Genomic DNA, 180,615 nt, shown 5'->3' with positions numbered 1-180,615 from the left:
ATTTTCCCGCGAAAAAAGTTTGCAGGTTGTTTGGGATCAATGGGTTGTCGGGAAAGACCGGCGAAATTTATCCCCGCCTTGGATCATATCATTGGGCCAGACGGCGCCCTTGATCGGCATTCAGGCATGAATCCTCGGGTCAAGCCCGTGGATGACGAGTTGTGTTGAGCGGTGCCTTACGGCGCCAAGTGCCGGAAGGCCGCCACCACGTCCTCGTAGACCCGCCGCTTGAACGGCACGATGAGCCGCGGCAGCTCCTCCATCGGCTTCCAGGCCCAGGCGTCGAACTCCGCCGCATGCCCGCCCGGCGGCGGGTTGATGGCAATCTCGCTTTCCTCGCCTTCGAAGCGGAAGGCGAACCATTTCTGCTTCTGGCCGCGAAAGCGCCCCTTGAGCGCGACGCCGACGAGGCGCTCCGGCAGGTCGTAGGTGATCCAGCTAGGGGCCTCGGCAAGGAGCGAGACGCTGCAGATGCCGGTTTCCTCGTAGAGTTCCCGCCGGGCGGCCTCAAGCGGGTCCTCACCCGCGTCGATGCCGCCTTGCGGCATCTGCCATAGCATGGTGGCGCCATCCAGCTCGTCCCGCGGCTCGACCAGGCGCCGTCCCGCCCACACCGCGCCCGCCGCGTTGAGCACCATGATGCCCACGCAGGGCCGGTACGGCAGGTCTTGCGCCTTGACGTCCTTCTTCCTCATTCCGTCCTCAATTCCTCTCCGGATCCGCCGCCACGGCCGACACGGGCACCAGCTCGATGCCGCGCTTGCGGACCTCGTTCGCCCAGACGGCGACCGCGTCCACCGTCGCCTCCATTGCCGAGCCGCTGCCCACGGCGAACCCGCGCGCCCGCGCGATGCGCTCCAATTCGTCCAGCTTGTCCAGGATGGCGCCGCGCTCCTTTTCCTGATCGATGACGGTGTCGCCGGCGGCGAAGGGAACCCCCTTTGCCCGCGCCGTCTCCCCGGCGACGCTGCGCGCCGACGTGCCGTCGTCGAGATAGGCCAGCCCCCGCTCGGCGAGTTCGCCCATCAGAAGGTCCATCGCCCCCGCGTCCGCGGTGAAGCGCGCGCCGGTATAGTTCACGACGCCCGTATAATTGGTGATGCGTGACAGCGTCCAGCGCAGGCTTTCGAGGGTCTCGGCCGGCGCCGCGTCGGCGAGCAGGGTGTGTCGGCCGGGATTGTTGTCCGGGTAGCCGAAAGGCTCGAGCGGCACCTGCAGCATGACCTCGTGGCCCTCCTGCCGGGCCGTCCGCATCCACCGCGTGAGGCTGTTGCCCAGCGGCGCGAAGGCCAGCGTGACCTCCGGCGGCAGCTTTCGGACGGCCTCCTGCGTGCCGGTCTGCGAGATGCCGAGCCCGCCGATGACGATGGCGATCCGCGCCCCGCGCGCGCCGGACCAGGGCCGCGCGTAGACATCGAACGGCCGCCGCCCCGCAGCGTCGCGCACCGGCAGCGGCCCGGTTTCCGTCTCCTCGATCAGCGCGCGGTCGGGCAGATGGGCGAAGCGCGGGTTCTGCCCGAGCGCTGAAGGATCGCGAATGACGATGACGTTGTCGCCCGAAGAAGGCGCATCTGGATCGACGCGAATGATCGAGGCGCCCGGCGCCCCGGCGTTCTTCACGGCCGTGCCGTCCGCCTTGTCCCGCACGTCCGCGTGCTCGTCCACAGCGGGTCTCGGCTCGGAGATCGCCACGGGCGGCGGATTGCGGAACGGCCGTTCGCGCAATGCGATAGCGCTGGAGCCGGCGAAGATCGCCACCGCACACAGGATAAGGAAAATCGAACTTGCCCGCGGCCGCTGCCACCTTGACGCCCCGCGCCCAGCCTTTTCCTGGCCGAGCGGCTGGTCGATGTCGTTGCGAACCGGTTCCATGCGCGCCCGCGTTCCCCCAAGTCCCGCCGCGCGGTCGAGCGGCGGCGCCCCTTGTTAAAGAGGGGCGCCGGTTCTTCTATTGCTGGTTCATGACCGCCTTGTCGGGATTGGGCGGGAAGGTGGGGTCGGTCTTGTCGCCGCGCAGGAGGTCCAGCGCGTAGCCGAGCTGCTCGTCCTCTTCCGGATCCTGCGGCACGTAGGCGATGGAGCCCGAGCCTTCCTCGCCCTCGGCCTCGCCGCGGATGTGCCCGCGCAGGTCCGATTCGCCGCGCGACACGTCGACGCCCTGCAGATCCTCGGGCAGCGGCTGCTCGACCTGGATGTCCGGGGTAATGCCCTTGCCCTGGATCGACTGGCCGGACGGCGTGTAATAGAGCGCCGTGGTCAGGCGCAGCGCGCCGTTCTCGCCCAGCGGAATGATCGTCTGCACCGACCCTTTGCCGAAGGACCGGGTGCCGAGCACGGTGGCGCGGCGGTGATCCTGCAGCGCACCAGCGACGATCTCCGAGGCGCTTGCCGAGCCGCCGTTGATCAGCACGATCATCGGCTTGCCGCCCGCCAGATCGCCTGGCTGCGACCCGAAGCGGGCGATGTCGCTGGCCTCGCGGCCGCGCGTCGAGACAATCTCGCCGCGGTCGAGGAAGGCGTCCGACACATTGACCGCCTGGTCGAGCAGGCCGCCCGGATTGAGCCTGAGATCGAGCACATAGCCCTTCAGCTCATCCTCCGGCACTTCATTCTGAATGGCCTCCATCGCCGCGCGAAGGTCGTCCGTCGTCTTTTCCGTGAAGGAGGTGACCTTCAGATAGCCGACGTCGCCCTCGACCCGATGCTTGACCGCCTTCACCTTGATGACGTCGCGGACGATGGTGATCTTGATCGGCTTCTGCTGCCCCTGGCGCACGATCGACAGATCGATCGGCGTGTTCACCGGACCGCGCATCTTGTCGACGGCGTCGCCGAGCGTCATGCCGCGCACCTCTTCGCCGTCGATCTTCTCGATGAGATCGCCCGCGAGCACGCCCGCCCGGGCCGCCGGTGTGTCGTCGATGGGCGAGACCACCTTGACGAGTTCGTTCTCCATCGTCACCTCGATGCCGAGGCCGCCGAACTCGCCCTTGGTCTGGACGCGCATGTCCTGCGCCGCATCGGCGTTGAGATAGGACGAATGCGGATCGAGCGAGGTGAGCATGCCGTTGATGGCGCTCTCCACCAGATCCTTCTCGTCAGGCGGCGTCACATATTGCGCGCGCACGCGCTCGAAGATGTCGCCGAAGATGGCAAGCTGCCGGTAGGTCTCCGTTCCCGCAGCATTGGCCGCCGTGCCGTTCGTCCCGTAGACAAGGCTCACGGCGGAGGCGCCAACCAGCGCGCCGGCGAACAGCAACGACAATTTACGTATCATTTCCCGTCCTTCCAGATAGCTCCCGCGCCCACCAGGGCTTCGGGTCGACCGGTTTCCCGTCTTTCCTGAACTCAATATATAGCTCCGGCGTGGTGTTGCCCACCGTCGGAGCCGCGATACTTGCCAGCCTTGCCTCGCCCATCATGCCCACCGGCTCTCCCGCCAGCACCGATTGTCCGAGTGAAACGTTCAGTCGGTCCATCCCCGCCAGCACGATATGATACCCATCGCCGGGATTGAGGATCAATAGCTGACCGTAGGATCGGAAAGGCCCCGCGTAAAGCACCGTTCCATCTGCCGGTGCTGTAACGATTGCGCCCGATTGTGTTCTTAGAATGTCGCCGTTGAGGCTGCTTCCCGTGCTGTCCTCCTCGCCGAAACGGCTGGCGAAACGGCCTGAAACAGGGAGCGGCACAAGGCCTTTGCGCTGGGCGAAAGGCAGCGCCTCGGAGAGCTGGCCCGGCCCGGCCTCCTCGCCCTCCTTCATGGCCTCGCGCAAGGTCCCGATCTCGCTTTCCAGCGAGGCGATCAGCTCCTGCAGGTTCTGCGCCCGCGCCGCCAGCTCCTCGGCCGCGGCACGCTCCTCCTGCATGCGCTCCTCGGCTTCCGCCCTCGAACGCTGCTTCTCTTTCAAGAGCAGGGTAAGGCGCTCCTGCTCCTCCGCCTGCGCGGTCATTTTTTCGTGAAGCCGCTCCCGCTCGGTGCGGATCGACGTCATCACGCGCGCCAGTTCCCTGAGATCGACGACCAGCATCTCGGTTTCCGCCCGCATCTCCGGCACCACGGCGCCGAGCAGGATGGCGCTGCGCACGGAGGAAAGCGCATCCTCCGGCCGCACGAGGATCGCCGGCGGCGGGTTCAGCCCCATGCGCTGCAGCGCGCCCAGCACCTCGGCGAGCGTGCCGCGGCGGTTTTTCAGCGAGCGCCTGAGATCGCCTTCCCGCCGGTCGAGCGTCACCAGCCTGCCCTCGATGTCCTCGATATCCTCGCTGAGCTTGCGCTCGGTCTTGACCGCCTGGATCAGCGCCGCCGTCAGCGCCGCGCTGTCGTCCTTCACCGCGGCTATTTCGGCGGCCAGTTCCTGCTGGCGCCGTTCCGATAGCGCCAGTTCCTGCGACAGGCGCCGATATTCTTCCACGCTCTCGCTCTGGCGCATTTCCAGCCCGTCCAGGCCCTGCGCCCCAGCATGGCGAGGCAGCGCGGCGGCGAGCGACAAGACGGCCGCAAGCACGGCCGCTCTCCACCCGGCATGGCTGATCCGTCTCGCTTTCATATGACCGCCGCAGGAAACCTCTTCATCTCCATTCTAGAGAAGATTTCGTTAACGAAACATCAACCATAGCCCTCCGGGAAACACAACCCACGGTAGATATATTCGATGTAGCAGGCTAGCCGCGCCGTATCCGGCCGGCTCAGTCGCGGTGATAGGGGTGACCGGCCAGGATGGTCGCGGCCCGGTAAAGCTGCTCGGCCAGCATGACACGAACGAGCTGATGCGGCCAGGTCTGCGCTCCGAAAGACAGGCTCAAAGCCGCCTGGTGCCGCATCGCTTCGTCATGTCCGTCCGGTCCGCCGATGGCGATGGTCAGGCGACGCTCGCCCGCATCGCGCCAGGCGGCCATCTTTTCGCCGATCTCGCGCGAGGTCAGGTTCCTCCCGCGCTCGTCCAGGAGGACCAACGTGCCGCCGCCAGCGATTTCCGCCAGCCTCTGCCCTTCCTCGCGCTTGCGCTCGGCCGCCGTGCGCGCCCGGCTTTCGGGGCTTTCGCTCACCCCGGCAAACTCCAGACCCACCGCTGGACCGGCTTTCGCCAGGCGATCGAAATAGCGCTCGGCGAGCTCTTTCTCGGCGCCCGCCTTCATGCGGCCCACCGCATGCACAACGATACGAATTGAACCCTCCTCCCATCTCAGGGCCAATCTCAAGAAGGATATTTTCTATCTGAAAGCGCATCCGTCGCGCTGTCCGGGAAACCCGGTTTCCCGAAAAGATCATGCCCGCGGAACGCGAGCGCCGCTCGACGCCGAACAACATCTCCGCACGGCCGCGGCCATGCGCAACGTCAAGCGATATGCGCGCCCTACCGGGCGCTAATGGACCGTTTCGTCCTCCAGGTCCGGCGTCTGCCACATCTTTTCGATGTTGTAGAACTCCCGGACCTCCGGGCGAAACACATGAACGATGATGTCGCCCGAATCGATCAACACCCAGTCCGCGCCCGACAGGCCCTCCACCCGCGCCGCGCCGATACCGGCGTTCTTGAGCGCGCGGATGAGATGCTCCGCCACGGCCGCGACATGACGATGCGAGCGCCCGGAGGCTACGATCATGTAGTCCGCCAGGGGAGACTTGCCATGGATGTCGATGGAGACGATGTCTTCGGCTTTGGAGTCTTCCAGACTCTTGAGCGCTGCGTTTACGGCTCGAGACACGCTGCTTTCAGGCGCCCCGGCCGGCGAAGGCATGATGTCTGCCTTCTTCTGAAGTGCTGTTCTCAGTGTCTTTCCTTTCCAACAAGAACAACGATATCGCACGACGCATGCCGTACGATACCAATAGATAGGCAGACATGCTTGTCAGTTTCAAGACAAGAGATGTTGTGCGCCGCAAGCATCTGCCTGTTCAGCCCTCTTCCTCCCCGAGCGCCGCGTCGCGCAGGGCGGTCGAGGAAAGCGACGAACGCGGCCCGTGGATGAAGGTCCAGGCGGGCGGCCTGATGCGCGCCAGCAGCGGCGCGTCGGTCTCGTCGATGCGCGCGTGGCCGAAAGCCTTGGCCATGGTCGAGGAGAGGAAGGAGAGCGTGGCGCCGGGCCGGTCGAAGACGGCGATCGGCACCGTCCGCGCGATGTCACGCCAACGCTCCCAGCGGTGGAAGTCGCGCAAGGAATCGGCACCCATGATCCAGACGAAATCGACCCCGCGGTTGCGCTTTCTGACGAGATCGATCGTATCGGCGGTGTAGCGTACGCGGTAGCCTGCCTCGAAGGCGGTCACCTTGATTCGTGGATCGCCGGCACAGGCTTCGGAACGCGCGACACGCTCGGACAACGGCGCCAGCCCGCTATTGTCCTTCAACGGGTTGCCCGGCGTGACGATCCACCAGAGCTGGTCGAGCCGCAAGCGCCTGAGCGCGGTTTCCGCCACCAGGGCATGGCCGGCATGCGGCGGGTTGAAGGAGCCGCCGAACAGCCCCACCGCCATGCCCCTTTCCACATGCGGCATGCGCAGGTAACGCGCCGGCACGTCCTCCCCGGAAAAGCTCATCGCTTCAAGGCCGGATCTGGCCGGTACCGCGCACGCGGTACTTGAAGGAGGTGAGCTGCTCGACGCCCACCGGGCCCCGCGCGTGCATCTTGCCCGTGGCGATGCCGATCTCCGCTCCCATGCCGAACTCGCCGCCATCGGCGAACTGGGTCGAGGCGTTGTGCAGGAGGATCGCCGAATCGATCTCGTTGAAGAAGCGTTCCACCGCTTGGCCGTCCTCGGCCACGAGGCCTTCCGTGTGGTGCGAGGAATAGGTCTCGATGTGCCGTATGGCATCGGCCACGCCATCCACCAGCTTCACCGAAATGATGGCGTCGAGATATTCCGTATGCCAGTCCTCCTCGCTCGCCGGCCGGGCGGCGGGAAAGCGGGCACGCACATCCTTATCGCCGCGGATTTCGCAGCCTGCCGCGGCGAGCCCCTCCAGTATCGGAACCAGATGCGTGTCCGCCACCGCGCGGTCGACCAGCAGCGTTTCTGCCGCCCCGCAGATGCCGGTGCGCCGCATCTTCGCGTTGACGGCGATGGAGACCGCCATGTCGAGCTTCGCCGACTTGTCGATATAGAGATGGCAGATACCTTCCAGATGCGCGAAGACCGGCACCCGTGCCTCTCTCTGCACCCGTTCGACCAGGCTCCTGCCGCCGCGTGGCACGATGACGTCGAGGTTGCCGCCGAGCCCCTTCAGCATTTCGCCGACGGCGGCGCGGTCCGTCACCGGCACGCGCTGGATCGCGTCCTCGGGCAGGCCCGCCTTGCGCAGCCCCTCGACAAGGCACGCATGGATGGCGGCCGACGAATAGGCCGAATCGGAGCCGCCGCGCAGGATCACCGCGTTGCCCGCCTTCAGGCACAGCGCGCCGGCGTCCGCCGTCACGTTGGGCCGGCTTTCATAGATGACGCCGATGACGCCGAGCGGCGTGCGCACCCGCTCGATGTGCAGGCCGTTGGGCCGGTTCCATTCGGCGATGATGCTGCCCACGGGATCGTCCAGCCCGGCGATGGCACGGATGCCCTCGGCCATGGCGGCGATGCGCTGGCCGTCAAGCTTCAGCCGGTCCATCAGCGCCGCCGAAAGGCCCGCCGCCTTGCCCTTCTCCATGTCCCTGGCATTGGCCGCGAGGATATCGCCCTCGCGCGCGGCAAGCGCGTTGGCCATGGCGAGGAGTGCGGCGTTCTTCGTTTCCGACGGGGCGGCGGCGAGCGGACGGGCGGCAGCACGGGCCCGCGCGCCGAGATCGGCCATCAGCGCGGCGATGTCCCCGCTCGCATGTTCATGCGCCTTCAACATTCTGTCCCTCCACCTCACGCTCGCCCGCCGGCGGCGACAGCACCAGGTCGTCGCGATGCACCATGGCCGCGCGCGCCTCGTAGCCGAGCACAGCAGCGATATCGCCCGTCTTGAGCCCGGCGATCTTTACGGCATCGGCGGCATCGTAGGCAACCAGCCCGCGCCCCGCCTCGTGCCCATCCGGCCCGACGATGGCGACCGTATCGCCACGCGCAAACGCACCGGAAACCGACTTCACACCCGCCGGCAGCAGGCTTTTGCCCGAACGCAGCGCCTTCAGGGCGCCCTCGTCGACACCGATCCTGCCTGCCGGCTCCAGCTGCCCGGCGATCCAGGTCTTGTAGGCGCGCACCGGCGTGCGGCTTGCCCTGAAGAGAGTGGCCCGCGCGCCCTGCTCGATGGCCGCCAGCGGATTCATCTCCTTGCCGGAGGCGATGATCATGGCCGTGCCGGCGGCCGTGGCGATGCGCCCGGCATCGAGCTTGGTGCGCATGCCGCCGCGCGAGAACTCGGATGCCGCATCACCGGCCATGCCCATGATCTCCGGCGTGATCGCCTCGACCACGGGAATGAAACGTGCGTCCGCGTCGCGCTCGGGCGCCGCGGTATAAAGCCCGTCCACGTCCGACAGCAGGATGAGCAGGTCGCTGCCCATCATGGTGGCGACGCGCGCTGCCAGTCTGTCGTTGTCGCCATAGCGGATCTCGCTCGTTGCCACGGTGTCGTTTTCGTTGATGACCGGCACCGCCTTCATCTTCAGGAGCGTCGAGATGGTCGCACGTACGTTGAGATAGCGCCGCCGCTCTTCCGTATCGCCCAGTGTCATCAGCACCTGGCCGGAGGTGAGCCCGTGGCGGCCGAGCTCGCCGGCCCAGGCGCCGGCCAGGGCAATCTGGCCCACTGCCGCCGCCGCCTGGCTTTCCTCCAGCCTGAGCGTCCGCTTGCCGAGCCCCAGCACCGTACGGCCGAGGGCGACGGCGCCGGAGGAGACCACCATCACCTCCGCACCCGCCGAGAGGAGCCGCGCGATGTCGTCGACAAGCGCCGCCAGCCACGCCCGCTTCAACCCCGCAGTCCGGTCGACCAGAAGCGCCGAGCCGATCTTCACGGTCACGCGGCGATAGGATGTGAGCGAGAGACGGTTCATCGCGACATTCCCTCACGAGCGAGCATTTCAAACCTCGTCATTTCTGCCACCGCTCGTCCACCGTCTCCGCCGCCGCTTCCTCCCCGCGCGCCTCCTCCACGACCCGCATCAGCGCGCGCAGCACCTCCTGCACGCCTTCACCCGTTGCCGCGGAAAGCAGATGCGCCTTACGCCCGGCCGCTTGGCTCAGCGTCGCCAGCCTCTCCGCCCGCGCCTCTTCATCGAGCAAATCGGCCTGGCTCAGCGCCAGCACCTCGGGCTTCTCCTCCAGACCATGGCCATAGGCCGCAAGCTCCCCGCGCACGGTCGCATAGGCTTGCCCCACGTCCTCCTCCCGTGCGGAGACGAGATGCAGCAGCACCCGCGTGCGCTCCACATGGCCGAGGAAGCGGTCGCCGATGCCCGCCCCCATATGCGCGCCCTCGATGAGGCCGGGGATATCGGCCATCACGAATTCCCGAGCGTCGATGCGCACCACACCCAGATTGGGATGCAACGTGGTGAAGGGGTAGTCGGCGATCTTCGGCTTGGCCGCCGTGACCGCGGCCAGGAACGTCGACTTGCCGGCATTGGGCAGGCCCACCAGCCCGGCATCGGCGATCAGCTTCAATCGCAGCCAGATCCAGCGCTCTTCCCCCGGCAGGCCGGGGTTGGCGCGGCGCGGCGCCTGGTTTGTGGAGGATTTGAAGTGCTGGTTGCCGAAGCCGCCATTGCCGCCGGAGGCGAGCCGATAGCGCTGCCCCACCTCGGTCAAATCGCAGATCGGCGTCTCATTGTCGTCCTCAAAGACCTGCGTGCCCACCGGCACCTTCAGCACCACGTCGGCGCCCTTGGCGCCGGTGCGGTTGCGGCCCATCCCGTGGGTGCCGGGCCTGGCCTTGAAATGTTGCTGGTAACGGTAGTCGATCAGGGTGTTGAGGCCCTCCACCGCTTCCACCCATACGTCGCCCCCGCGCCCGCCGTCGCCGCCGTCGGGCCCGCCGAACTCGATGAATTTCTCGCGCCGGAACGAGACGCTGCCTGCCCCGCCGTCGCCGGAGCGGATATAGACCTTGGCCTGATCGAGAAACTTCATGGGGCAGTGCCTTCCGTTCTTCGGCCTCCCTCTAGCGCATCGCGCGGTAAAGCGCGAGGGCGGCAAACCCGCACAACGGCGTCACCCCGGAAAGCCGAAGGCTTGTCCGGGATGACGGCGCAGGTGGGATCGATAGCGCCCCAACTCTCATGCGCCCCAGCTTCTGAGGCTCACCCAGGTCTTGCGGTCGAGCTGGTAGCGCTCCACCGGCACCTTGCCGGCCACCACGGAATCCATCATGCCCTGGCTGACATACTGGAACCCGCACTTATGGATGACGCGGCGCGAAGCGCTGTTGATGACGCGGCACGAGACATGCAGCCGGTCGACATCGGTCGCCCTGAAGGCGAGATCGACCAACGCATGCGCCACCTCCGTCGCATAGCCGCGCCCCCAGTAAGGTTCGCCGAACCAGTAGCCGAGCTCCAGCCCATACTGCCTGGTGTCGAGCCCGGCGCAGCCGATGAAGGCGCCGCTGTCGGCGAGCGCCACCGCATAGTGGCACCCCGAGCGCTCGCGCGAGCGGCTGCCGCGCACGAAGGCCCGTGCGTCCGCCTCACTGTAGGGGTAGGGCATGCGCGAGAGCATTTCGGCCACGCGCCGGTTGTTGGCCAACTCCGCCAACTCCGGGATATCGTCCTCGTGCGGTGGGCGCAGCACCAGCCGCTCGGTGACGAGAACGGGACACTCTATACTCAGACTTTCACTCTCGACCTCTTCAGTTTCAGCAACCATTTCTCTTCCTCCGGACAAAAATAAAGGGGAGATGGCAACCCATCTCCCCTGAACCCTTTCCGGATTTTCCGGACACCGGCCCCCAAGATGGGTTGCCGGTGTTTTGGTGCGGAACCGGCTACTCCGCTGCGTCCATAATCGGGTTTACCGACACGTAGGTTCGGCCGTTGGCTTTCTTGGCGAAGGACACTGCGCCCGCCTCGAGCGCGAAGAGCGTATGGTCCTTGCCGAGGCCAACATTGGCGCCGGGGTGCCACTTCGTCCCGCGTTGACGCACGATGATGTTGCCGGCAAGCACTTTCTCGCCGCCGAACTTCTTCACGCCAAGGCGCTTGGACTCCGAGTCGCGCCCGTTGCGCGAGGAACCGCCAGCTTTCTTGTGTGCCATGACTCTACTCCTTTGCGCCCGCCAGGAGCGCCTTCATTTCCCTTATGAACGCACACGCGTTCATTTGCAAATCGTTTGCCTCAGGCCAGTGGCCCGACCTTTATTGCGCCAGCGCCTTGGCCTGCTCGCGCCAGTCCTGGATCTGGTCGGCGCTGAAGGGCATGGCCTCGTCGATCTTCGCGATATCCTCGTCGGAAAGCGCGGCGATCTGCGCGAAGGTGGTGATCCCCTGCTCGTTGAGCTGGCCGGCCGCCACCGGGCCGATGCCCTTGATCTTGGTGAGATCGTCGGCCTCGCCCTTGGGCGCCGTGAACAGCGGCTTGGCGGCCTTCTCGGCCTTGGCTTCCGCCGGCTCGGCGGCCTTTTCCTTCGGCGCCGTCTTGGCCTTGGCGGGCTTTTCCTCGGCCTTCGCCGCCGGCTTCTCTTCCGCCTTCGGCGCGGGCTTTGCCGCCGCCTTCTTGGAAGGCTTTGCGCCGCCCAGGAGGATCTCGGAGATGCGCACCGTCGTCAGAAGCTGGCGATGGCCGCGCTTGCGGCGCGAGTTCTGACGCCGGCGCTTCTTGAAGGCGATGACCTTCGGCCCGCGGCCCTGCTCGACCACTTCCGCCGCCACGCTGGCACCGTCTACGAAGGGCACGCCGATGGTCACGTCCTCGCCTTCGCCCACGGCAAGCACGCTGCCGAATTGGATAATCTCGCCGGGCTCGCCGGCGACCCTTTCGACCTGCAGGAGGTCCTCGGCGGCGACGCGGTACTGCTTGCCACCGGTTTTGATGACTGCGAACATCTTTCTTGCCTTTCGGTGTCCGGTCCGGCTTGGTCTGCCCCTTGCGGAACTGGACCTGCCGTCTTTTTGTCAGTCGTTTCAGCTCGTTATGAGCCCTCGGCGTGAGCCCTATGAGCCCACGAAATAAGCGGCGCGGAGAATCCTCCGCGCCGCAGATGGCAAACTTATACTGAACGAGGGCGAGGCGGTCAAGGCAAAGCGGCAAATTGCGCCGTAAAATGGCCTTGTAACAAAATTGGTTCGCCGCTATCTAAGCGCCGCTGCATTCGGGCGCTCCGCGCGCCCGCGCGGAGAGGTGGCTGAGTGGTTGAAAGCACCGCACTCGAAATGCGGCATACTCGCAAGGGTATCGGGGGTTCGAATCCCTCCCTCTCCGCCACCCTACGCCCGTCGGGCTTCGGATGGCAGGCCATCTGACCCTCCTAACCTACCGCCGTGGCAATTCGATCCCGTTCTCGCTGAGCATGCGTGCCACGTGTGTGGTCTCTCCGCTTGCCATCGAGGCGTTGGCGGCGATGCCGGTGAGGATCGACCACGCGCCGTCGACATGCGTCGAGCCGCGCCCGTAGCGGTCCTCCTCCATGCTGTCGGGGTTGAACAGATAGCCCAGCATGACCGGGTCGGCGCCCCCGTGGTCGCCCTCGCCGGTCCACACGTCGAGCTTCCGCGGGTTTTCGCCCGCAACGTGAAGCACGGTAGTCATGGCGTCCTCGGCCGGCCTTTCCCGCTTGCCGCCGAAAACGCCGTGCACCTCCACATGGCGATGGACGAGCTCACCTTTGGTGCCGTGGAAACGCACCTCCAGCCCCTCCCACGGGCTGTAGGCGCATAGCGTGTAGTTGAGCATGGCGCCGCTTTCGTATCCGACCTGCACCTGCATCGTGTCCTCGATGGTGATGTCCTCGTCGAAGACGCACCGGTCGCGGAAATAGCCGTCGATATCCTCCGCCTCGAGATAGATCTGGCGCAGCGCCTCGTCGGCGGCAAGATCGAGCCGGAAGTCGCAGCGCTCGGCGGCCGGGCAGTCGTGGCAGCGCTCGCCGCGGTCGTCGAGCCCCAGACGCTCCGCCGTCTCGGGCCGATAGAAGGCGCGCCGCCCCTGCGCCGAGACGGCGCTGGGGGAGGAATCGAGCCACCAGTTGACCAGATCGAAGTGGTGCGTGGACTTGTGCACCAGAAGGCCGCCGGACTTTTCCTTGTAGCGGTGCCAGCGGCGGAAATAATCGGCGCCGTGAACCCGGTCGAGATGCCAGCTGAAATCGACCGCGGTGATCGTGCCGATGGCGCCCGACTGCAGCATGTCCTTGATCTGTGTGCGCGCCGGCGTGTAGCGGTAGTTGAAGGTGACGACGACCGAGCGCCCGGTTTCCTTCTGCGCGTCGAGGATCGCCTTGAGCCTGCCGAGATCCGTCGTCATCGGCTTTTCCGTCATCACGTCGCAGCCGGCCCGCATGGCCGCGACGATGTATTCATGGTGCAGATAGTCCGGCACGGTCACCACCACCGCATCCGGCTTCTGCTCGTCCAGCATCTGCATGAACTGCGGCGCCTTGTAGGTGGCGATGCCGTTGCCGCTCTGATCGGGGATGGCGGACGCCGAAAGCGCCAGCCGCCTGTCGTTCGTGTCGCACAGGCCAACCAGCTCGTTTTGCCCGCCATAGGTTTCGGTGATGGCGCGCCGGAACATCTGATGACGCGCGCCAGTGCCTACAATTGCGTATTTCAAGAAGAGAGCTCCCTGGTCGAAAACCGGCGGGCAGAGGCCGCCAGCGTTGAAGTAATGCACATTTTCGTGGTGATCTAGTCAATCAGCTTCGATCATACGAGGCGTCTTTACAATCATGAAAGACGTAAATTGACCGATCGCCCTGCGGATGTCAGGCGGCCAGCGGGCGGGCTGTCAGCCAGAGGAACAACGGCACGCGGGACCACCGCTCCAGGCGCTGCCGTCCTTCGCCGCGGCGGAGACCGTCTACGTGCGCAGGCAGCGGCGCAAGCCCGTCAAAAACACATATAGCGCCCGGCCCGACGGAACGATGCCATCGCACCCCGGGTTTTCGATGGGAACCAACGCGAAGAGAGCGCCTCGCCTTCGAACGGGCACTGAGACCAGCATGACGACAGCAGGAACTATCCGCATCGGCATATCCGGCTGGACCTATCCGCCCTGGCGCGGCGTCTTCTATCCGGCCGATCTTCCTCAGAAGAAGGAACTCGCCTATGCGGCGCAACAGTTCCGTTCAATTGAGATCAACGGCACATTTTACGGCCTGCAGCGGCCTGAAAGCTTTGCACGCTGGAGCGAGGAAACGCCCGACGATTTCGTCTTCGCAATCAAGGGCTCGCGCTACATCACCCATATGCTGAAACTGCGGGACGCGAAGACGCCGCTCGCCAATTTCCTGGCCTCGGGGGTCTTGCGGCTGGGGCCGAAGCTGGGGCCGGTCCTCTGGCAGTTGCCGCCGCAGACGGCGTTCGATGCCGGCCGCCTGGAAGCCTTCCTCGCCCTCCTCCCGCACGACACAGAGGAGGCAGCGCGGCTGGCGCGGCGGCACGATTCGCGCTTGACCGGGCGCGCCTGGCTCGAGCCCGACGCCAGGCGCCCGCTGCGCCATGCCCTCGAGATTCGCCATGACAGCTTCCGCACGGAAGCTTTCATCGCGCTTTTGCGCCGCTACGGCGTGGCGCTGGTATGCGCCGACACACCGCAATGGCCCCTGCTCATGGATCTGACGGCCGACTTCGTCTATTGCCGGCTGCACGGCGCCGAGCAGCTTTACACGAGCGGCTATGACGAGGCGGCGCTCGACCGCTGGGCAAAGCGCGTTCGGGCCTGGACGCGCGGCCGCGAGCCTGGGAATGCCGAGCGTGTGCTTGCCCCGACGAGACCGCTCGACCGTGGGCGCGACGTGTTCGTCTATTTCGACAATGACGTGAAGGTGCGCGCGCCCTTCGATGCAGAGGCGCTTGCCGCCCGCTTGGGGGCTGAGCCCCGGCGGCAACACCGGCCGGAAGGGCCCGCCCGGTCGTCACCCGTGCCGGACAAGCTCGCGCAATCGTGAGCGCTCCTCGCCTTCACAGCGCCAGAGCGCGGCGGTATGGTCCGCTTCGCCGGCAAAATGCAGCAGATGTCACGCCGGCGAAGGAGGAGCTTTCCATGTTGCGTTCCATCATTCTCGCATTGTCGCTGCTTGCCTTCCCGGTGACGGCCCTCGCCAATCAATGCCCCGCCCTCATGGCGGAGGTTGACGCGGCGCTGGAGACGGCCGATCTCTCGGACGAGGATAGGGCAAAGGTCATGGAGCTGCGCGCGCAGGGCGAAGAGCAGCACCAGGCCGGCGACCATGCCGCATCCGAGGCGTCGCTGGGAGAAGCCAAGACGCTGCTCGGAATCTGAAGTCCCGGCGCGCGCTTCCAAGGCGAGGCGCGCGCCCGCTTTTCAAATCGTCGCGTCTCGGCCACATTGGCGGCATGCAGTTTGCCGCCCGCCGCTTCGCCTTCCTCTCCGTCACTACTACACCGGTCACAGCCTTCGTCCTGTGCGGGCCGGCCTTCGCGCATGCCTCGGAGCGGGGACATGTGCTTCTTCTGCCGACGCAGTATTACGCGATGGGTGGGGCGCTGGCGGTGGCGGCAAGTTTCCTCGTGCTCGCCTTCCTGCCTCCGCGAACCGTGGCGCGGCTGGGCGAAAAGCGCCTGCCGCTCGCCAACCTGCCGGTGGACGGGCGCGCCGCCACAAGCCTTCTTTCCTTCCTTTTCTTCGCGCTCCTCCTTTATGCCGGCGTATCCGGCAGCCGCGATCCGCTCGCCAACCCGCTGCCGCTCACGGTGTGGACGCTTCTGTGGGTGGGGCTCACGCTTGCCCATGGTCTGTTCGGAAACCTCTGGGCGTGGCTCAATCCCTGGTACGGGCCGTGGAGGCTCTTCGCGCATCTGACGGGCCGGAAGGAGGGATGGTTCCGCCTTCCCGGGAGGCTCGGCTACAAGCCCGCCCTGCTTCTCCTTTTCGCCTTCGCCTGGTTCGAGCTGATCGACACGGCGCCGGACGACCCGGCGCGGCTGGCCGCCGCCGCTCTTGCCTACTGGCTCTTCGCCTTTGCCGGCATCTGCCTTTTTGGCTTCGACGCCTGGACCGGGCGCATGGAATTCCTCTCGGTCTTCTTCCGCATGCTCTCGCGGCTTTCTCTCTTCGCGGCCCGCCAGACGCCGAAGGGCTTCCACCTCTCCCTCGGCTTGCCCGGCGGCAAGCTCATGGATACGCAGCCCCTGCCGCCAAGCGGCATCGCCTTTCTTCTCCTGGCGCTCGCCACCGTCTCCTTCGACGGCCTCATGCGCACCTTCTTCTGGCTCGGCCTGATCGGCATCAACCCGCTGGCCTTTCCCGGCCGCTCCGCGGTGATCTGGCAGAACACGCTCGGCCTCCTCGCCGTCTTCCTCTGCCTCGGTGCCGCCTTCGCGCTCGCCACATGGGCGGGCGAACGCCTGGCCGGCGGACGCGAGTGGAGACGGGCGGCGGGCCTTCTCGTCTGGTCCATCGCGCCCATCGCGCTCGCCTATCACTTCTCCCATTACCTCGCGGCCCTTCTGGTCAACGGCCAGTATGCGCTGGCCGCCATGTCCGACCCATTTTTCAAGGGCCGGAACCTCTTCGGCACGTCGATTGCCCATGTCGAGGCGGGCGTCGTGTTGGGCGCCCGCGCCGCCTGGACGATCTGGAACGCCCAGGCCGCGGCCATCGTCGCCGGCCATATCCTGGCGGTCGTTCTCGCCCATGCTAGTGCCTACCGGCTCCACGGATCGGCCCGCCGCGCCGGCCTGAGCCAGATCCCCATGACCTTCCTCATGGTCGGCTATACGGTCTTCGGGCTGTGGCTTCTCTCGACGCCGACAGCCGGATAAGATGCGCCGAACGCCGCTTGTGCGATGCCGTATTGCCGAAAGGCGCGATTGGTGATTTAGTTTGTACACAAGTGATTTTCGGCAACAAGAAACGTCGCTCAAAATAGCCTGGACACTTGGCCACGACAGCCGATGAAGGGGAACGGCATGAGGGAAGATCGCAATACCAATATCCTTTCGGGTAGCGGGCTCACCCGCAGGACGACGCTCAAGGGCCTCGGCGCCGCCGCCGGCCTGATGGCCGCGCCCGGCTTCACGCGCTTTGCCCAGGCGCAGTCCTCCGAGCCCATCAGGATCGGTTTCCAGTGCCACCGCACCGGCATCGGCGCCGCCTATGGCCGCTGGTACGAACGCGTGACCAATGCCGCCGCCAAGCTCATCAACGACGAAGGCGGCATCAACGGGCGGCCGTTGGAGATCGTCATCGAGGACGACGGCACCGACCCGGCGCGCGGCTCCGAGGTGGTGCAGAAATTCGCCAACCAGCATAAGGTCGATCTCGTCTACGGCACGCTCTTCTCGCACGTCGTCGTCGGCTCCGCCCCGATGGCGGGCGAGTTGAAGATCCCCTACTACGTGGTGAGCGAAGGCTACCACGTCGCCTCCGGCAAGCTGAACCGCTACTGCGTGCAGCCGGGCATCACCGACGTGAAGGCGCAGGTGCGCTCCGTCGCCCCGTGGATTGCCGGCAACCTCGGCAAGAAGGTTACACTGGTCTATCCCGACTATGCCTTCGGCCACGACCATCGCGACTTCTTCGAGCCGGCGATTGCGGCCCAGGGCGGCGAGGTGGTCGCCAAGGTGCCGATCCCGCCGACGGAGACCTCCTTTACCCGCTATTTCCCGCAGATCCCGCGCGACACGGACGTGATTTATCATGTCATGGTCGGCCCGGCGGTGCTCACCTTCGTCAAGGAGATGGGCGAGTTCTTCGGCACCGGCGGACCGCAGCTCTTCGGCTTCATCGATTCGCTGGAAGCCGTCGACATCAACAGCCCCGGCCTCGAATTCCTCGAGGGCAGCCATTTCTGGGAAGGCATGCCGCGCTACGCGCAAGCCGACCAGCCCGACCACGTCTCCTTCTACCGCGAGACCGTCGGCATCGACGAGAACGGCGCGAGCCTCAACGACCCGCAGGACGTCTCCACCGCCGCCCACATGTTCGGCTGCTGGGAGACACTCCACGTCATCAAGGCCGCCATGGAAGCCGCCGACTACCAGGGACCGGACGACCGCGCCAAGCTGATCGAGGCCACCGAGGCCATGAGCGAGATGGAAGCCGGGCGGGAGCACCCGCAGGGCCGGAAGGTCTTCAACGGCAAGATCCACCAGGTCTTCGGCGAGCAGAGCATCAGCCAGGTGAAGGACGGCAAGCTGGAGGTGGTGCACCGGACGTCGATCGACGACGGGCTCTACGAGCCGGAAGCGGATTATACGGCGATGGCGTTCTGACGTAACCAGAGCGCAAAGTCCTCGCGCGCCTCATCCCGGAAGCCGGAGCCCGTATAGGGCGGAGGCTGTCCGGGACCCATTCCGGAACGTGGAAAGGTTACGGAATGGGTCCCGGCTCGCGGGAGCTGACGCTCCCTTGGCAGGGATGATGCACGAGGGAACGCTCTCTTCCCCACTAGATCATTTCACCGTTTCACGGAAACGATGAAATGATCTAGCCTTTTGATTTTACGCAATTCCGGACGGAAAACCGGTTTCCACTTTTCCTGGAATTGCTCTAGCCGCGGAGAATGCCCACCGTGAATGCCAGCGAACCCCACCTCGTCCATTCCGATACCTAGCCGCCCATGGCCTTCGGACCCTACCTCCTCCTCGCCACCCTTGAAGGCCTCGTCACCGCGGCGGTGCTGGCCCTGATGGCGCTCGGCCTCTCGCTGGTCTTCGGCGTCATGCGCGTAGTCAACGTCGCCCATGGCGAGTTCTACATGCTGGGCGCCGTCCTCGCCTGGTGGTTTGCCAGCCTCGTGAGCGGCCACCCGGCCATCGGCTTCCTCCTCGCCCTCATCCTCAGCCCGCTGGTCGTCGCGGCGATAGCCTTCCTCGCCGAGCGCCTGGTGCTGAGCCGGCTCAATTACGAACCGGAAGCCACCATCGTCGCCACCATCGGCCTTCTCTACATTCTCCAGCAGCTCGCGCTCACTTTCTACGGTCCGGAGGCGCGGCCGGTGCAGGCGCCCTTCGACATGCGCATCAGCCTGCCCTGGTTCGGTTACTCGGCCTATAAGCTGGCCGTCATCGTCGCTTCCATCCTCATGATGCTCGCCACCTGGTTCGCGCTCACGCGCACGAAGATCGGCCTCGTCATGCGCGCCACCCAGTACGACCGCGAGACGGCACAAGCCTTCGGCATCCCCGTCGGCCGCGTCTATGCCGGCGTCTTCGCGCTGGGCGCGGCACTTGCGGCCGTCGCCGCGGTCCTCATCGTTCCCATTCAGCAGGCCCATTACCTGATGGGCCTCGATCCGCTGCTTCTGTCCTTCATCGTCGTCATCATCGGCGGGCTCGGCTCCCTGCGCGGCACGGTGGTCGCGGCGATCCTCATCGGCCTTTCGGACGGCATCATCTCCATGTTCTTCTCGCCGACGCTTGCCAAGATGCTGACCACCCTCCTGGTCGCCCTGGTGCTGGTCTTCCGCCCCCAGGGCCTGTTCGGGACGGTGGCGCGATGACGAATGTAAAAAGCCTCTGGCTCCACGCAGCTGTTATCCTGCTGCTCTTCGCCCTCAACTTCCTGCTGCCGGAATATCACCGCGGCATCTTCTCCCGCGTCATGGTGCTGGCCGTCTTCGCCATGGGCTACAACCTGGCCTTCGGCTACACCGGGCTTTTGAGCCTCGGGCACGCCATGTTCTTCGCCGCCGGCCTCTACGGCGCCGGCCTCACCATCTACCATCTCGGCTGGAGCGTCTGGCCGGCCCTTGGCGCCGGCCTTCTCGCCGGCACCCTTCTTGCGCTCGTCGTCGGCTTCCTGGCGCTGAGGACGACGGGGGTCGCCTTCATGATCGTCACCCTCATGTTCGCCCAGGTCTTCTACCTGACCACCCTCTACTTCACGACCTATACACGCGGCGAGGAAGGCCTGGTCCTGCCGCAGGCGATGCGCTCGCTCGCCCTGCCCGGCGCGAGCTTCAGCCTCACCGACCCGGCCACCCGCTATATGGCCGCACTGGCGCTCCTCACTATCGTGCTTGGCCTCGTCCTCATCCTCGTCCGCTCCCCCTATGGCCGGGCGCTGATCGCCATCCGCGAGAACGAGGAGCGCATGCGCATGCTGGGCTACGACGTCTTTGCCAACAAGCTCGCTTCCGTGGTGATCTCCGGCCTCATCTGCGCCGCTGCGGGCGCCGCCTATGCCGTTCTCTTCGGCTATGTCGGCTCCGGCTTCGCTTCCATCCAGTATTCCATCCTGCCGCTTCTCTGGGTCCTTCTCGGCGGCGCCGCGACCACGCTGGGGCCCCTTATCGGCACGTTGTTCATGTTCTACATCATCGACACGGCGTCGGATTACACCACCGCGTATCTATTGGTCGTCGGCCTCGCTCTCATCCTGCTCATCCTCTATTTCCCGAAGGGCATCGCCGGCACGGTGCGCGAAAGGTGGCTGCCATGGCTGCCGTGACGCCGCTTCTTTCGACGCGGGGCCTCAGCCGTTCCTTCGGCGGCCTGAAGGCGGTGCGGGAGGTGGACTTCGCCCTGCCGGAGGGGCAGATCCGCGCCATCATCGGCCCCAACGGCGCCGGCAAGACCACCTTCGTCAGCCTCGTCTGCGGCCGCATCCTGCCGTCCTCGGGCACTGTCGTCTTCGACGGCCGCGACGTCTCGCGTCTGCCCGCCCACAAGCGCGTGCGCGCCGGCATAGCCTACACCTTCCAGATCACCAGCATCTTTTCCAACCTCACCGTCTTCGACAACGTGGCGCTCGCCGCCCAGCGCCACCTGCTCGACGACAGGCAGGCACGCCCGACGGCGCGTGCGCTCGAGGAAGAGGGCATGGCGGCGCTGGAAAAGACGGGGCTTGCGGACTTTGCGGAAAAGCGCGCCGGCAACCTCGCCTACGGTCACCAGCGGCTTCTCGAGGTGGCGATGGGCCTGGCACTGAAGCCGCGCCTCCTCATCCTCGACGAGCCGACCCAGGGGCTTTCCGACGGCGAGATCGACAGCTTCGTCGCCCTGGTGCGCGAGATCGGCCGGGAGGCCACGGTCCTCCTCATAGAGCACAACATGGATGTGGTGATGGCGCTGGCCGAGCGCATCACCGTCATGGACCAGGGCCGCATCCTCGCCGAGGGCACGCCGGAAGAGATCCGCGCCGACAAGGCCGTCCAGCAGGCATACCTGGGAGGCTGACGATGGCGACTGCGCTGAAACTCGACCGGATCGACTGCTTCTACGGCGACGTGCAGATCCTGCGCGGCCTCTCGCTCGAACTCTATGAGGGCGAGGTCCACTGCCTGCTGGGCCGCAACGGCGCCGGCAAGACCACGGCCTTGAAGGCCGTCATGGGCATTTTGCCCGTGCGCGCCGGCAGCATCCTGAAAGGCGAAATGGCGCTGTCGCGCCTGGCCGCCCACGAAGTACCCAAGGCAGGCGTTGCCTACGTGCCGCAGGGCCGCCGCCTCTTCGCCGAGCTCACCGTCGCCGAAAACCTCGAAATCGGCCTCATGGCCCGCAACAAGGGCGAAGCCACGCGCGAGCATGTGCTCAGCCTCTTCCCCATCCTGCGCGAGCGGCTGAGACAGCGCTCCGGCACCCTTTCCGGCGGCGAGCAGCAGATGCTCGCCATGGCCCGTGCGCTCTGCCTGGAGCCGGACGTGCTCCTCCTCGACGAGCCGACCGAAGGCCTCATGCCCTCCATGATCGCCCGCATCCGCGAGACCGTTTCCGCCCTGCGCGAGCACGGCGTCTCCACCATCCTCGTCGAGCAGCGCGTCGACGCCGTCCTCCCCGTCGCCGACCGCGTCTCCTTCATCGAGAACGGGCAGAACCGGGAGACGGTGGACGTGGCGCGGCTGCGCGAGGACCCGGAGATGGTGCACCGGTACGTGGGGGTGGGGTAGGGCCTGGGGCCGGATGAGGTCGGACCACCCCAGCGCGCTTCATCCTGGTCTAAGCGAGCCCCGCCCCCGCCTCCCGCATCCGCTGCGTCATCGCCGCCATCGAACCGCCGAGGTCGATCCCCCGGCAGGCCCCCAGGATCACCGTCGCCTCGAACCCCTGGCGCCGCGCGTCGAGTGCCGAGAACGCCACGCAGAAATCCGTGGCGAGCCCGGCGAACGTCACCCTGGCGATGCCGCGCTCACGCAGATAGCCGGTGAGCCCGGTGGGCGTTTCGTGGTCGTTCTCGAAAAAAGCCGAATAGCTGTCGATTTCCTTGCGAAACCCCTTGCGGATGACGAGCTCCGCCTTGGTCCATTCCAGCCCCTCGCGGAACGCCGCGCCTTTCGTCCCCTGTACGCAGTGGTCCGGCCACAGCGTCTGCTCGCCATAGGGCATTTCGATTGTCTCGAACGGCGCCTTGCCCGGATGCGAGGAGGCGAAGCTGGAGTGGCCGGCCGGGTGCCAGTCCTGCGTCAGCACCACATGGTCGAAGCGCTGGATCAGCCGGTTGATCACCGGCACCACCTCGTCCCCCGCTTCCACGGCCAGCGCCCCGCCGGGGCAGAAATCGTTCTGAACGTCGATGACGATGAGCGCCTCGTCGGCCATGCCGCGTCTCCGTTTGCGTGGGTCCTCCCGCAACCTAGCCCAATGTTCCCCTTTGACAAGCCGGCCGCGAGGTATATCATTTGTACACGAACGAATTCCGCGCCCGCACGAACGACAAGAGAAGGCGCGACGGGGAACGAGGCAGGCAGCGCGGCATGGCGACACGCTACGCGAAACCGACCGACCTTGAAGAAGCGCTCCGGCTTTTGGACGAGGCGCGGTGGACGATGCTTGCCGGCGGCACGGATTTCTATCCCACGCTCGGCAGCGCTCCGCTGCGCGGCAACGTGCTCGACATCAACGGCCTTGCAGTCTTGAAGGGCATCTCCGAGACCGAGAGCCACATCATAATCGGTGCCCGCACCACGTGGACCGAAGTTCTCCGCCATCCTCTGCCGCCCGCCTTCGACGCGCTGAAGCTGGCCGCGCGCGAGGTGGGCTCGATCCAGATCCAGAACAGCGGCACCGTCGCCGGCAATCTCTGCAACGCCTCGCCGGCCGCCGACGGCGTGCCGCCGCTGCTCATCCTCGAGGCGGAGGTGGAAATCCGCTCGGTGAAGAAAACCCGCGTCCTGCCGCTGAAAGACTTCATTCTCGGCAACCGGAAGACGGCGCTCGGGCCCGGCGAAATGGTCACCGCCGTCCGCATCCCCCGGCAAGCGGCCACCGGCGCTTCCGGTTTCGTCAAGCTTGGCGCCCGCCGCTATCTGGTCATCTCCATCGCCATGGCGGCCGCGCGCGTGACCGCCGCCCAGGGACAAATCGCCGAGGCCGCCGTCTCCGTCGGCTCATGCTCGGCCGTCGCTCAACGCCTTGCCGGCCTCGAGGATGGGCTGAAAGGCCACCCGGTGCAGGCCTGCGCCGGCATCGTCGCCGCTTATGGGTTCCCCGAGCTTTCGCCCATCGACGACGTTCGCGGCACGGCGAGCTACCGCCTGCAGGCCGCGCGCGAGATCGTCGCCCGCGCACTGCTTCAGGCGATGGGCAGCAGTGCTGAGGGAGGACTTGCCGCATGAGCGCCACCCCCGTCTCCCTCTCCTTCGAGATCAACGGCAAACCGGTTGCCCTCGCCATCTCGCCCGTGCAGCGCCTCTCCTCCGTCCTGCGCGATGAGCTCGGCCTGACGGGCACCAAGGTCGGCTGCGACGCCGGCGATTGCGGGGCCTGTTCGGTTATCGTCGACGGCGAGGTGGTGTGCGCCTGCCTGACCCCGGCGGCGAGCGTAGAAGGCGCGCGCGTGCGCACGGTGGAGGGCCTTGCCAACGGTACCCTATCGGCCCTGCAGCAGTCGTTCCTGCGCCACGGCGCCGCCCAGTGCGGCATCTGCACGCCGGGTCTTCTGGTGACTGCGACGGCGCTTCTGGAGAAAAACCCGGCTCCCAGCGAGATTGAAGTGCAGGATGCCTTGGGCGGGGTCCTTTGCCGTTGCACGGGATATCGCAAGATCGTGCGCGCGGTGACAAACGCCAACGGCCCAACCGCGCTCGACACCGCGCTCATCCCCGCCCGTGCGGCCGTTGGCGCCTCGCCCATCCGCCTCGACGGCGAGCGCAAGGTGACGGGTGCAGAGATCTTCGGCGCCGACGAGCGGCCGGAGGATGCGCTTTCCGTGCTGGTCGTGCGCTCGCCGCACTGGCACGCGGCGTTCGAGATCGGCGACACGAACGCCTTCCTCGGCGCACATCCCGGCATCCTTGCCGTATTCACCGCCGCCGACATCCCCGGCCGCAACCGCTTCGGCGTTATCCCGCCCTTCGCCGACCAGCCCGCGCTGGCGGAAAACCGGGTGCGCTTCCGCGGCGAGGCTGTAGCGCTCATCGCCGGCGAGCGCGCGGCGATCGAAGACCTCGACTTGGCCGACTTCCCGATTGCCTGGAAGGAGCTTCCCCACGCACTTTCGCCCGAGGAGGCGAAAACCTCCTTCCCGCCGCTGCATGAGGGCCGCGACGGCAACCTGCTGACACAGGGCTACGTCGAGTGCGGCGACCCGGAGGCCGCGCTGGCGAGCGCCCATGCCACCGTCGGCGGTGCCATCGAGACCTCCTATGTCGAGCACGCCTACATCGAGCCCGAGGCCGGCTATGCCACCATGGAGGGCGACACGCTTGTCGTCAAGGCGTGCACCCAGGCCCCCTACATGGACCGCGACGACACGGCCGCCGTCCTGGGACTGCCGCCGGAGAAAGTGCGCATCGTGCCGCTGGCGACCGGCGGCGGCTTTGGCTCCAAGCTCGACGTCTCGCTGCAGCCGCTGATCGGCCTCGTAGCGCTGAAGACCGGGCGCCCGGCGGCCCTTGCCTATACGCGCGGCGATTCCATGCGCTCCACCACCAAGCGCCACCCCGCCTCGATGAAGGCCGCTATCGGGGCGGATGCACGGGGCCGCGTCACCGGCATGGTCTTCGAAGGCGACTTCAACACCGGCGCCTATGCGAGTTGGGGCCCGACGGTGGCCAACCGCGTGCCGGTGCACGCCTCCGGCCCCTATCTCACGCCCAATTACCGCGCCGTCGGCCGCGCCATCCACACCAACGGCCCGGTGTCCGGTGCCTTCCGCGGCTTCGGCGTGCCCCAGGCCACCATCATGCAGGAGACGCTCTACGACCGGCTGGCCGAAAAGCTCGGCCTCGACCGGCTGGAGTTCCGCATCCTCAATGCATTGACGGACGGGCAGAAAACCACCTGCGGCCAGCTTCTGGAGAGCGGCGTCGGCATCCGCCCGTGCCTGGAGCAACTGCGCCCGCATTGGCGGCGCTCCCTCGAGGAGGCCGCGCGCCACAACGCCGCCTCCGGCAAGACCCGTCGCGGCGTTGGCGTTGCCTCCTGCTGGTATGGCTGCGGCAACACCTCACTGCCCAACCCATCGACCATGAAGCTCGGTATTACGCCCGATGGCCGCGTCGTCCTGCATCAGGGTGCCGTCGACATCGGCCAGGGCTCGAACACCGTGGTGACCCAGATTTGCGCCGACGCCCTTGGCCTCCCCCTCTGCGCCTTCACGCTTATCGGCGGCGACACGAGCATGACGCCCGATGCCGGCAAGACCTCGGCCTCGCGCCAGACCTATGTTTCCGGCAAGGCGGCGGAGCTTGCCGGCCGTGCGCTGCGCGAGAAGATCCTGCGCTTCGCCAACGTCTCGGAGGCAGCGGAGATCGCCATCGAAGGCCAGCACCTCCTGGTGAGCGAGGGCGAAGTGCGGCGCAGCATCGCCCTCTCGTCGCTGCCGCTCGACGCGGACGGCTACGCCTTCGCCGCGCAAGCCACCTACGACCCGCCGACCGAGGCGCTCGACGAGAAGGGGCAGGGCAAGCCCTACGCCGTCTACGGCTACGGCGCCCAGCTCGTGGAGCTGGAGGTGGATGTGACGCTGGGCACGGTAAAGCTCCTGAAGGTCACCGCCGCGCATGACGTCGGCCGCGCGATCAACCCGCTTCTCGCCGAGGGCCAGATCGAGGGCGGCATCGCGCAAGGTATCGGCCTTGCGCTGATGGAAGAGTACATTCCGGGCCGCACGGAGAACCTGCATGACTATCTCATACCCACCATCGGCGACGTGCCGGAGATCGAGACGATTCTGATAGAAGTGCCGGACCCGGAAGGCCCGTTCGGCGCCAAGGGGCTGGGCGAGCACGTGCTGATCCCGACCGCGCCGGCGATCCTCAACGCCATCCGCCACGCCACGGGCGCCGAGATCACCAAGGTGCCGGCCACACCCGCCCGCGTGCTCGCGGCAATTCAGGCGGTGGAGAAAGCCCCATGAACGAGCTTTCCGAACGCTTCGAGATCGAGCCGCCGCAGAAGCCGACCGGCGAAAAGCTGCGCTGCGACGCCTGCCCGGTGATGTGCTACATCGCCGAGGGCCGCACCGGCGCCTGCGACCGCTACGGCAATTTCGGCGGTAAGATCACCCGCTGCGATCCCGTCACCATCCTCGAGCACGCCGAGGAGGAGGGCAGCGCGGTGGTCCCATTCGGCGACAAGGAACCCTGGGGCGGCGAACTGGTCAATACGAAGCGCCGCTTCGTCAGCGCCATCGGCGCCGGCACCACCTATCCGGACTACAAGCCCGCGCCCTTCATCGTCTCCCAGGAGGTCGAAGGTGTCGACCTCGTGACCGTCGTCACCGAGGGCATCTTCTCCTATTGCGGCGTCAAGGTGAAGATCGATACCGACCGGCACCTCGGCCCCGAGACCGCCACCGTCCGCGCCGAGGGCGAGCCGGTGGGCCACGTGACCACCGCCGAATACGGCTCGCAGATGCTCTCGCTCGGCGGCGTGAAGCACCTCACCGGCGGCTCCAAGGCGGAAGGCCGCGTCACCTGCAGCACGCTCATGGACCTGTGCAACAAGAAGCCGGTGGAACTCGCCATCGACGGCGGCGCCACGGTGGTTGTCCAGGCGGGTGCTGCCCCGATCATCGACGGCAGACGTGAGGAGCGTATGCGGGTCGGCTGCGGCTCCGCCACCATCGGCATGTTCGCCACCCAGTGGCGGGGGCTGGTGGACGAGGTGGTGGTGGTCGACGACCACATCACCGGCGTCGTCTCCGAGCACCAGGCGGGCAAGGTCATCGGCTGGGAGGATACCGGCATAAAGATCATCGGCCGCCGCTCCACCCCCGGCCGCTATTTCAAGGTCTCGGAGCCGGGGCTCGGCTGGGGCGGTACGACGATCTCCAACCCGCTGGAGATCCTGGGCGATTTCAACGCCAGGAAGGGCGCGCGGCCCGGCCTTTCCCTGCTCATGGTCTCCACCACGGGCGAGCAGTTCGCCTATTACGAGCTCGACGACGATCTGAAGCCCGTGCAGAAGCAGTTCCCGGAACGGCTGCGCAAATCGGTCGAACTCATCGAGGAGAATTGCGAACCCGCCCTTTGCACCGTGCTCTTCATGGGCGGGGCGGGTGGTAGCTTGCGCGCCGGCGTGACCGAAAACCCGGTGAACCTCACCCGCTCCGTGCAAGGCCTTCAGACCTACGTCACCTGCGGCGGCGCGCCGGTCTACGTCTGGCCGGGCGGTGGCATCACCCTGATGGTCGACGTCTCGCGCATGCCGGACAACGCCTTCGGTTACGTGCCGACACCCGCACTTGTGGCGCCCATCGAATTCACCCTGCGCCGCGACGACTATATCCGCCTCGGCGGATATACGGATGAGATCCGCCCGATCGAGGACGTGCTGGAAAAAGGCGGCGAATATTTCAACACCCGCGAGGGGAAGGCAGCGCCGGCGGGCAATCCCTGGCCGCCGCTACAGCAGCTGCGCCGGGAGCCAAAGGGATGAGCGGTCCTGCCGTCACCTGGCTCTCCGACCGCCGCCGGCTGCACATGAACCACGGGCCCATCGACCTCGTCATCGAAGCCTTCGGCCCGGAAGAGGAGCGGCAGGCGGCTTATGCCCAGGCCGCCGAGCGCTTCGAGACAATCCTGGAAGAACTCGTATCGGAGCTTTCCTCCTTGCGCTGCCCGGTGGGCAGGACGCCCCGCGCTTTCCGCTTCGCGACGGCCAGACGCATGGAAGCGGCGACGTTGCGCCACTCTCAAACCTTCGTCACGCCCATGGCGGCGGTGGCGGGCAGCGTGGCGGACGAGATACTGGCGGCCATGGTCTCGGGCCGCCGCCTCCGGCGCGCCTATGTTAACAATGGCGGCGACGTCGCGCTTTACCTGGCGTCGGGCGAACGCATGAGCGCGGCGATCGCCGGCACCGGCCATGGCTTCGCTGATCGCCTGACCATCGCCGCCGCCGATCCGGTTCGCGGCATTGCCACCAGCGGCTGGCGCGGGCGCAGCCATTCGCTGGGCATCGCCGATGCCGTCACCATATTGGCGGAGAACGCGGCGGCGGCCGACGTCGCCGCGACGCTGATCGCCAACGCCGTCGATCTGCCCGGCCATCCGGGCATTGTCCGCATCCCCGCCTTGGAGATCGATCCCGATAGTGATCTCGGCAACCGGCTGGTGACGCAAGATGTAGGTCCGCTTTCCAGCACGGAGATTGCCGCCGCGCTGGAGCGTGGGCTTGCGATGGCGATCGCCATGGCCGAACGCGGCCACATCCATTCCGCCGCCCTGTTCCTGCGCGGCGAAAGCCGCATCTGCGGCCCGCTTGCGGCAGCCGGCGGCAATACCAACGAGCTTCCCCGGAGGACCATCTGTCATGCCTGAATTCACCATCCGCAAGATCGCCGTGCTGTCGGAGGAAATCTTCCACGAGGGCGGGCCCGCGCCCGCGACCCCGCGCCGGCGCGCCGCCGCCATGGCGCTGGTGAAGAACCCCTTCGCCGGGCGCTATGCGCAGGAACTGGAAAGCGCCATGGAAGACCTGAAACCGCTCGGCCTGCAGCTCACGGACCGCCTCATCGAAACGCTCGGCGGAGACATCTCCGTCATCGACGGCTTCGGCAAGGGCGCCATCGTCGGCACGGCGGGCGAACTGGAGCACGGCGCCCTGTGGCATGTGCCCGGCGGCTACGCCATGCGCGAGCGGCTGGGCGACTCCAGAGCCATCGTGCCCTCGGCCAAGAAGGTCGGTGCCTTTGGCGCGCGCATCGACGTCCCCCTCGGCCACATCAACGCTGCCTACGTGCGCAGCCATTTCGACGCCATGGAAGTGGGGATCGCCGACGGGCCGCGGCCCGACGAAATCCTCTTCTGCCTTGCCATGGCCTGCGGCCCGCGCGTCCATGCACGCATGGGCGGCCTCAAGGCCGAGAACGTCAAAGGAGAGGACGGCCTCAGATGAGCGTCTCCGGCAAGCTGAAACTGGTAGAGGAAGGCCGCAAGGCGGAGGACTACCGTCTGGACGAGCAGGTGGGTTTCGTTCTGCGCAAGGCCAACCAGCGCCACCTTGCGATCTTTGCCGCCAGGATCGGAGACCTCACGCCGCCGCAATTCGCCGCTCTCGCCAAGCTCTACGAGGTGGGCGAGACCTCGCAAAACCAACTCGGCCAGCTGATCGCCATGGACGCGGCCACGATCAAGGGCGTCATCGACCGGCTGAAGGCGCGCCGCCTTGTCGCCCTCGCGCCGCACGCCCACGACCGCCGCCGCCTCCTGGTCAATCTCACCGATGAGGGCCGCATCGCGCTCGAATCGCTGCTGCCGCGCGCCCGCGATGTCACCGACGAAACACTCGCGCCCCTCACACCCCGCGAAGCCGCCACCTTCCTGCGCCTGCTGTCGAAGCTGGCGGACGGCTAGCGCCTTGCGGCCCTGAAGTGAAGGAAGCCACGCTGACCAGAGCACTCGACCCGCTGGATTTCATCCGCGCGAACATGCACCTTGCGCCAGTCCCGTCGCTTCCCGGAATCCAGCTTTACACCGCCCATCCGGGGAGCGGCCTGCGTCGTCTTGCCGAGCAGGACGAAGGATCCGAATTTCAGCCGCCCTATTGGGCATATCCGTGGCCCGGCGGCGCCGTGCTTGCCCGTTATCTCCTCGATCGGCCGGGGACGGTGGCCGGCCGACGGGTGCTCGATCTGGGTGCCGGCTCCGGCATCGTCGCCATCGCCGCGGCGAAAGCCGGGGCAGGCGCGGTGACCGCGGCCGAGATCGACCGCAACGCTATCGCCGCACTCACGCTCAACACCCTTGCGAACGGCGTCACCGTAGCGGTGGTCGCGCAGGATCTCACCGCGGGACCGCCGCCCGCGGTGGATTTGGTTGCAGTCGGTGACCTCTTTTACGAACGCACCCTCGCCGAGCGGGTGACGGCCTTCCTCGACCGCTGCCTTGCCGCCGGCATCGAAGTGCTTATCGGCGATCCCGGCCGCGCCTACCTGCCCCGCCCGCGGCTCCGCACGCTCGCCAAATATCCGGTGCCCGATGTCGGAGACATCAAGAACGCGCCGATGAAGAGCAGCGCCGTCTTCTCGCTCAAGCGCGACGCCTGACGGCTCTCAACGCACGGCCCGGTATCGTATATAGCGGATGTCCGGCAGCTTCTCCTCGTTGCCGCTGCCGTCGCCGAAGACCTCGGCAACGAATCCGTGCCTTTCATAGAACCGACGGGCCCTGCTGTTGGCCTGGAAGCAATGAAGCTTGACGACCGGCATGGCGGCCGTCGCATGGCCGAGCAGTCGGCTTCCTATACCGCGGCCGGTCCATCCCGGTTTCAGATAAAGCTGCTCGACCCACTCGCCCTCTACGGCGATGAAGCCGAGGGTCTCACCCCCTGCCTCGGCGATGGTAACCTTTTGATGCTGCAGCACATGGCCGCGGATGAAAGCCCGATCTTCTTCCGGCGTATGCACCACCGGCATCCAGTCGAAGGAGCTCAGCGCCGACCGCATGACCCGCGCGATCTCGTCCGCGTCCGCTTGTCTTCCCGGGCGCAGGACGATTTCGCGCGGCATCGGCCTCAGGCCGCCTGCTTCTTCGGCGAGATCAGCCCACGCGCGACGAGCAGCTCGGCGATCTGCACCGCGTTCAGCGCCGCACCCTTGCGCAGATTGTCGGAGACCACCCACAGCGCGAGGCCGTTATCCACGGTCGGGTCCTCGCGGATGCGGCTGATATAGGTGGCGTCCTCGCCGGCGCTTTCGTAGGGCGTCACGTAGCCGCCGTCCTCATGCTTGTCGACCACCAGGCAGCCCGGCGCCTCGCGCAGGATCTCGCGCGCCTTGTCGGCGGAAAGCGGCTTCTCGAACTCAAGGTTCACCGCCTCCGAATGGCCGATGAAGACCGGCACACGCACACAGGTCGCCGTCAGCTTGATCTTCGGATCGAGCATCTTCTTGGTTTCGGCCACCATCTTCCACTCTTCCTTGGTGTAGCCGTCCTCCATGAAGACGTCGATATGCGGAATGCAGTTGAAGGCGATGCGCTTGGTGAACTTGTTCGTCGAGATGGGATCGGCCACGAAGACGGCGCGGGTCTGCTCGAAGAGCTCGTCCATGCCCTCTTTGCCGGCCCCGGAGACCGACTGGTAGGTGGAGACCACCACCCGCTTGATCCTTGCCACGTCATGCAGAGGCTTCAGCGCCACGACCAGCTGTGCGGTGGAGCAGTTGGGATTGGCGATGATGTTCTTCTTTGAGAACCCCTCCACCGCGTCCGGATTGACCTCCGGAACGACGAGCGGGACGTCCTGGTCGTAGCGCCAGGCGGACGAATTGTCGATGACGACGCAGCCTTGGCGGCCGATCTTCGGCGAGAACTCCTTGGAGACCGAGCCGCCTGCCGACATCAGGCAGATATCGGTGTCGGAGAAGTCGTGATTGTCGAGCGCCTTCACCTTCAGCGTCTTGTCGCCGTAGGAGACTTCCGTGCCAAGGGAGCGGCGCGAGGCGAGCGGCACGACCTCGTCGGCGGGAAAGCCGCGCTCTTCCAGAATGTTGAGCATCTCCCGGCCGACATTTCCGGTGGCGCCGGCAACGGCTATCTTGAAACCCATGGGTTCTTAACTCCTGTCCCTCTCCGCTTGGCTTGGTATCCGAGGCCCGCCGGCCGCGCGGGCTCCTCGCCTCCCCGGCCTGGCTCGGGGAGAGAGCGAGCGGGCCAAGGAAGGTCAGACCGTTTTGGCGGTCGTTTTGGCCGTCGTCTCGGTAAAGCGGAAACCGGCGCCGCTGTTCCCGGCGGCGTCAAACAGGCTGGCAATGAGGTGCGCTGAAAGGTGGGGGCGCATGAGCCGGGCAGTCTCCGTTTCCGCGCCGGGTTTTACGCCGAATCGGCGCGAAGTCAATCGTGCGGCCGCGTGGTCGCTCGCTTGAACGTGATTTTGGCCGCGCGCTTCCTCGTCGTAGGCTCGGGCACGGCGGGAAACGGAGACAGATGACGGAGATGGCCATGAGACGTCGAACGCCGATGCGCTTCCTACCGCGTATCCTCGCTCTGGGGATCGGCCTTGCCGCCGGCGCCGCCGTTCCGGCGCTCGCTCACCACGGCTGGGCCTGGACCGAGGACGAGCCTTTCGAGCTCACCGGCACCGTCGAGGACATCTATATCGGCAACCCCCACGTCACGCTCACGGTACGCGCCGAAGACGGCCTCTGGCACGTCGACCTGGCACCGCTCACGCGGACGCTGCGCGCCGGTTTCGACGAGGGCGCGGCGGCGAGCGGCGATACCGTGACCTGCGTCGGCTTCCGCTCGCGCGACCCCGGGCAGTTGAGCATGAAGGCGGCGCGCGTCGTCGTCGACGGCGAGACCTACGACGTCTATCCCAGCCGCGTGCCAGGCGCCTGAGGGCCCGACGCGGATGCTGGCGGAGTGGCTGCAGGCGCTGCACGACTGGCAGGTGGCGGCGCTTATTCGCCGTTCGCTCTATGTCTATCCGCTCCTCAACGCCACGCACATCTTTTCGCTGACGCTCTTGATCGGAGGGATCCTGCCGGCGGATCTGAGGATGCTGGGGCTGTTCCCGAGTATCGCCGCGGCACCCTTCCTGCGGCTGATGGCAAGAATTTCCGCCATCGGCCTGGCGCTCGCCGTCGTCACCGGCTTCCTGCTGTTCTCGGTCCAACCGCTGGAATACGCCTACAACGCGGCATTCCTGACCAAGGTCTCGCTCGTCGCCCTCGGCGCGGCGAACGCGATTTTCATCCGCCTCGGCGCCGGCTGGCAAAAGGCCACGACCGGCGGTGCCATAAGCCCTCGCCTCAGGGCCGGTGCGGCACTGTCGCTGATCATCTGGATCGCCGCACTCATCGCCGGCCGCTGGATCGCCTTCCTCTGAGGCGCTGGCCTGGGGAACATTTCGCCCCCGCGCTCATTTGCCGAGGCAGGGAGTGCACGCATGGCCGAAAAGCAGAAAAGAACATTTTCCGGGCGCGATACCAGCCAAGGCTACATCGTGCTCAAGACGCCGCTGCGGCGGGCGATTTTCATCGCCGGCCTGGCGGGCATCGTCATCGTGTCCCTCTTGCTGGCGCTTGCCTGAGGTGGAGGCTAATCCGCCTCCACCTGGAGAGGGGCCGCCGGAAAGCCTAAGCCGAAAGCGCCCGGAACTTCTCCACCACGGCGTCGCCCATCGCCGAGGTGCTCACCTCGCGCATACCCTCCGACATGATATCGCCGGTGCGATAGCCTTCGTCCAGTACGTCCGAGATCGCCTTCTCCAGGCGGTCGGCTTCCGCGATCATGTTGAAGGAATAGCGCAAGCACATTGCGAAGGAAGCGATCATGGCGATGGGGTTGGCCACCCCCTTGCCGGCGATGTCGGGCGCCGAGCCGTGCACCGGCTCGTAGAGAGCCTTACGGCTGCCGGTCTTGGGATCCGGGCTCCCAAGCGAAGCCGACGGCAGCATACCGAGCGAGCCCGTCAGCATCGCCGCCACGTCGGACAGCATGTCGCCGAACAGGTTGTCCGTAACGATCACGTCGAACTGCTTTGGCCACCGCACGAGCTGCATGCCGCCGGCATCCGCCAACATGTGGGTGAGTTCGACATCGGAATACTTCGCCTTGTGGGTCTCTGCCACGACCTCCTTCCAAAGCACGCCGGACTTCATGACGTTATGCTTTTCCATCGAGCACACCTTATTGCCGCGCGTGCGCGCCAACTCGAAGGCGACGCCGGAGATGCGCTCAATCTCGAAGGTATCGTAGACCTGCGTGTCGATGCCGCGCTTCTGGCCGTTGCCGAGATCAATAATCTCCTTCGGCTCGCCGAAATACACACCGCCCGTTAATTCCCGCACGATGAGGATATCGAGCCCCTCGACAACCTCCTTCTTCAGCGAGGAGGATTCGGCCAGCGCCGGGTAGCAGATGGCGGGGCGCAGGTTGGCGAAAAGCTCCATCTCCTTGCGCAGGCGCAGGAGCCCCGCTTCCGGCCGCACCTCGTAGGGCACACCGTCCCACTTCGGACCGCCGACGGCGCCGAACAGAACCGCGTCGGCGGCAAGCGCCCGCTCCATATCGGTGTCGGAGATGGCCTCGCCATGGGCGTCATAAGCCGAGCCGCCGACCAGCCCCGCCTCCGTCTCGAAGCCGGCGCCGAACTCGGCGTTCATGATGGCGATGAGCTTCGTGACCTCGGCCATCGCCTCGGGACCGATACCGTCGCCTGGAAGGAGGAGGAGCTTGCGCGTTGCCATGGGTGCCTCTTGCGGATATGGAGATCGCGCCCTTGCTAAACGGCGGCGCGGGCTTGCGCAAGATGCGAAAGATCAGGCACGGCCGCGCTACACCTGCAGGTGCCGAGGTTTGTGACAGCTAGGCGCCCGCGCGGTCGCGCTTCAGCGCCGTCACCTCGATCTCGACCTTCATTTCCGGCTTGGCGAGCTTGCAGACGACCATGGTCGCCGCCGGCCGGATGTCGCCGAAGGCCTCGCCCAGGATGGGGAAGACGCGGTCCACATAGGCGCGGTCCGTTACGTAGTAATGCGCCCGCACCACATCCGCCATGTCGAATCCGCCTTCCTCGAGTGCAGCGCGGATGGTGGCGAGGCAGTTCCTCGCCTGCTCCTCCACGCCGGGAGGCATGGTCATGGTGGCGTAATCGTAGCCGGTGGTGCCGGAGACGAAGCACCAGTCGCCGTCGACCACCGCACGGCTGTAGCCGGCGGTCTTCTCGAAGGGAGAACCGGTGGAGATCAGGTGACGCACAGGGCTTGTCCACTCATGCCCACGGGCGGCTTTCGGCGTATTTGTGCTCGAACGTCTCGATGGCCGGCGCTTTCTCCAGCGTCAGCCCGATATCGTCGAGCCCATTGAGCAGGCAGTGGCGCTTGAAGGCATCGATCTCGAAGGTGATGACGCCGCCGTCCGGCCCGCGGATTTCCTGTGCTTCGAGGTCCACCGACAGCGTCGCGTTGGCGCCGCGCTCGGCGTCGTCCATCAGCTTCTCCAGGTCCTCCGGGCTGACGACGATAGGCAGGATGCCGTTCTTGAAGCAATTGTTGTAGAAAATGTCGGCGAAGCTGGTGGAGATGACGCAGCGGATGCCGAAATCGGCGAGCGCCCACGGCGCGTGCTCGCGGGAAGACCCGCAGCCGAAATTGTCGCCGGCAACCAGCACCTTGGCGTTGCGGTAGGCCGGCTTGTTCAAGACGAACTCCGGGTTTTCCGAGCCGTCCTCGTTGTACCGCATCTCGGCGAAAAGCCCCGTGCCGAGCCCCGTGCGCTTGATCGTCTTCAGATAATCCTTGGGGATGATCATGTCGGTATCGACATTGACGATGGGGAGCGGCGCGGCAACGCCGGTGAGCGTGGTGAACTTTTCCATTGGCCTTGATGCCTGTCTGATCTTGCAGAGTGGGTCGAGCCACCATTTACATCAAGCTTGGGCCTAAGCAAAGGCTCTTGCGCCCGGCGCCGCGCTCGGCCATGAAATGTGCCCATGCATGAGCCCCTCGCCTGCCTCCGCCGCTCCGTCCTCTACGTGCCGGCCAGCAACGAAAAAGCGCTGAAGAAAAGCGCCGCACTCGCCTGCGACGCCGTCATCTTCGATCTCGAGGACGCCGTTGCGCCTGAAGAAAAGACGGAGGCGCGCGAGCGGCTGCGGAGGTTCCTCGACGGTCCTAATCGCCCGCAATGCGAGGTCGTCGTCCGCATCAATGCGCTTTCCGGCGAATGGGGGACGGAAGATCTCCTCGCCGCCCGCGCGCTGAAACCCGACGCCATCCTGCTCCCCAAGGTGGACGGCCCGCGCGACATCCTCGACGTCGACGCGGCGCTGGACGAGACCGACGCACCGCGCTCGCTCCGCCTCTGGGCGATGATGGAGACCTCGCGCTCCCTCCTCAATGCCGGCCCCATCGCCGAATTGGGCCGCGACCCGGCGGCACGGCTCGCCTGCCTCGTCGCCGGCACCAACGATCTGGTGAGGGAAACCGGCATCGCCCCCGGCCCCGGCCGCGGCAATCTCCTACCATGGCTGATGCAGCTCGTGCTCGCCGCCCGCGCCGGCAACCTCACCGTGCTCGACGGCGTGATGAACGATTTCCGCGATCTTGAAGCCTTCGCCCGCGAATGCGCCGAGGCCCGCGCCATGGGCTTCGACGGCAAGACGCTCATCCACCCGGCACAGATCGCCCCCGCCAACGCCGCGTTCGCGCCGACGAAGGGGGAGGTGGCCGAGGCCCAGGCCGTCGTGGCCGAATTCGCCAAACCGGAAAACCGCTTCCGCGGCGTCGTCTCGCTGAACGGCCGCATGATCGAGCGCCTGCATCTGGAGATGGCCGAAGGGCTGCTCGCCAAGGCGAAACAAATCGAGGAGAAAGGCGAATGAGGCTCTACCGCTTCCTGACCGGGCCCGACAATTCCAGCTTCTGTCACAAGGTCACCGCGGCCCTGAATAAGGGCTGGCTCCTCCACGGCGGCCCCACTTACGCCTATGACACCGAGACACAGACCATGCGCTGCGGCCAGGCCGTCTACAAGGAAGTGGAAGGGGTGGACTATACACCGGACATCAAGCTGGGCGATTATTGAGCCCTACGACACGCATCGTTCCGGAAGCCGGCGCGATAGCGGAGGCTGTCCGGAACCCATTCCGGACCATGAAATGCCCCGGAGTGGATCCCCGGCTCTCACTCCGCTTCGCTCCATTCGGCCGGGATGGTCACGCACTGGCGCTCGGCCACTCACCTGCGTTCTCCTCGATGCGCGCCATATCGTCGTCCGACAGGCCGAAATGATGGCCGATCTCGTGGATCAGCACATGCGCCACGATGTCACCCAGCGTCTCCTCGTTCTCGGCCCAGTAGTCGAGGATGGCGCGGCGGTAGAGCGTGATGCGGTTGGGCCCTTCGCCGGTAGCCGGGTTCCAGCGCTCGGCGATGCCGCGCCCCTCGAACAGGCCGAGCAGGTCGAACGGCGTTTCCAACGCCAGGTCGTCCATGATCTCCTCGGTGGGAAACTCGTCGATCTGGATGACGATGTCGCCGGTGAGTTCACGAAACTCCTTCGGCAGGTTGGCATAGGTCTCCATCGCCAGAAGTTCGAATTCGGCGAGAGAGGGAGAGAGCTGGTCGTGCCAGGCGCGTGTCTGGTAGATGCGTGCCATCTTGTGTCCTTTGCCGCGCATATAGCGTTTTCCGGCGCCGGATTCGAGAGCGCAGGTGGTTCCTCTCCTTTTTAGGGAAATAACGCATCACAGGAAGGAATATAATCCTTCTTGACTCTTGGGCAAAGCTCTGGAATTGATAGGAACATAACAGGAACAGAATAAACGGCCGGAGCGGACGGCATGGCACGCACTGCCATGGCGCAGGAGACGATTTGCGCCCTGCGCCGGAAAATCGCCAGGATCGAGGGGGCCCTGCCCGAACGGCTTGCCGCGCCGGAGGAAGGGGAGAGCCTGGTGCTGCGCCGTTACGGCCGCCCCGAGGGTGCGGCAGCGCCCATGTCCCTCGCGGAAACGGGAACGCCGCGCCTCGACGCCGCTCTCGGCGGCGGCATCCTGCAGGCGGCTCTAACGGAGGTCATCGGCCGTGAGACCCGCGACAGCGGGATCGTTTCCGGATTTTCGCTGGCACTTGCCGCGATTGCCTCGCGAGCGGGCGCCTTCTCGGCCGAGGGCGCTCGGCCGGTCCTGTGGGTCGCCACAGCGGACATTCTTGCTGAAGCCGGCTTTCCCTATGCGCCTAGCGTGGAGCAGTTCTTCGGCCTCACCCCCGACCGGCTTCTCCTGGTTCGGGCAAACCGGCTCGAAGATGCGCTCTGGGCGGCGGAAGAGGCCGCCCGGCTGGGCGGCTTCTCGGCCACCTTCCTGGAACTGCGCGGCAACCCAGCAAGGCTGGATCTGACCGCCACGCGACGCCTGCACCATCGCGCGAGGGATGCCGGGCGGCCCGTATTCCTCATCCGCCATTCATCCGAGCCGGAGCCTACGGCGGCCCCCACGCGCCTTCTCGTCTCCCCCGCGCCCTCTTCCCTGCGCGAAACCCTTGCCGGACCGCTCCCCCGCTCCATCGGCCCGCCGGCCTTTGCCGTCACCCTGGCCAGGAGCCGGACCGGGAAAACCGGAACATTCACACTGGAATGGAACCCCCATGACTTCGTTTTTCAGGAAAGATGGCCCACCGGGGAACGGGGATCTGCTTTCAAGAGCAGCCGGGGAGCGCAGGATACTGGCGGTATGGCTACCGCATCTTTCGACCGACCGGATCCTGCGCCGCCGGTACGGGGCGGGCTGGCGCCTGCGCGCAAGGAGAGGCGCGCAGGCTGACTTTCCGTCACTGGTCATAAGCTGCCGGGAGGGCAACACCCAGCGCATCGCCGCCCTGGACGAGCGGGCCGCCTCACTCGGCCTGAAGCCGGGGATGGGTATTGCCGACGCACGCGCCATGCATCCGAGGATCGAGATCATCGAGGCCGATCCGGATGCCGACCGGCGGCTGCTGGAAAGCTTGGCCGACTGGTGTGACCGCTTCACACCGCTGGTGGCTCTCAACGGCGCGGATGGACTCTTCCTCGACATCAACGGCTGCGCGCATCTTTTCGGCGGCGAGGATGCGATGCTGGAGGAGATCGTCCGCCGGCTCACGCATCAAGGGTTCGACGCGCGCGCCGCTCTCGCCTCCACGCCGGGCATGGCCTGGGCGGCGACGCGCTACTATGAAGGCCGCGACCGGAACGTGCCTGCGGGCGAGGAGGAGCACGCGCTTGCCCCTTTGCCCCTTGCCGCTTTGCGCCTGGAGGAGAAGACCCGGTTCGGCCTCGAAAGCGTGGGCCTGCGCCATGTCGGGGCACTGCTCGGCGCACCGCGCGCGCCGCTCGCCCGCCGCTTCGGGAGCATGCTCATCACCCGTCTGGACCAGGCCCTGGGGATGATCGAGGAAGTCATCTCGCCACGCCTTCCCGTGGCGCCGCTCTCTGTCGAACGCCAGCTTGCAGAGCCGATCGGCACCAGGGAGGATATCGAGCGGCTGGTCCTCATTCTTGCCCGCACCTTGAAGGGCGATCTGGAGCGGCGCGGCGAAGGCGCAAGGCGGCTACAGCTTTCCCTTTTCCGGGTCGACGGTGCCGTGGTGCGCATTCGGGTGGGCACGTCGCGTCCGTTGCGTGAGCCGCCGCTGATCGCAAGGCTGTTCCAAGAGAGGCTGACCGCCCTCGAAAACAGCCTCGATGCCGGATACGGCTTCGATCTGGTACGGCTTTCGGTTGCCGTCGCTGTGCCCTTCGTGATGCAGCAAGCGGATTTTTCGGGGCACGCATCGGAGGAAGAGGAGGCGCTTTCCCTCCTTGCCGACCGCATTCGCGCGCGCCTCGGCAACGGCGCCATTCTCGTCCCGGCCTTGGTCGAGAGCCACGTGCCCGAGCGCAGGGCCCGCTTCGCTCCCATCGAGGAGGAGGCGCGCGCCCGGCCGACAGGGACAACGGGACCGCTGCCGACGGCCGGGGCTCGTCCCATCCGGCTTCTGGAAAAGCCCGAGCCGGTGACGGCCTCGGCGGAAGTCCCCGAAGGCCCGCCCCTTTCCTTCCGCTGGCGGCGGGCGCTTTACCGTGTGGCACGCGCGGAGGGGCCCGAGCGCATCGCCTCCGAATGGTGGCACGAGGACCCTCCTGCGCCCACGCGCGATTATTTCCACGTCGAGGACATGGCCGGCCGCCGCTACTGGCTCTACCGGGAGGGACTTTATGGCGAGACCGCCGCACCGCGATGGTTCCTGCACGGGATTTTCCCATGAGCGCCCCCGCCTATGCTGAATTCGGCGTGCAGTCGAACTTCTCCTTCCTGCGCGGCGCTTCGAAGCCGGAGGAGTTGGTCGTCGCGGCAAAGTTGCTCGGCCATTCGGCCCTGGGCCTTGCCGACCGCAACACCGTGGCGGGCGTGGTGCGGGCCTGGAGCCAGTCCAAACACATCAAGCTGACGGAGAATGCCGAGCTGACCCAGCTTCCTTATCACCCCGGCAGCCGGCTCGTCTTCTCCGACGGCACACCGGATATTCTTGCCTATCCGCAAGACCGGCAGGGCTGGGCGTATCTCTGCCGGATGCTGACAGAAGCAAATCTGCGCGAGGAAAGCGAAAAGGGCGCGCTCGTCCTTTTCGCGAAAGACCTCTTCGAATGGGGGGATCGCATCTCGCTCGCCGCCCTGCCCGATCTTGAAGCGCAGCCGGAGGAAACGCTTTCCTTCCTCAAGCGCCTGAAGGACCGCTTTGGGCGAGCGGTCCGGCTTGCGGTAGCACCTTCCTATGGCGGGAATGACCGCTGGAAGCTGGCCCAGGCGGCAAATATGGCAGAGGCCTCGAGCCTGCCGCTGATGGCGACCAATGACGTGCTCTATCATGCAGCGGAGCGGCGCCCGCTGCAGGATGTGCTGACCGCGATCCGGTTGAACACGCCGATAACGGAGACAGGCTTCGCCCTCGAAGCCAACGCCGAGCGCCACCTGAAACCGCCGGAGGAAATGACACGGCTCTTCCGTCACTACCCCGAAGCGCTCACCGAGACGATCCGTTTTGCCGAAAGCCTTTCCTTCTCGCTCGCAGAGCTTCAATACAATTATCCCGACGAACCGACGGAATCCGGCCTTCCGCCTCAGGAGGAGCTCGAACGGCTCACCTGGGAAGGCGCGCGCAAGCGGTTCCCAGACGGCGTTTCTCCCAAGATAGAGGCGATAATCCGGCACGAGCTGGAGACGGTCCGCGAGTTGCAATACGCCCGCTACTTCCTGACCGTCCACGACATCATGAAGTTTGCCCGCGGGAAAGGTATCCTCTGCCAGGGCCGGGGTTCGGCCGCCAATTCCATTGTCTGTTACTGCCTGTTCATCACCGATGTCGGACCGGACATCATCGATACCCTTTTCGAGCGCTTCATTTCAAAGGAGCGCAACGAACCGCCGGACATCGATGTCGATTTCGAGCATAGCCGGCGCGACGACGTCATCGCTTATATCTACAGGAAGTACAGTGAGAAGCGGACCGCACTCGCCGCCTCTGTCGTCACCTATCGCGGCCGCTCCGCACTGCGCGAGGTCGCCAAGGCGCTCGGCCTCTCCGAGGACACGATGGCCGCGCTCTCCGGCTCGATCTGGGGTTGGTCGAGCGCCGAGCTCGGCGACACGGAGACAGGCGCCGCCGGCCTCGATAAAGCCGACCCTCGGACAAAGCATCTGGTCGACCGCGCGAATGAGATTTTAGGTTTCCCGCGTCACCTGTCTCAACATGTCGGCGGCTTCGTCATCACCAGGGACCGGCTCGACGAGATGGTCCCCATCGTCAAGACGGCGATGGACGAGCGCAAGATGGTGGAGTGGGACAAGGACGACCTCGATGCGGTCAAGATGCTTAAGGTCGATGTCCTGGCGCTCGGCATGCTGTCCTGCCTGCGGCGTTCATTCGAGCTACTGAAGGAACACTACGACGTTCGGGACGACCATGGCCGGCCTCTCGAACTGGCAACGGTCCCGATCAAGGACCGGCGCGTCTACGACATGATCTGCCGGGCGGACACGCTCGGCGTCTTCCAGGTCGAGTCCCGCGCACAGATGTCGATGCTCCCCCGCCTCAAGCCGCGCAAATTCTATGATCTCGTTATCGAGGTGGCCATCGTCAGGCCGGGGCCCATCCAGGGCGACATGGTGCATCCCTATCTTCGCCGGCGTGAGGGAAAGGAAAAGCCGGAATACGTGCGGCCGGAACTCAAGGCCATTCTGGAGAGAACGCTCGGCGTGCCGCTCTTCCAGGAACAGGCGATGAAGATCGCCGTCGTGGCCGGCGGCTTTTCCCCCGGCGAGGCCGACCAGTTGCGCCGCGCGATGGCGACTTTCAGGCGCACGGGCACGATCCACGAGTACCGCCAGAAGATGATCGACGGCATGGTGTCGCGGGGCTATCCGCGCGAGTTCGCCGAGCGCTGCTTCAAGCAGATCGAAGGGTTCGGCGACTACGGCTTCCCCGAAAGCCACGCCGCCTCCTTCGCCCTCCTCGTCTATGCCTCCGCGTGGTTCAAGACCTTCTATCCGGACGTCTTCTGCGCGGCGATCCTCAACGCCCAGCCCATGGGCTTCTACGCGCCGGCGCAGCTCGTGCGCGACGCGCGCGAGCATGGTGTCGAGGTTCGCGCCGCGGACATCAACCTGTCCGAATGGGACTGCACGCTGGAAGAAGCCCCCTTTGACCGTGCCCGCGTGGCGGACCGGCATACACAGATGCGCCCGGTCATTGCGACACGGCACGCCGTGCGCCTCGGCTTGCGCCAGGTCAAGGGGCTTTCGGAGGAGGACGTGAAGCGGCTGGTGGAAAATCGCGGTGCCGGCTACGATTCCGTGCGCGACCTGTGGCTGCGCGCGGGCTTGGGCAAAAGCACCGTCGCCCGTCTGGCGGAGGCCGATGCCTTCCGCTCCCTCGGCCTCGACAGGCGCTCGGCACTTTGGGCCGCGCGGGCGCTGGACGAGAAAGCCGCCGCCGAGCGCTTGCCGCTTTTCGACCGGCCAAGCCTGCGCCTTGCCGACCGCGAGCCGGAGATGCGCCTGCCGCCCATGCCGCTCGGCGAACACGTGGTGCACGATTACCGCGCGCTCGGTCTGTCGCTCAAGGCGCATCCTGTCTCCTTCCTGCGCACCCGCCTCGATGCGGAAGGCGTGACCTCCAACGAAAGTCTGCCGGTGATGGGTAACGGGCGCCGCCTTTCCGTCGCCGGCCTGGTGCTCATCCGCCAGCGCCCCGGCACCTCCAAAGGCGTCATCTTCATGACCCTCGAGGACGAAACCGGCATCGCCAACATCGTCGTCTGGCACAAAACCTTCGAGCGTTTCCGGCCGCAGGTGCTGGGCGCCCGCTTCGTGCGCGTCACGGGTCGCCTCCAGGCGGCCTCGGGCGTCATCCACCTCATCGCCGAGCGGATCGAAGACCTGAGCATCTGGCTCGACATCCTTGTCAAGGACGAACGGCAAAGGGAGGACGGCAGGTGGACCGAGGCGAAACAGCCGGGCGCTCCGGCTGCGCAAGGCAGACCGCCGCCATCGGAGGGAGCCCCGCGGCTGGTGCGCGCCCAAGCCGCCGCCGTCATGCCCAAGGGGCGGAATTTCCATTAGAGCCGTTCATCGTTTCATGGAATCAATGAACTGATCTAACTCCTTGTTTTATCGCAATTCCGGACGGAAAAACCGGTTTCCACTTCCTGGATGCCGCTTATCTTTCCCAAAACCGGCATCCACTTTCGGGATCATGCTCTAAAAAGCCAAGCGGAAAGGACGTGGCCTCACGTCAGGGGTGGTCCGGATCCAGTGGCCGCGCTTCCGACGGCAGCATGACGGGAACGCCGTCGCGCACCGGATAAGCAAGCTGGGCCGCCCTGGAGATCAGCTCGCTGCCCGCCGGGTCCCATTTAAGCGGGCCCCTGGTGAGGGGACAAACCAGAAGCTCCAGAAGCTTCGGCTCGATCAAGGCCTGTTCGCTCCGCCCTCTGTCAGTCATGTCACCGGCGTCTCCGCTCCACTCCACTGTCCACCGAACACACTTCCTCGCCCATTCATAGCATGATGGCGGGACGAGCGAGAGGGCGTCCGGCGCCCCTATATTTCGCCCGTACGGGAGCGGCACTCAGGAAAACAGCAGCGAGGAAAGCTTGCGCCTGGCCGAAAGGGTCGCCGGATCGCTCATCCCCCAGGCATCGAAGAGCTCCAGAAGCTTCGCCCGTGCTGCGTCGTCATTCCAGCTCCGATCCGCCCTGACGACGACGAGCAGGTGTTCCGCCGCTTCCTCGCGCTTTCCCTCCGCGTTTCGGATGAGCGCCAGATCGAAGCGCGCCTGATGGTCGGCAGGGTCCGCCTCAAGCCGCCTCTGCAGGGCGACCGGGTCGCCGAGCCCCGCCACCTGTTCGGCCAGCGCCATCTTGGCCCGCACTGCGGCAACGGAAGCGGCATCCTTCTTCGCTTCCGGCACCCGCTCGAGCACAGCCCGTGCCTCGTCGGCCTGCCCCGCCTCGAACAGGAGGTCGGCAAGGGCCGCCAACGCCTCCACATGCTCCGGCTCCTGCTGCAGGACCGCCGAATAGATCTGCGCCGCCATCTGCTGGTCGCCGGCCTCGCGCGCCTCCGCCGCCGCTGCCAACGCTTCCTCGACGCGGTTGCCGCCACCGGCCGAGAGCTTCTTCACGAAGTCGCGAATCTGGCTCTCTGGAACGGCACCCATGAAACCGTCGACGGGCTGGCCGTCCTTGAAGGCGATGACGGCGGGAATCGACTGGATGCCGAGTTGGCCGGGAATGGCCGGGTGCTCATCGATGTTCAGCTTCACGAGCTTGACGCCGCCGCCTGCCTCGCGCACCACCTTCTCGAGCGCCGGCGTAAGCTGCTTGCAGGGGCCGCACCACGGCGCCCAGAAATCCACCAGCACCGGCTGGCGGCTCGACTCCTGGACGACATCGGCGGCAAAGGACGCCGTCGACGTGTCCTTGATAAGACCGGACGCCCCGGGAGCGGCCTCCGCGAAGCCGTTGCCGCTTCCCGCCTCGCCGCCTGGCCCGCCGAAACTGACATTCGCCGTCATCTGACCGCCTGTTCCGCCATAGGGATTGTCGTGGTTGCTCATTTCTGCCCCTTCGTGTACTTGACGCGCCTGCTCGCCAAGGCAACGCCGGGGCGCCGTCTCGCCGATAAGAGCGGAAAACGTGATGTGGCGATCATTGCGAAACTTTCAAGACGAGCGGCCGGTGCCCGGTCGTTTCGAGGAAACGCATGAGGTCGGCCCTGCGGATTGATATCGTCGCCTCATTGTGAAGCGGATGCGCGTTGATGATCTCGTGCTCCAGGAGCGCTTCGTCCAGCACCACGGTAACCTTCCGCTCGCTATCGTTGACCACGCCGAAGACGGTGACGGCACCGGGGGTAACCCCGAGCAGAGCCATAAGCCTGTCCGGCTTGCCGAAGGACACGCGGCCGGACGCGCCGATCGCATGGTGAATCGTCTTGAGGTCCACCCGCGCATCCTCTTCGACCGTCACCAGGAAATACCGATCCTTCTTATCCTTCAAGAGCAGGTTTTTTGTATGACCGCCGGAAATTTCGCCACGCAGGTCTTGCGATTCCTCGACCGTGAAAAGCGGAGGATGGCGATGGGTCGTCACCACGATGCCGAGTCCCGCGAGATAATCCATCAGTTCTTCCGGCGATCTCGGCATGACCCCTCACTTCGAATAGCTGGCACCACACCGGTGTATGCGCTCCCGCCGCCTTTTTGCAAGCACGACCGCCAGCGGCAGCGAACGACCGATGTTTGTGGAAGCACCCGGCGCCCCGGGCGAATGCAAAGCCGGCACGAATTCCCTGTTGCAATCGGCCGGCAGTTCAGCCATATAAGCGCCGCTTACGGCTTTCGCCGTGCGAGCGGGTGTAGCTCAGGGGTAGAGCACAACCTTGCCAAGGTTGGGGTCGAGGGTTCGAATCCCTTCGCCCGCTCCAGTTTTCTTCAAGAATATCAAAGGCCTGGTGGGCGCCTTCAGGGGCGTTTTCTGCTTCCCCCGTCTGCGAAAGGGGGGAAGCAGTTGGCGGGTAGGGACCAGCAGCTTTATCTGATCCTGCCAAAGCCGATCCGCTTGGCGCCTTTCCGGAACAGTGCCTCGGCGTCGGGTGCGAACCTCAAGGCGGTGAGGAAATCGTCGACGCTGTAGCTTGGGAGCGTCTCGCGGATAGCCTTCGCATAGGCCCGGCCCTCCTCCACCCGGTCGGCCAACGCGAGACAATGAGCGGCTATGGCGCGGATGACGACATGGGCATTGGGCCGCGCGGCCGCCTTGACCGCCCATTCCGCGGCTTCCTCGAACTGGCCGAGACGAACATGAGCCATCGCCCGCGCGCCAAGCATTGCAAACAGCAGAGGGTCGAACGGGCTCAAGCTGCGCGAGTGATCGGCTGACCCGATGGCAGCACCCGGATCCCCCGACTGGGAATGGACGAAGGCGAGCGCATAGTGGCCGAGCGCGAAATTCGGGCTGAGGTCCACCGCCCGCTCCAATTCGCCGAGAGACTCGTCCTGTCGCCCGCGCAGCCATAGCGCGCGGCCCATCGCCCAATGAGCAGCCGGGTCGTGGTCGTCAATGATAAGGCTTCGGCCCGCTGCCTCGAAGGCGAGATCGGTCTCACGCTCACGATCCGCCCAATGCTGAAAGGCGCTCTGCCAGTGGGTGAAGGACAGGCCTGCATAGGCGCGGGCAAAGGTCGGATCCAGCCGCACCGCCATCTCGAAGAAGTGCCGGGCCTGCTCGTTGTCGCCTCTGGTGAAGCGATACATATGCCAGAGACCGCGATGATGGGCTTCCCAGGCATCGAGCGAGTTAGGCGGCTTGAGGATTGCGCGGTTCTTTTCCGCGGCCTCGATCTCGTTGGCGATCGAGGCAACAATTCTGTTGCCGATTTCGTCGAGGACGATGAAGGCATCGTCCGCCTTGTGGTCGAAGGCCTCCGCCCAAACGATTCTGGCCGTACGCGCCTCGACCAGTTCGATCGTCACGGTAAAGCGGCCTGCCTCGCGCCGCAGCATCCCGCTGGCGACGTAGTCGATATCGAGCCTCCTGGCGGCGTCTTCGGGCCCGATATTTCGCTCCGCGAGGGCAAAGACTGAGCCCTGTGCGATTACGAACAGGCTCCTCAGCTTGGCCAGACGGGTGATGATATCGTGGGTGAGGCCGTCGGCGAGCCCGCCGCGAAGGCTGCCTGCGTTCGTTTGCTCCAGAAAAGGCATAACGGCGAGGGAGGCGCGCCGAGCCGTGAAAGCGCCGGCTTCGGCGGAGCCGGCCACCGTCGCCGACGCGGAAGCCGCGGGGATCGCTTCGATAGAGCGTGATGCGACTGCCCGCCAGTCCCTGAGGGTCCGCCACGCCTCGCGAATCGGTGCGAAATCCAGATCCTCGGCTTCAAAGAGCTTGGCGGTCGCGGCAAGATGCTCCTCGCATTCACCGATTTGGCCGCGCGCCAACAGCGCGCGCAGCAGCGTCACATGCGCGCGCCCATCATACGGGGCAAGCTCGACCCACTTGTCCAGCAGTGGAAAGACCTCGTCGAAGCCCACAGGGAGGCTTTCTACGAGGTGCTCCAGCACAGCCGTGTGACAGGCCCTGAGGCTGCGTCTTTGTGCGATGAGCCAGCTATCGAACTGCAGGCTGCGGTCGATCTCCAGCCCTTCCATAAAGTCGCCCGCGAAAAGGCAGGAGAGCGTTCGCAGGCGTTCCGCATCCAGCGTCCCTATTCCTTCCCTAGCCGCGGCCGCAATCTCGACGGCATCCACGAAACAGCCGCTAAGATCGAGTGCGACCATATCGTCGGATGTCGCGACCCGGCGCCGGCCAGGCCCGTCGAGCATGCCTCTGAGCTTGCTGAGACACCACCGCAGCTCGCCGCGCGGGTCGTTCGGAACGTCCCAGAAGAGCTCGCAGAGACGGCTGCGCCCCACCGCATGTGGGGTGAGAGCCAGATAGGCAAAAAGCGCGCGCACCTTTCGCGAGGCCGGAAGGTCCAGCACGGTGCCATTCCGGTTGATTCTCAAAGGGCCGAGCATCCGCACATGGACGTCGTCGACGCCCAGCGACGGGGATTCCACGCGCCTTTCCACGTTCTCTCCAACGGTGGGCTCTCTGCGCACATTCTATCATTGAATGCGATGGACCGCATCCTGCATCGGGCTGGATGCCCACCCTCGCCTGCCCACTCCAGACTTGTGGAGCGGGCGGAAAGAAAGACTGAGAAAGAGGAGGAATAACAATGACCCTGAGTAGGAGTTGTCGTATCTCGCCGTCGGCCCTTTACGGCGCTGTCGCGCTCGGCGCACTTCTCGCCCTGTCGGTAACACCCGTGCCGGCCGGCGAGGCGCATCACACCGCAATCACCGAAGACCAGGTGGAGTGGCAGCCGGGCCCGCCCACTTTGCCGGCCGGCGCTCAGATTGCCGTGCTGCATGGCAATCCGGCCGAGGAAGGCCAATTCGTCTTTCGACTGAAATTTCCCGCCGGCTACGTGATCGCGCCCCACCGCCATCTGAAGGAGGAGCATGTTACGGTCGTTTCGGGAGGCTTCGGCATGGCCACCGGAGAGACGTACGACCGTAGCACGGCGCCCATCCTGCCGCCGGGAAGTTTCGTACGTATACCCGTCGGCACAGCACATTTCGCCTGGGCCGACGAAGAGACGGTCGTCCAGCTCAACGGCATCGGCCCGTTCGGTGTCGAATACGTCAATCCCAAGGACGACCCGCGGACGAACTAGGGCTATGATTGTTGGCTGGCCTGCCTCCGCTTGCAGCGCAGGACGGCGGCAGGCCGGCCGCACCGGAACCACCGGGAAGTCCGGATTCAACGTGATCACTAGGAGATCGTTCATGCCTATCCAAACAACGATACGTACGACGGCAGGCCGAGGCCGTCTCTTCGGCAGCATTCTCGACACGGTGGGCGACACGCCCACGATCCGGATCAACAATCTCAGCGTCGACCACGCGACCATTTATGTGAAGGCGGAATTCTTCAATCCCGCCGGATCGGTCAAGGACCGGCTGGCCCTGAACATCATCGAGGAGGCCGAGCGTACCGGGGCTCTGAAGCCGGGGCAGACGGTCGTCGAGGCGACCAGCGGCAATACCGGGATCGGCCTCGCCATGATCTGCGCGCAGAAGGGCTACCCCCTCGTGGTCACCATGGCCGACAGCTTCTCCATAGAGCGCCGTAAGCTGATGCGCATGCTGGGTGCAAAGGTCGTGCTGACGCCGCGTGCGGAAAAGGGCTTCGGCATGTACAGAAAGGCGGTCGAGCTGGCCGAGGCCAATGGCTGGTTCCTCGCGCGCCAGTTCGAGACCGACGCCAATGCCGACATCCACGAAGCGACCACGGCGCGCGAGATTATCAACGACTTTGCCGGGTCCAGGCTCGACTGGTTCGTGACCGGCTACGGCACCGGCGGCACGGTGGCCGGCGTCGGGCGCGTGCTGCGCCGGGAAAGGCCCGAAACGAAGATCGTGCTCAGCGAGCCGGCCAACGCCCAGCTTGTCGGCAGCGGCCATGAGCAGAAGCGCTCGCCCGACGGTGCCCCGGCTGCCAGCCACCCCGCCTTTGAGCCGCACCCGATCCAGGGCTGGACCCCCGACTTCATCCCCCATGTGCTGCAGGAAGCGATCGATTCCCGCTTCTATGACGAGGTCGTGCCGATTGCCGGGCCCGAGGGCATCAAATGGGCCAAGGCGCTGGCTCAGAAAGAGGGTATCTTTACCGGCATCTCCGGCGGGGCCACCTTCGCCGTGGCGCGTCAGATCGCCGAACGCGCGCCCACCGGCTCCGTCATCCTTTGCATGCTGCCGGATACAGGCGAGCGGTATATGACGACACCGCTCTTCGAGGCTATCGAAGCAGACATGGATGAGGAGGAGATGGCGCTCTCGCGCTCCACGCCAGGCTTTCAATTCGCCGCCTGAGCGGCAAGGAGCCCCCGTGAACGATATGCAGAACGCCCTGCGCGAGGTGGAAGAGACGCTCGATCCAGACGACTGGAGCAGCATACGTTCGCTCTCGCGCCGGATCATCGACGATTCCATCGCCTATCTGCGTGATGTCCGCGATCGGCCGGTGTGGCGGGAGGTGCCTGCGGAGGTGAGGGCCTTCTTCGATGCACCCCTGCCACGCTCGCCAGCGCCGCTCGCCGAGGTCTACCGCGAGGTCGCGGAGAACGTGATGCCCTATCCGATGGGCAATGTTCATCCGCGCTTTTGGTCCTGGTATATGGGATCGGGCAACTTCACCGGGGCGCTGGCAGACCTCCTGGCGGCGGTCCAAGGCTCCAATCTCGGCGGCGGCAACCACGCCGCCGCGTTTTTGGACGGCCAGGTGGTGAACTGGTGCAAGGAGATGATCGGCTTTCCGGCTTCCGCCAGTGGCACGCTGGTCAGCGGCGGTTCGATAGCGAACCTCATCGGGCTGACCGTGGCGCGCAACGTGAAGGCTGGCGTCGATGTACGGGAACATGGCGTCGCAGCCATCGAAAACCCCTTACGCTTCTACGGCTCGGATCAAATTCACAGCTGCCACCGCAAGGCCGTGGAAGCGCTCGGGATGGGAAACCGGGCCCTGCGGCGCATCGCGACGGACGGCGAACTGCGCATCGACGTTGCCGCGCTGCGCGCCGCGATTGCGGAGGATCGCGCGGCCGGATTCCGTCCCGCCTGCGTGATCGCAACAGCCGGGACGGTAAATACCGGCGCCATCGACGATCTTCAGGCCTTGGCGAAGCTGGCGGGGGAAGAGGATATCTGGCTCCATGTCGACGGCTGCATCGGCGCCCTGCTTGCCATCGCTCCGAAGAACGCCCACCGTGTCGCCGGGATCGAACATGCCCATTCCGTAGCGCTTGATCCGCACAAGTGGCTGCATGCGCCGTTCGAGGTCGGCTGCGCCCTGATACGGGACGCGGCCGCCCACCGCGGCACCTTCGCGGTCGCGCCGGAATACCTCGAACCGACGCCGCGCGGCCTCGCATCGGCCCCGTGGCTGCACGACTACGGCCTGCAGACCACTCGTGGTTTCCGCTCGCTGAAAGTCTGGATGGCACTCAAGGAGCATGGCGCGGACACGTTCGGCCGGCTCATCGACCAGAACGTCGCTCAGGGCGCCTATCTCAGCCAATTGATCGAGAACGAGCCCCTTCTTGAGCTGGTTGCACCGACGAGCATCAACATCGTGTGCTATCGCTTTCGCCCAGCAGGAGTGCCAGGGGGTGTAGATGGCGAGGCTCTGAAAGCGCTCAACATCGAGATCATGCTGCGGTTGCAGGAGCAAGGCACGGCCGCGCTCTCGGACACGACAGTGCACGACGAGCATTGCCTGAGAGTGGCAATCGCCAATCATCGGACGCGGCGCGATGATCTCCTTCTCCTTGTCCGGGAAACCGTTCGCCTTGGGCGCGAAATCTCCGGCACCTAGCCCTTCGCCCGGCGTCCGGCCAAGGAGTTGGAGAGCCGACAAGCGAAATTGAGAATGCTTTCCATTTTAGCGAATAGGCTAAGCCTTCCTCCACGATACTCCCGGTAACCCCCGCCGAGTTCGGCAGGCCATGTGAAGAAATATCCAATTATTAAGGTGTGCGGCGGTATTGCATGCATCGGACGATGTTGGGGGCAGAGGTTTGTGCGGCTTTGGTGGATATTTCGGCTCCGGCGTAGCGCCGGCTGAGGCGAAGCCGCTGCTTGAGCGGATGGCCTCTGCCGTTGCGCACCGCGGTCCCGACGAAAGCGGTGTGGCCGCTTTCGCGAACGCGGGCCTTTGTCACACGCGTCTGTCGATCGTCGGCCTCTCGGATGGCCAGCAGCCCATGTCCATCGGGCACGGTCGGCTGTCCATCGCCTTTAACGGAGAAATCTTCAACTACGTCGAGTTGCGTGAGGCGCTCCGCTCGCGCGGCAGGGTCCTCCACACCTCCAGCGACACCGAAGTCATCCTGCATCTTTACGACGAGAAGGGGCCAGACTGCCTCGCCGATCTCAATGGAGATTTCGCCTTCGCCATCTGGGATGCGCAGCGCCGGCGCATGTTCCTTGCCCGCGACCGGATGGGCGTGCGCCCGCTGTTCTACACGACCGTCCGAAACACGCTCTTCTTCGCATCGGAGGCGAAGGCGCTTTTGCACGTGCCAGGTGTCGAAGCGGAAATGGATCCGGTCGCACTCGACCAGATTTTCACTCTATGGGCACCCATTGCATCGCGCACCCCCTTCAAGGATATCCATGAGCTCGAACCGGCAAGCATGATGATTGTCGAACAAGACAAGCAAACGGTAAGGCCTTATTGGTCACTTGCCTTTCCCGATCATGGTTCGCGCAGCCGCCACACGGACGAGAACGCTGCGGCCGCGGAGTTACGCGCGCTGCTTGCGGACGCCACGCGTCTGCGCATGCGGGCCGATGTACCGGTGGGCTCCTACCTTTCGGGCGGTCTCGATTCCTCGATTGTCTCTGCGCTGGCGGCGGGCATGACGTCGGAGGTGCTGCGTACCTTTTCGGTCGCCTTCGACAGCGAGGAGCATGACGAGAGCGCCTTTCAGAAGGAGATGGCCGCCGCCCTCGGGACGATGCACAGTTCCGTCCAGTGCCGGGATGACGACATCGCCGCCGTCTTCCCCGAGGTTGTCCGCTTTGCGGAGCGGCCGATCCTGCGGACCGCGCCCGCGCCGCTTTTCAAGCTCTCCGCCCTCGTTCGCGAGAAGGGCCTGAAAGTCGTGCTGACGGGCGAGGGGGCGGATGAGGTGTTCGCCGGTTACGACCTTTTCAAGGAGGCGCGGGTGCGCCGCTTCTGCGCGCGCCAGCCGGGCTCGCGCATCCGGCCCCACCTCTTCCGCAAGCTCTACCCCTACCTGCCGGGCCTCAAGCAGCAGTCGGCGGAATATCTGGCCGCCTTCTTCGGTGCAGGCGCGGATTCGCCAGACGATCCTCTGTTCTCCCACAATCCCCGGTTTCGGGCGACCGGGGCGGCAAAGCTGTTCTTCTCCGCGGATCTGCGTGAGACCCTTTCCGGCTACGACGCGGCGGAGGAATTGGCATCGCGGCTGCCGGCGGAGTTCGGCCGCTGGCATCCGCTGCACCAGGCGCAGTATCTGGAATCGCGATTCCTCCTGCCGGGCTACATTCTTTCGAGCCAGGGCGATCGCATGGCGATGGCGCACGGCATCGAGGGGCGCTTTCCCTTCCTCGACCACCGATTGGTCGAATTTGCCGCAACACTTCCGCCGGAGATGAAGCTGAAGCGGCTGGTCGAAAAGCATATCTTGCGCGAGGCGAGCAAAAGCCTCCTGCCGGAAACGATCCTACGGCGGACCAAGCAGCCTTACCGCGCGCCCGACAGCCAGTCTTTCAGGGGGGCAGGCGAGAAGGATTACGTCCGCGAGGCCATGAGCGCGGAGAAGCTTGCCGCCGGCGGCCTCTTCAATCCGGCCTCCGTGTCAAAGCTCTTCGCGAAAAGCCGCCAGCAGCCGCTCACCGGCTTTCGCGACAACGCCGCCTTCGTCGGCATTCTTTCGTCTCAGCTCTGGCTTGAGACATTCACGGGTTCGCACTTCCGGGCCTCGGAGGCCGCGTAAGCTTGTAAGGAGATGGGAATGACGAACAACATCAAGGACAGCGTGCATGCGTTCATCGTCGAGAATTTCTTGTTTGGTGACACGTCCTTCGCACTCGAAGAAGACGCATCGCTCATCGAGAACGACATCATCGATTCCACCGGCGTGCTGGAGCTCGTCGCTTTCATCGAAGAGCAGTTCGGGCTGACCATGGCCGATGCTGACATCGTTCCAGCGAATCTCGATTCGCTCGACCGGATCGTTGCTTTCGTCAGCGCCAGAGTGGGCGCGGAGGCGTCTCTGTCCGCATGAGCGGGGAGGCTGGAGATCCGGTATGCGTGTCGAAGAGTTCCTGAAACGCAGCGCCTTGGCCGATGGAGCCAAGACGGCTCTGATCTGCGGCTCCCGGCGGCTTTCCTATAACGAGTTGGATGCGCTGTCCGACCGGTTGGCGGCAGCGTTGGCGTCGAGCGGCGTGCGCCGCAACGACCGCGTCCTGGTCTTCATGGACAATTCCTGGGAGGCGGCGGTCTCCATCTTCGCCGTGCTGAAAGCCGGTGCCACCTTCAGCCCGATCAACGCTTCCACCAAGGCCGAGAAACTTGCCTATGTGGCAGGGGATTGCGAGGCTGCGGCGGTGCTGACGCAGGCCAAGCTCCTGCCGGTCGCCGCCGAGGCGCGCGCGCTTTGCGGCCGACCGTTCGTTCTCGTCTCCACGCAGAGGCCCGGGGAGGCAGTGCCGGAAGGCCCCCTCTCCTTCGCAGAGGCCCTGACGACCCAGCCCGTTCCCGCCTCGCATGGCGGCATCGATGTCGATCTTGCCATGCTCATCTATACCTCCGGCTCGACCGGCCGCCCCAAGGGCGTGATGATGACGCACCGCAACGTGGAGGCGGCCGCCACATCCATTACCACCTACCTGCGCAACACGCGGGAAGACATCATCCTGAACGCCCTGCCGCTCGCCTTCGACTACGGGCTCTATCAGCTCCTGATGTCGGTCAAGCTCGGCGCCACACTGGTGCTGGAGAAGTCCTTCGCTTTCCCTCAGGCGATCTTCGAACTGATGCGCAAGGAAAAGGTGACCGGCTTTCCGCTGGTCCCCACCATGGCAGCGATGATCCTGCAGATGCGCGACCTCCAGCCCGGTTTCCTGCCGAGCCTGCGCTACTTTTCCAACACCGCCGCCGCCCTGCCGCCGCCTCATATCGCCCGGCTGCGCGAGCTGTGCCCGGGTGTCGAGCTCTATTCCATGTACGGGCTCACCGAATGCAAGCGTTGCACCTATCTGCCGCCGGAGGAGCTTGACCACCGGCCGGACTCGGTCGGCATCGCGATCCCGAATACCGAAGCTTTCGTGGTGGGCGAGGACGGCAGGCCCGTCCCCTCCGGAACGGTGGGGGAATTGGTGATCCGTGGCCCACACGTCATGCAGGGCTACTGGCGCAACGAGGAGGCGACGGCCAGGATGCTGCGGCCGGGCCTCAATCCGTGGGAGAAGGTGCTCTACACCGGAGACCTCTTCCGCACCGACGCCGACGGCTTCCTCTATTTCGTCGGCCGCAAGGACGACATCATCAAGACGCGCGGCGAGAAGGTGGCACCCAAGGAAGTGGAGGCGGTCCTTCACGCCCATCCGTCGATCGCCGAAGCCGTGGTGACGGGGGTGGCCGATCCGGTGCTGGGCCATGCCATCGCAGCAATGGTCGTCTCGACCGACCCGGCACTTTCCGAGCGCGACGTCATCCGCCATTGCACCCGCCATCTGGAAGACTTCATGGTCCCGAAACTCGTGCGGTTCGTCAGCGAGCTGCCGAAGACGGACACGGGCAAGGTCAGCCGCAGGCTTGCGGCCGAAACGATAGAGCCAGCCGAATGACACACCATTCCGTTCAAGACGCCGCCGCTTCCTTTTCGTCCACAGCGCTCGCCGTCGATCCTGCCGCCGAGACGGAGCGGATCGTAGCCGCGCTCAGGGCCCAGCTGCGCTCGCTGCGCAAGCGCGGCCTCGTGCTGGGCGTGTCGGGGGGCGTAGATTCGAGCGTGTGCACCGCGCTTGCGGTCCGGGCGGCGGGCGCAAAGAACGTTCTCTGCGTCTTCATGCCGGAAAACGATTCCGATCCGGAGAGCCTGTCGCTCGGCCGGCAGGTCGCCCGTACCTTCGGCGTCGATGACAGCATTGTGGAGGATATCGGCCCGAGCCTTCAGGCGATGGGCTGCTACGAGCGGCGCGACAGTTTCATTCGCCAGCTCGTTCCCAACTACGGCCCCGGCTGGGCGTCGAAGATCGTCATCGCCAACGCGCTGGAAGGGGACGGCTACAACATCTCCTTCCTGGTGGTGCAGGATCCCGAAGGAAGGCAGACGAAGCTGCGGATGACGCCGGAGGTCTATCTGGGGATCGTGGCCGCGACAAACATGAAGCAGCGCACCCGCAAACAGATCGAATACTACCACGCCGACAGGCTGAACTTCGCTGTCATCGGCACGCCCAACCGGCTCGAATACGACCAGGGCTTCTTCGTCAAGAACGGCGATGGAGCTGCCGACGTGAAGCCGATCGCCCATCTCTACAAGTCGCAGGTCTATGAGCTTGCCGCATATCTTGGCGTGCCGGAAGAGATCCGACGTAGGCCACCGACGACGGATACCTACTCGCTACAGCAGACACAGGAGGAGTTCTACTTCTCGCTCCCCTACGACCGGATGGACCTGTGCCTTTACGGCCTCAACCATGGCATGCCGGCATCCGCCGTTGCGGCAGCGGCGGCGCTCACCGAGGAACAGGTCCAGCGTGTGTGGGCCGATATCGCGACCAAGCGCAAGGCGACCCGCTATCTCCACCTCGGGCCTCAACTGGTCGAGACCGTAGCTGAAATCGCCTGAAGAGACTTGGCGTCAATCGAACCGGCCACCGATCAGCCGGCTCCAATGTTCGCCGGCAATGCCGTTTAGGAACCCTTTGCCCTCTTGGAGTCCATGGACGATCCCGGCATCGCGCGCATGCACGACGGTCGAGGCTAGATGCGTGAAGGCGACGCGTCGTCCGAGCATGGCTTCCAGGAGGGCCGGCTGGGTGCGGCCGCGCAGGCCGGCGAGACCCTGCTCGGCGGCGTGGGCGAACATGGCGTCGATCACGGCGTCCGCCTGGCCGGGAAGGGCAAGCAGCTGCAGCACGCGGCCGATCCGGCCCGGTCCGCCGTGATAGAAAAAGCCGCCAATCGTCCTGCCCGTTCGCGAAATGACTTTGCAGAACCTGGCAGGCCCGTATTCCTCCTTGCTTTGCGCGTCGGCCAGGACTTGCTTAAGCTGCCCCGGCGCCCATTCCGGCCGGAGGGAGAAGTGGGCGGTGAATGGCGCAACCAGTTCGGCGAAGTTGTCCCTGGTGATTTCAACCGCGCTGCGGGCGCCCGCACCCTTCCAGTTTTCCGGGATGCCGGACCACCGCAAGGCATCCGTCGTCATGCGTCGGCGAGCGAGCGTGTCCATCATGCTCGCCAGCGGCGACAGCGTCCGCAGGGCACGGACCTTCCCGGAAGCCGCTTGCGCGAGGAAGGAAAAGGGCCGGATCACGCGGACCCAGTCGAGACTGTATTGCGGCAGCTGCACGCCGCGCAGCCGCGTCCACATATTTGCCGACACCTCGCTCGCCGTCTCGCTGAAGGAGACGTCCTGCGGTCCGGCGAGGAATGCTTTCAGCAGCCGCGCGCCCGCCATGGGGTCGCTCTCGCGATCTTCCACCATAAGCGAGCCGCAGACGGCCGCGCGCAGTGGCCGGCCTTCAAACGACATTGGCAGCGTCGTCACGCCGATGAAGCCTGAAATGCTGCCATCCTCCCTCAGGTGCACGAGCGAGGCGATCTCAGGGTCGTGCCCCGGAAATTCCAGGTAAAGCCGCCGCAGATAGACGGCGAGCGCTTCGGGCGGGCGCCGGTGTCGATCCCTGAAGATACGCTGAAAGAGCCCGGTGACGGCCGGGATGTCGTTCTCCCTTAGTGGCCGAACGGCTGTCATTGCTCATGCTTCTTGCGTGCGATTGCGACACGCGGCGTGCCAGCGGCGTCCAAGGCAAAGCGGACCGGCTCGTAGAAACCGGCCCGCGCGAGGAGGATCTTGACCTGGCGGTCTTGCCCTTCACCGAATTCGAAAGCGAGCCATCCGCCGGGCTTGAGAAAGGCCGCGGCTTCGCGCACGAGGCGCTGGTGTATCGAGAGACCATAAGGCCCCCCATCGAAGGCCTCCCTCGGCTCGTCCTCGAGCAGAGCGGAGCGGTCGCCTTCCAGGCGAAGGGTCGAGATATAGGGAGGGTTGCAAACAACGAGATCGGCCCTCCCCTCCAGTCCCTCATTCTGGAGCCCGGAGAAAAGGTCGCCCTGCATAACCTTGACAGCGCCGGCGAGGCCGCAGCGCTCCACATTTCGTCTGGCAAGAGCCACCGTGTCGTCGGTAAGGTCGGATGCCCAGACCCTTGCCGTCGGGACCGCCGCAGCGATGGCCAGCGCCAAGTTGCCCGAGCCGCAGCACATGTCGATCACGATGGCTTCACCGGGTACCTCCCGCAGCAGTGCAACCGTGCTGCGGCCCAGAAGCTCCGTCTCTTCACGCGGCACCAGAACGCCGGGAGCCGTCTCCAACTCGATGCCCATGAAACGCACCGACCGTGCCAACGGCGGCCTTTCTCCAGGATTTGCTTCGATCACTTCTTGCTTCGCCATCCCGCGCCCCTCTTCAAATCGAACTTCGATATAGTCGACACAGGTAAATGGAGCTTGAAGCGGATTGCGAAGCTTCTGGACGGCGCGTTAACCGCAAGATCATTCCCGCCGCGTATTAAGGCCCGAAGTGGGATAGAACGATAACCGGCGACCCGGTCACTCCTTCGCCGGAGGACGGCGCGCGGCAGGGCTTGGAATTTGATGTTCAGGGGCAAGCACATCACAGGCGACTTCAGGTCCCTCCTTGCGACACTCATCACCTACGTAGCGTCGAGCGGCAGCCTTCTCATCAGCTCCGCCGCACAGTTGGTGACGTTCGCAATCCTCGCCCGATGGCTTGGCGTCGATGAGTTCAGCCTGTTCGTGGCGATCACCGCCATCTGCAGCGTCGCGCTGCATCTGTGCGGGCTCGGCGCCATGGAAACTCTGGTACGGCGGGTGGCGCGAGACCCTTCCACCTATCCCGTCATGCTTGGCCATAATCTTATCCTGACGGGCATCAGCGGAGTGATCCTGGTGGCTGCAGGGGCGGTCGTGCTCCCCTTCCTGTTCAAGCTTTCAGACAATCCGGTCCTCAATCTCCTTTTCATCGTGGCCATGCTGATCACGAATATCGTGCTCGTCCGGCTGATTGTGCTGACGGAGCAGATATTCATCGGACGCAGCGAGTTCGGCACGGCCAACATGGTGGTCGTCGGCTTCGCGGTTGCAAGGACAGTGGCCGCTGTATTGGCCTGCGTCATACTTGGTGTGTCGACGACGGGAGAATGGGCGGTCTGGCAGTTCGTCTGCCATGTCCTGGTCGCGCTCGTGTGCTTTCGCCTGCTCATGCGGCTGGGTCGGCCCGAATTCAGGATCGTGCGGGAGGAGATCATGAACGGGATCTACTTCAGCGTTCCCTTCATCCTCCGGGCCGCCCGTCAGAACGTCGATCTTCTGGTCCTGAGCCTCGTTTCGACCGCCGAGATCGTGTCGAGCTACAGCGTAGCCCGCAGGATGCTGGAAAGCAGCTATCTCTCTGTCGAGGCGCTCAACCGGCTCATCTATCCCGGCTCGGCAAGAGCCAGCGCGGAGGGACTGCACCACATGGCCGAGCGGGTCAAAAAGGTTCTTGCCGCCGCGACTGTGATCTCCGTCGCCGCCGCCATTGCCGTGTTCATCATCGCGCCGCTCTTGCCTTATCTGTTCGGTCACGACTACGTTTCGCTCGTCTCCTTCGTGCGCCAGATGTGCTGGATCGTCATATTGCTTGCGATCTGGTCGGTTGCGGTGGAGGCGCTGGGCGCATCCGGCAATCACGCCTATCGCGGCACCGTGATGGCGCTCGGCAGTCTCTTCGGCGCTGTCTTGACTGCCTGGGCCAGCTGGTATGCACCGCCGACAGGCACGATCGTTTCCCTCTATGTCGTCGAGTTCGCAATGGTGGTGGCGTCGTGGCTCGTCCTCGTGCACGTCATCCGCAAGAGCAAGGGTTCGGCGGCCGAAGCAAGTCTTCTGAGGGAGGCACGGCCATGAAGCCCATCGAGATGCATGATATCGGCGTCATGGTCGCGCCAGACAGCAAGGACATGGCGGCTGATCCGATCGCCGCACGGCGGCGGGGACGCGTGCGCCCGATGGAGAGAGGCGACATCGCCGCCGTCGCCAAGCTGTTCAACTGCATCTTCAGGAAAAACGAGGCGGAGGGAAGCCAGGAGCTCAACCGCTATCTGGAAACGGTAACCTTCTCCAGCCCCCTCTACACGCCGGAAAACGGAAGTATCGTCCATGAGAATGCCGAAGGGGAGATCGACAGTGCCGTCCTGTCCGTTCCCATGCAGTTGCGGGTGGGTGAAGGAACGCTCACGGCAAGGCTCCTTTGCGCCTTCATGGCAAAAGGCAAGTCCGGCGCCCTAGGCGCGGCCCATCTGGCGAGAACGTTTCGGGCAAAGCACCAGGATTTCTGCTTCTCCGACAATGCCTCGCCGCGCAGCGCCGATCACTGGGAAGCTGGCGGCGGGAACATATTGCCTATACAGAGCCTGGAGTGGCGGCGTGTCTTCCGCCCGTTCACGAGCTCTCTCCAGCGGCTCTTCGTCGCCGTTCCGGCTTTGCGGAAGCTCCCGTTGCGTATCGTTGCCCTCCCGCTCGACCGGTTGGCACGGTGGCTGTTGCCCTCCTTCAAGCCGGCAGCCGCCCCCGGATATCGCGTGGAACCGGCAGGTTACGAGGAGTTCAGGGAATACGCGGACACCGTGCTCAAGCGTTTTTACCTGCGGCCCGCATGGTCGGCCGGAGAATTCTCCTGGCTTATCGGGTTGGCGAGGCAGAACATCACCTGCGGTACGCTGAGCTGCCGCAAGGTTCTCGACCCGAAGGGCGAGACGGCGGGCTTCGTGCTCTATTTCGGCGAAGCAAACGGCATCGCCCGCGTGCTCAACCTCATTTGCCCGCAAGGAAGGGAGCAGGAGGTTGTCGAGCAGGTGTGCGCCTTTTTCGATGCCGAAGGGTATTGCGATGCAAGGGGCATGGCCCAGCCCTTCCTCATGAAGGCGATTATGCGGCAGCGACAACTCACATTCAGGCACTCGGGCTATTTCTGCATGGTCAGCCGCCATTCCGAGATTGTGGACGCGGCCCTCTCTGGCGACATGTACATCGGCGGGCTTGCATCGGAAAGCTGGAGCAATCTGCTCGTCGCGTTCTGAGAAGCGGGGGCCGCGAAGGCACGACCACTTCCCGCGGATTAAGACATGTTAAACCATAACGCTATAGGGTCCCGCGACGTACCGAGGCCGCGATGTCGGGCTGAGCAGCGATGCGGATGAGACTGACATGTATGAAGTAGCTGAACCGCGTCGCGAACCCGCCAAGCCGGCCCGGAACCGAGCCGAAAACCTCCATGCGCGGGGCTCACTTCTCAACCTGCTTTCCACCCCGCCCGCGACGGAGGAAGCAGAACCTGCCGCTGCACCGGCGCGAGAGGCGGAACCGGCCCTTGCACCGGCACCACCCGTGCGCGGGAACGTGGCCGATTATCTGGAAAAGCTGCGCGGGATCTCCCCGGACGACGTTCTCTTCTGGCTCGACCGCGGAAAGGTCCTGATCGTTTCCTTGGTGCTTCTTTGCGTGGCGGCGGCTTTCGCCTACGCCATCACCGCATCGCCGCGCTACACGGTCTATACCGATATCGTGGTGGACCCGGCCAATCTGCAGGTGGTCACCGACGACGTGTTCGCCAACAATCCGCAGCGCGACACGCAACTGCTTGAGGTAGAAAGCAAGCTGAGGGTCCTCACCTCGCGCAATGTGCTGAACCGCGTCATCAGCGATCTGAACCTCACCGAAGACCCCGAGTTCGTGAAACCTGACTGGCTGGCCCCCCTGAAGCGGCTGATCTCCAGCGGACCCACTTCCGAAGATCGGCAACTGGCGGTGTTGCGCGCGCTTTCGGAGCGCGTGGAAGCGCGCAGGGAGGAGCGCTCCTACGTGGTCGTCCTAAGCGTGTGGACGGAAGACCCGATGAAGTCGGTCGCCCTTTCCGACGCCATCGTCGACGCCTTCGAGACCGAGGTGTTCGAAACTGCGGCCGGGAGTGCGGGGCGCGTGGCTGCAAGCATCAGCGAGCGGCTGGATGAGCTGCGCGCCAACGTCACCGAGGCGGAGGCCCGCGTGGAGGCGTTCAAGCGCGAAAGTGGGTTGCAGTCAAACGACGGCGAACTCGTCAGCATGCGCCTTTCCGGCGAACTGAACGATCAGGTGCTCGAAGCCCAGGAACGTCAAATCCAGCTCGAAATGCGCTACCGCCAATTGCGGCAGGCGCTTGAAGAGCAGCGCACTACCGCCTCCTCTGTATTCCAGTCGGAAACGCTCATCGATCTGCGCGCGCAGCATGACCGTCTGCAGCAACAGTTGGGGGCGCTCGCGCTGGTCTACCTCGACAGGCATCCACGCCTGCAGGCGATCAGGACCGAGATTTCCTCCGTGCAGCGTGCGATCTCGGCCGAAGCACAGCGCATCGTCGAAGCCGCGAGAATCGACGCCGAGCAGGCTCGCACGGTAGCCGAGGAGTTGCGCCTGAAGACGCGGGATGAAGAGGCGAAGGTCTTCGTTGACAGCAGCGCTCAGGTGGCCTTGCGCGAACTGGAGCGCGATGCCCGGGCGAAGGCCGCACTCTACGAGACCTACCTCTCGCGCAGTCAGCAGATAACGGAGCGTCAGCAGATCGACACCAGCAATATCCGGGTGATTTCGCGCGCCGTGCCGCCCAAATCACGAAGCTGGCCGCCTCGCACGATGATACTGCTTGCAGCCGGCGCTTTCGCAGGGCTCGTGCTGGGCCTCTTCGCCGCCCTGACGCTCGGCTTGTTCGGATATCTTCGCGAGTCGCAAAGCCGCGCCGTGTGAAGGAGCGCCTGTGATGCAGTCGGCGCAACTGACGGCCGTCGATCTGCCGGTGGGCGGGCTTCAGACGGCGGCACGCACGGTGCTGTTCATGGCGCTGTTCTTCTTCCTCTGGATCTCGCTGAACCCGTTCGTGGACTTGACGGGCGAGGCGGCTCTCGACCCTTCTGCGGGCAATTCGAACCGCCTCAACCAGCTTGTCTTCCTCGGGCTGTTCAGCGTCATCCTGCTTTTCGGAATGCTGCATCCGCTGCGCGGCGCGGTATTCCAGCCGCTTGCGCTGCTGGTGCCGCTTTTCTGCTGGATCCTGTTCGTCTCCATGATCTCCAGCCACCCGATGCTGGGCGTCAAGGGCGTCGTGCTGGCAGTCCTCGTCACTGTGAATGCGAGCATTTACCTGCTCATTCCAGCGTCGGAGCGCCACTTCGCCAAAATGATCGCGTTCGGCACAATGGCGGTGCTGGCGCTCTCCTATTTCGGGATCATCTTCAAGCCGACGCTCGCCATTCACCAGGCGTCCGAACTGCGTGAACCGATGAACGCCGGATTGTGGCGCGGGCATTTCCCGCACAAAAACAGCGCCGCCGCGGCAATGGTCGTCTCCACCTTCTTCGGCCTCTTCGTCATGCGCGCGTGGTCGCGCGTCGGAGGTGCCGTCATTACGGTGCTGGCGGCGTTCTTCCTGTTCAATACGGGGGGCAAGACATCCAGTGCGATGCTGCCGGCGATCATCGTCCTTGCGTGGGCATTCGAGCGGTTCCGCTTCCTGCGGGTGCCCATCGCCGTCGGAGGCATCGCCCTGTTCAACCTGCTGGCCGTCGGCTCGGCGGTCATCGAGCCCTTTGGCGAATTGCTCACGAAACTCGGCATCGACGCAACCTTTACCAACCGCGCCGATATCTGGCGGTTCGCCTTTTCGGCAATTGCCGATAGCCCCATCCTGGGGCACGGGTTCAAGGCGTTCTGGCAGACCGAGGAGCTGGTCTACAGCGGCGGCACGATAGAAACCTGGGCCGTGGCCGCCGCCAACGGGCACAACTCCTACCTCGACATCACCCTCATGACGGGGGTGCCGGGGCTCGTGCTGACGCTGATTTGGATCGTTTTCCTCCCCCTTCGCGACATTTCGCGCATAAAGCCGGAGGAACAGCGTTCGCCCTTGACCCGGCTCTACACACGCATCTGGCTCTACACTCTGTTCAACGCCGGTCTCGAAAGCCTATTTTACGAGGGGGGAAACCCGCTCTGGTTCACCTTTTTACTGGCGCTTTATGGATTCCGTTACCAATCTTCTGCCCAAATCGTCCATTCGCCGAGAAGACTAGTGGGGTAGGGGTGTGTGGGGTCTTGCGAGGAAAGCCGATGAACTGATCGACCGCGCCGTCAATCGTCTCGTCTGGAGGACGGCGGAGGAGGAGCGGGAGGTGCTGACGGACGTGCCCCTGGTCACCTTCACGTTCGACGACGTGCCGGAGACGGCCTTGACCAACGGCGCGGCAATCTTGGAGCGGCATGGTGCCCGGGGCACCTTCTATGTGGCCGGCGGCATCGCCTCGCGCGTGGAACGCGATCGCACGCTGATATCGAGAGAGGGCTGCCGCGAGCTCTCGACGCGCGGGCACGAGATCGGTTGCCACACCTTCGCGCATCGCAAGGTCCGCTCCCTGGGCGCCGGCCTGGAGGCGGACCTGGAAAAAAACGCTGCCTACCTGTCGGCGGCCGGGGTCGAGCCGCCGATCCGCAATTTCGCGTTTCCCTACAACGCAGCCTGGCCCTTGGCGAGACCGGCGCTTCGCGCGCGTTATCTCACGTGCAGGGGAGCGGGCGAGGCCATCAACCGCGGCAAGGTCGATCATCTCATGCTCAAGGCCGTGGAGATTCGGCAGCCCGAGGCCTATGCCCGCTCGGCGACCCGGTGGGTGGACGACGTGGCGGCAACGCCTGGATGGCTGATCTTCTTCACGCACGACATCGCCGATACGCCGACCCGGTTCGGCTGCACGCCGGGGACATTCGAGCATCTGGTCGCCTATGCAGCGAAGAACTGCAGGATCGTGACGACAGGCGAAGCTGTCGCGCTGCTCGGCTGGGAGGGGGCAAGCCGATGACCATGGATGCACCGCGGCTGCTTGCCATCAACAATTACTTCTACCGGCGGGGAGGGGCCGAGGCGGTCTTCTTCGATCACATGGCGCTATTTGCCGAGATCGGCTGGGATGTCGTACCTTTCGCCATGCAGCACGACGGGAACGAGCCCTCCGCGTGGTCCGACTACTTCATCTCCGAGATCGAGTACGGCAACCAGCACGGCGCGCTGACCAAGGCAATGCACGCCGCCAAGGTCATCTATTCGCTGGAAGCCCAGCGCAAGCTTTCAAGGCTGATCGAAGCCGCGCCGCCAACGATCGCACATGCGCACAATGTCTATCACCACCTCTCGCCGGCCATCTTCTCGACCCTGAAGGCAGCCAGTGTCCCCGTCGTGATGACCGCGCATGACCTGAAGCTTGGTTGCCCTGCCTATAAGATGCTGAGCCGGGGCGTCGTGTGCGAGAAGTGCAAGGGAGGGCGCGTCCACAACGTGATCCTGAACCGCTGCGTGAAGGATTCGTTTGCCGTGAGCGGCATCGTGTTCGTCGAGACGATGGTGCACCGGCTGCTCGGGCTCTATCGCGACAAGGTCGACCGCTTCGTCGTTCCAAGCCGCTTCTACCGCGAGAAGCTCATCGAGTGGGGCTGGCCGGCCGAGAAGCTCGTCTATATCCCGAATTTCGTCGACGCATCGCATCTGAGGACGGATTGGGCGGAGCGGGACCATTTCGTCTACGCTGGAAGGCTGGCGCCGGAAAAGGGTATTGCCACGCTCATTCGCGCCGCGGCCGTGTCTAGGCAGACGCTCGTCATCGCCGGCACGGGGCCGGAAGAGGCGGCGTTGCGCGCTCTGGCTCGCGATACTGGCGCCGACGTCTCCTTTGCCGGCTATGTATCTGGTGAAGACCTCCACGGCTTGATCGGCGGGGCGAAGGCTCTGGTCCTTCCTTCCGAATGGTACGAGAACGCGCCGATCAGCATTCTGGAAGCGTACGCGCTCGGAAGGCCGGTCATCGGCTCCGCCATCGGCGGCATTCCGGAGATGATCAAGGAGGGTGAGACGGGCTACGCGGCTGAAGCCGGATCGCCCGAAAGCCTCGCGCATGCCATGCTCACCGTGGCATCCCTGTCGGCTGCCGACCGCGCCGCGATGGGAATGCGCGGCAGAGAGTGGGTCTTGGCCGAGTTTTCGGCAACGCGCTACCGGCAGCGCATGCTCGACCTTTATGCCGCCCTTGTTTCGTCCGACATAGGCGATATGCGGCGGCACGGAACTTAGTTCCGAGATTGTGACCAATTCATCGATTTCATGGAACCAGAACTGGTTTGGGGTCCGGTTCACGCTTCTTTTAGAGATCGCGGCTATCGTCCGGCCACCATTCGTGGAGAGGTGATGTCCGACGTCAACACCGCAGCCGCCTGCGAGAGCCATGGCGCTGAGCCGAAAAAGCCGTCTGGCGGGCTTCTCCATACGTCCGAGCGGCCCATGCCCGCGGAAGCACTTCGCTCCGCCCACCCGGCCTCCGGCGCCGTTCACCTCACGTCGCTGGGCTCGACCACGACGTTCCGGAAGGAACGCATCACCATGCTCGGCCTGCGCGGTATTCCCAACGTTCAAGGCGGGGTGGAACGGCATGTCGAAATGCTCGGGTGCGAGCTCGCTCGCCTCGGCTGGCATGTCACCGTAATCGGGCGCCGGTCATACCTGCCTGAAAGGGCGGTGACCAACTGGAACGGCATCGATGTGGTGCCGATCTGGTCACCGCGGAAGGTGGCGCTGGAGGCAGCCGTCCACACACTTCTCGGCGTGCTTTACTCCGGTCTCCACCGGCCGGATATCCTGCACATTCACGCGATCGGCCCCTCGCTCATGGTGCCGCTCGCCCGGCTTCTTGGTCTGAAGGTCGTGGTGACCCATCACGGCTTCGACTACAACCGGCAAAAATGGGGTCCTGTCGCCAAGAGGATTCTGAAACTCGGCGAGGCGCTCGGCATGCGGTTCGCCGACGGGCGTATCGCGATCGCTGGCGGCATCGCGGAGGCGATGCAGACCCGCTATGGCGTTCCAGTCAGCTTTATTCCCAACGGCGTCGCAATCCATAGCGCCAAGGATGGAGGAAAGGAGCTCGAGCGCTCCGACCTGTCCCCGCAAGGCTACATCCTGACTGTGGCACGCCTTGTCCCGGAAAAGCGCCAGACCGACCTGATCGACGCCTTTGCCAAGCTAAGGAACCCGGCCCACAAGCTGGTGATTGTCGGTGGCAGCGAGTTCGAAACCCCCTATTCCCGCCGGCTCGAGGAAAAGGCGCGCGGAGTGCCTGGCGTCGTCATGACCGGCTTCCAGACCGGGGACAGCCTCGCAGCCCTCTTCGCGAACGCCGCGCTCTTCGTCCTACCGTCCAGCCACGAGGGGATGCCGATAGCGCTTCTGGAGGCGCTCGGGCACGGCCTGCCCACTCTTGCAAGCGACATCCCCGCCAATCTGGAGGTGGGCCTGCCGGCGGAAGACTATTTCCCCTTGGGCGACGTCGATGCCTTGGCCGCGGCGATCGAGCGCAAGCTCTCCTCCTCCTCTTCAGAAGAAGAACGGCGCCACAAGGCCCGAGAGATCGAGGATCGTTATGGTTGGGCCTCGATCGCAGAGCGGACGGCCGCCGTCTACCGCTCGCTGCTCACCTGAACGCGCGCTCGAGGAACCCAAAAATGTCCCGGCATGGAAAAGCACGCCGCCATCTCCTTATGGGACTGCTGGTTTGGGTGCGCCGGGCCGCGCCGTGGCTGGTTCTCGCCGCTGTTCTTCTGGCTACGCTTTCGCCGCTCGACATGCGTCCCCGCACGGGGTCCGCCCATGCGGAGCGCTTCGCCGTTTTTGCCCTTCTTGGTTTCCTCTATGCGATTGCCTTCCTGAGACGCCTGGTTCTCGTCTGCATCATCGTCGCCTTTTCCACCGTCGCGCTTGAGCTCCTGCAACTGAGCCTGACGGATCGTCACCCTCGCTTTTCCGATCTCGCGGTCAAACTTGCCGGTGGTGTAGGGGGCATTTTCCTTACCTGGATATCGCTGCACCTCCGCGCGCGCCGCCGCAAGCGGTTACAAGAGACCAATCCGGACTGGCCACACTGGTCTGCGCGCGAGAACCTTCATCCGCGAGCGGGCGCGTGAGCATTCGGAAGAGGGGGCAATCTTGACAGTCAGCATCATCATCAAGACGCTGAACGAAGAAAAGCACATCGCTTCGACCGTCGAACACGCGCTTTCCGGCCTGGCGGGCGGAGAGGGCGAGGTTATCGTGGCCGACAGCGGCTCCACCGATCGGACGGCCGAGATCGTCTCCCGCTATCCCGCCACAATGGTTCAGATCGTCGAGCCCGCGCGGCCCAGTTGCGGCATCGGCGGCCAGCTCGGCTTTCAATACGCCCAACACGATTTCATCTGCCTCATCGACGGCGACATGGACCTGGATCCGACCTTTCTCACCGAGGCGCTGGAATATTTGCGCGCGCACCCGGATGTGGCAGGCGTGACCGGCCACGTGGAGGAGATGAACCTCGCCAATCTGGAGTTCACCCGCCGCGTAACCCGCAACGCGCCGGAAAACCGGGTCGGCGAGGTCGACCGGATGAATGGCGGCGGGGTCTATCGCCGCGCGGCCATCGAAAGCGTCGGCTACCTCACCGACCGCAATTTGCACGGCTACGAGGAATTCGACCTCGGCATCCGCCTGCGCAGCGCCGGCTGGCGGCTAGTCCGCCTCGACAGGCGCTTCGTGCGCCATTACGGCCATGTCGAAAACTCCTTTCGCCTCCTCTTGAGACGCTGGAAGAGCAAATATCTCTTCGGCATCGGCGAGGTGCTGCGCGGATCGGTGGGGAAACCCTACTTCCGGAAGATGCTCAGGGAACTGCCGGAGCTCAGGCTTTGGGCGCTGGTCTTGGCTTGCATCGTCCTTTCGCTGTCGCTCCTCCTCTTCCTTCCCGAGAAGCTTCTGTCGCTGGTCATCGTTTTGGGATTGTTTGCGTTCGTCGTGCTTGCCATGTCGCTGCGCAAGGGAAGCTTGGTCATGGGCACCTATTCCGTGGTTGCGTGGCTGTTCCACGCAGCGGCTCTTCCCGTTGGCTTTCTCCGCCCGCGCAGCGATCCGCGGGCCTGGATTGAAAGCCACAAGCTGGGCGAAGAAACATGAAGGCTCTTCACCGCCACCGCAAATGAGTGGATGCCGGTGAGGGGACCTCGCCTGCGGCCGGAGCCGCAGCGTCCATGAGCACTGCAAGGCCCCGGAATGTGACGCAAAACAAGACCGCACCGAAAAATCGGTCAGGACGCTTTCGCCTCGAACGCCGGCGGGAAATCGCCGAGCGCCTTCGCCTCATTGATCCGCGCCGCGATATCCTCCTCGACGATCGACTCGAGCTGAGCGAAGCTATCAATGACGTAGTAGATCGGCTGGACGATATCGATCCGGTAGGGTGTGCGCAGCACTGTCATCAGATCGAAGGGCCGGAACTCGCATTCTGTCGAAGCCATGGCGTTGCGCGTCTCGCTCGGCGACGAAACGATACCCGCGCCGAAGCAGCGCCTGCCTTTCGGCGTGTTGATCAGACCGAATTCCACCGTGAACCAGAAGATTCGGAACAGATGCCACGAATAGCCCTTACCGAGCGTGGCGGCCTTTTGTCCGAAGCGGCGAACAAAGTTGGCGTAGCTCGTGTTGGTGAGCAGCGGGCAATGGCCGAAAACCTCGTGAAAGAGGTCGGGTTCCTCGATATAGTCGATATGCTCGCGCCGACGCATGAAGGTGGCAAGCGGGAACTTGCCCTGCGACAACAGCTCGTAGAAGCGCGAGGGCGGGATAAGGGCAGGTACGCCCTCCACACCGAAGCCGGTGCTTTCGGCTAATCGCCTGTTCACATCCTTGAGCTGCGGAACCTTGTCCGGATTCAAACCCAGCGTCCGAACCCCTTCGAGATATTCATCGCAGGCCTTGTTGGCGAGCAGCGCCATCTGTCGCCGGTAGAGCTCGCCCCAGATCGCATCTTCCTCGGGCGTGTAGAGATAGGTTCCGTCCGGTTCCGGCAACTTGGCGGTATAGGTGCTTTCCTTGGTCATGACGTCACCTCATTCGTCAGGACAGATTGCTATAGCAATTCTACCACCGGCAGACCGAATATCTATTTCACATTCTGCAGACGCGCCTTCTCGCGGATATCGGAGGGCGTAGCAAAATAGGATTTGCGGAAACTGCGGTTGAAGTATGAGATGTCATCAAAGCCAGCCTGGGTTGCCAGCATGCTGATTGTGCGGTCGGTGAGGCGCGGATCGCTCAAGAGGCGGTGGGCGCGCGCCAGCCGCTGGCGCAAGACGAATTGCGTGAAGGTGGTGCCTTCGCCCTTGAACAAAAGCTGGATGTAGCGCGGCGTGACGCCGTTCCGCGCCGCCACGGCGGCGATGCCGAGGCCGGGATGATCGAGCCGGTCGAGGATATCGGCCTTGATCGCCTTCAGCCGCGCCGCGCGCATGCCACGAGCTTCGATGCATTCCCGTGCATCGCCGGTCACCCCGACAACCAAAGCGACCAGATCTTGGATATGGTGTGAGACGGCATGGCGCGTTTCGGCGCTTTCGATCCTGCCATCCTCCCAGATCAGCCGGAGATAGCCGGTCAGAAGGCGCATCGCGTCACTGCCACGGGGGACCGCACGCGCGGCCTCGAGGCTCGGGACCAGCGGCATGAGCAGGGCCGGCGGCATGCAGACCACGAGGCACTGCGCCGACGGCATATACTGCATCAAGCTCGGATCGGCGTTCAGAAGCGCAATGCCGCCGCCCTCGGCCGCCCCTACATCGCGGCCCAATTGGCTGGCGGTCACGTTGCCTGTCACGGGGATGAGCAGGACGAAATCGTCATTGCCGTCGGTGGCGATGCATTCTCGTGTGCGGCGCGCGGCGACCCCCGTGCAGCTGCCGATCAACGATACGTTCAGCCCGGGCAGGGTACGGATCGTCGCCTTGCAGCAAAACGACTTGCCGTCCAGGGGTTCCATGTCGAGCGCCACATGAGGCCCCAGGGCTTCGCGCCAGAACGACGACCGCTTGGCCGGCGGCAATCCATCGCTGGAAACCCTTCCCGGGCCGAAGTCCAGTTGCAGCGCCCCCATCGGATTTCTCCGGTTGCTAACAACGTTACGACACAGACTAGCACAGGTGGCCGCCATGCGACACGACGCTCACACCTCCGACTTATCGAGCCTAATACTTCGTTTCAGGCCAAGCCTCGTTTCGCCTCCGTTCAAGACCTCTCCTCCAGCCGGAGTTAGCCTCGACGCGGAGGGACAGTGGCAGCGGCGGGAGCAGGCGGTTCGGGGGATCGGCCGGGCGGATGCAACGGCGCATGCCTGACTGGAGGAACGACGATGAACCGCTTGAACCGCTCTGCCGGCGCATGCGTCCGTACAGTTCGCCAAGGAGCCGTTTCCGCGGTCGCCTGTTGCAGCCTGGCATTCGCCACCCTGTTGCCGGCCACCGTGGCGGACGCCGCGCCCGAGGGTACGCTCGACAGAATGACGATGGACCTGAGCGCCGACGGGATTTACGTCGGCGTCTACGTCGACTCCGCCGACGGGGAGAGCTGGACCCACATCCGGGATACCGGCATCCAACTCGCCGGCCCACTCGAGATCAAGATGAAGCACGGCCTTATCAAGGCTTTCGCCGTCTTTCTGGGCACATGTGAAGGGCACGCCTGCTTCGAGACGTTTGGGACACCATTTCTCGGCTCGGCCATATTCGGCGAAACCAGCCCGAAATCCATCGACGGCACGGTCAGTTTTTCCTTCCCGTCGGGTCTGTTGGGCGGTTCGAATTCAGGTGGCATCCCGCTGGTGCCCTATGGCAACGAGATCATCGCCCGGTGCAATGCCGGCCTTGAGGAAGGCAAGAGCCTGCAGAACGGGTTCGGCTTCATGCACACCGTTGAGATGACGCTGGGCGCCGACACGAAGATGTGGGACGGCTTCTCGTTCAACTCGTCGGGCAACGGCTTCGCATTGGGAAGCGAGCCGCTGGCGGATGTCGATTTCAGCCGTACTTTCGACGTAGCTCTTTCCGTGACCTGCGAGGCGGTGCCAGGCGCCGGCGGACCAGAGGAGATCAGCCAGGACTTGCCGCCGTACCAGGTGGTCGGCGCGGCGCTGCAGGGCGCTCCGAGCGTCCATGAAGGTGCGTGTCCAGTCGACCTGGAGCTGTCCATGAGCGTGGAGAGCAACATCCCAGGCCCCTTCGAGGCCAGGATCGAGGCCAAAAGCGGCTGGAAGTCGGAGAAGCTCGCAAGCCAGACGAGTGAGGCCGGCGCAAATGGAAGCTGGGCGAAGCATTTTACGGCGAACCTCGCCATTCCCGTAGAGAGGCCGCCAGAGGAACCATCCGGCGGTGCCGGCATGGACGCCGCCGCGGGTATCGGCCAGCTCGGCACCGTCGAGCCTGCGCCCGACGACACGTTCCCCGGTTCCGGCGGGATACCCGACGGCCCGGGTGAGGTGCAGACAGGCTACAATCCTCGCAATCTGCATGAAGATTCGCTGCGGCTCGTCGCAACCGGCGGCGGCAAGACGGTGATCTCGGAATGGTGGAAATACTCAGTGACCTGCGATCCTCAGGTAGGGCCGTCGGTCGGCGACCTGCCGCAATCGCTTGGCCAGCCGGCCTTCATCGAGCAGGCCTTCCTGACCACCTTCCCGAAGGCGCCGATGGATGGCTCCCAATGCGGCATGACTGTCGTCGGCTGGATCCAGACGAACGTCAAGAATGTCCCCGTCAAGTTCCGCCTCAGGAACCACCAGGGTGTCACGACCCCCTGGCAGACCATCCTGACGTCCCACGCAAACAACATCGGCAAGTTCCTCGAAAATCTCGACTTCTCCACCAGCGGCGAGGGTGTCTGGGTGTCCGAGGAGGGCGGCTGGGCGCTGCCGGGCACAGGAGCGGGCAGCCAGGCCGGACGCAAGGCGGGAACGTTGCAGATCGTCATCGAGCAGCCGGTGGCCTTCCAGAGCAATGTTGCGAGCTACGACTTCGTCTGCCAGGATCCGGCGCCGACGGCCATCGGCACGGCACCCACCGTCAACCTCAACCCCGACGTGGTCCCGTCCGACGATCTTGCCGGCCGCAAGCCGCCCTCGACGGCGGTCGATATCCGTTGGGTGCAGCAACGCCTCCTCGACCTCGGCTACCGCGAGGTCGGCGGGATCGACGGCGCCTTCGGCAGGCGCACACGCGCCGCGCTCCTTGCATTCAAGGCCGACAACGGTCTGCCTCCGAAGCCCGAGGTGGACGACGAGACGGTGGCGGCGCTGCGTACGGCCACTCCGCGCAAGATACCTGAGAGGCAAGGCGATACCGCGGCACCGAAACGCGCCATCGTCGATCCTGTGCCGAAGAACGTCGCATGCGCCGGCGGTATCGTGCGCAACGGCATGTGTGCTTGCCCGGAAGGCACCCGTGCAGAGGAGGTGCGGACGAATGCCTATCGCTGCATACGCGAAGTGGCCCGCCCCGAGATCAAGGGTATTGTCGTCCAGCCCCCGGTCAGGAAGGTGGAACCTCAAAGGGTAGCGCCCGAGATCGCCTGTCGGGGTGGCGTCGTGCGAAACGGGGCCTGCCTCTGCCCACAGGGTTCTGCGCTCAGGAATGGCGCATGCCGGATCGGCACGGCCGCCCGTGAAGCGCCGCGGAGGGTTGCACCTCCCGAAGCGCCCCTGCGTCTCGCACCAGCGACACGCACGCCGTAGGAACGCAACGAATATCCGGCCGAGCAGTGCTGCTCGGCCGGACAATGAAAAGCCACCGCAGCGGTCTAGGAAAAGTGGAAGTTGGGTTTTCCGTCCGGGATTGCGACAAACAAAGAATTGGACCGGTGCATCGGTTCACGGAATCGATGAACCGGTCTAAGCACCGGCCAGTGCCGCAGCAACCTCAAGCGCACTCACGAAAAGACCGAGGAGGGCAAGAGCCGTGAGAAATCCGGCCAGCCCTTCCCTCGAAAGCCGCCCTTGGGCGAGCGCTTCTGCGGCGCGGCGACCCGAGGCCTCCATCGCGCAGCGCATGAGAAAGAACCGTTCCACGGGAACCTCCTGTTTTGCCTCCGCCAACCGTCCCAAGGACGAAGCGAGCGAAGGATTCCGACATTTTTCGAAGGCGCATTATTCCGATTGGCTTTGGCGAGTGATCCGGGGTACGGAGCCGATGCGACCTGCCGCTGTTCGCGGACGGCGGCGCCACGTCATTGCGGCGGCCCGTCCTCGCGCCGCTTCACATCCACCCGCCGCTCGCCTAGTTTGGGACCCATGGCACAGAAGAAAGCGCATGAAGTCGACGGCTGGCTGGCCCGCCCCGACCGCGATATACCGGTGATCCTGATCTACGGGCCGGACCGCGGGCTGGTGTCGGAACGGGCGAGAGTGTTTGCACAGAAGACCGGCCTGCCCCTCGACGACCCCTTCACCGTCGTCAGGATCGACGCCGCCGACGCGGATCAGCAAGGACGCCTGCTCGACGAGGCGCGCACCGTTCCGATGTTCGCCGAGCGCCGCCTCGTATGGGTGCGCGGCGCTGCCGGCCACAGCGCGCTCGCCGCCGATGTGGCCGCCCTCATTGCCGACCCGCCGACGGACAGCTTGGTCCTGATCGAAGCCGGAGACCTGAAAAAGAACGCCGCGCTGCGCACTGCTGTTGAGCGCGGCCACGCGGCCATGGCGCTGCCGTGCTATGCTGACGACGGTCGCGGCATCGACGCCGTGATCGACGAGATTCTTGCCGCCGCCGGCCTGTCGATCGCCCTCGATGCGCGGCAGCTTCTGAAGGCCAATCTAGGCGGCGATCGGCTCGCCTCGCGCGGCGAACTGGACAAGCTGGCGCTTTATTGTGCCAGTGCTGGCGAGGTTTCAGCCGAGGACGTGCGTGCGGTGATCGGCGACGTCTCCCGCCTCTCCGCCGACGATGCGGTGGATGCCGTGCTCTGCGGCAGCATTGCCGCGTTCGATACGCTCTTCACACGCCATCTCGCCAGCGGCAGCCCGCCCTTCCTGGTTCTTTCCGCCGCCTTGCGCCAGATTCAGGCGCTGCAATTGATGCGCGAGCAGGTGGATCGCCACGGCAAGACACCGGCCGCTGCCGTCGCATCTGCCCGGCCGCCGGTTTTCTTCACCCGGCGGCGCGCGGTCGAGCAGGCCCTGCAGCGCTGGAACCAGGCTATGCTGCAGGCTGCGGCAAACCGCCTGCAAGGCGCCATCTTGAAGTCCCGCCAGCATCCAGCCGTAGCCGAGCCGCTCAGCCGCCAAGCACTTCTGGCGCTAGCTATCGAAGGCGCTCGATCTGCAAGATAAATGTAAATTTGCCGGCTAACATATTGCTAGCGCTGCAATAGCCGGCAAAGCTCGTCGAGCTGCTCCAGCGTGCGGTAGGCGATGCGCAGCTCGCCGCCCTTATCCTTGTGGCCGATCGTCACCTTCATGCCGATATGGTCGCTCAGGAGCTTTTCCAGCGACAGCGTGTCGGCATCCTTCTCCCTGCGCGCCGCGCCACCCGGTGTCGGCTCCGCATCCGGCGCGGCAGCGAGCGCTTCCGCCTGGCGCACGGAGAGCCCTTGCTCGACGATACGCTTGGCAAGGCTCGCCGGGTCCGCCGCGGTGACCAGCGTGCGCGCGTGGCCGGCCGTCAGCGAGCCATCGACGATGAGGTCGCTCACGGCGGACGGCAGTTTGAGCAGCCGCAACGTGTTGGCCACGTGGCTGCGGCTTTTGCCGATAACCTGGCCCAGATCGGCCTGCGTGTAGCTGTGCTCGTCCATGAGCTGCTGGTAGCCCCGCGCCTCCTCGATCGGGTTCAGGTCGGAGCGCTGCACGTTCTCGATGATGGCGAGCTCGAGCGCGACCTTGTCATCCACATCGCGGACGATGACGGGCACCTCAGTAAGGCCGGCGCGCTGAGCGGCGCGCCAGCGGCGCTCGCCAGCGATGATCTCGAAGCGGCCGTTCGCCGCCGCCGGACGCACCACCACCGGCTGCACGATGCCGTGCTCGCGGATCGACTGGGCAAGATCGCCGAGTTCGTCCTCCGCAAAGCTGCGCCGCGGGTTGCGCGGGTTGGGCGAGATGAACTCGATCGGTGCCACCCGGTCGGCGCGCACCGCCTCCTGCTCGCTCGCTGAAGGGTTGTCCATTTCGCCGATCAGAGCGGCCAGGCCGCGGCCGAGACGTTTACGCGAGGCATCTTCGTTCATGTCGGTTCCACACTCCGGAGACTATGCGAAAAACTCATGCCGCCCGCAGGCGCCGCTCGCGCCGGATCACCTCGGAGGCCAGCTGCAGATACGCCTGGCTGCCGGAGCATTTCAGGTCGTAAAGGATCGCCGGCTTGCCATAGGAAGGCGCTTCGGACACGCGCACATTGCGCGGGATCACCGTCTCGTAGACCGTGTCGCCCATATGGGCGCGCACGTCCTCGACCACCTGGTTGGCCAGGTTGTTGCGCCGGTCGAACATGGTCAGCACGATACCCTGTATGGTTAAGCGCGGGTTAATGGACGTGCGGATCTGCTCCACCGTCTCGAGCAGCTGGCTCAAGCCCTCGAGCGCGAAAAACTCGCATTGCAGAGGCACGAGCACCGAATCGGCCGCCGCCATGGCATTCAGCGTCAGGAGGTTGAGGGAGGGCGGACAATCGATCAGCACGTAGGAGTAGGGCACGCCGCCCGGCGCCTCCCGCAACGCCCGGCGCAGCTTCAGGACCCGGTCCGGCGCTTCCGCGATCTCCATCTCGATGCCAAGCAGATCGAGCGTCGAGGGAATGATGGCAAGACCCGGCACCGCCGTATCCATCGCCGCCCCACGGACACTAGCGGCGCCAGTCAGGACGTCATAGGACGAGACCATGCGCGCCTGCCGGTCGATGCCAAGGCCGGTGCTGGCGTTGCCCTGCGGGTCGATGTCGACGATCAGCACCCGCTCGCCGATGGCTGCGAGCGCGGTGGCCAGGTTGATGGCAGTGGTCGTCTTGCCGACGCCGCCTTTCTGATTTGCCACTGTAATGATGCGCGATGGCGTGCTCATGGGCCCCTGCAGCCAATATTCTTCCAACATCACCGTCACCGGCGGTGCGAGAGGCGGCGGAGATCGCTGATCTCCAGAATCACGCCGTCGCCGATCGACTCGCTGTGTTCTACCAGATCGAATTGCCAGGCGTCACCGCTTTCTTCCACTTCCCGCCGGTAATCCCGGCCTTTATGAAAGAGAGCCCTTGCGCCTTGGACAAGCCATGGTTCGGCAAGCTCCAGCAGGCGGCTCAACGGCGCCAATGCCCGCGCCGTGACGATTTCCGGCGCTGGAATCGCCGTGTAGCAGTCCTCAATTCGCCGTGCATGCACCGTGGCTGGGGCATCGAGACCTGCCAGCGTCGTCTGCAGGAACGCCGCCTTCTTCCGATTGCTTTCCACCAGATCGATATGCGCTTCGGCGCGCTCGATCAGCAAAACGGCAACCACCCCGCCGGGAAAGCCACCGCCGGAACCGAGGTCCAGCCATCGCTTGGCCTCCGGGGCCAAGCGAACGAGCTGCGCGCTGTCGAGAATGTGCCGCTCCCACAGATGCGGAAGCGTGGAAGGAGCGGCGAGATTGATGCGTGCCGCCCAGCGTCGGAACGCGGCCTCAAAGGCCTCCAAACGCACAAATGTTTCACGTGAAACCGGCCCGGCGACTGCCTGCAGCGCCGCAAAGCGCGCCTCAGTCACGCCACGCCCCGCGCTTCGCCCTGGCGCAGCGCCATCAGGATCAGCGCAAGGGCGGCCGGCGTCATCCCGTCGATCCGCTGCGCCTCGGCCAGCGTGCGCGGCTTCAGCCGCCGCAGCTTGTCCTTCAGCTCATTGGAAAGGCCCGGCACCGAACTGAAATCCGCATCCGAGGGAATGGCCTTGCTCTCGTCTTGCCGGAGCCGCTCAGCATCCGCTGCCTGGCGCTCCAGATAGACCGCGTAGCGTGCCTCGGTTTCCAGTCGCTCAGCCGTCTTCGGTGGTATATCACCCAGTTCCGGCCAGATTTGTGCCAACCGCCCAAGCGTCACATCGGGATATGACAAAAGGTCGTAAGCGCTGCGACGAATCCCGTCATGGTTGAGTGGGATGCCATGTCGCGTCGCCTCATTTGGGGTCAGGTCACGCGCCTGGGCGAGGGCACGCGCCTCGACCAGCGCCTTCTCTACCTGCGTGAAACGCGCCCGCCGCTCTGCCGAAGCAATGCCCCACTCCACCGCTAGCGGCGTCAGCCGTGTGTCGGCATTGTCCGCCCGCAGCGATAGGCGAAACTCGGCGCGCGAGGTGAACATGCGATAGGGCTCGCTCACACCCCGCGTCACCAGGTCGTCCACCATCACGCCGATATAGGCATCCGCCCGGCTGATGGTGGCGGATGCAGCCCCCGAGGCTACCCGTGCCGCGTTCAGCCCGGCAAGTAAACCTTGCGCGGCCGCTTCCTCGTAGCCAGTCGTCCCGTTGATCTGCCCAGCCAGGAAAAGACCGCCGACGCGCCGGGTCTCCAGCGAAGGCTCCAGCTCGCGCGGGTCGACATGGTCATATTCAATGGCGTAACCCGGCTGCAGCACGCGCGCCCTGGCAAGCCCGGGAATGGTCTTCAGAAAAGCATGCTGCACTTCCTCAGGAAGCGAGGTGGAGATACCGTTCGGATAGACCGTATCATCGTCCAACCCCTCGGGCTCCAAGAAAATCTGATGCCCGTCGCGCTCACCGAACTTGACAATCTTGTCCTCGATCGACGGGCAGTAGCGCGGCCCGACCCCCTCGATCGCGCCGGAATACATGGCAGATCGCGTGATGTTCTCCTGGATGATCGCGTGCGTCTCCTCCGTGGTCCGTGTAATGCCGCAGGCGATCTGAGGGTTGACGATCCGATCTGTAAGCAAGGAGAAGGGCGTCGGCTCATCGTCCGCCTCCTGCCGGCCAAGCCCGCCCCAGTCGATGGTCCGCCCATCGAGCCGCGGCGGCGTTCCCGTCTTCAATCGCCCGAGCACAAACCCTGCTTGCTCCATGGAGGCCGAAAGCCGTCTCGCTGCCGGCTCGTTCACCCGCCCAGCGGGAATTGTCTTCTCGCCGATATGAATGAGCCCGCGCAGAAACGTGCCCGTGGTCAGCACCACGGCACCGCAATCGATCCGACGCTCATCGGAAACGACCACATGGGTGATCCGACCTTTCTCGACGCCCAGCGCGTGCGCCTCCGCCTCCACCACGTGGAGGTTTTCCTGCTCGGCGATTGCCGCCTGCATGGCCTCGCGATAGAGCCGCCGGTCCGCCTGGGTGCGCGGGCCCCGCACCGCCGGCCCCTTGCGCCGGTTCAAGAGGCGAAACTGGATGCCCGCCGCGTCCGCCACGCGGCCCATCAGCCCGTCCAGCGCATCCACCTCACGCACGAGCTGGCCCTTGCCGATCCCGCCGATGGCGGGGTTGCAGGACATCACGCCGATCGTATCCCGCCGCAGCGTGACGAGCGCCGTCCTCGCGCCCATGCGCGCGGAAGCTGCAGCGGCCTCGCACCCCGCATGGCCGCCACCGATCACCACGACATCGAAAGACTCGCCCATAACCGCTCCTTCTCGCCGGCCCCAGATGCGCGCATCGGGTCCGTCAGTCAAGCCCGTCGGGGAAGCAAATGTTTCACGTGAAACGGTATACCCCCATCTCTATCGGGGGAGGTCGCCGCAAATCTCCAAACGCGGGTGATTGGCGCAAACGCCCCTGCGGTCGTCATCCTCGATCTTGACCCGAGGGCCGCCCATGCCGGAACATCGACACATCACCAGCGACCTCATCACAGCAGGTGTTTCACGTGAATCACGTCGCCCCTTCCGCATCCATGTTTCACGTGAATCATTTACCGATGCAGAAGGTCGAGAAGATCGTGTCCAGCAAGTCCTCCACGTCGATCTCCCCACAAATGCGGCCCAGCGCGGTGGAGGCAAGGCGCAGGCCCTCGGCTCTCAATTCCAACACATCGCTCTGCCCCTCAAGCGCGGCATCCAAAGCCTCCACCGCCTCCCGCAGCAAGGCCACATGCCGGGAGCGGAATGGCAGAAGATCGCCGGTGCGCGCATCATACCCCGCACAAGTGTCGCGCAAAAGCTGCAGCAGATGATCGATCCCTTCGCCAGTCTTCGTGGAAAGAAGGCACGCATACCGCCCTGCCGGCATCTCGCTTTCGACGAGGTCGCTCTTGCTGCCGACCCGAATCAGCGGCTTATCCGAAACACCGTCGAACGGGACGGGCGCGGCCGCATCCTCCAGGAGGATCACCAGGTCGGCCTCGAGCGCCCGCTGCAGTGAGCGTTCGATGCCGATGGCCTCGACGCGCCCTTCGGCCTCGCGAATGCCGGCGGTATCGGTGAGCACAACCTTCATGCCGCCAATGTCCATGTTCACTTCGAGCACGTCGCGCGTCGTGCCCGGTTCCTCCGTCACGATGGCGACGTCGCGACGCGCGAGCGCGTTGAGCAGGCTCGACTTGCCGGCATTGGGCGCGCCCAGAATCACCACCCGAAGGCCCTCGCGGATGATCTCGGCATCGCGGTAGGCTGCGGCATGGGCGGCGATCGCGCTGCGCAGCGCGGTGATTTCTCTCCAGATCGCGTCGGCCACCGAGCCGGGCACATCGGATTCGTCGGCAAAGTCCAGTTCCGCCTCGATCATCGCCCGGGCATGGATGAGTTGCCGCCGCCATTCCTCGTAAAGCCGGCGATGCCGCTCGTCGCTGTTGGCAAGCGCGAAGCGCCGCTGCGCCTCCGTCTCCGCGGCGATCAGGTCCGACAGGGCCTCGGCACCGGTGAGATCGATCTTGCCGTTGAGAAAGGCCCGCTTGGTGAACTCGCCGGCTTCCGCCCCCCGCAAGGCGGGGAAGGACGCCAGCGTCTCCAACACCGCATTCACCACCGCGCGCCCGCCGTGCAGATGCAGTTCACCGCAATCCTCTCCGGTAAAGCTCTCCGGCGCGGGAAAGAAAAGGCATAGCCCACGGTCCAGAAGCGTGCCCGCGCGGTTGCGGATCGCCGTCAGTTTAGCGTTGCGTGGAGCGGGAAGGCTCCCTGTCATGGCTTCGATCACAGCCGCTGTTGCCGGCCCCGAAAGCCGCACGATGGCGACCCCGGAGGGCAGGGCGCCGCTCGACAGGGCAAAGATGGTGTCACGAACTAACGTTTGATCCGCCATAGCCGGCGCTCTACCTTCTTTTCAGTCCGACATGGAGACGAGATCGTGGCACTTCCCGCAAAAAACCTGCTTGGCGATGAGACCAGCCCCTACCTCCAGCAGCATAAAGGCAATCCCGTCCACTGGCGCCCCTGGTCGACCAAGACGTTGGCGGAGGCGAAAGCCCTGGACAAGCCCATCCTCCTTTCGATCGGCTACGCCGCCTGCCACTGGTGCCATGTGATGGCCCATGAGTGCTTCGAGGACGACGAAGTCGCCGACGTCATGAACCGTCTCTTCGTCAATATCAAGGTGGACCGAGAGGAGCGTCCCGACATAGACCAGATATACATGGCGGCCCTTCAGGCGACCGGTGAGCAGGGCGGCTGGCCGCTCACCATGTTCCTGACACCCGATGCCAAGCCCTTCTGGGGCGGAACCTACTTCCCGAGAAAGGCGCGCTTCGGCCGCCCTGGCTTCGTAGAGGTCCTGAACGCCGTCCACACCGCCTGGAAAGACAAGCAGGCGGAACTGGCGCGCAGCGCCGATGCCCTCGCAGCGCATGTTGCGAGCCGCCTTGCCCCGACGCCCGACGGAGCGGCTCCCGCCGCACCGCCCTTGCAGCCACTCGCCGAAAAGATCGCCTCTATGATGGATCCCGATCTCGGCGGCCTGCGCGGCGCGCCGAAATTCCCCAACGCGCCGTTCCTCGATGTCCTCTGGCTCGACTGGCTGGAGAACCGTACAGTCGCGCGCCGCGACGCGGTCCTCGGCACGCTGCGCTCTATGCTCTCCGGCGGGATCTACGACCATGTCGGCGGCGGCCTTGCGCGCTATTCCACCGACGCACAGTGGCTCGTCCCGCATTTCGAAAAGATGCTCTACGACAACGCTCAGATCATACGCCACGCCTGCTTCGCCCACGTCGAAACCGGCGACGAATTGTTCCGGATGCGAATCGAAGAGACGATCGGTTGGGTGCTGCGCGAGATGCAGGTGGAAGGCGGCGCCTTCGCGTCCAGCCTCGACGCGGATACGGAAGGCGAGGAAGGCAAGTTTTACTTGTGGACACGCTCGGAGATCGAAAAGGTCCTCGGCGAAGACGCCGAAACGCTTCTCGGCTTCTACAGCCTTTCCAAGCCCGAGGGATGGGAAGGTGATCCGATCCTGCACCGGCTGCATCGCCCCGATGCGCAACCGCCGGCGGAAGAGCGTCGCCAGCGCGAGTTGCTCGACAGGCTGCTTGCTAAGCGCGAAAAGCGACCGCGCCCGGGGCGAGATGACAAGGTTCTGGTGGACTGGAACGGGCTGACGATCGCTGCCCTTGCAACCGCTGGACGCCAGTTAGCACGGCGAGACTGGATCGAGGCCGCCCACGCTGCTTATCGTTTCGTTTGCGAATCGATGCAGGATGAACGTCTGCCGCACAGTATCAGGGGCGAAAAGCGCTTGTTCCCGGCGTTGGCCAGCGATTACGCGGCGATGATTTCCGCCGCCGTTGCGCTGCATGGAGCGCTACAGGAGAATGCGTTCATCAAGCAGGCGCTCCGCTGGGCCGAGATGCTCGACCGTTGGCACGCCGACGAGGCAGGGAGCGGCTATTTCCTGACCGCCTCCGACAACGCCGACGTGCCGATGCGCATTCGCGGAGATGTTGACGAGGCTGTTCCATCGGCCACGGCGCAGATCATCGTCGCCCTGACCCAGCTTTCCTCGCTGAGCGGCGATCACGCCCTCTACGAAAAAGCCATGCGCTCGGCGGAAGCGGCACTAGCCCGTGCCCAGCAACAGGCATACGGGCAGGCCGGCATCATCCACGCCGCGGCCTTGGCGCAACGCCCCATGAAACTGCTCATTAGTGATACCTCCCAGCATGAGCGGTTCGTTCCGGTTGCGAATCGAATCAGCGATCCCCGGCGCGTCGATGTCGTGCTCAAGGAGGAAGAGAAGGCGCCAGCCGAACAAATGGCCGGGATCACCATCGACCGCGCAGTGCCGGGGGCTTGGTTATGCGTCGGCCAAAGCTGCCTGCCGTCCATCCACGATCCCGTGATCTTGGAAGCCACCCTGCGCTCATCCCGGAAGGAATAGAGCCGGAGTGCTGGCAGTGAGGGAATGGGTCCCAGCCCATCCCCGCACACAAATCCAGGTTCAGGTGTTCATGGAATCGAAGAACTCGGCGTTGCTCTTGGTCTGCCTGAGCTTGTCGTTGAGGAACTCGATGGCATCCGTGGTGCCCATCGGCGCCAGGATGCGGCGCAGGACGAAGATTTTCTGCAGGTCCTGGCGCGGTACCAGGAGGTCCTCCTTGCGCGTGCCGGACTTGAGGATATCCATGGCCGGGTAAATGCGCTTGTCGGCAACCTTGCGGTCGAGCACGATTTCCGAGTTGCCCGTGCCCTTGAACTCCTCGAAGATCACCTCGTCCATGCGGCTGCCGGTATCGATCAGCGCCGTGGCGATGATGGTGAGCGAGCCGCCTTCCTCGATATTGCGCGCCGCGCCGAAGAAGCGCTTCGGCCGCTGCAGCGCATTGGCGTCGACACCACCGGTCAGCACCTTGCCCGAGGAAGGCACCACCGTGTTGTAGGCGCGGCCGAGCCGGGTGATGGAATCGAGCAGGATGACCACGTCCCGGCCATGCTCGACAAGGCGCTTGGCCTTCTCGATCACCATCTCGGCCACCTGCACGTGGCGTGTCGCCGGCTCGTCGAAGGTCGAGGACACCACCTCGCCCTTCACCGAGCGTTGCATGTCCGTCACCTCCTCTGGCCGCTCATCGATGAGGAGCACGATCAGGTAGCACTCGGGGTGGTTTGTGGTGACGGAATGGGCGATGTTCTGCAGGATCACGGTCTTGCCGGTGCGCGGCGGCGCCACGATCAGCCCGCGTTGGCCCTTGCCGAGCGGCGCCACGAGATCGATCACGCGGGCCGACAGGTCCTTCGTGGTAGGGTTTTCGATTTCCATGTTGAGCCGCTCGTCGGGGTAGAGCGGCGTCAGGTTGTCGAAGTGGATCTTGTGGCGGATCTTCTCGGGGTCCTCGAAATTGATCGTATTGACCTTGAGCAGCGCGAAATAGCGCTCGCCCTCCTTGGGGCTGCGGATCGGCCCTTCCACCGTATCGCCCGTCTTCAGCGAGAAGCGGCGGATCTGCGATGGCGAAATGTAGATGTCGTCCGGGCCCGGCAGGTAGTTGGCGGTCGCGGAGCGCAGGAAGCCGAAGCCGTCCTGAAGAACCTCGACCACGCCGTCGCCGATGATCTCGATATCCTGGGTCGAGAGCTTCTTGAGGATCGCGAACATCAGTTCCTGCTTGCGCATGATGCTGGCGTTCTCGACCTCGAGCGATTCGGCGAACGCGATCAGGTCGGTCGGCGACTTGCTCTTCAGCTCCTGTAGTTTCATTTCCTGCATAGTGGCGGGCTCTGGATAGGTCATGGGATGCCTGAGGGATGGCTGGGGCGCTTTGGGCGCCGGCAGCGTCCGGAACATCGGAAGAAAGGCACCGGACGTGGAAGGAAGGGAATGCCCTTTTATCGCCCTGTTGGACAAAGAGCAAGGCGCCTTTTTGTTCCCGCGAATCTCTCCTTTCGAAGCGAAAAAGCGAAAGTCCGCGCCGTCGGGCGGGCCGTTAAAACGGCTTCACGATCACCAATATGACAATGACGATCATCAGCACCGTTGGCACTTCGTTAACCATACGCCAATGCCGCGCCGGTTTCACGTTGCGGTCGGCCGCAAACAGCCGAACGGCCCTGGAAAAATACCCGTGAACGCCTGAAAGGATAACGACCGCCGCAATCTTCGCGTGCAACCATCCACCGGAAAAGCCGAAACCCTTCCACGCGAGCCACAGGCCGAACATCCAGGTTGCGATCATGGCCGGATTGATGATGAGGCGCAGAAGGCGCCGCTCCATCACCTTGAAGGTCTCGCTCTCGGCCGAGCCCACGCTCGCCTGCGAATGATAGACGAAGAGCCGCGGCAGATAAAGCATTCCCGCCATCCAGGAGATCACGGCGATGACGTGGAATGCCTTGATCCAGGGATAGAGGCCGTCCGGCGCCGCCAGGAAAAGCAAGGCCGTCAGCACGGCGAAAATCGCCAGCGAGGTGAAAGCCCGCTGCGCCGCGCCCTTTCTGTCCGTTTGAGCCTCTGTCGTCATTGCACGGCCTCCCGCACCCGCCTTACCATGGCTTCCACGTGTTCCACGGGTGTCTCCGGCGTTACACCATGCCCGAGATTGAAGATCAGCGGCCCGCTCCCGAGCGTGGTGAGAATGGCATCGACACCTTCCTCGAGCGCCCGTCCGCCGGCGACAAGCCGCATCGGGTCGAGATTGCCCTGAACCGGACCTTCCGCCTGCAGGCGCCGCGCGGTCGCCAGCGGCACGGTCCAATCAAGCCCGAGCGCGGTCACTCCGGTAGCCTGCCGGTAACCCGCATAGAGCGTGCCGGCACCCTTTGGAAAGCCGATGATAGGCACCGTCGGATGCCGCTCGCGCACCCGGCGCACGATCTCCGCAACCGGCCGTTCGCACCAGGCGCGAAAACTTGCCTCGTCCAGAACACCCGCCCAGGAATCGAATATCTGCACCGCGTCGGCACCGGCATCGATCTGGCGGATGAGATAGTCGGCCGAGCAGGCGGCAAGCCGGTCGAGAAGGCGGGCGAATGCTTCTGGCGAAGAATGCCCGAACAGCCGCGCCGGCGCCTGGTCCGGCGTACCACGCCCGGCGATCATATAGGTGGCGACGGTCCACGGCGCACCGCAAAAGCCGATCAGCGCCGTCTCGCGTGGTAATTCGCTGCGCAGCCGCCGCACCGTCTCGTATACCGGCGCCAGCCTTTCGTGAAAGTCCGCTGTTTCGAGCGCATCTATATCGTCCTTGCCGAGCGGCGTCATCAAAGGACCCGCACCCTCTTCAAAGCGCAGGTCGCGGCCGAGCGCATGCGGCTCGACAAGGATGTCGGAGAAAAGGATGGCCGCGTCGAAGCCAAATCGCCGGATCGGCTGCAGCGTCACCTCGACGGCAAAGTCGGGATTGTAGCACAGGTCGAGAAAGCTTCCGGCCTTCTTACGGATATCCCGGTATTCCGGGAGATAGCGCCCCGCCTGGCGCATCATCCAGATAGGGGGTGGGAAGACCGTTCGCCCGCTCAACGCTTCGAGGAATTTCCGTTCCGGCACGTGAAAGGCCTCCAAAGATTCAAAAATAAAGAATCCAAGATTTAGGAATCTTCTGATTCTAAGAGTCTGTTTGGAGTGTGGATTAAAGCCTGTCCACGATTCCCGTCCTCGAAAGGGTGCGCATTTTGCCGCGCCGACATACGATACCATGGGGATATCTTTGCGGGGACTTTCGGACTTACGCAATGGAATCAATCCGCTGCATAGAATGGGAGGTTCCTAGGTATTGCCTCCTCTATGTGGACAGTATTTTCTCTCCACACAGTTTTCTACAGGCGCAAAACCAAATCCGCATCGGCGCGAATTGTGGATGAGCGATGGGGTTTTCCCCTCCGCGCGCCTCGCCTTCCAAAACCTTCCGCGCTATCAACACTTCTCCACAGACGCGGGATCGCCAGTGTGCAAAAAACCCAGAGCTTCTTTCACCTGCACCTGATTTCAGACGCCACGGGCGAGACGCTACTCGCCGCAGGGCGGGCCGCGGCCGCGCAATACAAGGATGCGCGCGCCATCGAGCACATCTATCCGTTGATCCGCACCGAAAAGCAGCTCGAGAAGGTGTTCGCGGAGATCGACGAGGAGCCTGGCATCGTGCTCTACACAATCGTCGACCAGAAAGTGGCGCGGCAGATCGAGGAGCGTTGCGCGGCCATGGGCCTGCCCAGCGTCTCCGTTCTGGAGCCGGTGCTTTCGGTCTTTCAGTCCTATCTCGGCACGCCCGCCGGCCGCCGGGTGGGTGCCCAGCATGTCCTTGACGCTGAATATTTCCGCCGCATCGACGCGCTGAACTTCACGATGGAACACGACGACGGGCAGCTTCCGCATGATGTGGACGAGGCGGATATCGTGCTTGTCGGCGTCTCGCGCACCTCGAAGACGCCGACAAGCATCTATCTCGCCAATCGCGGGATCAAGACGGCCAATGTGCCGATCGTCCTCGACGTGCCTTTGCCCGACAGCCTGGCGCGGGCCAAGCGTCCGCTCATCGTCGGCCTCGTCGCTTCCGCCGAGCGCATCGCCCAGGTGCGGCAAAACCGCCTCTTGTCGAGCGCTGCCGCGGCCAGTGATTTCGACACCTATGCGGACCGCTCCACCATCGCCCGTGAGCTCGCCTATGCGCGTCAGCTCTGCAGCCGGCACAGTTGGCCGTTGATCGACGTCACGCGCCGCTCGATCGAGGAAACCGCCGCCGCCATCTTGGCGTTGCGTGGAAAGCCGTGGTGATCATAGAGAGCGGAACCATGCCAAACGAAACCCAGACGATCGTCCTCGCATCGACCAGCCCCTTTCGGCGGCAGCTCCTGGAGAACGCCGGGCTGGCGGTGAGGCCGGTGGCGCCCGAGGTGAACGAGCGCGCGCTGGGGGCGCCGCTGGAAGGTTCCGGTGCCAGTGCCGAGGACGTCGCCCTCATCCTTGCCGAGGCGAAAGCGGTCGACGTCTCGGTGCGCTATCCTGAAGAATGGGTGGTCGGCGGCGACCAGACGCTGTCGCTGGAGGACCGGATTTTCCACAAGCCGCAAGACATGGAGGGCGCCCGCCGCCATCTTCTGGCGCTTTCCGGCAGGACACACCAGCTTAACAGCGCCATCGTCCTGGCGCGTGGAGGCGAGGCGGTATGGCGTCATGTCGCCGTGGCGCGGATGACCATGCGCTCGCTCGACCCCGGCTTCATCGGCCGGCATCTTTCGCGCGTCGGTGACAAGGCGCTTTCGAGCGTCGGCGCCTACCAGGTCGAGGGCGAGGGGATCCAGCTCTTCGAGAAGATCGAAGGCGACTATTTCACCATAGTCGGCGTGCCCCTCCTGCCGCTCCTTGCAAAGCTGCGTGAAATCGGAGCGATCGATGGCTGAAGAAACCCCGCGCGCCTTCGTCTGTGGCCATCCCGTCGCCCATTCCCGCTCGCCGCTCATCCACGGCTATTGGCTGCAAGAGCATGGCATCGCCGGCATCTACGAGCGCCGGGACGTGGCGCCGGAGGCGTTCGAAACCTTCCTGCGCGGCCTCGCCCGCAGCCCTTATGTCGGCGGCAACGTCACCATCCCGCACAAGGAAAGCGCCCACCTTCTGGTCGACCGGCGCGACGAGGCGGCGGAGATCATCGGCGCGGTGAACACGCTGTGGTTCGAGGACGGTAGCCTGTGCGGCGGCAATACGGATGCCTACGGCTTCGCCGCCAATCTCGACTCCGCGGCCCCCTGCTGGGCGGAAGGTAGCGTAGCCACCGTGCTCGGCGCCGGCGGCGCGGCCCGCGCCGTTGTGCACGCGCTCAGGGAGCGCGGCATGCGGGAGATCCGCATCGTCAACCGCACGCTCGCCCGCGCCGAGGAACTCGCCTACCGCTTCGCGGGGCCCGCCAGCGCCCACGGCTGGGACGCGCTGCCTGAGTTGCTTGCCGACACGGCGCTCCTCGTCAACACGACCTCGCTCGGCATGGACGGCGCGGCGGCGCTGGTGCTCGACCTGGCACCGCTGCCGTCGTCGGCCGTCGTTACCGACATTGTCTACGTACCGCTTGAAACCCCATTTCTGGTCAAAGCAAAGCAGCGCGGCCTGCGCACGGTGGACGGGCTCGGTATGCTCTTGCACCAGGCCGTGCCCGGCTTCGAGCGCTGGTTCGGCGTGCGCCCGGAGGTGACGCCTCGCCTGCGCGCACTCGTGGTCGCCGATTTGGAGGCGACGGCGTGATCGTCCTCGGCCTCACGGGCTCCATCGGCATGGGCAAGACGACGACGGCGCGCATGTTTGCGGAGGAGGGCGTGCCCGTGCACGATTCCGATGCCGCCGTGCACAGGCTTTACGCCGGTGAGGCGGCACCGGCCGTCGAAGCGCTCTTCCCCGGCACCGTGGTCGGTGGCGCCGTCGACCGCGAGCGCCTCGCCGAAGCGGTGGTCGGCAAGCCGGATGCGCTCGCGAAGCTGGAAGCGCTCATCCACCCGATGGTGCGCCGCGATGCTGACCGCCTCGTGGAGGAGCACCGGAAAAAAGGCACGCCTCTGGTCCTCCTCGACATTCCGTTGCTGTTCGAGACCGCCGGTACGGGCCGCGTGGACAGGATCGTGGTCGTCACCGCTCCTCAAGAGGTACAGCGCCAGCGCGTGCTTGCCCGCCCCGGTATGACGGAGGAAAAATTCGCCGCGATCCTCGCCCGCCAGGTGCCGGACGCCGAAAAGCGACAGCGCGCGGATTTCATCGTCGACACCAGCCATGGCTTGGAAGCCGCGCGGCAGGCCGTGCGCGACATTATAGCTCAGCTGACGGAAGCAAACTGACACAAGGTTGACAGCTTTCTGCCCCGCGCGTCTTGCGGCTGCCGCCGCCGTTCTTCATGCTTCGTGCGGGGAGTGATTCGATGCGTGAAATCATCTTCGATACGGAAACCACCGGCCTCGATCCGCGCGACGACCGCATCATCGAGCTCGGCTGCGTTGAGTTGGTAAACCGCTTCCCGACAGGCCGTACGCTGCATTGTTTCATCAATCCCGACGGGCGCTCCGTGCACCCGGAAGCTCAGGCCGTGCACGGCATCTCTGACGCCGATCTTGCCGATAAGCCCGTCTTCGCGGCAATCGCGGATTCGTTCCTGGAGTTCGTTGAAGGCGCCAAGCTGGTCGCCCACAACGCCAATTTCGACATTGGCTTCGTCAACGCCGAGTTTGGCCGCCTCGGCCAGCCGGTGGTCGACCCCGGGCGCGTCGTCGACACGTTGGCGATCGCCCGCCGCAAGCACCCCATGGGGCCGAACTCGCTCGACGCCCTGTGCCGCCGCTACGGCATCGACAATTCGCGCCGCACAAAGCACGGCGCCCTGCTCGACGCCGAACTGTTGGCCGAGGTCTATATCGAGCTTATCGGCGGCAAGCAGGCGACGTTCGGCCTGGAAGTCGCCCCTCAGGAAAGCACCGCGCGCTCGTTGGCACCCGGCACGCCCGTTGTTCCTCTCAAGCGCGAGCGCCCGCTCACTCCACGCCTGACCGCGGCCGAGCGTGACGCGCACGAGGCGCTGGTGAGCGAGTTGGGCGAGAAGGCCCTATGGTTGAAGGCGGCGAAACGCCCGGCCCCCGACCAGGCCGAGACCGCCTGATACTCCCGGTTGTGGGATATCGGAACGATCCGCCCACCACTCGCCGCGGAATTTAAGCGGATTTGCGAGCCCAAGACACAACCTCCCCAAGGGCATTGCTCGATGCCCTCACTAGGTCTAAGCTCAATTGGGAACACCAAATAAGCCCGAATGGGCGAAACCGAAGGGGAGAGTTATCTATTGAGTGATGTGAAAGACGCGGAGCCAGTGGGCTCACCGCGCGTATCTTCGGGCGACGTGCGTTCAAACCGCCCTATGGTTCACTTCGACAAGGTGCAGAAGTCCTATGACGGCGAAACGCTCGTCGTGAAGAACTTCAATCTGGAGATCCGAAAGGGCGAGTTCCTTACCATGCTCGGCCCCTCCGGCTCCGGCAAGACCACCTGCCTGATGATGGTGGCAGGGTTCGAGCCGGCGACCCATGGCGAGATCTATCTCGATGGCCAGCCGATCAACAGTGTGCCGCCGCACAAGCGCGGCATCGGCATGGTCTTCCAGAACTACGCGCTGTTTCCGCATATGACGATCGCCGAGAACCTGGCTTTCCCGCTCGATGTCCGCGGCATCGGCAAGGCGGAAGCGGAAAAGAAGGTCCAGCGCGCCCTCGACATGGTGCAGATGGGCGACGGCAGCTTTCACGGCCGCCGCCCCGCGCAACTCTCGGGCGGCCAACAGCAGCGTGTGGCGCTTGCCCGCGCGCTTGTGTTCGAACCGAAGCTGGTGCTGATGGACGAGCCGCTGGGCGCGCTCGACAAGCAGTTGCGCGAGCATATGCAGCTGGAGATCAAGCACATCCACGAATCGCTCGGCGTCACGGTCATCTACGTCACGCACGACCAGGGCGAGGCGCTGACCATGTCGGACCGCATCGCCGTGTTCAACGACGGCGTGGTCCAGCAGCTTGCCGCCCCCGAGGTGCTTTATGAAAAGCCGGAGAACAGCTTCGTCGCCCAGTTCATCGGCGAGAACAACACGCTTGTCGGCAAGGTCAAGGCCATCAATGAGGGCATCGCCCGGGTCGAGCTTACCGACGGTGAGATCGTCGAGGCGCTGGCAGTCAATGCCGGTCCCGGCGAGCGCACACAGCTTTCGATCCGCCCGGAACGGGTGGAGATCGACCCCGACGAAAGTGTCTCCGATCACACGGTCACGGCGCGTGTCGAAGAGGTGATCTATCTCGGCGACCATATCCGCACGCGGATGACGGTGGCCGGCAACAGCGATTTCGTCGTCAAGACCCGCAACCGGCTGGGCGCCCGTCGCCTCGATCCCGGTGCGAGTGTGCGGGTCGGCTGGGCGACGGAAGACTGCCGCGCGCTCGATCACGAGTGACGGCCAGCAGAGCGCTATGGCGCACTGCGCGGACGAGGTCAGCCGGCGACCTTAACAAACGAAGAACAATGCCGGCCACGTTCCTGTGCGTTTAAAAACCGCAGGAAAAACCAAAAACTGCAAAAGGCCAGAGACTGCAAAAGGCCAGAAACTTTAAGAGGAAGGTGCCAGTATGAAACGCGTTCTAATCCTGACCGGCTCTGTCGCCGCGATCGCGCTGGGAGGCGCGGTGGCGCAGGACCAGCAGCTGACAATCGTCTCCTGGGGCGGTGCTTACAGCAACTCCCAGATCAAGGCATATCACGAGCCTTACACCGAGAAGACCGGCGTCAAGATCGTCAACGAGGATAAGTCGGCAAACGCGCTTGCAGGCATCCGCGCGCAGGTCGAGGCCGACAACGTGACTTGGGACATCGTCGACATGCTGCAGGCCGATGCCCAGCGCGCCTGCGACGAAGGCCTGCTGGAGATCATCGATCACGACGAATGGCTTGCCCCCGCGCCGGACGGCACGCCGGCCTCGGAGGACTTCATCGAAGGCCAGCTCGGCGACTGTTACGTCCCGCAGATCCTCTATGCGACCATGTTCGCCTACAACACCGAAGCGTTCCCGGACGGTGGTCCGCAAACGATCGGAGACATCTGGGACGTCGAGAAGTTCCCAGGCACGCGGGCGCTGCAGCAGATCCCGCAGAAGAACCTCGAATGGGCACTGATCGCCGACGGCGTGCCGGACGAGGAGGTCTACGAAGTGCTCGCCACGCCCGAAGGCCAGGACCGCGCATTCGCCAAGCTCGATGAGATCAAGGACCACGTGATCTGGTGGTCGGAAGGTGCGCAGCCGCCGCAGATGCTGGCCGACAAGGAGGCCGTGATCGCCACCGCCTATAACGGCCGTATCTTCAACGCCCAGGTCAACGAGGATCAGCCGTTCGAGATCATCTGGGACCGCCAAATGCTCGAGTCCGACGGCTGGGTGGTACCCGTCGGCAATGAAGACAAGATGGAGCTCATCAGGGATTACCTCTACTTCGCAACTGACACGCAGCGCCTCGCCGACCAGGCCAAGTACATCTCCTACGGCCCGGCCCGTGCCTCGTCGGCGCCGCTCGTCGGCACGTTTGAGGATACGGATATCGACATGAAGCCGCACATGCCGACCAATCCCGAGAACCTGGAGACGGCCGTCACCTTCGACGTCCAGTTCTGGACCGACTATGGCGACGCGCTAGAAGAGCGCTTCAACGCCTGGGTCGCGGGCTGACGAAGGAAATAGCGGCGGGGCGCTGAGGTGCGCCCCGCCGCTTCCCGGCGAACCGAGGGGAGTTGGACGGCAGCCATGGCATCGACGGACGGGGCAATAAAAGAACCGATTCTTGCGGCGGACGGCACACCGCTCAAACAGGCCCTGCGGCGCTCGCAGGCGCGCGAGCGCAGAGCCGCGTTCTTGCTGGTAGCGCCGCTTCTCCTGTTCATACTGATCGTCTTCGCTGTGCCGATCGCCAGCATGATCTGGCGCTCCGTGTACAACCCCGAAGTCCGCAACTTCCTGCCGCAGACAGCCGCCGCCCTACAGGAATGGGACGGCGAGGACGTGCCGCCGGAGCCGGTGTTCCAGGCCATGGCCGCCGACATGATCGTCGGCGTGGAAAAAAGGACGATCGGCCGTGCCGCCGCCCGCATCAACCGCGAGATCCCCGGAGCGCGCAGCCGCATGATGCGCACAGCGCGGGAGGTCGACGAGTGGTCGGCGCCCTACCGCGAGAAGTTCCTCGAGGCCGATGAGCGCTGGTCCGACCTTGACTTCTGGCGTCTCCTGAAACGCGAGACCCGCCTCGTCACCCCTGCCTACTACCTCTTGGCGCTCGACTACGAATACACCGCCGACGGCGAGATCAGGCCGCGCCCCGAGGTTTACCGGATCTACAAGGCGTTGTTCTGGCGTACCGCGTGGATGAGCATGCTGATCACCGGCATCTGCATCCTGCTTGCCTACCCGATCTCCTATCTGATGGCCACGCAGCCGGCCCGCGTCGCCAACCTGCTGCTTATCCTGGTTCTGTTGCCGTTCTGGACCTCGCTTCTGGTCAGAACGTCGGCCTGGATCGTGCTGTTGCAGCAGCAGGGCGTCATCAACGAGCTTCTCGTTGCGCTCGACATCATCGATAGCCGGGGCAGGCTGCGGATGATCTACAACCGCACCGGCACCATCATCGCCATGACGCACATCCTTCTGCCGTTCATGGTGCTGCCGCTCTATTCTGTGATGAAGACGATCCCGCCGAGCTACCTGCGCGCGGCGAAATCGCTCGGCGCACATCCCTTCCGCGCCTGGTGGCGGGTCTATTTCCCGTTGACGATCCCAGGGCTGGCGGCTGGCTGCATCCTCGTCTTCATCCTGGCGATCGGCTACTACATCACGCCGGCGCTGGTGGGCGGCGACAGCGGCATATTCATCTCCAACCTGATCGCCCAGAACATGCAGGGATCGAGCGCCCAGCTGAAGCTGGCCGCCGCGCTCGCCACGATCCTCCTGGTCGCCGTGCTCGTCGTCTACTGGGTCTTCAACAAGCTCGTCGGCGTCGACAAGCTGAAATTCGGATAAGGGGGCGGCAATGGCAGTGCCATCATATGCAACACCGGCCGAACGCATCTGGTACTATGCGTTCCGCGCCATCTGCGCGCTCATCTTTTTCTTCCTGATCGCGCCGATCATCGTCATCGTGCCGCTCGCCTTCAACGCGGAGCCCTACTTCACCTTCACGCGCGAGATGCTGGCGCTCGATCCGGAGGGCTATTCGCTGCGTTGGTTCAGGGCCCTGCTAGGCTCGTCGGAATGGATGGGCTCGATCCGCAATTCCTTCATCATCTCGATCTCGTCCACCATCATCGCCACCGCTCTCGGCACGTTGGCCGCCCTCGGCCTCAACCGGCGCCACATGCCGGCGCGCGGGATCATCACGGCGATCCTGATCTCGCCGATGATCGTCCCTCTCATCATCACCGCGGCCGCGCTGTTTTCGTTCTTCGCCCGCGCCGGCCTGGCGAACACCTTTCCGGGGATCATTCTCAGCCACGTGGTGCTTGGCACGCCTTTCGTCGTTCTCACGGTGACCGCCTCGCTCGCCGGCTTCGATGAGACGTTGATCCGTGCCTCGCAGAGCCTCGGCGCCAATCAGTCGCGCACCTTCTTCAAGGTCATCCTGCCGCTGCTCCTGCCCGGCGTCATAGCAGGCGCGCTGTTCGCCTTCGTCACCTCGCTTGACGAGGTGGTGATCGTCAACTTCATGGCGGGTCCGGCCCAGACGCCGATGACGGTCCGCATGTTCTCCGGCCTGCGCGAGGAGATCAGCCCGACGATCCTGGCCCTCGCAAGCCTCCTGGTCGCGCTCTCGATCATCCTCCTGACCACGCTGGAGATGATCCGCCGGCGCAACGAGCGCCTGCGCGGCATGTCTCCAGGGTAGACCATCGTCATCCTCGGGCTTGCCCGGCTTCACCCGAGGATCCTTCCGTGACTTGCCAATGTACCGGAATGGGTCCCGGGCAGTCTCCGTGAAGGGGTGCGGGCTTGTCCGAGGCTGCACAAGTCTTCCAAACGCGCGTCATGCCGCCGAAGCGTTTCGCTGGTCCATCTCCGCAGGCCCTGGCCGCCCGTTTGCATTCTCGCCTTCGGGCCTTACATATGCGCTCTGAACGGCACCCTCTTGGGGCGGGGTGCGCTGAAGGAGTGCACCGATGAGCGAAATGGAATCCATGCACGCCACGACCATCGTGACCGTGCGCAAGGGCGGCAAGGTGGTGATCGCCGGCGACGGCCAGGTGAGCTTCGGCCAGACCGTCATGAAGGGCAACGCCCGCAAGGTGCGCCGCCTCGGCAAGGGCAACGTGATCGCCGGCTTCGCCGGCGCAACGGCCGACGCCTTCACGCTGCTCGAGCGCCTGGAGGCCAAGCTGGAGCAGTATCCCGACCAGCTCATGCGCGCCTGCGTGGAGCTGGCCAAGGACTGGCGCACGGACCGCTATCTGCGGCGGCTGGAAGCGATGATGCTGGTGGCCGACCCGGGCGTCACCCTGGCTCTGACCGGCAACGGCGACGTTTTGGAGCCGGAACAGGGGGTGATGGCGATCGGTTCCGGCGGCAATTACGCGCTGGCCGCCGCGCGAGCCCTGCTCGACACGGACAAGAACGCCGAGGAGATCGCCCGGCGTGCCATGGAGATCGCCGCCAGCATCTGCATCTACACCAACGACAACATCATTCTGGAAACGCTGGATGAAGGCTGAGAGCGCAACGCTGCGTTTCGAGCCGGTCGCGGCGCAACATTTTCCCCTGCTGCGCCGCTGGCTGGAAATGCCGCATGTGCGCGAATGGTGGGGAGAGCCGGAGAAGGAGCTGGGCCATATCCGCGACATGGTGGCCGGGCGTGACACGACGCAGCCTTTTCTCATCGTGCTGGACGAGGAACCGGTGGGTTATATCCAATGCTGGTTCATCGGCCACCACCAGAACAAGGAATGGGTGGACGATAACCCATGGCTCATGGAGCTGCCGGCCGAGACCGTCGGCGTCGACCTATCGATCGGCGACCCGGAGAAGCTGTCGAAGGGGATCGGCACCGCGGCGCTCGGCGCTTTTGTGCGAAAGCTGCTGAATGAAGGGCATACCACCATCATCATCGACCCCGACCCGCAAAACACGCGCGCCGTGCGCGCCTATACGAAGGCCGGGTTCCGCCCCATCCCGCATCTTGCGGGGCGGACGCAAGGTTCACTGATCATGCAATACCAGACACACGCACACGAGACGACGATATGACCAATTTTTCGCCGCGCGAGATCGTTTCCGAACTCGACCGCTACATCATCGGCCAGAAGGACGCCAAGCGCGCCGTGGCCATCGCCCTTCGCAACCGCTGGCGCCGCCAGCAGCTCGAGCCGGAGCTGCGCGAGGAGGTGATGCCGAAGAACATCCTGATGATCGGCCCCACGGGCGTCGGCAAGACGGAGATCTCGCGCCGGCTCGCAAGGCTGGCGGGGGCGCCCTTCATCAAGGTGGAGGCCACCAAGTTCACCGAGGTGGGCTATGTCGGCCGCGACGTGGAGCAGATCGTGCGCGACCTCGTGGAAGTGTCGATCGGGCTGACGCGCGACAAGATGCGCGAGAACGTGAAAGCGCGGGCGCACATGAACGCGGAGGAGCGGGTACTGGAGGCGCTGGTGGGCAAGACAGCGAGCCCCGCCACGCGCGACAGCTTCCGCCAGAAGCTCAGGAGCGGCGATCTCGACGAGAAGGAGATCGAGATCGAGGTTTCCGACACCGGCGGCGGCATGCCCGGCTTCGAGATACCCGGCATGCCGGGCGCCAATATCGGGGTGCTCAACATCAATGATATGCTGCAGAAGGCGATGGGCGGCGGGCGCACCAAGACACGCAAGACCACCGTCAAGGACTCCTACAAGCACCTGATCAACGACGAATCGGACAAGCTGCTCGACCAGGAAGAGGTGGTGCAGCGGGCGATGGAGGCGGCGGAGAACGACGGCATCGTCTTCCTCGACGAAATCGACAAGATCGCCGCGCGCGAGGGCGGCATGGGCGCCGGCGTTTCCCGCGAGGGCGTGCAGCGCGACCTCCTGCCGCTGGTGGAGGGCACGACGGTGGCCACCAAGTACGGGCCCATGAAGACCGACCACATCCTGTTCATCGCCTCCGGCGCCTTCCACGTGTCGAAGCCTTCGGACCTTTTGCCGGAGCTGCAGGGGCGGCTGCCGATCCGCGTCGAGCTCAGGGCGCTGGAGAAGGATGATTTCCGGCGCATCCTGACGGAGACCGAAGCGAGCCTCATAAAGCAATATGTGGCCTTGATGCAGACGGAGGGCGTGGAGCTCGAATTCACCGACGACGCCATCGACCGGCTGGCGGCGATCGCCGTCGATCTGAACGCCAGCGTCGAGAACATCGGCGCCCGCCGGCTGCAAACGGTGATGGAGCGCGTGCTGGACGATGTCTCCTACAACGCGCCGGACCGCTCCGGCTCCAAGGTGACCATCGACGCCGAATTCGTGGACAGGAATGTGGGCGACATGGCCAAGAACACCGACCTCTCGCGCTTCATCCTGTGAGGTAACGGCCACACCCGGCGGACAACCGCCCCGGCCCCTGCGGATTTCCCTCGACTTGAACGGGGGCTTTCCATAGGTTGCGGTCAATCAAAAAACTGTTCGGCAAAAATGCGTTTGGGTGGCGGATGGCGCTGAGGCATAGCATCCTCTTGGGCATATTCCTGGGCATGACGGCGGCCTCTTCGGGAGCCGCCGAACTTGTGCCGCCGGGCAACCGCAGCGCCGAGCAGCCGCCGGTGCCCGGCGCCTCCGCGCGGCGCACGGGCGCCGGGCGGACGACCTTCGAGGCCAAATACGCCAAGGTCTACCAGCTCCTGAAAAACGACGCTGCGCTGCGCGTGAAGATCCGCGAGGCGGCGGACGCCTACGACATCGCGCCGATCCACATCCTCGGCGCCATCGTCGGCGAGCACACCTACAATGTGGATGCCTACGACCACCTGCAGACCTACTACGTGAAGGCGGTGTCGTACCTGAAAAGCTCCTTCTCGTTCTCCCATGCGGGAGAAAGCCTGGAGGTGTTTCTCAAGCGTCCGGAATTTTCCGAATGCGAAGGCAAGAAGGGCAGCTACGACCTGTGGAGCTGCCGCGAGAAGGTGTGGGATACGGCATTCCGCGGGCGCCGTGTCGAGGGGCAGCGTTTCCCCGACGACCGCTTCAGCGCCGTCTTCTTCCAGCCGTTCTATGCCGGGCAGACCTTCGGTATCGGTCAGCTCAACCCGCTGACGGCGCTGCAAGTGACGGATATCGTGAACGAGGTCTCCGGGCTGGAGAAGCTCGACTACCGCGACCCGCAGAGGGTCTACCGGACCATCATGAACCCCGATATCACGCTCGCCTATGTGGCGGCGACGCTGAGGAAATCCATCGACGCCTACGCCGACATCGCCGGCTTCGACATCAGCAGGAATCCGGGCATCACGGCCACCCTCTACAATCTCGGAAACGCGGAAACCCGCGCCGCCAAGCTTGCCGCCAAGAATCATCTGCTCCGCAAGCAGGGCCGCGCGCCCATGCTGCCGAGGGAGAACTACTACGGCTGGCTGGTGAACGAGAAGCTGGAGGAGTTGGAGGCGTTGATCGCCGAATCGTGAGGACCGAGCGCCCTCGTGGCTCGACAAGCTTACCATGAGGGCTACTGCGGCCTTGGTGCCGCTTCAACTTCGCATCGTCTATTCCGTCACCTTCCGCTTCTTCTCCAAAATTCCCTCCAGCTCGTCAAAAAGCCGCGTCAGCTCCTCCTCATCAAGCTCGGCTATATGACGGGCGATCAGGTTGGCGAGGGCGGTGGCCTTGTCCGGGAGGCCGGCGGTGTCGACGACGACACGGGGATGCGAGAGCGTGGCGAGGCGCTGCAGTTCGTCCGCCTCGTCCCATATGACGTTGAAATAGCCGATGATCTTCTGGACCATGGCCCAGTTGGGCGGGCTGCGCCGGCCATGCTCGAGGGCGGAAAGGTAGGCCGGGCTTACGCCGAGGGCGGCCGCCATCTCCTTCTGGGTGACGCCGCGCGCGCGGCGCATCTGGCGTATCCTTGCGGCGAAAGGCGTCATCGCCCGCCCCCCGCGCGGCGCAGGCGCACATAGAGCGCGCCGCCGCCGCCATGATGCCTGGCCGCCTCCTCGTAGCCGCCGACGATGGCGCGGAAGGGCGGCGTTGCGAGCCATTGCGGCACGGCGCGGCGCAGCACGCCTTCACCGGACGAGCCCTTGCCGGTGATGACCAGCACGTAGCGGCGGTCGGCCTGATAGGCCCGGCGCAGGAAGGACAGGAGGAGGATGTGCGCCTCCTCCTGCGTCATGCCATGCAGGTCGACCCGACCGGCGATGTCGAGACGGCCCTTGGCCAGCTTTTCGCGGGTCGGCGCATCCAGCCTGCGCGGGTGTCGTTCCGGGCCCGCGGACATGTCCGCATTCGGCTCCGCCGCCGGTGCGAGGGGGCGCTGGCGCTTGCCGGCCAGCGCCGGAGGCGGCTCAAGCGCCTCGTCGGGAAACGCCTTTCCTTTCATCGGGACCGCCGTGCGGGCGACGCGGCTCCACAGGATGCGGTCTTCGTCGGTCAGGCGCTTGCGTTTCATGGCCGCCGTCCCTCGGCAAGCGCGCGCGGCAGGAGGGCGTAGAAATCCGCCGGGTGGCGGATCTTTCCGGCGACAGCGCCGGCGGCCTTGCCGGTGCCGATGAAAAGGTCGCCGCGCGCTGGGCCGGTGATGGCGGACCCCGTGTCCTGGGCGATCATCAGCCGGCGGAAAGGCTTATCGAAACCTTCGCGCAGGCTCGGGGCGTCGATGAAGAAGGGGGTGCCGAACGTGTGCAAAAGGCGGTCGACGGCGATGGAATGCCCCGGCTCCAGCTGCACCTTGGCGGCGGCGACCGGCCCAAGGGCGGGGTCTCCAACCGGCGTCTCGCGGAAGAAGATGTAGGACCTGTTGTGCCACAGGATCTCGTCCATGCGGCGCGGATTGCCGGCGAGCCAGGCGCGGATCGACTGCATGGTCACCTCTTCAAGCGGGACCTCTCCGAGGCTTGCCAGCACACGGCCGATGCCGGTGAAGGGGTGGCCGGTCTTGGCGGCGTAGGAGACGCGCTTCCGGCTGCCGTCGGTCATCTTCAGGCGGGCGGCACCCTGGACATGGATGAAGAACGCCTCCACCCGATCGGCCAACCAGCACAGCTCCAGGCCGAGGCCGGCAAGGGCGCCGCGGTCGATCGCCTGGCGGTCGTGATAGGCGAGGAGCCTCTTCCCGTCGCGCCGGGCGAAGGCGAAGGACGGGTCGAGGGCGGCGGGCCGGTTCTGCCGATCGACGGCGACGAGATCGTCCGGCCGGCGATAGAGCGGCACGCAGAAACGCCCTGTCCGCACCGGAGAGGCCTCGGTCTCCGGCTCGTAATAGCCGGTGACGAAGCCGCTTCCGGCCGTCTCCGGCCGGATGCGGAAGGGAAGGAAATGCTGCTCGAAGAAGGCGCGCGCCGCGGCGTTTGCCGGCTGAAGCGTGTTGCGGGCGTGGGCATAGGCATCCGCGAAGGCTTCAGCAGCGACGCCGAGGCTGCCGGTGCGGTAAGGCCGGGTCTCAGTGTAGCGGGCACAGCGGGCGAAGGCCGCGAATGCGGCCGAGGCGCCGTCGTCGCCCCAGCCGGGCAGATCGCTATAGGAGACGGGAGAGAATACGGCGGAAAGGCTCAAGAAAACCTCTCCTCACATCCGCCGTCCGCGCGCCTGCAACCGGCTCATTCCTCGGCTTCGGTGGCCACCAGCTTCCAGTTGGGATCGCGCGAGCGGGTGTCGCGGGCGAAGGTCCACACGTCCTTCACTTCGGCCACGGTCTCCGGATCGCCGTCGATGATGGTGCCGGCGCTGTCGCGCGTGGCCGAGATCAACTCGCTGACGATGCGCAGCGTGACATGGGCCTCGCTACCCTTCATCTCGGCGCCGAGGAGGGCCGCCTTGTCGATGCCGACAAAGGAGGACTCGATCTTCTCCGAGCGCTTCTCGCGATCGTCGATGGCCGAGACAAAGCCCTCGTAGACCTCGCGCGACAGAAGGTTCTTCAGCGTGCGCCGGTCGCCGTCGGCAAAGGCCATGACGATCATCTCGTACGCCATCTTGGCGCCTTCCACGAAAGCCGCGGGATCGAAGGAGGGATCGGCGTCCTTGATGGCGCGCAGACCCTTGTTGAGCGGAGTGCCGGGATCGGCGACGGCATCGACCGCCGCATAGCCGTCCTCCGCCTCCGCGCCGCCCTTGCGCCGTGGCAGGGAGACCACGTTGTCGGACTTGTCCGCCTTGGCCTCACCGGTGCGGCGGGCGCGGCCGGCCGTATAGGGATCGAAGGGCGGCCGCTCGTTTCCCGTGCGGCGCCCGAGGACGTTGCGCAGCTGGAAGAAGATCACGACTGCCGCGACCAGGAAGAAAATCGTGCCGAAATCGAAGAATTCCATGTTGTATAGCCAAGCCGCTCTGTCGTCTCGCACCCGCCGCGAGGCGCCGTGCCGGGGACGGCGGCACATGCCGCCGCGTTACCGATGCATATAGAACGCGCACGCCGATCATTCAAATTATCGGCGAGCGTTCCTATCTCCGGGGTTCGGCGGACTTTGCCGCCGACGCCATCCAGCGAGGTTAGACCAAAAACGTGCCCTTCTCCATCGTTCCATTTCTCTTACTTAGCATTCCGCTTCTTGAAATCGCCGTTTTTGTGGTGATCGGCGGACAAATTGGTGTTTTGCCCACTCTCGCGTTGATTCTGGCGACGGCGGTGGCCGGCTCCATCCTCCTGCGCATCCAGGGTTTCGGCGTGCTTTCCCGCGTCCAGAAGACGTTGAACGAAGGCCGCGTGCCGGGCCGGGAGCTGGTGCATGGCGTGATGATCCTCGTTGCCGGCATCCTTCTCCTGACGCCAGGGTTCGTCACCGATACGCTGGGGTTTCTGCTTTTCATTCCCGCCGTGCGCGACATCGGCTGGGCCTTCCTGCGCGACCGCATCGTCATCGTGGGCGCCGGGGCGCCGCCTGGAGGCGGCCAGGACCGCAGACAGCCGCGTGACAAGGCCATCGATCTCGACATGGACGACTATTCCAGCTCCGAACCTGGAAAGTCGCCCTGGCGCGGACCCGATCGCCCGCAAGACTGACGGCCGCGACGGCGCAGCCTTGTTTTGACGCCATGCCCATGCTAGCAGCGCCGCAACGATGGGAACGCGCTTCAGCGCATTTGACAAGGACTTGAGGCGGATGGCCAACAAACCGCAGGAAAAAGAAAACGCCAAGGGAACCGAGGCCAAGACGGAAGGCAACGGCGCGCAGCCCAGCCTGAACGTGCTGACACAGTATATCAAGGACCTCTCCTTCGAGAGCCCTGGTGCCCCGCGCTCGCTGACCCAGCGCGAGAAGGCGCCGGCCATCAACATCAACGTCAACGTGAACGCCAACCCGCTGGGCGGCGCCGACTACGACGTTCTCCTGACGCTCACGGCGCGGGCGGAGGCCGACAAGACCGTGCTGTTCAATGTCGAGCTTATCTATGGCGGCGTGTTCCGCATCCAGAACTTCCCGCAGGAGCACATGCTGCCACTTCTGTTCGTCGAGTGCCCGCGCCTGCTCTTCCCTTTCGCGCGGCAGATCATCGCGGATGCCACGCGCGGCGGCGGCTTCCCGCCGCTGATGATCGACCCGATCGATTTCGCGCGCATGTTCCAGCAGCGCATCGCCGAGGAACAGGCGAAGAGCAAGGTGCAGGTTTCGTAGAACCGCCCGCTCATACGCGAGCAGGAAAGAACAAAAAGAGCCAGGCGGGTCCCGCCTGGCTCTTTTCTTTGCTGGATGCGGTACCTGCGGCCCTTATTCCTGACCGTTGCCTGAACGCCGATCACGGGCGCTGTCTGGCCCAATGATATGATCCAAAGCGGGGATAAATTTCGCCGGTCTTTCCCGCCAACCCATTGATCCCAAACAACCTGCAAACTTTTTTCGCGGGAAAATACGCCCCCCTGCCCAGCCCGCCCTTACAATCCTCCCCATCGCCCTCACGGGAACCTTGGTCCGGACCGGGGACACGGGGAGGGCGGCGGAGACCTCGCCCTGCAGGAACGGTACCTGCAGGCGTGAGGGCCCGCGACAGGCCGGCGGTGCCGGGGGTGCTGGGTATGAGACAGCATCACGGAAAAGCCGGGCACCGGGTGAGAGACGGTGCCAGGCGACCGCGGAGAAGCCGCTAGGGCCTTTGTTCGGCCCGGCTAAGACCACCCCCTAATTGGGTGCAGCCGGGAAGGAGAAAGGCCCGAGTGACCGGCCGACCGTCGGGACAGCCTCCGGTGGGGCGCGTTGGACGCGCCTTATTTGAGGCGCCCCCAAAGCGCCTCGTGCGGTGCCGAAGACGCGCCCCGCTTCCCACTTACTCAATAGCCAGACGGTGAATACCGGGCGTGGCAACGATGAAACGCGCCCGCCCTCACCCTGAGCCTGTCGAAGGGGCCGAACCACGCCGCAAAAGGAGCATCGACAATGATCGACCCGCAAATCCTGGCCCGCGAGGGACCGTCATGCAACACTTGCCTCACTTCCGCATTTGAGGAGATGATGCGGTTGGACAGGCGCCATGGCAAAGAGTGACGTGGAGACAGGCGACATCGGCGCCGGGCCGGCGGCAGGCCTCGGCGAGCGTCTGCGCGTGCGATTGACGGGTCCGAAGCCGATCGGCTTCTTTCTCTTCCTTTTGATCGCCGTTACCATCGTCCCCGCCCTCGCCATTTCCACGGTGCTCCTGCAGCGCAACGACGCCGCCCAGCGGGAGGTGGTGAACACCTTGGCCGAGGCCATGGCCGGCTCGATCGCCGAGGCGGTCGACGGTGAGCTTCGCGGCATGCTGACGACGCTGCGCGTACTGTCGACCACGCCGTCGCTGGCCGTCGATAATATCGAGGACTTCTACGACCGGGCGAGGCCGGCACTGGCCGGCTCCGGTTCTCATCTTACCCTGTTCGACGAGAACCTCCGGCAACTCATGAACACGCGGGAGCCCTACGGTACGCCGCTCGGCCGGGCATCGGATCCGGCAACCTTGCGCCGGGCGCTCGAAGAGGGCGTTCCAGCCATTTCTGGCGTTTTCCGCGAGGAGACGTCGGGTGAATGGACGTTCAACGTCGCCCTGCCCTACATACAGGAAAATCAGCCGCGTCACCTCCTCGTGATGGGGCGGAACGCGGAGACCATGGCCGATACGCTGTCCCAGCAGATGCTGCGCGGCGGCTGGAATGCCGCCCTTCTCGACCGCTACGGGCATGTGGTCGCCTCCTCCTTCATGTCGTCGGATGTGGGCAAGCCGTTCTTCCTCGGCATCCCGTCGGGCCCCTCGCCGCAGACGATACGGGTTCGCGGGGAGGGGGGCGCCCGTTCCTACCTCGCCATCGTCGACGACACGAGCTACAGCGGTTGGAAGGTCGTCGTGTGGGCTCCCACCGCCGCTGTCGAGCAGCCCATGCGCCGCTCGCTGCAGCAGCTCTTCGGCGGCACGATCATCGTCATCGCCATCGGTGCCGGGGCGGCATGGGTCCTCGGACGGCAGATCGCCAAGCCGGTGCGGCGCTTGGCGAGCGATGCGCGGCGGCTGGGCGCGGGCGAACGGATCGAGCCAACCGTCTACCCGATAGCCGAGGTGACGACGGTCTCGGCAGCACTGGCCGAAGCCGCCGGCGACAGAAAGAAGGCGGAAGGCGAAATCCGTCTGCTGATGCGCGAGGTCGCACACCGGTCCAAGAACCAGCTCACCGTCGTCTCCGCGATGGCCAAGCAGACGGCACGCAACGCCGGCTCGCTGACGGGTTTCCTGGACTCGTTCCAGAAACGGCTGTACGGGCTGGCGCGGTCGACGGACCTGCTCATCGCCGGGGGGGCCGCGGGCGTCGAGTTGCGCGCGCTGATCCTCGCTCAGGTTGACCCCTTCAAGCCCGAGACCGCCAGGCGGCTGGAACTTTCCGGGCCGCCGTTCCGGCTCGGCAACCAGGCTGCGCAGACACTCGGTGTGGCGTTCCACGAGCTTGCCACCAACGCCTCCAAATATGGTGCTTTCGCCACCAGGACGGGCCGGCTGGCCATTTCCTGGCAGGTCGAGGGCGAGATGCTGACGATCGTCTGGCGCGAGCATGCGGCGGAAAACGGCGGGCGCCGGCCGGCCAAGCGCGGCTTTGGCACCGAGATCATCGAGCGCATGCTGGGCGGAACGCTGGACGCGGAGATCTCCCGCACCTTCCACGGCGACGGGCTGGAGTGCATCTTCGCGATTCCGGTCAAGCGGCTTCTGCCGGACCACGCTCAGCTTCCGCCCCGGGAAACGGCGGGGTGAGCGGGAGCGGCGGTTTTAGCTGGCATTCTCTGCCGTTATGCACTATATGCGCGGCGATATCGCGCGATTGCGCGGTCCAACGACCCTGGCTGGACGACATCCCGGCTACGGGCGGCACATTCCCTCGATCATCAGAAAGGACTTACGATGTCGATCACTGCCGAGCGCAAGCAGGAGCTTTTGAAGGAATTCGCGACCGCCAGCGGCGACACCGGTTCGCCGGAAGTCCAGGTCGCCATCCTGACCGAGCGCATCAAGAACCTGACCGAGCATTTCAAGGACCACAAGAAGGACAACCATTCCCGCCGTGGTCTGCTCAAGCTCGTCTCGCAGCGCCGCCGTCTCCTCGACTACGTGAAGAGGAAGGACGAGGAGCGCTACAAGACGCTGATCGAGCGGCTCGGGCTGCGTCGCTAGTTTCGGCCGGCGGGCCCGTCTTTGCGGGTCCGCCGCCGATATCCCCGGCGTCAAAACGCCGGCAAAGGCTCCCGAGGAAGGAAACCGGGCAGCCGCCGACGGACAGGTCATGGGGCAGGATTGCAGGACGCTTGAAAGCCGGAATGCCGGCGCGGAACCAAGCTTCCCGTTGTCTTGCCCATGACTCGTCCTGAACGAGAAGAGAAAAAGAAGCCCGCGTGCCGAAAGGCGTGCGGCCTTCGGTAAACAAGGACAAGACATGTTCAATCATCACAAAGTGGAAATCGAGTGGGGTGGGCGCACGCTTACCCTGGAGACGGGCAAGGTTGCCCGCCAGGCCGACGGCGCTGTGCTCGCCACCTATGGAGAGACGGTCGTGCTGGCCACCGTCGTTTCGGCCAAAGAGCCGAAGCCCGGCCTCGACTTCTTCCCGCTGACCGTCAACTATCAGGAAAAGACCTTCGCCGCCGGCAAGATCCCTGGCGGCTTTTTCAAACGTGAAGGCCGCCCGAGCGAGAAGGAGACGCTGACGTCCCGCCTCATCGACCGGCCGATCCGCCCGCTCTTCGTTGATGGCTACAAGAACGACACCCAGGTCATCCTCACCGTGCTGCAGCACGATCTGGAGAACGACCCTGACATCGTCGCCATGGTCGGCGCCTCCGCGGCGCTGACGCTCTCCGGCGTCCCCTTCATGGGTCCCATCGGCGCCGCGCGCGTCGGCTACATCGGCGGTGAGTACGTGCTCAACCCGCATATCGACGAGATGGAGGAGACCAAGCTCGACCTCGTCGTCGCCGGCACGCAGGACGCGGTCCTGATGGTGGAATCGGAAGCGCAGCAGCTTCCCGAGGACATCATGCTCGGCGCCGTGATGTTCGGCCACAAGGGCTTCCAGCCAGTCATCGACGCCATCATCAAGCTTGCCGAGGTGGCGGCCAAGGAGCCGCGCGAGTTCCTCCCGGAGGATCTCTCCGCGCTCGAAGGCGAGATGCTGAAGGTTGTGGAAAGCGACCTGCGCGAGGCCTACAAGATCACCGACAAGCAGGCCCGCTACGGCGCCGTAGACGCGGCCAAGGCCAAGGTGAAGGAGGCTTTCCTGCCCGAGGGCGAGGAGGAGCCGAAGTGGTCGCCCGAGCAGGTCTCCACCGTCTTCAAGGCCCTGCAGGCCAAGATCGTGCGCTGGAACATCCTCGACACGGGCACCCGCATAGACGGCCGTGATCTCAAGACTGTCCGCCCGATCGTCGCGGAAGTCGGCGTGCTGCCGCGCACCCACGGCTCGGCCGTCTTCACCCGCGGCGAGACGCAGGCCCTCGTGGTCGCCACGCTGGGCACGGGCGAGGACGAGCAGTTCGTCGACGCGCTAACCGGCACCTACAAGGAGGCCTTCCTCCTGCACTACAACTTCCCGCCCTATTCGGTGGGCGAGACCGGGCGCATCGGCTCCCCCGGCCGGCGCGAGATCGGCCACGGCAAGCTCGCCTGGCGGGCGGTGCACCCGCTGCTGCCCGCAGCGGAGCAGTTCCCCTACACGCTCCGCGTGGTCTCCGAGATCACCGAATCGAACGGCTCTTCCTCCATGGCCACCGTCTGCGGCACCTCGCTGGCGCTGATGGACGCGGGCGTGCCGCTGCAGAAGCCGGTGGCTGGTATCGCCATGGGCCTCATCAAGGAAGATGAGCGCTTCGCCGTCCTCTCCGATATCCTCGGCGACGAAGATCATCTCGGCGACATGGACTTCAAGGTCGCCGGCACCGACGAGGGCGTCACCTCCCTGCAGATGGACATCAAGATCACCGGCATCACGGAGGAGATCATGAAGGTCGCCCTCGACCAGGCCAAGGGTGGGCGCCTGCACATTCTCGGCGAGATGGCCAAGGCGATCTCCGAAGGCCGGGCCGAGCTCGGCGAGTTCGCCCCGCGCATCGAGGTGATGCAGATCCCGACCGACAAGATCCGCGACGTGATCGGCACTGGCGGCAAGGTGATCCGCGAGATCGTCGAGAAGACCGGCGCCAAGATCAACATCGACGACGACGGCACGGTGAAGATCGCCTCCTCCAACGCCAAGGAGATCGAGGCGGCGAGGAAGTGGATCCACTCCATCACGGCCGAGCCCGAGGTCGGCGAGATCTACGAGGGCACGGTGGTCAAGACCGCCGACTTTGGCGCCTTCGTGAACTTCTTCGGTCCCAAGGACGGTCTGGTGCACATCTCGCAGCTCGCGCCGGAGCGCGTGCAGAAGACCACCGACGTCGTCAAGGAAGGCGACAAGGTCTTCGTCAAGCTGATGGGCTTCGACGAGCGCGGCAAGGTGCGGCTTTCCATGAAGGTCGTCGACCAGGAGACCGGCAAGGAAATCGCCCGCGAGAAGAAGGAAGAGAAGGAAGAGGCCGAGGGCTGATTTCTCCCGCCTACCCTTTGGAACGGGCGCGGCCACGGCTGCGCCCGTTTTCGTTTCCACTCCTCTTCGCATCCACCAACGCCCATGAACGACGCCCTGCCAACCCTTCTCTTCCCCTTCGAGCGCGGTCTCCTCGATGCACCCCGCGCCGGCGAGCGCGTCGTTTTCTTCGGCGCTGCTGCCGGCCTCCGGCTGCCCCCGGATTTCGCGGCGGACCTTCAGGTCGTGCAGGGCTCCCGGCCGGACTATCTGGCGCTTGAACGCGCCGGCTTTTCCGTCGCGCCGCAGGCTAAGGGCGAAGGTTACGATGCCGCCCTTCTGTTCCTCGGCCGTCATCGGCGGGAGAACGAGGAGCAGCTGACCGAGGCGCTTCGCCGGGTGCGGCCGGATGGGCTCATCCTCGCCGCCGGCACAAAAAGAGACGGCGCGGCGGGCGTTGCCAAACGCCTGGCTGAGCTCCTGCCGCTAGAGGATCGCCTGTCCAAGCACCACGGCATAGTCTTCTGGCTACGCCGCCCCGCGGTGCTCGGCGAAGCCGCGCTCGCGGCGCTGGCAAGTCCGGCGGGCACGGCCCCCGAGGGGTATGAAACGGCTGTGGGCGGCTTTTCGGAAGATGGCGCCGATCCCGGTTCCCGGCTCCTGGCCGACAGTCTGCCCTCGGATCTCGCGGGAGCCGTGGCCGATTTCGCGGCCGGTTGGGGGTATCTGTCGCTGCGGCTGGCGAAGCGGCCTTCCATCACTGCAATCGACCTCTACGAGGCCCACCACGCTTCGTTGGAGGCGGCAAAGCGCAATCTCGCTGCCCACGCCCCCGAGGCCGCCTGCAGCTTCTTCTGGCACGATCTTCTGAGCGAACCGGTGACCCGCCGCTACGACGCGATCGTCATGAACCCGCCGTTCCATCGCAGCCGCGCGGCGGAGCCCGATATGGGGCGCGCGATGATCGGCGTGGCGGCAAACGCGCTCGCGCCCGGCGGGCGCCTGTTCCTCGTCGCCAACCGCCCCTTGCCCTACGAGGCAGCCATAGCCTCGTCGTTCAAGCATCACGGCGAAATCTGCCGCGACACCACATACAAGGTGCTTTGGGGCCGGAAATAGCCTGCCCTACTTCCCCGCCTCGATCTTCTCTGCAGCCTCGCCGGAGCGCTTCAACTCCTCCAGCACGGGCATCGAGACGATGTTGTAGCCCGAATCCACGTAGTGGATCTCGCCGGTCACGCCCGAGGAAAGGTCGGAAAGCAGATAGAGCGCCGAGCCGCCGATCTCGTCTATGGTGACGGTGCGCCTGAGCGGCGAATTGCGGCTCTGGTAGGTGAACATGTGCCGCGCGTCGGAAATGCCCGCGCCGGCCAGCGTGCGCACGGGGCCGGCGGAAATGGCGTTCACGCGGATGCCGCGCGGCCCGTAGTCGTTGGCCAGATACCTGACACTTGCCTCCAGCCCCGCCTTGGCAACACCCATGACGTTGTAGTTCGGCATGACGCGGACGGAGCCGGCATAGGTGAGCGTCAGCGCGCTGCCGCCGTTCTCCATCATCGCCGCCGCCTTGCGCGTCACTTCCGTGAAGGAGTAGCAGGAGATGACCATGGTGCGGATGAAGTTTTCGCGGGTTGTGTCAGCATAGAGGCCTTTCAGCTCGTTGCGGTCGGAAAAGCCGATCGCATGCACCACGAAGTCGAGCGAGCCCCACTCCCGCTTCAGGGTGTCGAAGACGCTGTCAATACTGGCGCTGTCTTCCACATCGCACGGCAGAAGCAGCTTCGATCCCGCCTGCTCGGCCAGTGGCTTCACGCGGCGGCCGAAGGCCTCCCCCTGATAGGTGAAGGCGAGGTCCGCGCCCTGTCCGGCAAGCCGCTTGGCGATCCCCCAGGCAATCGAGTGATCGTTGGCGACCCCCATGATGAGGCCGCGCTTGCCCTTCATCAAATCGTCCATCTCCCGCCCCTTAACCTGCGTAACGCTGGAAAACGAGCGACGCATTGGTGCCTCCGAAGCCGAAGGAGTTCGACAGAACAATGTCTATCTTGGCATCGTCGATGCGCTCGCGCACGATGGGCACGCCCTCGAATTCGGGGTCGATCTCCTCGATATGCGCGCTCTTGCCGATGAAACCCTCCTTCATCATCAGGAGCGCATAGATCGATTCCTGCACGCCCGCGGCCCCCAGCGAATGACCCGTGAGCGACTTGGTGGAGGCGATGTGCGGCATGTCGTTGCCGAAGACCTCGCGGATGCCGCCGATCTCGCGCGAATCGCCCACCCCCGTCGCCGTTCCATGCGTGTTGATGTAATCGACCTTGCCATCCACCGTGGCAAGCGCCTGCTTCATGCAGCGGACCGCCCCTTCGCCGGACGGCTGCACCATGTCGAAACCGTCTGAGTTGGCGCCGTAGCCGACGACCTCGCCGTAGATCTTCGCGCCGCGCGCCTTGGCATGCTCCAGCTCTTCCAGCACCAGCACGCCGGCGCCGCCGGCGATCACGAAGCCGTCGCGGTTCACGTCATAGGCGCGTGAGGCGGTGGCGGGCGTCTCGTTGAATTTGGACGACATGGCGCCCATGGCATCGAAGAGGTTCGACATGGTCCAGTCGAGATCCTCGTGCCCGCCGGCGAAGACCATGTCCTGCTTGCCCCACTGGATCAGCTCGTAAGCATTGCCGATGCAATGAGCCGACGTGGAGCAGGCCGAGGTGATGGTGTAGTTCACGCCATGGATCTTGAACCAGGTGGCAAGCGTGGCCGAAGCCGTGGAGGACATGGCCTTGGGAACGGCAAAGGGGCCGATACGCTTGGGCGAGCCCTTTTCGCGCGTTATGTCGGCGGCCTCGACGATCGTGCGCGTCGACGGTCCGCCGGAGCCCATGATGATGCCGATGCGGTCGCTGGTGATCTCGTCCGTCTGAAGCCCGGCATCAGCGATCGCCTGTTCCATGGCCACATGGTTCCAGGCGCCCCCCTTGGAGAGGAAACGCAGGGCGCGCCGGTCCACCACCTCCGTGGGGTCGAGCGTCGGCGCTCCCCACACCTGACAGCGGAAGCCGTGATCGGCGAAATCCTGCGAAAAGCTGATGCCGGATCTGGCATCGCGCAGCGAGGCCGTGACCTCATCGGCATTGTTGCCGATGGACGATACGATGCCGAGGCCGGTGACTACCACGCGTCTCATGTCGTTCTCCCTGGGCCGTTTTCGCGGCCGTCCGCAAACAATTGAAACTCAGGCCTCCTGGCGGGCAAGGCCGACCCGCAGGTCGGTGGCCTTATAGATGGGGTCGCCATCGGCCTTCAGCCAGCCATCGGCGATGCCGAGCACCAGCCGGCCGCGCATCACCCGCTTGAAGTCGACGCCGTATTCGACCTTCTTGTTCTTCGGCGTGACCATACCCTTGAACTTGACCTCACCCGTCGACAGCGCCATGCCCTTGCCGGGCAGGCCCAGCCAGCCGAGGAAAAAGCCGGTCATCTGCCACATCGCGTCGAGGCCGAGGCACCCGGGCATCACAGGATTTCCGATGAAGTGGCAAGGGAAGAACCAGAGATCGGGCTTGATCTCCAACTCGGCGCGAATAAAGCCCTTGCCGAATTCGCCGCCCTCTTCGCTCACCTCGGTGATGCGGTCGAACATCAGCATGGGCGGAGCCGGAAGCTGTGCGTTGCCCGGGCCGAACAATTCGCCGCGGGCACAGGCCAGAAGGTCTTCGTAGTCGTAGCTGGATTTTGTCTGCGCCATGAATTCCCATTTTCGTTCGCCGCCCGCTTTCCGGGCTGATTATGCAATCTCCCTATCACAGCTTCTTTCCCCTGGGAAACAGCCTGAAGGCATTATCCGGTCCGGGATTTGGTGCATTTCGGACATCGTGCCGCTATTGATCGCCAATCCGTCCCGGAATATATGTGAATAGCGCAATACGGGCATCATCATGCCCGTTGCAACGAAACGAACGGCAAAGGCAGGAAAGGTTTTCTTGACCGCTCTAGGCTTCCAGTTCAACGGCCCCACGCTGGAAAGGCGCGTGCGTGAAGCGGGTTTACGCCCGACACGGCAGCGCGTGGCGCTGGCGGAGCTGCTGTTCGCAAATGGCGATCGCCATATCTCGGCCGAGGAACTGCACGAGCAGGCGCTAGATGCCGGCGTGCGGGTCTCGCTCGCAACCGTCTATAACACGCTGCACCAGTTCACCGAGGCGGGCATGTTGCGCATCCTGCCGGTGGAGGGATCGAAAACCTATTTCGATACCAATACGTCCGACCACCACCACTTCTTCCTGGAAGGCGAGAACCGCCTCGTCGACATTCCCGAGGGCCCGGTGAGGGTCGAAAACCTGCCCGTTCCGCCCGAGGGCATGGAAATCGCCCACGTCGACATCCTGGTGCGGCTGCGCCCCCGGCAGCAGTGACACTCGGGAAACCATAGAAAAATTCCAGCTTTGAGGTGAGCGGAAGTCCTCAATCGGCGCACGCTCCCAAGAGCGCATTATGCGCTTGTCCCGCAGCCAGTGCTATAAAGCTTCAAGGCCTGAGGAATTTGAAATTATCTGGAAGATACCGTAAGAATTTGCGAAAGCTTTATTTTCTGTTTCCACGAATCTCTTCCTAGGCTAATGGTCTAGCGCTCGCCTTCGAGCCATGAGAGATGGAGAGGGACATGGACTTAAGTGCACCTACCAAGATTGTCTTCATCATTGCCGTTATTCTAGCAATCCTGTCACTGCTGCCGGTGATCGGCATTTCGCTCGGCGGCCTTGGTGCCTACAGTTACTGGTTGTTGCTCGTCGGCTTTATCGTACTGGCGGCGGGCAATCTGCTGAAGGGGATATAGCTCGGGGTTCCCATTTCGCGGGCCGACCGCCCTATGGCCGGCCCGCCTCGTTCGCTTTGCGGCGATGCCGGTCTCCTCTCCTTAGTCCTCGATCGTCTCGCCCGGATACACCCCCCAGACCAGCGTCTGTTTCATCCAGCCCTCGTGGCTCGCAAAGCTTATGCGGCACCATTCGCCGTTGCACATGTGCACCTCGCCGATAGCGCCGGGCTCCACTTCCGCGACATGGCGCGCGTCTTCTTCGGGGTTGGCGCGCAGCGGGACGGTCGCCTGCTTGCCCTTGAACCAGGGTGCGGCGACGCCGGTACGTCGGCCCGAGAGCAGGGCCTGGTTGATCCAGCCTTCGGCGCCGTCGGCGTCGCGCACGCGGCGCCAGTTGTCGTATTCCTGGATGACCTCCACGGGCAGGCCAGACTTTAGATAAAGCCACTCCACTGCATAGTCGGTTCCGGGGCCGACACGCATGTTGACCCGCCCGGATTTGAGGCTGACGAAGCGCGGAAGCGGCAGGCCGCTGGGCCCGCGCTCGACGGTCTGGGCATCGGCTTCCAATGGCAATATCGAGGGCGACGCCACAGTCGCCATGAGGGCAAGAACAAGGATCGGCAACCCACGACATAGCGCCAAACGCGGCATTCCATTCTCCCGGCAGGCATGGGTCGCGCCGGCACCCCTAAAGGTTCCCGCCACGGCCTCACGCAACAACGGCTTTCGCCTTTTTCTTTGTCTTCGCCGCGCCTGCTTGTTAGACATCAGAACCCGTGGCCGACATCCAGGAACGGCTTCGCCTTGAAGTGTCGCCGGTCTTGGTTAAAGAGGTCTCAACGGGGAGGGATTGAGGTACCCATGGTCGGCAGAAAAAAGCCACTCGTCGTTATCACCCGCAAGCTGCCGGACCAGGTCGAAACGCGCATGCGCGAGTTGTTCGACGCACGGCTGAACGTCGACGACCGGCCGATGAGCCAGCCGGAACTGGTGGCCGCCGTCAAGGAGGCCGACGTGCTGGTGCCGACCATCACCGACCGCATCGACGCCGCGCTCATCGCGCAAGCCGGCGAGCAGCTGCGGCTGATCGCCAATTACGGCAACGGCGTCGACAATATCGACGTTACCGCGGCGGCGGAAAAGGGCATCACCATCACCAACACGCCGAACGTCCTCAACGAGGACACCGCAGACATGACCATGGCCCTGATGCTGGCCGTGCCGCGGCGGCTGACGGAAGGGGCGGCCGTACTGGCCGACAACGGCAAATGGGCCGGCTGGTCGCCCACCTGGATGCTGGGGCACCGCATCTGGGGCAAGCGGCTCGGCATCGTCGGCATGGGGCGCATCGGCACGGCCGTGGCGCGGCGCGCCAAGGCTTTCGGCCTGTCGATCCACTATCACAACCGCCACCGTGTGGCACCGATGATCGAGGACGATCTGGAAGCCACCTATTGGGACAGCCTCGACCAGATGCTGGCCCGCATGGACATCATCTCGATCAACTGCCCGTCGACGCCGGCAACCTTCCACCTGCTGTCGGCGCGGCGGCTGGCCTTGCTGCACCCGTCCGCCTACATCGTCAACACCGCGCGCGGCGACGTCGTCGACGAGGACGCGCTCATCGGCATGCTCGAGAGTGGCAAGTTGGCCGGTGCCGGGCTGGATGTCTTCGAGCACGAACCGGCGGTGAACCCGAAGCTCGTCAGGCTTGCCTCCCAGGGCAAGGTGGTGATCCTGCCGCATATGGGCTCGGCCACCATCGAGGGCCGCATCGATATGGGCGAGAAGGTCATCATCAACATCCGCACCCTCTTCGATGGTCACCGCCCGCCCGACCGCGTGCTGCCGCGCAAGGCGTAAGGGACAGTCGCAGGGAAGCTCAGTCCTTCCTGCCGAAGCGCACCGTCTCGAAACGCACCGCCAGCGCATTGTAGAGCAGCAGCCGCCCCACCAGCGGCTCGCCGATGCCGGTGACGAGCTTGATCACCTCCATCGCCTGCAGCGAACCCATGACGCCGGTCAATGCGCCGACGATGCCGGCCTCCGCGCAGGAGGGAACGAGCCCCGGCGGCGGCGCCTGGGGAAAGAGATCGCGGTAGCCGGGCAGGGGAGCACCGTCGGCATCCGTCTCGAAAGGCTTCAGGACGGTGAGTGAACCATCGAAGCGGCCGACCGCCGCCGTCACCAGGGGGCGGCGCTCGGCTGCGCAGGCGTCAGCCAGCGCATAGCGCGCTTCGAAGTTGTCGGAGCCGTCCACGGCGATGTCGTAACGCGCCACAAGCGCCGGCGCGTTTTCGTCGTCGAGGCGCAGCATGTGGGTCTCCACCGCAACGTGCGGGTTCAGCCTGGAGATCGCGGCCTTGGCGCTGTCGACCTTCGCGGAACCGACGGCTCCGGTATCGTGGATGATCTGGCGCTGCAGGTTCGAAAGCGAAACGCGATCGTCGTCGACGATGCCCAGCGTGCCAACACCGGCCGCCGCCAGATACTGAAGGACCGGCGCGCCGAGGCCGCCGGCCCCCAGCACCAGCACGCGGGCACGCTTGAGCTTCTGCTGCCCAGCGCCGCCGATCTCGGGCAGCACGACGTGACGCGCATAGCGCTCAAGCTCTTCGGTGGACAGGGCGGCGGGCTCGTTCATGGGCGGACCATACTGCGCGAATGTATGATTGTCAGGGGCGGACGCTGCCGGCAGCGACGGTGAGGAACTGGGCGCGGCCCTGGAGGCTGGAAAAGAGCGAGGCCTCCGTTCCGGTCATGAAGGACTGGCAGTTCAACTCCTCGAGAATCGTGAAGAGGGCGGCGCGCCTTCCGGCGTCGAAATGGGCGGAGATCTCGTCGAGGAGCAGGATTGGCGCCGTTCCCGAAAGCTCCGCCGTCAGCCGCGCATGGGCAAGCACGAGGCCCAGCAGCAGCGCCTTTTGCTCGCCCGTCGAGCAGCTTTCGGCCAGCATGTCCTTGGGCGCGTGGCGCACCAGAAGCTCGCTCCTGTGCGGACCCTCGAGCGCACGGCCCGCCGCCCGGTCGCGATGCCGCCCCTCGCGCAGGCGGGCGCGCAACGCTTCCTCGACGTCGACGGCCGGCCTGTCGCCCATTTCAGCGTCGACCGTGCCCTCCAGGGCAATGAGCGCCTTCGGGAAGGGCGTATCGGCGGGCAGCCGCTCGATCATGGCGGATAAGAGGCGCACCATCTCGGCGCGTGCGGCGGCGATCGCCACGCCCGTCTCGGCCATCTGCGTCTCGATGGCATCGAACCAGGCATCGTCGCGCACATCGTCGGCGAACAGCCGGTTGCGCGCCCGCATGGCCTTCTCATAGTCCAGTGCGCGGCGGCCATGGGCCGGGTCGATCGCCAGCACCAGGCGGTCGAGGAAACGGCGCCGGTCGGAGGCCGGCCCGGTGAACAGCGTGTCCATGGCGGGCGTGACCCAGATAACGCGCAGCCACTCCAGCATGGCGTCGGCGCTGCGGGCAGGTTCGCCGTTGATGCGCACGCGGCGGGTGGTCTCGGCACCCTCGGTCGCCGTTCCCGCCGTGCCGGTGCCGATACCGCATGTACCGAAGGGGCCCTCGATTTCCGCATGTACGGCAAAGCCGTCCTCGCTGCCGATCAACGCCACCTCGTCCAGCGTGGCGCGCCGCAAGCCGCGGCCGGGAGAAAGGAAGGAGATCGCCTCCAGAAGATTGGTCTTGCCGGCGCCGTTCTCACCCGTAAGCACCACCGCCCCCGGCTCGAGCGCGAGCGAAAGGGCCGGGTAGTTGCGGAAATTCGTCAGCGTCAGCTTTTCGATATGGACCTGCGCCGGGCGCCCGCTCTCACCGGCCGGCGTTGACGGTGCCGTCGTCACACCCGCATCGGCATCAGGACATAGAGCGCCCGCTCGTCGGACGTGTCCTGGACGATGGTGGGCGAGCCGGCATCGGCCAGAAGGAATTTCGCTTCGCCGCCGGTAAGCTGCGCAGCGACATCGAGAAGGTAGCGGGCGTTGAAGCCGATCTCGATGGCCTCCGCGTCGTAGCCGGCGGGAATCTCTTCCGTCGCACTGCCGGAGTCGGGGTTGTTGACGGTAAGTGTCACCTGGCCGTCGGCGATCGAAAGCTTCACGGCGCGGCCGCGCTCGGACGAGACGGTCGACACGCGGTCGACGGCGGCCGAGAAGCTCTGCCGGTCGATGATCAGTTCCTTGTCGTTGCCGGTCGGGATCACGCGCTGATAATCCGGGAAAGTGCCGTCGATCAGCTTCGAGGTGAGGACGACGCTGCCGATGGTGAAGCGGATCTTGGTCTCCGACAGTTCCACCGTCACCGCCACGTCCGGGTCGTCCACCAGCTTCTGGAGCTCGCCCACGGTCTTGCGCGGGATGATGATGCCCGGCATGCCTTCCGAGCCGGCCGGCGCCTCGATCTCCGCCCGCGCCAGCCGATGGCCGTCCGTCGCCACAGCGCGCAGCATCAGCTTGCCGTCCGCCTCCAGCGTGTGGAGGTAGATGCCGTTGAGATAGTAGCGGGTCTCCTCCGTCGAGATGGCGAACTGGGTCTTCTCGATGAGGTCGCGCAGGGCTTCCGATTCCAAGCGGAAGATGTGCGAGAACTGACCGGCGGAAAGCTCCGGGAAATCCGCCTGAGGCAAGCACTGCAGCCGGAAGGTGGAGCGGCCGGAGGTGACGGACATGGCGTTGCCGCTCTCGTCCATCTTCAGCATCACCTCCGCCCCCTCGGGCAGCTTGCGCACGATGTCGTAGAGCAGGTGCGCCGGCACCGTGGTGGCGCCCGCTTGCTCGACATTGGCTGCGGCTGCTTCCGTCACCTCGAGATCGAGGTCGGTGGCCTTCATCTCCAGACTGGCGCCGTCGGCCGACAACAGCACGTTGGAGAGGATGGGGATGGTGTTGCGACGTTCGACCACCCGGTGCACGTGGCCTAGGGATTTCAGAAGGTTGGAACGTTCAAGAATTACACGCATGACCGGTGTATCTCGCCTGGATGAAGAGCGGAGCGGCATGGACCATGCCTGTCACGGCGCTGGGCCGGATTCGCTGCAAACTGACAGGAAATCATCAAGAAAGGCAAGCCCGCGGAAAGGCCGAGATCATTTTCCGCGGGCTTTTTGGGGATAACGCCTGTCTTGCAGGCACTTGGCGCGCCCTCGCCCGTCAGGCCTGGTCGCTGATGAGCCGTTTCAGGAGCTCGATCTCCTGCGCCAATTGACCGTCGTTGCCCGACAGGCCCTCGATCTTGCGCACCGCGTGCAGCACCGTGGTGTGGTCGCGTCCGCCGAAGCGGCGGCCGATCTCGGGAAGCGAGCGCGGCGTCATCACCTTGGCCAGATACATGGCCACCTGGCGCGGCTTGACGATAGTGCGCGTGCGCCGGTTCGACAGGAGCTCCGTCTTCGACACGTTGTAATGGCGGGCGACGATGCGCTGGATGTCCTCGATGCGTACGCGCCGTGGCTCGCCGACACGGCAGACGGGGCCGAGAATCTCGTCGATGCGCTCCAGCGTGATCTGCGGCTCGAAGGAGTGGCGGAAGACAAGCTGGTTGAAGGCGCCTTCCAGTTCACGGCCGCTGCCGGTGACGGCGCGCGCCACATGCTCAAGCACCTCCTGAGGAATATCCAGAGAATGGTCTTCCGTCTTGGCGGCCGCCAGTCGCTGCTGGAGCATGGCCAGCCGAAGGTCGTAATCGGGCGGCGCGATCTCCAGCGAGACGCCGCCGTTGAGCCGCGACTTCACGCGGGGCTCCAGCGACTCCAACTCGGCTGCGGGCCTATCGGCGGCAACCACCACCTGGCGGGCGCTGTCGAGCAGCATGTTCAGAAGATGGCAGAATTCGTTCTGGATCGACTTGCCCTGCAGGAACTGCATATCGTCGATGATGAGCAGGTCGATGTCGCGCAACTGTTCCTTCAACGTCAAGGCGTTGTTGTCGCGGATGGCGGTGGCGAAGCGCCACATGAAATATTCCGCCGTCAGGTAGACGACGCGCGACTGCGGCCTGTGCTTCAACGAAGCGGCGGCGATGGCCTGCAGGAGGTGGGTCTTGCCGAGCCCCACCGAGGCATGCAGGAAAAGCGGGTTGAAACGCACCGCGCTGGAAGCGGATTCGGCCACCGTGCGCGCGGCCGCACAGGCGACGCGGTTGGATTTCCCCTCGATAAAGGAATCGAAGGTGTAGCGGCCGTCGAGCGGCGAACCGAAGATGCTCGGGCGCCCTGCAGGCTCGGCCCGCCCCGTGCTCGCGCTGCCGAGACGCTTGCCGTTGATGGCGCCGGGCGACGTCGCGCCCTGGGGTTGAGGCGAGACTTTACGCGTCGCGACAAGCTTGGCCTCTGTACGGGTGATTGTACCCCGCGTTGCCGTGCGCACGACGAACTCGACCTTCAGCACGGAAGCATCCTCGGCCTGCCACAGCTCGGTAATGAGGTCGAGATAGTGGCCGTTGATCCAGGCGCGCAGGAAAGCCGTGGGCACGGAAATGCGGACAACGCCCTTGGAGGTCTCCGCCAGCTTCATACGGCCGAACCAGCTAGAGTAGACCTCGGTGCCCAGCCGCGCCTTCAATTGCGCCCTGACCCGATCGAACACAGCGGTAGATCCGCCGGCACTGGTCATCTCTTCCCCCTCAGTTGCGGAACTGTGAAATGACAAAGCTCCCTCAACTTCCCTCTCAACGCCGCTTTGCATCCTCGATTCCCTGTAAAAATGTTTGTTTTTAAACGAGCGTGTCTATCGCACGCCGGATTGATCGCACCCCAACACGATCCGGCCCGCCCGTCCGTGTATTCTTTGTCATTCAGCACCGGCTCTCACCTAAGCCGCACCTCCTTTCTCAAATCGAACTCGCCCCATGGTCTCCCCCGAGGTCACGCGTAGTCACAGCAATAGCGTTCCGGCTTCATGCCAGATCGGCACTCCTGCGCTGCAACGGTATCGAACCCGCCGGATCCCTCAATTTCACGCGGGCAAAAGCAGGCCGGCACGCGGAAAAACTCCGCGCAGCAAATGCTGCCTTTTTGGCTTGGTCTTTCAGGCTCTACGCCTGCCCTTGCGATGGAGTGACATTACCGAAATCCTTGTGGAAAGGGCAAGTGCGCCTCTAACCCTTTTTTTACGAATCTGGCTTTGTAGACAGCCCCAAAATGCCTTCGTTCACCGAGTCAAAATCCTTAAGCTATTTTGATTCAAGAAGCTTTTCGGAAAGCCCTCCGCCATGACCGTCAGGCGAAAAAAAAATCCAAAAAATCTGCTTGACATTCGCAGATGGTGCACCTGCGGTCGATGACATATTTCGGCTGTGGATAACGGGTCATAAGGCATTGTTTATAAAGAGATATTATCGCCGGAGGTCAATCGGCGCGCGGGGCCGTATGACAGTTTTCCTAGCGCTGAAAAAGCAGCGCCGGCAAATTAAAAATCCGGCCCCGGCGAACGCTTCCCGCGGGGTCGGCCAACCCATTGGTCGGCAAAGAAAAACCCGGCCCAAGGGCCGGGTTGTCGAAGTTGCTGGAAGGTGGGCCTAGGCGCCCAATGTTTTCACGCGTTGGGATAGACGTGAAACTTTCCGTGATGCCGTGTTCTTGTGAAGAATGCCCTTGGAGGCGGCGCGCATCAGCTCCGGCTGAGCCGCTTTGAGCGCGTTCTGCGCAGCTTCCTTGTCGCCGGCAGCCAGCGCCTCTTCAACCTTGCGGATGAAACCCCGGACGCGTGAGCGGCGGCTCTTGTTTACGGCGGTGCGGCGGGCGATCTTACGCACCGCCTTCTTGGCCGAAGTGGTGTTGGCCATCTGTCCTCTCTCGTTTCAACTGTCGCTGCCGCAAGGCGGCCTGCCTGGCAGGCTCTTAGGGCGCACAAACTAAAAGGGCAGCCGACGGGCCACCTCAGTCGGGCGGCTTATAATGCAGCTTGCCGGATGCGTCAACGGCTTGCGGCTGCCTTCTCAGCGGTTCCTGAACTGCGCCGAGCGCTTTTCCGTGAAGGCGGCCATGCCCTCCTTCTGGTCGTCGAGCGCGAACATGGAATGGAATACCCTTCTTTCGAAGCGCAGCCCCTCGGCAAGCGTCGTCTCGTAGGCGCGGTTGACCGCTTCCTTGGTCATCATGACGGCGGGCAGGGAGAACTCGGCGATCTTTCCGGCCGCTTCCAGCGCCTCCTCGATCAACTCGCCCGCCGGCACCACCCGCGAGACAAGACCGCAACGCTCCGCTTCTTCGGCGTCCATCATGCGCCCGGTCAGGCACATCTCCATCGCCTTGGACTTGCCGACGAAGCGCGTCAGCCGTTGCGAACCGCCCATGCCGGGCATGACGCCCAGCGTGATCTCGGGCTGCCCGAACTTGGCGTTATCGGCGGCGATGATGAAATCGCACATCATGGCCAACTCGCAGCCGCCGCCCAGCGCATAGCCGGCCACCGCCGCGATCACCGGCTTGCGCACGCGTGTGAAGTGCTCCCAGCCGGAGAAGAAGTCCTCCATATAGGCCTCGACATAGGTCTTGGCCTGCATTTCCTTGATGTCGGCGCCGGCGGCGAACGCCTTCTCCGAGCCGGTAAGGACGATTGCACCGACCTTGGCGCTCGCGTCGAAGGCCTCGGCAGCAGTGACCAGCTCCTCCAGAACCTGCGAATTAAGCGCGTTCAGCGCCTTGGGCCGATTGAGCGTGATCAGGCCCACGCGCCCCCGTGTTTCCACCAGGATGGTCTCATACGCCATGAAGATCGTCCTCTCGCTCGTTCCAGATTTGCAGATAACCTACCGCTGACAGGCCGGGCAATAGAAAGTGGAGCGCCCGCCCTGCACGATGCGGCGCACCGTACCCTCGCATCCCGCCGTGCGGCAAGCCGCGCCCTCGCGGTCGTAGACGTTGAACGTGTGCTGGAAGTAGCCGAGCGTGCCGTCGGCCCGCACATAGTCGCGCAGCGACGAGCCGCCGGCGGCAATGGCCTCGGCAATGACCGTGCGGATAGCTTCGGCAAGGCGCACGCTGCGCGCCGTCTCGCCGCCGTCGCGTGCCGCCAGGGTGGCAGCCGCACGGCGCGGCGAAAGCCCCGCCCGCCACAGCGCCTCGCAGGCGTAGATGTTGCCGAGCCCGGCGACGACCCGCTGGTCCATGAGCGCCGCCTTGAGCGGCGCCCGCCGGCCGGCGAGAAGCCGGGCGAGCAACCCGCCGTCCAGCGCGTTGCCCGTCGGCTCGACGCCCAGCCCTGCAAGTAAAGGATGGACGTCAAGGTCTGCCGCCTTGGTCAGCAGCATGAAGCCGAAGCGGCGCGGGTCGTTGTAGATGACACGCAGCGGCGGCTCCTCGCCCTTGCGCAGATGGAAGACCACGTGGTCGTGCTTTCCGTCCTTCGCGCGCGCGTGGTGAAAGGCGCCGGGAAGCGCTTCTTCCTCTCCCGCCTCGATGCGGAAGGAGCCGGACATGCCGAGGTGGCAGATGAGGACGCTGTCATCCTCCAGATGCATGAGAAGATATTTCGCGCGCCGGCCGAGCGCGGTCACGGTGCGGTCTTCCAGGCGTCCCGCAAAGCCCGCGGGAAAGGGAAACCGCAGATCCGGCCGCCGCTGCTCGACCGTTGTGACGCGCGCACCCTCCATCGCCGGCTGCAGGCCGCGGCGGACGGTCTCGACCTCGGGCAACTCAGGCATTGGCGCTCCGCGCCGGTAAGAGAGCCTCGCCGTGGCGGCCGGGCGCCAGCCCCAGATGCGCAGCGATCGTCTCGCCGATATCGGCATAGGTGCTTCTGCGGCCGATGGAACCGGTGCCAAGGCCCGGCCCCGTGCCGACGATCGGGATGCGCTCGCGCGTATGGTCGGTGCCGGCCCAGGTGGGGTCGCAGCCGTGGTCGGCGGTGAGGATGAGCATATCGCCGTGCTTGAGCCGCGCCAGCGCTTCCGGCAGGCGGCGGTCGAAAGCTTCCAGCGCGGCGGCATAGCCTGCCACGTCGCGCCGGTGGCCGTAGAGCGTGTCGAAATCGACGAAATTGGTGAAGACGAGATCGCCGTCCGCCGCATCCTCCATGGCGCCGAACGTGGCGTCGAACAGCGCCATGTTGCCGGCCGCCTTGCGCACCTCGCTCACGCCTTGATGCGCGAAGATGTCGCCGATCTTGCCGACTGCCAGCACCCGCCCGCCCGCGGCGATCACCCGATCGAGCAGCGTCGGCTCCGGCGGCGGCACGGCATAGTCGCGCCGGTTCGCCGTGCGCTCGAAGGTGTCGGCATTCTCGCCCACGAACGGCCGCGCGATGACGCGGCCGATCGTGTATTCGTCGACGAGGCGGCGCGCCGTCTCGCACAGCTTGTAAAGGCGTTCGAGCCCGAAATGCGTCTCGTGGGCGGCGATCTGGAACACCGAGTCGGCCGACGTGTAGCAAATGGGTTTACCCGTGCGGATATGCTCCTCGCCCAGCCGGGCGATGATCTCGGTGCCCGAAGCATGGCAATTGCCGAGAATTCCGGGAATATCCGCCTCGGCAATCAGGCGGTCCGTCAGTGTGACCGGGAAGGTGGGAACCAGGTGTGGAAAGTACCCCCATTCGAAGGGCACCGGCACGCCTGCGATCTCCCAATGGCCCGAGGGCGTATCCTTGCCGCTGGATCTCTCATCCGCCGCGCCGAAAAAGCCGGAAGGGGCAGGCCCCGGCGCCACCTCGCGGCCGGCGGCGATGGCTGCCGCATGATCCAGCCCGAGGCTGCGCATATTGGGCAGGTTGAGCGGCCCCTGCCTGAGGCCCGGACGGTCCGCCTCGCCCCTGGCCGCGGCAGCTTCGATATGGCCGTAGGTATCGGCACCCGCGTCGCCGAACCGCCCCGCATCAGCGGCGTGGCCGATGCCGAAGGAATCGAGAACGAAGAGGAAAGCACGTGCCATGGCGGACTCCAGATTGGAGTCCAGACATAAGAGCGCTGCGGCGCCTTGGCAATCGCGGGATGGAGAGCCCTGCGCCTCAGCAATCGGCGCACGGAATCTTCCGTGTCACGCGCGGCCGCAGGTAGTAGCCCTCGCCCATCTCGAGCTTGTCGAAGGCCGCCATCAGGCCGAGGGCCTTCTTCCCCGTGTCGGACCATGTGATGACCGGCGAATAGGTAAGATCCGCCTCCGCGCGGATCAGAAAGCTGTCCCGGGACATCAGCTCCTTCGGCACGTCAATCCGGCTGCCCGGCTTCTCGGCGCGGCTGGAGACGCCATCGGCAAAGCGCCGCGACCAAGCGACCAGCGCCCTCGGCGTGTCCTCGTCGGTGATCGCGATCGCGGTGATGGTGATCTCCGGCTTGCTGCGGTTGTAGGGCTGCAGCACCGCCTCGCCGATCTTCATGATCGCGTCCAGCTCGTCGCCGGTCATGACCGGCGACTGGGCGACGAGATCTCCCACTAGGATAGCCGCGCGACCGACCTTCTTGTTCGTGTCGATTCCTTGAGAAAACTCCATCGTCAGGAAGTAGAAAGCGAACATGAGCGGTGCGATGAAGGCGAACTCCACCGCCGCAACCCCGCCCTTCTCCGCCAGGAACCGGCGGACGGCGCCCGCCGCAGCCAACATCTTTGCCTGGATGTTCATCGCCGCACCCCCCGCCTCAGAAAGGCTCGTTCTGCCACGCGGTGGTGGAGAAGAGCAGCGTCTTGCCATCAGGCAGGTTCGACATCGACTTGCGCATGAAGTCCGTCATCACCGGCCAGCGGTAGAAGACGCGCAACATGTTCTTCGACAGCGCGTCTCCCGGCTCGACCCGGAAGTCGCTCGTGTCTATGTCTCCGCCCGGCGTGTATTTTATGCGCAATCTCGCCGCCTCCTCGAAGGTATCGTAGGCGCGCAGGTCGACTTCCAGGCCCGGACAGCCGTCGGAGACGAGCACGCTCATGCGTGCGCACAGCATATCGCGCAGCGAGCCCTCGTTCAGGTCGTCGGGCCGCAGTTGGCCGGTGCGGAACTGGCGGGCGATGTCGAACGTGGCGTTGGCCATAACCTGCTGCGCGGCGAAGGCGACGCAGCTTTCCAGGATGGCGAAAAGCAGAAGGAAGAAAGGGATCGCCAGGGCGGCGAACTCGATGGCCGCAACGCCCTTCCTGTCCCGGCAGAAACGGTAAAGCAGCGCGCGCGGCGTCAGCCGCTTGCCTTCCTTTGCCTCGATCTTCGAAGTGTCCATGCCCCAAACCCACGCCGGTAAAGCGAATGCGGGACCATAGCGCGGGAGCGGTTGCGTTGGCGTTTTCCGCGCCGCTAAAATTGGCCATTCGGCGTTAACCGGGCGTCAATCCCCAGCTCGCCAGCCCCTGGGCCTACTGGCTTGTCTCGTTCTCGGACATCCGCTCTGCATCTGTCTTGTAAGACCCCTCGCAGTAGGGCGTGCAGGAAAGCGTCTGCACGTCCGCGCGGCGGTAGATGCGCACGGAATTCGCCGCCTGTCGCGACACGACGATCTGCTCGTCGACGATCGGCTGGCCGTCGGCATCGAAGATGACGAGGTTGGTCACGCCGAATCCCCTGCCGGTGAGCACGATGGTCCTGGCGTCCTGCACCGCCGCATCGGCGATCTCCGGGTTGCCGATGACGATGGTGTCGGCCGCCCGCGCCAGCTTGACCACCTTGGCCTGGTTCATCACCACGCTGATGCCGGCCTCGGCAAAGGCCGCACCGGGCAGCGCAAGCGCACCCGCCAGAAGCGCCGCGGCAAACACCGCCCTCAATGCAGTAAATCTTGTCCCCGCCATCGGCCGGTTCCCCCATATCGCCATCCGTCTCGAAAATATGAACGGTATTGGTGAACCAACGGTTAAACAGACCTGCTCTTCCAGCGAAAGATTCCTGCTGTATTAATTAAGTAAAACTCTCCTAATTATTTAAGCCATGGTTAACCAGGGTAAGAAAGCGGAACATGAAAGATTTCGGTAAGACTGTTTGTTAAAGGCCTCGAAAGGGCTGCCGACTAAGTTCCCGTCATTCTGATCGGCGGGGGAAAAAACGCCGGCGGAAGTGCTGTTAACCTGGAGCTTAAGGAGTACTCTCATGTCCAAGCTTTTCGCACGTTTCCTGAAGGACGAGTCCGGCGCAACCGCCATCGAGTATGGCCTGATCGCGGCGCTGATTGCCATTGGCATCATCACGGCTGCTGGCCTTCTCGGCACAGAGATCAGCGAGACCTTCGACAAGGCCCGCACCGAGATGGAAAAGGCGAACGGAAGCGGCGGCTAATCTCCCACATTGTGCATGAACAAAGCCACTCGTCCATCCGGGCGAGTGGCTTTGTTGTTATCTATGCTCCAGGAAATCTGCAGATGAAGGGGTCGGGTAGTTTCACGAACAATTAAACCTGCTCATCTACGCTGGCCCCCGTTCAGTTCCGCGTGGTGTCCTATGCTTGTAGCAGCGATTTTCGTCATCTTCCCCTTCTGCATGGCCTTTGCCGCAGTGTCCGACATGGTGTCGATGACCATCGCCAACCGCGTCTCCATCCTGCTCATCGCTGCCTTTGCCGCTCTGGCGCCGTTCACCGGCTTGGCCTGGCCGGAGATCGGCATGCATTTTGCCGCCGGCGCGGCGGTGCTGGCCGTCACCTTCGTGCTTTTCGCCATCGGCGGCATGGGCGGGGGCGATGCCAAGCTCCTGGCGGCCACCGCGGTGTGGTTCGGCTTCAGCCTCGGGCTGGTGAACTATCTGGTGATCTCCGCGCTCGCCGGCGGCGTCCTCACCATCGCCCTCCTGATCTTCCGCAAGTCCAACCTTTCCATGCTGGCCGGCAACAACGTGCTCCTGCGCCATTTCGCCGACGAGAAGGCCGGCATCCCCTACGGCATCGCCCTCGGCCTCGGCGGACTTCTGACCTATGGCGAAACGCCCCTGATGCAATGGGCCATCGCCCGCCTGGCGGGCTAGAGCAATTCCAGGAAAAGTGGAAACCGGTTTTCCGTCCGGAATTGCGACAAGACAATGAGTTAGATCAGTTCATCGATTCCATGAAACGATGAGCTGGTCTAGGCGCGAAACCGCACCGGCGGCAGCCCCTGGATGCCGACGTCCACCGCCAGCAAGCGCCCCGCCAGCGGCTGCGTTCGCGGCGCATCCTCGCCCAGCCCTTCGCTGATCGTCGTGATGAAGATCGTGGTCAGATCCGCCCCGCCGAAGGCAAGCTTCGAGGGCCGCTGCACGGGAAGGCGGACGATCAGGTCGAGTTCGCCCGAGGGGGTGTAGCGCAGAAGCTGCCAGCCCGCGGCGGCGGCGACCCAGTAGCAGCCGGCGGCATCCACCGCCGCCCCGTCCGGCCGGCCGAGTTCCTCGCCGAGCTGCACGAAAGGCCGCTTCTCGCCCACCTCGCCGCCCGGATCATAGCGTGCGCACCACACCTGCCGCCGTGTGCGATAGGTGTCGGCCCAGTAGACCGTGCCGCCATCCGGGCTGAAGGCGATACCATTGGGGACATAGAGGCCGGTGTCGAGCGTTTCCGCCGCTCCGCGCCCGGCGATGCGGTAGAGCGTGCCGACAGGCTCAAAGCTGATCTCCGGCAGGTGCATGGTGCCGACCAGTAGCCGCCCCTGGCGGTCGCAGCCGGCATCGTTGGTGCGTGTGGCCGGATTGTCCGCTTCGAGCGCCAGGAAATCCTCCCACGCGCCGGTTGCCGGGTCGAGGCGCAGGATGCCGTTCTCCTGGCCGACCAGCCATGTGCCGTCGTTAGCCGGCTGCACGAAACCCGTCTGCTCGGGAAACGCCCATTCGTCCGTGCGCCCACTGCCGATATGGGTGCGCAGCACCTTGCGGCCGAGGATATCCACCCACAAAAGCGCCTCGTCCTCCGCCGACCAGCAAGCGCTTTCGCCGAGCACGGCCTTCGCCTCGCCGACGCACTCCACGTCCGGGTTGAGTACTTTCGTCATCCGTCGCCTACCTGAGATTGGAGGGTAATGCGCCTGGCGGCGCAAAGGTGACGGTATTGAAGACCCGCCGACCGCCGTCAAGCGGCATCGAGGCGCGAGGCGCGCAGCATGCCTTTTTCCTCCAGCACCGGATAGGCGCTCGAAGTCAGCAGCGAATTGATCTGCTTCAGGTCGCGGATCGTGTCGAGATGCAGTGCGCTGGTCTCGATGCTGTCGCTCTGCCGCTGGCGCAGCCGCTCGAAATGGTGCTTGCTCGTCTCCTTTTCGCGCTCGCGCAGCCGATCCTTCTCCTCGACCAGCTGGCGCGCCGTCTGCTTGTCCCGCGACACCAGTACGTTGAAGGCCAGCCGCGCGTTCGCCAGCACGGCTGCGTGGAAGGCCGAGACCTCGCGCCAGCCTTCGGGCGTGAACGCCAGCCCCCGATCGTGCTTCTTGCGCACATGGACGAGCATGTTGCGCACGATGATGTCGCCGGCCTGTTCGAGCTTTATGGAGGCGCCGAGCAGTTCCTGCACGCGCCGGGCCTCCTTGTCGCTCAAAGTGGTCGAGGCCATCTCCGCCAGATACAGCTTGATGGCCGCGTGGCGCCGGTCGATCTTGTCGTCGAGCGCGGCCAGCGCCTCCGCGCCCTCGGGGCTGTAGTTCTCGTAAAGGTCGATGATCCGCATCAGCATCACCTCCACCGTCTCGCACAGGCGCACCACGGCGCGCGTCGCGTTGGCGAGCGCCTCGGCCGGCCTTTGCAGCGCATCCGGGTCGAGGGTGCTGACCTCGGTCTCGAAGGGCACTTCGTCGCTGCCATGCGTCGGAGCGCCGCTCCGCAGGAGGATCGCTTCGGCGGCGCGGCGGACGAGCGGCGCCAGCGGAAGGCCGAGTACGACCACCATCAGGTTGAAGGCGATGTGCGCATGGATCGCCTGAGAGGCCGGGCCGCCGCCAAGGAGGGCGGGCGAGGGCGCGAGCATGACGAAGGCAACAACGGCGGTAAGGGCGAACAGGCCGCGCAGCATCAGATTGCCCACCGGCACGGCACGCGCTGCCGCCGGCATCGTCTTCGAAAGCGCCATGGCGATCAGCCCCGCCCCGAGATTGGCTCCGAGCACCAGAACGATCGCCAGCTCGGCGGGCATGACGCCCCGCGCGGCAAGCGCCGCTATCAGCAGCACCGCGGCAACGCTGGAATGGAAGAGCCAGGTCACGATGGCCGCGATCAGGAAGGCTATTCCGGGATCCTGGGCGAGATAGCCGGTGATGACCGGCAGGATCGTGCTTTCGCGCAGCGGCTCCGACGCCTCGCCGATCATCTGCAGCGACAGGAGCAGGAGCCCCAGCCCCACGAGGATGCGCCCGACCTGGCGCCATGTCCGCCGCTCGGTGGCGAGAAAGATGGTGGTGCCCGCGAACAGGCACACCGGGATCAGCAGACCGAGATCGAAGCTCAGGATCCGCACGACGAAAGCCGAGCCGAGATCGGCGCCGAGCACGGCGGAAAGGCCCGCCGTTCCGCCGACGATACCGGAGCCGACAAACGAGCCGACGAGAAGGCTCACGGCGGTCGAGCTTTGCAGGGCGACGGCCATACTCGTGCCGGCCATGACGGCGATCAGCGGGTTCTTCAGCGCGCGCCGCAGCTTTTGCCGCAGAATGTCGCCATAGGCGCGGGTAACGCCGGTTCGCACCATCCGTGTTGCCCACAGGAGCAGCGCCACCGCGCCGGCAAGATGCGCGATCACCAGCGTTCCGCTCATCGCGCCTTCCCTTTTCTCATGGCATGCATGTCCGGCTCCCTGCAGCGCGAGCCGCCGCCTCGTGCATTCAGTGAATGCGCCCGGCGATCAATGTGTTCCGGCAATAGCGCCGCTACCGCCGCCGCCGGGAGCGTCCCGCATCGCGCCGCGGATGGCAAGGCGGTCTGTCACGGCCGCCGGCATCATCCAGTTCGGCTCCTGGCCGACGATACGGTCGAGGAACGGAATGGCCATGGCCGGCATGTCGGCGGCGTTCTCCTTGAACGACCACCAGAAGCGGATTTCGTCGACGCATGCCGCAAGAGGCTTCGCCTTCCCGAACTCCTGCTCGTAAATGGCCATGATGCCGGAGATGCAGAAGCTCGTGTAGAGAAAACCCTCGGGCCAGAAATGCGCGATCTCGGCCGTCTCGGCAAGGTCCTCGGGCACCTCATTGCGCCCGCTGCCGGCGACATGCCGCGCAGGGTGCTCGCGCAGAAGCTCGCAGAGGATCGCGCCGGCACCGAAGACGATGACGTCGGGGCGGGCAATCCCGGCATACGGCCGCGCGCGCTCCAGCGCTTCCAGCCAGTTGAAGAAGGCGCGCGCCAGCTTCACGTCGTCGATCTCGTAGCGGATGCCGAAGGCGGAACGCACCTGCTCGGCGTTCTTGCGGAAGGCGACGCGGAACCACCGCCATTGCCGCAGCCGATGGCGCAAATCCGGAAGTGATGCCAACGCGTCGTGAAACATGATGCCCATTATGCCCTCCTTGCATCGGTGGCGCCAGCGCAGGCACACTCTTCAGATGCAATTCTCGCTCTTTTTATACATATTGACAACTTAGAAAACAGATGTTCTTGTGTCGCATGGAGGAACGGCGCTGCGCGAAGTGCAGCCTGGGGAGGTTTTCAATGGCAATCTGGCAATGGGCGATCCTTGCCCTGGCGGCGGTATGGGCCCTGCAGTCCTTCGGCGTGTGGCTGCAGATGCGCCACTACACCGACGTGATGAAGGGCATCTCCAACAAGTATTCCGAAGGCTTTGTCGGCGCCGGCAACGCCAAGGGCAGGCTCGGCAAGGGCGTCATCGTGCTCGTCGTCGTGGACAAGGCGCTGCGGGTCGAGCGGTTCCTTGAGATGAGCGGCCGGTCTGTCTTCGCGAAGTTCGCGCGGGTACCCGAATACGAGGGGCTCCCGCTCGATGCATTGCGGGACGCTTCCGGCCCGCTCAGCCAGGCCGACGCCGGCCTCGCCGTGGCGACGGCACGCGCCATCGAGCAGATAGACAAGGCACGGGGAGCGGGCGAGGAGGCCACGCCGGCCGCGCTGAGAACAGCGGAGAATAGGGCTTAGCAAGCGTCGCGGGCGGGTGTACCGCGAAAAAAGGGAGGTGACATGACCATTCTATCTATTCTGTCGCAACATGCCGACATGGCCACGGCAGGCCTGTCGCATGCGGGCGGCCTCGTATCGGAAGCCGTCATGCACGGCAAACAGGCCGTCGATCACGGCGGAAGCGACCTGATCGTTCTCGCTCAGGCGGAGGGCGGCATTTCGGTCGAGGAATTCCGCGAGCGGCTGCAGGCAGTCGAGCAGGAGGAGCAGGTCGGGTGGCTGTCCGCCGCCGGGCGCTACTTCATCGGCATCTTCCAGAAGGGCGGCGAGGTGTTCGCCGGCTTCGTAACCGGTATCATCCCCACCCTGGTGGTGCTGATGACGGCCTTCTACGCGCTCACCGAGCTGATCGGCGAAAAGCGTGTGCACGGCGCCGCCCAGTGGGCCGGCCGCATTGCACTGACGCGCTACACCGTCCTGCCGGTGATCGCCGTCTTCTTCCTGACCAATCCGATGGCCTACACCTTCGGCACTTTCCTGGAGGAGAAGCACAAGCCGGCCTTCTACGATGCGGCCGTCTCCTATGTGCATCCGCCGCTGGGCCTTTTCCCGCACGTCAATCCGGGAGAATATTTCGTGTGGGGCGGCATCCTGGTCGCGTTGCTTGAGCTTGAGCGCAACGGTGCCGTGCCGACCGGCTATCACATCAACGTCGCCATCTGGTACGCCATCGTCGGCCTCCTCGTCATCTTGCTCAAGGGCATCCTGACCGAGCGCATCACGATGATCATGGCGCGCCGCCAGGGCGTCGAGCTCTAAGGGGCGGGGAGGGGAAAATGGTGAAGATCAAGGAATTCACGGCCGTAAAGGTCTCCAAGGGTGCCGGTGGCTGGGGCGGACCTCTGGTCATCAAGCCGACCATCGAGCGCAGCAAGATCGTCTCGATCACCGGCGGCAAGATCCACCCCGTCGCCCACCGCCTCGCCGAAATGACGGGCGCCGATGTGGTCGACGGCTTCCGCGCCCCGCCGGTCGAAGGCGAGATCGCGGCGGTGGTGGTCGACTGCGGGGGCACGGCGCGCTGCGGCGTCTACCCGCGCAAGCGCATTCCCACCGTCAACGTGATGCCGGTCGGCCAGGCCGGCCCGCTCGCCCAGTTCATCACCGAGGACATCTACGTCTCCGGCGTCACGCCGGACGACATGGCGCCGGCGGATGCGGGCGAAGCGGCGGCCACGGCGGGTGCCACGGGCGGTATGGCGGCCAAGCCCGCGGCCGATTTCTCCACCCCCTCGGCCGCGCCGAAGGTAGCTCAGGAGGACGGCGGCGGCATCATCGGGCTCATCAGCTCGATCGGCCGCGTGATGGGGCGCGTTGTCGGCATCTTCTTCAATGCCGGCCGCAGGACCATCGACCAGGTGGTGCGCAACGTCCTGCCCTTCATGGCCTTCGTGACCATGCTGATCGGCCTCATCCTCTATACGGGCATCGGCGATCTGCTCGCCCAGCCCATGGGGCCGCTCGCCAACAACATCGTCGGCCTCCTGATCATCTCGGCCATCTGCGGCCTGCCGTTCCTGTCGCCGGTGCTGGGTCCGGGGGCGGTCATCGCCCAGGTGATCGGCGTTGCCATCATCGGCCCCCAGATCGCCAATGGCACAATCGCCCCGGCCATGGCACTGCCGGCTCTGTTCGCCTACAACACGCAGGTCGGCTGCGACTTCGTGCCGGTTGGCCTGGCGCTCGGCGAGGCCAAGCCGAAGACGATCGAGATCGGCGTGCCGGCGGTGCTGGTCAGCCGCCAGTTCATGGGCCCGGTCTCGGTGCTCATCGCCTGGGTGGCAAGCCTGTTCGTTCTGTAAGTGTAAGGAAGAAGAGGTCCTTCATGACGATCCATTACAAGACCCGGTTGACGAGCATCGGGCCCGAAGTGGCGGACCTCGCCGAGGGCGGCGTCCTCATCCTGTTCGCCGATGGCGCGCCGCCCGAGCTTGCCGAAGTCTCGGCTCTGCACGCAGCGGAGGGGCCGGCCGGCCCCCCGCCGGCCGTCGGCTCAACCATCCGCATCGGCGATCTCGCCGCAACCGTGACGGCGGTCGGCGAGACGGCCTGGGCCAAGGTGACCGACATGGGCCACGTGGTCTTCAGCTTCAACGGCGCTTCCAAGGCTGAACGTCCGGGCGAAATCTGCGTCGGCGCGATCGACGGCGCGGACCTCGCCGCGCGGCTCAGATCCGGCACCGACATCATCATAGAGAGCGCCGGCTGAAGCCGGCCGACGGCCTGCAGGGAACGGACCATGGAGCGCTCGGCAATCGTCAGAGTGAAGGAAGGGCTGCACGCCCGCCCGGCGGCGCGCTTCGTGAAGCTCGCCAGAGCCTTCCAATCGGATGTCGAGATCGCCAAGGGCGGCAAGATCGTCAGCGCCAAGAGCTCCGTCAAGCTGATGCTGTTGACGGTCAAGGAAGGCGACGAGGTGAAGCTCAAGGTCCGCGGTCCCGACGAGACAGAGGCCATGGGCATGCTCATCGCCTATCTGGAAAACCCGCAGGCCGGGCTTGACGAGGAGCCCGGACAACAACCGCCGTCCACCACCGCGGCGACTGACGATGCACCCCACCTGCCGGGCGGACACAAGGGCGCCGCCGCCAGCGCGGGCGCCGCACTCGGCGCCGTGTTCCCCTATTTCCCGCCGACGCTCGAACCCGTTGGCGCGGACATTCCGCCTGCCGAGCGGGAGGCCGAGAAGGCCCGCCTGCGGATGGCTGTCGCCGCTGTCACCGGCCGCATGGAATCCATGATTGCCGCCGCGCCCGGATCAGCCGATGCCGAGATCGTCAGGGCGCTGATAGAACTCGCCAGCGACGAGGACCTCATCGCCCGCGCCGAGGAAACCATCGGCCGTGGGCTCGACGCCGTCTCGGCCACGCTGGCGGCGGGCGAGGTCCTCGCGGTGGAGTTCGAGGGTCTGGACGATCCCTATATGAAGGCGCGTGCCGGGGACCTTCACGCGGTGACGCGCCAGATCTGCCTGGCGCTGACGGAGAAGGAGGATGTGGATCTTTCCGGAGTGCCGGAAGGGGCGATCCTGGTGGCCGAGGACATCGGCGCCTTCGAATTGGCGCGCGCGCCGCTCCACCGCATCGCCGGCATCCTGTGCGGGCAGGGCGGCGCCACCTCCCATGTCGCCATCATCGCCCGTAACCACGGCATTCCCGCCGTCCTGGGGCTCGGCTCCGCCATTGAGGCCTTCCGCACCGCCCGGCGGGCCGCCCTCGATGGCAGCCGTGGCCTCGTCTTTGCCGACCCCGAAGAGGCGCTCGAACGCGATTTCGCCGCCCGCATCGCCCGCCAGGAGGAGGAGAGGCAGGCGCTTACCGCCTATGTCGACCATAAGCCGGTTCTGGCCGGTGGCCGGGCGATCACCATCGCCGCCAATCTCGGCTCGCTCTCAGAGATCGACAACGCGCGCGCCGTCGGCGCCATGGGCGTAGGGCTCTTCCGCACCGAGATCATGTTCATGGCCCACCCGATGCTCCCCTCCGAGGAGGAGCAATACGAGACCTACGCAGCGCTCGCCGCCGCCTTCGCGCCGGAAGAGGTGATCGTGCGCACACTCGACATCGGCGGTGACAAGCCCGTGGCCGGCATCGATTTCCCGGAAGAGGAAAACCCGTTCCTCGGCTGGCGCGGCATCCGCATGTGCCTCGACCGCCCGGCGGTCTTCAAGCCCCAGCTCCGAGCGCTGCTCAGAGCCAACCACGAGGGCAACCTCAAGGTGATGCTGCCCATGGTGTCGACCCTCGATGAGCTGCGCCGCACGCGCACCTTGATCGAGGAATGCGAAGCCGAACTCGAGCGAGAGGGCGAGGCCTTCCGCCGCTTCGCCCTCGGCGTGATGATCGAGACGCCGGCCGCGGTGCTGATCGCGCCGGAGCTTGCGGCCGAATCCGCCTTCTTCTCCATCGGCACGAACGACCTCACCCAGTACATCATGGCCGCCGACCGGCTCAACATGTCGGTGGCCGCGCTCGGCGACGTATCAAACCCGGCGATTATGCGAGCAATCGAGTTGACCGCCAAGGCAGGCGTCGAGGCGGGCATCATGGTGGGCATCTGCGGCGAGGCGGCGGCGGATACGACGCTCATCCCGCGGTTTCTGGAGATGGGGATAAGCGAGCTCAGCATGAGCCCTGCCGCCGTGCTGGCGGCCAAGAAGGCAGTGGTGGAGTATACTGCCAAGGGCTGAGGTGGCGCTATTTCCTTCCAGGCCAGCGCGATTCCAGCCGCCCTACGGCAGATGCGGCGCGAGCTTCACGTAAATCTCCGTTAACCGCTCTTCCGCCTCGCTTGCGCTCATCGCGTTTTCCAGCTCCTCCTGCCGCGCCAGCGCTGCCGTGACGGTGCCGTCGATCAATTCCGCCTGCGCGCTCACCTCGGCGTTCGTCCACGCCACGGCAACCGCCAGGCCGATGACCGCATAGCCAAAATCGACAATCTCGGCCTTCCGGCGGCCCGGGCCGCCGGTGAGCGCGAGTATGACCGGCTCGCGCCGCGCCAACTCCAGGGCCAGGCGCGCGGCAAGCTGGCAGGCCGCCTGCTCGTCGCCGTTGCGCGCCGCCGCCGCAAGCGTGGCGCTGCCCCGCTCCAGCGCGTGATGCGCGTCTCCCAGGCGCGACTCGTGGATCAGCGGATCGGAAAGGCCGAGCGCGGCGAGGATGCCCTTGGCAAGCCCGTAGATATCCCGCTTGAACTGCGCCGCGCCCTGCATGCCGCCGGGCGCGAAATGAAGCCGCGGGTCGAAGAGGCCGCTTTCCTTCCGGTGCGGCCGCAACGGCGGCGGAGCGAAGGAGACGGCGATCGTCTCGGCCTGGGTAAGGGCGGTATCGGAGAGCCGCGCCACCTCGCGCAGCAATTCCCGCGGGGCGGCCGTCAGTGGCTGGCGGCTGAGGGCGACATCCCTCGAAACGCCGCCGGCGGCGAGCCGGCGCACCACATGACGGGCGTCGCGCACGCGGTCCCTGACCACGCTTGCCAACTCCTCACCCAGTCCGCCGAGGGGCGCGCTCCCTTTTTCGTCGGGGTTCTCAACCATGGCTCTTGTTGCTATCCATCGAAGGGCATACCGAAAATAGATTTCGCAAAACAATTTAGCGGGGATCGGCGCCGTTGCGAAGAAGGAACTGGCCGCCGGCGACACGTCAGGGGAGATTTCGTTGGCAGGACGGCAGAGCAGGGGCGGCGGCAAGGCAAGAAACTCGGCGGCCGCCGAGATGACCGGCGACCGAGCTGCCGCGCCGTCACGCTCCGATCGAACGCGCCTGCGCGCCGCCTGGATGTATTACATCGAACAGATGACCCAGAGCGACATCGCCGATGTGCTGGGCGTCGGCCGCGTCACGGTCGTGCGCATGCTGGCGGAAGCCCGGCTGCGCAACGAGGTGAAGATCGCCATCGAAGGCGAGCTGGTCGAAATCGTCGCGCTGGAGCGCCGGCTGGAAAAGCGTTTCGGCCTAGAGCGCGCCATCGTGGCGCCGGCCTCCAGCCCCGAGGCCGACGTCACCCCCGCCATCGGCGCGGCCACGGGGCGGTATCTTTCCGAGGCCGTCGAATCCGGCTTAAGGGTCGGCGTCGGCTGGGGCCGCACGCTCCTGAACTGCCTTCCCTTCCTCACCGGGCGCCAGCTCGAAGACCTGCAGGTCATTTCGCTTCTGGGCGGCATCATCCATGCGCGCCGGTTCAACCCGGCCGAGTTCGCCTGGCAATTCGCCCAGGCCTTTCGCGGCAACGCCTATCTCATCCCGGCACCGGCGCTGGTCGACAGCGCCGAGACGCGGCAGGCACTGATCGAGCGCTGCGGCCTGAAGGATATCTTCGAGATGGCCAGCGCCCTGGATATGGTGGTCTTGAGCGTCGGCGGCCTGGCCGCCGCCACGACGACCACGCATCAGGTGGGCTTCCTGACGGAGGAGCAACTGGATTCGCTGAAGGCGGCCGGTGCGGTGGGCGACATCCTCTTTCATTTCATCGACCGTCAGGGCCGGATCGTCGACCATCCGCTCAACGATCTCGTCATGTCCGTCGGCCTCGACAAGCTCCGTCACGGCAAGCGGCGGATCCTCACCTCGGGTGGCGCCGACAAGACCGAGGCGCTGTTCGGCGCCCTGGCGGTGATCGAGCCGCATGTCCTGATCACCGATGAGTTCTCAGCCCGCCGGCTGCTCGAGGCGAAGGATTAGCGATTCCAGGAAAAAGTGAGAGCTGGGGGCGCCGGCCCTACTCGAAATCCTCCGGATCGAAGACATACTCCTTCGAGCAGAACTCGCAGTTGACACGGATGATGCCGTCTTCCGTGCTCTCCTCGATCTCTTCGGCCGTGAAACCATCGAGGATGGCTTTGATCTTGTCGCGCGAGCAGGAGCACTCGTCCTTCACGTCCACGCCCTCGTAGACGCGCACGCCCTGCTCGTGGAACAGGCGGTAAAGCAGGCGCTCAGTGCCGACGGTGGGGTCGAGCAGTTCGTCCGGCTCCACCGTCTCCAAAAGCGCCAGCGCTTCCTGCCAGGCGTTGTCTTCCGGGTGGCCGTTGCCGTTGTCGTCCTCATCGCCGTCGCCGCCCGGCAGGTCGGCCATGCGGCTGCGCTCGGGCGCGGCGGGCAGGAACTGCAGGATGAGGCCGCCGGCGCGCCAGCGCTCCGCGCCGCTGTCGCCCGGCACCACGATGCGGGCGACGCCGAGCCGCACCTCGGTGGGGATCTGCTCCGACTGGCGGAAATAGGTGCGCGCGACGTCCTCCAGCGTGGAGCCGTTGAGCTCCACGACGCCCTGATAGCGCTGGGTATGCTCGCCCTGGTCGATGGTGAGCGCCAGCACGCCGACGCCAAGCAGCGCCTCGGGCGAAGCCTCCCCCTCGGCGATAGCCTCGTCCAGGCGTTCCTGATCGAAGCGCGCATAGGCGCGCACGGAGCCGGGGGTGGCAAAGTCGGCCACCAGCATGTCGACCGGCCCGTCCGTGCGCGTTTGGACGATGAACTTGCCGTCGAACTTGAGCGAACTGCCGAGCAGCACGGTGAGCACGATCACCTCGGCGAGCAGGCGCGCCACCGGTTCGGGATAGTCGTGCCGCGCAAGGATCTGGTCGAGCATCGGGCCGACCTGGACGGCGCGGCCGCGCACGTCCAGCGCCTCCACGTCGAAAGGCACCACGTGGTCATCGCCGGCGAAGCCGAACTCTCCCAGTCTGATGTTCTGCTCGCTCACGGATTGAGGCACCAGGCAAGAACCGCTTTCTGCGCATGAAGACGGTTTTCCGCCTCGTCGAAGACCACCGAGTGCGGCCCGTCGATGACGGCGTCCGTCACCTCCTCGCCGCGGTGCGCCGGCAGGCAGTGCATGAACAGGGCATCGTCCTTGGCGTGACGCATGAGTTCTTCGTTCACCTGATAGGGCTGGAACACATTATGGCCACGGGCGCGATGCTCCTGGCCCATGGAAACCCAGGTGTCGGTGACCACGCAATCGGCATCCCGCACCGCCTCCTCGGGCGAATGGGAGATCGCGACACGGCCGCCGTTGGCCTTGGCCCACTCGATATAGTGCGGTTCCGGCTCGCTGCCCGCGGGTACGGCGACGTTTAGCCGGAAGCCGAAGCGGGCGGAGGCTTCCAGCATGGAGTGCAGCACGTTGTTGCCGTCGCCGGTCCAGGCGAAGAGCCGGTCCTTCACGCTGCCGCGATGCTCCTCGAAGGTCATGATATCGGCCATGATCTGGCAAGGATGCGTGTCGTCGGTGAGCCCGTTGATGACGGGCACCGTGGCATTCTCCGCCAGCTCCATAAGCCGGTCATGGGTGGTGGTGCGGATCATGATGGCGTCGACATAGCGCGACAGCACCTTGGCCGTGTCGGCAATGGTCTCGCTGCGGCCGAGCTGCATTTCCGCGCCCGTCAGCATGATGGTTTCGCCGCCGAGCTGGCGCATGCCGACATCGAAGGAAACGCGCGTGCGCGTCGACGGTTTGTCGAAGATCATCGCCAGCACCTTGCCGGCGAAAGGCTTTTCGCGCTCGCCTGCCTTCAGCTTTTCCTTACGCGTACGCGCGTCGTCGAGCATGAAGCGCAGATCGCCGGCGGAGACGGCGGAAATGTCGATGAAATGGCGTGGGCTCGTCATGGGCCTTCCTTCCCTCAGCCGTCGGCCGGCTCGGCGGCGGCCGTCACCGCCTGCATGGCGGCGTGGATGCGCCCCAGCGCATCCTGGATTTCCTCGTCGCTGACATTGAGCGGGGGAAGCAGGCGCAGCACGTTTTCGCCGGCCGGCGCGCACAGAAGCTTCTCCTCCCGCATCGCCTTCTGGACGACGGCATTGGGAACCTTGCAGCGTATGCCCAGCATCAGGCCCTCGCCGCGGATTTCCTCGACGATCTCGGGGAACTCGTCGGCGATGGCGGCAAGCCCCTGCTTCAGGAGCAGGCCCCTGCGTGCCACGTCCTCCAGGAACCCTTCCTCGAGGATGATGTCGAGCACCGCATTGCCCACCGCCATGGCGAGCGGGTTGCCGCCGAAGGTGGTGCCGTGCACGCCGGGCGTCATGCCCTTGGCCGCCTCCTCGGTGGCGAGGCAGGCGCCCAAGGGGAAGCCGCCGCCGATGCCCTTGGCGACGGCCGCGATGTCCGGGTTCACGCCCGACCACTCGTGCGCCAGGAACTTGCCGGTACGGCCGACACCGCTCTGCACCTCATCGAGGACGAGAAGCAGCCCGTGCCTGTCGCACAGTTCGCGCAGCTTGCGCATCGCCGTCAGCGAAAGCCGGCGAATGCCGCCCTCACCCTGCACCGGCTCGACGAGGATAGCGGCGGTATCCGGCCCGATCGCCTTCTCCACCGCCTCCATATCGCCGAACGGCACTTGGTCGAAGCCTTCGACCACCGGGCCGAAGCCCTCCAGGTACTTCTTCTGTCCGCCGGCGGCGATGGTGGCGAGCGTCCGCCCGTGGAAGGCGCCCTCGAAGGTGATGATGCGAACGCGGTTTTCCTCGCCGTTGACGAAGTGGTAGCGCCTGGCGGTCTTGATGGCGCATTCCAGCGCCTCTGCACCGGAATTGGTGAAGAACACCTTGTCGGCGAAGCTCGCTTCCGCCAGCCGCTCGCCGAGCCGGCTCTGGCCGGGAATCTCGTAGAGGTTGGAGATATGCCAGAGACGGCCTGCCTGGCCGACGAGCGCCGCCACCAGATGCGGGTGCGCGTGCCCCAGCGAATTGACGGCGATGCCGGCGGCGAAGTCGAGATAGCGCGTGCCGTTGGCGGTCATCAGCCACGAGCCTTCGCCGCGCTCGAAGGCGAGGGGAAGTCGAGCAAACGTATCGTAAAGCGCCGAACCGCTCATGAATACTTTCTCCGGAGGGCCCGCGGAGCGCGGCATGGGAAAATGCCGCCGGGCAGGCCGATGAAACCAAAATGCCGCCCCAGGGGCGGCACGCGGGCTTTTATCAGGGTTTTCCGGCGCGAAGTCAACGCGGGGCGGCAATTCCCGATATAAGCGTCGGCACCGTTGCAGGCGTGCGGATTCGCTCAAGTTGGGGAAAACCGAGAAAACAGATTCGCAGCGCCTGTCGGACTCTTGTCACCGAGTCAACCGATAATGTAGCTTGCCCCTGTAACGACTACATTTCGTGCGGCGACCATCATACCCGAGTAGATGTGGTGTCCATCCGGCTTTGTGCCGGGCGGAAGCCCACCCGGATTCCGCACGCTTGCACAGGAGCGTGTCCTGATGAACTGGACAGACGAGCGCGTCGAGATGCTGAAGAAGCTTTGGGCCGAGGGCCTGAGCGCAAGCCAGATCGCCGCGCAGCTGGGCGGCGTCAGCCGCAACGCTGTCATCGGCAAGGTGCACCGGCTGAAGCTTTCCAGCCGCGGTCGCGCCACCGCTTCTCCGGCGCGGCAGAAGAAGAGCGCGGCTTCCGGCGGTGGTGGTGGCGGTGCGCGGCGGCAGCGTGGCGGCTCCCGCCCGGTTACCGCTTCCGTGGGCGCCACCGCGCTCAAGGTGCAGTTCGAGGAGGACGCGGTCGCCTACCAGCAATTGCGCCCGGTCGAGAATGTCGTGGTTCCGATCTCCCGCAATCTCAAGCTGGTGCAGCTTACCGAGCACACCTGCAAGTGGCCGAACGGCGATCCCCTTTCGGAAGATTTCAGCTTCTGCGGCAATGATGCGGGGGAAAGCAGCCCCTACTGCACCTACCACTCCAGGCTCGCCTACCAGCCGGCCTCGGAGCGCCGCCGCAACCGATAGAGCAATTCCAGGAAAACTGGAAACCGGTTTCCATCCGGAATTGCGATCAAGCAAAGGGCGGGATGACCGCGGGGTGGGGACATCCTGAGGCGGCGCAAGCCGCCTCTTTTTTGTCCGCTGGTTCTAGCCGGCTGCAAGGGTTCGTATGCTGGGCATCTGACGGCACTCAAGCGATGAGTGTCCCTTCCGCCCCTCCACTCCAGTACCCATTGTCTCCCGGCGGGTCGCAATATCCTTTCAAGCAAACTCAGAGCGGATGTAAGGTATATCGCCTTATTTGCGCCTACTTATATAAGTATATTAATCTCTTATTCTAGGTAATTTATAATAATATTATATGAACTGAATTGCATTTCTAAATAACAAAATATTCATGGAACTATTCAATGTTGTCGATATTTTCCGTGCGCCGCATCGGCCTTGCGGTTCTTGCGTGTGCCGCCGTTGCCGGCACATATCTTCTCGCTCTGCAACTCTACGGAAATTTCCACACCGTCATACCGGGTGAGCTCTACCGTTCGGCCACGCCGACGCCGGAGCGGCTGGAGCGCTATCATGAGCTCCACGGCATCAAGACGGTCGTCAACCTGCGCGGCCACGGGGAGGACGCCCCCTGGTTCACGCGCGAGGTCGCCACGGCGAGGAGACTCGGCATCGCCCACCGCGACTTCCCTATGTCGGCCAGCAGAGAGCTCACCTCCGAGCAGGCGGCCAAGCTGGTCAAGCTGCTGAAGGAGGCGGAAAAGCCGATCCTGATCCACTGCAAGGCCGGGGCGGACCGTAGCGGCCTGATCTCCGCTCTCTATATGTCCGCCGTGGCAGGCATCAGCCGGGAGGAGGCCGGAAAGCAGCTTTCCGTCTTCTACGGTCATCTGGGGGTCCCCTATCTTTCGCCGACGCACGCTATGGATAGAAGCTGGGCCGCGCTCGGAAATGTGTTTTTGCCCGACCCATCGTCTTCCGGAGAGGCCGGGCAGCCAACGTCGCGAGAGGAGGACCGTGACCGGCGGAATGCCGTCCAGGAAGACGGCGGGCTTCTGACAAGCCTTCCCGCGTCCGCCGTCAGATAGGCGACCCCGCCTCCGCGTGTCGCGGACAAGCGCCGTCGCCCGTCAATTTTCCTGCTGCGTCGGCGCCACCACCTTGTGGCTCTTGTCTTCCTTCGGCCGCTCGGGCGGCAGCACAGTACCGGTGACGATGTGATAGACGGTCTCGGCGATATTGGTGGCGTGGTCACCGATGCGCTCGATGTTCTTGGCGCAGAAGACGAGGTGGGTGCAGGCGGTGATGTTGCGGGGGTCCTCCATCATATACGTCAAAAGCTCGCGGAAGAGCGAGGTGTACATGGCGTCGATCTCTTCATCGCGGTCGCGCACGAAGCTGATCTTATCGGCGGAGTGGGAGGCGTAGGCGTCGAGCACTTCCTTGAGCTGGGTAAGCGCTAGGTCGGATAAGGCCGACAGGCCGCGGAAAAGCCGCGTCGGCTGGCGCGCTTCCGTCACCGCGACGACGCGCTTGGCGATGTTCTTGCCCAGGTCGCCGATGCGCTCCAGATCGCCGGAAATGCGGATGGCGCCGACGATCTCGCGCAGATCCGCCGCCATCGGCTGGCGCTTGGCGATGATGACGACGGCTTTCTCGCCGATCTCGCGTTCCTTCTCGTCGAGGAAGGCGTCGTCCTCGATCACTTTCTTGGCAAGCGCGGCGTCGCCGCTCACCAGCGCCGCGACCGCCTGCTCCACCATGCGTTCGGCATAGCCGCCCATCCCGCCGATCTGGTTGGTCAGGAGGCGCAGTTCCTCGTCGAACGAACGCATGATGTGCTGGCTTTGCATGGGCTACCGTTCCGTTGGCGCAAAATCACCTATGGTCCTTCGTAGGCTACCCAGATGACGGGAAAAAGAAATAGGCCTGTGCACAAGGATTGCCAGTGCCGTCCTCCTGACAGAGGACAAATCGCCCCACCAGACCAACAGGGCAGTGTGCTTCCAAACAGATACCATCTGTTTGGGTCAGACCACTAGCGGGCCGGCGGGAAATGAACCGTGAAGGACGAGCCTTCGCCCACGCGTGACTTGATCGACAGGCGCGCGCCGTGTCGGGTGAGGATGTGCTTGACGATCGACAGGCCGAGGCCGGTGCCCTTCTGGGCACGACTCGTCTCCACGTCGACGCGGTAGAAGCGCTCGGTGATGCGGGGGATGTGCTCCTCTGCGATCCCCGGGCCGAAATCGGTCACGGTGACGGTCTTCTCCGCGCCGGGCCCGGCATCTTCGGCCGAGATGACCACGCGGCCCCCGGCGCTTCCGTATTTGCAGGCGTTCTCCACCAGGTTCTCGAACACCTGCACCAGTTCGTCGCGGTCGCCCGCCACTTCCAGCGGCGTCTCCGGCAGTTCGAAGGCGATGGTAACGCCGGATTCGCGCGCAAGGTGAGCCAGCGAATCCCCGACCCCCTTCAAGAGCAGGCGCATGTCGACCTTTTCGCTCGGCGTCACGTAGGGCCTTATTTCCAGGCGGGAGAGGGATAGGAGGTCATCGATCAGCCGCGCCATGCGGGCGGTCTGGTTCTGCATGATCTGCAGGAAATTCTCGCGCGCCTTCGGGTCGTCGCGGGCTGGCCCGCGCAATGTCTCGATGAAGCCGGCGACGGAGGCGAGCGGCGTGCGCAGCTCATGGCTGGCATTGGCGATGAAGTCGGCACGCATGCGGTCGATGCGGCGCGCCTCGCTCTGGTCCTTGAACAGCAGCACGAAAAGCCCGGTTCCCTCGCCAATGGGCATAGCCGAGACGCGGTAGACGCGCTCGATCGGCACGCGCTCGGCATAGTCCGTCGCCGAAGGCTCATCGCCGCCCGCAAGCACACGGGCGATGAAATCGTGCATTTCCGGGGCGCGGAACTTGAGCTGCAGCGAAACGCCAGGCGCGATGGGGCCGAAGGCCGCCGCCGCCGCGGCGTTGGCGTAGACGACCTCACCGCCACGGTTGAAGATATAGAGCGGGTCCTGGACCGCCGCGGCGAGGTGGATGGCCGGCAGCGTGTCTATGTCGGGGGCGAGGCCTTCGCTTCGCTGCATGGCAACATGTTCGCCGCGCTTGCCGGGGAACAGCACCGCCACCGCAAGCACGAAGGCGACGGCGCCCGCGGCAGCCAGGCCGTTGCCGCCTAAATGGAGATCGAGGGCCAGAAGCGCCGCTGAAGCGGCAGCCAGCACCTGCCAGTTGCGGCCAAGGCGCCTCATCACCGCCTTCAGCCACCCGGGTGACGAGCCGTTATCGTCATCTTCCATGCGTGCATCCCTGTCCATAGGCCCCGGCGCATCGGCTCGAAAATCGGAACCGATTTTCGGAAAGCACGATGCGTAAATTAACCTACCGCACCCTTCGTGTGCCCTAAGGACGCGCGAAGGATGCGGGTAGACCTTGCCGGGCACCGCCAATAGCATCAACCTACTATCGCTGCGAGGGATCGACTTTTATGAACAAGGCTCTGGACAACGACACTTCCGAAATCCGCAAGTCGCTGACGCTGTCCGTCGACGGGGTCGAGCGCCGGTTCGACATCGGCGATCCCAAGCTTCCGGGGTGGGTCGAGGACCATGCGCTCACGGGAGGCGGCTACCCCTATGACGAGAAGCTGAAGAAGAAGACCTACGAGAAGCAACTCGAAGCGTTGCAGATAGAGCTGGTGAAGGTGCAGGACTGGCTGCGGGAAAGCGGCGAGCGGGTGGTGGCGGTGTTCGAGGGCCGTGATGCGGCCGGCAAGGGCGGCAGCATCAAGCGCGTGCGCGAATATCTGAGCCCGCGCACCGCGCGCAACGTTGCGCTGGTGAAACCGACCGAGACCGAGCGCGGGCAGTGGTATTTCCAGCGCTATGCGGCGCAGCTTCCGGCCGCCGGCGAGTTCGTGACCTTCGACCGCTCCTGGTACAACCGGGGCGTTATAGAGCCCGTCATGGGCTTCTGCACGCCGCAAGAGCACGAAAAGTTCCTCGACGAGGCGCCGAAATTCGAGCGCATGGTCGTCAATGACGGCATCCACCTTTTCAAGTTCTGGCTGAACATTGGCCGGGAAACCCAGCTCAAGCGGTTCCATGCCCGCCGGCACAGCCGGCTGAAATACTGGAAGTTCTCTTCGGTCGATCTGGCGGCCATGGAGAAATGGGATGACTTCACGCGCATGCGCGACCTTATGATCGAGCGCACCCATACCGATTATGCGCCGTGGACGGTCGTGCTGGCGAACGACAAGCGGCGGGCACGCCTGGGGGTGATCCGCCACATGCTCGCCGCATTGTCCTACCCCGGCCGCGATGTCGAGGCGATCGGCGAGGAGGACAAGAATGTGGTCGGCGCCGGTCCCTCCTTCCTGCGCTGACCGCTGGCGCCCGCCGGTCGGCTCGGTCGGTGCGGCGTCTTCTCCCAATGGTGTGGGCGGCGGTAAAGTTGCCAGAGCGCGCGCCAGGCGGCGAGCGACAGAAGTGTCCAATAGGCAGGCGTCCGCAGCACGTGTTTCCAAAGGTCGCGGCGCTCCGGCGCAGGCAGCGTCCACCAGCCGAGCGCAAGAAAGGCGCCGTAGCCGAACACGACGTTGAAAAGGTCGAGCAGGAGGATCGCGCCATAGTGACTGGGTATCTCGCCATGGACGGCGAAATACGCCGCCAGCCCCAGGATCGTCAGAAGGAAGACGGAGTTGCCGAGCGCCGAAAGCAGCATGCCCGGAAACAGGACCTGCGTCACCGCGAAGGAATGTGGCCCCAGATCCCGCGCCATCTCCCGGACATCCCGCATATGCACCAGCCATGTCTGCGCCCAGCCTTTGAGCCAGCGTGTTCGCTGCGGCAGCCAGACGCGGAAGCCGGTGGGTGCGTCCTCGTAGGTGGGGAATGTGATGGTGTCCGTCTTATAGCCGAGCCGCCGCAGGCGCAGGCCGAGATCCGCGTCTTCGGTGACGTTGCATGGGTCCCATCCGCCGACGCGCTCCAGGATCGCGCGGCGGAAATGGTTCGAGGTGCCGCCGAGCGGCAGCACCAGGCCGTGGCGCGCAAGCCACGGAAGAATGCCGTGAAACAGCGCCGAATATTCGAAGGCGAACATCGCCGAGATCCAGCTTTCGCGGCGGTTCGCGATGACAAGCGGCGCCTGCAGGCATGCCAGCTCCTCGCCGCTCTCGCGGAAGCGCTGCCAGGCTTCGACAAGTTGAAATGGGTGCGGCCTGTCCTCCGCATCGTAGAGGACGAGAAGCTCGCCTGTGGTCATAGGCAGGGCGTACGACAGCGCTTTTGGCTTCGTGCGCGGCCCCTCGGGTGGCACCTCGACCACCTCGATATAGGACCGCAGTTCCTGAGCGCGGAGAGCCTCCAGCGTCTCCCGGTCGTCACTCTCGCAGACGAGCTTGATCTCCAGCTTGCTGCGTGGCCAGACGAGGCGCCCCAGTGCCAGCAGAAGATCCGGAACGATCTCCGCTTCCTTGTAGAGTGCCACGAGAACCGTATAGACCGGCATCTCCTCCGTCCTGACGGCCTTGAGGACGGTCATGGGCGGTGCGCGACGTATGCTGCTGGCGACCGCCAACCGCAGGGCGACACAGGACAGGAAGGAAAGCGACAGCACGACGTGCAGCGCCAGAAGCAACTGTCGCGGCCATAAAAGCAGGCCCGCCGCCAAGGCCACGGCAAGCGCGCCGAGTGCGGCCCCCTGCCACGCATTGACCACGAAGCGCGCGGAAAACTTGGGCAGCGCCTCGAAGAGCCCGTGCACGGCAATCCGTGTCAGGCTCTCCTTTGCCCGGCCCATGACGGCCTGCCTCAGGACGGAAGGGGGCACGATGCGCATTGCCTGCGCGATGCGCGGATAGCGTGCCAGATAATCCAGCATCGCCGCGATATCGAGGCCGTCCGGAGCGACCAACAGGATTGGCTGGCCCGCGGCGTCCATGTAGGCGGCGGTGCGCACGCCGCCGACGCGACGCAGGGCGCTCAGACAATGGTGCTGTCGCATGAGCAGGTTTTCGGGCCGGACACGGGCAGCGAAGCCGAGTCCGAGATGCTGCGCCAGAGCGCGAAACAGCTTGGCCTCGCTCACCAGTCCGGAAGCCATGAGCTCCGCCTGAAACGGAACGCCAGCCAGGCTGGCGCGACCTTCCACGCTGCGAAGTTCATTATGCGGAAGGCCCAGCTTCTCGAGGATCGGCCACCATTCCGCCAGCCCCGAAGGCCCCTTGGCACCGCCTTGCAATGCCGGCGCTCCCTGGCCGGCCGTCTCAATGCTACCCGGTACAAACATGCATCACCAATGACATGCGCCGAAGCGCGGGAACTCGAACCGAACCTCAGCAGGCAGAGCGTCGCTGGCTTGGACTTCGTTGGAAAAGGAATCGCAAATTGAGATGCAGCGTGGACGTGCTGGATATAGCGGACAGCACTTTCCTTCCGGCAGTGGTGCGGCAGCACCATCGCCGGCACCTTGAAGGTACCGTTTGCATTTTCGCCCCCGATTTCAGAGTGGAGCCAACTATGCTCCAACTGATGTCCCGGCCTTTACACTGTTTCATTTCGACGCAGCGGTCAACACCGCTCATATGAGGGCATATACAGGCGATGGTTGTAGCGGCAGACGCGTTCCTCTGGCCGGCCGTTTGGGCTATAGCTTGCGCAAAGTCGAACGAAGGATCGATATCTTGCGCATGCTTGCCGTTGCGTTTCTGGCCGTCGTCGTGGTGCTGGGCAGTGCGCTGCCCGGCGACACGGAGACGCGGATTCCTCAGATATGGGATGCCAAGCAGCGCCTGCCGAAGCCGGAGGTCTTGCCCATTCAGCGTCTGCGCTTCCTGACGACCACGGATTTCTTCCCCTTCAACTTCCTCGATTCCGACGGCCGCCTCGCCGGCTTCCACGTCGATCTGGCGCGCGCCATCTGCGAAGCGCTTGCGCTGGAGGACCGCTGCCAGATCCAGGCCCTGCCCTTCGACGAACTGGAAGAGGCGCTGCACGACGGCCAGGGTGAGGCGCTGATTGCCGGCCTGGCGATCACGCGGGAGGCGCGAGAGAAATTCCTCTTCTCGCGCGCCTACCTGCAGTTTCCCGCCCGGTTCGTCACAGACAAGGATGCCGTCCTTGCGGAGCCCATCCACGAAAAGGTTGCCGGTAAACGCGTCGGCGTCCTGGCCGGTACGGCGCACGAACAGATGCTGCGCGATCTGTTCGCCGAGGCGCGGGTGGTCACCTATTCACGCCGGGAATGGCTCCTCGGCGACCTGAAGGCGGGCAAGCTCGATGCCGCTTTCGGCGACGGCATGCGGCTCGGTTTCTGGCTCGCCAGCACGGAAGCGGAAGGCTGCTGCGTCTTTACGGGCGGGCCCTATCTGGCGCCGGAGTATCTCGGCCACGGACTGGCGATCGCAGTGCGCCGTGATCAATCGGCGCTGGCCGCGGCACTCGACTACGCGTTGCAGAAGATCGAAGAGCGCGGCACATTCGCCGAGCTCTACCTGCGCTACTTCCCCGTGGGCTTTTATTGATCGCGCCGGTTGGCAAGGAAGGGCAGCACCAGCGCCCACAGCAACTTGGCCGTTCCGGCGCCGCGATACTCTCTGAGCCCGATCTCCATGTCCCGGTGGCCGAGCCGCGGCTGGCCCACATATGTGCGGAACAGACGGTCCCAGAACGGGAAGTTGAAGCCATAGTTCGAGTCCGTCTCGCGGCGGATGCTCGAATGGTGCACGCGGTGCATGTCCGGCGTGACGAGGATAAGCCGCAAGAGGCGGTCGACGGGCCGCGGAATGTCGATGTTGGAGTGATTGAACATCGACGTGCCGTTGAGCACGATCTCGAAGAGGAGCACCGCCAGCACCGGCGCCCCCAGCGCCGCCACCACGGCCGCCTTCCACAACATGGAGATCAGGATCTCGAAGGGATGGAAGCGGAGCCCCGTGGTCACGTCGAAGCCGTTGTCGGCATGGTGCATGCGGTGAATGTGCCATAGAAGCGGGATCTTGTGGCTCGCCACATGCTCCAGCCAGACGGCGAAATCAAGCAGCACGAAGGAAAGCACGCCGGCAAGCAGCGCGTTCAGGCCGAGATAGCGGAAAAGCCCCCACCCCTCTGCCTCGGCCCACAGCGCCGTGCCCACGGCGGCGGCCGGGAAAACGACGCGCATAACGGCGGAGGAAATGAGAAGCAGCGACAGGTTGGTCACCCAACGCCGCGTCTTCCATGCGCCGGCCATCTCATCGCGCTCCAGCCGCGGCGACCACAGCTCGTAGGCTGCCATGGCCGCGAAGATGGCGGCAAAGGCGAAGAGCCGGATAGCGGCTTCGGAAAGCATCGGTTCTTCCATGCCCTCTTATTCCGCGCCTGCGGCCCGATGGCCAGTCACATGCGTTTGAGCAGGTCTGTCAGACGAGGGGCCGGTGGCGGGCGCGCGCAGCGCGCTCGATCGCCGCGGCCACCAGCGGCTCGATGTGAAGGCGGCCGCGCACGATCTGCAGCATGCGCTTTTCCTCCGGCTCCACGTGCACGTCGGCCGCCGCCACCTCCACGGCCAGTGCATAAGCCGTGTCGTGCAGCCTGGTCGGCACGACGTCGCGCACGGCGGTCAGAATCCGCTCCAGCCCGTTGTCCTCCTGCAGGATCTGCTGGCACTGGCGGGCGACCTCGATGATGCGGTTCTCGTCGAAGCCCTTGAAGACGGGCAACCGATGGATGACGCTGCCGATGCTGCCCAGTTCGGCATCGGTCATGTCGCGGTCGGCCGCCGACATGACGACCATCAGATAAATCAGCGCTTCATGGGCTGACGGCTGCAGGCTCATTCGACGTCCCTTTTCTTTCTCCAAGGTTTCGAACCCTATGCAGCGTCGCCCGCCATCGCAACGAAAAATCGGTGTCGCGATTGACGCACCGCGAGGCCAGCCTTAGACCAGCGGCGGATATAGCCCTACCACTGGACAATAGAGATGACGACGACCACGCAAAACGCGCTCGAACTCACGCCTGAGGTGCGCGAGGCCGCGGCCGAGAGCAAGGCCTGGCCCTTCGAGGAGGCGCGGCGGATCGTCAAACGCTACGAGGGGCGCGACTTCCCCGAAACCGTGCTGTTCGAGACCGGCTACGGGCCGTCCGGCCTGCCGCATATCGGCACCTTCGGCGAGGTGGCGCGTACCTCCATGGTGCGCCACGCCTTCCGCGTCCTCACCGAGGACCGGGTGAAGACCAAGATCCTGTGCTTCTCCGACGACATGGATGGCCTGCGCAAGGTGCCGGACAACGTGCCCAACCGGGAAATGCTGCGTGCCCACCTCGGCAAGCCGCTGACGCGCGTGCCCGACCCGTTCTCCAACGAGTATCCCTCCTTCGGCGCCGCCAACAATGCACGGCTGAGGGCCTTTCTCGACCAGTTCGGCTTCGACTACGAATTCGCCTCCTCCACCGACTACTACACCTCCGGCCGCTTCGACACGACGCTCCTCAAGCTCCTGGAACGCTACGACGAGGTGATGGCCATCATGCTGCCTTCGCTGCGTGAGGAGCGGGCGCAGACCTATTCGCCTTTCCTGCCCATCCACCCCAGGACCGGCGTTGTGATGCAGGTGCCCATAGAAGAACGCAAGCTCGACGCCGGCACCATCGTCTGGCGCGATCCCGAGACCGGCGAGCGCTTCGAGACCCCGGTGACCGGCGGTGAAGCCAAGCTGCAATGGAAGCCGGACTGGGCGATGCGCTGGGCCGCGCTTGGCGTCGATTACGAGATGTCGGGCAAGGACCTGATCGACAGCGTCAAGCTTGCCGCGCGCATCTGCAGCGCGCTCGACGCGCCCCCGCCCGAGGGTTTCAACTACGAGCTTTTCCTGGACGAGAAGGGCCAGAAGATCTCCAAGTCCAAGGGAAACGGCCTGACCATCGACGAGTGGCTCGCCTACGCGCCGACGGAGAGCCTGTCGCTCTACATGTTCCAGAAGCCGAAGACGGCGAAGAAACTCTATTTCGACGTCATCCCGAAGGCGGTGGAAGAGTACTATTCGTTCCTCTCGGCCTACCGGTCGCAGGACTGGCGGAACCGGCTCGGCAACCCCGTCTGGCATATTCACGACGGCAACCCGCCGGATATCGACCTGCCGGTGCCCTTCGCGCTGCTGCTCAATCTCGTCAGCGCTTCGAACGCGCACGAGAAGGAGGTGCTCTGGGGCTTCATCTCGCGCTACGCGCCGGGCGTGACGGCCGACACGCACCCCGCGCTCGACCGGCTGACGGACTATGCCATCCGCTACTTCGACGACTTCGTGAAGCCGGCAAAGAAGTTTCGCGCTCCGGACGAGGTGGAGCGGCAGGCCCTTGCGGAGCTTGGCGAGAAGCTTTCCACTCTGCCGGCGGACGCCAGCGGCGAGGACATCCAGAACGCGGCGCTCGACGTTGCACGCGGCATCGAGCGCTACCAGGACCACACGCGGAAGAGCCCCACCGGCGGCCCGGGCGTTTCCGTCGCCTTCTTCCAGATGCTCTACCAGGTGCTTCTCGGCCAGGAGCGCGGCCCCCGCTTCGGTTCCTTCGCCGCACTCTACGGCATCGCGGAAACCCGCGCGCTGATCGACAAGGCGCTGGCTGGCGAGCTGGCCGGCTGATGCCCGCCTTTACTGGCTAGCCCAGACGATCCGGGCAACCCACTCCACGTCGCGCCTCGGCAGCACGCGGTCGGGGTGATCGGGATTGAGCGACAGGAGCTCGATCTGGCGCGCCGTCTGGCGCTGCAGCACCTTGGCCATCACCTCGCCCTCGACGGTCTTGACGACCACCCGGTCGCCATGGCGCACGCGGGCTGCCGGCTCCACCACGAGAACGTCGCCATCACGGTAGAGCGGCAGCATGGAATCGCCTTGCACCTCCAGCGCATAGGCTCCCTCGCTCACCTTGCCGGGCAGGTCGACATGCTCCCAGCCCTCGCCGACGGGAAAACCCGCATCGGTGAAGAATCCGCCGGCGCCGGCCTGGGCGAAGCCGATCAGCGGCACGGTGGCGCGCGCCGGCGTGCCATCGCCTTCAACCAGCGCCATGAATTCGTCGAGCGAAGCGCCGGTGGCGTCCATCACCTTGGCCAGCGATTCTGTCGAGGGCCAGCGCGGCCGGCCGTCGGCAGAGTAGCGCTTGGAGCGGTTGAAGGCGGTGGAGTCGAGCCCCGCCTTGCGGGCAAGCCCGGATGCGGACAGCGCGTAACGCGCCGCAAGCGCGTCAATGGCCGACCACACTTTTTCGTGCGAAAGCACGCTGTATCCTCCCGAGAAAGCCAAAAACAGGAAAAAATACCTGCTTTGTCTTTCTAACCTCCCAGGGACTACTTGTCCATAAACGGGGCCGCGGAAAATGCCGGCCGCCCGCTGGCCAACGCATGGTCCAGATACTCGATCCGGTCCTGCCCCCAGAAGACCTCGCCGTCCAGGACATAGGCAGGCACGCCCACGGCATCGGCAGCGATGGCCTCTTCCGTGTTGCGGGCGCGGATGGCTGCCGTCTCCGGCCTGTCGGCCGCCGGCAGGATGATCTCCGAATCGAACCCCTCCGATCGCAGATAGGCGGCAAGCACCCCGCGGTCGGAGATATCCTCCTCATGCACCCACAGCGCGGCGAAAACCTGCGCCATGTAGCCCAGCGGGTCGTGGCCGGCCTCCGCCACGGCAATGATCGTGTAGTCGGCCAAAGCGGGGTCCACCGGCCAGTATCGCGGCTTCGGGTTGAGGGGCATGCCGCGATAGTTGGCAACGCGCTGCAGTTCCAGGAAGCGGTAACGCTGGCGCACGGCCGGGCGCTTCGCCGGTGGCACGGCACCTGAATTCTCGAAAAGGCCCATCAGGCTAACCGGCTTCACCCTGAGCGATACGTCATGCTTCTCGGCCACCGCGCGCAGGGCTTGGTGCCCGAGATAGGAGAAGGGCGACAGCGCCGTCATGTAGTAGTCGATGGTCTTGGACATGGAAGCCTCCGAAACCTGTCCTATTCGTCCGCTCACGCCTTGAACAGCGCCGACGGATCAACATCGCGTGAGGAATGCAAGGATACGCGCGTCTTCAGTGACCGTTCTTCGCCAACGTCCTCAACCCCTGATGCGAGGCCATGAACGTCCGCTCCGCCTCGTTGGGCGGTCGCGGCGGCGTCTTGTGGCCGATTGCGGTCATCACCTCACCGGCCTTCACGAAGCGGCGGCCCTTGAAGTCATAGATGCCGCCAGTGGTGAGGATGATCGCCGCCGTGCGGCCGTCCTGCAAGAGGAAGCGGTGGCGGCCGATGATCTGCGTGTCCTCCCATGTCTCGATACTGGAGATGAGCTCGAAGCGCTGCCACAGGCGGATTTCACGCACATAAGCCACCTGCAGCCCGCCCAGAAGCGGCCCCCAGCCACGCTTCCGCGCCGCCGCCACGAGGCCGCCGCGCAGGAAGATGTCGATGCGTCCCATATCCGCCAGCATCATGTAGCGGGCGTTGTTGAGGTGGAAGTTCATGTCGATGTCGGTCGGCAGGCAGCGGAATGCCAGCCGGCTCTCTTCGCCCACTGCCACTCGGCCGCGGCGCTTGTAGGTCGCCGCGACCTTCAGAAGCCGCATCCAGACATACATGAGCGGATCAGGCGGCCTTCTTCATCTCGCCCGCGCCCTCGGGCGCAAAGCGGGTGTAGAAGGTCTGGCCCTTCTCCGCCATCTCCACAAGAAGCCTCGGCGGCTTGAACTGCTTGCCGTATTTCTTCTGCAGGCTCTTGGCGAGATCGACGAACGCGTCCGCTCCCATGCCGTCGATATATGACAGCGTGCCGCCCGTATACGGCGCGAAGCCGAAGGCAAGGATGGAGCCGACATCGGCCTCGCGCGGGTCGGTCACGATGCCCTCTTCCATGACACGGGCAGCTTCGAGCGCGATGGTGGCAAGGAAGCGTGATTTCAATTCCTCGACGTCGATCTTCTCCGGCACCTGCTGGGGATAGAGGTCCTTCAGCCCCGGCCATAGATGCTTCTTAGCCGGCTTCTCCGGGTAGTCATAGAAGCCCTTGCCGTTCTTGCGGCCATGCCGCTCATGCTTGTCGACCATCGCGTCGATTAGCGCCATATGGCGCGGGTCGACGGCCTTTTCGCCGAGGTCGCGGATCGTCTGCTTCATGATCTTCTGCGCCAGGTCGATGGCCGTCTCGTCGGTGAGCGCGAGCGGGCCGACGGGCATGCCGGCCATCTTCGCCGCGTTCTCGATCATCGGCGCCGGCACGCCCTCGATCAGCATGGAATAGGCTTCCTGCATGTAGCGCAGCACGCAGCGGTTGACGTAAAAGCCGCGCGTGTCGTTGACGACGATCGGCGTCTTCCTGATGGCCCGCACGTAGTCCATGGCGACGGCCAGCGCCTTATCGCCGGTCTTCTTGCCCATGATGATCTCCACCAGCATCATGCGGTCGACCGGCGAGAAGAAGTGAATGCCGATGAAGTTCCTCGGCCGCTTCGAATTCTTCGCGAGAGAAGTGATGGGGATGGTCGAGGTGTTGGAGGCGAAGACGGCGGAGGATTTCAGCACAGCTTCCGCCTTCTCGGTCGCCTCCTTCTTGATGGCCGAATCCTCGAACACGGCCTCGATCACCAGGCCGGCGCCGTCGAGCTGCGCATAGTCCGGGGTGGCGGTGATCAGCGAAAGCAGCTTCTCCTTCTCCGCCTCCGTCGCGCGCCCCTTCTTGATGAGACTGTCCATCAGACCGGCCGAATGCGCCTTGCCCCGGTCGGCGGATTCCTGGTCGCGGTCGATCAGCACCACCGGGATGCCCGCCTTCGCCGTCACGTAGGCGATGCCCGCACCCATGAAGCCGGCGCCCAGAACGCCGACTTTCCGCAATTTCTTAGCCGGCACATCCTTGGGCCGTCGCGCGCCCTTGTTGAGCTCCTGCAGCGAGACGAAGAGCGAGCGGATCATCGCCGCCGCCTCGCGGCTTTGCATGATCTCGGTGAAATAGCGCTGCTCGATGGTAAGCGCGGTGTCGAAAGGCACCAGCAGTCCCTCGTAGACGCATTTCAGGATCGCCGTTGCGGCCGGATAGTTGCCGTAGGTCTCACGGCGCAGGATGGCGATGGCCGGCGGCCAGAGATTGGCTCCGGCGGCCGAATAGACCGGCCCGCCCGGCAGCTTGAAACCCTTCTCGTCCCATGGCTGGACCGGCTTCAGCCCGTCCTTGATCATCCTCTTCGCTGCTTCCACCAGCTTCCGCGGCGCCACGATCTCGTGCACCAGGCCCATCGCCTTCGCCTTCTTCGGGCTGAGCGTCTGGCCGGTCGTCAGCATCTGCAGGGCTTCCTGCGGGTTCGCCAGCCGTGGCACGCGCTGGGTGCCGCCGGCGCCGGGAAAGATGCCGACCTTCACTTCGGGCAAGGCCATCGTCACCTTGTCCGAATCTGCCGCCACGCGCCCGTGGCAGGCGAGCGACAATTCGAACGCGCCGCCCATGCAGGTGCCGTTGATGGCCGAGACCCAGGGCTTGCCGCTGGTCTCCAGCTTCCGCCACAGCCAGCTCATGCGGCCGGCACCGTCGAACAGCAGCTTCACCGCCTTCTCGCGGTCCTTCGCCTTCTCTCTTTCGAACAGCCCCAGCATCTTCTGCAGCATGGTTAGGTCGGCACCGCCGGAGAAGGTCTCCTTGCCCGACGTGATCACAGCACCCTTGATCGCCGCCTCGCCGGCCACCCGGTCGACGATCGCCTCCAACTCGTCCATCACCTGTTCGGTGAAGACGTTCATCGAGCGGTCCGGCATGTTCCAGGTGACGAGCGCAATGCCGTCGGCGTCGGTCTCGAGAATGAAGTTCTTGTAGTCAGCCATTGAAATATCTCCGCTGTCAGCGCCCGTGGCCGCCGTGTCCACCATCCTGAGGGGCATCGTCCGCATAGCCGCGCTCGACGGCGTAAAGGCGTTTCTGATGCCTGGTCAGAAGCGGATCCGTCTCCAGATGCGCGGTCAGGTGCACGGCGCGCAGGCGCCCCTCGATATCGGCGATACGCGCCGTCTGCTCGGCAACGTCTTCCGCGCTCGGCTGGCCGGAAGCAAAGGCTCCCTCAAGGTCGGCCTCGGCCTCCACCAACGCCTCGCCAAGCTCGCGGGCGGCAGCGTTCATGCGCGCGAAGATCGCCTCGATCTTCGCCTGCTGCCCGGCATCGAGGTTGATCTTTCCCGCCATGTCGAGCACGTGCCGCGGGCCTGGCAGGCCGTTGAGCTCCGCCGAAAGGGCGTAAGAGAGGCCTTGTCCCTTCAGAAGGCCATCGATGCGCTCCGGCGACAGCGCCTTGATCTGCCGCGTCTCGAGCCCCGCATAGGGTTGCTCGCCGTTCGACGCGATACTTGCGGAGACGGGGAGGAGGGCGGCGGAGAGGATGAAAATCAGCTTCTTCATGGCTAAACCCTCTCAATAATCGTGGCCGTGCCCATGCCGGCGCCGATGCACAGCGTGACGAGCGCCGTGTTGAGGTCCCGCCGCTCCAGTTCGTCCAGAACCGTGCCGAAGATCATCGCCCCGGTCGCACCCAGCGGATGCCCCATGGCGATGGCGCCGCCGTTCACGTTGAGCTTGTCATGGTCGATGTCGAAGGCTTGGCAGTAGCGCAGCACGACCGACGCGAAGGCCTCGTTGAGCTCGAACAGGTCGATGTCGGAAAGCTCCATCTTCGCCTTCTTCAGAAGCTTTTCCGTCACATCCACCGGCCCCGTCAGCATGATGGCCGGCTCCGAGCCGATATTGGTGAAGCTATGGATCTTCGCCCGCGGCTTCAGCGCCATCGTTTTGCCGGCCTTCTTCGAGCCGAGCAGCACCACCGCCGCCCCGTCGACGATTCCGGAAGAATTGCCTGCATGGTGGACGTGATTGACACCTTCGATCTCTGGATACCGCTGCACGGCCACCGCGTCGAAGCCGCCCATCTCGCCGGGCATCACGAAGGACGGGTTGAGCGAGGCCAGCGACTGCATGTCCGTCGTGGGGCGCATGTGCTCGTCATGGTCGAGGATGGTAAGCCCGTTCTGGTCCTTGATGGGGATGACCGAGTTCTTGAAATAGCCCTTGTCCCAGGCCTTCTTCGCCCGCTTCTGGCTTTCCACCGCATAGGCGTCCACGTCGTCGCGGGTAAAGCCGTATTTGGTGGCGATGAGGTCGGCGGAAACGCCCTGCGGCATGAAGTAGGACGGCAGGCCCACCGAGGGGTCCATGAACCAGGCGCCGCCCGACATGCCCATGCCGACGCGCGACATGGATTCCACGCCGCCGGCAATCACGATCTCGTCGGAGCCGCCGGCAATCTTCGCCGCGCCCAGGTTGATGGCGTCGAGGCCGGAGGCGCAGAAGCGCGAGATCTGCATGCCCGGCGCCTGCGTGTCGTAGCCCGCCTCGAAGGCGGCAGCGCGCGGGATGACGGAGCCGGCCTCGCCGACCGGGTCGACGCAGCCGAAGATGATGTCGTCCACCTGGCTGGTGTCGACCCCGTTCCTGTCGCGCACGGCTTCCAGCGTCTTTGCCGCCAGCCGCACGGCAGGCACCTCGTGCAGCGAGCCATCCTTCTTGCCGCGTCCGCGCGGCGTGCGCACGGCATCGTAGACATATGCATCAGCCATTTCCGTCTCCTTCGGTAACCTCAAAGGCTGCGTGCGATCAGCAGCTTCATGATCTCGTTAGTCCCGCCATAGATGCGCTGCACGCGGGCATCGCGGTACATGCGGGCGATCGGATATTCGTTCATGTAGCCATAGCCGCCGAAGAGCTGCAGGCACTCGTCCACCACCTTGCCCTGCAGGTCCGAGAGCCAGTACTTCGCCATGGAGGCGGTGACGGGGTCGAGCCCGCCGTCGATGTGCCTCGCCACGCAGTCGTTGTAGAAGACGCGGCCGATCGTTGCCTCCGTCTTCAGTTCGGCCAGCTTGAACTGGGTATTCTGGAAATCGATGATCTTCTGCCCGAACGCCTTGCGCTCCTTCACATAGTCGATGGTAAGCGCCAGGGCGCGCTCGGCCATGGCAACGGCGGTCGCGCCGATCTGCAGCCGCTCTTGCGGAAGCTGCTGCATGAGTTGCACGAAACCCTGCCCCTCCTCGGAGCCCAAAAGGTTCGCCGTCGGCACCCGCACGTCGTTGAAGAACAATTCCGACGTGTCGTTGGACTTGAGCCCGATCTTGTCGAGATTGCGCCCGCGCTCGAAGCCTTCCACCTCGTCCGTCTCGACCACGATGAGCGAGGTGCCCTTGGCGCCTTTCTCCGGGTCGGTCTTGGTCACTACGACGATGAGATCGGCGAGCTGGCCGTTGGTGATGAAGGTCTTGGAGCCGTTGAGGCGGTAGTGGTTGCCGTCCTTCTCCGCGCGCGTCTTCACACCCTGCAGGTCGGAGCCCGCGCCCGGCTCTGTCATGGCGATGGCGCCGATCAGTTCGCCCGCCGCCATCCTCGGCAGCCACCGCCTCTTTTGCTCCTCGGAGCCGTAATGGAGGATGTAGGGGGCGACGATGGAGTTGTGGAGCGCGATGCCGAAGCCGTCTACGCCGACATGGCTGATCGCCTCTATGATGGCGCTCTCGTGGGCATAGGTGCCGCCCGCGCCGCCATATTCCTCCGGCACGGAAGCGCAGAGGAGGCCGTGTTCGCCGGCCTTCCGCCAGCTCTCGCGGTCGAAGCTCTCGGCTTTCTCGAATTCCTCGTAGCGCGGCTCGATCTCCTCGGCGAGAAACCGCCGCGCCATGTCATAGAGCATGGCGACGTCCTCGCCCGCCCAGGCGGGCCTTGCGGTTCCAAGCACGGATGCGGGGTCGGTCGCCATGTCGCTCCTCCTACGCGGCTATTTCGGCATGGGACCCAAGAGAACAGGAAAGCCGCCGCAAAGCCAACTCAAAACGCCTCCGCCGGCAGCGCCATCATCGTGTCGGCGCCCGACGAGACGCGGGCGAGGTGGGCGGCCGTCTCCGGCATGACCCGCTCCATGAAATAGCGCCCGACCACCAGCTTCTGCTCCAGGAAGTCGGCACTGCCGTCGGCGCCCGCGGCAAGGCCGTCCTGAGCCACCTTCACCATCCGCCCCCACATGTAGCCGAGCGCCACGAGGCCGAGAAGGTGCATGTAGTCGTAGGAGGCCGCGCCCGCGTTCTCCGGCTTCTGCATCGCGTTCTGCATCAGCCACATGGTGGCGGCCTGCAGGTCGTTCAGCCCCTTCTTCAGCGCCTTCGTATAGGGTGCCATCTTCTCGTCGGTGCGGTTCTCCTCGCAGAACTCGCCGACCGTCTTGAAGAAGGTCTGCACGGCGCGGCCGCCATTCTGCGCCAGCTTGCGGCCGACAAGGTCGAGCGCCTGGATGCCGTTGGCGCCCTCGTAGATCATGGCGATTCGGGCGTCGCGCACGAACTGGCTCATGCCGTGCTCTTCGATATAGCCATGGCCGCCGAAGACCTGCTGCGCGGCCACCGCGTGCTCGAAACCCTTGTCGGTCAGCACGCCCTTGATAACCGGCGTCATCAGCGCCAGGTGGTCTTCCGCCTCCTGGCGCTCCTTCTCGTCTTCGCTCCTGTGAGCGATGTCCGATTGGAGCGCCGTCCACAAAATGAGCGCGCGGCCCGCTTCGTTGAAGGCGCGCATGGTCATCAGGCTGCGCCGGATGTCGGGGTGAACGATGATCGGGTCGGCCTTCTTGTCCGTCGCCTTGGCGCCGGAGAGGGAGCGGCCCTGCAGGCGCTCACGAGCATAGCTTGCTGCGTTCTGATAGGCTGCCTCGCCGACGGCATGGCCCTGCAGGCCGACGCCCAGCCGCGCCTCGTTCATCATCGTGAACATGGCTTTGAGCCCGCCGTTCTCCGCCCCCAGCAGATAGCCTTCCGCCTCGTCGTAGTTCATGACGCAGGTGGCGTTGCCGTGAATACCCATCTTCTCCTCGATGGAGCCGCAGGATACGCCGTTCTCCTCGCCATTATTGCCGGCACCATCCACCTTCCGCTTGGGCACGATGAAGAGCGAGATGCCCTTCACGCCCTCCGGCGCGCCCTCGATGCGGGCAAGCACCAGGTGGACGATGTTCTCCGCCATGTCGTGCTCGCCGGCGGAGATAAAGATCTTCTGCCCGGAGATCTTGTAGCTGCCGTCGCCGTTGGGCACGGCCTTGGTGCGCAGAAGCCCGAGATCCGTGCCGCAATGCGGCTCGGTCAGGTTCATGGTGCCGGTCCACACGCCCTCGACCATCTTCGGCAGCCACTTTTGCTTCTGCTCATCCGTACCGTGGGCGAGGATGGCGGCAATCGCTCCCTGGGTGAGGCCGGGATACATCATCAGCGCCATGTTGGCGGAGACGAGATATTCGCCGACGGCCGAATGCACCAGATAGGGCAGTCCCTGCCCGCCATATTCGGCCGGGACCGAAAGCCCCATCCAGCCGCCCCCGCAATATTGGCGGTACGCCTCGGCAAAGCCTTCCGGTGTCGTCACCGTTCCGTCCTCATGGCGGACGCAGCCTTCCATGTCGCCAACCCGGTTCAATGGCTGCATGACGTTCTCGGCGAGCTTCGCACCCTCGCTGAGGATCGCCTCCAGCACGTCGGGCGAGGCATCGGCAAAGCCTGGCAGGTTGTCGTGGCGTTGGTAGCCAAGAACGTCGCGAATGACGAAGACCGTGTCCTGCACGGGAGCCCGGTAGGTTGGCATGAGGTTCCTCCAGCACGCATCTCAACACCGGCGGCGGCATCCGCCAGCCGGCACCGAAGCGCCTCATATCAAAGTTTGACGTGCGCGTAAACGTCAAACAACGTCAACCCACGCGATTGGTATTTCGGTAACAAAGATTAACCGCTTGTTTACCACGATTGGTGAATGTTCTGGCATCGGAACGCCATCATGCTGTGCTTCGCGCAGATCTTGGGTTCCGACCGAGGGGGATGCTCTCTGCGGAACCCGCCATCGCCACCGGGCACGGCGGTCCACTGAAATCCCCGCAATATCGTGTTCCACGTGCGGCGAGCCGATCAGCCGCGAAGAGGCGGGCGTTTCGATGAACACCAAGCGGTCCTATCTGGACAACCTGAATGCGGGGCGGCAGCGCAGGTCCGATACCACCCTTGAGGACATCAGCCGCACCCTCGACCAACTGGAAAGGCGCCTGGGGCAGAAACCGGAGACCCACCAGCGCGCGCCCGAAAGTGAAAGCGACATCACGCAGCGCATGCAGCGCCTTTCGGAAGTTGCCGCCGAGCCTCTTCCTGTAGACCCTCGCACCCATGGCGCAAGCGAAGGCCGTGACGAATTGCAGCGCATCGCGCGCCAGATCGAAAGTTCCCGCCGCCAGGAAGATCAGCTCGCCTCCATCGGAGGCATCGCGGAGGAGTTGAAGGCGCTACGTGAAGACATGCGTGCCACGGTCGGCACCGGCATGCGGCGCGAGTTCAACGCCCTTCGCGAGGAACTGGCAAGTATCATGGCCGCCGCGCCGCAATCGCCCATGACCGCCGAGCTGAACGCGGAGTTCGAGCGGCTTTCGAGGGCAACCGCCCTTCTGGCCGAGCGCAGCGACGACAAGAGCACGAAGATGCTGCGGCTGGAACTGGAAGAGGTAAAGGCTTCGCTCGACAACCTGGCGCGGGAGGAGACCGTACGCTCCCTCGGCAAGCGTTGGGACACCATCGAAAGCCGGCTCTCGTCAGGCTCCGACCCGGCCGTCGAAAGGCTCGGCGCGCGGCTGGAGGAAATCGGCGCGGCGGTCGAGGGCCTGCCCGCCTCGCTCTCGTTGCGCACGCTGGAGGAGTGTCTGCGCACCTTGGCAGGCTCCCTCGACCAGTTCGCGGGACAGCCCGCCAGCGGCCAGCACGACCTTTATGCCATGATCGAGGAACGCCTCGACGAGATCTCGCGCGCCATCACGGCGTCGGCCGCGCTTGCCCACTCGTCGAGTTTCGACGAAAGGCTGCTGGAGCGCATCGAGGCCCGCATCTCCTCCCTGGCGAACCAGATCAACGAGCTGGCCGAAGACCGCCCGGACGGCATCGTCGCCCAGCGGCTCAACGCGCTCTCCGATCGCATCGACGAGGTCGCCCGGCGCATCGACGTGCCGGAGCAGACGGTAGAGCGGCTGGCCGGCACCATCAGCCGGATTTCGGAGAAGCTCGACACGGTTTACCGTTCTGACGACGCCGGCCTCATGGCGGCCATGGACAGCCGCTTCGCGGATCTCGCCGCCCGCATCGAGGAGGCGCGCGAGGAGACCGGCGACGGCGCTGCCCTGCGCGCGCTGGAGACGCGGCTGGAGGATATCTCCGGCCGGCTGCAGAATTCCGCCTCCGCGGGCGTTGGTGTCGACCTAGAGGTGATCCGCAATCTGGAAGCGCAGGTGGCAAGCCTCTCTGCCCACCTGGAGCGCCCCGGCCGCGAGGTCCCCGAATTCGAGGACCTGGCGCCGCGGCTGGAGAAGATCGAGCAGTCGATCGGCGAAAGCCGTGCCGCCATGATCGATGCCGCGCGCCAGGCAGCCGAGCACGCGGTCCAGACATTGGGTATCGCTCGCGCCGCGCCGCCGGACGACCGTTTGACGGAGGACCTGAAGACGCTGGAAGCGCTGACGCGCAAGTCCGACGAGCGCAACACCAAGACCTTCGAAGCGATCCACGACACGCTGCTCAAGATCGTCGAGCGCCTGGGCTCGATCGAGGCGAACAAGGTTGCCGTCGCCCGCGCGCCGTCCATCGACCCCGTGGAAGGCTATGAGGATGCGGCCGCGCCGCGCCATCCCGAGCCGGGGCGCACACCGGCCGAAGCCGCCGCGGCCGCCGCCGAGGCCGCACTGTTCGACGAGGAGACGAGCGCTCCACGGGGACAGCAGAAGCGCTCGATGCTGGGCGGGCTTTCGCGTGCCATCACCGGCAGACGCGATCGTGCCGAGGAGAACATCCGCGAGGAGCCCACCCTTGCCGACGAGCCCGAGGAGGGCGCGTTCGAGCCGTCCCTCGACGAGGAGCGGATCAACGAGCCGCTGGAACCCGGTTCCGGAGCGCCCGACCTCAACTCCATCATGCGCCGCGTGCGCGACCAGCACGGCACACGCGATGCCGCCTCTGCGGATGCGGCGAAGGCGGATTTCATCGCCGCCGCACGTCGCGCCGCCCAGGCCGCGGCCGCTGAGGCGGAAATCCTGAGAGACAGCCGCACCGAAACTTCCGGCAAGGGCGGCAAGCTCGGTATCGGCAACGTTCTCGGCCGTCGCAAGAAGCAGCTGCTTCTCGTGGTCGGCACGGCCATCGTGCTCGCCGGCGGCTTGCAATACGCCAGGACGACGCTCTGGCAGGACGGCGAACCGGTGCGCCTGGCGCAAGTGGTCGAGCCGGCCGAGGCGCCTCGACAGGCTGCGGTGAAGCCGGAGCCGGCCAAGCCTGAAGCGGAAGAGCGGCCAGCCGCACCAGTGCGTGTGGTCGACGCGCGCGAAGAGGCGGGCGAGGATGAGGAGATGGCAACGGCTGCCGTTGCCTCTCCCCACGATCTAACACCGGTCGCTGAGAGCGAAACGCGGACGGCAAGCCTCGATCCCGTTCTCCCGCCGAGCCTGCCGATGGCCGCGCCGCTGCGGGAAACCGCCTCAAACGAGGCAGCCGCCGAGCCGGCCGCGCGCGACCTGCCGAAAGTGCCTGAGGCGATCGAGCCCGCGTCGCTGCGCCAGGCAGCGGCGGAAGGCAATGCCGCCGCGCTCTTTGAAATCGGCAACCGCTATGCGGATGGAGTAGACGTGGAGGCCGACATGGCGGAGGCCGCCCGTTGGTATGAGGAGGCCGCCGAACTGGGCCTCGCCCCGGCGCAATACCGCATCGGCAACCTCTATGAGAAAGGCACCGGCGTCGAGCGCGACGTCGCCAAGGCGAAGACGTGGTACCAGCGTGCCGCCGAACAGGGCAACGCCAGCGCCATGCATAATCTGGGTGTCCTCTTCGCCATGGGCGCCGACGGCGCGACGGACAACCGGTCGGCCGCGCGCTGGTTCCAGGAAGCCGCCGATCTCGGCGTCGTCGACAGCCAGTTCAACCTCGGCATCCTGGCCACCAAGGGCATCGGCGTAACGCGCGATCTGAGCGAGGCCTACAAGTGGTTCGACATCGTCGCCAGGACGGGTGACGAGGATGCTGCAGCCAAGCGCGACGAGATCGCCAAGGCGATGGCACCGGCCGACCTCGTCAAGGCCCAGGGCAAGGCAAAGCTCTGGAAGGCGCGGCAAGCCGACCCTGAGACCAACACCGTCGACATCCCCCGCGAGTGGCGCACGGACGGGACGGCGACCGGCAGCGTCGACATGAGGAAGGCCATCGGCAACATCCAGGTCATCCTCAACAAGAACGGCTTCGATGCCGGCCCCGCGGACGGCGTCATGGGCGACAAGACGCGCGCCGCCATCAGGGCCTTCCAGAAGGAGAACGGCCTGGCCGTGACGGGCGCCGTCGACGATGCGCTGGTGCGTGCGCTGCTGGCGCGCAACGAAGAGGCGCGGTGAACGGTGCGGCCATGGCATGAATCCGCCACCGGGCCATTTTCCCGCAAGTTTTCAAAGTTTTCCGCTCCCGCGTGTTTGACTTCGCCGCATTGTGGGCGCAAGAACGAGGGCAACCATTGAGCGTGCGCAACAGGCCCGTTGCGCATTTTGTACATAACAATCCCAGGTGTCGCGGGTGGGCATCTATCTCCCGATCGCGGAAATGTCCGTCAACATGGTGGTCCTGCTCGCCATGGGGGCCGCTGTCGGCTTCCTTTCCGGCATGTTCGGCGTCGGCGGCGGCTTCCTCGTCACGCCGCTCCTGATCTTCTACAACATCCCGCCGGCCATCGCCGTGGCGACCGGCGCCAACCAGGTGATTGCCTCCTCCTTTTCCGGCGCGCTCGCCCATTTCAAGCGCGGCACCCTCGACATGAAGCTCGGCGGAGTGCTTCTCACCGGCGGTGTCGTCGGGTCGTCCATCGGCATCTATGTCTTCGCCTACCTGCGCAGCCTTGGGCAGCTCGACCTCATCGTCTCGCTGCTTTACGTGGCCTTTCTCGGTGCCGTCGGCGGCCTGATGCTGGTCGAAAGCGTGCGCGCCATCCGCCGCGCCAGGGGTGGCCAGGCTGCCACGCTCCGCCGCCCCGGCCAGCACAACTGGATCCACCGCCTGCCGCTCAAGATGCGCTTCCGCGCCTCTAAGATCTTTGTCAGCGTCATTCCGGTGTTGGGCCTTGGCGCCATCATCGGCTTCCTCGCCTCGATCATGGGCGTGGGCGGCGGCTTCATCATGGTGCCCGCGCTCATCTACCTGCTCAAGGTACCGACGAACGTCGTCATCGGCACGTCCCTGTTCCAGATCATCTTCGTCGCCGCCTTCACCACGGTGGTGCACTCGACGGCCAACCAGACGGTGGATGTCGTCCTCGCCTTCCTGCTCATGGTGGGCGGGGTGGCCGGTGCCCAGTATGGCGCGCGGGTCGGCCAGAAGCTGCGCGGCGAGCAGTTGCGCGCCCTGTTGGCGGTTCTGGTGCTGGCCGTCGCGCTGCGGCTGGCCTTCGATCTGTTCGTGCGCCCGGCAAGCGTTTATTCGCTGGCGACGGGGGCGGTCTGACCGATGCTCCTCCCGCGCGCTCTCCTTCTTCTCCTCGTCACTGCCCTCGCCGGCAAGGCGCATGCCCAGGAGACGGTCGACGAAGGGATCCAGATCGGCCTCTCGACCGACCGCGTCTCCATCACCGCAGATTTCGCTGGCGCCAATCTCACCATCTTCGGTGCGCTGGACAACGTCGATCCGCTCATCAGCCGGCAGGGCCGCTACGATGTCGTCGTGGTGCTGGAAGGGCCGCCGCGCACGGTTGTGGTGCGCAAGAAGACGCGGGTGCTTGGCATGTGGATCAACACCCAGTCGGTGGTCTTCCGCGACGTGCCGGCCTCCTATTCGGTCGCCATGACCCGGCAGCCGCAGGACATCACCACCGACGCCAACTACCGGCGATTGGCCCTGCGCACGGAGAACGTTCATCTGCGGCCGCTCGACCCGGAAGAGAACGCGAGCACCCTTGCGGAATTCACCGACGCGCTCCGCGCCCGCAAGGAGGCGAGGGGGCTCTACGTGGAGTATGCGGGCGGGGTGCAGTTCCTATCGCGCACGCTGTTCCGCGCCACGCTGCGCCTGGCGCCCAACGTGCCCGTCGGCACCCACCGGGCGCGCGCCTTCCTGTTCCGCAACGGTGTCTTCGTCGAGGAGACGTCGGCCGCGCTGACGATCCGCAAAGCCGGGCTGGAGCAGCGCATATTCGAATACGCGCACGAGGAAAGCTTTCTCTACGGCCTCGCCGCTGTTTTCGTGGCGATTGTCACCGGCTGGCTCGGGCGGATGGTGTTCCGTAAGGAATAGCTTGGAGCAATTCCAGGAAAAGTGGGAACCGGTTTTCCGTCCGGAATTGCGACCAGGCAAACCCTAAGTAGGCCGCAGCATGGCGCCGGCAATCGGGTAGACCCGCTCGGTCCCCAGCATATAGGCCGTCAGCGCCTCGCGGCGGAACAGCCCGGCAAAGGCACGGTCGAGCACGTTCAAGCTGCCCGTCAGGCTGCCGAAGGCGGGCATGACGAGGCGCGCGCCGTCGGAAGCGAAGCAGGCCCGCCGCACGGAGCGGCCGCGCCGCACGATGCGGGCGCCGGGGTGCAAATGGCCGGCGATCTCGCCCTCGGCCTCGCCCGGCGACGGCTCATGCCGGAAGATAAGGCCGCCGACGCCAAGCTCCTCCACCCAATGGCCGGGCAGGCCTTCCGGGGGCAGGGGGTCGTGATTGCCGGAGATCCAGTACCACTCGCGCCCCGCCATCAGGAGAAGCAGCCGCTCGCGGAAGACCTCGGGCATGCGGCCGGCGCCATCCGCATCGTGGAAACTGTCGCCGAGGCTGACGACGGCCGCCGGCCGATGCCGGTCGATCACGGCGGCCAGCCGCTTCAGCGTCGCCGCCGTATCGTAGGGCGGCAGCATGCTGCCGCGCCGGGCGTAGGACGACCCCTTCTCCAGATGCAGGTCGGAGACGACGAGCAGGCGGTCGGCGGGCAGGTAAAGCGCTCCCAAGGGATCGCAGACAGCACCCTCGCCGGCGATTGCGATCTCGACCGCCGGCAGCACCCCTCCGGTCCCCTCCATCACGTTCATGCGTCGCCCATGGCCTCCTCGATCAGGCTGTCCGCCGCTTCCCCAAGCAGCGATTCGCTGGCGCCGCCCGGCACCGGCTCCTTGCCGATCTCCAGCATCACGGGCACGGCCAGCGGCGAAATCCGTTCCAGGTCCTTATGCACGATTCGGCCACGGGTGCGCGACAGCATCTCGCCGAGGCGCGCTATGTCGAGCAAACCCGTGGCCGCATCCCGCCATGTTGCCTGAAGCAGGATGTGGTCGGGCTCATGGGCGCGCAAGACGTCATAAATAAGGTCGGCGGAAACTGTCACCTGGCGCCCCGTCTTCTCCTTTCCCGGATGGCGCTTCTCCACCAGGCCGGAGATGACCGCGCAATTGCGGAAGGTGCGCTTCAAAAGCCAGCTATCCGCCAGCCAGGCCTCCAGGTCGTCGCCCAGCATGTCCTCGTCGAAGAGCTGAGCCAGCGACAGCGCGCCCTTGCGGATCATGCCGCCCATGTCTTCCAGCCCCCAGACGGCAAGGGAATAGTCCGTCGCCACGAAGCCGAGCGGCCGCGCCCCGGCGCGCTCCAGCCGCCGTGTCAAAAGCATGCCCAGCGTCTGGTGCGCCAGCCTGCCCTCGAAGGGATAGGCCACCATGTAGTGGCGGCTGGCACGCGGAAAGGTCTCGACAAGCAGGTCCTGCCTGCGCGGCAGCACCGATTTCTCCTTCTGGATGCGCAGCCAGTCGGCCACCTGTTCGGGCAGCGCCTTCCAGCGCGCGGGATCGCCCAGCATGGCCCGCACCTCGCCGGCAAGATAGGTGGAGAGCGGAAACTTGCCCCCGGCATAAGACGGCACCATGGCGTCCTGCCCGGCGGCGGAAGTCACGAAACACTCGTTCTCGCGAATGCCCTCGAAGCGCAAGGTGCGCCCGGAGAACAGGAACGTGTCCCCCGGCGCCAGCGTCTCGAGGAAATACTCCTCCACCTTGCCGAGCACCATGCCGCCGCGCATGGCGCCACCGCGCTGCCGCGTCAGCCGCACGTTCAGCATCGGCGCCTCGACGATGGTGCCGACATTGAGCCGGTACTGCTGCGCAATGCGCGGATGGGAGATGCGCCAGCGCCCGTCCTTCATGCGGCGGATGCGGGCATAGCGCTCATAGGTCTTGAGCGCATAGCCGCCGGTGGCGACGAATTCGACGACGCGCGAGAAGGTGGCCGCGTCCAGGCCGGAATACGGCGCAGCGCTCCGCACCTCGTCAAAGAATTCCGCTTCCTCGAACGGCCCGGCGCAGGCTCTTCCCAGCACATGCTGCGCCAGGACGTCGAGCGCGCCTTCGCTCAGTGGCGGCGTGTCCTGCGCACCCAGATAATTGGCCTCGATTGCGGCCCGGCACTCCATCACCTCGAAGCGGTTCGCCGGCACGAGGATCGCCCGGCTCGGCTCGTCCATGCGGTGGTTGGAGCGGCCGATGCGCTGGGCAAGCCGGCTCGCTCCCTTGGGCGCGCCCACATGCACCACCAGGTCCACATCGCCCCAGTCGATGCCGAGGTCGAGAGTGGAGGTGGCGACGATCGCCCGCAGGCTGTTCGTCTCCATCGCCTTCTCCACCCGCCGCCGCTGCGCAACGTCGAGCGAGCCGTGATGCAGCGCGATCGGCAGGTTGTCGGCATTGATGTGCCACAGCGCGCGGAACAGAAACTCCGCCTGGCTGCGCGTGTTGACGAAGAGCAGCGTCGTCTTGTGCCGCCTGATCGCCTCGTAGACGGCGGGAATGGCATAACGCGCCGAATGGCCGGCCCACGGCACGTGCTCATCCGTCTCCAGTATCGTGATCTCGGGCTTGGCCCCGCCCGCAACGGTAACGATGTCGGCCATCGCCCCCGGCGGGGTCTGGCCCACCAGCCAGCGGCGCAGCGCCTCCGGCTCGGCCACAGTCGCCGAGAGCCCTATGCCCACCGTCCCCGGCGCCAGCTTGCGCAGCCGCGCCAGCCCCAGCGAAAGCAGATGCCCGCGCTTCGAGGTGACCAGCGAATGCAATTCGTCCAGCACCACATATTTCAAGCCGGCAAAAAAGCGCTCCGCATCGCCTGAAGCGATCAGCAGCGCGAGCTGCTCCGGCGTCGTCAGGAGAACGTCCGGCGGCACATGCTTCTGGCGCTGCCGCTTGTGCGCCGGCGTATCGCCGGTACGCGTCTCCATCCGGATGTCGAGCCCCATCTCGCTCACCGGCTGCGTCAGGTTGCGCTGGATGTCGACGGCCAGCGCCTTGAGCGGGGAGATATAGAGTGTGTGGACACCCTGGCGCGGCGCCCCGGGCTTCGGCCGCGCCCGCTCCGCAAGATCGACGAGCGAAGGCAGGAACCCCGCCAGTGTCTTCCCCGCCCCCGTCGGCGCGATCAAGAGCACCGAGCGCCCCTCGCGCGTGCGCGCCAGAAGATCGAGCTGATGCCGCCGCGGCGTCCACCCACGCGCGGCAAACCACTCCCGGAACGGCACGGGCAGGGTGGCGGCACGGGCGCCGGCGGTAAGGTCGGTTTCCTGGTCCAAGTCGATAGAACTAATGCAGAACAGACGCGCCGCCAAGATCGGGATGTGCAGCCGGAGCGGGCACGAAGGAATGGAGCCCGTCAGGAGACTTCCCCCAGCACCTTCCACTCCCCGCCAAATCGCCTAATCTCCACCCCATGATGCAACCGCGCGACCTCCTCCGCTCCCGCCCCGAGGGCCTCTACTGTCCCCCGGGCGATTTCTTCATCGACCCGGTGCGCCCCGTCGCCCGCGCCCTCGTCACCCATGGCCATGCCGACCACGCGCGCGCCGGCCACGGCTCGGTGCTGGCCACCCGCGAGACACTCGACATCATGGCCCTGCGCTACGGCGAAGATTTTGCCGGCGCCACGCAGGAAGCCGCACTCGGCGAGACGGTTAGCATCGACGGCGTGCGCGTCACCTTCCACCCGGCCGGCCACGTCCTCGGCTCCGCACAGATCGCCGTAGAGGCCGGCGGCACGCGCATCGTCGCCTCCGGCGACTACAAGCGCAGCACTGACCCCACCTGCGCCGCCTTCGAGCCGGTCCCCTGCGACGTCTTCATCACCGAGGCGACCTTCGCCTTGCCGGTCTTCATCCACTCGAACGCGGAAGAGGAGATCGGCCATCTCCTCACCTCTGTGCGCCGCTTTCCCGAGCGCACCCACATCGTCGGTGCCTACGCGCTCGGCAAGGCGCAGCGCGTCATCGCCCTCCTGCGCAAGGCCGGCTACAGCGAGACCGTCTTCATCCACGGCGCGCTGGTCAAACTCTGCGCCTATTACGAGGGCGTCGGCGTATCCCTCGGCCCCCTCCAGCCGGCGACCGTCGAGGAGGACGGCGCCGCCCCGCCGGCGGGCGCCATCGTCGTCGCCCCGCCCGCGGCGACCGACGACCGCTGGTCGCGCCGCTTCGCCGACCCGCTTTCCTGCTTCGCCTCTGGCTGGATGCGCATCCGTCAGCGGGCGCGCCAGCGCGGCGTCGAACTGCCGCTCATCATCTCCGACCACGCGGACTGGGGTGAATTGACCGACACCATCCGCGAGATGGGTGCGGCCGAGGTGTGGGTGACCCACGGCCGCGAGGAGGCGCTGGTGCGCTGGTGCGAACTGAACGGCATCGCCGCAAAGCCCCTGCACATCGCCGGCTACGAGGACGAGGCGGAATAGTGGAACGCTTCGCCGAACTGCTCGACCGGCTGGTGCTGACGCCCGCGCGCAACGGCAAGCTGCGGCTTCTCACCGATTATTTCGCCACCGTGCCGGACCCCGACCGCGGCTATGGCCTTGCCGCCCTCACCGGCGGCCTCGACTTCCCGGCGGTCAAGCCCGCCATGCTGCGCACGCTGACGACCGAGCGCGTGGACCCGGTGCTCTTCGCCTATTCCTACGACTATGTGGGCGACCTTGCCGAGACCGTCTCCCTCATCTGGCCCGCGGACGGCGGAACGGAAGCGCCCGCCCTTTCGCACGTCGTCGAGCGCCTCTCCCACGCCAGCCGCTCGGACGCACCGGCGGTGATGGCGAAGCTCCTCGACCAGCTCTCCCCTTCCGGCCGCTTCGCCGCCATCAAGCTCGCCACCGGGGGCCTGCGCGTCGGTGTCTCGGCACGGCTCACCAAGCAGGCGCTGGCCGAGTTCGGCGGCGTGGAAATCCAGGAGATCGAGGAGCTGTGGCATGGCCTGACGGCTCCATACTCCGACCTGTTCGCCTGGCTCGAGGGTAAGGGCCCGAAGCCCGAGAATGCCGCACAAGCGCCCTTCCGCCCCGTCATGCTGGCGCACCCGGCGGCGGAGGCCGACTTCTCCGCCCTCGACCCGGAAGCCTACGCCGCCGAGTGGAAGTGGGACGGCATCCGCGTGCAGGCGGTGGCCGAGGGCGGCATCCGCCGCCTCTATTCGCGCACCGGCGACGACATCTCGGGCGCCTTCCCGGACCTTGTCGAAGCCATGGATTTCGACGCCGCGCTCGACGGGGAACTGCTCGTCGGCGACCCACGCTCAACGACCGGCACCTTCTCCGACCTGCAGCAGCGGCTCAACCGCAAGACGGTCTCGCGCGCCATGCTGGCGGACTATCCGGTCTTCATGCGCTGCTACGACCTCCTGCTTCTGGGCGAGCGCGACGTCCGCGCGCTGCCCTATGCCGAGCGCCGCCCGCAACTCGCCGCCTTCCTGGCCGAACTCCCCGACGACCGCTTCGACCTGTCGCCGGAAATCGCCTTCACAAGCTGGCAGGAGCTCGACGACAAGCGCTGCCACCCGCCGCACCCCGTCATCGAAGGCGTCATGCTGAAGCGCAGGGATTCGCCCTATCTCCCCGGCCGTCCCAAGGGCCCGTGGTTCAAATGGAAGCGCGATCCCTTCACCGTCGACGCCGTGCTGATGTACGCCCAGCGCGGCCACGGCAAGCGCTCGAGCTTCTATTCCGACTACACCTTCGGCGTCTGGTCCGGCCCGGCGGAGGACCCGGTGCTCGTCCCCGTCGGCAAGGCCTATTTCGGCTTCACCGACGAGGAACTCCGCCAGATCGACAAATACGTGCGCGACAACACGGTGGAGCGCTTCGGCCCGGTGCGCGCCGTACGCGCCGACTTAGGCCACGGCCTGGTCCTCGAAATCGCCTTCGAGGGCCTCAACCGCTCGACACGCCACAAATCCGGCATCGCCATGCGCTTCCCCCGCATCTCCCGGCTCCGCTGGGACAAACCCGCCCACGAAGCCGACCGCATCGAGACGCTGGAAGCCATGCTGCCGGCGGGTTAACGCGCGGGCTTCTCAAGTTCATAGGTCGCCTGAAGCTCCCCGGAGCGGTAGACGTAGCTGGCGCTGCAGGTGCCCTTGTCGGGTGTCGTATCGCAGTTCGTGCTGTGCACCTGCACCTTCAGCACCGTGCCGTCCTGCTCGAATACCGGCACGCCCCCGAGGATCAGCGTCGGGTTCTGATAATCCTTGCTGGAAAGCGCCACGTCGATGTTGCAGCCGCCGTTGCCGCAGAAGGCCGTGGCCGCCCCCTCGCACGCCATCTGCGATGGATCGAGCACATAGTCCTCACGGCCGTCGCCATCCAGATCCGCGGTCAGGATGCGCGGCCGGTCGGCGTCTTCCTCCATGGTGCCGCCCAGCGCCGTGCACTCCTCAGCATAACCGTTGATGGCCGCCTCGACACCAGGCGGAAGCTCGGCGGCACATGAAGTCGCGGCAAAGGCGAGGAACGCCAGGACGGCGACCGAGGAAGAACGGCAACGATGCATCTGAGACTTCTCCTGCTAAGCCCCGCATGCAACCGTAAACCGTCCAAACGGCAATCCTGCAACCGCCTTCGCTCCTGGATGGCTCCTCCGCACCCCCTCATCCCCACAAATCGGCATCGGCGGCCCTGGCCGCGCCCCGCCCGCCCTTCCCGTCCCCGGCGCTCATCATGTCGGCCACCGCCTGCAAGGCATCGACGATCTCGCGCCGCCTCTCCGCTTCCAGTACGGCGAAGCGCGTGGCGAAAGTGCCACCGAGCGGCTCCGGCGCATTGGCGACGAGAGCCATGCCCTTTTCCGTCAGCCGCGTATGCACGATGCGCCGGTCGAGCGACGAGCGGTAGCGCTCGATGATCGCCCGCTCCTCCAGCTTGTCGAGGATGGTGATGACCGTCGCCGGGCTCAGATCGGCGTGCGCGGAAAGCACCGTCGTCGTCACCTCGCCCAGCGCGGCGATGGCTTTCAGGATCACAAGCTGCGGCGCCGTCAGGCCGATCGCCTTGATGAGCGCCCTCGACTGCAGGTCGCTTGCCCGCAGGATGCGGCGGATGGATTTCTCGACGACGCGCAGCTCCTCGGACGGGAACCGGCCGGCAGCCTGCGCGTTCTGCGAAAGTGGGTTCATGAGGCGACGCCATTCATTTGACATCAAATCATCAGAACTATAACTAACATGCTGCCCGGCGCAACAAGTAACGAGGGAACACCCGCTTCTCATGTGCGGAATTTGCGGAGAGCTGAGATTCGACGGCGGCCGGCCGTCACCCGTCGCCCTTTCGAAGATGATGGAAAGCCTTGCCCCGCGCGGGCCGGACGGCACCGGCGTGATGCTGCACGACACTATGTCGTTCGGCCACTGCCGGCTGAAGATCATCGATCTTTCGGAGAAAGCCCGGCAGCCCATGGAGGATCCCGAGCTGGGTCTCACCATCTGCTTCAACGGCTGCATCTATAATTATCCGGAACTGCGCGCCGAGCTCGAGGAGAAGGGCTACCGCTTCTTCTCCACCGGCGACACCGAGGTCATCCTCAAGGCCTGGCACGCCTGGGGCGAGGAATGCGTCGAGCGCTTCCACGGCATGTTCGCCTTCGTCCTGCACGAGCGCGACACCGGCCGCATCGTCATGGCGCGCGACCGTTTCGGCATCAAACCACTCTATCTCTCCGAGACGCCGAGCACCTTGCGCTTCGCCTCGTCCCTCCCGGCACTGGTGGCCGGCGGCGATGTCGATACCTCCGTCGACCGTATAGCCCTCCACCATTACATGACCTTTCATGCCATCGTGCCGCCCCCGCGCACGATCCTCAACGGCGTCAGGAAACTGCCGCCCGCCACCATCCGCGTCATCGAGGCCGACGGGGCCAAGCGCGACCGCGTCTACTGGGACCCGCCCTACGAGCGCGACCCCGCCCTGACCGCGCTCAGCGGGGAAGAATGGCGCGACCGCGTGCTGGAGGCGCTTCGCCTCGCCGTCAAGCGGCGCATGGTGGCCGACGTGCCGGTGGGCGTTCTTCTGTCCGGCGGCGTCGATTCCAGCCTCATCGTCGGCCTCCTGGCCGAGGCGGGTCAGACCGGCCTGATGACCTTCTCCGTCGGCTTCGAGGAGGCCCATGGCGAGAAGGGCGACGAGTTCGTCTATTCCGACATGATCGCCGCGCGCTTCGGCACCAACCACCACAAGATCTTCGTCCCCTCGAGCGACCTCATGGACGCGCTGCCCGGCACCTTCCAGGCGATGTCGGAGCCCATGGTCTCCTACGACAATGTCGGCTTCTACCTCCTGTCGAAGGAGGTCTCGAAGCACATCAAGGTCGTGCAGTCCGGCCAGGGTGCGGACGAGGTGTTCGGCGGCTATCACTGGTACCCGCCGCTGATGAGCTCCAACGATGTCGTCAGCGATTACGCCAAGGTCTTCTTCGACCGCTCGCACGCGCGGCTGAAGGAGCAGCTCGCGCCCGAATGGATGACGGAGGAGGATGTCAGCCGCGCGCTCGTCGCAAGGCACCTTACGCGGCCGGGCGCCGATACGCCGGTGGACGCGGCGCTCAGGCTCGATTCCTCGGTCATGCTGGTCGACGACCCGGTCAAGCGCGTCGACAATATGACCATGGCCTGGGGGCTGGAGGCGCGGGTGCCCTTCCTCGATCACGAACTCGTGGAACTCGCCGCCCGCATTCCGCCCGAGGAAAAGCTGAAAGGCGGCGGCAAGGGCGTCCTGAAGGACGTCGCCCGCCAGGTGGTCCCCAGCGAGGTGATCGACCGCACGAAGGGCTATTTCCCCGTGCCGCAGCTCAAATATGTCGCCGGGCCCTATCTGGATATGGTGCGCGATGCGTTAAGCTCTCAAGCAGCACGAGAGCGCGGGCTGTTCCGGCAGGAGTATCTGGATACGCTCTACGCCGCGCCCGCCGACCACATCACGCCCCTGCGCGGCTCCGCGCTGTGGCAGGTGGGATTGCTGGAATTGTGGCTGCAGACCCACGGGATCTAGTGCCCACTATCATGGATAGATGCGTCATGAGATCGTCTTTTCGCCCGCAAATGCTAGGAGCCGCGCGCAGCGCGATGCGCGACATCGGGCAAGCGCGGCGACGCCGCAGGTGCGGGCGAAAAGACGACCCTATGGGCGGTCGGGGGGGGGGTGCACCACCCCCGACCGTCTCATGATGCATCTATCCATGATAGTGGGCACTGACAGATGGCAAAGCATGACGAGCAGGCTGGGCGCGCCCACCGGGGGCGCACCGACAAGGCGCTCGGCCATCGCCTGAAGCGGCTGCGCAGCGAAACCATGAAGCCGGCGACCGGCCATGGCGAAGGCGAGGAGGACAGCCGAGCGAAATCGGTGGCGCTCGAACTTGGCTGGGGCAGGCTGCTCTTCGCCCAGACTTATCCCACCAACGCCGAGATCGTCGAAGCCCTGCACGAAGAAGGCCCGGCCCGCCGCGACATCGCCTTTTATATCCGCGATCCGCACGTGCTCCTGGCGCTCGCGCCGCAGGAGCTCTTCCTCGACCCGTCCCACACCTACCGGCTGAATCTCGCCACCTACCGGCCGAGCCAGCGCCAGCCGCGCGGCTTCTTCATCCGCAGGCTGTCCTCCGAGGCCGACGCAGATGCCGTCAACGCCATCTACCAGAGCCGCGGCATGGTGACGGTCAGGCCGGACTTCTTCTGGAGCAAGCGCGACAGTCGCGCCGTCACCTATCTCGTCGCCGAGGACGAGTTGACCGGCGATATCGTCGGCACGGTGACGGGCGTCGACCATCGCCGCGTCTTCCATGACCCGGAGAACGGCTCGTCCCTGTGGTGTCTGGCGGTCGACCCGCAAAGCCGCCATCCCGGCGTCGGCGAAATGCTGGTGCGCCGCCTGGCCGAGCACTTCCAGGCACGCGGCGCCAGCTTCATGGACCTGTCGGTCATGCACGACAACGAGCAGGCCATCGCGCTCTACGAGAAGCTCGGCTTCCACCGCGTCCCCATCTTCGCCGTCAAGCGCAAGAACCCGATCAACGAGAAGCTGTTCACCCATCCCCCGGCCGCCTACGACCAGCTCAACCCCTATGCCCGCATCATCGTCGACGAGGCGCAGCGCCGCGGTGTGGCCGTCGACATCACCGATCCCGACGGCGGCTTCTTCCGCCTGTCCTTCGGCGGCCGTTCCATCCACTGCCGCGAAAGCCTTTCCGAGCTCACCTCCGCCGTCGCCATGTCGATCTGCGACGACAAGGCGGTCACGCGGCGCACGGTGGAAAGGGCGGGCCTGATCGTGCCGGCCCAGCTCGACGCTGCAAGCGGCAGCAAAGCCATCGCGGATTTCCTGAAGAAGCACGGGCGCTTGGTGGTCAAGCCGGCACGCGGCGAGCAGGGCCGCGGCGTGGCCGTCGGGCTGGAGACCCTGGAGGAGGTGGAGGAGGCCATCGCGGCGGCGGGCGAGGTCAGCGACAGCGTGCTCGTGGAAGCCTGCTTCGACGGCGAGGACCTGCGTCTTGTCGTCATCGACTACCGGCTGGTCGCCGCCGCCGTGCGCCGTCCGCCCTGCGTGGTGGGGGACGGGCGCAGCACGATCGAGAAGCTGATCGCCCACCAGTCGCGCCGCCGTGCCGCCGCCACTGGCGGCGAGAGCACGATTCCGGTCGATGGCGAAACGCGGCGCTGCCTCGCCGGTGCCGGCTACGCGCTCGATTCCGTGCCGCCGGAGGGCGAGGAGGTGGTGGTGCGCAAGACGGCCAACCTGCACACCGGCGGCTCCATCCACGATGTAACGGAACAGGTTCATCCCGTGTTGGTGAACGCGGCCTGCACGGCCGCGCGCGCCATCGAGATCCCGGTCGTGGGGATCGACTTCATGGTGCGGTCGCCAAACCTGCCCGAATATGTTTTTATCGAAGCGAATGAGCGGCCTGGCTTGGCCAATCACGAACCGCAACCCACCGCCGAACGCTTCGTCGATCTTCTGTTTCCGCGTACGGGCCTCAAGTCAGCGAAGCAGGCGCTCGGCTCCAAGGAGTGATCCGTGACGCGTCTGAAGATCGACGTCGACTACCTCACTGCGCAATTGAAAGCCCTTCTGGCGATCGACAGCCCCACCGGATACACCGACACAATCGTCCGTCACGTCACGGAGGAGCTGGAGCGGCTCGGCCTGGAGCCGGAGTTGACGCGCCGCGGCGGCATCCGCGCCATCTGGCGCGGTGCCCGCCGGCGCGGCGCGCGGGCCATCATCACCCATGTCGACACGCTCGGCGCCCAGGTCAAGCTTATCAAGGAGACGGGCCGCCTGGAGCTTGTGCCTATCGGCCACTGGTCGGCCCGCTTCGCGGAGGGTGCACGCGCCACCATCTACACGGAGAAGGGCAGCTTCCGCGGCTCCATCCTGCCCCTGATGGCCTCCGGCCACACCTTCAACGAGGGTGTCGACAACCTGCCCATCGGTTGGGAGCATATCGAATTACGCGTCGATGCGCTGGCCTGGAGCCGCGACGACACCGCATCGCTCGGCATCGATGTCGGCGATTTTGTCGCCATAGACCCGCAGCCGGAGTTCCTGGAGAACGGCTTCATCGTCTCGCGCCATCTCGACGACAAGGCGGGCGTCGCCATCGCGCTCGCCTCGCTCGAGGCAATGCGGCGCCATAACGCCCGCACGCCGGTCGACACCCACTGGCTCTTCACCATCTCCGAGGAGGTGGGCGTGGGCGCGGCGGCCATCGTCACGCCGGAGATCGCCTCCATGGTCACTATCGACAACGGCACCACCGCGCCCGGGCAGAACTCGTCCGAGTTCGGCGTCACCATCGCCATGGCCGACCAGGCCGGCCCCTTCGACTATCACCTGACCAAGAAGCTGGTCGACCTGTGCCGGGAGGAGGATATCCGCTTCCAGAAGGACATCTTCCGCTACTACCGCTCCGACTCCGCCTCCGCGCTGGAGGCCGGGCACGACGTGCGCACCGCTCTCATCGCCTTCGGCATCGACGCCTCGCATGGCTACGAGCGCATCCACATCCACGCCCTGCGCTCGGTGGCCGAGCTGACGACGGCCTACGTCATGAGCCCGCTGGAGATCGAACGCGACGTGGAAGAGGTCTCCGACATCGAGGGCTTCACCGAGCAGCCCACCGAAGCCGCCGAGCAACCCACCCGCCCGCGCAAACTGCCCGAGCCACGGTAGGCGCCTATCGAGCTGTCATCCTGAGCTTATCGAAGGGGGAGGGCACTCGCACATGGGTGGTTCAGCCCCCACTCCGCTTCGAATGCCTTCGCCCCGCGCGGCGCGCTCAATCATCCGGTCACCCCGGCGGGATGGGGCCTTTATTCATGCGGCATGGCATTGCCGCCGCGCCGCGCCCCTCGTCGCCTCATTGAAAATGAATTTCACATACATCCAAAAAGATACGGGGAAACGTTGACGGGCAGGAAAATATATCACAACGTAAGAAAATAAATTACGCCGTCCTCCGCTTCCAGGGGCCTGCCAAATATGAGAGTTGGAATTGTCGGGTTAGGGTTTCGTCTCGGCTATCTGGGGCATGTCTTCAGCGCACTCGACGACGATTTCGAGATAGCGGGCTACGTCGATCCCGCCCCCGCCGGCCTCCCCACCTTGAAGGAACACGGCATCGCCGCCGGCAAGGCCTACGCCACGCCCGAGGACCTCGTGGCAGCCGAAAAGCTCGATCTCCTGATGATCGGCTCGCCCAACCACATGCATCTCGAGCACATCCGTTTCGGCCTTACCACCGGCCTGAAGCTGTTCTGCGAAAAGCCGATCGTCGCCACCATCGAAGAGACCTACGAGCTCGCCGCCCTCCTCGCCCGCTACGGGCACGAGCGGCTGATGGTCGGGCTCGTCCTGCGCTACTCGCCCCATTTCCGGCGCGTCATCGCCGCCCGCGACGAAGGCACCCTCGGCGAGATCGTCTCCATCGAGGCGTCCGAGCATATCGAGCCCGAGCACGGCGCCTTCTTCATGCGCGACTGGCGCCGCTACGAGCAATATGCCGGCAGCTTCATGCTGGAAAAGTGCTGCCACGACCTCGACCTCTACAACGCCGTCGTCGGCGCCCGGCCCGAGCGCGTGGCGAGCTTCGGCGGCCGCAAGAGCTTCGTGCCGAAGAACTCCCCCGCCAACGAAGGCATCAACGACCTTAGCCTTTACCACCGCAAGCCGAGCGGCTGGCTCGGCAGCGACAAGGTGTTCGACAGCGACGCCACCATCATCGATTTCCAGACGGCGATCGTTGAATATGAGGGCGGCGCCTCCATGGCCTTCCACACCAATCTCAACGTCCCGGACCAGTTCCGCCGCTTCTGCATCATCGGCTCCAAGGGCATGGCCGAGGGCGACTTCATCCGCGGCTTCCTCGACATCCACGACGCCCGCACCGGCGAAAAGCTGGTCGCCGAGAAATACGCCGCGCGAACCGCCCTCTCCCAGCACTACGGCGCAGACGAGCAGATGGCGGCCGATATCATCGCCCATGTGAAGAGGGGCACCCCCTTGCCGGTCTCCGCCCTCGACGCGATGGAGGCGGGCATTCTGGCCCTCGCCATGGACGAGGCACGGCGCACCAAGGCCGTCGTCGACCTCTCTCCCTTCTGGGATCGTTTCGACGAGGCGCTCAGGCCGCCGCGGGCCGCGTGAGGGGGCGATAATGACGATCAGACAAAGCGCCGTGGTGTTCGCCTGGATCCTGCTCATCCCGGCCCTTCTCTACGTGCTGGTGATCGTCGCCTATCCGCTTGCCGACACGATCAATCTCTCCTTCACCAACGCCTCGCTCCGGCGCACCTACGATTGGATCGGCTTCGACAACTACCGCAACATCTTCAAGCGCGGCTTCTCCGAGGTCATTCTCCGCACCCTCGTGTGGACGTTCTTC

The 180,615-nt window shown here is 65.1% G+C and carries 168 protein-coding genes and 2 tRNA genes (1 of these 170 only partly in view); 89 read left to right on the top strand and 81 right to left on the bottom strand.

Translation table 11 applies throughout. The features are described from left to right. Positions 1-176 precede the first annotated feature (176 nt). The 13 genes from GPJ75_RS20750 to GPJ75_RS20690 form a co-directional block, all read right to left on the bottom strand. Positions 177-695 carry an RNA pyrophosphohydrolase gene (locus GPJ75_RS20750; RefSeq protein WP_163270846.1) on the bottom strand — a complete coding sequence of 173 codons (519 nt, stop codon included), beginning with the start codon at positions 693-695 and terminating at the stop codon, positions 177-179. Positions 696-702: 7 nt separating this feature from the next. Further along, complete coding sequence (locus GPJ75_RS20745; RefSeq protein ID WP_163270844.1) at positions 703-1,872, bottom strand: divergent polysaccharide deacetylase family protein; 1,170 nt, start codon at positions 1,870-1,872, stop codon at positions 703-705. Between the two features lie 76 nt (positions 1,873-1,948). After that, positions 1,949-3,277 carry a S41 family peptidase gene (locus GPJ75_RS20740; protein WP_163270842.1) on the bottom strand — a complete coding sequence of 443 codons (1,329 nt, stop codon included), beginning with the start codon at positions 3,275-3,277 and terminating at the stop codon, positions 1,949-1,951. Beyond that, a complete protein-coding gene (locus GPJ75_RS20735) occupies positions 3,267-4,550 on the bottom strand; it encodes a murein hydrolase activator EnvC family protein (RefSeq protein WP_163270840.1) in 1,284 nt (427 codons plus the stop codon). The genes GPJ75_RS20740 and GPJ75_RS20735 overlap by 11 nt, the downstream gene beginning before the upstream one ends. A gap of 139 nt (positions 4,551-4,689) precedes the next feature. Continuing rightward, entirely contained in the window at positions 4,690-5,169 is a 480-nt protein-coding gene (rlmH, locus tag GPJ75_RS20730) for a 23S rRNA (pseudouridine(1915)-N(3))-methyltransferase RlmH (protein ID WP_163270925.1), read from the bottom strand. A 198-nt stretch (positions 5,170-5,367) separates the two neighbouring features. Then, positions 5,368-5,742, bottom strand: coding sequence for a ribosome silencing factor (gene rsfS / locus GPJ75_RS20725; RefSeq protein ID WP_163270838.1), 375 nt, complete (start codon positions 5,740-5,742; stop codon positions 5,368-5,370). 157 nt (positions 5,743-5,899) lie between these two features. Beyond that, positions 5,900-6,541: a nicotinate-nucleotide adenylyltransferase gene (locus GPJ75_RS20720; protein WP_163270836.1), complete on the bottom strand. Its 642-nt coding sequence runs from the start codon at positions 6,539-6,541 to the stop codon at positions 5,900-5,902. Positions 6,542-6,545: 4 nt separating this feature from the next. Beyond that, positions 6,546-7,832: a glutamate-5-semialdehyde dehydrogenase gene (locus tag GPJ75_RS20715; protein ID WP_163270834.1), complete on the bottom strand. Its 1,287-nt coding sequence runs from the start codon at positions 7,830-7,832 to the stop codon at positions 6,546-6,548. Beyond that, positions 7,816-8,979, bottom strand: a complete 1,164-nt coding sequence (gene proB, locus GPJ75_RS20710; RefSeq protein ID WP_163270832.1) for a glutamate 5-kinase — start codon at positions 8,977-8,979, stop codon at positions 7,816-7,818. The genes GPJ75_RS20715 and proB overlap by 17 nt, the downstream gene beginning before the upstream one ends. Positions 8,980-9,016: 37 nt before the next feature. Next, the gene (gene obgE / locus GPJ75_RS20705) at positions 9,017-10,054 is read right to left on the bottom strand and encodes a GTPase ObgE (protein ID WP_163270830.1); all 1,038 of its coding nucleotides are present in this window, start codon (positions 10,052-10,054) and stop codon (positions 9,017-9,019) included. 147 nt (positions 10,055-10,201) lie between these two features. Next, positions 10,202-10,789, bottom strand: a complete 588-nt coding sequence (locus tag GPJ75_RS20700; protein ID WP_163270828.1) for a GNAT family N-acetyltransferase — start codon at positions 10,787-10,789, stop codon at positions 10,202-10,204. A gap of 118 nt (positions 10,790-10,907) precedes the next feature. Beyond that, positions 10,908-11,177, bottom strand: a complete 270-nt coding sequence (gene rpmA / locus GPJ75_RS20695) for a 50S ribosomal protein L27 (protein WP_159587551.1) — start codon at positions 11,175-11,177, stop codon at positions 10,908-10,910. A 100-nt stretch (positions 11,178-11,277) separates the two neighbouring features. Next, positions 11,278-11,964, bottom strand: a complete 687-nt coding sequence (locus GPJ75_RS20690) for a 50S ribosomal protein L21 (RefSeq protein WP_163270826.1) — start codon at positions 11,962-11,964, stop codon at positions 11,278-11,280. A 289-nt stretch (positions 11,965-12,253) separates the two neighbouring features. Between GPJ75_RS20690 and GPJ75_RS20685 the strand changes: the two genes are divergently transcribed. Then, a tRNA-Ser gene (locus GPJ75_RS20685) sits at positions 12,254-12,343 on the top strand. 48 nt (positions 12,344-12,391) lie between these two features. Here GPJ75_RS20685 and GPJ75_RS20680 read toward each other — a convergent pair. After that, the gene (locus tag GPJ75_RS20680; protein WP_163270824.1) at positions 12,392-13,690 is read right to left on the bottom strand and encodes a Gfo/Idh/MocA family protein; all 1,299 of its coding nucleotides are present in this window, start codon (positions 13,688-13,690) and stop codon (positions 12,392-12,394) included. A gap of 388 nt (positions 13,691-14,078) precedes the next feature. On the opposite strand from GPJ75_RS20680, the gene GPJ75_RS20675 reads away from it, so the two are divergent. The 8 genes from GPJ75_RS20675 (at position 14,079) to GPJ75_RS20640 (ending at position 21,932) form a co-directional block, all read left to right on the top strand. Beyond that, complete coding sequence (locus GPJ75_RS20675; protein ID WP_163270822.1) at positions 14,079-15,026, top strand: DUF72 domain-containing protein; 948 nt, start codon at positions 14,079-14,081, stop codon at positions 15,024-15,026. A 95-nt stretch (positions 15,027-15,121) separates the two neighbouring features. Further along, positions 15,122-15,361, top strand: a complete 240-nt coding sequence (locus tag GPJ75_RS20670) for a hypothetical protein (protein WP_163270820.1) — start codon at positions 15,122-15,124, stop codon at positions 15,359-15,361. A 74-nt stretch (positions 15,362-15,435) separates the two neighbouring features. After that, positions 15,436-16,863, top strand: a complete 1,428-nt coding sequence (locus GPJ75_RS20665) for a hypothetical protein (protein ID WP_246249148.1) — start codon at positions 15,436-15,438, stop codon at positions 16,861-16,863. Positions 16,864-17,010: 147 nt separating this feature from the next. Next, positions 17,011-18,315 carry an ABC transporter substrate-binding protein gene (locus GPJ75_RS20660; protein WP_163270818.1) on the top strand — a complete coding sequence of 435 codons (1,305 nt, stop codon included), beginning with the start codon at positions 17,011-17,013 and terminating at the stop codon, positions 18,313-18,315. Positions 18,316-18,662: 347 nt separating this feature from the next. Continuing rightward, positions 18,663-19,544 carry a branched-chain amino acid ABC transporter permease gene (locus tag GPJ75_RS20655; protein ID WP_163270816.1) on the top strand — a complete coding sequence of 294 codons (882 nt, stop codon included), beginning with the start codon at positions 18,663-18,665 and terminating at the stop codon, positions 19,542-19,544. Beyond that, the gene (locus tag GPJ75_RS20650) at positions 19,541-20,494 is read left to right on the top strand and encodes a branched-chain amino acid ABC transporter permease (RefSeq protein ID WP_163270814.1); all 954 of its coding nucleotides are present in this window, start codon (positions 19,541-19,543) and stop codon (positions 20,492-20,494) included. The genes GPJ75_RS20655 and GPJ75_RS20650 overlap by 4 nt, the downstream gene beginning before the upstream one ends. After that, a complete protein-coding gene (locus tag GPJ75_RS20645) occupies positions 20,491-21,222 on the top strand; it encodes an ABC transporter ATP-binding protein (RefSeq protein ID WP_163270921.1) in 732 nt (243 codons plus the stop codon). The genes GPJ75_RS20650 and GPJ75_RS20645 overlap by 4 nt, the downstream gene beginning before the upstream one ends. A gap of 2 nt (positions 21,223-21,224) precedes the next feature. Beyond that, on the top strand, positions 21,225-21,932 hold the full coding sequence (locus tag GPJ75_RS20640) for an ABC transporter ATP-binding protein (protein ID WP_163270812.1): 708 nt from the start codon (positions 21,225-21,227) through the stop codon (positions 21,930-21,932). A 49-nt stretch (positions 21,933-21,981) separates the two neighbouring features. Here the strand turns inward: GPJ75_RS20640 and pncA are convergent, their stop codons facing one another. After that, positions 21,982-22,581 (bottom strand): bifunctional nicotinamidase/pyrazinamidase, encoded by a 600-nt coding sequence (gene pncA / locus GPJ75_RS20635; RefSeq protein ID WP_163270810.1) that lies wholly within the window; start codon positions 22,579-22,581, stop codon positions 21,982-21,984. A 155-nt stretch (positions 22,582-22,736) separates the two neighbouring features. Here pncA and GPJ75_RS20630 point away from each other — a divergent pair, with 155 nt between their 5' ends. The 7 genes from GPJ75_RS20630 to GPJ75_RS20600 are packed head-to-tail and all read left to right on the top strand — an operon-like array spanning position 22,737 to position 30,475. Further along, the gene (locus GPJ75_RS20630) at positions 22,737-23,597 is read left to right on the top strand and encodes an FAD binding domain-containing protein (protein WP_163270808.1); all 861 of its coding nucleotides are present in this window, start codon (positions 22,737-22,739) and stop codon (positions 23,595-23,597) included. Further along, positions 23,594-26,341 carry a molybdopterin-dependent oxidoreductase gene (locus GPJ75_RS20625; protein WP_163270806.1) on the top strand — a complete coding sequence of 916 codons (2,748 nt, stop codon included), beginning with the start codon at positions 23,594-23,596 and terminating at the stop codon, positions 26,339-26,341. Before GPJ75_RS20630 ends, GPJ75_RS20625 begins: the two co-directional genes overlap by 4 nt. After that, complete coding sequence (locus GPJ75_RS20620) at positions 26,338-27,864, top strand: 6-hydroxynicotinate reductase (protein WP_163270804.1); 1,527 nt, start codon at positions 26,338-26,340, stop codon at positions 27,862-27,864. Before GPJ75_RS20625 ends, GPJ75_RS20620 begins: the two co-directional genes overlap by 4 nt. Next, positions 27,861-28,748: a UPF0280 family protein gene (locus GPJ75_RS20615; protein ID WP_163270802.1), complete on the top strand. Its 888-nt coding sequence runs from the start codon at positions 27,861-27,863 to the stop codon at positions 28,746-28,748. The genes GPJ75_RS20620 and GPJ75_RS20615 overlap by 4 nt, the downstream gene beginning before the upstream one ends. Beyond that, a complete protein-coding gene (locus tag GPJ75_RS20610) occupies positions 28,741-29,325 on the top strand; it encodes an amino acid synthesis family protein (protein WP_163270800.1) in 585 nt (194 codons plus the stop codon). Before GPJ75_RS20615 ends, GPJ75_RS20610 begins: the two co-directional genes overlap by 8 nt. Beyond that, positions 29,322-29,783, top strand: coding sequence for a MarR family winged helix-turn-helix transcriptional regulator (locus GPJ75_RS20605; RefSeq protein ID WP_163270798.1), 462 nt, complete (start codon positions 29,322-29,324; stop codon positions 29,781-29,783). Before GPJ75_RS20610 ends, GPJ75_RS20605 begins: the two co-directional genes overlap by 4 nt. 17 nt (positions 29,784-29,800) lie before the next feature. Beyond that, the gene (locus GPJ75_RS20600) at positions 29,801-30,475 is read left to right on the top strand and encodes a class I SAM-dependent methyltransferase (RefSeq protein ID WP_425483175.1); all 675 of its coding nucleotides are present in this window, start codon (positions 29,801-29,803) and stop codon (positions 30,473-30,475) included. Between the two features lie 6 nt (positions 30,476-30,481). Here the strand turns inward: GPJ75_RS20600 and GPJ75_RS20595 are convergent, their stop codons facing one another. Both GPJ75_RS20595 and GPJ75_RS20590 read right to left on the bottom strand, forming a co-directional pair. Further along, the gene (locus GPJ75_RS20595) at positions 30,482-30,937 is read right to left on the bottom strand and encodes a GNAT family N-acetyltransferase (RefSeq protein ID WP_163270796.1); all 456 of its coding nucleotides are present in this window, start codon (positions 30,935-30,937) and stop codon (positions 30,482-30,484) included. 5 nt (positions 30,938-30,942) lie between these two features. After that, entirely contained in the window at positions 30,943-31,977 is a 1,035-nt protein-coding gene (locus GPJ75_RS20590) for an aspartate-semialdehyde dehydrogenase (RefSeq protein WP_163270794.1), read from the bottom strand. A gap of 392 nt (positions 31,978-32,369) precedes the next feature. Here GPJ75_RS20590 and GPJ75_RS20585 point away from each other — a divergent pair, with 392 nt between their 5' ends. The 3 genes from GPJ75_RS20585 to GPJ75_RS20575 are packed head-to-tail and all read left to right on the top strand — an operon-like array spanning position 32,370 to position 33,462. Then, a complete protein-coding gene (locus GPJ75_RS20585) occupies positions 32,370-32,768 on the top strand; it encodes a DUF6152 family protein (RefSeq protein ID WP_246249147.1) in 399 nt (132 codons plus the stop codon). 13 nt (positions 32,769-32,781) lie between these two features. Then, positions 32,782-33,258: a DUF2214 domain-containing protein gene (locus tag GPJ75_RS20580; RefSeq protein ID WP_163270792.1), complete on the top strand. Its 477-nt coding sequence runs from the start codon at positions 32,782-32,784 to the stop codon at positions 33,256-33,258. A gap of 60 nt (positions 33,259-33,318) precedes the next feature. Further along, on the top strand, positions 33,319-33,462 hold the full coding sequence (locus tag GPJ75_RS20575; protein ID WP_159586902.1) for a peptide ABC transporter permease: 144 nt from the start codon (positions 33,319-33,321) through the stop codon (positions 33,460-33,462). A 46-nt stretch (positions 33,463-33,508) separates the two neighbouring features. On the opposite strand, the gene leuB is transcribed toward GPJ75_RS20575, so the two are convergent. From leuB to leuD, 3 genes are all read right to left on the bottom strand, one after another. Continuing rightward, complete coding sequence (leuB, locus tag GPJ75_RS20570) at positions 33,509-34,621, bottom strand: 3-isopropylmalate dehydrogenase (protein ID WP_163270790.1); 1,113 nt, start codon at positions 34,619-34,621, stop codon at positions 33,509-33,511. A gap of 118 nt (positions 34,622-34,739) precedes the next feature. Beyond that, the gene (locus GPJ75_RS20565) at positions 34,740-35,132 is read right to left on the bottom strand and encodes a RidA family protein (protein WP_163270788.1); all 393 of its coding nucleotides are present in this window, start codon (positions 35,130-35,132) and stop codon (positions 34,740-34,742) included. Positions 35,133-35,145: 13 nt separating this feature from the next. Next, complete coding sequence (gene leuD / locus GPJ75_RS20560; RefSeq protein ID WP_163270786.1) at positions 35,146-35,751, bottom strand: 3-isopropylmalate dehydratase small subunit; 606 nt, start codon at positions 35,749-35,751, stop codon at positions 35,146-35,148. Between the two features lie 114 nt (positions 35,752-35,865). On the opposite strand from leuD, the gene GPJ75_RS20555 reads away from it, so the two are divergent. Further along, positions 35,866-36,756 (top strand): HpcH/HpaI aldolase/citrate lyase family protein, encoded by an 891-nt coding sequence (locus GPJ75_RS20555; protein ID WP_163270784.1) that lies wholly within the window; start codon positions 35,866-35,868, stop codon positions 36,754-36,756. Then, a complete protein-coding gene (locus GPJ75_RS20550; protein WP_163270782.1) occupies positions 36,753-36,959 on the top strand; it encodes a DUF1737 domain-containing protein in 207 nt (68 codons plus the stop codon). Before GPJ75_RS20555 ends, GPJ75_RS20550 begins: the two co-directional genes overlap by 4 nt. A gap of 130 nt (positions 36,960-37,089) precedes the next feature. On the opposite strand, the gene GPJ75_RS20545 is transcribed toward GPJ75_RS20550, so the two are convergent. Next, on the bottom strand, positions 37,090-37,533 hold the full coding sequence (locus tag GPJ75_RS20545) for a metallopeptidase family protein (protein ID WP_163270779.1): 444 nt from the start codon (positions 37,531-37,533) through the stop codon (positions 37,090-37,092). A gap of 183 nt (positions 37,534-37,716) precedes the next feature. Here GPJ75_RS20545 and GPJ75_RS27450 point away from each other — a divergent pair, with 183 nt between their 5' ends. The 3 genes from GPJ75_RS27450 to GPJ75_RS20535 are packed head-to-tail and all read left to right on the top strand — an operon-like array spanning position 37,717 to position 43,512. Continuing rightward, a complete protein-coding gene (locus GPJ75_RS27450; RefSeq protein ID WP_246249146.1) occupies positions 37,717-38,697 on the top strand; it encodes an ImuA family protein in 981 nt (326 codons plus the stop codon). A gap of 55 nt (positions 38,698-38,752) precedes the next feature. Next, on the top strand, positions 38,753-40,159 hold the full coding sequence (locus GPJ75_RS20540; protein WP_246249160.1) for a DNA polymerase Y family protein: 1,407 nt from the start codon (positions 38,753-38,755) through the stop codon (positions 40,157-40,159). Next, the gene (locus GPJ75_RS20535; protein ID WP_163270775.1) at positions 40,156-43,512 is read left to right on the top strand and encodes an error-prone DNA polymerase; all 3,357 of its coding nucleotides are present in this window, start codon (positions 40,156-40,158) and stop codon (positions 43,510-43,512) included. The genes GPJ75_RS20540 and GPJ75_RS20535 overlap by 4 nt, the downstream gene beginning before the upstream one ends. A gap of 172 nt (positions 43,513-43,684) precedes the next feature. Here GPJ75_RS20535 and GPJ75_RS20530 read toward each other — a convergent pair whose 3' ends face one another. The 3 genes from GPJ75_RS20530 to GPJ75_RS20520 all read right to left on the bottom strand — a co-directional run bounded on the left by GPJ75_RS20530 (position 43,685) and on the right by GPJ75_RS20520 (position 45,599). Continuing rightward, positions 43,685-43,894, bottom strand: a complete 210-nt coding sequence (locus tag GPJ75_RS20530) for a Trm112 family protein (protein WP_163270773.1) — start codon at positions 43,892-43,894, stop codon at positions 43,685-43,687. A gap of 126 nt (positions 43,895-44,020) precedes the next feature. Then, positions 44,021-45,010, bottom strand: coding sequence for a thioredoxin (trxA, locus tag GPJ75_RS20525; protein ID WP_163270771.1), 990 nt, complete (start codon positions 45,008-45,010; stop codon positions 44,021-44,023). A 91-nt stretch (positions 45,011-45,101) separates the two neighbouring features. Beyond that, positions 45,102-45,599 (bottom strand): prolyl-tRNA synthetase associated domain-containing protein, encoded by a 498-nt coding sequence (locus GPJ75_RS20520; protein WP_163270769.1) that lies wholly within the window; start codon positions 45,597-45,599, stop codon positions 45,102-45,104. A 205-nt stretch (positions 45,600-45,804) separates the two neighbouring features. Between GPJ75_RS20520 and GPJ75_RS20515 the strand changes: the two genes are divergently transcribed. Beyond that, positions 45,805-45,879, top strand: a tRNA-Gly gene (locus GPJ75_RS20515). Positions 45,880-45,985: 106 nt separating this feature from the next. Here the strand turns inward: GPJ75_RS20515 and GPJ75_RS20510 are convergent. Beyond that, positions 45,986-47,971: a BTAD domain-containing putative transcriptional regulator gene (locus tag GPJ75_RS20510; protein ID WP_163270915.1), complete on the bottom strand. Its 1,986-nt coding sequence runs from the start codon at positions 47,969-47,971 to the stop codon at positions 45,986-45,988. A 203-nt stretch (positions 47,972-48,174) separates the two neighbouring features. Here GPJ75_RS20510 and GPJ75_RS20505 point away from each other — a divergent pair, with 203 nt between their 5' ends. From GPJ75_RS20505 to nadE, 7 genes are all read left to right on the top strand, one after another. After that, entirely contained in the window at positions 48,175-48,675 is a 501-nt protein-coding gene (locus tag GPJ75_RS20505) for a cupin domain-containing protein (protein ID WP_163270767.1), read from the top strand. A gap of 112 nt (positions 48,676-48,787) precedes the next feature. Beyond that, positions 48,788-49,873 carry a PLP-dependent cysteine synthase family protein gene (locus tag GPJ75_RS20500; RefSeq protein ID WP_163270765.1) on the top strand — a complete coding sequence of 362 codons (1,086 nt, stop codon included), beginning with the start codon at positions 48,788-48,790 and terminating at the stop codon, positions 49,871-49,873. 25 nt (positions 49,874-49,898) lie between these two features. Further along, the gene (locus GPJ75_RS20495; protein WP_246249159.1) at positions 49,899-51,374 is read left to right on the top strand and encodes a pyridoxal phosphate-dependent decarboxylase family protein; all 1,476 of its coding nucleotides are present in this window, start codon (positions 49,899-49,901) and stop codon (positions 51,372-51,374) included. Between the two features lie 202 nt (positions 51,375-51,576). Next, the gene (gene asnB, locus GPJ75_RS20490; RefSeq protein ID WP_163270761.1) at positions 51,577-53,523 is read left to right on the top strand and encodes an asparagine synthase (glutamine-hydrolyzing); all 1,947 of its coding nucleotides are present in this window, start codon (positions 51,577-51,579) and stop codon (positions 53,521-53,523) included. An 18-nt stretch (positions 53,524-53,541) separates the two neighbouring features. Further along, entirely contained in the window at positions 53,542-53,814 is a 273-nt protein-coding gene (locus GPJ75_RS20485; RefSeq protein ID WP_163270759.1) for an acyl carrier protein, read from the top strand. A 22-nt stretch (positions 53,815-53,836) separates the two neighbouring features. After that, positions 53,837-55,381 carry a class I adenylate-forming enzyme family protein gene (locus tag GPJ75_RS20480; RefSeq protein ID WP_163270756.1) on the top strand — a complete coding sequence of 515 codons (1,545 nt, stop codon included), beginning with the start codon at positions 53,837-53,839 and terminating at the stop codon, positions 55,379-55,381. Beyond that, the gene (gene nadE, locus GPJ75_RS20475) at positions 55,378-56,388 is read left to right on the top strand and encodes an NAD(+) synthase (protein WP_163270754.1); all 1,011 of its coding nucleotides are present in this window, start codon (positions 55,378-55,380) and stop codon (positions 56,386-56,388) included. The genes GPJ75_RS20480 and nadE overlap by 4 nt, the downstream gene beginning before the upstream one ends. 12 nt (positions 56,389-56,400) lie before the next feature. Here the strand turns inward: nadE and GPJ75_RS20470 are convergent, their stop codons facing one another. Both GPJ75_RS20470 and GPJ75_RS20465 read right to left on the bottom strand, forming a co-directional pair. Then, positions 56,401-57,516 (bottom strand): hypothetical protein, encoded by a 1,116-nt coding sequence (locus tag GPJ75_RS20470; RefSeq protein WP_163270752.1) that lies wholly within the window; start codon positions 57,514-57,516, stop codon positions 56,401-56,403. Next, positions 57,513-58,217 (bottom strand): N5-glutamine methyltransferase family protein, encoded by a 705-nt coding sequence (locus GPJ75_RS20465; RefSeq protein WP_163270750.1) that lies wholly within the window; start codon positions 58,215-58,217, stop codon positions 57,513-57,515. The genes GPJ75_RS20470 and GPJ75_RS20465 overlap by 4 nt, the downstream gene beginning before the upstream one ends. Before the next feature lie 201 nt (positions 58,218-58,418). Between GPJ75_RS20465 and GPJ75_RS20460 the strand changes: the two genes are divergently transcribed. The 9 genes from GPJ75_RS20460 to GPJ75_RS20420 all read left to right on the top strand — a co-directional run bounded on the left by GPJ75_RS20460 (position 58,419) and on the right by GPJ75_RS20420 (position 68,874). Beyond that, a complete protein-coding gene (locus GPJ75_RS20460) occupies positions 58,419-59,732 on the top strand; it encodes a lipopolysaccharide biosynthesis protein (RefSeq protein ID WP_163270748.1) in 1,314 nt (437 codons plus the stop codon). Between the two features lie 53 nt (positions 59,733-59,785). Further along, complete coding sequence (locus GPJ75_RS20455; protein ID WP_425483176.1) at positions 59,786-60,904, top strand: GNAT family N-acetyltransferase; 1,119 nt, start codon at positions 59,786-59,788, stop codon at positions 60,902-60,904. 127 nt (positions 60,905-61,031) lie between these two features. After that, positions 61,032-62,603, top strand: a complete 1,572-nt coding sequence (locus GPJ75_RS20450; RefSeq protein ID WP_163270746.1) for a GumC family protein — start codon at positions 61,032-61,034, stop codon at positions 62,601-62,603. A 13-nt stretch (positions 62,604-62,616) separates the two neighbouring features. Further along, positions 62,617-63,933 carry an O-antigen ligase family protein gene (locus tag GPJ75_RS20445; protein ID WP_163270744.1) on the top strand — a complete coding sequence of 439 codons (1,317 nt, stop codon included), beginning with the start codon at positions 62,617-62,619 and terminating at the stop codon, positions 63,931-63,933. Positions 63,934-63,937: 4 nt separating this feature from the next. Continuing rightward, the gene (locus GPJ75_RS20440) at positions 63,938-64,708 is read left to right on the top strand and encodes a polysaccharide deacetylase family protein (protein ID WP_163270742.1); all 771 of its coding nucleotides are present in this window, start codon (positions 63,938-63,940) and stop codon (positions 64,706-64,708) included. A 2-nt stretch (positions 64,709-64,710) separates the two neighbouring features. Then, positions 64,711-65,970, top strand: a complete 1,260-nt coding sequence (locus GPJ75_RS20435) for a glycosyltransferase family 4 protein (RefSeq protein WP_163270910.1) — start codon at positions 64,711-64,713, stop codon at positions 65,968-65,970. 306 nt (positions 65,971-66,276) lie between these two features. Next, positions 66,277-67,371: a glycosyltransferase family 4 protein gene (locus GPJ75_RS20430; protein WP_163270908.1), complete on the top strand. Its 1,095-nt coding sequence runs from the start codon at positions 66,277-66,279 to the stop codon at positions 67,369-67,371. A 23-nt stretch (positions 67,372-67,394) separates the two neighbouring features. After that, positions 67,395-67,853: a VanZ family protein gene (locus GPJ75_RS20425; protein ID WP_163270740.1), complete on the top strand. Its 459-nt coding sequence runs from the start codon at positions 67,395-67,397 to the stop codon at positions 67,851-67,853. 22 nt (positions 67,854-67,875) lie between these two features. Continuing rightward, positions 67,876-68,874 (top strand): glycosyltransferase family 2 protein, encoded by a 999-nt coding sequence (locus GPJ75_RS20420; RefSeq protein ID WP_163270738.1) that lies wholly within the window; start codon positions 67,876-67,878, stop codon positions 68,872-68,874. Positions 68,875-69,005: 131 nt separating this feature from the next. Here the strand turns inward: GPJ75_RS20420 and GPJ75_RS20415 are convergent, their stop codons facing one another. Then, entirely contained in the window at positions 69,006-69,797 is a 792-nt protein-coding gene (locus GPJ75_RS20415) for a phenylalanine 4-monooxygenase (protein ID WP_163270736.1), read from the bottom strand. Between the two features lie 62 nt (positions 69,798-69,859). Continuing rightward, positions 69,860-70,846 (bottom strand): AraC family transcriptional regulator, encoded by a 987-nt coding sequence (locus tag GPJ75_RS20410; protein WP_163270734.1) that lies wholly within the window; start codon positions 70,844-70,846, stop codon positions 69,860-69,862. A 255-nt stretch (positions 70,847-71,101) separates the two neighbouring features. Between GPJ75_RS20410 and GPJ75_RS20405 the strand changes: the two genes are divergently transcribed. Further along, positions 71,102-73,474, top strand: coding sequence for a peptidoglycan-binding domain-containing protein (locus GPJ75_RS20405; RefSeq protein WP_163270732.1), 2,373 nt, complete (start codon positions 71,102-71,104; stop codon positions 73,472-73,474). A 156-nt stretch (positions 73,475-73,630) separates the two neighbouring features. Here GPJ75_RS20405 and GPJ75_RS20400 read toward each other — a convergent pair whose 3' ends face one another. Continuing rightward, positions 73,631-73,807, bottom strand: a complete 177-nt coding sequence (locus tag GPJ75_RS20400; protein WP_163270730.1) for a hypothetical protein — start codon at positions 73,805-73,807, stop codon at positions 73,631-73,633. Positions 73,808-74,029: 222 nt separating this feature from the next. On the opposite strand from GPJ75_RS20400, the gene holA reads away from it, so the two are divergent. Then, complete coding sequence (gene holA, locus GPJ75_RS20395; RefSeq protein WP_163270728.1) at positions 74,030-75,067, top strand: DNA polymerase III subunit delta; 1,038 nt, start codon at positions 74,030-74,032, stop codon at positions 75,065-75,067. Between the two features lie 26 nt (positions 75,068-75,093). Here holA and GPJ75_RS20390 read toward each other — a convergent pair whose 3' ends face one another. The 5 genes from GPJ75_RS20390 to mnmE all read right to left on the bottom strand — a co-directional run bounded on the left by GPJ75_RS20390 (position 75,094) and on the right by mnmE (position 80,949). Continuing rightward, positions 75,094-75,963 carry a ParB/RepB/Spo0J family partition protein gene (locus GPJ75_RS20390; RefSeq protein WP_163270726.1) on the bottom strand — a complete coding sequence of 290 codons (870 nt, stop codon included), beginning with the start codon at positions 75,961-75,963 and terminating at the stop codon, positions 75,094-75,096. Between the two features lie 34 nt (positions 75,964-75,997). Beyond that, the gene (locus GPJ75_RS20385) at positions 75,998-76,792 is read right to left on the bottom strand and encodes a ParA family protein (protein WP_163270724.1); all 795 of its coding nucleotides are present in this window, start codon (positions 76,790-76,792) and stop codon (positions 75,998-76,000) included. A gap of 35 nt (positions 76,793-76,827) precedes the next feature. Beyond that, a complete protein-coding gene (rsmG, locus tag GPJ75_RS20380) occupies positions 76,828-77,469 on the bottom strand; it encodes a 16S rRNA (guanine(527)-N(7))-methyltransferase RsmG (RefSeq protein ID WP_163270722.1) in 642 nt (213 codons plus the stop codon). Beyond that, complete coding sequence (mnmG, locus tag GPJ75_RS20375; protein WP_163270720.1) at positions 77,466-79,331, bottom strand: tRNA uridine-5-carboxymethylaminomethyl(34) synthesis enzyme MnmG; 1,866 nt, start codon at positions 79,329-79,331, stop codon at positions 77,466-77,468. The genes rsmG and mnmG overlap by 4 nt, the downstream gene beginning before the upstream one ends. 286 nt (positions 79,332-79,617) lie before the next feature. Continuing rightward, a complete protein-coding gene (gene mnmE / locus GPJ75_RS20370; RefSeq protein WP_163270718.1) occupies positions 79,618-80,949 on the bottom strand; it encodes a tRNA uridine-5-carboxymethylaminomethyl(34) synthesis GTPase MnmE in 1,332 nt (443 codons plus the stop codon). A gap of 45 nt (positions 80,950-80,994) precedes the next feature. Between mnmE and GPJ75_RS20365 the strand changes: the two genes are divergently transcribed. Then, entirely contained in the window at positions 80,995-83,019 is a 2,025-nt protein-coding gene (locus GPJ75_RS20365; RefSeq protein ID WP_163270716.1) for a thioredoxin domain-containing protein, read from the top strand. Positions 83,020-83,079: 60 nt separating this feature from the next. Here the strand turns inward: GPJ75_RS20365 and rho are convergent, their stop codons facing one another. The 3 genes from rho to hemE all read right to left on the bottom strand — a co-directional run bounded on the left by rho (position 83,080) and on the right by hemE (position 86,121). After that, complete coding sequence (gene rho / locus GPJ75_RS20360; protein ID WP_159586937.1) at positions 83,080-84,345, bottom strand: transcription termination factor Rho; 1,266 nt, start codon at positions 84,343-84,345, stop codon at positions 83,080-83,082. 217 nt (positions 84,346-84,562) lie between these two features. Then, on the bottom strand, positions 84,563-85,096 hold the full coding sequence (hemJ, locus tag GPJ75_RS20355; RefSeq protein WP_163270714.1) for a protoporphyrinogen oxidase HemJ: 534 nt from the start codon (positions 85,094-85,096) through the stop codon (positions 84,563-84,565). Beyond that, positions 85,093-86,121: a uroporphyrinogen decarboxylase gene (hemE, locus tag GPJ75_RS20350; protein WP_163270712.1), complete on the bottom strand. Its 1,029-nt coding sequence runs from the start codon at positions 86,119-86,121 to the stop codon at positions 85,093-85,095. The genes hemJ and hemE overlap by 4 nt, the downstream gene beginning before the upstream one ends. 399 nt (positions 86,122-86,520) lie before the next feature. Between hemE and GPJ75_RS20345 the strand changes: the two genes are divergently transcribed. From GPJ75_RS20345 to GPJ75_RS20285, 13 genes are all read left to right on the top strand, one after another. Further along, complete coding sequence (locus GPJ75_RS20345) at positions 86,521-87,345, top strand: pyruvate, water dikinase regulatory protein (RefSeq protein ID WP_163270710.1); 825 nt, start codon at positions 86,521-86,523, stop codon at positions 87,343-87,345. Between the two features lie 17 nt (positions 87,346-87,362). Further along, positions 87,363-87,971, top strand: coding sequence for a Maf-like protein (locus GPJ75_RS20340; protein ID WP_163270708.1), 609 nt, complete (start codon positions 87,363-87,365; stop codon positions 87,969-87,971). Further along, complete coding sequence (locus GPJ75_RS20335) at positions 87,964-88,806, top strand: shikimate dehydrogenase (protein WP_163270706.1); 843 nt, start codon at positions 87,964-87,966, stop codon at positions 88,804-88,806. Before GPJ75_RS20340 ends, GPJ75_RS20335 begins: the two co-directional genes overlap by 8 nt. Continuing rightward, positions 88,803-89,390, top strand: a complete 588-nt coding sequence (coaE, locus tag GPJ75_RS20330; protein ID WP_163270704.1) for a dephospho-CoA kinase — start codon at positions 88,803-88,805, stop codon at positions 89,388-89,390. Before GPJ75_RS20335 ends, coaE begins: the two co-directional genes overlap by 4 nt. An 80-nt stretch (positions 89,391-89,470) precedes the next feature. Then, a complete protein-coding gene (gene dnaQ / locus GPJ75_RS20325) occupies positions 89,471-90,202 on the top strand; it encodes a DNA polymerase III subunit epsilon (protein ID WP_163270702.1) in 732 nt (243 codons plus the stop codon). Positions 90,203-90,457: 255 nt separating this feature from the next. Then, positions 90,458-91,534, top strand: a complete 1,077-nt coding sequence (locus GPJ75_RS20320; RefSeq protein WP_163270904.1) for an ABC transporter ATP-binding protein — start codon at positions 90,458-90,460, stop codon at positions 91,532-91,534. Positions 91,535-91,706: 172 nt separating this feature from the next. Continuing rightward, entirely contained in the window at positions 91,707-92,798 is a 1,092-nt protein-coding gene (locus tag GPJ75_RS20315; RefSeq protein WP_163270700.1) for an ABC transporter substrate-binding protein, read from the top strand. 75 nt (positions 92,799-92,873) lie between these two features. Further along, positions 92,874-94,139: an ABC transporter permease gene (locus GPJ75_RS20310; protein WP_163270698.1), complete on the top strand. Its 1,266-nt coding sequence runs from the start codon at positions 92,874-92,876 to the stop codon at positions 94,137-94,139. Between the two features lie 10 nt (positions 94,140-94,149). Beyond that, positions 94,150-95,001 (top strand): ABC transporter permease, encoded by an 852-nt coding sequence (locus GPJ75_RS20305; protein WP_163270696.1) that lies wholly within the window; start codon positions 94,150-94,152, stop codon positions 94,999-95,001. Between the two features lie 271 nt (positions 95,002-95,272). Further along, positions 95,273-95,821 (top strand): ATP-dependent protease subunit HslV, encoded by a 549-nt coding sequence (gene hslV / locus GPJ75_RS20300; RefSeq protein WP_163270694.1) that lies wholly within the window; start codon positions 95,273-95,275, stop codon positions 95,819-95,821. Continuing rightward, positions 95,811-96,353, top strand: a complete 543-nt coding sequence (locus tag GPJ75_RS20295; protein WP_163270692.1) for a GNAT family N-acetyltransferase — start codon at positions 95,811-95,813, stop codon at positions 96,351-96,353. The genes hslV and GPJ75_RS20295 overlap by 11 nt, the downstream gene beginning before the upstream one ends. Further along, positions 96,350-97,660, top strand: coding sequence for an ATP-dependent protease ATPase subunit HslU (gene hslU / locus GPJ75_RS20290; protein ID WP_163270690.1), 1,311 nt, complete (start codon positions 96,350-96,352; stop codon positions 97,658-97,660). The genes GPJ75_RS20295 and hslU overlap by 4 nt, the downstream gene beginning before the upstream one ends. 125 nt (positions 97,661-97,785) lie before the next feature. Beyond that, a complete protein-coding gene (locus GPJ75_RS20285; protein WP_163270688.1) occupies positions 97,786-98,754 on the top strand; it encodes a DUF1402 family protein in 969 nt (322 codons plus the stop codon). Positions 98,755-98,832: 78 nt separating this feature from the next. Here the strand turns inward: GPJ75_RS20285 and GPJ75_RS20280 are convergent, their stop codons facing one another. Genes GPJ75_RS20280 through GPJ75_RS20265 form a run of 4 tightly spaced genes read right to left on the bottom strand, consistent with a single transcriptional unit; the run spans position 98,833 to position 101,595 of the window. Next, entirely contained in the window at positions 98,833-99,213 is a 381-nt protein-coding gene (locus tag GPJ75_RS20280) for a helix-turn-helix domain-containing protein (protein WP_163270686.1), read from the bottom strand. Continuing rightward, positions 99,210-99,737, bottom strand: a complete 528-nt coding sequence (locus tag GPJ75_RS20275; RefSeq protein ID WP_163270684.1) for a Smr/MutS family protein — start codon at positions 99,735-99,737, stop codon at positions 99,210-99,212. Before GPJ75_RS20275 ends, GPJ75_RS20280 begins: the two co-directional genes overlap by 4 nt. Then, complete coding sequence (gene mltA, locus GPJ75_RS20270; RefSeq protein ID WP_163270682.1) at positions 99,734-100,840, bottom strand: murein transglycosylase A; 1,107 nt, start codon at positions 100,838-100,840, stop codon at positions 99,734-99,736. The genes GPJ75_RS20275 and mltA overlap by 4 nt, the downstream gene beginning before the upstream one ends. A gap of 44 nt (positions 100,841-100,884) precedes the next feature. Beyond that, complete coding sequence (locus GPJ75_RS20265) at positions 100,885-101,595, bottom strand: Tim44/TimA family putative adaptor protein (RefSeq protein WP_163270680.1); 711 nt, start codon at positions 101,593-101,595, stop codon at positions 100,885-100,887. 194 nt (positions 101,596-101,789) lie between these two features. Between GPJ75_RS20265 and GPJ75_RS20260 the strand changes: the two genes are divergently transcribed. The 6 genes from GPJ75_RS20260 (at position 101,790) to GPJ75_RS20235 (ending at position 109,415) form a co-directional block, all read left to right on the top strand. Continuing rightward, positions 101,790-102,287 carry an FxsA family protein gene (locus GPJ75_RS20260; RefSeq protein WP_163270678.1) on the top strand — a complete coding sequence of 166 codons (498 nt, stop codon included), beginning with the start codon at positions 101,790-101,792 and terminating at the stop codon, positions 102,285-102,287. A gap of 100 nt (positions 102,288-102,387) precedes the next feature. Continuing rightward, complete coding sequence (secB, locus tag GPJ75_RS20255; RefSeq protein WP_163270676.1) at positions 102,388-102,900, top strand: protein-export chaperone SecB; 513 nt, start codon at positions 102,388-102,390, stop codon at positions 102,898-102,900. Positions 102,901-103,750: 850 nt separating this feature from the next. Then, on the top strand, positions 103,751-105,493 hold the full coding sequence (locus GPJ75_RS20250; protein WP_163270674.1) for a sensor histidine kinase: 1,743 nt from the start codon (positions 103,751-103,753) through the stop codon (positions 105,491-105,493). Positions 105,494-105,559: 66 nt separating this feature from the next. Continuing rightward, complete coding sequence (rpsO, locus tag GPJ75_RS20245) at positions 105,560-105,910, top strand: 30S ribosomal protein S15 (protein WP_281354828.1); 351 nt, start codon at positions 105,560-105,562, stop codon at positions 105,908-105,910. Positions 105,911-106,169: 259 nt separating this feature from the next. Next, positions 106,170-108,317, top strand: a complete 2,148-nt coding sequence (gene pnp / locus GPJ75_RS20240; protein ID WP_163270672.1) for a polyribonucleotide nucleotidyltransferase — start codon at positions 106,170-106,172, stop codon at positions 108,315-108,317. 84 nt (positions 108,318-108,401) lie between these two features. Continuing rightward, the gene (locus GPJ75_RS20235; RefSeq protein ID WP_163270670.1) at positions 108,402-109,415 is read left to right on the top strand and encodes a class I SAM-dependent methyltransferase; all 1,014 of its coding nucleotides are present in this window, start codon (positions 108,402-108,404) and stop codon (positions 109,413-109,415) included. Positions 109,416-109,421: 6 nt separating this feature from the next. On the opposite strand, the gene fabI is transcribed toward GPJ75_RS20235, so the two are convergent. The 3 genes from fabI to fabA are packed head-to-tail and all read right to left on the bottom strand — an operon-like array spanning position 109,422 to position 112,044. Further along, complete coding sequence (gene fabI / locus GPJ75_RS20230; RefSeq protein ID WP_163270668.1) at positions 109,422-110,252, bottom strand: enoyl-ACP reductase FabI; 831 nt, start codon at positions 110,250-110,252, stop codon at positions 109,422-109,424. A 10-nt stretch (positions 110,253-110,262) separates the two neighbouring features. After that, complete coding sequence (fabB, locus tag GPJ75_RS20225; protein WP_163270666.1) at positions 110,263-111,483, bottom strand: beta-ketoacyl-ACP synthase I; 1,221 nt, start codon at positions 111,481-111,483, stop codon at positions 110,263-110,265. A gap of 48 nt (positions 111,484-111,531) precedes the next feature. Next, positions 111,532-112,044 (bottom strand): 3-hydroxyacyl-[acyl-carrier-protein] dehydratase FabA, encoded by a 513-nt coding sequence (gene fabA, locus GPJ75_RS20220; protein WP_163270664.1) that lies wholly within the window; start codon positions 112,042-112,044, stop codon positions 111,532-111,534. 235 nt (positions 112,045-112,279) lie between these two features. Between fabA and irrA the strand changes: the two genes are divergently transcribed. Both irrA and GPJ75_RS20210 read left to right on the top strand, forming a co-directional pair. Continuing rightward, on the top strand, positions 112,280-112,711 hold the full coding sequence (irrA, locus tag GPJ75_RS20215; RefSeq protein ID WP_246249144.1) for an iron response transcriptional regulator IrrA: 432 nt from the start codon (positions 112,280-112,282) through the stop codon (positions 112,709-112,711). A gap of 248 nt (positions 112,712-112,959) precedes the next feature. Further along, entirely contained in the window at positions 112,960-113,133 is a 174-nt protein-coding gene (locus tag GPJ75_RS20210) for a hypothetical protein (RefSeq protein ID WP_163270660.1), read from the top strand. Positions 113,134-113,214: 81 nt separating this feature from the next. Here GPJ75_RS20210 and GPJ75_RS20205 read toward each other — a convergent pair whose 3' ends face one another. Beyond that, positions 113,215-113,769: an SH3 domain-containing protein gene (locus tag GPJ75_RS20205; RefSeq protein ID WP_163270658.1), complete on the bottom strand. Its 555-nt coding sequence runs from the start codon at positions 113,767-113,769 to the stop codon at positions 113,215-113,217. A gap of 210 nt (positions 113,770-113,979) precedes the next feature. Between GPJ75_RS20205 and GPJ75_RS20200 the strand changes: the two genes are divergently transcribed. Next, positions 113,980-114,981: a 2-hydroxyacid dehydrogenase gene (locus GPJ75_RS20200; RefSeq protein WP_163270656.1), complete on the top strand. Its 1,002-nt coding sequence runs from the start codon at positions 113,980-113,982 to the stop codon at positions 114,979-114,981. A 19-nt stretch (positions 114,982-115,000) separates the two neighbouring features. Here the strand turns inward: GPJ75_RS20200 and GPJ75_RS20195 are convergent, their stop codons facing one another. The 11 genes from GPJ75_RS20195 to GPJ75_RS20145 all read right to left on the bottom strand — a co-directional run bounded on the left by GPJ75_RS20195 (position 115,001) and on the right by GPJ75_RS20145 (position 125,830). Next, positions 115,001-115,762 carry a molybdopterin-synthase adenylyltransferase MoeB gene (locus GPJ75_RS20195; protein ID WP_163270654.1) on the bottom strand — a complete coding sequence of 254 codons (762 nt, stop codon included), beginning with the start codon at positions 115,760-115,762 and terminating at the stop codon, positions 115,001-115,003. A 31-nt stretch (positions 115,763-115,793) separates the two neighbouring features. Next, positions 115,794-116,969 carry a DNA replication/repair protein RecF gene (recF, locus tag GPJ75_RS20190; protein WP_163270652.1) on the bottom strand — a complete coding sequence of 392 codons (1,176 nt, stop codon included), beginning with the start codon at positions 116,967-116,969 and terminating at the stop codon, positions 115,794-115,796. Continuing rightward, on the bottom strand, positions 116,966-118,084 hold the full coding sequence (gene dnaN, locus GPJ75_RS20185) for a DNA polymerase III subunit beta (protein WP_163270650.1): 1,119 nt from the start codon (positions 118,082-118,084) through the stop codon (positions 116,966-116,968). Before dnaN ends, recF begins: the two co-directional genes overlap by 4 nt. Before the next feature lie 190 nt (positions 118,085-118,274). After that, on the bottom strand, positions 118,275-119,807 hold the full coding sequence (dnaA, locus tag GPJ75_RS20180) for a chromosomal replication initiator protein DnaA (protein WP_163270648.1): 1,533 nt from the start codon (positions 119,805-119,807) through the stop codon (positions 118,275-118,277). 832 nt (positions 119,808-120,639) lie between these two features. Beyond that, the gene (rpsT, locus tag GPJ75_RS20175) at positions 120,640-120,906 is read right to left on the bottom strand and encodes a 30S ribosomal protein S20 (protein ID WP_163270646.1); all 267 of its coding nucleotides are present in this window, start codon (positions 120,904-120,906) and stop codon (positions 120,640-120,642) included. A 153-nt stretch (positions 120,907-121,059) separates the two neighbouring features. Then, entirely contained in the window at positions 121,060-121,833 is a 774-nt protein-coding gene (locus GPJ75_RS20170) for an enoyl-CoA hydratase (protein WP_163270644.1), read from the bottom strand. A gap of 39 nt (positions 121,834-121,872) precedes the next feature. Beyond that, positions 121,873-122,766 (bottom strand): bifunctional DNA-formamidopyrimidine glycosylase/DNA-(apurinic or apyrimidinic site) lyase, encoded by an 894-nt coding sequence (gene mutM / locus GPJ75_RS20165; protein ID WP_163270642.1) that lies wholly within the window; start codon positions 122,764-122,766, stop codon positions 121,873-121,875. After that, entirely contained in the window at positions 122,759-123,991 is a 1,233-nt protein-coding gene (locus GPJ75_RS20160) for a phosphopentomutase (RefSeq protein WP_163270639.1), read from the bottom strand. The genes mutM and GPJ75_RS20160 overlap by 8 nt, the downstream gene beginning before the upstream one ends. A gap of 76 nt (positions 123,992-124,067) precedes the next feature. Beyond that, positions 124,068-124,679: a TadE/TadG family type IV pilus assembly protein gene (locus tag GPJ75_RS20155; protein WP_163270636.1), complete on the bottom strand. Its 612-nt coding sequence runs from the start codon at positions 124,677-124,679 to the stop codon at positions 124,068-124,070. A 16-nt stretch (positions 124,680-124,695) separates the two neighbouring features. Next, on the bottom strand, positions 124,696-125,265 hold the full coding sequence (locus GPJ75_RS20150; protein ID WP_163270634.1) for a TadE/TadG family type IV pilus assembly protein: 570 nt from the start codon (positions 125,263-125,265) through the stop codon (positions 124,696-124,698). Between the two features lie 133 nt (positions 125,266-125,398). Further along, the gene (locus GPJ75_RS20145; RefSeq protein ID WP_163270632.1) at positions 125,399-125,830 is read right to left on the bottom strand and encodes a pilus assembly protein N-terminal domain-containing protein; all 432 of its coding nucleotides are present in this window, start codon (positions 125,828-125,830) and stop codon (positions 125,399-125,401) included. Positions 125,831-126,125: 295 nt separating this feature from the next. On the opposite strand from GPJ75_RS20145, the gene GPJ75_RS20140 reads away from it, so the two are divergent. Together GPJ75_RS20140 and GPJ75_RS20135 are read left to right on the top strand one after the other, a co-directional pair. After that, the gene (locus GPJ75_RS20140) at positions 126,126-126,311 is read left to right on the top strand and encodes a Flp family type IVb pilin (RefSeq protein ID WP_163270629.1); all 186 of its coding nucleotides are present in this window, start codon (positions 126,126-126,128) and stop codon (positions 126,309-126,311) included. A 162-nt stretch (positions 126,312-126,473) separates the two neighbouring features. Then, the gene (locus GPJ75_RS20135) at positions 126,474-126,992 is read left to right on the top strand and encodes an A24 family peptidase (RefSeq protein WP_163270627.1); all 519 of its coding nucleotides are present in this window, start codon (positions 126,474-126,476) and stop codon (positions 126,990-126,992) included. Positions 126,993-127,090: 98 nt separating this feature from the next. Here the strand turns inward: GPJ75_RS20135 and GPJ75_RS20130 are convergent, their stop codons facing one another. The 3 genes from GPJ75_RS20130 to GPJ75_RS20120 form a co-directional block, all read right to left on the bottom strand. After that, positions 127,091-127,987: an SMP-30/gluconolactonase/LRE family protein gene (locus tag GPJ75_RS20130; protein ID WP_163270625.1), complete on the bottom strand. Its 897-nt coding sequence runs from the start codon at positions 127,985-127,987 to the stop codon at positions 127,091-127,093. Between the two features lie 77 nt (positions 127,988-128,064). Further along, a complete protein-coding gene (locus GPJ75_RS20125; protein ID WP_163270623.1) occupies positions 128,065-129,735 on the bottom strand; it encodes a Na/Pi cotransporter family protein in 1,671 nt (556 codons plus the stop codon). 87 nt (positions 129,736-129,822) lie between these two features. Next, the gene (locus GPJ75_RS20120; protein ID WP_246249143.1) at positions 129,823-130,476 is read right to left on the bottom strand and encodes a hypothetical protein; all 654 of its coding nucleotides are present in this window, start codon (positions 130,474-130,476) and stop codon (positions 129,823-129,825) included. A gap of 152 nt (positions 130,477-130,628) precedes the next feature. Here GPJ75_RS20120 and GPJ75_RS20115 point away from each other — a divergent pair, with 152 nt between their 5' ends. Genes GPJ75_RS20115 through ptsP form a run of 5 tightly spaced genes read left to right on the top strand, consistent with a single transcriptional unit; the run spans position 130,629 to position 135,300 of the window. Continuing rightward, a complete protein-coding gene (locus tag GPJ75_RS20115; protein ID WP_163270621.1) occupies positions 130,629-131,069 on the top strand; it encodes a transcriptional regulator GutM in 441 nt (146 codons plus the stop codon). Between the two features lie 42 nt (positions 131,070-131,111). Continuing rightward, a complete protein-coding gene (gene srlA / locus GPJ75_RS20110) occupies positions 131,112-131,870 on the top strand; it encodes a PTS glucitol/sorbitol transporter subunit IIC (protein WP_163270619.1) in 759 nt (252 codons plus the stop codon). A gap of 17 nt (positions 131,871-131,887) precedes the next feature. Continuing rightward, entirely contained in the window at positions 131,888-132,913 is a 1,026-nt protein-coding gene (gene srlE / locus GPJ75_RS20105) for a PTS glucitol/sorbitol transporter subunit IIB (RefSeq protein ID WP_163270617.1), read from the top strand. Positions 132,914-132,936: 23 nt separating this feature from the next. Next, entirely contained in the window at positions 132,937-133,320 is a 384-nt protein-coding gene (locus tag GPJ75_RS20100) for a PTS glucitol/sorbitol transporter subunit IIA (RefSeq protein ID WP_163270615.1), read from the top strand. A gap of 30 nt (positions 133,321-133,350) precedes the next feature. After that, entirely contained in the window at positions 133,351-135,300 is a 1,950-nt protein-coding gene (ptsP, locus tag GPJ75_RS20095) for a phosphoenolpyruvate--protein phosphotransferase (RefSeq protein ID WP_163270613.1), read from the top strand. Positions 135,301-135,342: 42 nt separating this feature from the next. Here the strand turns inward: ptsP and GPJ75_RS20090 are convergent, their stop codons facing one another. After that, positions 135,343-136,146: a hypothetical protein gene (locus GPJ75_RS20090; protein ID WP_163270611.1), complete on the bottom strand. Its 804-nt coding sequence runs from the start codon at positions 136,144-136,146 to the stop codon at positions 135,343-135,345. Between the two features lie 121 nt (positions 136,147-136,267). Here GPJ75_RS20090 and GPJ75_RS20085 point away from each other — a divergent pair, with 121 nt between their 5' ends. Then, positions 136,268-137,290, top strand: coding sequence for a sugar-binding transcriptional regulator (locus tag GPJ75_RS20085; protein WP_425483174.1), 1,023 nt, complete (start codon positions 136,268-136,270; stop codon positions 137,288-137,290). Positions 137,291-137,327: 37 nt separating this feature from the next. Here GPJ75_RS20085 and GPJ75_RS20080 read toward each other — a convergent pair whose 3' ends face one another. From GPJ75_RS20080 to GPJ75_RS20070, 3 genes are read right to left on the bottom strand one after another with little or no spacing between them, the layout of a single operon-like run. After that, positions 137,328-138,311 (bottom strand): Hsp33 family molecular chaperone, encoded by a 984-nt coding sequence (locus GPJ75_RS20080; RefSeq protein ID WP_205602588.1) that lies wholly within the window; start codon positions 138,309-138,311, stop codon positions 137,328-137,330. Beyond that, a complete protein-coding gene (argF, locus tag GPJ75_RS20075; RefSeq protein WP_163270609.1) occupies positions 138,308-139,222 on the bottom strand; it encodes an ornithine carbamoyltransferase in 915 nt (304 codons plus the stop codon). The genes GPJ75_RS20080 and argF overlap by 4 nt, the downstream gene beginning before the upstream one ends. Positions 139,223-139,236: 14 nt before the next feature. Beyond that, positions 139,237-140,433 (bottom strand): aspartate aminotransferase family protein, encoded by a 1,197-nt coding sequence (locus GPJ75_RS20070; protein WP_163270607.1) that lies wholly within the window; start codon positions 140,431-140,433, stop codon positions 139,237-139,239. Between the two features lie 387 nt (positions 140,434-140,820). On the opposite strand from GPJ75_RS20070, the gene GPJ75_RS20065 reads away from it, so the two are divergent. Both GPJ75_RS20065 and GPJ75_RS20060 read left to right on the top strand, forming a co-directional pair. After that, complete coding sequence (locus GPJ75_RS20065) at positions 140,821-141,339, top strand: GcrA family cell cycle regulator (RefSeq protein ID WP_163270605.1); 519 nt, start codon at positions 140,821-140,823, stop codon at positions 141,337-141,339. A gap of 386 nt (positions 141,340-141,725) precedes the next feature. Beyond that, a complete protein-coding gene (locus GPJ75_RS20060) occupies positions 141,726-142,409 on the top strand; it encodes a dual specificity protein phosphatase family protein (protein WP_246249142.1) in 684 nt (227 codons plus the stop codon). A 42-nt stretch (positions 142,410-142,451) separates the two neighbouring features. Here the strand turns inward: GPJ75_RS20060 and phoU are convergent, their stop codons facing one another. Both phoU and GPJ75_RS20050 read right to left on the bottom strand, forming a co-directional pair. Further along, positions 142,452-143,174 (bottom strand): phosphate signaling complex protein PhoU, encoded by a 723-nt coding sequence (phoU, locus tag GPJ75_RS20055; protein ID WP_163270603.1) that lies wholly within the window; start codon positions 143,172-143,174, stop codon positions 142,452-142,454. Positions 143,175-143,359: 185 nt separating this feature from the next. Further along, positions 143,360-144,628 (bottom strand): ATP-binding protein, encoded by a 1,269-nt coding sequence (locus tag GPJ75_RS20050; protein ID WP_246249141.1) that lies wholly within the window; start codon positions 144,626-144,628, stop codon positions 143,360-143,362. Between the two features lie 188 nt (positions 144,629-144,816). Between GPJ75_RS20050 and ppk2 the strand changes: the two genes are divergently transcribed. Next, positions 144,817-145,716: a polyphosphate kinase 2 gene (gene ppk2 / locus GPJ75_RS20045; protein ID WP_163270601.1), complete on the top strand. Its 900-nt coding sequence runs from the start codon at positions 144,817-144,819 to the stop codon at positions 145,714-145,716. Here the strand turns inward: ppk2 and GPJ75_RS20040 are convergent. After that, positions 145,638-147,575 (bottom strand): glycosyltransferase, encoded by a 1,938-nt coding sequence (locus tag GPJ75_RS20040; protein WP_246249140.1) that lies wholly within the window; start codon positions 147,573-147,575, stop codon positions 145,638-145,640. The two genes, ppk2 and GPJ75_RS20040, sit on opposite strands and share 79 nt — an antisense overlap. Positions 147,576-148,023: 448 nt before the next feature. Between GPJ75_RS20040 and GPJ75_RS20035 the strand changes: the two genes are divergently transcribed. Next, positions 148,024-148,857, top strand: coding sequence for a transporter substrate-binding domain-containing protein (locus GPJ75_RS20035; RefSeq protein ID WP_163270894.1), 834 nt, complete (start codon positions 148,024-148,026; stop codon positions 148,855-148,857). On the opposite strand, the gene GPJ75_RS20030 is transcribed toward GPJ75_RS20035, so the two are convergent. Both GPJ75_RS20030 and GPJ75_RS20025 read right to left on the bottom strand, forming a co-directional pair. After that, on the bottom strand, positions 148,851-149,675 hold the full coding sequence (locus tag GPJ75_RS20030; protein ID WP_163270597.1) for a sterol desaturase family protein: 825 nt from the start codon (positions 149,673-149,675) through the stop codon (positions 148,851-148,853). The genes GPJ75_RS20035 and GPJ75_RS20030 overlap by 7 nt on opposite strands. A 58-nt stretch (positions 149,676-149,733) precedes the next feature. Further along, positions 149,734-150,150, bottom strand: a complete 417-nt coding sequence (locus tag GPJ75_RS20025; protein WP_159589496.1) for a tellurite resistance TerB family protein — start codon at positions 150,148-150,150, stop codon at positions 149,734-149,736. A gap of 144 nt (positions 150,151-150,294) precedes the next feature. On the opposite strand from GPJ75_RS20025, the gene GPJ75_RS20020 reads away from it, so the two are divergent. Then, positions 150,295-151,956 carry a lysine--tRNA ligase gene (locus tag GPJ75_RS20020; protein WP_163270595.1) on the top strand — a complete coding sequence of 554 codons (1,662 nt, stop codon included), beginning with the start codon at positions 150,295-150,297 and terminating at the stop codon, positions 151,954-151,956. Positions 151,957-151,965: 9 nt separating this feature from the next. On the opposite strand, the gene GPJ75_RS20015 is transcribed toward GPJ75_RS20020, so the two are convergent. The 8 genes from GPJ75_RS20015 to GPJ75_RS19980 all read right to left on the bottom strand — a co-directional run bounded on the left by GPJ75_RS20015 (position 151,966) and on the right by GPJ75_RS19980 (position 161,006). Further along, positions 151,966-152,595 (bottom strand): S24 family peptidase, encoded by a 630-nt coding sequence (locus GPJ75_RS20015; RefSeq protein WP_163270593.1) that lies wholly within the window; start codon positions 152,593-152,595, stop codon positions 151,966-151,968. 68 nt (positions 152,596-152,663) lie between these two features. Then, positions 152,664-153,299 (bottom strand): 2-hydroxychromene-2-carboxylate isomerase, encoded by a 636-nt coding sequence (locus GPJ75_RS20010; protein WP_163270591.1) that lies wholly within the window; start codon positions 153,297-153,299, stop codon positions 152,664-152,666. 94 nt (positions 153,300-153,393) lie between these two features. After that, positions 153,394-153,939: a thioesterase family protein gene (locus tag GPJ75_RS20005; protein ID WP_163270589.1), complete on the bottom strand. Its 546-nt coding sequence runs from the start codon at positions 153,937-153,939 to the stop codon at positions 153,394-153,396. 7 nt (positions 153,940-153,946) lie between these two features. Further along, positions 153,947-156,169, bottom strand: coding sequence for a 3-hydroxyacyl-CoA dehydrogenase NAD-binding domain-containing protein (locus GPJ75_RS20000; RefSeq protein ID WP_163270588.1), 2,223 nt, complete (start codon positions 156,167-156,169; stop codon positions 153,947-153,949). Between the two features lie 16 nt (positions 156,170-156,185). Then, positions 156,186-156,737 carry a hypothetical protein gene (locus GPJ75_RS19995; protein ID WP_163270587.1) on the bottom strand — a complete coding sequence of 184 codons (552 nt, stop codon included), beginning with the start codon at positions 156,735-156,737 and terminating at the stop codon, positions 156,186-156,188. A gap of 2 nt (positions 156,738-156,739) precedes the next feature. Continuing rightward, positions 156,740-157,948 carry an acetyl-CoA C-acetyltransferase gene (locus GPJ75_RS19990; protein WP_163270586.1) on the bottom strand — a complete coding sequence of 403 codons (1,209 nt, stop codon included), beginning with the start codon at positions 157,946-157,948 and terminating at the stop codon, positions 156,740-156,742. Between the two features lie 20 nt (positions 157,949-157,968). After that, positions 157,969-159,141: an acyl-CoA dehydrogenase family protein gene (locus GPJ75_RS19985; RefSeq protein ID WP_163270585.1), complete on the bottom strand. Its 1,173-nt coding sequence runs from the start codon at positions 159,139-159,141 to the stop codon at positions 157,969-157,971. A 68-nt stretch (positions 159,142-159,209) separates the two neighbouring features. After that, positions 159,210-161,006, bottom strand: a complete 1,797-nt coding sequence (locus tag GPJ75_RS19980; protein WP_163270584.1) for an acyl-CoA dehydrogenase — start codon at positions 161,004-161,006, stop codon at positions 159,210-159,212. Positions 161,007-161,349: 343 nt separating this feature from the next. Between GPJ75_RS19980 and GPJ75_RS19975 the strand changes: the two genes are divergently transcribed. The 3 genes from GPJ75_RS19975 to GPJ75_RS19965 all read left to right on the top strand — a co-directional run bounded on the left by GPJ75_RS19975 (position 161,350) and on the right by GPJ75_RS19965 (position 166,705). Continuing rightward, on the top strand, positions 161,350-164,823 hold the full coding sequence (locus GPJ75_RS19975; protein WP_163270583.1) for a peptidoglycan-binding protein: 3,474 nt from the start codon (positions 161,350-161,352) through the stop codon (positions 164,821-164,823). Between the two features lie 175 nt (positions 164,824-164,998). Then, entirely contained in the window at positions 164,999-165,919 is a 921-nt protein-coding gene (locus GPJ75_RS19970) for a sulfite exporter TauE/SafE family protein (protein WP_163270582.1), read from the top strand. A gap of 3 nt (positions 165,920-165,922) precedes the next feature. Then, positions 165,923-166,705 carry a TIGR02186 family protein gene (locus GPJ75_RS19965; RefSeq protein ID WP_163270580.1) on the top strand — a complete coding sequence of 261 codons (783 nt, stop codon included), beginning with the start codon at positions 165,923-165,925 and terminating at the stop codon, positions 166,703-166,705. A gap of 63 nt (positions 166,706-166,768) precedes the next feature. On the opposite strand, the gene pdeM is transcribed toward GPJ75_RS19965, so the two are convergent. Both pdeM and GPJ75_RS19955 read right to left on the bottom strand, forming a co-directional pair. Continuing rightward, entirely contained in the window at positions 166,769-167,482 is a 714-nt protein-coding gene (gene pdeM / locus GPJ75_RS19960; protein ID WP_163270578.1) for a ligase-associated DNA damage response endonuclease PdeM, read from the bottom strand. Continuing rightward, entirely contained in the window at positions 167,479-169,998 is a 2,520-nt protein-coding gene (locus tag GPJ75_RS19955) for a ligase-associated DNA damage response DEXH box helicase (protein WP_163270575.1), read from the bottom strand. The genes pdeM and GPJ75_RS19955 overlap by 4 nt, the downstream gene beginning before the upstream one ends. Before the next feature lie 140 nt (positions 169,999-170,138). Between GPJ75_RS19955 and GPJ75_RS19950 the strand changes: the two genes are divergently transcribed. Both GPJ75_RS19950 and GPJ75_RS19945 read left to right on the top strand, forming a co-directional pair. Beyond that, positions 170,139-171,149, top strand: a complete 1,011-nt coding sequence (locus GPJ75_RS19950; RefSeq protein WP_163270892.1) for a ligase-associated DNA damage response exonuclease — start codon at positions 170,139-170,141, stop codon at positions 171,147-171,149. Next, positions 171,149-172,744: a cisplatin damage response ATP-dependent DNA ligase gene (locus GPJ75_RS19945; RefSeq protein WP_163270573.1), complete on the top strand. Its 1,596-nt coding sequence runs from the start codon at positions 171,149-171,151 to the stop codon at positions 172,742-172,744. The genes GPJ75_RS19950 and GPJ75_RS19945 overlap by 1 nt, the downstream gene beginning before the upstream one ends. Here the strand turns inward: GPJ75_RS19945 and GPJ75_RS19940 are convergent. After that, positions 172,741-173,232 (bottom strand): hypothetical protein, encoded by a 492-nt coding sequence (locus GPJ75_RS19940; RefSeq protein ID WP_163270571.1) that lies wholly within the window; start codon positions 173,230-173,232, stop codon positions 172,741-172,743. The two genes, GPJ75_RS19945 and GPJ75_RS19940, sit on opposite strands and share 4 nt — an antisense overlap. 97 nt (positions 173,233-173,329) lie before the next feature. Continuing rightward, positions 173,330-173,854 carry a MarR family winged helix-turn-helix transcriptional regulator gene (locus tag GPJ75_RS19935; RefSeq protein WP_163270569.1) on the bottom strand — a complete coding sequence of 175 codons (525 nt, stop codon included), beginning with the start codon at positions 173,852-173,854 and terminating at the stop codon, positions 173,330-173,332. Positions 173,855-173,945: 91 nt separating this feature from the next. Between GPJ75_RS19935 and GPJ75_RS19930 the strand changes: the two genes are divergently transcribed. The 5 genes from GPJ75_RS19930 to GPJ75_RS19910 all read left to right on the top strand — a co-directional run. Beyond that, complete coding sequence (locus GPJ75_RS19930; RefSeq protein WP_163270567.1) at positions 173,946-175,721, top strand: N-acetylglutaminylglutamine amidotransferase; 1,776 nt, start codon at positions 173,946-173,948, stop codon at positions 175,719-175,721. 207 nt (positions 175,722-175,928) lie between these two features. Beyond that, positions 175,929-177,743: an N-acetylglutaminylglutamine synthetase gene (ngg, locus tag GPJ75_RS19925; RefSeq protein WP_163270565.1), complete on the top strand. Its 1,815-nt coding sequence runs from the start codon at positions 175,929-175,931 to the stop codon at positions 177,741-177,743. 3 nt (positions 177,744-177,746) lie between these two features. Continuing rightward, the gene (locus tag GPJ75_RS19920) at positions 177,747-178,904 is read left to right on the top strand and encodes an osmoprotectant NAGGN system M42 family peptidase (RefSeq protein WP_163270563.1); all 1,158 of its coding nucleotides are present in this window, start codon (positions 177,747-177,749) and stop codon (positions 178,902-178,904) included. Positions 178,905-179,213: 309 nt separating this feature from the next. After that, positions 179,214-180,377, top strand: a complete 1,164-nt coding sequence (locus GPJ75_RS19915) for a Gfo/Idh/MocA family protein (protein WP_163270561.1) — start codon at positions 179,214-179,216, stop codon at positions 180,375-180,377. A gap of 10 nt (positions 180,378-180,387) precedes the next feature. Then, a protein-coding gene (locus GPJ75_RS19910; protein WP_163270559.1) for a carbohydrate ABC transporter permease crosses the window boundary here: on the top strand, positions 180,388-180,615 show its start. The gene runs 657 nt beyond the window's last position; the window shows 228 of its 885 coding nt (coding positions 1-228); its start codon is at positions 180,388-180,390; its stop codon lies off the right edge, out of view.

The organism is Chelativorans alearensis, assembly GCF_010993735.1.
GTDB lineage: Bacteria > Pseudomonadota > Alphaproteobacteria > Rhizobiales > Rhizobiaceae > Chelativorans > Chelativorans alearense.
Note: the sequence above shows the minus strand (reverse complement) of the source record. Positions and strands in the feature narration are given on the sequence as shown.

Coding starts and splice junctions, on each gene's coding strand:
- fabA (WP_163270664.1), bottom strand. CDS start 112,044: ATGGCGCAGACAAAATCCAGCTACGACTACGAAGACCTTCTGGCCTGT.
- GPJ75_RS20510 (WP_163270915.1), bottom strand. CDS start 47,971: ATGCTCGGCCCTTTGAGAATCAACCGGAATGGCACCGTGCTGGACCTT.
- GPJ75_RS20335 (WP_163270706.1), top strand. CDS start 87,964: ATGGCTGAAGAAACCCCGCGCGCCTTCGTCTGTGGCCATCCCGTCGCC.
- rho (WP_159586937.1), bottom strand. CDS start 84,345: ATGCAGGAAATGAAACTACAGGAGCTGAAGAGCAAGTCGCCGACCGAC.
- GPJ75_RS20520 (WP_163270769.1), bottom strand. CDS start 45,599: ATGCCGAGATCGCCGGAAGAACTGATGGATTATCTCGCGGGACTCGGC.
- GPJ75_RS20435 (WP_163270910.1), top strand. CDS start 64,711: ATGGATGCACCGCGGCTGCTTGCCATCAACAATTACTTCTACCGGCGG.
- GPJ75_RS20310 (WP_163270698.1), top strand. CDS start 92,874: ATGGCATCGACGGACGGGGCAATAAAAGAACCGATTCTTGCGGCGGAC.
- GPJ75_RS20580 (WP_163270792.1), top strand. CDS start 32,782: ATGCTGGCGGAGTGGCTGCAGGCGCTGCACGACTGGCAGGTGGCGGCG.
- GPJ75_RS20720 (WP_163270836.1), bottom strand. CDS start 6,541: ATGAGCTTTTCCGGGGAGGACGTGCCGGCGCGTTACCTGCGCATGCCG.
- GPJ75_RS20610 (WP_163270800.1), top strand. CDS start 28,741: ATGCCTGAATTCACCATCCGCAAGATCGCCGTGCTGTCGGAGGAAATC.
- GPJ75_RS20735 (WP_163270840.1), bottom strand. CDS start 4,550: ATGAAAGCGAGACGGATCAGCCATGCCGGGTGGAGAGCGGCCGTGCTT.
- GPJ75_RS20390 (WP_163270726.1), bottom strand. CDS start 75,963: ATGAACGAAGATGCCTCGCGTAAACGTCTCGGCCGCGGCCTGGCCGCT.
- GPJ75_RS20135 (WP_163270627.1), top strand. CDS start 126,474: ATGCTTGTAGCAGCGATTTTCGTCATCTTCCCCTTCTGCATGGCCTTT.
- GPJ75_RS20100 (WP_163270615.1), top strand. CDS start 132,937: ATGACGATCCATTACAAGACCCGGTTGACGAGCATCGGGCCCGAAGTG.
- GPJ75_RS20070 (WP_163270607.1), bottom strand. CDS start 140,433: ATGAGCGGTTCGGCGCTTTACGATACGTTTGCTCGACTTCCCCTCGCC.
- GPJ75_RS20275 (WP_163270684.1), bottom strand. CDS start 99,737: ATGAAACGCAAGCGCCTGACCGACGAAGACCGCATCCTGTGGAGCCGC.
- GPJ75_RS20315 (WP_163270700.1), top strand. CDS start 91,707: ATGAAACGCGTTCTAATCCTGACCGGCTCTGTCGCCGCGATCGCGCTG.
- GPJ75_RS20665 (WP_246249148.1), top strand. CDS start 15,436: ATGCAGTTTGCCGCCCGCCGCTTCGCCTTCCTCTCCGTCACTACTACA.
- dnaA (WP_163270648.1), bottom strand. CDS start 119,807: ATGCAAAGCGGCGTTGAGAGGGAAGTTGAGGGAGCTTTGTCATTTCAC.
- GPJ75_RS20010 (WP_163270591.1), bottom strand. CDS start 153,299: ATGTCCAAGACCATCGACTACTACATGACGGCGCTGTCGCCCTTCTCC.
- proB (WP_163270832.1), bottom strand. CDS start 8,979: ATGAACCGTCTCTCGCTCACATCCTATCGCCGCGTGACCGTGAAGATC.
- GPJ75_RS20740 (WP_163270842.1), bottom strand. CDS start 3,277: ATGATACGTAAATTGTCGTTGCTGTTCGCCGGCGCGCTGGTTGGCGCC.
- hslU (WP_163270690.1), top strand. CDS start 96,350: ATGACCAATTTTTCGCCGCGCGAGATCGTTTCCGAACTCGACCGCTAC.
- obgE (WP_163270830.1), bottom strand. CDS start 10,054: ATGAAGTTTCTCGATCAGGCCAAGGTCTATATCCGCTCCGGCGACGGC.
- GPJ75_RS20550 (WP_163270782.1), top strand. CDS start 36,753: ATGAGGCTCTACCGCTTCCTGACCGGGCCCGACAATTCCAGCTTCTGT.
- GPJ75_RS19930 (WP_163270567.1), top strand. CDS start 173,946: ATGTGCGGAATTTGCGGAGAGCTGAGATTCGACGGCGGCCGGCCGTCA.
- GPJ75_RS20585 (WP_246249147.1), top strand. CDS start 32,370: ATGAGACGTCGAACGCCGATGCGCTTCCTACCGCGTATCCTCGCTCTG.
- secB (WP_163270676.1), top strand. CDS start 102,388: ATGGCCAACAAACCGCAGGAAAAAGAAAACGCCAAGGGAACCGAGGCC.
- GPJ75_RS20620 (WP_163270804.1), top strand. CDS start 26,338: ATGAACGAGCTTTCCGAACGCTTCGAGATCGAGCCGCCGCAGAAGCCG.
- GPJ75_RS20495 (WP_246249159.1), top strand. CDS start 49,899: ATGCAGAACGCCCTGCGCGAGGTGGAAGAGACGCTCGATCCAGACGAC.
- GPJ75_RS20630 (WP_163270808.1), top strand. CDS start 22,737: ATGGCGACACGCTACGCGAAACCGACCGACCTTGAAGAAGCGCTCCGG.
- GPJ75_RS20480 (WP_163270756.1), top strand. CDS start 53,837: ATGCGTGTCGAAGAGTTCCTGAAACGCAGCGCCTTGGCCGATGGAGCC.
- GPJ75_RS20590 (WP_163270794.1), bottom strand. CDS start 31,977: ATGGGTTTCAAGATAGCCGTTGCCGGCGCCACCGGAAATGTCGGCCGG.
- GPJ75_RS20280 (WP_163270686.1), bottom strand. CDS start 99,213: ATGACGCCTTTCGCCGCAAGGATACGCCAGATGCGCCGCGCGCGCGGC.
- GPJ75_RS20430 (WP_163270908.1), top strand. CDS start 66,277: ATGCTCGGCCTGCGCGGTATTCCCAACGTTCAAGGCGGGGTGGAACGG.
- GPJ75_RS20035 (WP_163270894.1), top strand. CDS start 148,024: ATGCTTGCCGTTGCGTTTCTGGCCGTCGTCGTGGTGCTGGGCAGTGCG.
- GPJ75_RS20090 (WP_163270611.1), bottom strand. CDS start 136,146: ATGGTTGAGAACCCCGACGAAAAAGGGAGCGCGCCCCTCGGCGGACTG.
- GPJ75_RS20745 (WP_163270844.1), bottom strand. CDS start 1,872: ATGGAACCGGTTCGCAACGACATCGACCAGCCGCTCGGCCAGGAAAAG.
- GPJ75_RS20405 (WP_163270732.1), top strand. CDS start 71,102: ATGAACCGCTTGAACCGCTCTGCCGGCGCATGCGTCCGTACAGTTCGC.
- GPJ75_RS20140 (WP_163270629.1), top strand. CDS start 126,126: ATGTCCAAGCTTTTCGCACGTTTCCTGAAGGACGAGTCCGGCGCAACC.
- rpsT (WP_163270646.1), bottom strand. CDS start 120,906: ATGGCCAACACCACTTCGGCCAAGAAGGCGGTGCGTAAGATCGCCCGC.
- fabI (WP_163270668.1), bottom strand. CDS start 110,252: ATGGACGATTTGATGAAGGGCAAGCGCGGCCTCATCATGGGGGTCGCC.
- mnmE (WP_163270718.1), bottom strand. CDS start 80,949: ATGGCGGATCAAACGTTAGTTCGTGACACCATCTTTGCCCTGTCGAGC.
- GPJ75_RS20415 (WP_163270736.1), bottom strand. CDS start 69,797: ATGACCAAGGAAAGCACCTATACCGCCAAGTTGCCGGAACCGGACGGA.
- GPJ75_RS20445 (WP_163270744.1), top strand. CDS start 62,617: ATGCAGTCGGCGCAACTGACGGCCGTCGATCTGCCGGTGGGCGGGCTT.
- GPJ75_RS20340 (WP_163270708.1), top strand. CDS start 87,363: ATGCCAAACGAAACCCAGACGATCGTCCTCGCATCGACCAGCCCCTTT.
- GPJ75_RS20025 (WP_159589496.1), bottom strand. CDS start 150,150: ATGAGCCTGCAGCCGTCAGCCCATGAAGCGCTGATTTATCTGATGGTC.
- GPJ75_RS20555 (WP_163270784.1), top strand. CDS start 35,866: ATGCATGAGCCCCTCGCCTGCCTCCGCCGCTCCGTCCTCTACGTGCCG.
- GPJ75_RS20595 (WP_163270796.1), bottom strand. CDS start 30,937: ATGCCGCGCGAAATCGTCCTGCGCCCGGGAAGACAAGCGGACGCGGAC.
- GPJ75_RS20640 (WP_163270812.1), top strand. CDS start 21,225: ATGGCGACTGCGCTGAAACTCGACCGGATCGACTGCTTCTACGGCGAC.
- GPJ75_RS20250 (WP_163270674.1), top strand. CDS start 103,751: ATGGCAAAGAGTGACGTGGAGACAGGCGACATCGGCGCCGGGCCGGCG.
- GPJ75_RS20535 (WP_163270775.1), top strand. CDS start 40,156: ATGAGCGCCCCCGCCTATGCTGAATTCGGCGTGCAGTCGAACTTCTCC.
- GPJ75_RS20060 (WP_246249142.1), top strand. CDS start 141,726: ATGTTGTCGATATTTTCCGTGCGCCGCATCGGCCTTGCGGTTCTTGCG.
- GPJ75_RS20460 (WP_163270748.1), top strand. CDS start 58,419: ATGTTCAGGGGCAAGCACATCACAGGCGACTTCAGGTCCCTCCTTGCG.
- GPJ75_RS20505 (WP_163270767.1), top strand. CDS start 48,175: ATGACCCTGAGTAGGAGTTGTCGTATCTCGCCGTCGGCCCTTTACGGC.
- mutM (WP_163270642.1), bottom strand. CDS start 122,766: ATGCCTGAGTTGCCCGAGGTCGAGACCGTCCGCCGCGGCCTGCAGCCG.
- GPJ75_RS20155 (WP_163270636.1), bottom strand. CDS start 124,679: ATGAACATCCAGGCAAAGATGTTGGCTGCGGCGGGCGCCGTCCGCCGG.
- GPJ75_RS19975 (WP_163270583.1), top strand. CDS start 161,350: ATGAACACCAAGCGGTCCTATCTGGACAACCTGAATGCGGGGCGGCAG.
- GPJ75_RS20170 (WP_163270644.1), bottom strand. CDS start 121,833: ATGGCGTATGAGACCATCCTGGTGGAAACACGGGGGCGCGTGGGCCTG.
- GPJ75_RS20195 (WP_163270654.1), bottom strand. CDS start 115,762: ATGAACGAGCCCGCCGCCCTGTCCACCGAAGAGCTTGAGCGCTATGCG.
- holA (WP_163270728.1), top strand. CDS start 74,030: ATGGCACAGAAGAAAGCGCATGAAGTCGACGGCTGGCTGGCCCGCCCC.
- GPJ75_RS20575 (WP_159586902.1), top strand. CDS start 33,319: ATGGCCGAAAAGCAGAAAAGAACATTTTCCGGGCGCGATACCAGCCAA.
- GPJ75_RS20470 (WP_163270752.1), bottom strand. CDS start 57,516: ATGACAGCCGTTCGGCCACTAAGGGAGAACGACATCCCGGCCGTCACC.
- GPJ75_RS20205 (WP_163270658.1), bottom strand. CDS start 113,769: ATGCCGCGTTTGGCGCTATGTCGTGGGTTGCCGATCCTTGTTCTTGCC.
- GPJ75_RS20120 (WP_246249143.1), bottom strand. CDS start 130,476: ATGGGCATCATGTTTCACGACGCGTTGGCATCACTTCCGGATTTGCGC.
- dnaN (WP_163270650.1), bottom strand. CDS start 118,084: ATGCGTGTAATTCTTGAACGTTCCAACCTTCTGAAATCCCTAGGCCAC.
- GPJ75_RS20065 (WP_163270605.1), top strand. CDS start 140,821: ATGAACTGGACAGACGAGCGCGTCGAGATGCTGAAGAAGCTTTGGGCC.
- GPJ75_RS20660 (WP_163270818.1), top strand. CDS start 17,011: ATGAGGGAAGATCGCAATACCAATATCCTTTCGGGTAGCGGGCTCACC.
- GPJ75_RS19950 (WP_163270892.1), top strand. CDS start 170,139: ATGCAACCGCGCGACCTCCTCCGCTCCCGCCCCGAGGGCCTCTACTGT.
- GPJ75_RS20700 (WP_163270828.1), bottom strand. CDS start 10,789: ATGGTTGCTGAAACTGAAGAGGTCGAGAGTGAAAGTCTGAGTATAGAG.
- srlE (WP_163270617.1), top strand. CDS start 131,888: ATGGTGAAGATCAAGGAATTCACGGCCGTAAAGGTCTCCAAGGGTGCC.
- GPJ75_RS20020 (WP_163270595.1), top strand. CDS start 150,295: ATGACGACGACCACGCAAAACGCGCTCGAACTCACGCCTGAGGTGCGC.
- GPJ75_RS20285 (WP_163270688.1), top strand. CDS start 97,786: ATGGCGCTGAGGCATAGCATCCTCTTGGGCATATTCCTGGGCATGACG.
- GPJ75_RS27450 (WP_246249146.1), top strand. CDS start 37,717: ATGGCACGCACTGCCATGGCGCAGGAGACGATTTGCGCCCTGCGCCGG.
- GPJ75_RS20160 (WP_163270639.1), bottom strand. CDS start 123,991: ATGGCACGTGCTTTCCTCTTCGTTCTCGATTCCTTCGGCATCGGCCAC.
- GPJ75_RS20130 (WP_163270625.1), bottom strand. CDS start 127,987: ATGACGAAAGTACTCAACCCGGACGTGGAGTGCGTCGGCGAGGCGAAG.
- GPJ75_RS20715 (WP_163270834.1), bottom strand. CDS start 7,832: ATGTTGAAGGCGCATGAACATGCGAGCGGGGACATCGCCGCGCTGATG.
- ptsP (WP_163270613.1), top strand. CDS start 133,351: ATGGAGCGCTCGGCAATCGTCAGAGTGAAGGAAGGGCTGCACGCCCGC.
- rsfS (WP_163270838.1), bottom strand. CDS start 5,742: ATGCCTTCGCCGGCCGGGGCGCCTGAAAGCAGCGTGTCTCGAGCCGTA.
- GPJ75_RS20410 (WP_163270734.1), bottom strand. CDS start 70,846: ATGGGGGCGCTGCAACTGGACTTCGGCCCGGGAAGGGTTTCCAGCGAT.
- GPJ75_RS20385 (WP_163270724.1), bottom strand. CDS start 76,792: ATGAGCACGCCATCGCGCATCATTACAGTGGCAAATCAGAAAGGCGGC.
- GPJ75_RS20675 (WP_163270822.1), top strand. CDS start 14,079: ATGACGACAGCAGGAACTATCCGCATCGGCATATCCGGCTGGACCTAT.
- GPJ75_RS20005 (WP_163270589.1), bottom strand. CDS start 153,939: ATGTATGTCTGGATGCGGCTTCTGAAGGTCGCGGCGACCTACAAGCGC.
- phoU (WP_163270603.1), bottom strand. CDS start 143,174: ATGCAAAGCCAGCACATCATGCGTTCGTTCGACGAGGAACTGCGCCTC.
- leuD (WP_163270786.1), bottom strand. CDS start 35,751: ATGGAAAAGTTCACCACGCTCACCGGCGTTGCCGCGCCGCTCCCCATC.
- GPJ75_RS20545 (WP_163270779.1), bottom strand. CDS start 37,533: ATGGCACGCATCTACCAGACACGCGCCTGGCACGACCAGCTCTCTCCC.
- ngg (WP_163270565.1), top strand. CDS start 175,929: ATGGCAAAGCATGACGAGCAGGCTGGGCGCGCCCACCGGGGGCGCACC.
- fabB (WP_163270666.1), bottom strand. CDS start 111,483: ATGAGACGCGTGGTAGTCACCGGCCTCGGCATCGTATCGTCCATCGGC.
- GPJ75_RS19980 (WP_163270584.1), bottom strand. CDS start 161,006: ATGCCAACCTACCGGGCTCCCGTGCAGGACACGGTCTTCGTCATTCGC.
- GPJ75_RS20050 (WP_246249141.1), bottom strand. CDS start 144,628: ATGGAAGATGACGATAACGGCTCGTCACCCGGGTGGCTGAAGGCGGTG.
- trxA (WP_163270771.1), bottom strand. CDS start 45,010: ATGAGCAACCACGACAATCCCTATGGCGGAACAGGCGGTCAGATGACG.
- GPJ75_RS20145 (WP_163270632.1), bottom strand. CDS start 125,830: ATGGCGGGGACAAGATTTACTGCATTGAGGGCGGTGTTTGCCGCGGCG.
- GPJ75_RS20670 (WP_163270820.1), top strand. CDS start 15,122: ATGTTGCGTTCCATCATTCTCGCATTGTCGCTGCTTGCCTTCCCGGTG.
- GPJ75_RS20615 (WP_163270802.1), top strand. CDS start 27,861: ATGAGCGGTCCTGCCGTCACCTGGCTCTCCGACCGCCGCCGGCTGCAC.
- pdeM (WP_163270578.1), bottom strand. CDS start 167,482: ATGAACGTGATGGAGGGGACCGGAGGGGTGCTGCCGGCGGTCGAGATC.
- mnmG (WP_163270720.1), bottom strand. CDS start 79,331: ATGGGCGAGTCTTTCGATGTCGTGGTGATCGGTGGCGGCCATGCGGGG.
- dnaQ (WP_163270702.1), top strand. CDS start 89,471: ATGCGTGAAATCATCTTCGATACGGAAACCACCGGCCTCGATCCGCGC.
- GPJ75_RS20605 (WP_163270798.1), top strand. CDS start 29,322: ATGAGCGTCTCCGGCAAGCTGAAACTGGTAGAGGAAGGCCGCAAGGCG.
- nadE (WP_163270754.1), top strand. CDS start 55,378: ATGACACACCATTCCGTTCAAGACGCCGCCGCTTCCTTTTCGTCCACA.
- leuB (WP_163270790.1), bottom strand. CDS start 34,621: ATGGCAACGCGCAAGCTCCTCCTCCTTCCAGGCGACGGTATCGGTCCC.
- GPJ75_RS20125 (WP_163270623.1), bottom strand. CDS start 129,735: ATGAGCGGAACGCTGGTGATCGCGCATCTTGCCGGCGCGGTGGCGCTG.
- hslV (WP_163270694.1), top strand. CDS start 95,273: ATGAGCGAAATGGAATCCATGCACGCCACGACCATCGTGACCGTGCGC.
- argF (WP_163270609.1), bottom strand. CDS start 139,222: ATGACGAGCCCACGCCATTTCATCGACATTTCCGCCGTCTCCGCCGGC.
- GPJ75_RS20485 (WP_163270759.1), top strand. CDS start 53,542: ATGACGAACAACATCAAGGACAGCGTGCATGCGTTCATCGTCGAGAAT.
- srlA (WP_163270619.1), top strand. CDS start 131,112: ATGACCATTCTATCTATTCTGTCGCAACATGCCGACATGGCCACGGCA.
- GPJ75_RS20000 (WP_163270588.1), bottom strand. CDS start 156,169: ATGGCTGACTACAAGAACTTCATTCTCGAGACCGACGCCGACGGCATT.
- GPJ75_RS19940 (WP_163270571.1), bottom strand. CDS start 173,232: ATGCATCGTTGCCGTTCTTCCTCGGTCGCCGTCCTGGCGTTCCTCGCC.
- GPJ75_RS19965 (WP_163270580.1), top strand. CDS start 165,923: ATGCTCCTCCCGCGCGCTCTCCTTCTTCTCCTCGTCACTGCCCTCGCC.
- GPJ75_RS20425 (WP_163270740.1), top strand. CDS start 67,395: ATGTCCCGGCATGGAAAAGCACGCCGCCATCTCCTTATGGGACTGCTG.
- GPJ75_RS20650 (WP_163270814.1), top strand. CDS start 19,541: ATGACGAATGTAAAAAGCCTCTGGCTCCACGCAGCTGTTATCCTGCTG.
- GPJ75_RS20030 (WP_163270597.1), bottom strand. CDS start 149,675: ATGGAAGAACCGATGCTTTCCGAAGCCGCTATCCGGCTCTTCGCCTTT.
- GPJ75_RS20210 (WP_163270660.1), top strand. CDS start 112,960: ATGGACTTAAGTGCACCTACCAAGATTGTCTTCATCATTGCCGTTATT.
- GPJ75_RS20450 (WP_163270746.1), top strand. CDS start 61,032: ATGTATGAAGTAGCTGAACCGCGTCGCGAACCCGCCAAGCCGGCCCGG.
- GPJ75_RS20115 (WP_163270621.1), top strand. CDS start 130,629: ATGGCAATCTGGCAATGGGCGATCCTTGCCCTGGCGGCGGTATGGGCC.
- GPJ75_RS20200 (WP_163270656.1), top strand. CDS start 113,980: ATGGTCGGCAGAAAAAAGCCACTCGTCGTTATCACCCGCAAGCTGCCG.
- GPJ75_RS20500 (WP_163270765.1), top strand. CDS start 48,788: ATGCCTATCCAAACAACGATACGTACGACGGCAGGCCGAGGCCGTCTC.
- GPJ75_RS20465 (WP_163270750.1), bottom strand. CDS start 58,217: ATGGCGAAGCAAGAAGTGATCGAAGCAAATCCTGGAGAAAGGCCGCCG.
- GPJ75_RS19915 (WP_163270561.1), top strand. CDS start 179,214: ATGAGAGTTGGAATTGTCGGGTTAGGGTTTCGTCTCGGCTATCTGGGG.
- rpmA (WP_159587551.1), bottom strand. CDS start 11,177: ATGGCACACAAGAAAGCTGGCGGTTCCTCGCGCAACGGGCGCGACTCG.
- GPJ75_RS20235 (WP_163270670.1), top strand. CDS start 108,402: ATGAACGACGCCCTGCCAACCCTTCTCTTCCCCTTCGAGCGCGGTCTC.
- GPJ75_RS19985 (WP_163270585.1), bottom strand. CDS start 159,141: ATGGCGACCGACCCCGCATCCGTGCTTGGAACCGCAAGGCCCGCCTGG.
- GPJ75_RS20530 (WP_163270773.1), bottom strand. CDS start 43,894: ATGACTGACAGAGGGCGGAGCGAACAGGCCTTGATCGAGCCGAAGCTT.
- GPJ75_RS20625 (WP_163270806.1), top strand. CDS start 23,594: ATGAGCGCCACCCCCGTCTCCCTCTCCTTCGAGATCAACGGCAAACCG.
- GPJ75_RS19995 (WP_163270587.1), bottom strand. CDS start 156,737: ATGAAGAAGCTGATTTTCATCCTCTCCGCCGCCCTCCTCCCCGTCTCC.
- ppk2 (WP_163270601.1), top strand. CDS start 144,817: ATGAACAAGGCTCTGGACAACGACACTTCCGAAATCCGCAAGTCGCTG.
- GPJ75_RS20265 (WP_163270680.1), bottom strand. CDS start 101,595: ATGGAATTCTTCGATTTCGGCACGATTTTCTTCCTGGTCGCGGCAGTC.
- GPJ75_RS20305 (WP_163270696.1), top strand. CDS start 94,150: ATGGCAGTGCCATCATATGCAACACCGGCCGAACGCATCTGGTACTAT.
- GPJ75_RS20150 (WP_163270634.1), bottom strand. CDS start 125,265: ATGGACACTTCGAAGATCGAGGCAAAGGAAGGCAAGCGGCTGACGCCG.
- GPJ75_RS19990 (WP_163270586.1), bottom strand. CDS start 157,948: ATGGCTGATGCATATGTCTACGATGCCGTGCGCACGCCGCGCGGACGC.
- GPJ75_RS20295 (WP_163270692.1), top strand. CDS start 95,811: ATGAAGGCTGAGAGCGCAACGCTGCGTTTCGAGCCGGTCGCGGCGCAA.
- GPJ75_RS19935 (WP_163270569.1), bottom strand. CDS start 173,854: ATGAACCCACTTTCGCAGAACGCGCAGGCTGCCGGCCGGTTCCCGTCC.
- GPJ75_RS20750 (WP_163270846.1), bottom strand. CDS start 695: ATGAGGAAGAAGGACGTCAAGGCGCAAGACCTGCCGTACCGGCCCTGC.
- GPJ75_RS20690 (WP_163270826.1), bottom strand. CDS start 11,964: ATGTTCGCAGTCATCAAAACCGGTGGCAAGCAGTACCGCGTCGCCGCC.
- GPJ75_RS20320 (WP_163270904.1), top strand. CDS start 90,458: ATGGTTCACTTCGACAAGGTGCAGAAGTCCTATGACGGCGAAACGCTC.
- GPJ75_RS20455 (WP_425483176.1), top strand. CDS start 59,786: ATGGCGGCTGATCCGATCGCCGCACGGCGGCGGGGACGCGTGCGCCCG.
- pncA (WP_163270810.1), bottom strand. CDS start 22,581: ATGGCCGACGAGGCGCTCATCGTCATCGACGTTCAGAACGATTTCTGC.
- hemJ (WP_163270714.1), bottom strand. CDS start 85,096: ATGACGACAGAGGCTCAAACGGACAGAAAGGGCGCGGCGCAGCGGGCT.
- pnp (WP_163270672.1), top strand. CDS start 106,170: ATGTTCAATCATCACAAAGTGGAAATCGAGTGGGGTGGGCGCACGCTT.
- GPJ75_RS20655 (WP_163270816.1), top strand. CDS start 18,663: ATGGCCTTCGGACCCTACCTCCTCCTCGCCACCCTTGAAGGCCTCGTC.